The following is a 226,388-nucleotide window of genomic DNA, read 5'->3' on the forward strand; positions in this document are numbered from 1 at the left end:
TGGCGCAGCACGACCAGCATCGCGCCCACGGTGTCGTACAGATCACTGGGGAACTGGTCGGTGTCCCAGCCGTTCTGCGCGTTGCCGCGGTTCGCATCGATGCTGCCGAGCAGGCCATGATCCGAGGCGACCTGCAGATCGTGCTCGAAGGTGTGCCCGGACAACGTGGCGTGGTTGGCCTCGATGTTGAGCTTGAAGTCCTTGTCCAGCCCATGCTCCTTCAGGAAGCCCACCACCGTGGCGCTGTCGAAGTCGTACTGGTGCTTCATCGGCTCCATCGGCTTGGGCTCGATGAGGAAGTTGCCCTTCAGGCCGATGCTGCGACCGTAGTCGCGGGCCAGGGTGAGGAAACGCGCGAAGTGCTCGATCTCGCGCTTCATCTGGGTATTGGCGAGCGATGCATAGCCCTCGCGTCCGCCCCAGAACACGTAATGCTCGCCGCCCAGCTCGACCGTCGCTTCCAGTGCAGCCTTGACCTGCACCGCGGCGCGCGCGACCACGGCGAAATCGGGATTGGTCGATGCACCGTTCATGTAGCGCGGGTGCGAGAACAGGTTGGCCGTGCCCCACAGCAGCTTGACGCCGGTGGCGTCCTGGCGCGCCTTGGCCAGGCCCACCATGTGCGTGAGGTTCTTCTGGTACTGGCCGATGTCATCGGCATCCGGCGCCAGGTCGATGTCGTGGAAGCACCAGTACGGCACGCCCAGCTTGGTGAAGAACTCGAACGCCGCGTCCACTTTCGCTTCGGCCGTGGCCAGCGGCGAGCCCGCCTCCCACGGGAACTGCCGGGTACCCGGGCCGAACGGGTCGTGCCCGGCATTGCAGAAGGTGTGCCAGTAGCACACGGCGAAGCGCAGGTGCTCCTGCATGGTCTTGCCGCCGATGACCCGGTGGGCATCGTAGACCTTGAAGGCAAGCGGATTGTCCGAGCCCTTGCCCTCGAACGGAATGCGGCCGATGCCGGGGAAGTACTCCTTGGCGCCGATGAAGGGCTGCGTGCTCATGGTGCGTGCTCCTGTCGTTGTACGGGGTGTCGTGGAGGAGCCATCAGCCGCGCTGCAGCGGCGTAATGGCATCAAGATGACTGAGGAAGCGTGCGTAGGCCCGCGCATAGGCATCGCTGCGATCCGGATCCGGACGCGCGGACAGCGTGGGATCGACGATGACGTGCCGTGCGGTGATGTCGCTGATCGAAGTGGCGTTGCCCTGCGATCGGGCGAGCGCCCACAGCGCCTGCAGTGCCGCGCCAAACGCCGCGCCTTCGGCCTGCACCGGAACGTCCACGGGCAGGCCGAACACATCGGCCACCAGTTGACGCCAGGTCGCGCTGTTGCTGCCGCCGCCGGTGAGCACGATGCGATCGAACTGCATGCCGGCGCGGACGAAGGCGTCGTAGCCGTACTTCAGGCTGAAGGTCGCGCCCTCCATGGCGGCGCGGTAGAGGTGCGCCGGGGTGAAATTGGCGGTGTCCAGGCCGGCCAGCACGCCCTTGCCGAGCGGCAGGTCCGGCGTACGTTCGCCATTGAGGAAGGGCAGCATCACCAGCCCGCCTGCTCCCGGTGGCGTCGCGCGCAGGTGCGCATCGCCGTCGCGCGTGCTGAAGCCGAAGGCACGGGCGACCTGTTCGGTCACCACGGTGCAGTTCATGGTGCAGATCAGCGGCAGCCATCCCCCCGTGGACGAGCAGAACGCGGCCCAGGCGCCGTCGGCATCGATCACCGGCGATCCGGAGTAGGCAAACAGCGTTCCAGACGTTCCCAGGCTCATCGCCAGGCGTCCTTCGGTGACGCAGCCCGTGCCGATCGCGGCCATCATGTTGTCGCCGCCGCCAACGGCAACCTTCACCGTCGCTGGCAGCCCCAGCGCGGCTGCCGCAGCAGGCGCGATATCGAACAGCGCATCGGGTGATGCGATGGGCGGCAGGCAGGCGGCCAGGTCGCAATCAGGATCGGTGGCGCGCAGCAACGCCTGCGACCACGTGCGTGTGCGTACGTCCAGCCAGCCGGTTCCGGACGCATCGCCATGCTCGCAGAACCGCTGGCCGGTCAACACGAAATTGAGGTAGTCATGCGGCAGCAGGATGGTCGCCAGCCGTGCGTAGGCGTCGGCACGGTGGGTCCGGGTCCAGGGCAGCTTGGATGCGGTATAGCCGGCCAGGATCGGGTTGCCCGCGAGCGCGATGGTGCGGCGTACCCCACCCACGGCGTCCATGATCTGCGCGCATTCGGCCGAGGTGCTGGTGTCGCACCACAGCTTGGCCGGCGCCAGCACCTCGCCTGCCGCATCCACCGGCACGAACCCATGCTGCTGGCCGGAGACCGCCACCGCAACGATGCGTGCGCGCAGCGCGGGATCGATCCGGGCGAAACAATCATGGAGGGCCGCTACCCAATCGGCGGGCGCCTGCTCGCGGCTGCCGTCGGCCGCGCTGTCCAGCGTGAGCGGCGCGCTGGTGACGGCGGCCACCGTTTGCGCTTGCGGGTCGTAGACCAGCACCTTCAGGCTCTGCGTCCCTGCATCGATCCCTGCAACCAGACCCATCGAAACCGCCTCCGATCAACAAAAAGGTAGCGCTAACATTCCGTGGACTCAAAAAGGGGGCGTGCTGTCCGGCCCCCGCGTTGCCACCGCATGCGTCATCGCCTGCGGTGTTTCCGCACTGTAACCAGCTGCAGCGGAAAAAGCGTGCTGCAACGCAAAACCCTGCTACGCGGGCGTCGCCATCGAACGCCACACGTCTGCGCCGGACCTGCAGTACTGCGCGATGAACTCTGCCTGGGTCGGCATCTGCGCCGCGGCGTGCTGCACCGGCTGCTGGATGCCCTTCAACAGGGTGCGCAGATCGGCGTCACTCACCGCCCGCGCCAGCGGATGCGGCGGGCCTGGCGGAATGCCCTGCCCGAGCAGCACGCTGGTCCAGGACTCGACGCGGAACAGCTCGCCGGGGTCCTGCCAGGCGTGCGCACGCTCGCGCCACGCCTGCAACCGCTGCTGCAGCGATTCGGGCACGCGCATCTCGCGGCATGCCTTCCACATCGGCTCGGTGCGCTGCGTGGCGTGGTAGTGCAGGATGATGAAGTCGCGCACGTGCTCCATTTCCTGCCGGCTGACATCGTTGTACAGCTGCACCAGCGACGCGCGGATGCCATCGAACGGGAACAACTGGATCAGGCGCACCACCGCGCTGATCGTCAGGTGGATGCTGGTCGATTCCAGGGGCTCGATGAAACCGCTCGCCAGCCCCAGGGCCACCACGTTCCTGTTCCAGGCCTTCAGCCGACGCCCGCTGCGGAACGGCACCTGCCACGGGTCGCGCAAGGGAGGTGCCCCCACATCGCGCAGCAGCTTCGCTGTGGCCTCGTCATCGGACAGGTGGCGGCTGGAATACACCAGCCCGCAGCCGACCCGGTGCTGCAGCGCGATGTGCCAGCGCCATCCCGCTTCGTGGGCGATCGCCCGGGTATAGGGCACAGGGGGCGCAACCGCTTCGGTCTGCACGGCCACGGCCCGGTCGCACGGCAGCCACTCGTGCCAGTCCTCGTAGCCGGTGCCCAGCGTCTGCTCGATCAGCAGGCCACGGAAGCCGGTGCAGTCGATGAAGAGATCACCCTCGATCACCTGCCCGTCCTCCAGCACCAGCGCCTGCACCGATCCGTCATGCGCATGTTGCCGGACCTGGGCGATCCTGCCTTCGATCCGGCGCAGCCCGTGGCCCTCGGCCCTGCGGCGCAGGAACCGCGCATACAGCCCGGCATCGAAGTGGTAGGCGTAGCTGGCCTGCGGCTGGGTCTGCAACGAGAAACGGTCGCCCCGCGAGGCAAGACTCTCCAGGCAGAAGTCACCCAGATCCGAGGGCATGCCGCGGCGCAGGCTGTCCAGCCAGAAGTGATGGAACGGTGCCGCCCAGGTGCCGTGGCCGATGGTGCCGAACGGGTGGAAGAAGCGGTCCCCCGGCAGCCGCCAGTTCTCGAACGAAATCGACAGCTTGAAGGTGCCGGCCACCGCGCGCAGGAAGTCCTGCTCGTCTATCTGCAGGAAGCGGTGGAAGGTGCGGATGGGCGGCACGGTGGACTCGCCGACGCCGACGGTGCCGATCTGCTCGGACTCGACCAGGGTGATCTCCAGCTGGTCACGGAACTGGTGCGCCAGCGCACAGCCGGCCAGCCATCCCGCCGTGCCGCCGCCGGCAATGACCACCTTGCGGATGCGTCCTGCGGGGGTGCTCTCGGTATCCACTATGGCGCTCCTTCTCAACGGTTGAGCCTGCCCAGCAGCATCGCGCGCATGCGGCGCGCGCGCGGCTCGTCGAACGGTGCCAGATCCCCGCGCGCGGCGTCAGGCAGGTGCTGCCCGGCGCGCGCGCCGGGGCCGAATACGTAGTACTGGAAGAGCCCTTGCCAGGCCTGCTTTTCGCGCGCCGGCAGGTCGCGCACGGCCCACATCGCGTGGTGCAGCGCCGACAGTGGAGATCCCAGCCAGGCCGGCGAACGGCGCCACCAGTAGTTCACCAGCACGTTGAACGGCGCCAGGCTGCGCACATGGTGCCACCACATGCCCGGAATGAAGATCGCATCGCCGGGCCCAAGCACGGCGCTGCGCGCGTTCGCCAGCGCTTCCCGGAAACGCGGGTACCGATCGAAGTCGGGGCGCTCGAAGTCCACCACGCTCACCACCTGGCCACCGGGCGTGGGATCGAGCGGGCCCGGATACAGATTGTCGATCTGCTCGGGCGGGAACAGGGTGAACTCGCGCTGCCCCACTGCACAGCAGGCGAGATTGTCGGGTGTGTCGAAGTGGCACGAGGCCGTCACCCGGTTGCCGATCCAGATGCTGGCCGTGGCATCGATGCCCTGCTTCGCCAGACCGGCGTCGTTGGCCTGCGCGAATGCCGGCCGCAGTGCCCGCTCGATCGGCAGCGAGGCCACGTAATAGGTCGGCGGCCGCGGGGACTGCAGCGTGGTGGCGATCTCCTCCAGCACCTGCGCCAGCGCGCCGCGCCGCACGTCGAAGTTCAGCCGGGTGTAGTCCGCGCTGTAGAAGGGGCGGCCCTCGATCTCGGCGCCGCCGAACGAATACTGGATGGGCCCGCCCGCATCGACGCTGCGCAGGTAGGCCATCGCGTCCTGCGCCGAGCGCACGCCCGCCTGCACCAGCGGCCAACCGCTGGCGATGCCCCGCAGCACGACCGGTTCACCCGCCTCCGCCAGGGCAGCCAGCGGCAGCTCGGCAGGATCGACGCCTTCCAGAACCGGCAGCGGTAGGTTCGCGCGCACCGGTCAGTTCCTGGCCGGTTGCGCCGCGCCGTCCTGGGCGCGGAGGCGGCGCTGCTTCTCGGCAATCAGGCGGCGCATGTTGTGCAACGACGCAAGCATCAGGTACGCGCCTTCCAGGTAGCCGGCGCGGTTCAGTTCAGCCAGGCGTGCGCTGTCCAGCGTCGCCAGGCGCTCCCGGTCGATGCCATGCAGTCCGCTCACGCTCACCCGGTGATGCGGCGCGACCTGCACGTCGAGCGTGACCGGCTGGATCAGGCCGCTGTCGTCGAGCATCGCGAACATTGCGGCCGCGTACGCGCTGCCCTCGTGGATGCCGCGCAGTACCCCGGCGATGTGGTCCAGGTAAGGCGTGTTTCCACCCTGCGGCAGGAACACCGGCTCACCGCCGCCGGAGGTGACACGCGGATGGTCCAGGTCGACGTGCATCACCGCGTCCTGGGTGAGCAGGCCGTCCACGTAGTGCTCCTGGAAGCCGATCAGGAACGGCCCTTTTGCGGCCGCGCCCGGCAGGTAGGAGGCATTCCAGCGTCCGTCCTGCAGGTACAGGTTTTCGTGCTGCTCGAAGCCCAGCAGGGCGACGGACTGCCACGCCCCGGTCCCGGTCTCCCGGCGCAGGAAGATCGGATACTCGCGCTGCAGTTCGGCAAACTCGCTGGGATAGGCGGGCACCATGCCCACCGCATCGCCGAACTGTGGCCCGAATCCGGTGGCGACCGTCAGGTCCCGATGCGCGATGTTGTTGAGCATTTCATAGCGGGCCATCAGGGTATCCAGTCCAGTGCGGGGTGGCTGGCCGGCAGAGTAGCGCAGGCGCGACAGGTGCGGCGACACCGTCCCGGCACGGCACCGCTGGCGGGCAGCAGTGCCGTGCCGGACGCATCGGCAACCAGGCTCAGAACTTGTAGCGTACGCCCAGCATGTAGCGCGGGCTCTGGTCGGCCAGCTTGACGATCATCTGCGACGTGCGCGAGCGCCACCGCACATCCTCGCCGGTCAGGTTGATCGCCTCCAGGCTGAAGGACCAGTGGTCATCCAGCGCGTAGTTGACGCTGAGATCCCATTGCTCGTACGGCTCCACATAGTACGGATTGCGGCTGGAGCCCTGGTTGGCCAGGATCAGGTACTGGTCGCGCCAGTTCCATGCCAGGCGCACCGACCACCCGTACTTCTCGTACATCAGCATCGCGTTGGCAGTGTCGCTCAGGCCGGTGAGCGAGAACTGGTCGATACCGGGATCGCCGCCATTGTTGTAGCCGACATCACCTTTGACCACGGTGTAGTTGGCCAGCACGCCGAAGCCGGTGTCACCGAAGAAGTACTGGCCGCCCAGCTCCCAGCCATGCAGCTTGGATTTGTTCTGGTTGATCGGGCGATTGACGTTGAACTGGTAGAGCGGATCGTTGGCCTGCCCATGCAGGTCGTAGGCTGCCTCGGTGGCCAGCACCTGCGCATCGGTGCCGTTGTAGGCACCCAGGCCGGCGGGATTGTTGCGCAGCAACGCCAGCGCGGTGAACAGCGAGGTGTCGTTGGCCGAGCAGGCAGCGGCATTGGCCGGCCCGACCTGGGCGACGCAGGCGCCGCTGGTCAGGAAGTCCAGCGCCGCCCGCGCATCCGGCCCGGAGGTCGGGTCGGTGAGGCCGTACAGGCTTTCCTGGACGACGGTGTTGCCGATGAAGTTGCTGACCGACTTGTTCCAATAGGTCAATGACACATAGCTGGCGTCGGCGAAGTACCACTCCAGCCCCAGGTCGAGGTTGTCCGATTCCAGCGGCTTCAGGCTCGGGTTCTGCGAGTTGCCGCTGGCGCGCGACGACGGATCGATCAGCACCGAACCGAACGGCTGCTGCGCCCCCGGCCCTGCATACAGGTTGCCGTAAGGCGCGCGGGCGATGCTCTTGCCGAACGAAACGCGGCCCTTCAGTTCCTCGGTGAGGTCGATGCTGAAATCGAGGTTGGGCAGGATGTAGCTGTAGCGCGCCTTCTCGGTGAAGGGCTGCTGCTCATCGGACAGCACGATGCGGAAATCGTTGTTGGCCTGCCACTCGATGGACTCGGGGACGGCAATGACCGAGGTCGACACCACGTCGGTGGTTTCATAGCGCACGCCCAGGCGGGTGTTGGTGCGCATGCCACCCAGTTCCCCGTCCAGCTCCACCTGGAAGTACGCCGCCTTGGTCTTCTCTTCCACGAAGTTGTCGGCCGCGCGTTGCGGGTTCACACCCAGGCCGACGCCGTACTCGCGCGATGCCCATTGCGCCAGCTGCCCGGCATTGCCGCGCCAGGCCGGCCAGCTGTTTGCACTGTAGTCGTCGAACAGGCCGACGATGCTGACCGGCTGCAGCAGGTCCATCAGGCCGCCGGCGGTATCCCGGTCCACGTTGGCCACGCCCCAGTCGCCCAGGGTCGAATAAGCCTCGGCCGCCTGGATGCGGTGGGTGGTGGACTTGTTGGCATCCACGCCGAACTGGAAGCGCCCGTGGTCGAAGTTCCATTCGCCGTCGACACGCGCCTGCTTGATCTCGCTGATCTGCGTCTGCGCGTTGACGCGCAGCACCTGGGTGCCGATCTCGCCTTCCTGGAAGCCCGGGTTGACCACGCCATTGGTGCCGGCGATCGCATCGGCAGTACTGGGATACCAGACCTGGGTGCCGACCGGCAGGCCATTGTTGAAGTTCAGCTCCTGCACCCAGGAGCCACCGCAATGCGGGCCACGGGTGCAGTTGTTGGTGCCGGCAATGCTCATGAAGATGGAGCCGCCGCCGGTCAGCGGGTCATTGGGGCGGCTTTCATTCTTCGAATTGTGCGCATCGAAGCTGAGCTTGAAGCGGTCGCTGACATTCCAGACCGCGTTGAAGCCCAGCGAGCCCAGCTTGTACTCCTGCATGCTGCGCTGCTGTTCCAGCCCGAAGTCCTTGGTGCCGGCGATCTCGCGGATGTAGACCGGGGTGGCGACCGCGCCGGAGGTGTCGAACTGGACATTGGTGTAGTTGCTGTTCTGCAGCCACATGCCCTGCTCGCCACGATTCTCGGTGATCTCGTTGGTCGAGTAGGTGTAGTCCATGGTCAGGGTCAGGCTGTCTGTCGGTGCGAACTGCAGCACCGCCTGGCCATTGACGCGTTCGCGCTCGAACTCGGAGAACGCATAACGCAGGTCGTTGGGACGTGCGTAGAGCTGGCCGATGGCCGGCGCATTCACCACGGCCGGGTTGCCAGGCATCGACCCCGTCCACGGCTGCACGTTCCAGTAGTTCTCCGTGGCCTGCACCGAACCGCCCTTGCGCTTCTGCTGGCTGGCACTGAGGCTGACGCCGAAGGTCTTTTCCGGGTTGCTGTAACTGAAGATGCCCGACAGCTCCGGGGTCAGGTCATTGTCGAACGGCTGGCTGCGGTCGGACACCAGCTTCGCGCCGGCATTGGCCACGATGCCAGCGTGATCCAGCGGACGGGCGGTCAGGATGTTGATCGTCGCGCCGATGCCGCCGCTGGGCACTTGTGCCTGGCTGGTCTTGTACACCTCGATGCCATTGATCGCTTCGGCCGCCAGCTGCGCGAAATTGAAGGCGCGGGTACCGCCGTCCACACCGCCGATGGCCACCTGCCCGGACGCACCGAAGGCATCGGCCCCCGGCATCTGCCGACCATTGAGCGTGACCATGTTGAACTGGGGACCAAAGCCACGCGCGGTGACCTGTGCGCCCTCGCCATCACGGCGCTCGATGGAGATGCCGGTGATGCGCTGCAGCGACTCTGCAAGATTGGTGTCGGGGAACTTGCCGATGTCTTCGGCACTGATCGCGTCGACCACGCCGACCGAGTCGCGCTTGATGTCCATGGCCTGGCTCAGGCTGTTGCGTATGCCCGTGACCTGCACGGCATCGAGCTGGGTGGGCTGCGACGGGCTCTGCGGCGGCTGGCCGGTTGCCGGTGCAGCGTCCTGCGCAAAGGCCGGGTTGATGACCAGGGCGCCGCCCACGAAGGTGAACATCGCCCTGGACCGGAGCTTCGCCAACGTGCGGCTCATGAACCGATCCTCGGGCCTTGGGTGCCACGGAAACTGCAAGTGCTCATGAAAGTCCCCTCTGACATACGATCGAATGGATGTACCGCCCCCTCCCAGGGGCACGCACGGGCGTGGCCCGCATTCCAAACCGAACAGCGCGGGTGCTGGAGCACGCCGCGACTTACACTTGCTTTTCAAGCCTGCCAGGACAAACACGCGGCAAAGAAGGCAGCCCCAGGACCTTGGATCCCCGTCCCATTGGTAGCGCTACCATCGCGTTGCAGCGGAGAGTAATCACCCAGGTTCACCGTTGTCACCATGCAGCGCAGCAAATCGACCGCGCACCGATGCAATCGATGCCAGCCGTCCCGCGCCCACCCGCTAGCCTGCCGCCAGCGCCTGCCGGAGCACGGGCAGCTGCCGCCTGCTGCACGGCACCCGTGCGCCATCGGCCATGTGCAGCACCGCGTCGCCGCCATCGGCAGGCTCGATCGAGCGCAGCTGGTGGCGGTTGACGAGCCAGCTGCGGTGGCAGCGCAGGAACACCGACGGATCCAACCGCAGCGCAAGCGCCGCCAACGTGGTACGCAACGGATAGTCATGCCCGCGCACGTGCAGGTTCACGTAATTGCCGGACGCCTGCGCATATTCCACATCGTCGGTGGCCACCAGGAATTCCTTGCCCAGCTTGCGCACCAGGAAATGCCGTGGCCGCTCAACCGGCTCCACCGGCGCCGTGTCTTCCGGCGCCGCGAGCAGATGCGCCTCACCCTGTTGGCGGCGTCCGAACCAGCTCATCAAGTGTTCGAGCAGCACGATGCTGAAGAACACGCGCACGTCCTTGAGGTACTCATAGCCCAGGCGCGAGACCCAGCCGGCACCATCCACGTAGCTGGCACCAAGACCCAGGTAGACCAGCTTGCGCAGCGCCATCATGGCCAGTACGTGCAGCAGCGACCAGCCGATGCTGGCCAGCAGATAGAGCGGAAGGCGGCGCCGCCAGGTCTCTGCATGCAGGGGCCAGCGCCTGCACCCCCACCAGATCGCCGGCAGCGTGATCAGGATCACGCCGACGCTGCTGAGCTCCCAGGTCAGCGGCTCCCAGAACGCCAGGGCGTCGCCGCGCCGCTGCGCGTCCATCACTTCCACGGCGCTGTTGGCCAGGGCCATGAACAGCAGCAGCGCCGCCCACACGGCCAGGCGGAACGTGAGCCGCCAGGGCGGCGTCGAAGCTACAGGCATGCGGTTTCCCTACCACGCGCGCAACGCGCGACGAAGGGGCCATTCTAGGGATGCCGCTGGTCCCTGATCGCCTGCCGTTGGTCACTACCGGGCCGCAGGCAGGCCCTTCCCACCCCATGGGACCATGTCGCGGCGGCACGCTGGCTGCCCCTGTCCGCTGCTGCCCTGCCATGAACCGACGCCACGACATCGACGCGCTCCGCGTCTTCGCCTTCGCACTGCTCATCCTGTATCACACCGGCATGGCGTACGTGGGTGACTGGGGCTTCCATCTGAAAGGCAGCTTCACCACCGACGCGCTGCAGTGGCCGATGCGGCTGCTGAACGGCTGGCGCATGTCGTTGCTGTTCCTGATCTCCGGCGTCGCCATCGCGCTGGTGCGGCCGCGCCTGCAACGGGGGCGGTTCATCCTCATCCGCAGTTGGCGCTTGTTGCTGCCGCTGCTGTTCGGCATGTTTGTGGTGGTGCCGATCCAACCCTACTGCGAGGGTGTCAGCCGGGGCATGGTCGCGCCAGGCTTCTGGGACTTCCTGCTGCGCTACTGGCAGGTGCGGCCGTGGCCGGACGGTAGCTTCGCGGGGGACCGCTTCGGCATCACCTGGAACCACCTGTGGTACCTGGCCTATCTGTGGGCCTATACGGTGGTGCTGGTGGCAGCCCTGCCGCTGCTGGATTCGGCGCCGCTGCGGCGGCTGAGTGCCGGGCTGGCCGGCGCACCCGCCGCTGTGCTGATCGGCACGCCCGCGCTGGTGCTGCTGCTCTGGCTGGCCTGGCTGGCGCCCGACCACCCGCCCACCAACACCTTCGTGGAGGACCTCTACCAGCACGCCAAGTACGGCACCGTGTTCCTGGCCGGCTATCTGCTGGGCCGCGAACCACGCTTCTGGCAACGCGTGCAGGCCCTTCGCCGGGTGTCGCTGTGCATCGCTGCGGGTGCGGTGGCCTGGTACCTGCTGCTGGAAGCGCTGGGGCACTGGCTGCCCGTCGATTCGGTGCTGCGGCGCTGGCCGCCGCGGTTCTGGGGCCTGCAGTCGCAGTACTGCGAAGTGCTGTACGCCTGGGCCATGCTGCTGGCCGTGCTGGGCTGGGGCAAGCACTACCTGGACAGGCCGTTCCGCTGGTTGCCGTACTGCACCGAAGCCGTCTACCCGTGGTATGTGCTGCACCAGAGCCTGCTGATCGTACTGCTGTTCTGGCTCAAGCCGCTGCAGCTGGGGCCGTGGCTGGAGCCAACGCTGCTGCTCGCAGGCACCATCGCCGGTTGCCTGCTGCTGCATGAGGCGGTCATCCGCCGCTCCCCCTGGTTACGGCCCCTGTTCGGACTGAAGCGCAGGGCAGCACGTACCACCGCGCACGCGCGTGGCCATTGATCGGCATCGCAGCGCGCAGGTGCTACCACTCCGGCCCCAGCAGCTTGTTGACTTCAGCCTCGAGCTTCTGCGCGGCTTCGTCCTGCGACGCAACCTTGATGCACAGGCCGGACTGCGCCGGCCCCGGCGTCACCTGGTAGCGGTTGATGATGCCGCCGCCGTCGCCGTCCAGTTCCACCCGCGCCACCACCGTGCGCCCGTTGGCATGGAAGGTCCAGTCCTGATAGTCAAACATCGTCGAAAGAGGGCCTGCCTGGAAATGGCCCCACTTTAGGCAGGCCGGAGGTGAAGAACGCTCCAAGAAGACGTTCAGCGCGCGTGGGCACGCTGCGCTTCGCCCCGCGTCTGCCACGTCCTGCAGGCCCCCGGATGCCCGCGCGCCCGTCGCGGCCCGCCGCTGTCACGGAACGTGCCGGGCAGCGGCGTTCGCTGCACCGGTCCGCACGGTATGATGCCGCGATCCCGGAACCTGCGATGACCGCAGCGGCCGTCCATCCGCTGATCGCGCGCGCCAGGACCCCTCGCGCCGGGGTCGCTGCAGGCACCGCTGAAGCCCCCACCCCCATGCTCGCCTCCCATTCCTCCCTCGTCATCTGGGCAGCGGTCGCCGTTGCCACCGTCGGCCTGCTGTTCCGCCCCTTCCGCATCCCCGAGTACGTGTGGGCGCTGGCTGCTGCCGCGCTGTTGCCGCTGCTGGGCGCGGTATCGCTGGACACTGTCTGGGGCGCCGTCGCCGAAGGTCGCGACGTCTACCTGTTCCTGGTCGGCATGATGGTGCTGGCCGAACTGGCGCGCCGCGAAGGGCTGTTCGATTGGTTGGCGCTGTATGCGGTGCGGCATGCCGGCGGATCGGGGCGACGCCTGTTCGACCTGGTGTTCCTCGTCGGCACACTGGTGACGGTGTTCCTGTCCAACGATGCAACGGCCGTGGTGCTGACGCCGGCCGTCTACGCCGCCTGCAAGGCCGCCCGCGCCAATCCCCTGCCCTACCTGTTCGTTTGTGCGTTCATCGCCAATGCGGCCAGCTTCGTGCTGCCCATCTCCAACCCGGCCAACCTGGTGGTGTACGGCCAGCACATGCCGCCGCTGCTGCAGTGGCTGGCGCAGTTCGCATTGCCCTCCGCGGCGGCGATCGGTGCCACCTACCTGGTGTTGCGCTGGGTGCACCGGCGCGAGATCGCGCAGCCACTGGTGGCCGCGCCGGAGCATCGCCCGCTGACGGCAGGCGGGCGGCTGAGCGCACTGGGCGTGCTGTTCACCGGCAGCGTGCTGCTGGTGACCTCCGCACTGAACGGACCGCTGGGCCTGGCGACCTTCTGTGCCGGTGCGCTGAGCGTGGCGGTCGTGGTGATCCGCCAGCGCCATAGCCCGCTGCCGCTGCTGCGGCATGTCTCCTGGGGCGTGCTGCCGCTGGTGGCCGGTCTGTTCGTGCTGGTGGAAGCGGTCGCGCAGACCGGTGTCATCCAGAGTGCGGCCGGCGCGCTGCAGGCGATGGCCAAAGCGTCGCCCCACCAGGCCAGCTGGCTGGCAGGCGGTGCGGCGGCTCTGCTCAGCAACGTGGCCAACAACCTGCCGGTCGGCCTGGCCGCCGGTTCGCTGGGCCAGATGGCAGACCTGCCGGCGCAGACCCGTGCTGCACTGCTGGTCGGCGTGGACCTGGGCCCGAACCTGTCGGTGACCGGCTCGCTGGCCACGATGCTGTGGCTGGTGGCGCTGCGTCGCGAGGGCGAGCATGTCAGCGCGCTCGACTTCCTGCGCGTCGGCGCGCTGGTGATGCCGCCTGCCCTGATCGGGGCACTGTTGCTGCTGTGACCCGAAGGCAGGCGGCACCCGGCGCTAGAAGGCCAGCTGCAGGCGGGTGCTGAACGTCGTGCCCTCGTCCTTGCCCGCTGCACTGCCGTTGCGGTGGCGGGTCTGCCAGCGGACCGCCTCGAACATCACCCGGCTGAAGTCGTTGAGGTACCAGTTCGCGCCCAGTGTCCACGCGTGGCCGGTACCGCCACTGGGCAGCTCGGCATAGTCCACGTCCTCGTAGCGGCCCTTCAGCTCCCACGCGCCGCTGCCGCCGCGCGTCACCGGATCGGCAACCTTCACCTTTCCCCAGGTACCCGTCTTGCCCACGTAGGACGGTTGGGCGCCCGCCACGAACCAACCGGCCGAGATCGCCCACGCTTCGTGATCGCGGTCATAGCGACCGCTGGCATCGCTGCCCCGCAGACTGCGCGTACCCCATTCACCGGTCGCCCATGCCGGGCCGAAGAAGCCGGCCAGTTCCGCACCGTAGGCGGTGCTGCGCTCGGCCCCCAGCAGTGTGCCCGGCGTGATCCTGACCAGATCATTGAAATGACCGGCGATGGCCGAACTGCGCACCACGCTGCTGGCGCCGGCGGGAATCTTCTCGTGGAAGGCCCATGCACCCAGATGCAGGGTGGCGCCCGCGGTGTCCAGCGGGTTCCAGTGGACGCGCGTGGCCCAGGTCTGGCTGTCGTTGTCGGTGCCGGCGTTGTTGAGATCGTTGCCGGCCACCGACAGGCTGGCATGCCAGCCCTTTCCATACACCCGCTCGGTGAGCCCGACACCAAACAGGCCGCGCTGTGGCAGCAGCAGCGTGCCGACCACGTTGCGTTCCTGGAACGGCGTGTTGGAGGTGCTGCTCGAGCCGTCGATACCGCGATCATTCAAGCGGTTGCCGATCGTGAGGTCGGCCGGCACGCCGAACAGCGTGTGGTCCAGCGTGGCATAGACCGACTTCCACGCCACCGCGTTGTCGGCGAAGTCGCCCTCCACGACCCAGCCCAGGGTGCCGTAGCGCCCCTCGGCCCCCAGGCGCACCGAACGGATCTCGGTACCCGAAACGTTGCGGTCAGCGACCGCCGAACCGTCGGTGCTGGAGGCATCGACGAACAGGCGTCCACGGGGACGGAACACCGTCGTGCCGTCGGCGCTGCTGAACTCCGGTGCGCCCTTGCCCCAGGAGACCTTCGGCAGCTTGGACTGGCTCGATTCCAATGCGGCTACCCTCGTCTCCAGCGCAGGCGCGGGCGGCGTGGACGGTGCGGTCGCACTGCCCTGCCCGCCTTCGACAGCGCGAAGGCGTGCTTCCAGTTGCTGGATCTGCAGCGCCTGCTGCTGCACCAGGCGTGACAGCTCGGCCTGGCTCAGCGGCGCGGGCAGCGAGGACGTGGACTGTGCGTCGGCCTGGCCACTGGCCAGCAGCAGGCCGAGCGCGACCGACAGCGCTGCCAGCGGCAGCACGGTGGGAGGGTTCATGGGCTCTCTCCGGCCAGCCGGCCCCCTGGCCTGGCGCTGGCCCGTTGCGGTGGTGCGGGGGAAGATCGGGGAAGGAAGCACGCGCCGCCGGATCGGTCCGGCGGCGCGGCAGGCGGGCTCAGCCCGTCCGGGTCAGCTGGTGGCCTGTGCCTGCGCGTTGGGACGCCAGGTGATCAGTTTGTTCTCGACCACGTCCAGCAGCGCGTCGATGACCAGCACGAAGGCGGCCAGGATGATGATGCCGGCGAACACACCCACAGCGTTGAAGTTGCCTTCTGCCTGCGCGATCAGGTAGCCCAGGCCCGCCGAGGCGCCGAGGTACTCACCGATGATCGCGCCGACCACGGCAAAGCCGACCGAGGTACGCAGCGACGAGAGGATCCAGCTCGCCGCCGCCGGGAAATACACGTGGCGCAGCAGGTCGCTGCGGCTCGCCCCCAGGATGCGGGCATTGGCGAGCACCACCGGGTTCACCTCGCGCACGCCCTGCATGGCGTTGAAGAACGTGGTGAAGAACACCAGCGTGACCGCCAGCGCCACCTTCGACCACAGGCCCAGGCCCAGCCACAGCACGAAGATCGGCGCCAGCACCACGCGCGGAATCGCGTTGAAGCCCTTGATGAAGGGATCGAGGATGCGCGCCGAGCGCCGGCTCAGGCCCAGCCACACGCCGCCCGCCACGCCCAGACCGGTGCCGATGATGTAGCCCAGCGCGGTTTCGGTCAGCGTGATGTACACGTGCTGGTAGAACGAGGTATCGGACAGCCAGGTCCAGGCCTGCTGCACGATCGCCGTCGGCGACGGGAAGAAGAACGGATCGATCACGCCCAGCGCGATACCGCCCTCCCAGCCCCCGAACACGGCGACCACCAGGGCCAGCTGGATGAACTTGTCAGTCTTGGCGTGCATAGCTCTTCTCCACTTCGCCGCGCAGGCAGGCCCAGATGTCGCGATACAGGTCGGTGAAACGGTCATCCAGCTTGATCTCGGCCACGTTCCGCGGCCGTTCCAGATCCACGTCGAAACTGCGCACCACACGGCTGGCCGGGCCGGAGGACAGCACCACGACGCGGTCGCCCAGGGCGATCGCTTCTTCCAGATCGTGGGTGATCAGGATCACCGAGCGCCGGTCCTCCTGCCACAGGCGCAGCAGCTCGTTCTGCATCAGGTGCCGGGTGTGGATGTCCAGCGCCGAGAACGGTTCATCCATCAGGATCACCTTCGGTTCGACGATCAACGCCTGCGCCATCTGCACGCGCTTGCGCTGGCCACCGGAGAGCTGGTGCGGGTAGCGATGCTCGAAGCCGGCCAGGCCGACCTTGGCCAGCCACGCGTTGGCCTTGGCCTTGCGTTCGGCCTCGGGCACGCCGCGGAAGCGCAGGCCGAGTTCAACGTTCTGGTACGCCGTCTTCCACGGCAACAGCGCGTCCTGCTGGAACAGGTAGCCGACCGACTCCTGCACGCCGCTGACGGCACGGCCATCGATGCTGACCTGGCCCGACGACGGCTTCAGCAGGCCCGCCACGGAATTGAGGATGGTGCTCTTGCCGCAGCCGGTGGGTCCGACGATGGCAAGGAATTCGCCGTCACCCACCTGGATGTCGACATCGCGAACGGCGGTGAATTCGCCGAAGGACATGGTCACCTTGTTGATAGCGACCATGGTCTGTGCAGCCTCCAGCTGCGGCGCGCCATTGAGCTGGCGCACGGTGGCATTGAGGGCCATGGGGTTACCTCCGCTTACGGTTGGGCAGCCGGCGCCGCAGCGTTGGCACGCTCGACGAAGGCATTGGTGTAGGTCCTGGACAGATCGATGTTGGCCTTGGCCACATCCGTGTTGAACTCGCGCAGCACCTTCAACGGCGTTTCCAGGTCGGCCGGCGTGAAGTGACCGTCCCGGGTGAAGATCGCGCGGGCGTTCTCCACCGCGCGCGCATAGGTGGCGCGGTCGCCAGAGACGTAGCTGTCCGGCAGCGCCGCCACGATGTCTTCGGCACTGTTGTCGGCGATGAACTTCAAGGCCATCTGCTCGGCGCGGGCGATCTTCTCGGCCGCTTCGGGACGCGTGTCCAGGAAGCTCTGATTGGCATACATCACCGAGGTCGGGTACAGGCCGCCATAGACCTGGCGGGCGCCGTCGTCGCTGCGCGCGTCGAGCAGGATCCTGCCGACCTTGCGTTCAGTGATCAGGGTGGCAGCCGGGTCGTAGTTGACCAGCAGGTCGATCTTGCCCTGCTCGAGCGCGGCCACCGCTGCGGCGCCCGAGCCGACGCCGATCAACGAGATGCTGTCAGCCGGAATATCGTGCTGGGCGAGGAAGTGACGGACGAAGAAATCCGACGATGAGCCCGGTGCGGTGATCCCGACCTTCTGGCCCTTGATGGTCTCCGGGCGGGCCGGATCGAAGGTGGCATCCTCGCGGCCGGCCATCACCAGGCCGGAGTTGCGCGAGAGCAGCACGAAGGCCACCACGTCCTTGCCCTTGGCCTGCATCTGGATGGTGTGGTCGTAGAAGCCAACGGCCACGTCGGTGGAATTGGCCACCAGCGCCTGCAATACCTTGGAGCCGCCCTGGGCGAAGTTCTCGGTCTTCACCTGCAGGCCGACGTCCTTGAAATAGCCCTTGGCGTCGGCAATGAAGAACGGCAGGTTGTTGAGGTTGTAGGAGCCGACGCTGATGCGTACCGGTGCATTGTCACCACCGCCGGCGGACCCGCCTTCGGTGCGCCCGCTGTTGCTGCATCCGGCCGCGGCCAGGCCGGCCGCGCACAGCGCGGCCATCAGGAACTGCTTGTACATCATCCCTCCCAGGAGTGAAGCATCTACGTTGTGGTGGCGGGCAGGCACGCCTGTGCCGACCCGGCCGGTTTCAGATCATGCCGCTGACGTCCATTGGCGGTCTTGGGTGGTACTGGCCCGGGCGGGCGCGGGCGAGGTTGCATATACCCGGCCGTCGAACAGCCGGCGCGCGGTGCGGACCACGCTGGCAATCACCGGCGCATCGCCCGAACTGCGACTGAGGCCCACCTCCAGGGCCCCGCTCGGATGTTCGAGGGTAATGCGGCCGGGAACGGACAGGCATCCGACCAAAGTGTGGGCCAGCGTGCCCGGCGTGACGGCGGCGGTGGCCAGGCCGACGGCGCCGGTGATCGCCAGTGCGGTGTGGCATTGGTGCGGCATGAAGTAGCGCACCTGCAGATCGCCGCCGTGTTGCGGCGCGGACAGCAGCACCGGCTTGGGAATGACCTTGTTGCCGGCGTCGGCGATGCCCATGCGGGCGCCCGCCTCGATGCGCAGCGCTTCCAGCCGGCGCATGAACGCGGCGTCCGCGTTCAGTTCGGCGGGCAAGGCATCCCCGTGCACGCCCAGGTCTTCGGCACGCACCAGCATCATCGGCATGGCACAGTCCACCAGGCTGACCGGCACGCCATTGATGGTTTCCTGCGCGTGGCCACTGGGCAGCAGCTTGCCGGTGCGGGCACCTGCGGCATCAAGGAAGGAAAGCCTGACCGGCGCGGCCGAGCCCGGCGTGCCGGCAATGCGCGTATCACCGCGGTAGACCACATGGCCGCCCGGCGTTTCCACCGTGGCGATGATCAGCTTGCCGGTGTTGACGTTGTGGATGCGCACTTCAGTCTGCGGATCCTGCGCCTGCACCAGCCCACGCTCGATGGCATACGGGCCCACGGCCGCCAGCATGTTGCCGCAGTTGGGCGAGGTATCCACCACCTGCTGCTCCACCCGGACCTGGGCGAACAGGTAATCCACGTCGGCGTCCGCCCGGCTCGAGCGGTCGATGATCGCCACCTTGCTGGTCAGCGCGTTGCCACCGCCGATGCCGTCGATCTGCAGCGGATGGCCCGAGCCCATCACTTCCAGCAGCAGGCGATCGCGTTCGGCGGTGTCGGCCGGCAGGTCGCTGGCCAGGAAGAACGGGCCCTTGGAGGTGCCGCCGCGCATGAGCACGCAGGGAATGCTGAGCAGATCGTTGGTCATACGTGTGCTAGATTGATGCGTATAGGGGATGAATGACCCCTCTGTGATTCGATACTGGCATGACCTCAATTGATCTGTGAATTGCTGATTTTTGGATGATTGATACCCAATGAGCATCAATTGCGAAATCCTGGATCTGCGCGCATTCCTGCTGGTGTCGGAGACACGCAGCTTCCACCGCGCCGCTGAAATCCTGCACGTCTCCCAGCCGGCGCTCAGCCGGCGGATACAGAAGCTGGAGCAGGCCGTGGGTTCGCCGCTGCTGGAGCGCACCACGCGCAGCGTCAGTACCACCGCTGTCGGCGAGAACCTGCTGCCATTGGTGCGCCGCATGCTGGAGGAATTCGATGGTTCGCTGTTCTCGCTGCGCGGCCGCGAAGACACCCGCGGCGCCACCGTCACCATCGCGTGCCTGCCGACGGCGGCGTTCTACTTCCTGCCCAGCGTGATGGCGCGTTTCCACGAAGCGCACCCGAACGTGCGCTTCCGCATTCTGGATATCCCGGCCACGGAGGGTCTGCAGGCCGTGGAGCGTGGCGAAGTCGAGTTCGGGATCAACTTCATGGGCGCCAATGACCCGAATCTCGATTTCGACGTACTGGCGGAGGACCCCTTCGTGCTCGCCTGCCGGCGTGACCATCCGCTGGCCCGAAAGCGAAAAGTGGAGTGGGCCGACCTGGCCGAGCACCAGTTGATCACCGTGCATCGCACCAGCGGCAATCGCACGCTGCTGGACGGAGCACTGGCGCGTGAGAACCTCAAGTTGAGCTGGCACTACGAAGTGACGCACCTGTCCACGTCACTGGGCATGGTCGAGGCCGGTATCGGCGTGTCGGTGCTGCCGAAGATGGCCACGCCGGACGGGGATCATCCCACCCTGGTGACACGCGCGATCGGCAACCCGGTGGTGTCGCGCACGATCGGCATCGTCCGCCGACGCGGCGCCCTGCTCTCGCCCACGGCGGAGCGATTCCTTCAGATGCTGATGAGCCAGTGGCGTGGGAACGTCTAAGGCGCTGGACGTCTGACTGGGCTGCTGCGCAGGCTGGGCTTCCGCGATGCACCCTGCCTGGTCACCGAAGCGTCGGACAGCGATCTGTCCTAGGGCAAGCGTGCGCCACTGATACTGATCTTCGCCAGGTCCCCATCGATATGCGCCTCGGTCACTTCGTAGACATGTCCCAGGCCGTGGCAAGTGCTGCAGGCGCCCTGCCGCGTATCGGGCGAAAAGTCCTCGGCATACAGCATGGGCGGGTTGGCCGGGTAGGCGCCTGCGCGCGAGTACATCATGCGCACCAGGCTGAACAGGGTGGTCACGCTACCCACCGATGATCGCGGATTGCTGGCACCGCGCTGTTGCTGCAGAGCCACCGCCAGTGGCGGCCCATCGGTGGCATCGACGCCGGGCACGCCCACCTGGTCGATCAGGCGGCGTGCATAAGGTGCGACGGATTCGAAGTCAGGAGATCAATGCGTTTGGCGCACTTCAATCGCCCCTGGATTCAATGGCACTGCTGCGCGACATCGATGCCGTCTCGATGCTTCATGATGAGCGCCTCCAGTCCCGAGGGCTCTCCAGAAATCGGGCCGGGCTTGCCGGGCTGACCCTCCGGGATCAGTCTCGATGTCATCTGATCTTGAAGCTTGGCAATGCCTGGCGCACGTCGGTCTGCGTATCCAAAGATATCGAGGGTGAGCAGGTCATGCCCGTTCTCGACCAGGAGCAATGGAACCTTTCTGCACCGCAGTTCGAACACGCTCGACTGCGGGGGGCCGGCTTCGATGGCAATGCCATTCGATGCGTTCGCCCGAGCGAAGGCGATCGCATCGTCGCGAAGCATCTTGAATGCTTCTGGTGGAAGTGAGCGGAATGTTCTGAGCTCAGATTCGAGAGAGGTCGGATACGTTATCCAAACGATTCCTGCCGCAACCACCAAGCCCAGGAACATGAGGGAAGAGGTCAGCATCTTCATTTTGGAGCCTTCATTTGACCTGTCTGAACCTTGGCGGTACCCACTACGCTGACGTGCCAAGCTGCGAAGTACAACCCGCCCACCGCATGGTTCAACGTGACGACTGCGCAGGCCCCACACAACCCTGCATGGGGAGGCCGGCCAGCGGCCGGCACTACCAGGTCAATCAGCCTGCGGTTTCCAGTCCCTTGCCCGCCGCATCCACCCGCAGCGAGGCCAGGTACCGGGCGTACTTGCCGATGAAGATGCCAGTGAACCCGCCCGTCAGCAGCAGGTAGGCCGCACTGAAGCCGGCATGGGCGGTCAGCGACGGCGACACCGCAAATGCGACTTCGAAGCCGTACTTCACCAGGAAGGTGACCAGCAGCAGCGGCAGCAGGCTGAAGTCCGCGCTGCGCCAGAGCTTGCCGGTGCTGCGGTCCAGCGTCAGCTTCAATCGATTCAGCAGCAGCCAGGCAAGCGCCGCGCCCGTGGCGATGCCGGCCAGCCACTCGCTCCAGGCGATCAGCGACGCGCCGAAGCGATGGCTGATCGACCACGCGCCCCAGACGGCAAACAGGGCGGGCACGATCGCCAGCTTCTGCAACGAGGTCTCGGCCGGCTTCATGGCGGCGATGCCACGGGTGATCAGGAAGGCCAGGAGCAGCCAGACCCAGATCGGCGTCTGCGAGGCGAGGTGCTGGAGCACGTTCATGAGCGGTCCCCTTGGTGAGTGGTGGCTGAGTGGTGGCGAGGTGCCCTCGCCTTGGCGCTCACTATTCGCGTCCGCCCGGGTTGCAGCCAGTGACAGCTGTCAGCCATCGCGGGTTACGCCGTGGCGCCGCGCCCACCCTGCCTCACCCGGCCGGGCACATGCCGTTAACGGCCCGGCCCTATGCTGGGGCACTCATTGGAGACCTGCCAGGTACGAACCATGACGAAGCTGCACACCCTGATGCTGACCGGCGCCCTGCTTGCGCTGAGCCCACTGGCCTCGGCCGAGACCGTGAATCTGACCAACAGCGCCGAGGGTGCCAACCGCGATGCCGGTATCACTGCGGTCAAGAAGAAGCTGCAGGACGCATGTACCGAGCGCAAGGGCACGCCCGATGCTGCCTCGTTCGAGGTGGTCTTCGAGAAGACCAGCCCAAACCCGAACGTACCCAAGCCGTACTACGTGGACGGCAAGATGAAGTGCGACCTGCCGGACTGAGGCGATTCAGCCACCGGTGCCGGAAATGCGCCGCCGGTACTGCACCATCCACTCCAGCGACGGCGCAATACCGCCAAACGGGAAGAAGTGCGGGCTGACCTGGCCATGGGCGCTGGTCAGCCCCCTCACCAGGCGATCGACGAACACCTCGGGCCCTGCGGTTCCAATCAGCCGGCCGATCGAGATGCCATACCTGGCCAACATCGATGCGCTGGCGCCTACGCCGCACATCGCGGCGTAACGCAGCAGCCGGGTGATGCTGGCCGGACCCGGCACGCCGACCAGCACCGGAACGCTGATGCCACGGGCGCGCAGTCCATCCAGCCAGGCCAGCACGGTATCGGCATCGAAGGCGAACTGGGTGACGACCAAAGGCGCCATGCCACGTGCTTCGATGGCCTGGCATTTACGCTCAAGCGCCTGCCAGCGTTCGTCACTGCTCATGACCGGATGCCCTTCCGGGTGCCCGCCGATACCAACGACCTTAATGCCGGATTGCTCCAGAAGACCGGCCTGGATGATCGAAGCACTGTCGGCAAACGGTCCGGCGGGCGTGGCCAGGTCGCCCGCGATCAGCAGGCAACGCGCGACTCCGGCTTCGCCAACAGCACGTTCCAGGAAGCGTGCAAGCGCTGCGGCTGACCCGATGCGGCGGGCCGAGAGATGCGGCATCGGCTCGAAGCCGAGGGCGCGCACCGTGCCCGCAGCGGCCAGGCGGGCGTCGTCATCCTCGCTGGCCAGGTACGGAATGGAGATGACCGTACCGCGCGGGATCCGATCCGCCTCGGCGCGCAGCGCCGGCATGGCTTTCGCGCTCACTTCCAGCGAAAAGGCATTGATGAAGGCGTCCGCCCGCAGTGACAGGCCCGCCGGCATCAGCGCGCTCCGCCCACATTGCCGGCAAGCGGCGAGCTGTTGCGCGCCAGTTCGATGAAGGCCTGCAGGTAGTCGATGCCGGTATCGGCCTCGCGCGCGCCCAGGTAGATCTGCTTGGGAATGCCTTTGGCGCCCAGGCGGACGGGCACCACGTCCATGCGCGCGGCGTACTCCTCCACCAGCCAGCGCGGCATGGCAGCCACGCCGCGGCCGCTGGCCACCATCTGCATCATGATGTCGGTGGTTTCAATGGCCTTGTGGCGCCGGGGCGTGATGCCGGCCGGCAGCAGGAACTGATTGTAGATATCCAGGCGCTCGAACGGCACCGGATAGCTGATCAGTACTTCCTGGCCGAGCTGGCGTGGCTTTACGTAGTCCACCTTGGCCAGGGCATGGTTCCCGGCCACTGCCAGTACCTGTTCGTAGTCGAACACCGGGATGAACTTCAGGCCCGGCTTCAGCAGCGGATCGGGGGTAACCAGCAGATCGATCTCGTAGCCGAACAATGCGCCGATGCCGCCGAACTGGAACTTCTGCTTGACGTCCACATCCACGTCCGGCCACGCCGCCAGGTAGGGCGAGACGATCTTCAGCAGCCACTGGTAGCACGGGTGGCATTCCATGCCGATGCGCAGCGCGCCGCGCTCGCCCTGGGCGAACTGGCGCAGGCGCTCCTCGGCCAGGTCCAGCTGCGGCAGCACCCGGTTGGCGACCGCCAGCAGGTACTGCCCGGCCTGGGTCAGCCGCAGGCTGCGACCCTCACGCAGCCAGACCTCGGTCCCCAGCTGCTGCTCCAGCTTCTTCATGCTGTGGCTGAGCGCCGACTGGGTCAGGTTCAACACGCCGGCGGCGGCGGTCAGCGAGCCCTGCTGCTCGACCTGCTGCACGATGCTGAGGTGGATGCGTTCCAGCATGACGATGAATCTCATTCATGGATTGGTGAAGTAATACCATTTTACGTCATGGAACGGCATGACTAGCATCGGGTCATGCCTTCACCCCACCGCCCCCTCCGTATCGTCGCCGTTTCCGGCGGACTGCAGCGCCCCTCGCGCGCGACCACCCTCTGCGAACACCTGCTGGACCTGATCGTCGAGCAGGTGCCGGGCAGTCCGCAGCTGGTCGAACTGGGCCAGCTGGCCCCACAGCTGGCCGGTGCGCTGTGGCGTTCGCAGCTGCCCGAGACCGTGGAGCGGCAGCTGCTGGCCGTTGAACAGGCCGACGTGCTGGTCGTGGCCACGCCGGTCTACCGCGGTTCGTACACCGGTCTGTTCAAGCACTTCTTCGACTTCATCGACCAGGACGCGCTGGTCGACACCCCCATCCTGCTGGCCGCCACCGGCGGCAGCGAGCGCCATGCGTTGGTGATCGACCATCAGCTGCGGCCGCTTTTCAGTTTCTTCCAGGCGCGCACCCTGCCGCTGGGCATCTACGCCACCGACCGCGACTTCGCCGAAGGACGCGTGCACAACGAAGCACTGATCCAGCGCGCGCGCCTGGCGGTGCAGCGGGCCATGCCGTTGTTGGCGCTCTCGCACCGCGCCGCGCCGCCCGTCCCCCGCGCGGCCACCGAAGCCCTTTGAATGCCAGATGCGCCCCTCCGCATCTGGATGCCACCCGCAGACCCGGAACGCCGCCCATGACGACCGACACCTTCACCTTCAGCATCACGCGCATCCCGTTCAACGAGGACTACCAGCCGGCCGAGGGCACGCGCATCACCACCAACTTCGCCAACCTGGCCCGCGGCGCGTCCCGGCGGGAAAACCTGCGCAACACGATCCGCATGATCAACAACCGCTTCAACGACCTGGCGCACTGGGACAACCCGAACGCGGACCGTTACGCGGTCGAGCTGGACATCATCTCGGTGGAGATGCACATCGACGGCGCTGACGGCAGCGATCCGTTCCCGTTGATCGAGGTACTGCAGCCCACCCTCGTCGACACGCAGACCGGCGTGCGTACCGAAGGCATCGTCGGCAACAATTTCTCCTCCTACGTGCGTGACTATGATTTCAGCGTGGTGCTGCCGGCCAGCAACGAGGGCAAGGCCACCTTCGGGCTTCCGGAAGGCTTTGGCGACCTGCACGGCAAGCTGTTCAAGCACTTCCTGGGATCGGACGCCTACCGCGCCAACTTCAGCAAGGGCCCGGTCATCTGCATCAGCGTCTCCAGCAGCAGGACCTACCACCGCACCGAGAACCACCACCCCATCCTGGGCGTGGAGTACCGTCAGGGCGAGCTCTCCCCCACCGACCAGTACTTCGACAAGATGGGCCTGCAGGTGCGTTACTTCATGCCGCCGGGCAGCGTCGCGCCGCTGGCGTTCTACTTCCAGGGTGATCTGCTGGGCGATTACTCGAACCTGGAACTGATCGGCACCATCAGCACCATGGAAGCGTTCCAGAAGATCTACCGCCCGGAGATCTACAACGCCAATTCCGTGGCCGGCAAGGTCTACCAGCCGAGCCTGAAGCACCAGGATTACTCGTCCACCCGCATCGTCTACGACCGCGAAGAGCGCAGCCAGCTGGCGGTCAAGCAGGGCCGGTTCACCGAGGAACACTTCATCAAGCCCTACCGCGCCGTGCTTGAGCAGTGGGCTGCCCGCTGATCCATCGATTTCCCATTCGCATTCCAGGACAACCCGATACCGATGAAGAAACTGCTCCCCACCTCCACCGCCGGCAGCCTGCCCAAACCCTCCTGGCTGGCCGAGCCGGAGAGGCTCTGGTCGCCCTGGAAGCTGCAGGACGAAGGCCTGGCTGAAGGCAAGCAGGATGCCCTGCGCCTGTCCCTGCAGGAACAGCAACACGCGGGCATCGACATCGTCAGCGACGGTGAGCAGACCCGGCAGCACTTCGTCACCACCTTCATCGAGCATCTGCACGGCGTCGACTTCGCAAAGCGCGAAACCGTGCGCATCCGCAACCGCTACGATGCCAGCGTGCCCACCGTGGTCGGCGCCGTGAGCCGGCCCAGGCCGGTATTCGTCGAGGATGCGAAATTCCTGCGTCGGCAGACCACGCAGCCGATCAAGTGGGCGCTGCCCGGCCCGATGACGATGATCGACACGCTGTACGACGCGCACTACAGGAGCCGCGAGAAGCTGGCCTGGGAGTTCGCGAAGATCCTCAACGAGGAAGCGAAGGAACTGGAGGCCGCTGGCGTGGACATCATCCAGTTCGATGAGCCGGCCTTCAATGTGTTCTTCGACGAAGTGAACGACTGGGGCGTGGCCGCGCTGGAGCGCGCAGTCGAAGGGCTGAAGTGCGAGACAGCCGTACACATCTGCTACGGCTACGGCATCAAGGCCAACACCGACTGGAAGCAGACGCTGGGATCGGAATGGCGCCAGTACGAGGAATCGTTCCCGAAACTGCAGACCTCCAGCCTCGACATCATTTCGCTGGAATGCCACAACTCGCACGTGCCGATCGACCTGATCGAGCTGGTGCGCGGCAAGAAGGTGATGGTCGGCGCCATCGACGTGGCCTCCAGCACGGTCGAGACGGCCGACGAGGTGGCCAGCACCCTGCGCAAGGCACTGCAGTTCGTCGACGCCGACAAGCTGTACCCCAGCACCAACTGCGGCATGGCGCCGCTGGCACGCGACGTGGCCAGGGGCAAGCTGCGTGCGCTCAGCGAAGGGGCGAGGATCGTGCGCGAGGAACTATCGGCATAGCTCGCGCGGGAGCAGCGGGCGCCGTGCCGGGACTCCATCCGTTCTGGCCGCGCGCCTGCACGTCGGGCCTGGCCAGCGCCGCAGGCCGCCGCGGCGCCAGCGCCTGCTTGATCCGTGCCACCTCCCCTGCCCCGGCCTCGGCCAGGCGCCGCGCCTGCTGGCGCTGCTCGCGCGTAAGCGCAGGCTGCAGTGCAGCGCCTGCGCCGGGCGCTACGTCCACCAGGCGGGCGACCGCATCGCGCAGCCGCAACTGCGGCCAAAGCCGAACCGCGCACCAGCGCTCGGCGTAGCGCCTGGCCTGCCGCACGTTGGCGGCCTGGACGACCTTGGGCTGCGACGTACCGCGCGCATCCAGGCGCACCCGGAAGCCGGACACCGCGTGCGGGACGATGCAGGCCACGGAGCGGCCGTTCCACCACAGCTCGCAGCGTTCACCGCGTTGCACCCAGCCGGAGGGCGCGGTGACGGCTGGCAGATCGTGATGATCGAAGGAGGGCTGCATGGCCGGAAGGATACGAGCGGCCGTCGCAGGGAATGAGATTGCGAACGGGTCCGGATCTGCGATCGCGAAGCGTTCGACAGAGAAACAGCAGCCCCGTGCGGCCGCACGCCACGTTGGCGGGGGCAGGAATCATTACCGTGACACGTCACGGCCGATCACCGCTTCGAGCCACTCGGCTCGGTTCGCGCGACCGCTCGATCGAGCGCCGCTTCGTCGATCAGATCCGCGTCGTGGCCATGAACCGCTCGCGGTCCTGCTGCGTGCGGCGGCGGATCTCTTCCAGCGCCTGGCTTTCGGTGGCCTGCAGCATGGCTTCGAACAGGCGCTGGAAGTGATGCCGCATCGCATTGCGTGCGGCCACCGGATCACGCGCGCGCAGCGCATCGAAGATCGCCATGTGCTCGTCGGCACGGCTGGCACCATCATCATGGCAGACCCGTGCATAGACCTCGGTCACCCGTGGCAGTTCACTGCGCATGCGCCAGATCTGCTGCACGAAGTACTCCACGACCGGGTTGCCGGAAAGCCGCGCGATGGTCAGGTGGAAGCGGCGGTCATACTCGCCGGCCTCTTCATCGCTCAGGTCGCGCCGGCACAACGCTTCGGCCAGCACCTGCAGCTCGGCGATGCCGTCGTCATCCAGATTGCTGGCGGCCAGCGCCGCCGCTTCGGCTTCGAACACCGCGCGGGCCGCGGTGAGGTCGAAGGCGCTGACATCCGGCAGCCCGCCCGGCACCTGCGCCGGTCGCGGCTTGACATGCACGCCCGACCCGATGCGGATCGCAATCCAGCCCTGGGCCTCCAGTGCGATTTCAGCCTCGCGGATGGTGACCCGGCTGACCCCGAAGCGCTCGGCCAGCTCACGCTCGCCCGGCAGCCGCGATCCGGGCGGGAACTCGCCGTCCTCGATCAACTTGCGCAACTTGCTGGCGATGGTCTGGTAAAGACGGTTGGCGGACATGCGGCTGACCCTTGGCGATTCCGTCCCGGCCCCTGCCCTGCCACCGTGGCCGGCAACGGTCCGGTTGGAGCGACGGCGCGACCACTGGCCGCGCCGCCCTGTTCAGAACGTGTATCGTACACCGAAATACGCACGCCGCCCGTAGCTCACCACTTCGCGGAAGTTCCCATAAAGCGGCTGGTAGGCCACGCGTGGTTCATTGGTCAGGTTCATCAGTTCCAGTGACAGCGACAGCTGCTTGTTCACCCGATAGCGCAGGCGCAGATCGACACTGGTGTTGTCATCGTAATAGCGGTTCTGCTGCGCGGCGTTGCCGGTGAAATCCTGGTAATAGCGCGAGCGGTACTTGCCGATGGCCTGGACGTTGAAGCGCCCGACATCCCAGTAGATCGAGCCGGACAGCACGTGCCGCGAGAAGCCGCTCAGGCCCGCCGGTGGCACGATGGCCGGGATGATCGTGCCGTCGCTGGCCAGCTGCTCACCCAGGCGCGAATCCTGGGTCTGGTAATCGGCATCGGCATAGTTGTAGCTGATCTTGAAGCCCAGCCCATCGAACGGCTTCGGCAGGTAGGACAGGCGGTGAGTGGCCGTCAGCTCGAAGCCGGTCAGCGTACTGTCCTCGTCGGTGGTTACCTGCTGGCGCACCGGCACGGTCACACTGCGGCCATCGATCGTATAGGTCTCTGGCACCAGCGCGGTGGCGGTGCCACCGTTGAACTGCTTCCAGTACACCGCCCCGGCCAGCATCGTATCGGGATTGGGGTACCACTCCAGAGAGAGGTCGCCATTCCAGGACATCAGCGGCTGCGCGGCGGGATTGCCGCTGGCGCTGATGTCATCCAGCGCGTCAGCCAGGTTGCCGTAGGTGGCATCACTGCTGACGTTGATGGTGCGCCCGGCCCCCAGCGCGGCGATGTCCGGCCGGGACATCGCGCGGTAAGCACCCACCCGCAGCAGCAGGTCCGGGCGCAGCTCGAAGGCCGCGTTGAGGCTGGGCAGCAGCTTGTCGTTGCCGGCCTTGAACACCTGCGTGCTGTAGGCGCCGGTCGGCTGCAGGCGGATCGTCCCGTCACCGTTGTCCTCGACCCGCAGACCGGTACGCACACCTTCGGAACGCACATCGGTCCTGACCCAGCGCAGGCCAGCATTGCCGGTTACCGGCAGGCCGAACAGGGTGCTGCTGAACTCCCCCATCAGGTATACCGCGCGGGTCTTCTCGGTGACATCAACGTTGTTCGGGTCCTGGAAGCCCGGGTCGAGCCCGCTGTCCAGGCTGCCACGGAACGATTGGTACAGGCAGTCCGGATCAAAGTAGGCCCACGAGGAAATCGTGTTGCCGCTGACCGCATCCATGAAATCGTCCTGCGGGAAGGGCGCGCGGCAGGCCCGGCCTGCAGCGATGATCTTCGCCTTGTCGGCCGCCACGCGCGGGTCGTAGTCGGTCACCAGGGTGTTGTCGCGCAGCCGGTAATCGGCCTGGCTGGCGCGCACGCCGCCCTTGATGCGGGTGAAGAAGCCGGCCTCCGGCATGAAGCTGGCATCGAAGCGTCCGGCCTTGATCCTGTGGTCGTTCTCCGTCGCGCTGGAGGTCACGCGCGCCGCGCCGGTGTAGGCATCCCAGTTGCCGGGGTCGAAACTCGGTGCCAAGGCAACACTGGGCACTTCACCCCGCCAGTCCCAGTCATAGTCCACATAGCCGGTAGCTCCACTGCTGATGCCCGGCACCACGGCATTGTTGACGTCGCGCTGGTTGGCGCGCAGGCGGCTCATGCGTTCGCTGTCGAGGCGATGGGTGTGCGAATAGGAAAGGTCGGTGGACAGCTCCCAGGCCGGGCTGGGGCGCAGGATCAGGTTCACGCCGCCACCGGTGTATTCCTCGCCGCGCCAGTAGCGGTTGGAAGTCGAGTCGATCGAGGTGCTGCCATGCAGGTGACGCACGATGCCATCCTCGTCCACCTCCCGCCGGGTGATGCCACGCCGTGCATTGGACAGGCTCAGGTCGCTGCGGTTCTCGTACCAGTTGCGCTCGGTATGTTCGAAGTCGAGGTTCAACTCGACCGTGTCATTGGGCCGCCACTGCAGTGCGGCGAATTCGCTCTGCCGATCGTTGCGCTCCTGCTTCATGCGGTAGATGCGGCTGCTTGGCACCAGGTAGTACGGTGCGCCGTTGGCAATGGCCTGCGCGGAGACTTCATTGCAGTTGGCATTGGCCACGTTCTGCGTGCCATCACAGGCATACCAGGTCGAGCCGCTGGTGATGCTCTCTTCCGGGTCGGTGCCATCCAGTCGCTGGACGCCCAGCGAGACGCCCAGCTTCTGCCCGTTGCCGAACTCGAACTGGTCGATATAACTGGCGGTGCCGCGGTAGCCGATGCCATCCCTGTCGCGGTATTTGTGGTCGTACTCGGCCCAGCTGCCGCGCAGGTCCAGTTGCGCCGCCCGCTTGCCGTACTCCAGTGGGCGCACCGTCTCCAGGCCGATGGTGCCGGCCACGCCACCCTCGATGATGTCAGCGCGCTGGGTCTTGTAGATCGCCACGGTATTGATCAGCTCAGCCGGGAACATGTTGAAGTTCACCGAGCGGTCACCGCTGCCATTGGTGATCTCGCGGCCGTTGAAATGGGTGCTGCTGAGGAATGCGCCAAGGCCGCGGATCGAGATCTCCGAAGCGCCGGTCTTGTCGCGGGTGGACGCGGCGCCGGTCAACGTTTCGATGGCGTCGGCCAGCGACGGGGCCGGCAGGTCACCGATGTCGTCGGCTGAAAGCACGTCGGCGATGACGGTGTCGTCGCGCTTCTTGTTGATCGAACTCTGCATCGACTCACGGATGCCGGTGACCTGCACCTGGTCGAGTGTGGTGGGGTCCTGCCCCGCCGTATCCCTGCTGGACTGGGCCAAGGCGGCAGGCGTACCCGCCAGCACGGCGAGCAGGGCCACGATCAGGGGCGTGGGGGACAACGAGATGCTGGGCACTGCTCCGGCGGGTTGCCGCATGGTTCCTCCTCCCAAAGGATCGCCTGCACGGCAGGCGTGGGACGCAGCTTCGGCATGCGGACATGAAAATGTCAACCAACTGGTCTGTTCTTTTTCGAATGCCATTGTTTCATACCAATCAACGGCAATTTAATGTGCTAACGCAGCATGACTTTGCGCATCCACTGGCTTACAAAGGTCCCGCAACTGGTCTGCACCTCATCCCTGAAACGACGGCGCGGCCGTCTCTGGAAGGACACCATGCGCAGTACACGCCATTCGCGCCACCCGACCTCTATTCGCCTGACCACAGCCCTGGCATTTTGCCTGACCACTTTGCCGGCAACCGCCGCAAGCTGGCTCGTGCATGACGCTGCGGAGTTCGACACGGCCGCCGCGTCGTTACAGCCGGGTGACGAAATCGTGCTGGCCGATGGCACCTGGACCGACACCCGGCTGCTGCTGAAGGGCCAGGGAACCGCAGCCGCGCCGATCGTGCTGCGGGCGCAGACCCCGGGCAAGGTGATCCTCAGCGGGCAGTCGGACCTGCGCCTGGCCGGCAGCTACCTGCAGGTGTCCAACCTGGTGTTCCGCAACGGCTACACACCGGGCGACGCGGTGGTGGCGTTCCGCGAATCCAGCAAGGCGGTGGCCAGCCACAGCCAGGTGAGCGGCCTGGTCATCGACAACTACACCAACCCGGACCCCGGCGACCAGGACTACTGGGTATCGCTGTATGGCAGCCACAACCGGCTGGACCATAGCCAGCTGCGCGGCAAGACCAACGCGGGGCCCACCGTGGTGGTAGTGCGCGATGCCACGCAGGGCCTGGACAACCAGCACCGCATCGACCACAACTGGTTCGGCCCACGCCCTGCGCTGGGCGTCAACGGCGGTGAAACCCTCCGCATCGGCACCAGTGACACCTCGCTGAGCGCATCCAACAGCACGGTGGAGAACAACTGGTTTGAAGGCTGCGACGGCGAAACCGAGATCATCAGCAGCAAATCCGGGGGCAACACCTATCGCGGCAACGTGTTCTACCGCTCTGCCGGCGCACTCACACTGCGCCATGGCAACGGCAACCGGGTGATCGGCAACGTCTTCCTCGGCGATGACAAGGCCGGCACCGGGGGCGTGCGCATCATCAACGGCGATCAGATCGTCAGCAACAACTATTTCGAACGCCTGGCCGGATCCAGCAACCGCTCCGCGCTGGCCGTCATGGATGGACAGGCCGATCCCCCGCTGTCCGGTTACGCACCGGTAGTGAATGCCACGATCAGCCGCAATACCTTCGTGGATGTGGCCAAGATCAGCTTCGGCGTGGGCCATGATGAAGCCAAGGGCATCGTGGTGGCCGCCAGCAACAGCCGCTTCAGCGCCAACCTGATCGTCAATCGCGCCAGCAGGAATCCACCCAACACGGCCAGCTCGCTGGCCGGCATCACCTTCAGTGGCAACGTGCAGTCACCGGCGGCCAGCAGCGTGTTTCCCGCCGGGGTGGAAGGCCGCAGCGTCAGCCTGCAGCAGGCTGGCAGCGGGTTGTGGGTTGCCACGCCTGCGCTGCCCCAGGTGGGCGCCGATCCTGCCTTGGCGATGACCGCGCGCGAGGCGACCGGCGTGGACTGGTATCCCAAGGTGGGCGAGATTGCCCTGTCACGCGTCAGCACCGGAGTTGATCGATGAGGTTGCAGCCGCTGTTCGTCTCCCTGGCCCTGGCGGCCCCCCTCGCCCTGCTGCCGGCCACGCCGCTGCTGGCAGCGCCCGCTGCCGCTGCGTGGCAGGCCGACACCGCGCCGGTGCTGGTCACTGCCGCGCAATGGCAGCAGATGGCCAGCGAAGGCAGTCGTTACCCATGGTTCGCCAAGGAGCAGGCGCGCACCGAGGCAACACTGAAGAAGATGATGAAGGCCGGCATCGACGTACCGGTACCGAAGGACAAGGGCGGCGGACGCACCCATGAACAGCACAAGCGCAATTACCAGGCCCTGCTCGCGGCCGGCACGTTGTATCGGCTGACCGGTGACAGGGCCTACGTGGACTACGCGCGCGACATGCTGCTGCAGTATGCCCGGCTCTACCCGACGCTGGGCCCGCATCCCGAAGGTCGTGGGCAGATCCCCGGACGCGTTTTCTGGCAGGTGCTGAACGATTCGGTGTGGCTGGTCAACGCCATCCAGGGCTACGACGCGATCCGTGATGCGCTGTCCGCCGATGACCGCGACACCATCGAATCAAAGGTGTTCCGGCCGATGGCCGGGTTCCTCGCCAGCGAGCCGAAGAACTACGACCAGATCCATAACCACGCCACGTGGGCGGTGGCGGCTACCGGCATGACCGGCTATGTACTGCGCGATCCTGAGCTGGTGGAGAAATCCCTGCGCGGGAGCCAGAAGGATGACCGGTTCGGCTTCCTTCGCCAGATCGACCTGCTGTTCTCACCCGACGGATACTACGAGGAAGGTCCGTACTACCAGCGCTATGCACTGGCGCCGTTCCTGCTGTTCGCCAACGCCATCGAACGCAACGAGCCGCAGCGGAAGATCTTCGCGCGCCGTGACGGCGTACTGCTGAAGGCTGTCGATGTGCTGGTGCAGTCCAGCTATGGCGGCCTGTTCTTCCCGATCAACGATGCCATCCTGGACAAGGGCATCGACACCGAAGAGCTGGTGGCCGGCATCGGCATCGCCTATGCACGCACCGGGGACGACCGACTGCTGTCGGTAGCCCAGCAGCAGAAGCGCCTGCTGTTGTCGCCCGAGGGCCTGCAGGTGGCGCAGGCACTGGCCGCGAACAGGGCCAGGCCCTTCGATTACCACCCGATGCTGCTGCGCGATGGTCCCGACGGCGACCGTGGCGGCCTGGCGATCCTGCGCATGAACGGCGAACGCGGCCAGGCGCTGGTGCAGAAGGACACCCTGCAGGGGATGGGACATGGCCACTTCGACAAGCTCAACTGGCTGTTCTACGACAACGGCAATCCGGTGGTGACCGACTACGGCGCCGCCCGCTTCCTCAACGTGGAAGCCAAGCGTGGCGGCATCTACCTGGCCGAGAACCGCAGCTGGGCCAAGCAGACGGTGGCCCACAACACCCTGGTGGTGGACGAGCAGAGCCACTTCCAGGGCGACTGGAAGCGCGGCGAGGCGCATGCCCCGCAGGTGCGCTTCTTCCAGGCCGATGCCGATACCCAGGTCGCCTCGGCGAGCATGCGTGACGCCTACCCCGGCGTGGCGTTCACCCGCACCCAGGCGCTGCTGCGCCACCGCGACCTGGGCCTGCCGGTGGTGCTGGACCTGCTGCAGGTCCACGGCGAAAAGGCCGCACGCTACGACCTGCCGCTACACTTCAACGGCCACATCGTCACCACCGGCTTCGAGGCCGCGCACTTCCCCGCCCAGCGCCCGGTGCTGGGCAAGGACAACGGCTACCAGCACCTGTGGCTGGACGCACGCAGCGCGCCCGGCAGCGAACCGCGTTCGCTGGCGTGGCTGCTGGATGGGCGCTTCTACACCTACCGCTTCGGCAGCAGCGCGCCGGCACAGGCGCTGCTGGTGGAGAGCGGCGCGAACGATCCGGAGTTCAACCTGCGCCGTGAGCCGGCCCTGCTGCAGCGCGTGGAAGGCCAGAAGGACGTCACCTTCTTCAGCGTGCTGGAACCCCATGGCGAGTACAACGGCACCGCCGAATACGTGCACGGTGCGGACAGCCGCATCAAGGCGATCGTGCGCGGCCGCGGCAGCGACGCCGAAGTGATCGAACTGCGCCTGGCCAGCGGTGCACGCATCGCCCTGGGCGTGGCCGACGACAGCAGCGCCCAGGGCGAGCACAGCGTGACCATCGACGGCCACACCTATCGATGGAGCGGCAGCCACGCACGCATGGACCGCAGCAAGGGGGACGGCGAATGAACGGCCCTGCGGCGGTGGCCAACCTGCGCAAGGTGCCGGTACGTTCAGCAGTACGCTGGCTGATCGTGGGCCTGATCGCCGTGGCTACGGTCATCAACTACATCGACCGCAACGCCCTGGCCGTGATGTGGCCGGAAATCGCCAGAGAAGTGGGCGCGACCAAGGACGACTATGCCCTGCTGGTAACGGTGTTCATGCTGTTCTACGCCACCGGGCAGTTCCTGTTCGGTCGCCTGTTCGACATGATCGGCACACGCCTGGGCTTCGCCCTGTCGATCAGCGTATGGTCGATCTCCATCGCCCTGCACGCGATCACCCATTCGATGCTGTCCTTCAGCCTGGTGCGGGCGATGCTCGGCATCAGCGAAGCGGGTGCGTGGCCGGGCGCGGTGAAGGCCAACGCCGAATGGTTCCCGGCGCGCGAGCGCGCGTTGGCACAGGGCGTGTTCAATGCCGGCGCGTCGATCGGCGCGATCGTCTCCGCACCGGCCATCGCCAGCCTGTACCTGTGGCTGGGCTGGCGTGGCACCTTCGTGCTGGTCGGCGCGATCGGCTTCCTGTGGCTGTTGCCGTGGCTGTTGGTCTACCGCGCCGGGCCGGACAAGCATCCGTGGGTGAGCGATGCCGAGCGCCGCCTGATCCTGGAAGACCAGGCCGGGCGGCAGGCGCAGGCAACGCCCAAGGCCAGCGTGCGCGCGCTGCTGGCCCATCGGCAGAGCTGGGGCATGCTGGCCTGCCGCTTCCTGCTGGACCCCATCTGGTGGTTGTTCGTGTCCTGGCTGCCGATCTATCTCGCTGAAACCTTCGGTTTCGACATCAAGCAGATCGGCCTGTTCGCCTGGGTGCCATTCGTAGGCGCGATGTTGGGCAGCCTCGGGGGTGGCTGGCTGTCCGGGCGCCTGATCCGCGCCGGGTACAGCGTGGACCGCGCGCGCAAGCTGGCGATCACCTTGGGCTGCGTGATCATGGCCCCCGCCCTGCTGGGCGCGGTGCTGGCCAACCAGCCGCTGCTTGCGGTACTGGCGATCGCCGCGGTGCTGTTTGGATTCCAGGTGGCCATCGGCAACATCCAGACCCTGCCGGGTGACCTGTTCGACGGCCGGTCGGTTGGCACCCTCGCTGGCCTGGGCGGCCTGGCCGCAGTGGCCGGCACCCTCATCACCACCTGGCTGGTGCCGGTGCTGACCCGTCATTCCTACGCCCCGATCTTCATCCTCGTCGCCGCACTGGTGCCACTGTCGCTGGCCGCGCTGTGGTGGTGGACCGGGCCGATCCACAAGCTCGACCGCCGCGTCGGCTGAGCCCGCGTCCCCCTTTCATTCCCCCGCAAACCAAGGAGTTTTCCGCATGTCGTTCCAGGACAAGGTGGCCATTGTCACCGGTGGTGGCCGCGATATCGGCCGCGCCGTCTCGCTCAAACTGGCCGCTGCCGGTGCACGCGTCTGCATCAACTACGCCAATGATGAAGCCAGTGCCCAGGAAACACTGGCACAGATCCGCGCGGCAGGTGGCCAGGCCATGGTGCACCGCGCTGATGTCACCGATGCCACAGCCGTGGCCGGCCTGGTCGCAGCGGCACAGGCCGCCTTCGGCACGCGCATCGACCTGCTGGTGAACGTGGCCGGCGGCATGGTGCAGCGTCGTCCGCTGGCCGAGATCGATCCAGCGTTCTTCCACGCCGTGATGGACCTGAACCTCACCTCCACCTACCTGACCACGCACGCAGTGGTGCCGCACATGGGCGAAGGCGCAGCGATCGTCAACTTCGCCTCCCAGGCCGGCCGCGATGGCGGCGGCCCAGGCGCGTCGATCTACGCGACGGCCAAGGCCGCAGTGATGACCTTTACCCGCGCCATGGCCAAGGAACTGGGACCGAAGGGCATCCGGGTCAATGCCCTGTGCTGCGGCATGATCGCCACCCGCTTCCACGACGAATTCACCAAGCCGGAGGTGCGCAGCGCCGTCGCCGGCGCCACCCCGCTGCGCCGCCAGGGCATGCCGGAAGAAGCGGCTGACGCGGCGGTGTTCCTGGCTTCGGATGCGGCGGCGTTCATCACCGGTGCGAACCTGGACGTCAACGGCGGCACCTACTTCTCCTGACCTGAGCGGACACCTGCCCATGCAGCGCTGGACACTTCTGTTTTCATTGACGCTCTGCTCCGCCATGACGGCGCCCGCTGTGTGGGCCGCACCCGTGTGGGTCACTGCCTGGACGGCAGCGCCCGCGCCCGACCGCAAGGACGGAACGTCAGAGTCACCGGTACAGTTCGCCGCACAGACCGTGCGCCAGGACATGCGCATTGGCAGCCGTGGCGATGCGCTGCGGCTGCGCATCAGCAACGAGCTCGGCACGGCGCCCTTGCAGGTCGAGGACCTTCGCGTGGGAGTGAAGAACGGCAAGGCCGCACCGCTGCCGGTAACGGTTGATGGCCGCGCGGTCATCGAGGTGCCGGTCGGAGCCGCGCTGCTGAGCGACCCGGTGCGGATGCCGGTGGCGGCGCTGCAGGAGATCAGCGTGAGTGCCTATTTCCCGCAGCCCACCCGCCCCGCCGTGCGCCGCACCGAGCTGCGGGTCGCAGAGGGCAGGCAGACAGACGTCGCCGACAGCGTACGGCTGAGCTACCAGCAGAACGTGTTCTCGGCCGTCATGGTGCAACGCGCCGAACGCCCGCAGGTGATCGTGGCGCTCGGCGACTCGATCACGGAAGGCGCCACTGCGCGACGCGGCACCTTCAACCAGTGGCCGGAACGGTTGGCGCAGCGCCTGCAGCAGGCATGTCCTGATCGCTTTGTCGTGCTCAATCAGGGCATCAGCGGCAACAAGCTGCTCGACCCTGGCCGCAGCCACAGCGCGCTGTCCCGCCTGGATCGCGATGTGATTGCAGTGGCCGACGCCGATCAGGTGATCCTGCTGGAAGGCATCAATGACATCCGCCACGGTGGCGGCGCCCAGCCAGTACCCGGACGCAACGCGGCGGACATGATGCAGGGCTATCAGCAGGTTGCGACGCGACTGCATGCGCACGGCATCCGCGCCTGGCTGGGCACACTGACCCCGTTCGGCGGTTCCGAGCGCTACGAGCCCGTGTCGGCGGCGACCCGCATCACGATCAACCAGTGGGCACGCGCCGGCAACAGCGGCTTCGATGGCATCGTCGATTTCGATGCCGCCCTGCGTGACCCGAAGGCCGCGGAATCGTTGCCCAGCGACATCACCCGCGACCATCTGCATCCCAACGACGAAGGCTACCGGCGCATGGCCGATGCCATCGATCTGCGCATGCTGGGCTGCACCACCCCCGAGTGAGAGAGAACCGATGAGCCGCGTCGTTTGTTTCGGTGAGTTGCTGCTGCGCCTGGGCGCGCCCGGTCGTGAACTGCTGCTGCAGACGCCGCAGCTGCAGGTGCATGTGGGGGGCGCCGAAGCCAACGTCGCGGTCTCGCTGGCCCACCTTGGCCACGAGGTGCAGATGGTCAGCACGGTACCTGCCAACGCGCTGGGCCGGCACGCCGTGGCCGAGCTGCGGCGGCATGGCGTGGGCGTGGCCGGCGTGCGTGAAGTGGAGAATGAACGCATGGGCCTGTACTTCCTGGCAACCGGCGCGGTGCAGCGGGCCAGTGAAGTGGTGTACGACCGGGCCGGGTCCGCATTCGCAAACAGCAGCGCCAAGGATCATCCGTGGCCTGCTCTGCTGTCCGGCGCGCACCTGCTGCATGTCTCGGGCGTGAGCCCGGCGCTGGGCGCCAACGTGGCCGAGTCGGTGCTGGGTGCCGTGCATGCGGCTCGCGCGGCCGGTGTCCGGGTATCGTTCGACGGCAATTACCGTCCCTCGCTGTGGCGACGCTGGGACGGCGACGCCGCGGCGATCCTGCGCGAGCTCTTCGCCGGGGCGGACATCGTCTTTGCCGATCACCGGGATATTGAACGGGTGTTGGGGCTGCACTTTGCGCAGGACGATGCGGTCGCCCGAACCGTAGCGGCTGCGGCCGCCGCGTTTGCCGCCTTCCCGCACCTGCAGTGGCTGGCCTGCACCCAGCGCGACGTGGTGAGTGCCGACCATCACCGCCTGGGCGCGCTTCTGTTGGGACGCGACGGGACGCGGGCGCAGGCACCACCGCGCCCCCTGCCTGGCATCGTCGACCGGATCGGCGGCGGCGACGCGTTCGCTGCCGGCATCCTGCACGGATTGCTGTCCGGATTCGACGCGGAAAGCACGGTGGCGTTCGGACTGGCGTCAGGCGCCTTGAAGCACTCCATCCCCGGAGACTTCAACCCGGTCGCCGAGGCGCAGGTGCTGGCGCTGCTGGACAATGCAGGCGCAGATGTCCGGCGCTGAACGCACAACGCGCTCGCTCATTCCGGCCGATGGGTGGCCGAGCGCCGATTCGGCCGCAGATAGATGGCACCGGAACGGGTGTCCAGCATGATGTTGAACTGCTGCAGGATTTCGCTGCCGAGCGTCCCATCGCCACTGGAACCGTCGTCGTCGATCGTGATCGACGCCTTCGCCCCGTTCAGCGGCAGGGCCGAAATGGCGACCACGGGTACCCTGACATCCACCGCACGGATCTTCCGCCCGGCGCTGCCGCTGAACTGTGATGTTCCCAACCGCTCCGGAAATGCCTGCTGCAGATGATGGCGGGCGCCGAATGCGTAGGTCAGGTCGATGCTGCCATTGCTGCCAGTGTCCAGCGCGAGCCAAGGAGCAAAGACATCGCTGCCATTGCCGAGCGTAACCTGGACGGCCGGGGTATTGTCGATCCAGCGCACGTGGGCCTGGGTATACCCGGTGAGATCGGGAAGCCCGTCGTGCACGCGCAGCAGGCTGCGGTCGTAGTCGATCTCCAGCACCTTGCCCTGGAAGAACGTCCAGCCCAGGACCGCATCGAAGGGCCGCCCCTGGTAGTCGACCACTACGGCCCCCATCGGCCTCCGCACCGGACCGACCTGGACCACGTTGTGCGTGCTGTAGTCGAGGAACGTGACCCCGTCGGAGCCGGTGTTCTCGCTCCGGTCGTCAATGACCAGTTTCGCGTCCTGCTGGACGCGCCGGGCCACGGCCACGGCCGAGGCGCCGGTATCGACGAGAAAGCGCAGCGGTCGCGAGCCGTTGATCGTGCCCTCGACATAGATCCGGTGATCCTTGCCCTGCTCGAAGGGAATGTCGGTAACCGCAGCACCCGCCGCGGGAGCCACCAGCAGGATCAGCATCGTGCATTGGAACGCAGTACGTGGCAGCAGGCGCATCGAAGGGGTCCTTCCTCCAGTGGAGCCGCAGCGGATGCCGTGCTCATGCGGGTTGGATGCCGCTGCCGGCAGAAAGGTTTAATGCACCCGCACAGCGGCGCCCGCAGTCCAGCAGGACCTGATCACTGTCCGGAGAGCCACGCCTCCAGCGCTGCCGTGCCCCTCATGTCGCCTTCATGGCGGCAATCCGGAACATCACTCCTTGCCCGGAAGCAACACCAGTGGCGCAGTCTTCCAGCCCAAAGGAACGCGCCCGCCCCAGCGGGCGCGCCCTGCTTCAATGCAGGGGTACCTTCAGCACCGACGGCGCGTTGGCCGGGGAGCTGAAAGTCAGCGTACCGCCCAGCTGGCTGATGCCCGCATAGCGCAGGTCCACGGTATCCACCACCAGGGTCAGGCGGCTGCCGGCCGGAATGTTCCAGCTGCTGGCTTCCAATCGCAGGTCGATGGTCCTGGGCTGGCCCGGCGTGGCACCCCGCAGGGTGTACGGCTTGTGGCTGATCAGCTGGCCATTGCCCAGCACGTCCTCGGCATAGAGATAGGCATACAGCGTGGTGTCGGCGCGGCTTGGCGTGACCGTCATCCGTACTTCCGGCGCGCCATCCAGACGGCGTGCACTCCAGTACACCGGCCCCTGCCAGACACCGGCGGCGTTGCGGCCGACGAAGGGCACATAGGCGCCTGGCGGCAGGTTGATCATCTGCAGCGCGCCCGATGCCATCACTACGCCGGAGTTGGCGGCCGTCAGCAGGCCGCTGCCGATGCGGTAGCTCCAGCCGGTGCCGCCCCCGTTCGCCGCCAATCCGCCGGTGGGCTGCAACAGCCCGCTCGGCGCGGTCAGCCCGTAGCTGACGGCGCCCGTCTGCGTCGCCTGCCAGTCCGGGTAGTGGCTCCAGCTGCCCTTCTGCGACTTCAGCTGCACCGGCGCCTGGCGCTCGATGCCATTGGCTTCACCCTTCAGGTAGTGATCGAACCAGTCGCCCACGGCCGCATACACCTCGTTGGGAATGCCGAACGCGCCAAGGGCCTCGTTCAGCGCGTGGTCGCCATGGCGCAGCTGCAGCTGCTTGGGTCCCTTCAGCCCGTTGAAAAAGTCCACCAGCTGGCCCGGCGGGAACAGGCTGTCGTTGAAGGCGTTGGCCAGGAACACCGCAGGCCGGTGGGCGTTGATCTCATCCAGGCTGGCCGCCGGGCTGCGCTGCGCCGCCACCGGCAGCAATGACTCTACCGCCCCCTGATAGTTGCCGACCAGCACATTGCGGTTGATGGTGGCCAGTTCCGCCCCGGGGCGGCCAGTGGCCAGCCCTGCGGCCACCAACAGGGCGATGCCCTGCGCGCTGGGGGTGTCGTTGCTGTACAGCGACGCCTGCAGGTCAGCCCAGCCGCTCAGCGCCGCAACCGCCTTGATGCGCGGGTCGCGCGCTGCGGCCAGCAGGCTGGTGCCGGCGCCGTAGGAGATGCCCGAGACACCGATTTTTGCTGGATCGGCCCGGGTGTTGGCCAGCGCCCAGTCGATCAGGGCGCTGACATCCTCCACCGTGGCGGGCCCGGCGATGTCGATGCTGCCACCCGACTCCCAGAAACCGCGCGAGCTGTAGCTGATGACCACATAGCCGCGCTGCGCCAGCGACTGCGCCACCCCCACGTACTCCACGCTGGGGACCGCCCAGCTGCTGGGCATCACCAGCAGCGGATAGCGCCCGGCGCCGCCGTCCTGGGGTTCGATGACGAAGGCCCCGAGGGGCGTGCCATCCCAGCCCGGGAGGGTGCGATGGGTGGTCTTGACCGTGGCCGCATGGGCCGTGGGCGCCAGCCCGGTCAGCAGGATCAACAGCAGCAATACCTTGCGCATCGTCGTCTCTCCCCGTCGGTGGTGGTGCAACGGATCGGACCGTACCAGTGCGCATGGTGGCTGGCACCTTGCGACGCAGCATGGCGCAAATCGCGACTTGCTATGCTTCGCGGCACTGCGGGCCCTCCGCAGGCTCCCACCAAAGCAAGGACGCCCCGATGCGCAGGATGCTCTTCGCAGGCACGCTATCCAGCGTGGCCTGTCTGTTCGCCCCCTCTGTGATGGCGGAAGATGCCCCCGAACCAACCGACGACTGCGCGGAGATTGCGCGGCTGATGGCCAGCGACGACTTTGCCGCACTCGACGCGATGGCCGCGCGTTTCCGCAAGGGCGAGCTCAACGCCGCCGGCCAATCCAGGCTCGGCCGTTTCTACATCTGCATGTCGCGTGCAATCGGCACGTCGCGGCAGGAGGTGCAGGCCTGGAACGACTGGTCTGCATGGGCCGCGCGCTGGGTTCAGCACGCGCCGAAGTCGCCGGCGGCGCACCTGATCACCGCACGAATTCCACTCAATCTGGCCTGGAGCTACCGTGGCAACGGATACGCCAACACCGTCAACGCCGAAGACTGGGCTCAGTTCCATGAGTACAACGCGGTTTCGCGGGCCTATCTGCAATCACATGAGGACGTTGCCGGCGTCGACCCGTTCTGGCACGAGATGAGCGTGCTGATCGCGCTGCGCGAAAGCGCGGATGACGACGAAATGCTGGCGCTCGTCGATCGCGCAGCGAAGGCCTTCCCCGACTACGAGCCACTGCACCTCATTGCTATGGAGCACTTCACGCCGGCCTGGGGCGGCAGCGCGCAGAAGATGGAAGCCTTCGCTCGGCACTCGATGGCGAGTGCGCCGAAGAGGAAACGGGCCATGCGCTACGCACGGCTGTACTGGTCCGCCACCGGGTACTCGGCCGATCACTTCCGCGCAGCGAATCCCGATTGGCCGCTGATGCGCCAGGGACTGGACGAAATCGCCCAGCGTTACCCGACCATCGACAACCTGGAATCGATCGTCCGCTATGCCTGCCTGGCACGCGACAGCGACGCACTCGTCCGCTGGAATCGTTTGTGGTTGAGCCGAAGCGGTTTCGGCGAGGCGGCCATTGCGCACTCGACCGAGCAAAGCAAGGCCGCATGCCTGGCGCCGGACGAGGGACCGGAAGCGTCCTTTTGATGCCCGCCGCCGAAGGTTCAGTCCGCAGCTTGCACATCCAGCGGGCGCCTAGCACGCGCGCATGTCAGCCACCGGCCGCGTGATCTGACACCTCTCCAGTGCTTGCGGGCGGTCACAGCTTCGTCTTTTCGTCGTTGACCGAAAGACGACAGCTTGTGACGCTTACGACACCGCAGGGCTGATGGCCCAACAGCGCGGTCAAGTCCCACCGCAATCCGCAGCACCCGTCTCCGCAGCATCTCCGCATGACCTTGCCACGGCCAGGGCGTGACGGGTGGCTGCGTCCTGAATCTTCTGCCGGAGAACCGCAATGCGCCTTGCAAGCTTCTTCCTCGCGTTCGTCCTCAGCGCCGTCGCCGGCGCTGCCCAGGCCCAGGTGGTCACCCTCAACAAGGGTGGCTTCGTGCTCACCTATGACTGCAGCATCCACAGCGCCACCCGCTATGAGTACACGCTCACGGCCGATACCGGCTCCGCCGCACGGCCGTCCAGCTTCTACAAGGACCCGGACCTGCCGGCCGGCTGCCTGGGCCAGACCAGCACCGCGTCCTATGCCAGCATCAAGTCCGGTTATGACCGTGGCCACCTGGTCACGTCCAACCACATGGACTACGACGCGACCTACATCCGCCGCGCCAACTACATGACCAACATCGTGCCGCAGGTGTCCAGCTTCAACCAGGGCATCTGGGTGAAGGCCGAGAACGTGGCCGAGTGCTACCGCGACATCGCGCCGGTGGACGTCTACGGTGGCGTGGTGTACGGCGATGCTGCCAACGACTATTTCCTGGCCAGCCACGGCATCCCGACGCCGGAGTTCTTCTGGAAAACGATCATCACCCGCGACCCGAACACCGGCACCGCCAAGGCGATCAGCTGGATCATCCCCAACGAGGCCAACCTGGGCAGCCTGGACAACTACCTGGTGACGATCGCCGATCTGGAGGAACTGCTGGGCGCCAGCTACGTGGCGATCAACGCACCGGCCTCGCTGAAGAACATGCTGCCGGCCACCACCTGGCCGCAGCCGGCCGGGTGTGACCTGGGCTGATCGGCGGGTAGAGGAACGTCACGATGCCTGTGCGCGCAGCCATCGTGACGCCAGCACTCTGGCGAACAGGAACTGCAGTACGGCGCCGATGAGCACGGCCAAGGCAAGCCCGCGCCCGATCGTCGGTACCCCAGCGGACAGCATTCGCAGCAGATACGCCACGCCGGCCAGGCTGATCAGCAGGGAGGTAGCAAGCAGGACCAGCGACACCACCATCGTGCGCACCATCGATGCGGGTCGCGGTGACAGCTCGCTGGCCCAAAGGCCGGCAAACGTGGCCAGTGCGCAGCACACCAGCACGATCAGGCTGGCAATCTGCAACTGCGCGGGCCCATCGAAAACCGGCATGATGAACTCGCCAGGCGAGATTGCCGCAGGCAAGTGCAACGCCAGGATGGGAAGCACGCAGCTACCGGCCACCAGCGTCACCGCGCCGGCGATGCTGGCACTGATGAGGTGATGGTGCACGCCCTCGGCACGGATGCGCCGCTGCATCAGCAGCGCCGGCACCAAGGCCTGTGGCCAGCGTGCCCTGCCCGCCCTCCTGTGGGAAAATGACGCGTACGTCGCCCTTTTGGCTGTTCCGGAGTAGTAGATGTCCCGTTTCCCCTTCGATGCCGTGCTGTTCGACTGTGACGGCGTACTGGTCGATTCCGAGCCACTGGTGGCCCGGGTCCTTTCGGAAATGCTGACCGCTCGCGGCTGGGCGCTGACCCCGGCGCAGGCGGGTGAAGTCTTCCTCGGCCAGTCCGTGGCCCATCTGGCCGGGCTGATCGCAGAGCGCACCGGCAAGCCGTTCACCGAGGAATGGCTGGAGGAGTTCCGCCAGCAGCGCAACCGGGCGCTGGAACGGGATCTGGAGCCGATCCAGGGGGCGCCCGAGGCCGTGCGTGCGATTGCTGCGGCTACCGGTGGCCGCATTGCCTGCGCCTCCGGCGCCGACCTGTTCAAGGTCAAACTGCAGCTGGGCAAGGTTGGCATGCTGGATGCCTTCGGCAACAACGTGTTCAGCGGCCAGGACATGCCGCGGACCAAGCCGCACCCGGACGTGTACCTGGCCGCGGCCGCCGCGCTGGGTGTGGACCCGGCGCGCTGTGCGGTCATCGAGGACACCGTTACCGGCGCCACTGCCGGCGTTGCCGCTGGCGCCACCGTGTTCGGCTTCAGCGAAGGCGGCCCGCACCACAGTACGCCCGAGGCCCTGCGCGCTGCGGGCGCGAAAGTGATCTTCCAGCGCATGGAGCAGCTGCCGGCATTGCTTGCGGCCTACGCCGCCGACGTCGCCGCCTGAGGCGGCCTCAGCCCGCAGCGCCCAGTGCGGCGCTGCGGCGTTTCCCGGTGTAATGCAGCGCGAACAGGTACAGGCCAGTGAACAGCTGCAGGAACAACGGCGGCAGCGGCGAATAGGTGATCCACGCTGCAGGCTCGCCGTGCCCCAGCCCACGCACGGCGAAGTTAGCGATCACCGCCAGGGTGAAGACGATCGAGGTCCAGCGATGCACGGGCCGCGCCCAGCGCCCCCGGCTCATGGACGGCGCCTCGCTTCGGAGCGGGCTTCGATCATCTTCCAGCCGTTGCCGGACGGGTCGCGGAACCCCGCATCGATGGCGCCGTAGCGTTCGACCGGTTCCTGGGTGAACTCGACGCCCTTTGCCTGCCATTCCGCGTAGCGCGCGTGGCAGTCCTCCACTGCGAGTACCAGCGGCGGCATCGCCCCCTTGGCGACCAGCTGCTGCAGCGCCTGTGCAGTGGCCGCGTCGTGGGCAGGTGGACCGGGCACGAACAGCCCCAGCTGGAATCCATCCTGGCCGGGGCTGCGTACCGTCAGCCAACGGTAGCTGCCATTGCGCACGTCGGTATGCACTTCGAAGCCGAGCGTGCCGACGTAGAACGCGAGCGCCTCATCCTGGTCGCGTACATACAGGCCGACCGTGTTCACCGTGTTTGTCATGGGACCTCCCTCAGGTGGGGTCCACGTTAGCAACCGCTTGTCGACGGCGCTTCTCCAAAACTGCGGTCTTCAGGTCCGGGCGCTGGGCGGCGCGTGCATGGCATTCCGGCACGCTGGTGGCCCTCGCCTGGCCTGCGCGCTCGCGCTCGCGCACATTGCCCGGGCTGTCACCGGTGATGTCGCGGAAGATGCGGCCAAAGGTACCCAAGCTGCTCCAGCCGGTCTGCGCGGCGATCTCGGTGACCGGAAGATCGGTGTCACGCAACATCGCCACGGCCCGTTCGATGCGGCGGCTGAGCAGGTAACGATGCGGTGGCAGGCCGAAGGCCTGCTTGAACGAGCGCGCGAAATGCGCGGCAGATACGGCGCTGACCTCGGCCAGGCGGGCCACTGGCCAGTCCTCGTGACTGGCGTGGTCGATCCGGTCCTTGGCGCGCAGCAGGCGCCGCAGCAGTTCGGGGCTCTGGTTCATGGCAGGCCGGCGCGGGCCAGTTGATGGCGTGCTGCATGCCGCGCTTCGCCGGCCTGCTCGACCAGCCAGTCACGGAATGCAGTGACCTTGGCGCTGCCGCTCCGTGCAGTGGGCGCCACGAACCAGAAGCTGCGCCCGTCGCCGGCCACACCCGGATGTGCCTGCACCAGCCGGCCGCTGTCGAGCTCGGCCTGGAACAGGATCGGCGAGCCGATGGCGATGCCCTGACCAGCGATGGCGGCGCCGATATCCAGATGCTCCACCGCAAAGGGACTGACGAAGCTCTCCTCCGCCGGCGGCGGAACTGCACCCTGTGCGGAGAACCACAGGGCCCACCAGTCGCGCCGGCCGAGCAGCGGAACGTCCAGCGCCCGGCGACCGAGCCCGGCCGCCGCCGGCAGCAGCGCCGGTGCGCACAGCGGGGTGAAAATGCTGGGGAACAGGGGCGTGGCCTGCAGCCCGGGCCACGCACCCTGCCCGTTGCGGATGGCGGCATCGAAACGCCCGGCGGCCAGGTCCTGCGGCTCTGCCGACAGGTCCAGTTCCAGCACAATGCTTCGATGGCGCGCGCGGAAGCCGCCCAGGCGCGGCGTCAACCAGCTGGTGCCCAGCGTCGGCAGCACGGACAGGCGCAGTCGTGCTGCATCCATGTCAGCGGCACGCATGAAACTGGCGCGCAGCGCGTCGAAGGCCCGGGTGGCCTCCACTGCGACGCTCGCACCGGCGGCGGTCAATTCCACATGCTGTGCATGGCGCAGGAACAGGCAGGTGCCGGTCTGCGCCTCCAGCCGGCGCACGTGATAGCTCACCGATGCTGCGCTGGTATCGAGCTCTTCGGCCGCGCGGGCGAAACTGCCCAGCCGCGCCGCCGCCTCGAAGGCGCGGATGGCGACAAGCGATGGCAGCTGGCGTTGGGTCACCATAAGTGTGGCTTAGCCTGAGCCCCGATATCCGCGTGGTCAATCCCCCTCGCACCCGCAACGATGGAAGCACCTTCGGTAACGGATCACGCAGATGGATCGACGGCAGTTCCTGGCCACCGTGGCCGCAGCGACAGCGTCCAGCGCGCTGCCCTCCGGGTGGGCCCTGGCCAGCCCCACCGCTGACTGGAAATGGTTGCAGGGCAACTGGCAGGTCCGGCACCAACGCCTCAAGGAGCGCCTCGTGGGCGATACCCGCTGGGAGGCATTCACCGGCGCCAGCGCGGTCTGGCTCACCCTGGGCGGGCTCGGCACCATCGATGACAACGTCATGGCGCTGCCCTCCGGTCCCTACAGGGGCCTGGGCGTGCGTGCGTTTGATCCAGTGTCGTCCACGTGGTCGATCTGGTGGATCGATGGCCGCAACCCTGCCCATATCGAAGTGCCCGTGCGGGGAGCCTTCGACGGCGATGGCGGCAGCTTCCGCGGACGCGACCACTTCAAGGGGCGCCCCATCGACGTCTGGTTCCGCTGGCATGACATCCATGGCGAAGTGCCGTGGTGGGAACAGGCCTTCTCCGCTGACGGGGGCGCGCACTGGGAAGTGAACTGGCGCAACTGGTTCCACCGCACCGCTGCGGTGCCGTCGGCACTTCCGGCGCTGCCGGATGCGCCGGCCGATTTTGATTTCCTTGCGGGCCACTGGAACGTGCGCCATCGCCGCCTGCGTGCTCGGCTGGCAGGCAGCGACGCCTGGGAGACGTTCGACGGCACCCTGCACAACTGGCCGGTGCTGGGGGGATTCGGCAACGTGGGTGACAACCTGATGGACGTGCCTGGGGCGCCGCTGCGCGGCATGGGCATCCGCGCCTGGGACGCAACCGGGCAGCACTGGCTGAGCTGGTGGCTGGATGGCCGGGAGCCGACCCGGATCGGCGCGCCACTGCGTGGTGGCTTCGAGGCCGGTGTCGGGCGCTTCTTCGGCGAAGACCTGCACAACGGTCGCGCGATCCAGACGCGGGTGCTCTGGTCACGCATCACCCCGCGTTCGGCGCGCTGGGAACAGGCGGCCTCGGCCGATGGTGGACGCAGTTGGGAAACCAACTGGGTCAGCGACTTCGAGCGACGCGCATGAAGGCGCTGCTGGCCGTGATGCTGCTGGTTGCTGCGTCGCCTGCTGCGTCTCAATCAAGGCCGCTGCAGATCGTCGGCCCCGCCGAACGCTTTGCCCCGGGCGTTGCATCCACGCAGTACGACGAGATTCGACTCACCTTGAGCCCGGACGGAAAAACCGCACTGTGGTTCAGCCGCAACCGGCCCGGCGGTCCGGGCGGGTATGACATCTGGGTCTCCCACCACGATGGGCAGCGCTGGCAGCCGGCGACGCCGGTCTCGTTCAACACGCCGGGCCGTGACTTCGATCCCGCCTTTTCCGCCGATGGCCACGTGGTGTATTTCTGTTCGGATCGAGCAGGCGGCCAGGGCGGCGACGATCTGTATCGGGTCAGCATGGGCAGCGACGGTCGATTCGGGGAGCCAGTCAATCTTGGCCCCGCAGTGAACAGCGCGGCCGATGAGTTCGCGCCGATGCTCTCGCCAGACGGTCGTACGCTGTTGTTCTCCAGCGATCGTGCGGGCGGTGCCGGCGGCCATGACCTCTACAGCGCGGCGATGATCGGCGGCGTCGCGCAGCCGGCACGGCCGCTGGCGGGAGACCTCAATACCGCAGCGCAGGAGTTCGATGCCACCTTCCTGGGCGACGGCCGAACAGTGGTGTTTGCCCGCGCGCTGGACTTCGGCAGTGCACCGGTGCGCCAGTTCATTGCCTACGACCATGGCGGCCGGTACGACGCGGGCCACGCTTTGCCCTCGCCGTTGAACGAGCCCGGCGGCGACAGCTACGGCGCGATGCTGGATGGCTCGCAGCCCGACACCTTGACCTATTCGGCGCGGCGCGCGGACGGTGCAGGGTTGGACCTGTACCGCATCCGCTACCGGATGTCGCGACCCTGAGGGCAGGTGGTGTCGATTTCCCACGCGCCCGTTCGTCGAGAGGTTGAGTACCCCAGGAGAAGATGCAGATGCCCTCCCAACAGTCCCTTGCGTGCACGTGCGGCCAGGTCCGCCTGACCACCACCGGCCGTCCCATCGCCACCGTCGAATGCTGCTGCGAAAGCTGCCGCAGGGCCGGCGCCCGGATGCAGGCGTTGCCCGGCGCACCGCAGGTGCTGGGGCCTCAGGGCCAGACGCATTTCGTAATGCAGCGCAAGGATCGCGTCCGCATCGACGCCGGGCATTCCCGGCTGCAGGCGTGGCGGTTGTCCAGGACGGCCGGCAGCCGCCGCGTCGTGGCGGGCTGCTGCAATACGCCCCTCTTCCTGGAGTTCAGCGGTGGCCATTGGCTGAGCCTGTATGGCCTGTTGTGGCCGGACGCGCTACGCCCCGCCGTGGAGATGCGGACGATGGTCAACGATCTTCCCGACGCGTCTGTCCTTCCCGACGATGTGCCCAACCTGAAGACCCACTCGCTGCGGTTCTATGCCCGGCTGTTGAAGGCGTGGATCGCCATGGGCTTCCGCAGCCCACGCATCGACATCGCGGGAGACAGCCATGTCTGAGCCCGAGCGGATCGAGATCGAGAGCATCACCACGCCCGGGCACATCCAGCGCGTGGATCGGGCCAAGTACACAGCCATGCGCGCGGCCCTGCTGCGCGCCTTGCCCAGGCAACCTCCCGGGATGACGGTGCCGCAGGCGAAGCAGGCGCTGCTGCCGCACCTGCCCGCTTCGCTGTTTCCGCAAGGGGCCACGGCGGGCTGGTGGCTGAAGGCCGTGCAGCTGGACCTGGAGGCCAAGGGGGTGATCGAGCGTCTTCCAGGCAGGCCACTGCGCCTGTTCAAGCACGTGCCGGCCGGCTGATCAGCGCTGCGCCGGCAGCTCCAGCCGATGCTTGCGGCACAGGCGATACACGGTCACCCGCGAGATCTGCATCTGCCGCGCGCATTCGGAGACGTTGTAGCCGGTCTGGCGCAGGGTCTGCAGCAGCACATCGCGTTCGGCCTGGCCGCGGGCATCGTGCAACATCGCCCCCGGCGCATGCACCGGCCCACCCAGTTCGAGGTCACGCTCGCTGATCAGCTCGCCTTCGGCCATGATCGCCGCCCGCTGCACCCGGTTCAGCAGTTCGCGCACGTTGCCGGGCCATTCGAAACGCCGCATCGCCTGCAGCGCAGCGGGTGCAAAGCCACGTGCACGCACGCTGTGGCGCAGCCGGAAGCAGCGCAGGAAATGTTCAGCCAGCAGCTGCACATCGGCGCCGCGCTCGCGCAGCGGCGGCATCAGCAGGCGCAGCACGTTCAGACGGTAGTAGAGGTCGCTGCGGAACCGCCCTTGCGCCACCGCGTGTTCCAGTTCGACGTGGGTGGCAGCAAGCACGCGCACGTCCGCGCGCAGCGGCTGGCTGCTGCCGACGCGCTCGAAGGTGCCTTCCTGCAGCACGCGCAGCAGGCTGGTCTGCGCTTCGGCTGGCAGGTCGCCCACCTCGTCAAGGAACACGGTGCCGCCGGATGCGGCTTCGAAGACGCCGATCTGGCGCTTGTCGGCACCGGTGAACGAGCCGCGCTCGTGGCCGAACAGCTCCGATTGCACCAGGCTGGCCGGAATGGCACCGCAGTTGACCGCGATGAACGGCCTGCCGGCACGCCCCGACAGCGCATGCAGCGCGTGTGCGGCCAGTTCCTTGCCGGTGCCGGTTTCGCCGGTGACCAGCACCGGCAGTTCCACCGGCGCGAACTTGTGCAGCACGGTGCGCACCGCGTGCAGCGCAGGACTCTCGCCGATCAGTGTGCGCGGCCCTTGCCCGTTGCACACTTCGTCGGCGGATGGATCATCGGCGTCGAACTGCTGGCGCATCGCAGCCACCAGCTCCTGCAGGCCGAACGGCAGGGTGAACCGCGAGATGCAACGCTGCAGCAAGGGCAGCCACGGCGCAGGCGTAGGCCCCGCGCCGGGCGGCAGCACCGCAAGCCACGGCAGATGCGCGTGCTGTTCGATCCATGGCGCCAGCAACTGCAGTGCAGGCGCATCCAGATGGCGAAGATCCAGCACGGCGAGCAGCCGATCACGCCCGCGCAGCCCGATCGCCATCGCCGGGTCGGGATGGATGCGGCGCACGTACCAGCCTGCGGCCGCCAGCGCACTGCGCTCGTCCGCCAGCGGCTCGCCGAACCAGAGCACGCAACGTGACGTAGAAGCCTCCGGGACCGCTGCCATGCTTCCCCCAGCATCCGGACACCGTCGGCGGACTGTCAGGCAATCACCGGCGTGCCGCCCCCCGCCGGGACCTCGACGGCCGCCGCGGCGGCCCTTGTTGGGCGGATCCTAGCGCCTCCCTAAACGCCGGCGCAATGAGCAGTGCGTCAAGGAATTCCCGGCTGAAGCGGCGCCGTTTCACACTGCGGCGCGACCTGTAACACCCCTGCGACAGTCGTCCGCCGCCCAAGCCCTGCGGTGGCTGGGGCTCCGAAATCCCAACAATCCCGCGACGTGCCTGTAACACGGCGGCAGCAGCAGCGTGCAGCGCAGCACGGCCAGGGCATTGGCAGCCGGACACTTCGAGGTTGGCACGGTTGATGCGTTGTTCCGCCGCACCCATCGCGGGAGGTCGGCATGAACGGCACCACCCTGTTTCGCGGCCCCGCCACAGCACTGGCACTGGCCCTGCTGTCGATCGGCGCCGGCGCCTCCGCGTCCGGTGCCCGCCAGGGCGTGAAGGCGCAGGCCGGCGAGATCGTGCTGTTGCGGGACGTAGCGGCGCGGCCAGCCTATCGCATGGCACCGCCGGGCATGGCGCTGATCGCCGATCCCAAGCCGCAGCGCGAAATCGCCATGGCCCTGGGCACCGCTGGTGCGGCGAGCGGGATGGATGAACTGAGCGAACAGGAGTATGCCGGCATCGGTGCAGGCCAGGCAGCGTCCGTCGCCGCGCCCGGTGGCACCACCGTCGAACGGATCACCCAGCAGGCACTGCGCGGCACGCTCGGCCGCAGTGGCGACGGCAATGTCGGCGGCAGTCTCGGGGGCGCCCTGGGTGGCCCGCTCGGCGCGGTCGGCAGCAGCACCCGCGGTGTCGCCGATACTGTGCGCGGCGCCCTCGCCCAGTTCCCGTTGCAGGGCCCGGCCCCGGCAGGTGGCAAGTGAAGCGGGTGCGCTGGCTGCTGCTGATCCTGTCCGCCACGGCGTTGATGGCGCAGGCCGACGAGTACAGCGGCATGCTCGCCTACCTCGACGTGACCCGCATCGACGGCCACGCCCTGGCCGGTGCAGGCGGCGCGATCGCGGTGAACCAGGCGGCCGGCGACCTCAACCTGCAGGCCAACCTGCGTGGCGTCGCTACCGGCGAACGTGCCGACGTCTCGATCAGCCACCTGCAACGACGCGGCGGCAACCGCGTGCTGGGCGCACCGATGCACGCCGCTGCCAGCATCGACGGCACGGCACTGGCCGGTGCCAGCGGCATCGCATCCATCAACCAGGCCAGTGGCACCGCCAACACGACGCTCAACGTCGTCAGTGCGACGCTGGCGCGACAGGGCATACGCGAAACCGACGATACGGCCCTGGCTGCCGAAGGTTACGCGTTCGCAGGGGAGCGGGAGGGTGCCGGTCACGGCACCGCGACCGGCACCCGCAGCGCCGGTGTCACCAGCACCGCGCTGCGGGGATTCGACGGTGTCCTGCAACTCAACCAGATCGCGGGCAACGGCAACGACACGGCCAATGTACTGGGCCTGGTCGTGCAGGACCGTCCGTGACGACCACCCAACCGATGCACCACCCGATGAGAGAGAGGGCACCATGAAAGCGACCGTCAAACGGACCATGCTCGCCATGGCGATTGCCACTGCCTCGACCGCCGCTGCGGCCAATGGCTGGGACAACCAGAACGCCAACGCGAACATCAACCACACCCACACCGTCAGCGAAACCCGCAACGACACCCACAACCACACCGACAACGACGTGCGCAACCGCACCGTCAACGTCAATGTGCAGAAGCACAGCAACATCCAGGCCGACGAGCGCAAGGAGAAGAACAACCACGGCGTCGACGTGAACCTGGAGAAGGACCTGCGGCTGGGTACCGACATCAGTTTCTCCGGCGACCCGAACATCACCGGCGACATTGACCTCGATTCTGCAGCCATTGCGGTGATCGACAACCGCCAGTCGATCAGCAACAACGCCACCAGCAACAGCCTGGTGACCAACCGTGCATCGATCGGTGACAGCGTCGGTGCCGGTGCCTCCGGCAACCTGGGCTTCAACGTGGTATCCGGCGACAACAATGCCCAGGACAACGCGGCCTCGCTGTCTGCTGCCGATGCATCCTTCAGCTTCGGCATGGCCGACGCCGAGGTGTTCGTCAACCAGGCTGGGTTCGGCAACGCCACCATGAACGCCGGCGTCACCAACGCCGCCGGCCTCAGTGGCAATGCCTTCGGCGGCGCGTCCGGCAACATCGGCGTCAACATCGCTTCGGGCAACAACAACGAGCAGAAGAACGCGCTCGCGGCCTCGGTCGCGACCACGGCAATGGCGCAGTCGAGCATCAGTTCCAACCAGGTGTCCACCGGCAACACGGTCAGCAACGCCGGCTTCGTGCAGTCCTATACCGATACCGTGCAGGTCGGCCTGCATGGCGGCGTCAGCGGCCTGACCTGGGGCTATGGCGCAGGCACCTATCGCGGCACCGGCAACGCCTACCAGATGGCCAACTACTACCTGGATACATGGAACGGCGCCCTGCCGCATCCCGGTGGCAACAGTACCGGCCACATCGACCTGGACAACGAGATCCAGAACGCCACGATGAACCCCAACCGGCCGGGGGTGGGCGGCCTGGGCTTCGATACGCGTGAAAGCGGCACCAGCCAGTTCGTCGAACTGGGCGTGGCCGATCTGTACGCCAGCCTGAGCGGCACGGTCAGCACCACGCGCTGGGTGAACGTGGATGCCACCAACACGTCGGCCTTGTCCGGCAGCGCCTTCTCGGGTGCCTCCGGCAACATCGGCGTGAACGTGGCGGCGGGCACCGGCAATCTGCAGGCCAACAGCCTGGCCCTGGCAGTCGCCCAGCCCGGCACCGGCGGCGGTGGCGGCAGCGGCGAGTAAGCGCACCACCCCGGCCGTCCGCCAACGACCGGGTCCCCGGGAGCCCCTGTTCCTCCTCCCCCTTGGGACAGGGGCTCCCCCCTGCTGCCGGAGAACGCGATGATCGGCCACCGTCTCTCGCTGTGCCTGCTGGCCTGCGCGCTGTTGCTGGGCGGTGCGCCTGCACGGGCGGGCGACGTCGGCTTCGCTGGCGTGCTGCCCAACGGCGCGCTGCTGCAGCAGAAGGTCGAAAGCATGCAGGAACGGCGCTACCGCAACGTGGTGCGGCAGCATACCGATTACAGCTGCGGGGCCGCTGCACTGGCGACGATCCTGCGCCATGCCTACCACCTGCAGACCGACGAAGCGACGGTGATCGAGGGAATGATGGGGGTGTCCGATCCGGCGCTGGTGGCCGAGCGCGGCTTTTCCCTGCTCGACATCAAGCGCTATGTGGAATCGCTGGGCATGCGTGGGCGTGGCTACCGCATCGATGAAGCGCGCCTGCGCACACTTCGCGTTCCCGGCCTTGTGCTGATGGACGTGCGCGGCTTCCGCCACTTCGTGGTGCTCAAGCAGGTGCGCGAGGGCGTGGTCGAAGTGGCCGATCCGATCCTGGGCAACCGCAGCCTGGCGTTGCCCGAATTCCTGGCCGCCTGGCCATCACGTGCGGTTTTCGTGGTGATCGGCAGTGACTTCGATCGCAACACGGTCCTGCTGCAACCCAGCGAACGGCCCAGTGCCCGCGCGCTCTATGCGCGACAGGGGCCCATCACCGATGCCGAACTGGTCGACTTCGGCTTCAGCCACGCCGACCTGTTCTGAAGGAGGCTTCGCCATGTTCCGCCACCGCCTGTTGATGGTCCTGCTGCTGGCATGCCCCGCCCTGCATCTGCAGCCGGCAGAGGCTGCGCCCGGGCACGGCCTGAAGGAGATTCCGGATCCCGAACTGAGCCTGATGCGTGGCCGCTACACCGTGGGCGGCAATACCGTGGCGTGGTTCGGGGTGACGATGGTCTCGCAGTGGCAGGCCGGCAACGGAAGCATGCTGCAGGGTGCGTTGACCCTGGGCATGGACTTCCGCGGCGGCGGCAGCCCGACGCTGAGCTTCCAGCCCAGCGTGCACGTGACGGCTGCGGACGCGCCACTGCCGGAAACGCAGGGTCGCCACATCGACAGCAGCGGCCTGGCCAATGCCAGCGGCCTGGTGCAGAGCGTGCAGGTGGCCGGGGATGGCAACGTCGCCCGCAATGCGACCACGCTGGTGGTACGCAATGGCGCGGTGCCGGCCCCGCCGGGTGACGGCCCGCATTCGATCAGTGCGCAGGCTGCCGGCATGTCGGCCGCCGCGGTGCTGGACGGCAACCAGGCTCGCCTGCAGCTGCAGGTGGATGGCCAAGGCCTGGTCCAGCAATGGATACGCAATGGCAGCGTCGGCCAGGGCATCGCCCTGGCCGCAGACGGCCAGATCGCCAGCAACCAGCTGCGGCTGGAGCTGGTACGGGACACCGTGGGCGGCAACCTGCCGTTGAGCCAGAACGTGGCCCAGGCAATCGCGCTGAACCGCGGCATGGGGCCGGGCCGGTAACAGCGGCACGGCGTTGGGGGAGCGTTCCACAACGCAGGACACGAACATGCACACCTTGATGAGGATCACCCCGTTGGCGCTGGCGGCGCTGGCGGGCACCGCCCTCGCCACACCACCGGCGGATGATGGCGCCGACGTGCAGGCCCTGGCCAACCAGCTGGAGCAGCTGAAATCCAGCTACGCACAGGAAGTGCGGCGGCTGCGCGAACTGGACATGCAGGTGCAGGCCATGCAGGCGCGATTGAGCGGGAAGGTCGGACCGATGGCCCCGCCTGCGGCCGGCGAGCAAGGCCCGACCGCGCAGGCTTCGCCGGGCACCGAGGGCTATGCCAGCAGCGCCGCCGAGGCACAGCAGGCAAGGCAGGAATCGCGGCGCAGCGTGGATGATGTGAAGCAACAGCAGTCGGCGCTGTTCTCGCGCCGCTTCACCGTCGAGAACAGCCTCACCTACGCCCGCTACGACCGCAAGCAGCTCACCCTCAATGGCTTCCTGGCGCTGGACGCGATCTTCCTCGGCAACATCGCCATCGAAAACGTTGAATCCGATTCGCTCACCTACAACCTGGCCGCCCGCTGGGGCGTCAGCCCGAACCTGACGCTCAACCTGGATGTGCCGTACCTGGCGCGGCGCACGGTCTACCAGAAGGGTGGCGCCGGGGGGGCGGCAGCCGCCATCGCGCAGGAGCAGACCAACGGCAACGGCCTCGGCGACATCGGCCTGAGCGCGAACTACCGCCTGTTCGGCGAACGCGGCTGGCGCCCGGAGACCGTGCTCACCGCCGGAGTGACCGCGCCCACCGGGCGCGCACCCTACGGCCTGGACTGGAAGGTGATCGAGCGCGACGACGATGACTACATCCGCTTCGCCGTGCCCAAGGAACAGCCCACCGGCAATGGCGTGTGGCAGGCCAATGTGGGCCTGTCGATGGTCAAGACCGCCGATCCGGCCATCCTGTTCGCCAACCTCGGCTATGTGCATTCGTTCCCGCGTGGCTTCAGTGACATCGACAGCAATCCCGATACGGTCAACCCGGGTGACGTGAAACTGGGCGGCTCGGTCTACTTCGGTGCGGGCGTCGCCTTTGCATTCAACGAGCGCACCAGCCTCAGCCTGTCCTTCAGTGACCGCATCAGCGCCCGTGCCTCCACCCGCTTCCAGGGTGGAAAGTGGATGAAGGTGATCGGCAGCGACGCCAATGCGGCGTCACTGAACCTGGGCGTGACCTATGCGCTCAACGCGCACACCACGCTGGTCACGCTGCTGGGCATCGGGCTGACCCCGGATGCCCCCGACTTTACCTTGGCGTTCAAGATTCCGTACATGCTGTAGCGGCGAGGCGCCGTGGCATGATGGCGTCCCTGCCGCCAGTGGACGTCCATCATGCCCATCGGATTCATCGGCCTTGGCGTCATGGGCATGCCCATGGCCGCGCACCTGGCGCGCGCCGGCCACATGCTCTGGGGCTGGTCCCGCTCCGACCGCAACCATGCCACCGCCCGCGCCGCCGGCATCCGCGTCTCAGCGGCCGCCGGGGACGTGTTCGATGCATGCGCAACGATCGTCCTGATGCTTGCCAACGACCCGGCCATCGACGCGGTCCTGTCACGAAACGGCCCTGCGTTCACTGCCCGCGTCGAAGGCCGCCTGGTGATCAACATGGGCACCAGCTCGGCGGAGTATTCCCAGGCACTGGGCGAACAGATCCGCGCGGCCGGCGGGCGCTACGTGGAGGCGCCGGTCTCCGGTTCACGGCTTCAGGCCGAGTCCGCGCAGCTGGTCATCATGCTGGCCGGCGATGCGGCTGACGTTGCAGAAGCATCGCAGCTGCTTGCGCCGCTGGGCCGGCAGTGCGTGGCGTGCGGCCAGGTACCCGCGGCGTTGCGCATGAAACTGGCGGTGAACCTGTATCTGATCACGCTGGTCACCGCACTGGGCGAGGCCGTGCGCTTTGCCGAGGTCCACGGCATTGCCCTGGAGCGCTTTGCCGAAGTGCTCAACGCCGGGCCGATGGCCAGCGACGTATCGCGGATCAAGCTGGACAAGATGATCAGGGAAGACTTCGCCGTGCAGGCCTCGATCACCGACGTGCTGAAGAACAGCGGGCTGGTGGCTGCGGCAGCGCGCGAGGCAGGCATGCAGGCCCCCCTGATCGACGCCAGCGATGCGCTGTTCGCCCGGGCACAGCAGATGGGCCTGGGAGGCCAGGACATGGCGGCGGTACTGCAGGCGATCCGGGGCACCCCGCCGGCCACCGGCGGCGCCTGATCCGGATTCATCTTCCGGCACCACAGCGGTCGCTGGCCGCTGCTATATTCAGTCCAGTTCGGCAGGCATGGTGCCTGCCCTTGAATCACAGGGAGTTGGACATGGGTCTGGTACAGGCGGTGAAGGGTGCGGTCGGCGGCGTGCTGGCCGACCAATGGAAGGACTTCTACACCGTGCCGACGGGCCTGCCGTCCACGGCGGCCCTGTTCGCGGCGGTGCCGCGCGGCACCAACGCCGGCCGCGGCTCCAACACCAGCGGCTCGTCCAACATCATCAGCAACGGCTCGAAGATCATCGTGCCAGAGGGCTACGGCCTGCTGCTGTTCCAGGACGGCGCCATCACCGCGTTCGTCGCCGAACCGGGTGGCTACGAGTGGCGTTCGGACGACCTCAACTCGCAGTCGATCTTCGCCGGCGACGGCCTGGTCAGTACCTTCATCAAGCAGAGCTGGGAACGCTTCAAGTTCGGCGGCCAGCCGGGCTCGCAGCAGGCTGCCTATTTCGTTTCGCTGAAGGAGCTGCCGGACAACCGCTTCGGTACCCAGTCGGAAATCTACTGGGACGACGGCTTCCTCAACACGCAGGTCGGCGCGGTCACGCGCGGCTCGTACACGCTGAAGATCGTCGACCCGATCCTGTTCGTGAAGAACTTCGTGCCGGCCAGCTACCTGCAGCCCGGCCAGGTGTTCGACTTCACCGATCTGGACAACGCCGCCGCCAGCCAGCTGTTCAATGAAGTGGTCGGTTCGCTGGCCCCGGCCTTCAGCCTGTATACCAACGATCCGGGCAAGGGCAACCGCATCACCCGGTTGCAGCAGGATTCGATCGGCTTCGCGCAGAGCCTGTCGGCTGCCGTCGAGCAGGCCTACCAGTGGCAGAGCGATCGTGGCCTGGCCATCGTCAAGACCGCCATCGTTTCGATCGAGTACGACGCCAACACCCGCGAACTGCTGAAGACCGTGCAGCGTGCCGATGCCCTGTCCGGTTCGCGCGGCAATTCCAACCTGCAGGCCAGCGTCGCCCAGGGCATCCAGTCGGCCGGCGAGAACGGCGGTGCCGCAGGCCTGGTCGGCGTCGGCATGGCCTCGGGGATGTTCGGTGTCGGCGGCATGCAGCAGCCGGTCGCCCCGGCCGCGGACGACCCGGTGGCCAAGCTGAAGATGGCCAAGGAAATGCTGGACCTGGGGCTGATCACCCAGGGCGACTATGACGCCCTGAAAGCCAAGGCACTGGGCCTGTAACGGCAGGACGCACGACCCACATGTCCGATCCCCGAAACGGCCCACCGCCGCTGCCCGGATCCGCGCCCGCGACGCCGCCGCCCCTGCCGGCGGCGTCGTTGGATGGGCCCGGTTCGCCGCAGGACGTTCCTCCCCTGCCCGGCAGCTTCCCGCTGGACACCTCGAAACTGCCGCAGGCCATCCGCGATGAAGTGGAAGCGCCTGACCCGGTGGCCATCGACACCTCGGCCAGCGAACTGAAGGACGGCCTCAACCGCTGCCCGAAGTGCGGCGCCAGCGACATCCGTCCCAAGCCCGGCACTGACATCCTCGTCTGCCTGTACTGCCGTCACCAATGGCATGGCGCGCGGGTCGAGGAAGAATTCGGCCTGGGCGAGGCCATCGACCAGCTGCGCGGCACGGTCATCGCCTCCGGTGCGCGTGACATCGATGCCGACACCTCGGCACTGATGACGTTCAAATGCACCGGCTGCGGCGCCGAGGTCACGGTCAATACCGAGAGCACGATGACGGCGCGTTGCCACTGGTGCCGCCATGTGTTCGGCGTCAACGAACAGATCAGCAATGGCGCGGTGCCCGATGCGGTGCTGCCGTTCCATATCAGGAAGGACGATGCGGTCGCGCGCATCCGCCAGTTCGTCGACAAGCGCCGCATGTTCGCGCTGAAGGCGTTCAAGGACCAGTTCACCCCGGAAAACGTGGTGGGCGTGTTCCTGCCCTACATGATCGTCGACAGCAATGCCAGCGCGGCCGTGGCCGGCAAGGGCGAGATCAAGACGCGCGAGTACACGGTGGGCAGCGAGAAGAACAAGCGCACCCTGTACGATGCCGATGTCTACCAGGTCGAGCGCCAGGTGGATTTCACCGTCGATGACCTGCCGCTGGAATCCTCGGCCGAGCGCGGGAATCTTGATACCCGCGCCAACACCAACAACATCATCAACACCATCCTGCCGTTCGACACCAAGAACGCGGTGAAGTGGAACGCCTCGTACCTGGCCGGCTTCACCTCTGAAAAACGCAACCTGGATGTGGAAAAGCTGCGGCCGCGGCTGGAAGACCAGCTGCTGTCGATCGCCCGTGCGCAGGTGGAAGGGTCGGTGAGGCGCTACAACCGTGGCGTGCGCTGGGAACAGGAACAGCTGGACGTGCACGGCACCCGCTGGGTCTCGATGTACCTGCCGGTGTGGCTGTACTCCTACCACCAGCCTGGAAAGAACGGCGGCATGCTGCACTACATCGCGGTGAACGGCCGTACCGGCGAAACCATGGGCAGCGTGCCCGTGCAGCAATGGAAGATGCTGCTGGCGGCACTGGCCACCGGCACCATCATTGAAGCCCTCGCAATTGCCTTCCTGGTGGCAACCACATGAGCGACGACAGTGGCCTCTGGCTGTTGGCGGCAGGTCCGGCCAGCGCAACCGCGCTGTACTGGGCGCTGTACCGCTATTACCGCAACACCGATAAATCGCATTCCTTCGAGCACGAGACCGCCATCGAGGCCAAGCCGGTCACCGGCTCGGACCAGCAGGTGGGCCGGGTCACCGGCACCGAGGAGAAGCGCATCCGCGGCGACAATGTGTACGAGTACCGGAAACGGGTCGCTCGGGTGAAACCCGAAGGATAGAGCCAGGCCAAGCCTGGCTGCGGGGCGTGCCGGCCGCTGGCCGGCATTCCTTCGGTTTCTGGGCGTCAAAGGGGAGCCGGCCAGCGGCCGGCACTACCCTTCAGCAGACAGCACCTTGGGCGCGTCCTCACGCCGTCTCCCACCCCACCGGTTCGATACTCGCGCGATCCACCCTGCCGAGGATCCTGCGATGGCCGCCGTTCCTGCCCGTGCCTGCCTGTCCGTCCTGTGCTTCCTGGCCCTGCCCGCCCTTGCGCAGGACGCGTCGTTCGGCTTCGGTGAACAGACCTCCCGTACCGAGCAGACCACGCAATCCAGCAGTACCCAGACCCAGAGCAGTGGCGCGATGACCACGCAGACCACCACCAGCGGCAGCTCGCAGTCCGAGTCGCGCAGTGAAAGCAAGGGGCTGGACGTGGACTTCGGCTTCCACGACAACAACGATGACTGGGACCACGACCGCCAGCGCGGCGGCCGCGGCGTGCGCGAAGGCGATCTGTTCGGCAGCTGGACGCTGGGCCAGGAGAACGGCAGCACGTGCACCATCGAACTGAAGAGCATCGAGTGGTTCGGTGGCTACAGCGCCTACGTACCCGCCGGCTGCCCGGACGGCTTCTTCTCGGCCAACCGCTGGGTGCTGTCAGGCAACCAGCTGCTGCTCACCGATACCAGCAACACGGTATTCGGGCGCTTCCGCGTGTCGGGCGGCGGGCGCTGGTCGGGGTTCCGTGAATCCGACGGTGCGCGGTTGTATCTCAACCCCAAGGGGCGCTGAGCGTAGCGTGCACGCAGCGGGCACGCGCCGACCGCGAAGATCAGGCGTCCGCCCCGCCCGCTCGCCGAAATGTCCGCTCCCACTGGTTCCCGCCTTGTCATCTACGCCGCGCTCGCGGGCAACCTCGCCATTGCGATCGCCAAGTTCATCGCCGCCGGCATCTCCGGCAGCTCGGCCATGCTCAGCGAGGGCGTGCATTCGCTGGTCGACACCCTGAATGAACTTCTGCTGCTGTACGGCCTGCGCCGCGCCGGCAAGGCGCCGGACCCGGTGCACCCATTCGGCTACGGCCGCGAGCTTTACTTCTGGAGCTTCATCGTTGCCCTGCTGGTGTTCGCGGCCGGCGCAGGCGTCTCGGCCTACGAAGGCATCCAGCACATCCGCCATCCCGAGCCGGCACGCAACCATGCCCTGAGCTACAGCGTGCTGGGCATTTCCATCCTGTTCGAGGGTGCGTCCTGGTGGGTGGCGCTGCGCGAGTTCCGCCGGACCAAGGGCAAACTCGGCTATTTCGAAGCGTTCCGCCGCAGCAAGGATCCCTCCACCTTCACCGTGTTGCTGGAAGACAGCGCCGCCCTGCTCGGCCTCGGCTTTGCGCTGGCCGGGCTGCTGGCCGCCCAGCTGCTCGAAATGCCGGTGCTCGATGGTGTTGCCTCGTTGTGCATCGCCGGCGTGCTGGCTGCGACTGCCTTCCTTCTCGCCCGCGAGACCAAGGGCCTGCTGGTGGGAGAGCCCGCCCATCCGGCGGTGGCCGAGCGGATCATGGCCGTGGCCGAAACCGATCCGGACCTGCGTCGCGCCAATGGCGTGACCACCATGCAGATGGGCCCGGAACAGGTGGTGGCCATGCTCAGCGCCGAGTTCGAGGATGACCGGCAGACCCCACAGATCGAAGCCTGCATCACCCGGATCGAAACGGCGGTGAAGCGCGAGTATCCGGAACTGGTGGCACTGTTCATCAAGCCGCAGACGCCCGAGGTCTATGCCGCCCGGCGCGCCGCCCTGGCGCCCGCTTCCGCACCACGATGACACGCTGTCTGCGCGCGTTTCACCTGCGCGGTGCCACAGTGGCACGGTCCTTCACCTGAACCTGCCGCTGCCGTGCCGGACTGGTTGCCCGCCTCCCTGCAGATCCTTCCGCGCAGCTTCTACCAGCGCCCGCCGACCGAGGTCGCCCCTGAGCTGCTCAACAAGCTGCTGGTCCGCGACGACGGTCGCACCGGCCGCATCGTCGAGGTGGAAGCCGACGCCGGCCGTGATGATCCGGCGGCGCACTCCTATCGCGGACAGACGCCGCGCACGGCCAGCATGTTCGGCGAGGCCGGCCACCTCTATGTGTATTTCACTTACGGCATGCATTGGGGCAGCAACGTGGTCTGTGGAGAGGTCGGTGAAGGCGTGGCGGTGCTGCTGCGGGCCGTCGAGCCGCTGGCGGGCCTTGAGCGCATGCACGAGCTGCGCCCCGCCGCGCGCCGGGACCACGATCTGGCCAGCGGGCCGGGCAAGCTGTCGCAGGCCTTCGGGCTGGACCGCGGTTTCGACGGCGCCGACCTGGTGACCGGCAGCCACGGCATTGTCATTGCCAGCGATGGCGTGCCGCCTCCGGCGGATCCGGTGGTGGGGCCTCGCATCGGCATCACACGCGCAGTCGATTTCCCTTGGCGCTGGCACATCCGTGATCACCGTCACGTATCGATTCGACCGCGCTCCCCTGCATCGTCTGTGAAGAGACGCCGATGACCCCTCTCGACAAACCATTGCGGCGCGAACTGCAGATCGACGGCCAGCCCTACACGCTCACTGTGGATCCGGAAGGACTGAAGCTCGTTGAAAAAGGCCGGCGCAAAGGCATCGCATTGCGCTGGCAGGACCTGGTGTCCGGAGACGCCGCGCTGGCCACGGCACTGCAGGCCTCGCTCAGCGAGCGCTGAGCCGGCGCTGCCGCCTCACATCGGCATCACCCAGCCATGGCGATACATAACGCCGTGCGCACTAGCGTAGCCCCAGACAGCCGCCGCAACCGCCCTCGCCACCCAGCCCTGAAAAGCGCCATGGACGAAGCCGAACGACTGCTCGAAATCGACCGCCTCCGCCTGCTCGACACGCCGCCGGAACCGGTGTTCGATGCCATTGTCGCCGCCGCGCGCGCCGCCACCGGCATGACCATGGGCCTGATCACGGTCGTGGCCGAAGACCGACAATGGTTCAAGGCCAACATCGGGTTGGAAGGCGTCAGCGAGACGGCCCGGGAGATCTCGTTCTGCACCCATGCGATCCGCCAGGACGGGCTGTTCGAGATTCCCGACGCGCGCCAGGACCCCCGCTTCTCCACCAATCCACTGGTGACTGGCGGCCCTCGCATCCGCCACTACGCCGGTATCCCGCTGGGCTCGGCGCAGGGCGCGCGCATCGGCACGCTGTGCCTGCTCGATGCCATGCCCGGCGTGCTGTCGCCGTCGCAGCGCGAGCTGATGGTGCACCTGGCGCGGGTCACCACGCAGGTGCTCGAGCAGCGCAGCACGCTGATGGCCCAGGTCGGCCAGGCCAAGGCGCTGCATCGCGAGCTCAAGCGCAGCGAGGATTTCCTGGAGCGCACCAACCGCGCCGCGCGGGTGGGCGGCTGGGAAATGGACCTGGTCAGCAACGAGGTGCGCTGGACCCGCGAGACCAAGCAGATCCACGGCGTGCGGGCCAACTACCAGCCCACGCTTGATACCGCCCTGTCGTTCTATCGCGAAGACAGCCGCGCCATCATCCGCACTGCGGTGCAGCGCTGCATCGATGAAGGGACCTCCTGGGAAGTGCAGCTGCCGATGACCACTGCCGACGGGCGCGCGATCTGGACCCGGGTGGTCGGGGGACGTCAGCAGGTCGATGGACGCCCGCGGCTGGTCGGGGCCATCCAGGACATCACCGAAGAGCGCGCCGCACTGGACGCGCTGGAGGCCAGCGAGACACGCTACCGCCGGCTGTTCCACTACAGCCTGGGCCTGATCTGCACCCACACGCTGGAAGGCGTGCTGACCTCGGTCAATCCGGCCGCCGTGCAGTCGCTGGGGTTCGAAGAGAGCCAGATGATCGGGCGCAGCCTGTGTGACCTGATGCCGCCGGAAAAGCGCGAGGGCTTCAAGGCCTACCTCAAGCGGATACAGGCCAACCACACCGACGCCGGCGTGATCGAACTGATCGCCGCCGATGGAACCCGCCATTACTGGGCGTACCACAACGTGCTCGATACCGAGGCCGATCCGCCCTATGTGCTTGGACACGCGCAGGACGTCACCGCCCTGCGGATGCAGGAACAACAGCTGCGCGAGATGTCCTTCAAGGATCCACTCACCCAATGCTACAACCGCCGCTTCCTGCACCGCCTGGATGAACTGGTCGACGAGCGCTGGGCCTGCGTGATGTTCGATCTGGACCATTTCAAGCGCATCAACGACACCCAGGGCCATCGCCGCGGCGATGCCGTGCTGGTCGAGTTCGCGGCCTTCCTGCGCTCCGCCCTCGGCAAGGATGAAACCGTGGTGCGGCTGGGCGGCGACGAGTTCATGGTGGTGCTGGTCGCACCCGCGCACGGCCGTCTGAGCGAGCTTGAACACTGGTACCGGGACCATGCAGCGCTGTCACCCACCGCGTTCTCGATGGGCGCGGCGATCAATACGCCCGGCGAGCCAGTGGCCGACACCATCCAGAAGGCCGACAGCCGCCTGTACCGTACCCGCGAGCGGGTGCGCCGCGAGCGGCGCGAGGACCCCGCCGCGCGCTGATCAGGCGCGCACCGTCACCCAGGCCGGCGCATGATCGCTGGCCTTTTCCTGCAGGCGTACCCAGCGGTCGACGCCGGCATCCTTCAGTCGCTCCGTCAGCACGGGATTCAACAGCAGATGATCGATGCGCAGCCCACGGTCGCGCTCGGCATGCTGGCGGAAGTAGTCCCAGAATGTGTAGATCGTGGCGTCGCCGTGCACCTGCCTCAGCGCATCGGTCCAGCCCTGCGCGAGCAGCCGCTCGAAGGCCTCGCGAACCTCGGGCTGGAACAGGGCATCGCGGCGCCAGGCCTTGGGGTCGTAGACGTCGGCATCGGTGGGAATCACATTGAAGTCACCCAGCAGCAGTGCCGGGTGCGGCAGATCGACCAGGCTGCGCGCATGCCGGAGGAGGCGCTCCATCCAGCGCAGCTTGTAGTCGAACTTCGGCCCGGGCTGCGGGTTGCCGTTGGGCAGGTAGAGGGCGCCCACGATGACGCCGTGCACGGCCGCTTCCAGGTAGCGGCTCTGCGTATCCCTGGGTTCGCCCGGCAAGCGCCGGCGGCTCTCAACCGGGGTGGTCCCCCGTGCCAGCAGCGCCACGCCGTTCCAGCGCGCCTCGCCCTGCCACAGCGCACCGTAGCCGGCCTCTTCCAATGCTGCAGCGGGAAACGCGGCGTCGGTCGCCTTCAGTTCCTGCAGGGCAACCACGTCCGGCGATTCCCTGTGCAACCAATCCAGCAACTGCGGCAGGCGCGTGCCGATCCCGTTGACGTTGAACGTGGCAATGCGGAGCGTCTTGCGGCGGGCCATGCACGAGGCCTCTCTGCGCTGCGGATGAGCCTTCACTGTGCGCGCCGGCGCATGCACGGTCCGTGGATGCCGCGTCACGGCAGGGTTCCGTTCGTTTCACGAGCCGCTGCCACGCCCGGCAGCAGGCTGTTCGCCCGTGAACGGTGCTGGAGAAGCCTCATGGCGGTGCGTCCGCTGCGCGCCATCTACCAGATCGACCCCTACCTGTTCCGCGACAGTGATGGCTGCGGCTGGGGCACGCTGGATGGCATCACCGAAAAGCTGGACCATCTGCAATGGCTCGGCATCAGCCATGTGTGGCTGCTGCCGTTCTACTGCAACGCCGGCCGTGACGGTGGCTACGATGTCACCGACCACTATCGCATCGATCCACGCCTCGGCGATGAGTCCGCGTTCCAGCGCCTGGTCGATGCCGCCGATGCACGTGGCATCGGCATCATCGTGGAACTGGTGATGCAGCACACTGCCAGCGCCCACCCCTGGTTCGTCGCCGCGCAGCAGGGCGACCCGGCCTGGCGCGCCTGGTATCTCTGGAGCGACCACGTACCGGACGACGGCCTGCAGCCGATGTTCCCGCCCATCGAGGCCTCGGCCTGGACGTGGGATGCCGAGGCCGGCGCGTTCAACCGGCACATGTTCTACCGGCACGAGCCCGACCTGGAGCTGGCCCACGCACCGGTTCGCGACGAACTGCTGCGGGTGATGGAATTCTGGCTGCAGCGCGGCGTAGCCGGCTTTCGCGTGGACGCCGTCCCGTATATGGTCGAGCGCGCCCGCCACGCGGACCCGCACGACGACGGACTGTGGCTGCTGGAGGCGATGCGTGCCACGGCAGACGCGCAGCAGCCGGGCCTGCCGCTGATCGGCGAAGCGGACGTCAGCGCATCCCACTACGGTAACTTCCTGTGCGAGGGGCGGCGCCTCTCGCACCTGCTCGACTTCCACCTCAACAATCACTTCTTCCTGGCACTGGCGCGCGGTGACGCGAGCGAAGTGGCGCGGGTCATGGCCGAATACGGCCCACAGGCGCCGCCGGACACCCGCATCGCCTGGCTGCGCAACAATGATGAGCTGGACCTGGAGCAGCTGGAGCCGGACGAACGCGAAGCGGTGATGCAGCGCTTCGCGCCCGAACCTGGCATGCGCATCTATGGCCGCGGCATCCGCCGCCGGCTTGCACCGATGCTGGAGGGCGATGTCGCATGGCAGGCCATGGCCTGGGCGGCGCTGCTGTCGCTGGGCCAGGTGCCGGTGATCCGCTATGGCGAGGAGATCGGCCTGGGTGACTGCCTGGAGCTGCCCGAACGCAATGCCGTGCGCATGCCCATGCACTGGCATGGCCGCCCAGGGGCGGGGTTCACCGATCGACCGCGGCATGCGTGGCGCGCGCCACCGGCAGACGGCCCCTACGGCTACCGGACGGTGAATGTCGAGGTGCAACGTAGAACGCCCGGCTCGCTGCTGCTGCGCGTGCGCGAGCTGCTGCTGCAGCGCAATGCCCATCCCGTGCTGCAGCAGGGGCCACATGCGCTCGACCCACCGTCACCTGCGTTGCTGATGCTCTGCTACGGCGACGCGCCCCGGCAGGCGTTGGCACTGATCAACTTCGGCGACGAACCGGTGGAGGTGGATCTGCCCCTGCGCGGCCCGCTGCGCACGCTGGTGGCCCATGGCGCCAGGCTGCGCGATCATCGCTGCATCCTGCAGGGGCACGGCTACACCTGGCTGGCCGCAGACGGGGCCTGAGTGCGCAGCGCGGGCAGCACGTGTTCGGCGAAGTCATCGATGAAGCGTTCCTGCTCACGGTTCACGTTGTGCAGGTAGATGCGATCGAACCCCAATGACTGCAGTTCCTGCAGCCAGGCCTTGTGCCGGGCCAGGTCTGCCGATACATGCACGCGCCCGCGTAGCTCCTCGGCGCTGATCGATCGGGCGTGTGCTTCGAACTGTTCGGGCTGGTCCAGCCCTTCGGCCAGTTCCGGTGGGAGCACGTTGGCGCTCCACTGCTCCATCGCGCCGTCCAGCGCCGCTTGTTCGGCGCGGGCGTAGGAGAGCTTGGCCTGCAGGTACATCGGCTTGCCCCTGCCACCGCCGTCCTCGAACGCCGCCACGACACGCCTCAACTGCGCCAGTGGCTGGCTGATGGTGATCAGGCCATCGGCCCAGCCGCCCATCCAGCGTGCGGTTTCCTCGGTGACGGCCGCCCCCAGCAGCGGCAGCGGCAGTGCTGGCCGGCTGTACAGCCGCGCCTTTCGGACCTGGAAGCCCCCCGTGTGGTCGACCTGCTCGCCGCCCCACAACCGCCGCATCACCTCGGCCGCATCGCGCAGTGCCTTCTGCCGCTCCCGCTTGGCTGGCCACGCCTGTCCGGTGATGCGTTCGTTCAGCGCCTCGCCGGTGCCGAGTGCCAGCCAGATCCGTCCCGGCGCCAGCTGCTCCAGGGTGGCCGCGGCCTGCGCCACCAATGCCGGGTGCTGGCGCAGCATCGGGCACGTCACCATGCCCAGGGTCAACGCGCTCTGCACTGCCAGTGCGCCCGCCCATACCCAGCTATGGCCGGACTGCCCTTGCGCGGCCGTCCAGGGGTGGAAGTGGTCCGAGCACATCAGGGCCTCGAATCCCGCCTGTTCGGCGCGCAGCGCCAGGCCCAACAGCGTGGCGGGCGGGAACTGCTCATGCGATGCGTGGTAGCCGATGGTCATCACGGGTTCCCTGCGGGCACTGGACACGATGGCAACACGTTCCCAGCTAAAACGGCGTCATGGAAACGAACGCTTCCTGCATCGGGCATCGACGCTGGGCTATCGCCGAGGGCTACATTCCCGCCTGGAGCAACGGCCCGTCACCGGAGATGCAGAGCCGCGAAACCTGCTGCGTACTCAATGCCGGCAACGAGGACGCGCATGTCACGCTGACCCTCTACTTCGAGGACCGCGATCCTGTCGGCCCCTACCGGATCACCGTACCCGCGCGACGCACCTGCCATCTGCGCTTCAATGACCTGGAGGACCCGGCGCCGGTGCCGCGCGGCATGGGCTTCGCCACCCTCGTCGAATCCGACCAGCCGATCATCGTGCAGCACACGCGGCTGGATTCGCGGCAGCCGGCCAACAGCATCATGACCACGATCGCCCATCCGTTGTGAAGCCGCACGCGAGCGCGTCCACACGGTCACGACACTGTACCCTCCGGTCGTTTACCCGTTCGGCGCGACACTGCGGTCAATCAACGATCGGAGAGTGACGATGGCCCTGCCCGACTACCCACGCCCGCCCTTCCCCGCCCAGCAGCAAGCCTTCCCCGGCAAGACCGCGCAGATGCAGCCGCGGCCGGATCACGGCGAGGACAGCTATCGCGGCCATGGCCAGCTGCAGGGCAAGAAGGCACTGATCACCGGCGGTGACAGCGGCATCGGCGCAGCGGTGGCCATTGCTTTCGCGCGCGAGGGCGCCGATGTCGCCATCGCGTTCCTCGATGGCGAGCAGGACGACGCCCGCCATGTACAGCAGCAGATCGAACAGGCCGGGCGCAAGGCCGTGCTCGTGCCCTGTGACATCAGCGACCCGGCGCAGGCGCGCTCGCTGGTGGATCGTGTGGCCAGCGAGCTGGACGGTCTCGACATCCTCGTCAACAACGCGGCCTACCAGCGCTACTACGAGCATTTCGACGACATCACCCTGGATGACTGGAAGCGGACGTTCGATACCAATGTCCACGCCGTGTTCAATCTGACGCGGTTGTGCGTGCCGCACCTGCGCGGTGGCGGCGCGATCATCAACACCGCATCGGTCAATTCCAAGCGACCGACCCCGAACATCCTTCCGTACTCTGCGACCAAGGGCGCCGTCGCCAACCTGACGCTGGGGCTGGCGGGCCTGCTGGCCGAGCATCAGATCCGCGTCAATGCCGTGCTGCCCGGCCCGATCTGGACGCCGTTCATTCCGGCAGGCATGGCCGCCGAAGAGGTCGAGCAGTTCGGCTCGCAGACGCCGTTCGGCCGCCCCGGGCAACCCGCCGAACTGGCCTCGGCCTACGTGATGCTGGCTTCCGACAGCGCCAGTTACACCTCCGGTGCATTGCTGACCATCTCCGGCGGCGCGGCAACGCTGTGACCACTCATGGCCGGACTGCCTGCCTGGATCGCGGATTGGCTGCTGGTGGTGGTGCCGGTGGCCGAGGTGCTGGTCATTCTCGGGGTGGCCTGGCTGATGGCGCGTGCCCTGGCATGGTTGCTCGTGCAGGCCCGGCAGCGCGGCCGGCTGGCGCCTGAGCTGCACGTAGGCCTGCGCCGCGGCGGTGCGCTACTGCTGTACCTGGCGGCCACGCTGCTGATACTGGAGCGCCTGGGCGTGTCGCGCTCGGTGCTGTGGACCGCGCTGACCGGCTTCATGGCAGTCGGTGCGGTGGCATTCTTCGCCGCATGGAGCGTGCTGTCCAACCTGTTCTGTTCGTTCCTGATCGTCGCCACGCGCCCGTTCCGCATCAACGACACCATCGAGGTACTGGAGAGCGTGGACAAGCCGGGCCTGTGTGGCCAGGTGGTGGACATCAACCTGATCTACACCACGCTGAGTGATCGTGGCGACGGCGCGCGCGGTTGCCTGCTGCGCGTGCCGAACTCGTTGTTCTTCCAGCGCATTACCCGCCACTGGGGTGACAGCGGCTATTCGCAGCTGCCGGGCAGCCTGCCGATAAAGGGCAAGGTGCGCTGAGCAGCGGCAGGGCCGCGCTCATGCCCGGCTTGCTGCGCGCAGCGCAGGGTGCATCGCGGCCGAACGGAGCGCAGCCGAGCGCAGGCCCGGCTCTACAGCGACCCTACTCCGCCGCCAATGCCTGGATAGGTTCCAGCTGTGCCGCACTGCGTGCCGGGAAGTAGCCGAAGCCCAACCCGATCGCAGACGAACACACCAACGCGGCCAGCACCGGCCCTGGCGTGAACAGGAACGGCACGCCCAGCGCCAGCAGGCTCGACAATGCGCTGACGCCAAAGGCCAACAGCACGCCCAGCGCCCCGCCGAACAGGCAGATCAACACCGCTTCGATCAGGAACTGGCGCAGGATGTCGCCCTGCCGCGCCCCTACCGCCAGCCGCACGCCAATCTCGCGCACGCGCTCCTTCACCGACACCAGCATGATGTTCATCACGCCCACCCCGCCGACCACCAGCGCCACCGCCGCGATGGCCGAGACCAACGCGGCCAGGGTCTGGCTCGACTTCATCACCGCCTTGCGGATCTGGTCCGCGTTGTAGATGAAGAAATCACGACGCCCGTGCAGCCGCTGCAGTTCGGCACCCAACGATGCCTCCGCTGCTCGGGTTGGCACGTCATCGCGCACCCGCACGGTGATGCTCTCCAGGCGCGGGCTGCCCAGCAGCCGCGAAGCCGCCGAGGTGTACGGCACGTAGACCGTCGGCGTTGCGCCACCGGCGAACGCGCTGGTCCCCACCACGCCGATCACTTCCACCGGCATCCCGCCCAGCAGCACCGTGCTGCCCACCGGGCTGCCACTGGACAACGCCTTGGCCGCCTTCTGGTCGAGCACGCCGACAGCACGATGCGCGTGGACCTCGTCATCCGTGAAGAACCGGCCGGCCTTCAGCCGCAGCCCGCGCACGCGCGGTAGGTCAGCGCCCACGCCAAGCACCTGCGTGTTGGCACGCCGGCTGCCCTGCAACGCGGCCACCGAACCGCTCAGGTTGGGGCTTACGCTGTCTACGTAGCCCAATGCGGCCAGGTGATCGGCGTCGGCCACCACCAGTGTTTCAATCTCCGCCGATCGCGGGTCGCCAAAATCAGTGCCCGGGAAGATCTCCAGCGTGCTGGCGCCCAGCTCGTTGATCTGTGACTCGACCTGTGCCTGCGCGCCTTTGCCCAGTGCCACCACCGTCACCACGGCAGCCACGCCGATGATGATGCCCAGCATGGTCAACAAGGTACGCAGCCGGTGGGCCAACATCGAACGTACTGCCATGCGCGTCGCCTCCCGCATGGCATCAACGCGGGCGCGCCGTTCGGCGGCCACGGCGGGCGCGCGCTCCGATGCGTCTGCATGCGGTCGCACCGGCTGGCCTCGCGCCTGTCGATCTGCCACCACGCGTCCATCGGCGATCTCGATCACACGCGACGCATGGGCGGCAATCGCCGCGTCATGCGTCACCAGGATCACGGTATGGCCCTGGCCGTGCAGGCGCTTCAGTTCAGCCATCACCTGCTGGCCGCTGGCATGGTCCAACGCGCCGGTGGGTTCGTCAGCCAGCACGATCGCGCCGCCGTTCATCAGCGAGCGTGCGATGGAAACGCGCTGCTGCTGGCCACCGGACAATTGGCTGGGCCGGTTCGTGGTCCGCTCGCCCAGGCCGAGTGTTTCCAGCAGCAGGCGAGCCCGCGTGGTGCGCGCGTCGGCGGCCACGCCGGCATAGACGGCGGGCAACGCTACGTTCTCGATGGCACTGAGGTTCTCCATCAGGTTGTAGCGCTGGAAGATGAAGCCGAAGTGCTCGCGGCGCAGGCGTGCCAGCTGGTCGGGCGACATCTGCTCGGTCGCTGCCCCATCCACGCGGTAGCTGCCTTCAGTCGGCCGGTCCAGGCAGCCCAGGATGTTCATCAGGGTGGACTTGCCCGAGCCCGAGGGGCCGATGATGGCGATGAACTCACCGGCGTCGATGCGCAGCGAGACCTCCTTCAGCACCACCACTTCACCGGCGGCCGAGCGATAGGCGCGCGATACGCCCTGTAGTTCCAGCAGTGCGTCGGCCATGCTCACATCCCCAGCAGGCTGGTGGGTTCGGCGTCGCCGCCGCTGGATGCCTGGCCAACCACCACGTTCTCGCCGGCTTCCAGGCCGGACAGGATCTGCACGGCGGTGGCGGTGCGCAGGCCGGTGGTCACTGCGCGCTCGCGGGCACGGCCCTTCGCATCGACCACCCGCACGGTCGTGCGGGTACCGGCCCCGTCACCGGCCTCGGTCAATGCGCTCAGCGGCACCTGCAGCGCGTTGGCCACGCGTGCCAGCTGGATCGTCACCTTCACCGTCATCGAGGGCTTCAGCATCAGGCCCGGATTGGCCACGTCGAACAGTCCCGCGTAGTACACCGCTTTGGGCGTCTGCGCCGATCCGCCGCTGTTGCCGCTGGCTGCGTCGGCGATCGACGAAGGCGCAGGCTCAAGCTGTTGCAGATGGGATTCGTAGCGGCGCCCGCTCGGACCCAGCGTCGAGAACCACAGCCGCTGGCCGGGTGCGATCAGCTCCACGTCGGCCTCGGCGATCTCGGCGCGTACGGTCACGATGTCCATCTGTGCCAGCATCACGAGGGTCGGCGTGGTCTGCATCGAGTTCAGCGTCTGCCCCGCCTTGGTGACGATGGCCACGATGTAGCCCGCGGACGGCGAGACGATACGGGTGTAGCCCAGGTTGATGCGGGCGGTTTCGACCTGGGTCACCGCCTGGTCGATCTGCGCCTGCAATGCAGCGACATCCGAACGTGCCGCGTCGCGCGCCACGCGCGCCGCTTCAAAGCTCTCCTGCGAGACCAGGCGCGATGCCACCAGCTGTGACTGCCGATCATACGTGCGAAGCGCCTGGGTGTAGCGCGCCTGGCTGGCCGCGTGCTGCGCACGCAGCGCATTGGCGGCCGCCTCGGCGCTGCGCAGGGCAATCCTCTGCGGTTGTGAATCCACCTCGGCAATCAGGTCGCCGGCCTGTACGTGCTGGCCCAGCACCACGTGCAGGCGCTTGACCTGCCCCGAGACCTGCGCGCCCACGGCCACCAGCTCCTTTGGATTGACCCGGCCGACCGCCTGCACGGTCCGCTCCAGATCGGCAACCGTGGCCGGTGCGGTGATCAAGGCGGCATCATCGCCATCGGCAAACGCCCACCAGCTGCCCGCGCCGGCAAGAACGGCCAGCGTTGCGGCAATGATCCAGGTTCTGCGGTTGTTCATGGAAACATCCGGGGTGCGTGCAGCCGCCGGGTGCGGCTGCCAGGTCCGCAGTCTGGGAGCCCCAGGTGGATGTTTCTTGGAGCCACCGTGGAGATTGGATGGAGACGCGGCAACCGTTCATGCACCACGTCGGCGGCTGAATCCGCGGCGCGGCTCCACGCAATCTCGACACAATCTCGACCAAGTCTCCATCTACGGGCGCTAGCCTCGGCGGCCTCGCCGACTGCCTGCCCGCCGTGACCCGTCCCTATCCCGAGCTGCCCCCGTTGGATGTGCGCCGCGCTTACCTGGCCTGGTGTGCGCCCTCGCCCTGGTCGCTGGCGCTGGTGATGGCATCAACCATGGCGTGGCTGCTGGCCAGCCAGGACCCGATGCCGCCGCTGCTGGCCGGCTTCGGCGCCGCCGCACTGGCGTGGTTCCGCAGCGACGGCCCCGGCCACGCCACCCGCGCGGGGACAGCCGTCTCGCTGCTGCTGATCGGGTTGGCGATGACGTCGGCCACGGCCTTCGGCGCCCACGCCGCGCTGTACCTGCTGCTGGCGGCCACGGCGCTACTGCTGTTGGCCCTGCTGGCCCTGCGGCTGCGCGCCATCACCGCCATGGCGGCACGCCTGCAGGCACGGGTGGATGCCACCCCGATGGACTGCCGCTGGACCCACCTGCCGGCTGCGCTCTCCACGCTGGTGGTGCAGCAGCTGCGCGGCGCGGGTCCGGTGGAGCCGTCCCTGCATCGCACGCTGGTGCTAGCCACGCTGGCCTGGGCAGCCGACGCGGAAGCGCAGGCCATGGAGCGCCGACGATGACGCTGCCGTTGATGCCGCATGTCCCCGCACCGACCGTAGACGCGTACCCGCCGATGAAACATGAACTCCGCAGCCGACCGGCGCCCCTGGTCCTGATTGCCGAAGACGAGGGTGAAATCGCCGACATCCTCGGCGCCTACCTGGCACGCTCCGGGCTGCGCAGTGCCCGCGCCGCTGACGGCGAAGCGGCCCTGGCCAGCCATCGCCAGCTGCGTCCGGACCTGGTGCTGCTGGACGTGCAGATGCCCAGGATGGACGGCTGGCAGGTGCTGAGCGAGCTGCGCCGGCGCGGCAATACGCCGGTGATCATGCTCACCGCGCTCGACCAGGACGTGGACAAGCTGACCGGCCTGCGCGTCGGCGCCGACGACTATGTGGCCAAGCCATTCAACCCGGCCGAAATCGTGGCGCGCATCCACGCCGTGCTGCGCCGCAGTGCGCAGCGCACCGAGCACGCGGCCGATGGGCTGATCCGGCAGGGGCCGTTCGAGATCGACCTGCGCAGCCACGAGGTGACGGTGTGCGCCGGCGAGCAGGTCCACGTGTTGAATTTCACCCTCACCGAGTTCCGCCTGCTCGCGCACCTGGCGCGTGCGCCGCGCCAGGTGCACACGCGCGTGGATCTGCTGCACAGCTGCCTGCCCGAGGGTGATGCACAGGAGCGCACCGTCGACAGCCATGTCAGCAAGCTGCGGCGCAAGCTGGAGGATGTCGGCGTGATCGGCGTTCCCGCCACCATCCGTGGCGTCGGCTACCGCTTCCTGGACTGAATGATGAGTGCGAAAGGCAAGAGCATCGGTCGCCAGATCAGCCTGTCGATCACCGTGGCCTCGCTGTGTTCGACCATACTGTCGATCAGCGGCTTCTACCTGTTCTACTACCTGCTGGATGTGTTCTATCCGCGCTGGTACGACGAACCGAAGACGCTCATGCCTTCCGGCCTGGAGTGGCTGTGGATCGGCCTGACCGCCACCGTGGTGGTCGCGCTGGCCACGCTGATCGCCTCGCGCCTGACCCGGCGCATCATCACCCCGTTGAATTCGGTGGCCGCAAGCCTGCGTCGCGTGGCCAGCGGTGACCTGGAGGCGCGCGCACGCGGTGGCGACACCTCGATGGCCGAGGCCGCCACGCTGGTCAACGACTTCAACTCCATGGCCGAGCGGCTCAGCCGGATGTCCGAGAACCGCGTGTTCTGGAACGCGGCGATCGCACACGAACTGCGCACGCCGATGACCATCCTGCGTGGCCGCCTGCAGGGCATCGCCGAAGGCGTGTTCGAGCCGGGGCCCGAGCAGTTCAACAGCATGCTCACCCAGCTGGAAGGCCTGACCCGCATCATCGAGGACCTGCGCGTGGTCAGCCTGGCCGAGAGCGGTCATCTGGATCTGCGCCTGCAGCGCAGCGATGTCCGCGTGCAGGTGGCGGCAGTGGTGGACGCGATGTCCGAGGCGCTGACCGAAAGTGGTTTCTCGGTGACATTGGACGCACGACCCTCACTGGCCGACTGCGATCCGGCGCGCATCCGCCAGGCGGTGCTGGCGCTGCTGGAGAATGCGCGGCGCCACGCCATTCCCTGTCCCTTACAGGTCCGCGTGTCACTGGCGGAGGGCCATTGCACCGTGACGGTTGAGGATGGTGGCCCCGGTGTGCCGGACGATCTTCGCGACAGCATCTTCGAAGCCTTCCAGCGCACCGATGTGTCCCGTTCGCGGCAGAGCGGTGGCTCCGGGCTGGGCCTGGCGGTGGTGCGCGCGATTGCCGTGGCCCATCACGGTACGGCACGATGCCGGGCCACCGAACGTGGTGGCAGCGCGTTCGAGATCCGCTGGCCGGTGCACGTGCGTCGTTGAGGGCCATCGCTGGGTGCTACAGGAACTCCGCCATGCGCTGCAGCTCGTCGTCCAGCGCGCCACGAAATACCTTGTCGCGGGCCAGCGACTTGCCGGCATAGCCCACCCTCGACACCAGCTCGCCTTCGCGCATGCTCAGGTTGGCCCAGCCCACCACCTGGTCGTGCCACAACACCGGCAGTGCGTAGTAGCCGTACTGGCGTTTCGGCGCAGGCGTGTACGCCTCGAACTTGTAGACCCAATCCCACAGCAGCTCGAAACGGCGGCGGTCCCACACCACCGGGTCGAACGGCGCCAGCAGGCGCACCTGTTCGTCCGGCGCGTGGCGGCGCGAGCGCGGATTTTCGTCCGCCGGCCAGTACCAGGTGGTGCCCTCCACCGTGCAGCTGGCCAACTGCTGTTTGGCCAGTGCCAGTGCCTTGCGGGTCTGCTCGGCCAGGTGCGGAGCGCCATAGCCCAGCAGGCGCACCAGATAGGTCAGGCTGGCCGACGGCAGCGGCGCGTACTTGCGCACCACCAGATCGATCAGGGCGGCAGCACGTTCGATCTGCGCCTGTTCGCTGGCGTCGGCCTGCGGGTGTTCGGCCACCGCATAAATGCGCGTCCCACTGTCGCGCCGCTGCACCCGCAACAGGCCGCGGTAGTGCATGCCCTCCAGCAGGTGCGTGCTGGCGTTGCTGGTGCCACCCCAATAGTTGGTCACCCGCCCATGCGCGAACGCCTGGTCGACCTCGCGCGGATGCACGCTGCCGCGCTCGCGCACGAAGGCCAGTACATCTGCTGCGCGACGTTCGGTGTCGGCGTCCCATACCCGCTTGGCCACGCGCGGATGCATCAAGCCCAGGTGCTCGCGCGGCAGGAAGCCATAGTTCACCAGGCAATCCTCTTCCACCGGCAGACGCGTGTAGCGCCGCTCAAGATCGCCCGCGCGGTAGTCCTTCACCCGGTGGCGCAGGGTCAGGTCCTGCGCGCGTGCGGGTGCGCGGATCGGGTCGGCCTGCACGAAGCCCAGCCGCCGGATCGCGGTCAGCAGCGTGGTCGGCTTGAACAGCGTGCGCGCCACCGCGTAGCGGCGCAGATCATCGAGAGTGGGCGTGGCAGGCATGGCCGCATTGTATTCTCGGCCATGCGGGATCCGTCCAGTAGCGCCAGGCCATGCCTGGCGGGTGCCTGGAGGGTCCGCCGACGCCATCCGCGCACGGCGTAGTTCAACGTTTCATTCCGGATGCAGGCGGCAGATGGCGTGGCTGGTCAACGCCAGCGCGGCCAGCTTCAGACCTTCCATCACGCGATCGCCGACGTACTGTTCCGGGCCACCGTTCTGACGGGCGCGTTCGGCCGCCAGCAGGATTTCCTGCACGATACGCAGCCCAGCCAGTGCGCCGTCGGCATCGGCCAAGGCCAGGCAGCGGCCTGGCAGCTGATGGCGCTCGGGCCAGGGCTGTCCGTCGGCGGCCGCGCCCAACCCGATGCGATGCAGCAGGGCCATCAGGCTGTTGGGATCAGACGCGTTGTCGTGCCCCTCGTCGGCATTGGCCGGGGCGCGCTGATGGGGAAACTCCGATGCGTTCATGGCAGGTCTCCGTGCAAGGCATGCGGGACCACCGCCCTTAACAATCAAGGCGGCGGACGGTACGTGGCTGGAAATCCCGTGAGTCAGTGCTATACCCGGGCGGTGGGCTTGCGCCCACCTCCACGCACCGCCCGCCATGGAACGCGAACGGAATGCCAGCCGACGCCGCACAAGGCGACGCCGGCTGGCAAGCGTAAACAGCACTTACTCAACGAGGTTTCCAGGCCCCGGCCACCCGTTTTCGGTGGCACCTCATCATGTGCACAACGGGGTGGCAGGCGCCAACAACCCACGTGCTGAGACAGCGACATTCACGCAGTGACGGCATTGTCGCATATCGACAATCGAGCCGAAAATTCAACAACTTGCGCCATGCCGATGGCGGCATGCTTCACCCATACCTGCGACGCGCATTCCTTGACCGCATCCGGCTTTCGAGGCTGGCGACATGCCAGTTCCGACATTACGCAAGCAGATGGGCAATCAACGCCAGCACCGCCAGATGTCCCACGTAGTACCCGTAGAACACCCAGCGCCAGCGCGGCAGTTGCCACGGCACCCGCGCGGCCAGCAGCACCACCGGAACGGCCAGCACCGCCCAGCCGTTGTGGTTGGCCCAGCACACCGCCGCAAGCCCAACCAGCAGCAGCCACCACGCCCGATGCCGGAACGCGATCCAGGCCAACAGCACGGCGCCCACGCCGGCCCACTGGTAGTCCACGAACATCGGCAGCACACCGGCAGCCAGCAGCAGCTGCACCGGCCGATGACTCGCCAGCGCGTGCACGGCCACCGCAGCCAGGGCAAAGGTCAGCAGGATGTTGAGCGGCAGCCAGGAACCGAACGCGAGTGCGTGCAATGGCTGCGCGATCAGCCCCCATAGCGCGAGCCGGCGTATCGATTTGCGCAGATCGGCCCCGGGCTGGGCCAGGTTGCAGGCCATCACCAGCGCGAACAGCGGAAACGCGATACGCCCCAGTTCGCTGACCACCGGCACGTAGCCGCCGAAGACCACCTTGGCCACGTGGTCGCCGGTCATGGTCAGCAGCGCGATCCACTTCAGCAGCTCGCGTGCGCCACTGCCGAGGGTGAGGTTGAACGTGGTCGTCCCGGTCGTGGTCGCTTGCATCGCGGAAGCTTATGCGCATCGGCCAGCCCATTTCCAGCGGCGCGCAGGAGTCCGTCGCTGCAGCCAGCAGGTGGCGGCGCTATGCTGGCCGCCCCTGCTTGTGAGACACCCGCCATGCGCACCCTGTACCCCGCCATCGAACCCTACCGCGCGTTCACCCTGAAGGTGAGCGATCTGCACACCCTGCATATCGAGGAGTGCGGCACGCCAGACGGTGTTCCGGTGGTGTACCTGCACGGCGGGCCGGGTGCTGGCATCTCGCCGACCCATCGCCGCTTCTTCGACCCGGCGCGCTACCGCATCGTGTTGATCGACCAGCGCGGCAGCGGCCGTTCCACGCCGTTCGGCGAGCTGCGCTACAACACCACGCAGGACCTGGTCGGTGACATCGAGAAGGTGCGTGAGCACCTGGGCATCGAGCGCTGGCTGGTCTACGGCGGCTCCTGGGGTTCGACGCTGTCGCTGGCCTATGCGCAGGCACATCCCGGGCGCGCCACCGGCTTGATCGTGCGTGGCGTGTTCCTCGGCCGCGAAATGGAGAACCGCTGGTTCGCCGAGGCCGATGGGGGTGCGCGCTGGATCTTCCCGGAGCGCTGGGACCGCTACGAGGCCTACATTCCGCACGCCGAGCGTGGCGACATGATCGCCGCCTACTGGGCGCGCATGGATGGCCCGGATCAAGCAACCCGCATCGAAGCCGCGCAGGCCTGGCTGGGCTGGGAAGACAACGCCGCCACCCTGCAGCACGACGTGGATGCGCAATCCACCGATGATCCGCTGGATACGCTGGCCAAGGCCCGTATTGAAGCGCACTACTTCCGCAACGGCATCTTCCTGCAACCCGACCAGCTGCTGCGCGATATCGATCGCATCCGCCACCTGCCCGGCGTGATCGTGCAGGGGCGCTACGACATCATCTGCCCGCCGCGCAGCGCGTGGGACCTGGCCAAGGCCTGGCCGGAAGCGCGCCTGGAGATGGTGACCTCCGGCCACAGCGCCAACGAGCCGGCCACGGTCGATGCGCTGGTGCGGGCCACGGATGCGTTTGCCGACCGGTTCGGCAACGGCACCTGACCCGCAGCGTCAACACGCCACCGTGAACCCCACCGTGGTCAGCCCGTTGCGGCTGGCCACGAACACATCGCCACCATGCAGCACGGCGATGGCCTTGACGATCGACAGGCCCAGGCCGTGGTGGCGTTCGCCCCGGTACTCGCGGGCCTGGTCAACCCGGTAGAAACGCTCGAACAACAGCGGCAGGTGCTCGGCGGCGATGCCATCGCCTTCGTTCAACACCGCAATGCGCGCGCCCTTGCCTTCGGCCTGCAGCTGTACCCGCACCTCGGTACCGGGCCGCGCATGCTGCACGGCGTTGTGCAGCAGGTTGGTCAGGGCACGCCGGAACAGCGATGGATCGATGCTGGCGGTCGCATCACCTTCGATGCGGAGGGTCAGCCCGGCTTCCTCGAACAGGAATTCAAGGAAGTCCCCGGCGGCGGCCACTTCGTCGGCCAGCGCCACCGGCCGGGTCTCCATCGCGATGTCGCCCTGCCCGGCCCGCGACAGGAACAGCATGTCGTTGACGATGGCGCGCAGCCGCTCCAGCTCTTCCAGGTTGGACTGCATCACGTCCTGCAGCTGCGCGTTGTCGCGCGGCCGTGACAGGGCCACCTGGGTCTGCCCCATCAGGTTGGCCAGCGGCGTGCGCAGCTCATGCGCCACGTCTGCGTTGAACGCATCCAGCCGCGTGTAGGCGGCCTCGAGGCGATCCAGTGCACCGTTGAAGGCATGCGTCAGGTGCCCCAGCTCTGCCGGCAGCGCCTGTGTGCCGAGCCGCTGTGACAACCGCTGCGGGCTGAGCGAGCGCGCCTCGTCCGAAAGCGCGCGCAATGGGGCCAGTCCCAGGCGCGCGATCCAGTAGCCGAGGCCGGCCACCAGCAGCACGCCCAGCCCGCCGGCAACCCACAGCGCCACGGCGAAGCGCTGCAAGGCATGCGTGTACGGTTCGGAGTCGATACCGATCCACAGGTCCACCGCCGGCCGCACGCCCTTGCCGGGCACGCGCTCATACAGCGTACGCAGCGGATGCTGGCCCTCGCGCTGCAACGTGCCCATGCCGCTGTCGTGGCCATTGGGTGGCTGCACCTTTGGGCGCTCACCACCAATGCGGAAGGTGGGGTCGTCACTCCAGGCCCAGACCAGCGTGTCGCGGTCGCCGGAAATCAGGTTCCCGACCTTGTCGCGCACCTTGCTCCAGCGTTCGCGGGTATCGCACATCGCCACACTGCCACTGACCGCGTGCAGCTTGGTCTGCAGCTCGGCGTGCTGGTAACGCACCACCTGCCGTTCCAGCACGCCATACACGCCGATGCCCAGCAGGGCGAATACCAGCAGCGCGGCCAGCGCGAACATCGCCGACAGGCGCTGGGCGATCGACCACCTCATCGACCATCACCCTCGTCATCGCGCACTTCCAGCACGTAGCCCATGCCGCGCACCGTATGCAGCAGCTTGCTGGGGTACGGGCCGTCAAGCTTGCTGCGCAGGCGCTTGATCGCCACTTCCACCACGTTGGTGTTGCTGTCGAAATTGATGTCCCAGACCTGCGCGGCGATCACGGTCTTGGACAGGATCTGCCCGCGCCGCTGCGCAAGCAGGGCCAGCAGCGCGAATTCCTTGCCGGTCAGGTCCAGTCGCGCACCGTCACGATAGGCGCGGCGCGCCAGCAGGTTGACCTGCAGGTCGCCCACCTGAAGTTCGGTCGGCTCCTGCTGGCGGCCGCGCCGGACCAGCGCCTGCAGGCGCGCCAGCAGTTCGATGAACGAGAACGGCTTGACCAGGTAGTCGTCGGCACCCTGCCCCAGCCCGTGCACGCGGTCATCCACGCGGTCGCGCGCGGTCAGCATGATCACCGGGGTCTGCTTGCTGCGGCGCAGTTCGCGCAGCACGTTGAAGCCGTCCATGCCGGGCAGCATCACGTCCAGCACGATCACGTCGTAGTCGAACTCGCGGGCAAGGTGCAGGCCGGTCACGCCGTCGGCGGCCAGGTCGACCGCCCAGCCCTGCTCGCCCAGGCCGGTGCGCAGGTAGTGGGCGGTCTTGCTCTCATCCTCGACGATCAGCAGTTTCATCCGGGCTCCGTCAGCGCGGCACCGGCGGCCGCCCTGCGTTCGCGTCGGCGCTGCAGGAACAGCCGGTCCAGGGCCAGGTAGATCACCGGGGTACTGTACAGGGTCAGCAACTGGCTGATCAGCAGGCCACCGACCACCGCCACACCCAGCGGCTGGCGCAGCTCCGAGCCGGTGCCGAAGCCGATCATCAGCGGAATGGCACCCAGCAGCGCCGCCAACGTCGTCATCATGATCGGGCGGAAGCGGGTCAGGCAGGCCTCGTGGATGGCCTGCAGCGGGGTCAACCCGCGGTTGCGCTGGGCATCCAGCGCGAAGTCGACCATCAGGATGCCGTTCTTCTTGACGATGCCGATCAGCAGCACGATGCCGATCAGCGCCATGATCGAGAAATCCAGCCCCCACAGCCACAGCATCAGCACGGCACCGATACCGGCCGACGGCAGCGTGGACAGGATGGTGAGCGGGTGCACGAAGCTCTCGTACAGCACGCCGAGGATGATGTAGACCGCCAGCAGCGCCGCCAGAATGAGCAACGGCTGGCTGGCCAGCGATTCCTGGAACGCCTGTGCGGTGCCCTGGAAGCGCCCGTTGATGCTGTCGGGCATGCCGATCTGCGCCTGTGCCTGCTCGACCAGGGTAACCGCCTCACCCAGCGAGACGCCCGGCGCCAGGTTGAACGACAGGTTCACCGCCGGCAGCATGCCGTTGTGGCTGATCGACAGCGGCCCGTTGCCCGGCGGCTGCACCTGGGCCACCGCCGACAGCGGCACCATCTGCCCGGTCAGCGGCGAACGCAGGTGGAAGTAGGACAGCGCATCGACCTGGCCAAGCAGGCCGGGCGCGATCTCCAGAATCACCCGGTACTGGTTGGTCTCGGTCTGGAACTCGTTGATCTGGCGCTGGCCGAACGCATCGTAGAGCACCTGGTCGATATCGTTGGCGGTCAAGCCGAAGCGCGCCGCAGCGGTGCGATCGATCTGCAGCCGGGTAACGCTGGCGCCGACCTGCTGATCGTTGGACACGTCACGCAGCTGCGGCAGCCCGCGCAGGTGTTCGGTCAGCTGCTCGGCCCAGCGTGACAGCTCGCGGCTGTCCTGGCCGCGCAGTGCGTACTGGTACTGCGTACGCGCCGGCCCCGCGCCCAGGTTGATGTCCTGCGCCGCCCGCATGTACACGGTAATGCCCGGCACGCTGGCCATCTCCGCGCGCAGCCGGTCGATGAAGCCATGTACGTCCACGTCGCGGTCGCCGCGGTCCTTCAGGATGAACCAGAAGCGGCCATTGGACAGGGTCTGGCTGCCACCGGTGGCGCCCACCGCATGGTTGTAGGCCTGCAACGCAGGATCCTCGGCGGCGATCTTCACCAGCTGCTGGTGCTTGGCCGCCATCTCCTCGAAGCCGATGTCCTGTGCCGCTTCGGTGGTGGCGAACACGAAGGCGGTGTCCTGCAGCGGGAAGAAGCCCTTCGGGATCACCACGTACGAGGCCACCGCTACCACCACCGTCGCGCCGAAGCCGAGCAGGACAAGCCGCTGGTGGCCCAACGCCCACTGCAGGCTGCGGTCGTAGCCGGCCAACAGGCGCCCGGCCAGCGTGTCCTGGCCGTCGCGATGGGCCGGCATGCGCTTCATCAGGTGCGCAGCCATCATCGGCGCCAGCGTCAGCGAGGCCACGATGGAGATCAGGATCGCGACCGTGATGGTCATCGCGAACTCCGCGAACAGGCGCCCGACCACGCCGCCCATGAACAGCAGCGGGATGAACGCCGCGATCAGCGACAGGCTGATCGACACCACGGTGAAGCCGATTTCCTCGGCACCCTTCAGTGCCGCTTCCACGGGTCCCAAACCGGCCTCGCGATGGCGATGGATGTTCTCCACCACCACGATGGCGTCGTCCACCACGAAGCCGACCGCTACCACCAGTGCGACCAGGGTGAGGTTGTTGAGGCTGAAGCCGGCCACATACATTGCGGCGAACGTGGCGACCAGCGCTACGACCAGCACCGCACCGACGATGAGCGTGGCCGAGAGCTGGCGCAGGAACAGCCCCATCACCAGCACCACCAGGACGATGGTCAGCACCAGGGTGACCTCCACCTCGTGCAGCGACGCGCGGATGGTGCGCGTGCGGTCGTTGAGCACCTCCACATCGACGCTGGCCGGCAGGTTGGCGCGCAGCTCCGGCAAGGCGGCCAGCACCGCATCGGTGGTGCGAACGATGTTCGCGCCCGGCTGCCGGCTGATGATCAGGCCCACGCCCGGCTGCCCGTTCGGCCACGCCTGCACGTAGGCGTTCTCGGCACCGTCGACCACTTGCGCGACATCGCCCAGCGTGACCGGCGAACCCTGCCGGTAGGCGACCACCAGCTGGCGGTAGTCCTGGGCATCGAACAGCTGGTCGTTGGCCTCGAAGGTGGACGTGCGCTGTTCGCCCATCAGCGCGCCCTTGGCCTGGTTGAGGCTGGCGTTCTGGGCCACGCCGCGCAGGTCGGACAGGGTCATGCCCATCGCTGCCAGCCGCTCCGGCTGGGCCTGGATGCGGATGGCCGGGCGCTGCTGGCCGACGATATTGACCTCGGACACGCCACTGATCTGGCTGATCGAACGCGCCAAGCGGCTCTCGGCCAGGTCGCTCAGCTCGGTCATCGACATCTGTGCCGAGACCACGCTGAGCACCAGGATCGGGCTGTCGGCCGGGTTGACCTTGCGCCAGGTCGGCAGGTTCGGCAGGTCGCTGGGCAGGCGCCCGGCCGCCGCATTGATTGCCGCCTGTACTTCCTGTGCGGCGGTATCGATGTTCTTTTCCAGATCGAACTGCAGCGTGATCGAGGTGCTGCCGAGCGCGCTGGTGGAGGTCATCTCGATGATGCCGGGCACGCCGGTCAGCTGCGTTTCCAGTGGCGTAGCCACCGCCGACGCCATGGTCTCGGCGCTGGCGCCAGGCAGGCTGGCATTGACGCGGATGGTCGGGAATTCCGCTTCAGGCAGAGGTGCCACCGGCAGCCGTGGCAACGCGGCCACGCCGAGCAGTATCACCGCCAGCGTCAGCAGCGTGGTGGCCACCGGATGCCGGACGAACCAGCTGGACAGCGAAACGCGGGTGCTCATGGTGCGGCCCCGGCCCTGGCAACCGGTGCGCCGGCTTCAGTGACGACCACACCCGGGCGCAGGCGCGACTGGCCATCGCGCACGATCACATCACCCACCCGCAGCTCGCCCTGTATGGCCACCTGCCCGTTCTCGGCTTCACCGACGGTGACCGGTAGCACCTCGACGCTCCCATCCCCCACTACGCGGTAGACGAAGCTGCCCTCGACACCGCGCTGGATTGCCGCAGCGTCCACTACCAGTGCGTCCGTGGTCTGGCCGATGCGTACCCGCACGCTGACCAGCTGCCCGGGCCACAGCCGGTCGTCGGCATTGGCGAAGCGGGCACGCAACCGCACTGTGCCGGAGGTCTCGTCGATCTGATTGTCGATCACCTGCAGCGTGCCTTCGGCGAGGCGCTGGCCACCATCGCGGTCCAGCGCCTGCACCGCCACGTCGCCGGCAGCCAGTGCCTGCCGCAGCTGCGGCAACGCGTCCTGCGGCAGCGCGAACACCACCGAGATCGGATCTGTCTGCTGCACCGTCACCAGTCCCTGCGTATCGGTGGCACGCACCAGGTTGCCGGGGTCCACCTGGCGCAGGCCGATGCGGCCATCCATCGGCGCCAGGATACGGGTGTACGACAGCTGCACCTGTGCGGCATCCACCGCCGACTGATTGCCACGCCCGGTGGCCTGCAGCTGCTGTACCGTGGCCGCCTGCTGCTCCAGCATCTGCCGCGAAACCAGCTGGTCGGTAGACAGGTGCTGCAGCCGCGCCAGGTCCGAGCGCGCGGCATCCAGCGTGGCACGGTCGCGAACCACCGCAGCCTGTGCGCCTCCCAGGTCGGCACGGATCGCACGATCATCGATACGGGCCAGCAACTGGCCCTTGCGCACCTTCTGGCCCTCCTCGAACAGCACCTCGGTCAGAACCCCATCGACCTGCGGCCGCAGCACGGCGCTCTGCAACGACTGCACCGTGCCTACGCCGCTGCGCCAATGCGCCACGTCGCGCTGCTCGACACGGCCGGTCACCACCGGTACCGGCGGCGGCGCATTGGCCGGTTGCGCGTCGCTGCGCGGCACACCCTGGAACAGCATCACCAGCGACGACACCACCAGCAGCAACACGCCCAGGACAAGGTGGCGGCGACGCATTCGTGCGGACAGGAAGGGAATTCGCATGACAGGGATCCATACCGGTGCCGGCGCGGGGGCTGCGCGGGCCTGATGCCATCCTCCCGGCTGGCCTCCGGCGCCTTGCTGTCGCCTGCCTGACAATTTCGTCAGGTGCGGCCGGTACACGCGTGGGGCAGGCGGGTGAACGGTGGCCCACCGCCATCTGGCGACCCGCTCGGTTCTTCGCAGCTCGCTTACAGATCCGGGCCGAATATCCGGCCGTGGCCATCCACACCCGTGGCCCGCGTCCCCACTTCTGGAGCCTGTCATGACCGGTATTCGCTACGTTCCTGCTGTCCTCGTCATTACCATCGGCCTGCTGCTGGGTGCCTGTTCCAGGACCCAGGAGGCGAGCAAGGCCACCGCCGCCGAGGACGTCACCGAAGTGAAGCTGATACCGCCGTATGAGTCGCTGGACAAGGACAAGGACGGCATTGTCACCCTGGCGGAAGTCGATGCAGTGGCTCCGGACTGGGCCGAACGCTTGCATGCCTGCGATACCGACCGTGACAAGACGTTGACCCGTGGCGAGTACGACGTATGCAAGCAGACCAGCGCTTCGCATTGATCCACCACTGAACCTCGATTGGCGCTGCGCATGCCCGGCTATACCAAGGTATAGCCGGGCTAACCCACGGGCCTCTAGGCCTGCCCCATTCAGGGGCGGACAATAGCGCCACTGGCCAGGGCAACCCTGGCTGGCACCCTCCCCTCATGGAGACGCAGATGGACCCCGACCCTGCCGGGCGCACCGCGCCCCGGATGACCGCTTGTTGCCTGTTCCTGGCGCCTGCCCGCCGGTCCCTGCCTGCCTGAGTGACGGGGGACCGCCAGGCGCCGCCTGCCTGGAGATCGCCCCCATGTCCTACAAGATCCTCTACATCACCCTGCGCCGCCTGATCGGTGAGCGCGATGTCGCCGGCCTGCGCAGCCAACTGCTGCAGCACGGCCCGGTCATGTTCGCCCGGTCGCTGTCGCTGGGTTCACCCCGCGTGGTAGCCGACGCGCTGTCGTTGCTGCCGATCAGCGAGCGCATCAATGTGCTGCGCCACCTGCCCTATCCCCTGCGCGATGCAATGAAACCGCTATGCATCGGCGGCAGCCAGCGCCTGCACATGCAGCCGTGGTCGCCGGCGGTGCTGGCGATGCGCCACGCCTGATCTGCCTCACCCATTCCGTTCGTGTTCCGGCTGCGGCCGGCTCTGACATTCAAGGAGCGTCCCATGAGCCTGCTCAATGCCTGGTTCAACGCCTTCCTGCGCAGCCGCCGCGCAGGCAACCTGTTCCGCCGCCGCGCGATGCCCGAGGCCGGATTCGGCCCGGGCAGCGCCGAGGCGGCGCCGTTCGCGCTCACCACGGGCCTGGTCACCCTTGCCCAGCAGGAGGAAGCCGAACTGCTGGCCACGCTGGGCTCGCATGCCGATGGCCTCAGCCCGCATGAAGCCGAGGAGCGGCTGGCCACGCTCGGCCCCAACGAGGTGGATCACGAAAAGCCGCTGCCGTGGTGGCGCCACCTGTGGCAGTGCTACCGCAATCCGTTCAACCTGCTGCTGACCGTGCTGGCGGCGGTGTCCTGGCTGACCGAGGACATCAAGGCCACCGTGGTGATCGGCGCGATGGTGCTGCTGTCCACGCTGATCCGCTTCGTCCAGGAGGGTCGTTCGAACCGTGCCGCCGAGCGGCTGAAGGCCCTGGTCGGCAACACCGCACGCGTGCTGCGCCGCAATCCCGGCACCGAGGCTGCGGATGTGGCCGACCAGTATTTCGGCGCGCACCTGCACAGCCGTCGCCCGGCACGCCTGCTGGACCTGCCGATCCGCGAGCTGGTGCCCGGCGACCACATCGTGCTGTCGGCCGGCGACATGATTCCGGCCGATTGCCGCGTGCTGACCGCCAAGGACCTGTTCGTCGCGCAGGCCGCGATGACCGGCGAATCGCTGCCGGTGGAAAAGTTCGCGCACCCCGGCGACGGCCTGGCTGGCCTGCTGGAACAGCACAACCTGCTGTTCATGGGCACCAACGTGGTGTCAGGCACCGCCACCGCCGTGGTGCTGGCCACCGGCAACCGCACCTACTTCGGCACGCTGGCCCAGCGCAGCACCGCCACCGACCGTGCGCCGACCGCGTTCCAGGCCGGCGTCAACAGTGTCAGCTGGCTGCTGATCCGCTTCGCGCTGGTGATGGTGCCGTTCGTGCTGCTGATCAACGGCTGGACCAAGGGCGACTGGACCGAGGCGTTCCTGTTCGCGCTGTCAGTGGCGGTGGGCCTGACGCCGGAGATGCTGCCGATGATCGTCACCTCCACCCTCGCCAAGGGTGCGGTGCTGCTGTCGCGGCGCAAGGTGATCGTCAAGCGCCTGGATGCGATCCAGAACTTCGGCGCGATGGAAGTGCTGTGCACCGACAAGACCGGCACCCTGACCCAGGACAGGATCGCGCTGGAGCGCCACACCGATGTGTTCGGCCACGATTCGGAAGACGTGCTGAAGTTCGCCTATCTCAACAGCCACTTCCAGACCGGCCTGATCAACCTGCTGGACCGCGCGGTGCTGGAGCACGTGGAGCTGCAGAGCTCGCTGCGGCTGTCGCAGGACTACCACAAGGTGGACGAGATCCCGTTCGACTTCGAGCGCCGCCGCATGTCGGTGGTGGTGTCCGAACGCGAGGACCACCATGAGCTGATCTGCAAGGGCGCGGTGGAAGAGATGCTGGCGGTATGCAGCACCGTGCGCGAGAACGGCCAGGACATGCCGCTGGACGAGCGTCGCCTGGCGCGGGTGCGGCAGACCACCGAGGAGCTGAACGAACAGGGCCTGCGCGTGGTGGCGGTGGCGATGAAGGAGACCGCAGCCCACCAGACGGTGTACGCGCAGGCTGACGAGTGCGGATTGACCCTGGTCGGCTACGTGGCGTTCCTGGACCCGCCGAAGGAATCGGCCGCACAGGCGCTGCAGGCGCTGGCCGCGCATGGCGTGGAAGTGAAGGTACTCACCGGCGACAACGAGCTGGTGACCGCCCGTGTCTGCGCTCAGGTGGGACTGGACGCGGACACCATCCTGACCGGCCCGCAGATCGAGCGCATGGACGACGGCGCGCTGTCGCGGGCGCTGCACCACCATCGCGTGTTTGCCCGGCTGACGCCGCTGCACAAGGAGCGGCTGGTGCGCGAGCTGCGCGCGCAGGGCAAGGTGGTCGGCTTCCTCGGCGACGGCATCAACGATGCGCCGGCGCTGCGCGCAGCCGATATCGGTATCAGCGTGGACAGCGCGGTGGACATCGCCAAGGAGGCGGCCGACATCATCCTGCTGGAGAAGAACCTGATGGTGCTGGAGGAAGGCGTCATCCAGGGCCGGCGCACGTTCAACAACATGCTGAAGTACATCCGCATGACCGCCAGCTCCAACTTCGGCAACGTGTTCTCGGTGCTGGTGGCCTCGGCCTTCCTGCCGTTCCTGCCCATGCTGCCGCTGCAGCTGCTGGTGCAGAACCTGCTGTACGACATCTCGCAGATCGCCATCCCGTTCGACAACGTTGACGAGGAACTGGTGCGCAGGCCGCTGAAGTGGAACCCGGCGGACATCGGCCGCTTCATGGTGTTCTTCGGGCCGATCAGCTCGCTCTTCGACCTGACCTGCTTCGCACTGATGTGGTACGTGTTCGACGCGCGCACGCCGGCCGACCAGGGCCTGTTCCAGTCCGGCTGGTTCGTGGTCGGCCTGCTGACCCAGACCCTGATCGTGCACATGATCCGCACGCCCAAGGTGCCGTTCCTGCAGAGCATCGCCGCGCCGCCCCTGCTGCTGATGACCGGCCTGATCATGGCCATCGGCGTGTTCCTGCCGATGAGCCCGCTGGCCGGCTACTTCAAGCTGCAGGCGCTGCCCGCCGGCTATTGGCCGTTCCTGGTCGCGATCCTGGTCGGCTATGCAGTGCTGACCACTGCGCTGAAGAAGTTCTACATCCGTCGTTACGGCTGGCAGTAGGCGCCCGCCGGCCTCGTCCAGGGAGAAATGGATGCTCGACATCAATCCGAACCTGCCGGCGTTCAACGCCGGCGCAACCCTCAGCTCGCTGATCAGCCTGTCGGTGGCGTTCGTGCTGGGCACGGTCATCGGCCTGGAGCGGCAGCTGCGCCAGCGCACCGCCGGCCTGCGTACCAATACACTGGTGGCAGTGGGTGCAGCGGTGTTCGTCGACCTGGCGGTGCGCTTCCATGACCTGTATGGCGGCCCGCCGTCGCCACTGCATGTGGTCGCCTATGTGATCTCCGGCGTCGGTTTCCTAGGTGCCGGCGCAATCATGAAGGAGGGCGCGCAGGTGTCCGGCCTGAACACCGCGGCCACGCTGTGGGGATCGGCGGCAGTGGGCGCGTGTGCCGGCATCAAGCTGCTGCCCGAAGCGGTGCTGGCCGCTGTGTTCGTACTGGCTGCCAACACCCTGCTGCGGCCGGTGGTGAACCGCATCCAGCGGCAGCCGCTACCGGAAGCGTTCAGCGAGGCCACGTATGCGATCAACGTGGTCTGCCAGCGCGAGCAGCAGGCCGAGGTGCTGGACCGGCTGTTGCTGCTGCTGGAGCAGGCGCAGTACCCGGTGCGCGCGGTGGACCAGCGCCCATTCGGCGAACGTGACGTGGAAATCGAAGCCGTGTTGTACGCGACCGCGGTCGATGCCGGAGAGCTGGATGCGGTTCTTGCCACGCTGGCAACCACGCCCGGCGTGCTGCAGGGGTTCTGGAACGCCAGCCTGGAAGAGTAGTGCCGGCCGCTGGCCGGCAACCTCATGATCCCGGACGCACCATGCATCGCCTCGGCACGCCCACCGCTGCGGTAGTGCCGGCCGCTGGCCGGCAACCTCATGATCCCGGACGCACCGTGCATCGCCTCGGCACGCCCACCGCTGCGGTAGTGCCGGCCGCTGGCCGGCAACCTCACGATCCCGGACGCACCATGCATCGCCTCGGCGCGCCCACCGCTGCGGTAGTGCCGGCCGCTGGCCGGCAACCCCATGATCCCGGACGCACCGTGCATCGCCTCGGCCCGCCCACCGCTGCGGTAGTGCCGGCCGCTGGCCGGCAACCTCATGATCCCGGACGCACCATGCATCGCCTCGGCGCGCCCACCGCTGCGGTAGTGCCGGCCGCTGGCCGGCAACCTCATGAGCTCCGGCAACACCGTGCAGTTGCCGGCCAGCGGCCGGCACTACCGGTCGGCATCTACCGAGGGCGGCTTTGCTATCCTTTCACTCCACGCCAGGGAGCCGTCCCGATGCCATCGCTGTCGCCCCGCCGCCCGCTGGTGCTGCTGGCCCTGATCGTCGTGATGGCCGCGATCTTCCTGATCGACACCGTCACCGATTACGCGGTTGCCGCCGCCTGCTTCTACGCCGCGGTCATTCTCGCGGCGTCGCGCGTGCTGGCCGCCCGCGGCCTGATCACGCTGGCCATCGCCTGCATCGCGCTGACCGGGCTGAGCTTCTTCCTGACCCGCTTCGGCATCTACCGCATCGGCCTGGTCAACTCGGTGATCGGCATGCTGGTGATCGGCATCACCACCTACCTCGCGCTGAACATGGAAGCGGCCAAGGCCGCCGTGCAGGAGGCGCAGGGCCGCCTGTTGCGGGTGGCGCGCGCGTCCACCGTGGGCGAACTGACCACCTCCATCGCGCATGAAGTGAACCAGCCGCTGGCGGCCATCGCCAGCAGCGCAGAGGCCTGCCAGCGCTGGCTCGCGCAGGACCCACCGAACGTGGACAAGGCGCGGCAGACCGTGGCCCGCATCCTCGCCGACGCGCATCGCGCCGGTGACGTGATCGCCCGCATCCGCGGCCTGACCCAGGGCGCGGCACCGGAACGACGCGCCTTCGACCTGAACCAGGCCGTGGAGGAAATGCTGGCGCTGTCGCGCAGCGAACTGGACCGGCATGGCGTGGCCGTAGCCCTGCTGCTGGACCCCGACCTGCCACCGGTGCATGCCGACCGCGTGCAGGTGCAGCAGGTGGTCGGCAACCTCATCCTCAATGCGGTGGACGCGATGGAAGCGGTGCCTGCCGCTGATCGCCGCCTGTCCCTGCTGACCCGGCGTGATGGCCAACGGGTCAGCCTCAGCGTGCGCGATCGTGGCGTCGGCCTGCCCGCCGAGCATCCCGAGCGCGTGTTCGACGCGTTCTGGACCACCAAGTCACACGGGTTGGGGCTGGGCCTCAGCCTGAGCCGTTCGATGATCGAGGCCAACGACGGCCAGATCCGTGCCGAACGCCCGGCAGGCGGCGGTGCCTGCTTCGTCTTCGACCTGCCGGTCGCCACGGATGTCCACCATGCGTAAGCCCACGGCCGCGGCCATCGATCCAGCACCCATCGTCTATGTGGTCGACGACGATCCCTCTGTACGCGCGGCGCTGGAAGACCTGCTGGCCTCGATGGGCCTGCAGGTGCGGACGTTCGCGTCCACCCAGGCCTTCCTCGAACACGACCTGGAAGACGCGCCGGCGTGCCTGGTGCTGGATGTGCGGATGCCCGGGCAGAGCGGCCTCGAATTCCATCGCACGATGGGCAGCCATGGCCTGCAGTTGCCCGTGGTGTTCATCACCGGCCACGGCGACATCGCGATGGGTGTCAACGCGATCAAGGACGGCGCCATCGAGTTCCTGACCAAGCCCTTCCGTGACCAGGAACTGCTCGATGCCATCCACAAGGGCATCGAGATCGACCGCCAGCGCCGCCGCGAAGGCGACGTTCTGGGCGCGCTGCAGCAGCGCTGGGATTCACTGAATGCTGGCGAGCGCGAGGTGGTCGATGGCGTGGTACGCGGTCGCCTCAACAAGCAGATCGCCGGTGACCTCGGGGTCAGCGAGATCACGGTGAAGGTCCGCCGCGCGCAGGTGATGCGCAAGATGGGCGCAAGCACCCTGGTCGACCTGGTGCGCATGTACGACCGCCTGCAGGCCGGTTCCGGCTGAGCGCCGCCCCACCTACGGCGGATCGGGCAGCGAATACAGCAGCCGGTACGCGTGGCGGCCCTCGCTGACGGTGATCTCCAGCGTGCCGGCCAGGCCCAGCAGGCCATCACTGCCGGAATCGGGCACGACCACCACCCTCAGCTCCGGCGTGCCGCGGGTCATCAGCCCGGTGTGCTGCAGGGTGAAGCCGCCCTGGCGCCCGGCCAGCGTGGCCGTCACCCGTTCCATTGCCACATAGCCGGCCGAGCCCTGCACCGGCGTGCGGAAGGCCAGCATCTGGCCGACGCTGCTGCCCTGCAGGTCGCCGGTGAAGGTCTTGTCGATCGACATCACCCCGATCGGGCCGTCGTTGCCACCGACCGGTCGCAGATCCACTTCAAACGTACCGTGTGCTTCACCCTGCATCCCGCGCTCCTGTCTGATCAGTCGGATTCCGCTACTTCTTCGTCGCCAGCACGATCACCCCGGCCACCACCAGCCCGATGCCGCTCCACTCCCGCAGGCTGGGCCGCTCGCCCAGCAACAGGTAGGCCAGCACGATCACCAGCACCACGCTGAACTTGTCCACCACCGCTACCTTGGCCAGCTCGCCGCTCTGCAGCGCGCGGAAGTAGAACAGCCACGAGGCGCCGGTGGCCAGCGCCGACAGCACCAGGAACAGCTGGGTGCGCCCGGGCAGCAGCAGCGGGTTGGACCATTTGCCGGTGAGCACCACCAGCGGCAGGATCACCGCCGCCACCACCAGGGTGCGGATGGCCATCGCCAGGTCCGAGTCGACGCCCTTGACGCCAACCTTGGCAAACAGCGCGGTCAGCGCTGCGAACATGGCGGACAGTCCAGCCCAGAGCAACCATTGCGGTAGGTTCTGCACGAAGCCCTCGCTTGCCTGCTCGGCGGGTGTGCCAACGCTACTCCACCCTGCCATCGGTGGGGCTTCACCTGCCCATCACCGCCGCTACAATGGGCCAGGAATCGCCATGGGGCGATCTGCAGGGATTGCACCGTGCTTGAACAGGACACCCTCCTCGCCCAGAGCGGGCCCGCTGCCCGCGAGCGGGCCGGCCGGCCGTGCAGCGCGCGGCTTGCGCTCAACTTCCCCTTCGATTCGCAGCACCCTGCCCGTTCCGCGCGGCAGTTTTCCCATCGTTTGCCCTGACCGGAGCCGCCGAAATGCCCGAGAACACTCTCCTTGCCACGCCGGCTGCTTCGGCACCGATCAAGTATCTCGACCGCGCCATGGCCACGCTGCGGAGCCTGGGCCTGGCCGCTCCGCAGGACAACAACGCACCGGCCATCGCGCTGGTCTCGCAGTTGTCGACCCTCGACCAGGGCCGGGTGGTGGCCATTGCCCGCGTGCTGCAGCAGTCCGGTCATTTCAACGCCGTGATGCGTGACGAAATCAGCTCGGCCAAGGTGTCGGACCGCTACACCGAGATCATCCGCGCCTTCGACAGCATCCGCGATGATGCCAGCGCCATGGTCGAACAGGTGCGCGACGGCAGGATCGACATGGGCGAGCGCCTGCAGAACCTGTGGATGAAGGTGACCCGCGGCGACATCCCGAGCCGGTTCGAGAAGATCCGCCGCACCTTCCTGGAGGTCAGCCGCGATTCGGCCGAACAGCTGCAGCGCGAATCGCGCGTGCTGGAGATGTACGGCGACTTCCGCCTGTCGATCAAGGATGCGGAAATCCAGGCGCATGAACTGTTGAAGCTGCAGGAGCAGGCGCTGGCCGATGCGCGCGAAGCGTTGAAGCAGGCGCAGCAGCGCGTGGAGTCGGCCGACCCGGGCGCCGATGCTGCCGACACTGGCCGCCTGGTCATGGCCCGCGATGAGGCCCTGCGCACCCAGCAGGCCGAAGAGTCGCGCTACCAGCTGGCCAAGGACCTGGCCGAGAACCTGCAGGTGAACTACGCCACGTCCGAGGCGATCATGCTGCGCGTGCACCAGTCGCACGAGGTCAAGCGCCGCGTCAACGAGCGCTCGGTGGCGTTCTTCTCCACCAATGAAACCAGCTTCACCGCCTTGAACCTCGCCTTCACTACGCAGATGGGCCTGCACGAGTCCACCCAGGCGCTGAACGCGATGACCGAGGGCACCTCCAAGGGCCTGGAAGCGGTGGCCAACATCGGCGACGACGTCCTGCACGAGGGCCTGAAGGCCGGCTATGGCGCCACCATCGGCGTCGATTCGGTGCGCAAGCTGGTCGATGCAGTGGTGCGCTTCCAGGAAACCTCGCTGCAGGAGATCGAGCAGCTGCGCAACCAGGCCACCCGCGATTCGGCCGAGATCGCCGAGTATGTCGAGCAGGGCAAGCAGCGTTTCGCTGCCCTGCTGCAGGCGCCGCCAAGCCCGGAGCCGCGCTGAAGTGAGTGCGACGATGGCCCCTGCGGAGCTGCAGGATGCACTGCTGACCATGGATGTGGTCGACCAGCTGCGTTACCGCAATGCCGAAATGAAGGCGCTGGCCGACAGCGGCCATGACAAGGCGGCCTTGAAGCGGCGCCTGCTTGAGTTGTACCGCTCGCAGGGAATCGAGGTCTCCGACGAGATCCTCGAGGCCGGCATCCAGGCCCAGCGTGAGCAGCGCTATCTCTACACTGCGCCGCGTGGCTGGAAGGCGTGGCTGGCGCGGCGCTGGATCGACCGCGCGCGCCTGCTGAAGTGGGCACTGGCCGTGGTCCTGGCGCTGCTGGTGCTGGTGGCGCTGCTGGTGATGGCACGCAGCTTCGGCGCGTTTGTGCACGACATCAACGTGCAGAACAACGTGCAGGCGCTGAACGACAAGGTCGCCGCACAGCGACAGGAGGCTGTTGCAGCGCGCGCCCTGCTGGCCGCGCAGGAACAGGCCCTGCAGGGCCTGCTGCCACGTGCCAGCGCCAGCGGCGACCGCCTGCAGCCGCTGACCGAAAGTGCGCAGGCCGCGCTGGCCGAAGCACAGCGCCACTTCGCCGAACTCCCGGCCACGATGGCAGCGCTGCCGACCCTTGTGCGCAAGGACAAGCTCACCCGGCTCAGCAGCGGTGGCAGCGCCACCGGCGAGCGCGCGGCCGCGCAGGTGGAGCAGCAGCGGCTGGCTGCGGCGCAACGGCTCGCCAACGCCCGGGACACCCTGCCCGCGCTGACTGAGCGCGTGAACATCCTCGTCCAGGCCGTGGAGGCCAGCGAGCTGCTGGACACCACCAACACCGCCGCAAAGGCAGCACGCCTCACGCCGGATGCAGAGCAGGTGCGCGCACGCGCCTACACCGGCGGTGATGTCGCGCTGCGCGCAGGCGACATGGCCGCGGCCGGCCAGGCGGTGTCGACCCTGAAGGACCTCATCAGCAGCGCCGACACGCTGGCCGCGCTCAACGATCGGCTGGCCCGGCTCAAGGCCGACGGCCTGGCCACCGGCGTCGCCGGCGAAGACCGCAAGCGCTTCGAGCGAGCGCTGGACCAGGCCGCGCGCCTGATCCGGGTCGAGACGCTGGCCGAGGCCGGTCCGGCCCTGGACGAGGTCAGCCAGCTGGTGGGGCTGCTGTCACAGACCCTGGTCTACCGCATCGTCAACCGTGACGATGAACGTACCGGTGTCTGGCGCTACAACGAAAAGGCCAACGGTGGCCGCAACTACTATCTGGTGGCCGAAGCGCTGGACGAAGCCGGCAACGTTGCCGAACTGCCGATCCGCAACGAGGAAACCGGCAAGGAGGAACGGGTCTCGGTGTTCGCCGTGCGCGTTCCGCAGGCTACCTATAACCGGGTCGCCGCCGACAAGCAGGACAACGGCATCATCGAGGACGACCTGATCGGCAGCAAGCCGCGTGGCAGCCTGTCGCCGCGTTTCCGCATGCCCACGACCGGCGGCTACATCACCGAATGGTGATGGACAAGGAACCGACATGAGAGATTTGAACGACGCGATCGCCGAAGTCGCGGCCGATATCCGCCAGGTCCAGGCATCGCTGGCCGAGCGTGGCGATGCGTGCCGGGAACTGATCAAGGAACAGGAGGCGCTGCACGGCCAGGTCCGCGAGGACTTCAATGCCCTGGCCCGGCTGCACGCCCAGGCGGCCATTGATTCGCCGCCGGCGATGGCCAGAGACCTGCTGCAGCAGTCCAGCGCCGACCTGCAGCGCCGTGACCGCAAAGCAGCGGTGCTGGCCGACGAACTACAGGCGCTGCTGGACATCGAACAGTCGTTGCAGCAGCGCTCGCAGGCGGCCGTGGCCGCACGCGACGCCGCCGGCGGGCAGTTGCAGGCACTGCAGGACCAGGTGGATGCTGCGCTGGAAGCGGACCCCGCCTACCAGGCCCTGCAGGACGAACTGCAGCTGGCACAGGCGCGGGCCGAGACCGTCGAGCGCATGGCCGCCTCTGCACAGGCGGAGCATGATGCCAAGGCCGGCGCCTATCAGGCCGACCCGGTCTTCATGTACCTGCACCAGCGCGGCTTCGACAGCACGGCCTACCGCAGCTGGCCACTGGTGCGCACAGTCGATGGCTGGCTGGCCGAGCTGTGCGGCTTCGAGCGCGCCCGCCGCGAGTACGCCACGCTGGTCGAACTCCCGCCGTACCTGCAGGCGCATGCCGGACAGGCCCGCGACGCGAGCGAAACTGCCCGCCAGCCAGTGCAGCAGGCCCGTGACGCCGCGCTTGCCCAGGCCGGGGGCGAGCCGCTGAGGCAGCAGCTGCAGACCGCACAGGGCGCCGTTGCACAGGCACTGCTGAACGAGCAGTTGCATCGGCAGGCCGTGGACGCCAAGCAGGCACAGATCGATGGCTTCCGCAGCTGGACCGACGCGGAGGGCAGTGCCCTGCTCACCGCGCTGGCACGCACGCTGTCGGCCACCGGCATGAACGAACTGTACCGGCGCGTCGCCGCCACGGCGTCCGGCGAAGACGACGCGGTGCTTGAGCGCATCCAAGGCACTCGCCAGCGCTTGGGCGAGATCGATGGCCTGGTGGCAGAGCACACCCGCGAAATGGCCGTACTGAAGAAGCGCCTGGACAACCTGCAGGCGACGCGCAGGAGCTACCAGGCGGCAGCAGACGCCGAACGCCAGGCCTACCAGGCCCCGACCTACCGCAGGGCCACCGCTACCGCAGTTTCGGCGTCCTTCTTCAGTACGACCCGCAGCGGCAGCAGCAGCAGCGCTTCCTCGGGCGGCCTGTTCAACTGGGCATCGAGCAGCTCCAGCAGTTTCGATTCCAGCTCCAGTTCGAGTTCCCGCTCCAGCGCCCGTTCCGACAGTGGCGGTGGCTTCAGCAGTGGCGGTGGCATCAGCGGTGGCGGGGATTTCAGGACCGGCGGCGGCTTCTAGCCCGGCCGTTGCCGGGTGCGCCCGGCCAGGCGCGTGTCCAGCAGGCCCACGCCCAGCAGCACCAGGCTGGTCAGCCAGCCGGCGGCGAGCAGGTGCGTCCAGGGCAGTGCCAGTCCCAGCGCCAGCAGCACCAGCGCGCCCAGCAGGTGCGAGCGCGGCGCGCGGCCGTAGACCACGCGCTTGTACAGGGCACTGCCCAGCAGGTAGAGCAGCGGACCGGCCACCATCATGGCGGCGTACTTCCAGGTCGTGCCTGCCCCCGGGTGGTCCATGACCAGGTCGTTGCCCACCGCAGTGGCGATGATGCCGGCGATCAGCAGCGCGTGTACGTAGTGGAAGTTGGCCCCCATCCGGCCGGGGTCGTCGGACCGGGTGATCGCGGCGGTGGCATCGCGACTGGAGATGCCGAAGTACAGCCACCACATCGCCAGTGTTCCGGCGAAGGTCGCCAGCACCGCCGACACCACCTCCAGACTCCAGTGTTCGACCTCGCTGAGCACCCCGCCGGTGGCCAGCAACGTCTCGCCCAGGGCGACGATGACGAACAGCTGGCAGCGTTCGGCCAGGTGGCCGCCCTCGATGGTCCATTCACGGGTGTGCGATCGCCCCAGGCCAGGGAACGCGAAGCCGAACATCGGCGAGATGTACTCGCAGGCCACCGCCAGCGCCCACAGCGCCAGGCGGATGTTGCCCTCGGCGGCCGCGCCAGCCAGCCAGAAACACGCCGACACGCTGACCCAGGCCAGCATGCGACGGAAGTTGGCTGCCAATGGGTGGCCGGTGCCTACCTCCAGCAGTACGAAGCTGGTGCGTCCCACCTGCATCGTGGCGTATGCCCCGGCGAACACCCAGGCACGATCGGCGAACGCCTCGGGAATGGAGGAGGACATCAGCAACGCCAGCAGCATGGTGGCAAACAGCAGGCCACGGATGCGTGGCGCCTCCGGATCGAACCAGTTGCTGACCCAGCACGCATACTGCCACCCCAGCCACACCGCGAACCACAGCACCAGGGTCTGCAGCACGCCGGCCAGGTCCAGGTGGTGCAGCAGATGGTGGCTGAGCTGGGTGACCGCGAACACGTAGACCAGATCGAAGAACAGTTCTTCATAGGTAACGCGGGCATGGTGGCCGTCGCGGTGGCGCAGCGCAGGCAGTCGCAGTCGGGGACTCATGGCGGTCCTTCAGCGCGCCAGGCGCCAGTACAGGAGGGCAGCCAGCAATGCCGGCACGGTGAAGACCAGCAACAGGATCGGCAGCTCTTCTCGCAGGGCATAGCCTGCCTTGCTGACGCCCACCCACAGGTTGGCCACCGTGACCAGCAGCCACGTGGCGATGAACGCCAGCAGCGCGGTCGGCAGCTGCGATGTGCCGACGCTCCACAGCCGGCCAAACAGCGCGAATACGCCCAGCAACAGTACGCCGCCCAGCATCACCATAAGCACATGCATGGTCCACCTCCTTGAACCTGTGGGCAGGCTAGCTGCGGCCGATTCTGCGCTCCAGCCCGTGGAGATGGATTCACAATCCAGGGCGGGCGAACAATGCTGCGCAGGCCGCGGCGGACCTTATCGCAGCCATGAATTATTCGCGAAACGGCCGGCGCGACGCGCATGCTAGCTTCAACGGCCTCTCCCCAGACACTTTTCCGCCATGCGCCTCTGCCTGACTCCCCTCGCCCTAGCTGCCACGCTCGTCTTTGATGTCGCTGCCGCCGACGCACCGCTGCCGCAGCTACGGGCCTACACTGTCGACGCTTCATGGCTGCAGCCGATGGCACCGCTGCAGATTGCCGACCACACCTGGCAGATCGGCACCGAGGACCTGACGGCACTGCTGGTGCAGACCACCGAGGGCGCAGTGCTATTGGATGGCGGCATGCCGCAGATGGCCGGTCACCTGCTGGACAACATGAAGGCACGCGGGGTGGCACCACAGGATCTACGGCTGATCCTGCTCAGCCATGCGCATGCCGACCACGCCGGGCCGGTGGCGGAACTCAAGCGCCGCACCGGTGCCCAGGTGGTCGCGAACGCCGAAACGGCCGTGCTGCTGGCGCGCGGCGGCAGCAACGACCTGCACTTCGGTGATGACATCACCTACCCGCCGGCCAGTGCCGACCGCATCATCATGGATGGTGAGAGGGTGACGGTAGGCGGCATGGCATTCACCGCGCACTTCATGCCAGGGCACACCCCCGGCAGCACCGCCTGGACCTGGACCGATACCCGCGATGGCAAGCCCGTGCGCATAGCCTACGCCGACAGCCTGAGTGCACCGGGCTACCAGCTGCAGCACAACGCACGCTATCCCCGCCTGGTCGAGGACTACCGGCGCAGCTTCACGACGGTGCGCGGCCTGCCCTGCGACCTGCTGCTGACCCCGCATCCGGGCGCCAGCCGCTGGAACTATGCCGCCGGTGCCGTGGCCGGAGCCAACGTCCTGACCTGCAAGGCCTACGCGGATGCGGCCGAGAAGACGTTCGACGCGCAGTTGGCCAAGGAAGCGGCCGGGGCCCGCTGATGCTGCAGATCCCGTAGAGCCGAGCCTACGCTCGGCTCCACACCAGACGCGTCGAAAGGTGCCGGTCAGGACGACCGGCACCCGCCGTCCATCAGCCGCCCTGCCCGTGCTGGGCAAACGGCTCGGTTGTGCCATCGGTGCGCACCAGTTCGACCGTGTACGGCTGGACGTAGCCATCGGGCATTTCCATACCCGGCGAGCCGGCCGGCATGCCGGGCAGCACCAGCCCGCGCGCCGCCGGTCGTTCGGCCAGCAGGCGCTTGATGTCCTCGGCCGGAATGTGGCCCTCCACCACGTAGCCGCCGATCTCGGCGGTATGACAGGAGGCTTTGCCCACCGGCACGCCCAGGCGGACCTTGATCGGGTTCATGTCGTCGGTGTCTCGGACATCCACCTGGAAGCCGGCCGACTTCAGGTGGTCGACCCAGATGCCGCAGCAACCGCAGCTGGCGGTCTTGTGCACGATGGCCAGCGGCAAGGCCGGATCGACCTTGGCCAGGCTGGCCGGACTCGGAGTCGGCGCCTCGCTGGCGACCGCTGCCGCGGAGGATTCTTCGGCGGCACGCGCGCAGGCGGTCGTGGCCAACACAGTGCCCAGCAGCAGGCTGAGGGAGAGCGTACGGTTCATTGAGTGATTCCTTTGCAGAGGCGGGCAACGCGGCCCGCCGCCCACGCATCGAAGGCGCAGGCAGAGTCGAGAAAAAGTCGAACAGTCATGGCAGGCGCGTGAGGCCTGCAGGAATTCACGCGATGGGGGGACGCAACGGATCCGGCATCAATGGCGACGCGCGTTGCGGGCTATTGGCCGGAACAGGCGCCTCGCGCCAGGGCGAGGCGGGCGTTCCGTTCAACGCTGCCAGCATGCCTAAACACGCCGCCGGGCATTCGCACTCGCCGCTCTGGCAGGCCAGCGGGGCCGCATCATCGCAGCAGCCGACGGCTGCCATCGCGGCCGAGTGCGGTGCGGCGCAGTGATCCTGGTTGGCGGGACCGTTGGACGAAGACGCAGCGAGGGTCAGCCCCGGCGCATTCAGCGCCAGGACCACAAGCAGCATCCATCGCAGCAGCAGGCCAGGCAGGTTCACCCGCCGATGATAGCCGATGCGCGCATCAGCCGATCGCCGCCGCCATCGGCCGCATCCGCACCGGGATCGACTTGGCCGCTGGCGTGCCGCTGATCCGGTCGTAGTAGTCCAGCGGCAGCAATGGATTCAGTTCGGGGTAGTACCCGGCCAGCGCGCCGCGCGGCATCGGATAGTCCAGCACGGTCAGGCCCTCGATGCGCCGCTGCACGCCATCGCTGCTGATCGTCTCCAGGCTGACCCGCGCTTCCTTCTCCAGCCCGCGCGCCAGCCGGTCCTCGATGTTCATGAACAACACCATGCGATCGTTGTACACACCGCGATAGCGATCGTTGTAGCTGTAGATGGTGGTGTTGTACTGGTCGTGCGAGCGCACCGTGGCCAACCGCAGCATCTCCGGGTCGTGCACCGGATCGTCCACGTCCAGCCCGGGCATCACCAGGATGTTGGCCTTGCCATTGGGCGTGGGCCACACCCGGCGGCGCGGCGGGATGTCCAGATGGAAGCCCTGCGGCTGCTGGATGCGCTCGTTGAAGCCGGTGTAGATCTCCGGATACACCGCGGCAATCAGCTCGCGGATGGGCGCGTAGTCGTGCATGCAGCCGGCCCAGTCAACCCTGCTGTCGGGCAGCGTGGCCAGTGCCATGCGGCAGACGATCTCGACCTCGGGCAAGACATCGGCACTGACCGGCTCCAGTACCCCGCGCGACGCGGTGACATTCGACATCGCGTCTTCGATGGTGACGAACTGCTCGCCGGCCGGCGTAACGATGCGCTCCGAACGCGCCACCACCGGCAGGATCAGCGCGTCGCGGCCATGGACCAGGTGCCCGCGGTTGAGCTTGGTGGCAATGCCCACGGTGAGCTCCAGGCCGCGCATCGCCTCATACGCACGCGGCGTATCGGGCACGGCATGAATGAAGTTGCCTCCCAGGCCGATGAACACTTTGGCGCTGCCGTCCAGCATCGCCTCGATCGATTCGACCACATGGTGGCCATGCTCGTGCGGCGGGTCGAAGCCGAACACCTGCTGCACGCGGTCCAGATAGGCCGGCTTCGGCTTCTCGTCGATGCCGACGGTGCGGTCGCCCTGCACATTGGAATGGCCACGGATCGGCCCGATGCCGGCGCCGGGCTTGCCGAAGTTGCCGCGCAGCATCAGCAGGTTGGCCACCTGCTGCAGCAGGCGCGAGCCGTACTGGTGCTGGGTCAGGCCCATGCCGTAGCAGATCACGGTGGCGTTGGAGCGGATGTAGATCTCCGCGCAACGGTGGATCTGCGCCTGCGATATACCGGACACCTGCACGATCTGGTCCCAGTCCTGCGCCAGCACGTCTTCGCGCAGCGCCTCCAGGCCCACCGTGTGTTCGGCCAGGAACGCGTGGTCGAGCACGCGCTCGCCCTGCGCCTCGCGCTCGAACATCACCTTCATCATGCCCTTGATCAGGGCCAGGTCGCCGCCGATGCGGATGTGCACGAACTCGCTGGTGATCGCGGTCGAACCGAACGTGGCCATCTGCACCACGTCCTGCGGTTCGGCGAAGCGGATCAGCGCACGCTCGGGCATCGGGTTGACCGCTACGATCGGGATGCCGCGTTTGCGCGCTTCGACCAGGTTGCTCATCATCCGCGGTGAATTGGTGCCGGTATTCTGGCCGATCACGAAGATCGCCTCGGCGTGCTCGAAGTCCTGCAGCACGATGGTGCCCTTGCCCACCCCGATGGCCGGCGGTAGGCCACGGCTGGTCGGCTCGTGGCACATGTTCGAGCAGTCCGGGAAATTATTGGTGCCGAACTCGCGCACGAAGATCGAATACAGGAACGCCGCTTCGTTGGGCGTGCGCCCGGAGGTGTAGAACTCGGCCTGGTGCGGGCTGTCCAGCGCCTGCAGGTGGCGGCCGATCAGTGCGAACGCATCGTCCCAGCTGCACGGCACGTAGTGGTCGGTGGCTGCGTCGTAGCGCATCGGCTCGGTCAGCCGGCCCTGCATCTCCAGCCAGTAGTCGGTCTGTGCCATCAGCTCGGTGACGGTGTACCGGGCGAACAGTTCGCGGCCGGCGCGGAACTGGGTGGCTTCCCAGGCCAGCGCCTTGGCGCCGTTCTCGCAGAACTCCAGCTTCTTGCGCTCGTCGGCATCGGGGAACGCGCAGCTCGGGCACTTGAAGCCGCCCGGCTGGTTCATCGCCAGCAGCGCCTTCGAGCCCTTGCCGATCACGCTCTGCTGCAGCAGCACCTTGGCCGTGGCACCGGCGGCACCCCAGCCTCCGGCCGGCTGGTCGTAGGGCTTGTAACGCGGCGGCTTCTGCTCGGACATGATCGGGGACCTGACGGGAGGAACGCAGCAACGAACGGCACAACGCGGTCCGGCGGTGCATCCAGTGGCACGACCAGCTGCACAGTCAAGCACGCCCGGTCACGCTTCGCCAGAGGGTGCCGGCGGATTCGGTACACCCTGGCATGGCAACGGTTACAGCCGCGTCTGCGCGCAGCCACTGCGCTATCCTCGAAACCGCAGGCGGTGGCCCGCCTCGCGTTTCTCCCTCGTCCGGACGCGTTGCATGCCTGATTCGATCCCACCGCACATCCCGCCGGCCGGCACTGCCCAACGCCCCTTGCAGCGCTGGCGCGGCGGCACGCAACAGCAGCAGGTCGACGTCGTGGCCGAGGAAGTGCCGGTGGCGCTGCGCTACAACGATGCCGCCTTTGCCGTGATGATGGCCACACCGTGCGACCTGGAGGACTTTGCGCTCGGTTTTTCGCTCAGTGAAGGCCTGATCCATACGCCCTCGCAGCTGCTGTCGATCGATATCCGTCCCCAGCTGGAAGGCATCGAGCTGCAGATGACCGTGGCCGAGGATGCACCCGGCGCAAGCCTCGACTCGGACAAGGGGCGCCTGCTGCCCGGCCGAGGCGGCTGTGGCCTGTGTGGCACGCGCCAGCTGGAGGAGGTGCTGCGCCCCCTGCCGCAGATCCGCGAGCGCCGCAGCTATGCCGCCGCCGCCCTGCAGCGGGCGTTGGCCACCCTGGCGCAGCACCAGCCGATGAATGCGGCAAGCGGTTCGATCCACGCCGCGGCCTGGGCCGATGCCAGCGGGCGGATCGGCTGGGTACGCGAGGACGTCGGCCGCCACAATGCACTGGACAAGCTGATCGGCGCCCTGCACCACAACGAACACGCCATCGACGGCGGCCTGCTGGTGATCTCCAGCCGGGCCAGCTACGAAATGGTCAGCAAGGCGGTGCGCGCCGGCGCCAGCGTGCTGGCTGCGGTATCGGCACCCACCGCGCTGGCGATCGACCTGGCCCGCAGCGCCGGGCTGTGCCTGGTCGGGTTCGCGCGGGAGAGCGGATTCAATGTGTACACCCATCCCGATCGGCTGCGGGCGGACGGGCTCCGGGACACCTGAGTGCGACCGGGCGCATGCCGCCCGGCCGCATACCGCTCAGCGCAGCGCCACCTTCGGGAAGTCCACCGGCACGTCGAACGCCACATTGACGTAATTGGTGAACAGGTTGAGCGCCACATGCGCGAGGATCTCGACGATCTGCTCATCGTCGAAGCCGGCCACCCGCAGCGCCTGAACATCGCCGTCGGCAATCTGCGCACGCTGCTCGACCACCTTCAACGCGAATCCCAGTGCAGCGGCGGTCGCCGGGTCGCTGGACTGTCCGGTCTGCGCGGCGGCCATCTGCTCACTGCTGGCGCCGGCCTTGCGGCCCAGTGCGGTGTGCGCGGCCAGGCAGTACGCGCAGGCATTGCGGTTGGCGATGGCCACGGCGATCTGCTCGCCCAGCAGCGGCGACAGGCGGCCACCGCCCAGCGCGCCGAACGAACCCCACATGCTGTGCAGGGCGGCCGGCGAGTTGGCCACGGCGCGGAACATGGCCGGGGTGGCACCGAAGGCGGCGTGGACCTGGCCCAGCAGGGCCTGGCGGTCGGCGGTGGTGTTGGCGGCATCGATCAGAGGGACACGGGACATGGTGGATCTCCTTGGAAACGCGCCCGGAATTGGACGACCCGCTCATCCTAGGTAGACTCGCTGGACGCATCCTGCGCTATTCGCCACACCTGCTGTCCATTCGTCCATGACTGCGCCCACTGACGTCGCCACGCCCGATCGCCTCTCCACCCTGCTGGAACGCTTCCGCGTGCAGGCCGCGCTGTTCCACAGCGGCCCACTGTGCGGGCGCCATGTGTTCGAGCCGCAGCCCGGTCGTGCGTTCCTGCACATCCTGCGCCAGGGCGAAATGGAGGTTTGCCATCGCGAGGGCGATACGACGCTGCCTCGGCTGAAGATCGACGCGCCCAGCCTGCTGCTGTATCCGCAGCCGCTGCATCATGTGTTCTTCAATGCACCGCTGGATGGCCCGGATTTCACCTGCGCCACGCTGGACTTCGACGGCGGCGCGCGCAATCCGATCGTCCAGTCGCTGCCACCGGTGATGGTGGTGCCACTGGCGGCGATCGGCGAACTGGACGACACCCTGCGCCTGCTGTTCGCCGAGGCCGATCGCCGGCGCTGCGGCTCCCGGCTGCTGACCAACCGCCTGTTCGAGGTGGCGCTGATCCAGGTCCTGCGCTGGGTGGTCGATCATCCGGAGGCGGCAGGCGTCAGCCACGGACTGATGCGCGGGCTGTCCGATGCACGGCTGGCACGCACGCTGGTGGCGATGCACCAGGCGCCGCAGGAGGCGTGGACGCTACCGCGCATGGCGTCGACCGCCGGCCTGTCGCGCAGCGCGTTCGCGGCGGTATTCAAGGAGGTGATGCAGGCGACGCCGGCCAGCTACCTGCTGGACTGGCGGCTCAGCCTGGCCTGTACGCAGCTGCGCGCAGGTGTGGCGGTCAAGCAGGTGGCGATCGACGTGGGGTTTGCCGATACCGCGTCGCTGTCGAAGGCGTTCCGCAAGCGGCTGGGGGCATCGCCGCGGGCGTGGTTGACCGCGAGCGCCGCGCAGGCAGGGTAAATGGATGAGGGGTAGAGTCGACCGCTGGTCGACTATCGCGCGACGCGCGGAATTTTCCTGGCCTGACCGAAGGGCAGCCGACCAGCGGTCGGCTCTACCACGGGCGATGTCTGCGCGCCGGCTGGCCGCTCAACTGGGTGTTCCGTCAGGCTTCGCCAGCAGCCCGGCGATGCGCTCGGCGACTTGCGCGCGTACGCCTTCATCCAGCTGGCCCTCGTACATCGCCTCGTAGATCCACAGGCCATCGGCAGCCAGCCGCGCCACGAAATTGTCGAGCGCTGTCGCGTCGTCGCTGCCGGCTTCGGGTGCGGACGGCGCCCAGCGTCGCACTACCGGCCCCCACGGGCGCTCCTCGGCATCGGGGTCGCCCGATTCCAGCATGAACATCAGTTCGGCACGGGTGGCGCTCTGCGCCGACACGCGCACGAAGGTCTGGTAGCGCTCCAGCGCCGTTGCCTCATCTGCACGCTTGCCCAGCAACGCTTCCATCGATGCTTCCCAGGCCTGCACCAGGTGTTCGTCGATGCCGCGGAGCAGCGCCTCGCGCGACGGAAAGTGGTACAGCAGACCGCCGCGGGTCAATTTGGCCTCGGTCGCCACCGACTCGAAGGTCACCGCTCGCACGCCGTCACGATTGATCACGTTGACGGCGGCGTCGAGGATGCGCTCCCGCTTGCTGGTTCTCATGGCGTCATTTTACGCGATCGGCGGCGCCCTCGCGGCTGCCGGCCCGGCCACGCAGCAGTCCCGCGATGATCGTCGCACCCAGCGCCAGCGCCGCAGTGATCACCAGCAGCACGATCTGGTAGCCACGGTCATACGCGGCTGTGGCCAGCGCGAACCACTCGCCCTGCCCGCCTTCGCGCGCCGCGTGCAACGCCTGGGTGAAGCCTTCACGCGCCAGCGCCGGCATGTCAGCCGAGACCGGCAGGAACACGCCGTACATCGCCGCGCTCAGGCTGCCCAGCATCGCCACCGCCAGCAGGCCACCGAACTCGTAGGACACTTCTTCCACCGACGAGGCCATGCCCGCCCGGTGCGCCGGCACATTGTTGAGGATGGCCGTGGACGCCACCGAGATGGCCGCGCCCATGCCGAAGCCGGTGATCGCCATGCCGGCGATCACCCAACCGAGGCCGTGCGGGAAGCCGAACGCCACCACACCGACGCCCAGCGCGCCCGCAGCCAGTCCGCCGCAGATCAATGGGCGCAGGCCGACCCGATGCAGGATGCTGCCGCCCAGCAGCGCACTGGGCAGGCTGCCCAGCGCTGCCACCGACACCAGCAGGCCCGCCTGCAGCGGCGTGAAGCCCGCCACCAGCTGGAAGCGCTGGGTGGTGACCAGCTGCAGGCCGGCCATCGCAAACAGGGTGAACACTGCCGACAGCGTGCCGGCCAGGAACGCCGGATTGCGGAAGATCGCGACGTCCAGCAGCGGGTACCGCAGCTGCTGCTGGCGGCGCGCGAACGCCGCACCAGTGATGACGGCCAGCAGCAGCGCGCCTGCACCCAGCGCATACGACGGCGGCGTAGCGATCAGCGACTTGATTGCCAGCACCAGGCCGGACAGCGCAGCCAATGCCAGAACTGAGGACACCAGGTCCCATGGCCGCGAGCTGTCGCGCTGTCCTTCCGGCGCCAGCAGCAGCGTGGCCACCAGCGCCATCACCACCACCGGCACGTTGATCAGGAACACCGAGCCCCACCAGAAGTGCTGCAGCAGCCAGCCGCCAATGATCGGGCCGAGCGCCGCACCGACGATGGCCACCGAACCCCAGATGGCGATGGCGATGTTGCGTTCGCGCGCTTCGTGGAAGCTCAGGCCGATCAGCGCCAACGTGGCCGGCATCATCGCGGCCGCGCCGACCGCCAGCAACGCGCGTGCGGCAATCAGCTGCGCTGCGGTGTCGGCGAACGCTGCTGCCAGCGAGGCGACGCCGAACACCACCAGGCCGATCAGGAACATGCGGCGGTGACCGATGCGGTCGCCCAGCGTGCCCGCGCCCAGCAGCAGGCCGGCCATCACCAGCGGATAGGCGTTGATGATCCACAGCGCCTGGCCGGCACTGGCCGAGAGTTCCTCGGTCAGGGTGGGCAGTGCGGTGTAGAGCACGGAGTTGTCGAGCGTGACCAGCAGCAGGCCGGCGGCGACGGTGAACAGCAGTGCCCAGCGGCGGGCACGCGACAGGGCCGGAGCGCCGGCCAAGGGCTGGGACAAAGCCATGGGAGAACCTGGTGGGGGTGGAGTACGGCCAAAACTATACCGGATATCCTGTACAGTTATGATCTTCAAAGCCCACCGATTCAGCTTTTGTAGAGGCGGGCTTGCTCGACTGCGCCGCCAGCCAGGCATGGCCTGGCTCTACTGAAACGGGCCAGGGATGGCCTGGCTCTACTGATGAACGTTTACCGGCAGTCCTCCGGCAGCGCGGCAATCGCCGACACCACCGCGCTCTGCATGCCCTGCCCCACGGCGGCGTCCAGTTCGCCGCCGATGCCCCCATGCTGGCGCCGCAGCTCGTCCTCGCACAGGCCGCGCACGCGCGCACGGGCATTCGCGCGCAGGCTGCTGCACCGCCAGTCGGTGCCCCCCAGCGGCAGCACCGAATACACCACGCTGTTGCAGGCATTGCCGGCGCGCTGCTGCAACGGCAGTCCACCGAAATCCCGCGGCTCGCTGCTGCGCTGCGGGTCGAAGTAGCTGTCCGGGAACGTGCGCGCGTACTGTTCGATGTCCACCGCCATGCTGCGCCCACCGGCCAGCGGCATCTGCAGCGGCTGGCCGCACTGGGTGGCGTCGGCGCGGTGCTGGATGTACTGGTAGATCGGCCGGTCCAGCGATGGCTCCTGCTGGGTCACCGCACTCACCGACGCCAGCACCGGCAGCGATGCACGATTGGCCATGCGCGCCAGCAGCCCCGCCTGCGCGGGCTGGCAGCGGTCGCGCACGGTTGCAGCGAGCAGGAACAGCACGTCGTTGCGGAACGCGTGATCGTCGCGCAGGCGCTGTTCGATGCGCTGGCTGGCGTCGGCGGCCGGTGCCGGAAACGCGACCGCCGGCGGCGCGGTGGGTGCGCGCTGCCGCTGCCAAAGCACCAGCAGCACCACCGCGACCAGCAGCACCCCGGCAGCCATGAGCCATCGCCGGCGCATCAGTTGCGGATCGCCGTCAGCGTGGCCGCCGCAGCATCGTAGGACGCGCTGGCGATGTCCGCGTCGAAACGCTTCACCTGCAGGCGGCCGGCGAGCCGGTACGGATCCCACAGATCACCCAGCGCGATCGGCGTGGCCAGGGTCACGTGGATGATCTGGTTCGGCGGCGGTGGCGGCACGTGGATGCAGGCCCCATAGAACGGCACGAACAGCAGTTCATCGACCAGGCCGGCATCGTCGGTGCCGAGCGGTACCACGTAGCCATCCAGATCCACCGCGCGACCATCGACAGCATCGACCACGCGCGAAGAGCCGAACTGCCTGGCGCGATCCGGGCTGGAATGGTCGATCTCCTGCCCCGGTGGCGTGCCCGAGCCGGTGTCGTCGATCAGCCCGCCCACATCATCCATGCCACCGCGTGACAGGCCGATCTGCGGCGGCGGGCGCTGATAGGTGACCTCGTCGGGCCGCAACGCATCCCAACGGTCGATGGGGGTTTCGGCCGTGGCGGAGGGCATCGGCTTGTCCTGCGGCGTGACCGCCACGGCATCGGCGCCCGGTGACGTGCAGCCTGCCAACCAGACGCATCCAAGCAGCAACACAGCGCTACGGTTCATAGGGCCTCAGCTGGGCATCGCGCATGGTGTAAGCAGAACCGGCCAGATCATCATCCAGCCGTTCGGCACGCAGGGTGCCGGCCAGGAAGAATGGCGAGTACATGTCCGGCATCTCGATCGGCTGCGGCAGCACCACGTGCACGATCTGGTTCGGCGGCGGCGGTGGCACGTGGATGCAGGCGCCGTAGTACGGCACGAACAGGAATTCGGTCAGCCGCCCGTCCTGCGCGTTGGCCAGCGGTACCACGTAGCCCGGCAGGCGTACCGGTCGCTGCAGCACAGCAGCCACGGTACGGAACGTCCCGAACTGCGGCATGCGCCGGTTGCCGCTGTGCTCGACTTCCGGGCCCTCGCCCCGCTCCAGCGCGGCCAGTTCGTCCTTGGGCATCATCTGCAACCAGTCCAGCTCCTGCTCTGCCGCGTCCGCAGCGTCAGCGCGGTCGACAACCGGCGAAGGTGGCAAGGCCTGCACACCGGAATCCACCGGCCGCTCGCAGGCGGCCAGCGCCAGCACCATCGGCAATGGCCGCATCCAGCGCATGCTCAGCCTCCCGGTGACAGGCCATCGGCCAGCGTGCGCCGGTAGGCCAGCAATGCCGGCACCAGCCCGGCGACCGCACTGATCGCCAGCACGCCTGCCACCCAGGCCAGCTCGCGACCGTCCGGCCAGACATGGGTGATCGACAGGCCAAAGTTGGCCAACACCCAGCCGCGCCCGGCAAGGCTGGCGACCACCAGCAGTGACAGGGCCAGCACACAGGCCAGCGCACTGGTCGCCACCGCTTCCACCACCAGCAGGCCGGCGATGTAGCCCGGCCGTGCCCCGGTGGCACGCAGGATCGCCATCTCGCGCCGCCGCTCCTGCAGGGTCGAAACCAGCAGCGCCACCAGCGAGACCATGCCCAGCAGCACCACCATCGCGCTGATCAGCTGCAGCGCACGCTCGGCGGTGCCCAGCGACTGCCACAGCTGCTGCAGCGTCACGCCGGGCAGGATCGCCAGCATCGCCTCGTCCGGGTACTCATTGATCCTTCGCTGCACCGAAAACGTGGCGATGCGCGAGTTCAGGCCCAGCATGAAAGCGGTGATGCTGCTGGGGGTCAGATCCAGATGGCGGGCCTGCTCGGCGCTGACACGCTGGCTGCGCAACTGCACGCCCGAGCGCCAGTCGACATGGATCGCCTCGATGGCCGCCAGCGAGACCAGCAGCGACGAATCGACCGGCGTGCCGGTGCGCTGCAGGATGCCGGCAACACGGAACGGCTTGTCGGCATGCGTGGCCAGGGTGACCGCACCGGTGCCGTGCGCCAGCACGATCGCATCGCCCAGGCCGACCTTCTGTGCCTGCGCCACCTCGGCACCGATCACCACGTCATACAGATCATCGAACCGCCTTCCGTTCGCGAACGCCAGCGCATGCCCGGCGCCGTAGCGATAGTGCTCGAAGTAGCCACCGCTGGTACCGACCACGCGGTAGCCGCGCCACGAATCGCCCAGCGACAACGGCACTGACCACTTCACCTGCGGCAGCGCGGACAGCTCCTGGTAGGACTGCCAGGACACGTTGTTGGTCGGGTCGCCGATATGGAACACCGAGTACAGCAGCAGGTTCACCGGCCCCGAACGCGCACCGACAATCAGGTCGGTGCCCGACACCGTGCTGGCGAAACCTTCGTGCGCCTGCGTGCGTACGCGTTCGACACCCAGCAACAGGACCATGCTGAGGGTGATGACCAGCACGGTCAGGCCCACGCTCAACGCGCGGCTGCGCAGGCTGGCCCAGGCAAGCTCAAGCATGGCCGGCACCTGCCTGGTTGATCTCCGACAAGGCAATCGTGCGGTCGAACAACGGCTGCAGGCTGTCGTCATGGCTGACCACCAGCACCGTGGTGCCGGCCGCCTGGCACTGCGCAGACATCAGCTGCAGGAAGGCGGTCGCCGCCTCGCGGTCGAGCGCCGAGGTCGGCTCATCGGCCAGCAGCAATGCCGGGCGACCGATCAGCGCGCGTGCCGCTGCCACGCGTTGCTGCTGGCCGACACTCAGCGTACCCGCGCGCCGCTGCATCAGCGCCGGGTCCAGCTGCAGGGCCTGCAGCAGTCGCGCGATCTCGGCATTCAACGGCCCGCTGATGCGCGCGCTGCGCAGGCGGGAGAAACGCAGGCCCAGCGCAATGTTGTCGCGCACGCTGAGGAACGGCAGCAGGTTGAACTGCTGGAAGATCACGCCCAGGTGGTCAGCGCGGAATCGATCCCGCGCCGCGCCGCGCATGGCCTGCAGTGCGTGGCCTGCCACCTCGACACGGCCCTCTCCAGGCAGCAGCACACCGGCCAGCAGGCCCAGCAGGGTGCTTTTGCCGCCACCGCTGATTCCCCGCAGCAACACGCTGCTGCCCTGCTCGATCCACAGCCGCGGTACATCCAGCACCCGCCGCGCGCCGTAGCCGAACTGCACGCCCTCCAGCGCGATCACCGGTCGCATGCTCACGGTGCCAGCACCACGCGCAGGTTGTCCGGGGTCAGCACGCTGCGGCTCTGGCCGTGGGCAGTGGCGCTGTTGACGATCACTTCATGCAGGCCCGGGAACAGCAGCGGCAGGCGCACCACGATGGCGCGCAGCTCGGCGGGCTTTACACAGTGGTACTGCAGCGTTGCGTTGAACCCCGCGTGCCGGTGCTGTCCTGGCGGCGGCGCGACGGCGGTCGCGTCGAAGCCCTCGGCCCTGGCATCGTTGCCTGAAAGGCGGCAGCCCGCGGCGGTGGGCAAGGTGACCCAGCTGCCACCCTGCAGCAGCCCAGTCGCACGCGCCAGCGCAGCCTGCTCGGCTGCATTGGCCGGCGGCCGCTCGAAATCGAGGATGCCGATGCCGGGGGCCTGAAGGGCGAATTCCAGCGTTTGCTGGTCCAGTGCAACGTCCACGGTCGCCTGGCCGTGCACGTGCGGTGCGTGCTGGCGGATGTCATGGGCCTGCGCGGCACTGGCGGCCAGCAGCAGGGAAAGAGCAGCAAGACGCTTCATGGGGAAGGCTCCAATTGTTACTATGTAACATTATGGACCACATCCCCACGACGCCCGCAAGGGCCTTGGCCCAGTCGCCAACTTCGGCACGCTGGCACCCCCGCTTCGATCTTGCCGGCGCCTGGCTGTCGCTGGCCTGCGCCGCCCACTGCATCGCCCTGCCGCTGCTGCTGGCCTTCGTGCCGGCCGCGATGATGGCGCTGCGCTCGTTCCAGCACCCCGGCCACGGGGCGATGACGTTGCTGCTGGTGATGTCGCGCTGGGAATGGCTGTTCGCGCTGCTGGCCTCGTCGCTGGCCCTGGCCAGTACGACCGCTGGGGTGCACCGGCATGGGCACTGGCAGCCCCTGTGGTGGGCGTGCATCGGCGCCGTCCTGCTGCTGTCAGCCTCGCTGTCCCTGCCGCTGAAGGAATCGCTGCTCTGGCACGGCGTAGCGACGGCCATGGGCGGTGCGCTGCTGGCATGCGCGCACATCGCGAACCGGCGCACGCTGCACAAGCGATAACGCCGGCCAGCGGCCGCACCCAACAGCTGATACGCAGTCGGTAGTGCCGGCCGCTGGCCGGCAACCCCGGGGTCCCGCCAGCCGGCCAGCGGCCGGCTCTACCCCTCCGTGCATGGGCCACGCAACAGGTGATACGCAGCGGCCGGTTCTACCCTCCGTGTATGGACCACGCAACAGCTGATACGCGTGGGTAGTGCCGGCCGCTGGCCGGCAACCCCGGGGTCCCGCCAGCCGGCCAGCGGCCGGCTCTACCCATCCATGCATTGGCCACGCAACAGGTGTTACACAGCGGCCGGCTCTACCGTTCCTTATTCGTCGAACGGGCGCTGCCCCAGCGTCTGCGTCACGTGGTCCACGAAACAGGTGATGCGTGCGGCCAGCGCGGTGTTGCGGTAGTACACCGCATTGATCGGCTGCCGCACGTCCTGCGTCTGTTTGCCGAACAGCTGCACCAGTCGGCCCTCGCGCCGGTCCTGGCGGGTCAGGAAGTCCGAGAGGCAGGCAATGCCGAGCCCGGCCACCGCCATCTGCCGCAGCGTCTCGCCACTGGATGAAGCGATCGCCGGCTCGATCACGAAAGGCCCGCCATCGGCATCGTGCAGCGGCCACTCGTTCAATGAACTGGGCTGGGTAAAACCCAGCAGATCGTGCTTGCGCAGCTGCTCCACGCGTGTCGGCGTGCCATGCCGGCGCAGGTACTCGGGACTGGCGACGACGCGGATGCGGCTGTGGCCGATCGGCCGCGCATGCAGGGTGGAATCGCGCAGCACGCCGATGCGGAACGCCACGTCGGTGCGCTTCTCGATCAGGTCGGTGATGCCCTCGTTGGAGTTCAGCTCCAGCTCCACCTGCGGGTAGCGCTCGCGGAAGCCCTCCAGCAGCGGCACGATCACGTGCAGCATGAACGGCGTGGCCGCGTCCACGCGCAGGCGCCCGACCGGCTGCAGCCGCCGCGCCGCCATCTGCTCCTCGGCCTCGTCCACCGTGGCCAGGATCGTGCGCGCGTACTCCAGGAACGCCGCGCCCTCTTCGGTCAGTTCCAGCCGCCGCGTGGTCCGCCGCAGCAGGGTGGTCTGCAGCTTGTCTTCCAGCCGCGCCAGGTTGCGGCTGGTGGCCGAGATGGTCAGCTCCAGCGCCTCGGCCGCCGCCGTGATCGAGCCGCCATCGACCACCGCCACGAAGGCCTTCAGCTCATCCAGGGTGGTTTTCATTATTTACCTCGCCGCAAAAGCATTTCCCGTATACACGGCTTAATCAACAAATGTAAAGCGCCCACACTTCGCCCTGTCACGAGCCCGCCGGCTCTCAACCAAGTCCCTGGAGTCCATCATGAGCGTTCCTTCCTTTGGCGTCGGCACTTTCCGCCTGACCGGCCAGACCGTCATCGACTCGGTGCGCAACGCCCTCGACGTCGGCTACCGGGCCATCGACACGGCGCAGATCTACGGCAACGAAGCCGAGGTCGGCCAGGCCATCGCCGAATCCGGCGTCCCGCGCGACCCGCTGTTCCTGACCACCAAGATCTGGGTCGACAACTACGCCGCCGACAAGCTGATCCCGAGCCTGCGCGACAGCCTGGCCAAGCTGCGCACCGACTACGTCGACCTGCTGCTGATCCACTGGCCGGCGCCGGGCAATGGCGTTGAACTGCGCGAGTACATGACCGCGCTGGCCGAAGCCAAGCGCCTGGGCCTGACCCGCCAGATCGGTGTGTCCAACTTCAACATCGCGCTGACCCGGCAGGCCATCGAGGTGGTCGGCGCCGGCGAGATCGCCACCAACCAGATCGAACTGAGCCCCTACCTGCAGAACCCGGCTCTGACCGCCTTCCTGAAGGAACAGGGCATCACCGTGACCTCCTACATGACCCTGGCCTACGGCAAGGTGCTGAAGGATCCGGTGCTGGCCGGCATCGCCGACAAGCACCAGGCCACCGTGGCCCAGGTCGCGCTGGCGTGGGCGCTGCACCTGGGCTATGCGGTCATCCCGTCCTCGACCAAGCGCGAGAACCTGGCCAGCAACCTGCTCGCCCAGGACCTGCGCCTGGATGCCGACGACATGGCCGCGATCGCCGCGCTTGACCGCAACGGCCGCGAAGTCGATCCGCCGGGCCTGGCCCCGGCCTGGGACTGAGGAGCCTCGCCATGGGCAGTGCGTTGGCGCGGCTGCAGGCCAGTGGTTTCAGCATCGGCATCGAAGCACCGCTGGACAATGACTGGACGCCACTGGGCGAACAGGCACGACGCGCCGCGCGACGCCTGCCCGGCGAACCGGACCTGCAGCGCCATGCGGAACTGGCACGGTTGGCCGACCGCCTCGGCTTCCGTGCGCTGTGGGTACGCGACGTGCCGGTGTACGACCCGGCCTTCGGCGATGCGGCACAGGTGTTCGAGGTATTCAGTTACCTCGGCTACCTGGCCGGCATCACCAATGACATCCTGCTGGGCACCGGTGCGGTGGTGCTGCCGATCCGGGAGCCGTTGCTGACCCTGAAGTCGGCGCGCAGCGTGCAGCGGCTGAGTGGTGACCGCCTGCTGCTGGGCGTGGCCAGTGGCGACCGCCCGGTGGAGTACCCGCTGTTCGGCCGTGACTTCGACAGCCGCGGCAGCCGCTTCCGCGAGCAGATCGCACTGCTGCGCGAAGGCGCCGCCGCGCACCTGCCGCAGGGCCTGGATGTGTTGCCCGCGGATGGCCCGGCCCTGCCGTTGTTCGTGGCCGGCCTGGCCCAGCAGCAACCGGCGTGGATCGGCCAGCACATGGACGGTTGCCTGGCCTACCCGGGCACGCCGCAGGACCATGCGCAACGCGTGGCGGCCTGGCGCGCCGTGGCCGGCAACAAGCCCTATGCCAGCTTCATCCACCTGGACCTGCTCGCCGATGCTGATGCCCCGCTGCAGCGCTGGCGCTTTGGGCTGCGCGGCGGCCGCAACGCCCTGCTGGCCGAGCTGCACGCCATGCAGGCCGCCGGCGTTGACCACATCAGCCTGCAGTTCCGCCGCAACGAACGGCCGTTGGCCGAGACCTTCCACGAAATCGCCGAGTACGTGCTGCCGCACTTCCCGGCCCATGCCGGCGCCGCCGCGGCGGCCTGACCGTTACCGGAGCTTTGCCATGAAGATGAAGACCCTGGCCGCGCTTGCGCTGGCCACCCTGCCGCTGTCTTTCCAGGCCACCGCCGAGGACTGGTATCCCTCTGCCTACGGCGCCAACGACGAGATCGGCGCGGCCAACCTGCTGACCGCGGACGTGGTCAAGCGCGCGGTCTCGCTGGTCAGGACCGGCAAGACCTATCCGCTGGCGGTGCCGGTGGACAAGAACCTGCCCGCGTTCCGCCACCGCAGCTTCCGCCTGTACAACGTGCAGGTCGGCCAGCAGGCCGGCAGGTCGCTGGGCCCCAACAGGTTCACCTTCAACGATGAACTGGTGAACGCGTGGACCGGCGTTGGCACCCAGCTCAACGGCATCGGCCATATCGGCATCGACAACGTCTACTACAACGGCAACAAGGCCGCCGACTTCGTCACCGTCGACGGCGTGCGCAAGCTCGGCGTCGAGAAGGTGCCGCCGATGGTCACGCGCGGCGTCGTGCTGGACATGACCGCGTACTACGGCAAGGCGATCGTGCCCGGCGGCACCGAGTTCACCGTGGCCGACATACAGGCCGTGCTGAAGAAGCAGGGACTGAGCCTGCGCAAGGGCGACGTGGTGCTCTTCAACACCGGCTGGCTGGAACTGATCGGAAAGGACGACAAACAGTTCCTGGAAGTGGAACCGGGTATCGGCATGGAGGCCGCGAAGTGGCTGGCCGACCAGGGCATCGTCGCCTTCGGTGGCGACACCTGGGCCTCGGAGGTCTACCCGAACCCGCACGGTGCCGAGGAGTTCCCGATCAACCAGTACATGCTGGCCAAGCGTGGCATCTACAACCTGGAGCTGATCGACAGCCGTGCGCTGGTGCGAGACAAGGCCTGGGAATTCCTGTTCGTGCTCGGCCAGCCGCTGTACGTCGGCTCGACCCAGGTCAACATCAACCCGGTGGCGATCCGATGAGCGCCGCGGCTGACCTTCCCGTGTTCGCCGGCCGTCGCTTCCGCGTCCGCTATGACGGCCTGGCCGCCGACAACGTCTACAGCGCCGATGGCCGCCACGTGCAGTACGCCATCGTCTCCGGCGCCTATGCCGGTGCGCAGGGCGAAGCCGCCTGCCAGTGGCAACAGATCAGCGAAGGGGTCTATGCCATTTCGTGGCAGGAAGCCGATGGCGCAACGGTCGTGCATGTCGATGACTTCGTCGGCGGTCGTTCGCTGGCCTGGTTCACCGCCACCGATGGCAGTTTCCATCGCATGCAAGGGCCGCTGCACCCGCTGTGATGCCGGCCAGCGGCCGGCACTACCGCGTGCGGTCGGACGGCTTCGCGTGCTGCTTCGGTAGTGCCGGCCGCTGGCCGGCAACCCCGGTCTGCTCGAACACCCCGGCCACCCAGTCGATGAAGACCCGCAAGCGTGGCGATGGCGTGCGGTTGCGCGGGTAGACCAGGCTCAACGGGCTTGGCGTCGGCGGCGCCTCCGGCAACAGCTCGACCAGCTGCCCGCGCGCGATGTACGGGTCCATCCGGTAGCGCGGCGCCTGGATGATGCCCAGGCCCGCCAGCGCGGCGCCGAGGAACGCATCCGCACCGGAGACACGCACCCGTGCAGGCAGCGGCACGTAGTGCACCTGCCCGGCCTGCTGGAACTCCAGGGGAATCAGCTGGCCGGTGGCGCTGGAGCGATAGCCGACCATTTCATGCCCTTCCCGCAGGGACGCGATGCTGCCGGGCACACCCTTGTCCTGCAGGTAACCTGGCGCGGCCACCGTAACCTCGCGCAGCATCGTCAACCGGCGCGCCGCCAGATCGCTGTCGGCCAGCGTCCCCACCCGCAGCGCCGCATCCACGCCTTCCCGCAGCAGGTCGACATAGCGGTCGCCTTCGCTGACCTCCAGTTCGATCTCCGGGTAGCGCTGCAGGAATTCCGGCAGGTGCGGGAACAGCAGGTGCCGGCCCAGCGTGCCATGCACTTCGATACGCAACGGGCCGCGTGGCGGCGCATCCCGGAACGCGGCCTCGGCATCGTCCATGTCGGCGATAAGGCGCAGGCATCGCCCGTAGAAGGCTTCACCTTCCAGCGTCGGCACCACCAGCCGCGTGGTCCGGTGCAGCAGGCGCACGCCCAGCCGCTGCTCCAGCGCCTTGATCGCGTCGGTCACCGTGGCGCGCGGCAGCCCGAGGTCCTCGGAGGCGCGGGTGAAGCTGCGGCGCTCGACGATACGGACGAAGGCGCGCATGGCCGTGAAGCGGTCCATTGTTCGGCTATCCGGATGATGTTGGCGGATTATGCAGGATTATCCGAACGTGCGATGGCGCGAAGATGGTCCTGCGTCGCTCCGGCGCGTCCCCGTGGAAGCCACCATGACCCTCTCCCCCGCCCGCTCTGTCGCCCTGGTCACCGGCGGATCGCGTGGCATCGGTGCCGCCATCTCGCGTCGGCTGGCCGCCGATGGCCACGCGGTCGCGATCAACTATGCGGGTCGCCGCGACGACGCCGAAGCCTTGGCCGCCGAACTGAACGCCGCCGGCGCGCAGGCCATCGCGCTGCAGGCCGATGTGTCCGATCCGCAGGCGGTGCGGCAGCTGTTCGATGCCATCGAAGCCCGCTTCGGCGGCATCGACGTGGTGGTCAACAGCGCGGGGGTGCTGCAGCTGGCCCCACTGGCCGATTGCGACGACGCCCTGTTCGATCGGGTGATCGGCATCAACCTCAAGGGCGCCTTCAACGTGCTGCGCGAAAGCGCGCGACGGGTGCGCGACGGTGGCCGGCTGATCACCCTGTCCACCAGCGTGGTTGGCATCAGGCTGGAGAACTACAGCGTGTATGCGGCCAGCAAGGCGGCGGTGGAGACGATGGGCGCGATCCTGAGCAAGGAGCTGCGCGGGCGCAACATCACCGTGAACGCAGTGGCGCCGGGCCCGACCGCCACCGATCTGTTCCTGGACGGCAAGTCGCCGGAGCTGATCGAGCGGCTGGCGAAGATGAACCCCCTGGAGCGGCTGGGTACGCCGGACGACATCGCCGGCGCGGTGGGGTTCCTGGCGGGTGCCGATGGCGGATGGATCAACGGCCAGGTGCTGCGGGCCAACGGCGGGATGGTGTAGATCGCGCCAGCGGCATCCACGCCTGGCGTGGATCTACCTGGGAACCCGTGGCGGTTGATCGAATCCACGCAGGACGCGAAGCCCCTGTAGAGCCGAGCGTGGGCTCGGCTCTACAGCAGGGTCAGGCGATACGTGCCTCGCGGCGGCGATGCACCCAGTAGTACAACGTGGGCAGCACCAGCAGGGTCAGCAGCATCGCCGACAGCAGGCCACCGATCACCACCACCGCCAGCGGCTTCTGGGTTTCGGCACCGATCGCGTGCGAGGTCGCCATCGGCAGCAGGCCGAACATCGCCAGCAGCGCGGTCATCAGCACCGTGCGCAGGCGCTGCAGCGAACCCTGCACCACTGACTGCAGCAGGTCCATGCCCTGCTCGCGCAGCTGGGCGAAGCGACTGAGCATCACCACGCCGTTCAGCACTGCTTGCCCGAACAATGCAATGAAGCCGATCGCCGCCGACACTGAAAGCGGAATGCCGGTCAGCCACAGGGCCAGGATGCCGCCGATCATCGCCAGTGGCACGTTGGCCAGGATCAGCGCGGCGCTACTGATGTCCTTGAAGGCATCGAACAGCAGCACGAAGATGATCAGCACCGACAGCGGAATCACCCAGCCCAGCCGCTTCATCGCCCGCTGCTGGTTCTCGAACTCGCCGGACCACTCCAGCTGGTAGCCCTCCGGCAACTGTACGCTGGCCTCCACGCGCTTGCGCATGTCAGCCACCACGCTGCCCATGTCACGCCCGGCAATGAAGATGCTCACCGCCTTCACCCGCTGCGCGTTCTCGCGCGAGATGTTGATCGCGCCGCTGGCCATGCGGAAGTCGGCCACGTCGGACAGCGTCACCGTGTGGCCATCGCCGATGCCGACCGGCACCGTGCGCAACCGCTGCAGGTCGCGGTCGGCGTCGTCTAGGCGCAGCGTGATCGGGAACCTGCGGTCACCTTCCCACAGTTCGCCGACCTGGCGCCCGCCCAGTGCGGTCTCGATCACCTCGTCGATGTCGCGCACGTTCAGGCCGTAGCGCGCGGCGCGGTCGCGATCGATCTCGATCTGCAGTTGCGGCAATGAGCCGTCGCGGTCGATGAAGGCGCTCTCCACGCCCTCTACGCTACGCACCTGGCCGAGGATCGCCTGCGCCTGCTGGTTCAGCACGTCCAGGTCGGAACCGCTGACCTTGATCACCACCTGGCCCTTGATCTGCGAGATGCTCTCCAGGATGTTGTCGCGCACCGGCTGCGAGATCGAGAACTCAGGGCCCGGAATGCGCTGCTCCAGCGTATGCTGCAGATCACTGACCAACTGCCGCTTGTCCACGCCCTTCGGCCACTCCTTCTCCGGCTTCAACGCTACCAGCGCCTCGATCTGGTTGGCGCCCTTGGCATCGGAACCGTCTTCCGGGCGCCCCAGCTTGGCCACCACCGTCGATACCTGAGGAAAGGTCCCGACCAGCTCACGGATGCGCCGCGACTGCTGCTGCGCCTCGGCCAGGCTGGTGCTCGGGTCGAGCGTGGCGGTCAGCCAGATCGACCCTTCGTCCAGCTCGGGCAGGAACTCCGAACCCAGCCGCGTACCCAGTGCCAGCGTGCCGACCAGCAGCGCAACCGCGGTCAGGACCACTGCACGCGGGCGGGCCAGTGCGCGCTCCAGGACCGGCCGGTACCAGCCGGTCAGGCGGTCCATCAGCGGATTGCCGTCGCGCATGCGGTCGCGCCGCAGCCACCAGTAGCAGAACAGCGGCACCACGGTCAGCGCCAGGATCAACGCACCGATCAATGCCGAGGTCACCGAGTACGCCATCGGCGCGAACATGCGGCCTTCCTGGCGCTGCAGGGTGAAGATCGGGATATGCGCGGCGATGATGATCAGCATCGAGAAGAACGTCGGCCGGCCCACTTCCGACGCAGCCGAAAGAATGGTCGAGAGCCGTGTCTTCCGGTCGGCCGTGGGTGGCAGCTTCGACAATCGCGAAACGATGTGCTCGGTCACGATCACCGCGCCGTCGATGATGATGCCGAAGTCCATCGCACCCAACGACAGCAGGTTGGCCGGCACGCCCCACAGATGCAGGCCGAGGAAGGTCGACAGCAGCGCCAGCGGCATCATCGCCGCCACGATCAGCGCGGCACGGGCGTTGTACAGGAACAGCCACAGCACCAGGAACACCAGCACCGCGCCTTCCAGCAGGTTGCTGAAGACGGTTTTCAGCGTGGTCGAGACCAGCCACGAGCGGTCATAGAACGGCTCGATGCTGACCCCGGCCGGCAGCTGGTTCGCCTCGATCTCGGCGATGCGCGCATGCAGGGCGTCGAGCACGTCGGAGGGATTCTCGCCCTTGCGCATCAGCACCATGCCGAACACCGCATCGTCGTTGTCGTCCTGGCCGACCAGGCCCTGCCGGGGCAGGCCGGTGTCGGCGACGCTGGCCAGGTCGCGCACCAGGATCGGCGTGCCCCCGCGCTGCGCCACCACCACGTTGCCGATGTCGGCCGGCGAACGCATCAGGCCCACGCCGCGGATCAGGAACTGCTGCTGGCCGCGTTCCACGTAGCCGCCGCCGGCGTTCGCGCTGCCCTTCTCCAGCGCCTCGGCGAATTCACCCAGGCTGATGCCGCGGTCACGCAGCTTGTCCAGGTCCGGCTTGACCTGGAAGGCCCGCGCGAAACCGCCGAAGCTGATCACATCGGCCACGCCCGGCACGGTGCGCAGGCTGCGCTCCATCGTCCATTCCTGCACGGTGCGCAGCTGGGTCGGCGTCATGTGCGGGCCTTTCAGCACGTACCGGTAGATCTCACCCACCGCCGAACTCATCGCCTCCAGTTCCGGCGTCACCCCTTCCGGCAGCTCCACCCCCTGCAGGCGCTCCAGCACCTGCTGGCGCGCGAAGTAGTCATCGGCCTTGTCGTCGAAGGTCAGGATGATCATCGACAGGCCGAACTGCGTATGCGAGAACACCCGCACCGAATGCGGGATGCCGGACAGCGCCACTTCCAGCGGCATCGTCACCTCGCGCTCCACCTCTTCGGCGGCACGGCCCGGGTGCAGTGATACCACCGTCACCTGGGTGTCGGACACATCCGGAAAGGCTTCCACCGGCAGCACGCGGAACGCGGCGATACCCGCGCCGATGAACAGCAGCAGTGCCAGCATCACCATCAATGGCTGGCGCAGGCAGTATGCAATCAGGCGGTCGATCATGGCGCAGCGTGCCCCGTGCCGGTGCTGGCAGCGGCCGGCGCGCTGTCCACCAGCTGCTGCAGCAGCAGCCCGCCTTCAACCACCACCCTGGCGCCCTGGGCCAGGCCCTCGCGCACCCACAGGCGGCCATCGCCCAGTTCCTCGGCATGCACGGCGTGGCGCGCGAAGCGGCCCTTGGCCTCCTCCACGAACACCACCTGCTTGCCGTCGATCAGCAGCACTGCGGCATCGGGCAGCGAGACACCGCCCTCGGCCGGCACTGCCACCTGCGCACGCACGTACTGGCCCGCCTTGAAACCGCTCGCACGGTTGTCCAGCTCGGCGCGCGCCTGCACCACGCGGCGCTCGCTGTCGACGAAGTCATCCACGTGCTGCAGGGTCGCCTGCAACGGTTGGCCATCGGCGCCGGGCACGTTCACCTGCATGCCCGCCTTCAAGCGTCCGGCCAGGCGCTCGGGAACATCCAGCAGCAGCCACAGGCGGTCCGGATCGCCGATCACCGCCAGCGGCTGCTCGCTGTCGGGGCTGACCGCCATGCCCGGGCTCATCCGCCGCTCCACCAGCACGCCATCGATCGGCGTGCGCAGCGGCAGGCGCTGGTCCACGTGCTGGCCATTGCCATACGCCTTGGCGAAGGCGGTCGCGCGCGCGTGATCAGCCTGGCTGGCGGCGAAGTTGGCCTCGGCTTCGTCCAGTTCGCGGCCGGACGCCACACCCGCTGCGTGCAGCTCGCGGGTGCGGTCCAGTTCCCTGCGGGCCTGCTGCAGCTGCGCGCGACCACGCACACCATCAGCCTGGGCCTGGCCGAATTCGGGCGAGGTGATCCAGGCGATCACCTGGCCCGCCTTCACCTTCTGCCCCGGCTGCGCCTCGATGCGCGCCACCTGCCCCGCCAGTGGGGTGCGCAGCGCACTGGAGCGGGTCTCGTCCCAGACCACGCGGCCCGGCAGCTGCAGGTTGGCGCTGGCGACGGCGGTCACCGCCTCGCTGCGCAGTACATCCAGCTGGCGGCTGCTGGCGGGAAACTGGATCTGGCCGGCGCTGACCTGTGGCGCGTCCTCGGTGTACGACGCCGGTTCGCGGCCGCAGCCGCCCAGCAGGGCCAGCGCCAGCAAGGCGGGCAGCACGGCATGTCGCGCCTGCGGGCGGCAAGCGACGGTGAACTTCATCGAGACTCTCCTTCTGCAACGGATGTGGCCGCTTCCCAGCGCGCCAGGGCAATGGCATGGTCGGCACGCGCCTCGATCAACGCGGCTTCGAACTCGCGCCAGCTGCGGCGCGCGTCAAGCAGATCGGTCAGGCTGGCGGCGCCGCGGCGGTAAGCCAGTTCGATGCCCTGCACCGCCTTGCGTGCGGCATCGGACTGCAGCCCTTCGTAGTCGCTGCGACGCTGCGCGGCCGACCGCGCGCTGGCCTGCAGCTGGTCTAGTTCGGCGCGCGCCTCGCGCTGCAGTACCTGCAGTTCCAGCGCCGCACTGTCACGCTCGGCTTCGGCGCGCTGGATCGCGCCGCGTGCACGTGACGGGCCGCCGAGCGGAATCGTCAGCGATACGCCCCAGGTGACACCGCTGATGTCGGTCGGCTCGCGCTCGGCCTCCACTCCCAGCTGGATGTCGCGGTGGCGCTCGCTGCGCGCCAGGGCCACACCGGCGTCGGCGGCGACCAGGCGTGAACGCGCCGCGCGCAGGTCGGCGCGCCGCTGCGGGTCGAACGCGCGTGTATCGGCGATGTTGCCTGGATCTGGCCATGGATCATCGGCGCTGAGGTCATGGCTGTCGTCACGGCCAAGCAGCAGGGCCAATGCATGCCGCGCATCGCGCAGGTCCAGCGCGGCCTCGCGCGCCGCATCGGCCACGGCGAGGTCGTCCACCGCCAGTCGCGCACGATCCACCGGTGCCATCGCCCCAGTGGCGACCTGCTTGTCAGCGGCGGCCAGCTGCTCGGTCGAGCTCTGCCGGTTGGCCTCGGAGATCAGCACCCGCTCCTGTGCGCCCTTCAGTCCGAAATAGGCTTCATGCAGCGCCACCTGCTGGCGGCGTCGCGTGTCGAGCATCTCCAGCCCGGCCACCTGCAGCAACGCGTCAGCCTGGCGGATGCGCAGCGCACGCTTGCCGCCGCGTTCCCAGGTGAAACCCAGGCCCAGCGTGCTGTCCATCCGCTTGTCCTGCCAGCGCCCCGGGCCGATGCCGTGCTTCGGGCTGATCTTGCTGCTGCCGATCGACAGCTCGGCCGCTGGCCGCAACGCGGCGGTCTGCGCATCGCCCTGCACCCCGCGCAGTTCCAATGCCATCGCGCGCAGGTCCGGGTTGTACGCCTCCATGGCGCGCTGCGCTTCCGCCAGCGACAACGCTGAAGCCACGGGTGCGCACAGCAGAGCGGCCAGCGCGGCCGCAAGACGAGGGGAGAAATTCATGCGCGTCACGGTAAGGTGACGCACTTGCGCCAAACTTGCCCCAACCTTGCACGAAGCTTGCAATGCGAATCCTGCTGATCGAAGACGACGCCGCTCTGGCCGATGGACTGATCCGCGCCCTGCAGGGCGCCGGCCATCTGTGCGACCACCTTTCGCGCGGCCTGCACGCGCCGGCTGCACTGGCCAGCGCGCCGTATGACGTGATGGTGCTCGACCTTTCATTGCCCGATGTCGACGGCCTCGACCTGCTCTCGCGCCTGCGCAACGACGGCGTCACCCTGCCGGTGCTGATCCTGACCGCGCGCGACGGTGTGGAGGACCGCATCCTCGGCCTCGACCGGGGTGGCGACGATTACCTGGCCAAGCCATTTGCACTCGGTGAGCTGGAGGCGCGCCTGCGTGCGCTGTCACGCCGCCGCAGCGACGCACCGGCACAGAAGCGGCTGGGCCGGTTGTGCTTCGACAGCATCCGCAATGAAGTGCAGGTGGAAGGCCAGCGCATCGAACTGACCGCGCGCGAGCTGTCGCTGGTCGAGGCACTGATGCAGCATCCCGGCCGCACCGTCACCAAGCAGCGCCTGTTCGACGCGCTGTACAGCTGGGACCACGAGGCCAACCTGTCGGTGATCGAAGTGCATGTCAGCCGCCTGCGCCGCAAGCTGGAGCAGGCACGCGCCGGCGTCGGCATCCGCATGTTGCGTGGCCTGGGGTATCGGCTGGAGGCCGGGGGTGACTGAGCGCGTGCACAGCCTGCGGGGCCTGCTGCTGCGTCGCCTGTGGCTGCCCTTGCTGGTGCTGCTGCTGTGCAGCGCGGTCGGTTCATTCGCGCTGGCCCGCTTCTACGCCGGCCAGGTCTATGACCGCTGGCTGCTGGACTCGGCGATGTCGTTGTCCGAGCTGGTGAAGGTGCAGGATGGGCGTGCCTCGATCGAGATCACGCCTGCGGTGTCGCGCATGTTCACCTGGGATACCGCTGACGAAGTGCATGGCGAAGTGGTCGACGCCGCGGGCGGGCGCCTGTATGGCGACCTGCCCGAAGCGCTGCCCCGCCCCGCGATCGCTGCTGGCAGCGACGATGCCGTCTACTACGACGCGCGCCTGCGTGGGCAGCCGGTGCGCATGGTCGAAGTCGTGGTCAGCGCCGGGCCGGGCCACGATATCCGCCTGCGCGTGGCCGAGACGCTGCGCAAGCGCCATCGCCTGGAGCGCAAGCTGCTGCTGACCAGCATTCCGTTCCAGGCCGCGATCCTGGCGCTGGCTGCGTGGCTGGCCTGGTCCGGTACCGGCGCGGCTGCACGCCACGCCAACCAGGTGGCGCGGCGGTTGGCCAGCCCACGCCCCGACCCGCTGGCGCCACTGGAGCCGGCGCAGGAGGCGCCGCGCGAACTGTGGCCGGCGGTGGAGGCCTACAACGCCCTGCTGCAGCGACTGGACGCCATGCAGGCCGCGCAACGGCGCTTCGTCAGCAACGCCGCGCACCAGCTGCGCACGCCGCTGGCGGCGATGCAGGTGGAGCTGGAGAGTTCATTGCGGCAACAGGATCCGCAGGCCCAGCAGCTGGCGCTATCCGGCACGCTGGCCGGGCTGGCGCGGCTGCAGCACCTGGTCAACCAACTGCTGATGCTCAGCCGTTCGGAGGATCCCCATGGCAGCGTACTGCCGCTGCAGCCGCTGGACCTGGCCGCGCTGGCGCGGGGCGTGGTCGAGCGCTACGCCGACCGTGCGTTGGCGGCCGACGTGGACCTGGGTTACGACGGACCCGACGACGGTGTGCAGGTGCAAGGTGATCCGCAGCTGCTGCGGGAGGCGCTGGGCAACCTGCTGGACAACGCGCTGCGCTACGGCGCGGCGCCCGGCGTGATCACCCTCGGCGTTCGGCAGGAGACCGACGGCGTGCAGGTGTGGGTGGACGACGACGGCGCCGGTATCGCCGAAGACGAGCGCGCGCGCGTCACGGAACGCTTCTACCGGGCCAGCAGCGAGGGCGACGGCTGTGGGCTGGGGCTGGCGATCGTGGCCGAGATCGCGCAGCGGCATGGCGCGATGTTGAAGATCGAAACGGCGCCGCTCGGTGGCGCGCGGGTGGGGGTGCGGTTCCGTTCGCGTTGACGTCCTGCGTGCCAACCAAGGTTGGCACCTACCAGGTGCGGGGCAATGACGGCGGCAATGCGGCGCCGCTCCGCGTCATCGGCTCATGGAATACGGCGCCTGCGCGCCCTCTCCCGGCCAGTCCTTGTTCGGCTCGGCCTGCATGCGGAAGTGCAGCTCGCCACCGGCGAGGATCTCATCATGACGCAGGAAGGTGCGCTGCAGCGGCTTGCCGTTGAGGCTCACGCTGCCAACGTACGTGTGCTTGTCATCCAGGCCCTCGGCCACGATGGTGAACGTCTTGCCGTTCGGCAGACGCATCGCGGTCCTGGGCAGGAACGGACGGCCCAGGATGTACTCGCCCGAGCCCGGCGCCACCGGGTAGAAGCCCAGCGCGGTGAACACGTACCAGGCCGACATCTGGCCGACGTCATCGTTGCCGGCCAGGCCATCGGGACGGTCGGCATACTGGGTGTCCATGATCTGCTTCAACCGCGCCTGGGTGCGCCACGGTTGGCCCGCATACGAATACAGGTAGGCCACGTGGTGGCTCGGCTCGTTGCCGTGCGCATACCAGCCGATCAGGCCGGTGATGTCTTCCATGTGCTCGAAGATCGATGGATCCACCTTGGCGTTGAACACCTCGTCCAGGCGCGCGAGCAGTTTGTCGCTGCCCCCGTGCGCCGCCGCCAGGCCGGCGACGTCCTGCGGCACGTACCACGAGTACTGCCAGGCGTTGCCCTCGGTGTAGTCGGTGCCGTAGCCGCTGGCGCTGGGGTCGAACGGCGTACGGAAGCTGCCATCGCGCTTGCGCGCGCGCATGAAGCCGGTGTCCTTGTCGAACGCGTTGCGCCAGTTACCCGCGCGTTTGTCGAAGGTGGCCGCGATATCGGCCTTGCCCATCGCCTGCGCCATGCGTGCGATGGTCCAGTCATCAAAGGCGTACTCCAGCGTCTTGCTGGCCGCTTCGCCTTCCTCGTCGATCGGCACATAGCCCAGCTCACGGTACTGCGCGATGCCATCGTACGGGCCGTAATTGGCGGTCTCGACCATCGCCTTCAGCGCCTTGTCGGCGTCGAAACCACGAATGCCCTTCACGTAGGCATCGGCGATCACCGGCACGGCGTGGTAGCCGATCATGCACCAGTCTTCCAGGCCATGGAACGACCACACCGGGAGCATGCCGTAGGGACTGTGCTCATGGTGCGCCAGCATCGAATTGACGAAGTCGCTGTTGCGCCTCTCCGGCTGCACCAGCGTCAGCAGCGGGTGCAGCGCGCGGTAGGTGTCCCACAGCGAGAACGTCGAATAGTGCGTGAAGCCGTCAGCCTTGTGCACCGCGTTGTCCGAACCGCGGTACTGGCCATCGGCGTCCATGAACAGCGTCGGCCCCAGCATCGTGTGGTACAGCGCGGTATAGGCACTGCGCCGCGCATGCTCGGGGGCATCGATATCGAGTACCGACAGCGCCTGCGTCCAGTCCTGCTTCGCCTGCGCACGCACCCGGTCGAAATCGAAGTCGGCCACTTCCGCGTCGAGGTTGGCGATGGCACCGGCCTCACTGACCGGCGAGATGGCTACCTTCACCACCAGCGGCGCGTCCAGCTTGCCGAAGTTGAAGGTGCCGACCAGCTGCCGGCCTTCGATCTGGGCGCGCTGGGCCGGGTCCTTCTCGCCCGGCGGCGGGAAGCCCTTGTAGACGATGTCCTGCTCGGTGTTGTGCAGCTCATGCCCGGCCAGCGACCGCGAGAAACGCATCGCGAAATACAGCTGGCGGCCCGGTGCCCAGCCACGGGTTTCGCGGAAGCCGGTCACGGTGCCATCGGCGCGCACCCGCACCCGCGACCACAGCACCTTGCCCGGGTAGTCGTACATGCTGGTACGCATGTCCAGCAGCACCTTGGCGTCGGTGCCCTTGGGGAAGGCATAGCGATGCACGCCCACGCGGGTACTGGTGGTCAGCTCGGCGCGCACCTTGTAGTCGTCCAGGGTGACCGCGTAGTAGCCCGGCTCGGCCTTCTCGTCAGCGTGGCGGAACCGTGAGGCGTAACCGCTGCGCGGCTTCTCCGGATCACCCCGCTCCAGCCCGGGGTTGCCGGTGAACGGCATCAGCAGGATGTCGCCCAGGTCCGAATGACCGGTGCCGGAAAAATGCGTGTGCGAGAAACCGACGATGCTGCTGTCGTCGTAACGGTAGCCGGCCGCCCAGCCATAGGCCTTTTCGCGCGGCTGGATGCGCGTGTCCGGGCTGAGCTGGACCATGCCGAACGGCACCGTCGCCCCCGGGTAGGTATGGCCTTCCCCGCCGGTGCCGATGAACGGGTCGACCGAGGCGTATGCCTTGTCGGCGACGGTTCTGGCTGGGGCCGCACTGGCCAAGCCGGAAGCGAACATCGCCGTGGCGGCGACAGCGATCAGGAGACGACGGTCCAGCGTGGGCATCGGCATTTGGATCGATTCACATGGTGGTCAGAGAGTAGCACCGGCCCGCGCCGGTGACATGTTGCGCTGCGGCTGAACTGCTCAAGCGGCGATACCTTGCCGCCAAGCGGCTGCATACCCGCGCCGAATCGCAGATCCGCATGGATGACGAGATCGCCGATGCGCGCACCCCGCGCAGCCGTGGCGAGTTCAGCGGCGGTGCGTCGGTGAAGTTCGCCAACGGCATCGGCGCCTGGAGCGGGCTGTCGCTGCAGAAGGCCAGTAGCTATCACCAGGCCAGTGCACAGGTGGGTGTCAGTTACAGCTGGTAAGCGATTGTCAGCAGGCCAAGGAACCCTGCCCATGGCATCGCAGCGCGCATGACGGCGCTGCGGTGCGCTCTGCTGCCGACAGCCTTTGCAACAAATTGGATATGCCGGCACGGCCAGGCTCAGCAGACTGTATCCATGCTCATTGTGGTGCAGCGGAACCTCCGGCGACCTGACGGGTCGCAATGCGATGCGTACGCGCTGCAACGCCCGGGCCGGAAGGGGCTCCAGCCATCCATCTGTGTGCACGCTTGATCCACGCCATCGACGTTCCTGCAGCGCTCTTCCTGAAGATCCATCCCAACAGGAGTTTCGCCATGAACGTCGCGGTACGTCGTCGCCTCCTTACTGCCATTGCGGCAGCACTGCCACGTTTCTTCCTGATAAACGACGCGCTTGTCCAGCGTGGCACGGGCTCCCCACCGAATCGGCGTGACGCTTGGCATGTCTTCCGGCGCCGGCCCACAGCCGTGGTCGGCAGACGCGGTGCCACCTGGCACGATCTGGCGCTGCAGCCGGCCGGCGATTGGCCCCAGGCCAGCACCGAGCTGAGCGTCAGTTGCAGCGGGCGACCCATGCAGGAAGGCGCCGGATCGCGTCCGATCCTCCCAGCCAACGTATCGCGCTTGGAGGGGGCGCCTGGATGCCGGCCCACAGGAGGTTGCGCATGAAGCATGCGGTCAGTCGCCCCGCCGCCCTGCCCGTATCGGCGCTGCTGGCGAGCACGCTTTCGCTCGGCATGGCAGCATCTGCCTGCGCCGGAAACCTGGGAGGTGGCGCCACGCACACCGTCATCGAAGGTGACGCCAAGGAAGACTGGATTGTCCAGGACGCTTCCACCTTGAACCTGGCCCCTGGCGCAACTGCCGGGCATGTTCGACTCGACGGACAAAGCACGCTCACCGCGACCGGTGCTCAACTATCCGGCAGCCGACGCGCATCGTTGGTCCGGATCACCAATTCCAATGCCAGCTTTCTTCGAAGCAGCATCCGGAGTACCGCAGGGTACGGCCTCATCCTGGATACTACCCGTCGCGTCCCAGCGGCCCCTCCCTCGATGGTGACGCTGGAGTCTACGATGGTCGAAGGATTGGGTGTTGCCGCGTTGGTCACTGGCCATGGGCAGCTGACCCTCTCCGGCTCCAGCCTGACTGGCAGGGCTGGCCTGAACGCAGGCAGCCGTCCGCATGAAGGCGTCGGCCTATGGATAACGATGGGAGCGGCCATCATCCAGAACGGATCCTACGTACGCGGTGACCGCCACGGGGGCTATCTCGGGTCATCCAAATTCGAGGGTTTCAGTACACACCGCTCCACCCTGCTGCTGGATGGCTCGCGCCTGGAAGGAACCCGTGACAGCGCGATCATCGTCGGCCACGTTTCCGGGACCGACACCGAGGTGGGCATCACGCTGCGCAATGGCGCCGAGCTGATCGCTGGCAACGGGATACTCATCGACCTCCAGCCCAACATCTACGACAGCACACTGAAGGTTCACGCCGATGTGGAGGTCAGCAACAGTCAACTGCGCGGTGACATCCGCGCGCATGCAGGCGGCACCGGCACGCTTGCATTGATTGACAATGCCGCACTGGTGGGTGGCATAACCGGCGCGTTTGATGTGACGCTCAACCGGGGTGGCCGCTGGCGGCTCAGCAAGCGCAGCGATGTGGCGACCTTGAATCTGGGTGATGGCGGCACGGTATCGCTCGGCGACGGCTCCGCCTTCCACACCCTCAACGTGGCCGGCAACTTCATCGGCAACGACGGCACCATCGTGTTCAACACGGTGCTGGCCGGCGACGATGCGGCCACCGACAAGCTGATCATCGGCGGCGATACCCGCGGCCGTGCCAATGTTCGCGTCAACAATGTCGGCGGCGCCGGTGCCCAGACCGACAAGGGCATCGAGCTGATCCAGGTGGGCGGCGCGTCCAATGGCCAGTTCAACCTGGCCGGTCGCGCGGTGGGCGGCCAGTACGAGTACTTCCTGCACAAGGGCACCGGCGCCGATGGCAACTGGTACCTGCGCTCGCAGCTGCCAGCCACGCCGGAGCCGTGCGCAATCGATTCCAGCCTGCCCGAATGCAGCGTGGTGGATCCACCCGACCCCGTTGCTCTGGTCAGCCCGGTTGAACCACTGGCTCCTGTCCACCCCGACCCGGTGCTGCGCCCCGAGCCCGGTGCCTACCTGGCCAACCTGCAGGCCGCGCAGACGATGTTCCGCCTGGGCTACCACGACCGCAACGCCGGCCAGAACTCCGGCCGCGCCTGGGCCCGCGTGGACGGTTCGCGTAACGGCTTCGATGCCATCAGCCGCCAGCTCGACATCCGTGGCAACAGCCAGGCACTGACCGTCGGCGCCGATCTGTGGCGTCACGATTCGGGCAGCAGCGTGGGCGTGATGCTGTCCAGCGGCAACGCCAGCAGCACCTCCACCAACGCGCTGACCGGCTACTACGCCCGCGGCAAGGTGAAGGGCGAGGCGCTGGGCGTCTACGGCACCTGGCGCGGCGGCAACGGTGCCGACCCGTATGCAGGCTTCTATGTGGACGGCTCGTTGCAGCGTGCGCAGTTCCGCAACCGCGTGGAAGGTATCGGCCTGGATACGGAACACTACGACAGCCGTGCCTGGCAGGGTGCGGTGGAAACCGGCTACGCGTTCCGTGTGGGCGGTGCCAGCAACGGCGGCATCTATCTGGAGCCGCAGCTGCAGGTGGGCTACAGCCGCTGGGACAGCAACCGCCACACCGAGGCCAACGGCACGGTGGTGAGCACCGAGAATGCCAATGGCATGTTTGGCCGTGCAGGCCTGCGCCTGTCCGGCGTGACCCGCTGGGGAAACGGTACCGCCGAGGTGCGGCCGTACCTGGCCGCCAACGGGCTGCATACCCGCGCCGAATCGTGGATCCGCATGGATGACGAGATCGCCGATGCGCGTATCCCTCGCAGCCGAGGCGAGTTCAGCGGCGGTGCGTCGGTGAAGTTCGCCAACGGCATCGGCGCCTGGGGCGGGCTGTCGCTGCAGAAGGCCAGCGGCTATCACCAGACCAGCGCACAGCTGGGTGTCAGTTACAGCTGGTAATCGGTCGCCTTCAGCCCGTGGTCGCTTCGATTGCGGGTTGATATCAAGGCGGAAGGTGTGGCTGTCGGGCTGGAGCCTGCGGCCGCGACGTGAAGGGCGCGACAGGGATTGTCGCGCCCGACACTTATTTACCGGGACCCATCGCGGTGAGTGGCATGACCTTTCGATTCTGCCCGTTTGGCAGAAACCATCAATGAGCGTTTCACGTCGTGATGCGTACAGGATGGCGCCGCAGCGTACATACCGCTGCCGGGATTGGAACCCCGTTTTGAGCTACGAGATCTGCTTGCCGTAACTACGGCGGGCGGTGTGCGGCGGCCGCATGGCCCTCCGGCTTTTCTCGTAGCTCAGCCGAAGTTCCAACCTCGCACCGCCCGCCACCCTTGCGGTGGCCCTCGCTTCCGAAGGAGTTCCCGCATGACCCAACGTCCGCTCAGCCCGGCCATGGAGTCGCTGTTCCAGCGCATCGAACACGCCCTCAACAGTGCCGAAGGCATGGCCATCCTCATCGGCGAACAGTACGGCCCCGAGCCGAAGCCGCCCGCGCCGATGGGCTACGACGCCAGGCAGATCGCCAATGCGATGGTCATGCTGAGCCAGCATGGCCGGTCGTTGCTGCAGAAGCTGCGTGCGGAAGCGGAAAAGGTGACCTATCACTAGGCTGCCCTGCAGCCGAGCCTGCTCGGCGCCGTGCGCACCGCACGCAGCGATTGCTGCCTTCAATCGGGCAATGCGCCCTGCAAGGTGGCGAGGTCGGCGCTGTCGACCGGCCTCACCACGCGCGCCACTTCCTGGCCGTCATGCAGCAGCACCACGGTGGGCCACAGTTTTACCTTGAACGCACGCCCCAGCGGCTTTCCCTTGCCATCCTCGATCTTCCAATGCACCAGATCGTGGGCATCCACGAATGCCTGGAGTGCGGGCTGGGCGGCCTGGCAATGGCCACACCAGGGTGCACCAAACTCCAGCAGCTGCCAGCCCGCCTGAGCTTCCACGTCCGCGCCAGTGGGCTCGGCCGCCGGGTAGTCACGCATGAACGGCATGCCGGTTACGCCGCCAACGCTTTCTGGATATCCGCCAGCGGGGCGTTGGTCAGGTCCTTGGCAATATCGCCCAGCAGGCGCGCCTGGACTTCCTTGTGCAGCAGCGGGCGGATGCGGCCCAGCGTGGTCGGGTCTGCCACCAGCACCAGGTGTGCATAGCGGTTGTTGAGCGCATCTTCGTTCAACTGCTCGGCCACCTGCTTGGCGAACGTCGCCTCGTTGAGCTGCGAAATGGACATGTCCTTCGGCACCGCGCCGGCCGGGCCCTGACCAGAGACGCCCTGCTCGCTGATGTCCTGCAGGCGCAGCTCACCTTCCTGCTTCAACGCCAGCTGATGTTCGCTGCCGACGTTGGTGAACACGCGGGCCGAACCACCATCGGCGACGATGATCAGCGTGCCTTCGGGAATGCGACGGGTCATGCGATGCTCCTTCTCGATTGCGTTCGGCGCTACCGTAGACAGCGTGGCGTGAGCGCTGCGGCCAGAGTTCGTTCAACGCATGTCATTGCACGCTGCGCGGATGAACAGGCGCCATGGAACACAGCGTACAGATCAGTCCGCTTCGCTGCATGCTCACGCCGATGCCGTTATGATGAACGGATGATCGACACGACCCACTACGTGACGGGCGCACCTGTTACGTGGGAAGCACTGCCGACCGGCGCTTCGCTTGCCACGATCGCTCCCGCCCTGCCGTTCCACCGCCTCGCGCTGGATCCTGGCGGATGACGCCCGCAGGCCCTCGGCCTGCACGCCCCACGCTGCTGTGACCTCCGGCCGCTGACTGCGCGACCGCTGTGATCCCGTTGCTGCGTTTCCGCCGTTGCGGCGGTGCGTTGCCGTGCGCGTGGCGTCGTGCCTGCACACATTCCCCGGCCCCCCACGCCACTCACCGATGCCCCTGCGCCACCTGCGCCTGCATCGCCGTTTCCGATTTCCGGGACCTACCTCACCGCTCATTTCCCCTCTTCTGCCCACAAGGGAGCCCCCATGCAGGACACCCCCGATGCACATGCCCATTTCGGCTGGTTCAAGCGCCGCCGCCACCTGAAGGTCGATGAGATCACCGTCGTAGACAAGCCCATGCTCAAGCGCGCCGTCGGCGCGGCCGCACTCGGCAATGCCATGGAGTGGTTCGACTTCGGTGTCTACGGCTACCTGGCCGTCACCATCGGCCAGGTGTTCTTCCCGTCCAGCAATCCCACCGCGCAGGTGATCGCCGCGTTCGCCACCTTCACCGTGGCGTTCCTGGTGCGGCCGCTGGGCGGCCTGGTGTTCGGCCCGCTGGGTGATCGTTACGGCCGCCAGAAAGTGCTGGCTTTCACCATGATCCTGATGGCGCTGGGCACCTTTTCGATCGGCCTGATTCCCGCCTACGAGCGCATCGGCATCTGGGCGCCGGTGCTGTTGCTGCTGGCGCGCGTGGTGCAGGGCTTCTCCACCGGCGGCGAGTACGGCGGCGCGGCCACCTTCATCGCCGAGTATTCCACCGACCGCAACCGCGGCCTGATGGGCAGCTGGCTGGAGTTCGGCACGCTGGGCGGCTACATCGCTGGCGCCGGTACCGTCACCGCGCTGCACATGCTGCTGAGCAGCGGGCAGATGCTGGACTGGGGCTGGCGCATTCCGTTCCTGGTGGCCGGCCCGCTGGGCCTGCTCGGCCTGTACATGCGCATGAAGCTCGAGGAAACCCCGGCGTTCCGCGCCTTCGCCGAGGAAGCCGAGAAGCGTGAGCACGAGCGGCCGGGGCTGGGCGCGCTGTTCCAGGTGCATGGCCGCCAGCTGCTGGTGTGCATGGGCCTGGTGCTGGTGTTCAACGTCACCGACTACATGCTGCTGACCTACATGCCCAGCTACCTCAGCGTCACCATGGGCTACGCCGAGAGCAAGGGCCTGCTGCTGATCATCATCGTGATGCTGGTGATGATGCCGCTGAACATCGTCGGCGGCCTGTTCAGTGACCGGCTGGGCCGGCGCCCGATGATCATCGGTGCGTGCATCGCGCTGCTGGTGCTGGCCATTCCGTGCCTGCTGCTGGTCGGCAGCGGCAGCGACGGGCTGATCTTCCTCGGCCTGATGCTGCTGGGGCTGGCGCTGGTGTGCTTCACCAGCTCGATGCCGTCCACGCTGCCGGCGCTGTTCTACACCCCGGTGCGCTACAGCGCGCTGTCGATCGCCTTCAACGTGTCGGTGTCGCTGTTCGGTGGCACCACGCCGCTGGTGACCGCGTGGCTGGTGGAACGCACCGGCGACCCGCTGGTGCCGGCCTATTACCTGATGGGCGCGGCGGTGATCGGGCTGGTGACGATGCTGTTCGTGAAAGAGACCGCCGGCCTGCCGCTGCGCGGTTCACCGCCGGCGGTCGGCAGTGAACGGGAAGCGGCTGCGCTGTTGAAGAGCGATGTGCCGGTGACGGTGGACCCGACCTTGCCGCCGCTGCCGGAGGCTTCAGAGGCCGAGCAGGTGAAGCCGGCCTGAGGCTCGGCGGGACCCGCGCTGTACAGCCGAGCCCGCGCCCGGCTGCCTTTCGGGGATCCGCCGGGCAAGGGCCCGGCGCGACGCCCCGTGCGACATCAATCACCCCGGGTGTTCAACGCCATCGCGCGCATCACGATGGGCTTGGCCCAGCCGGGCGTGTGCAGCAGGTCGGCTACCGCAATCGGGTACTGCAGTTCGCCCGCGGCCATGGCCAGTACCGGCAGCGGCACCACGCAGCCGTCGGCATCGGCCGGCGCGCTGTTGTCGTAGACATGCAGCTCGGCCAGGTGCGGCAGCAGCTCCAGCAGGTTCGCGCGCGCCGAATCGAAGCGCGCGTGGATCTTCTCCACTGGAATGTCATGGCCACCGGCGGCGACCCGCGCGGCAACGCGGGCGATATGCAGCTCGACGTTGGCCAGGCCACAGAACCAGATGGCCACGTGGTGGTGGTCGCACGCCTCGCGCAGCAGGCGCGGGATGGTGTTGCCCCCCAGCGTGGTCTCGAAGGCGAAGTCGGTGCCATCGGCCATGGCCTGGCGCAGGCGGCGGGCGCCTTCCTGCCAGGCCTCGGCGTTCGCCTCCGGCAGCGGCCAGCCGGCATTGACGAGGCGGCGGGTGAAGGAATCCGGGTTGAACCAGCCCAGCCCTTCGGCGTTCAGCCAGGTACCCAGCAACGAACTTTTGCCGGCGCCATTGACGCCGGCCAGCGCCAGGATGCGTCCCATCGATCAGAGCGGACGGCCGAGGGTGACCTTGCCGCCGCGCCGGATCGGCTGTCCCAGCACCTTGGCCAGCCCCGCCCCCTGCTGCAGGCCGGCCAGGGTCTGGTCGAACTCGCTGCGCAGGCGCTGCAGTTCTTCGTTGCGCTCGCCGGCATCACCGCCAGCGGCCTTGGCCAGCAGCTCCTGGTAGGTGCGGATGTCCACGATCACCGCTTCCGGGTGATTGTGGTTGGTGATGACCAGCGCCTGCTTCTCGCGCACGGTGCGCATCAGGCTCGGCCAGCCCCGGGTCTTCACCGACGAGGCCGGGGCCTTCTCAAGGCCAGGTAGATCCAGTGGCAGGGTCATGGCATCGCTCCAGGCGGGGTGGACGACCCCACTATACCCAATTTGGCCAAATTGGGGATAAATCCCCTTTTCAGCCCGATGATCCCGCTTCCGGGGCATCGGTCTGCAGCAGGCTGTCGCGCTCGCGCAGCGGGAAGCGGATCCAGGCATCGAGCCCCTGCGGGCCAAAGCGCAGTTCGCCGCTACCGGCCAGCTCGTACGGCACGCGCTGCTCGATCAGCGCCCGGCCCAGGCCGCGCTGGCGTGGCATTTCCCAGCCCTCCACGTCGGCATGGCGCTCGCACCAGTGCAGGCCCAGCCACGGTTCGGCGTCCTGCACCTGGAGATGCCAGGACACCTCGATCCGCCCCGCCTCGCGCGCGGCCGCGCCATAGCGCAGCGCGTTGCTCGCCAGCTCATGGATGGCCAACGACAGCACCTCGGCCGCTTTCGGTGGCAGCAGCACGTCTTCACCGTGCAGCTCGCACAGGCCCGTGCCCGGCATCTGCGCCGACACTTCCTCTTCGATCATCCCGCGCAGGCAGACCCCGGCATTGCCGCCGCGGGTCAGCAGGCTCTGAGTGCGCGCCAGCGACATCAACCGCCCGCACAGCCGCTCGGCGTACTCGTCCACGCTGGCCACGGTGCTGCGCGTCCGCCAGGCAAGGGCATGGATGGTGGACATGATGTTGCGGACCCGGTGCTGCAGCTCCGCCAGCAGCACCGCCTGGCGCTCGGTGGCGCGCTTGAGGTCGTCGATATCCACCGCAATGGCGAACACCCCGGTCACCTCGCCGTCTGCATCGCGCAGCGGCGCAGCGGCGACGCGTGTCCAGCGGGCGCGCCCGTCGTCATGGATGAACTGGAACTCCAGGCCAGGGACCACCGTCTCCCCCCGCAGGGCGCGGGCGATGGCGAAATCATGGGGTTCGATGGGCGAGCCGTCGGGGTGCCATCCCTGCCAGCGGTAGTGGTTGGGGCGATCGGTGTACGGCACCTTGCCGGTGGGCAGATAGGTCCGCATGCGGTCGTTGGACAGTTGCAGGCGGCCTTCGGCGTCGACAATGCAGACCCCTACCGGCAGCACCTTGAACGCCAGCGCCAGGCGGCGGTCGCTCTCCCGGCGCTTCTGCTCCTCGCGTTCACGGGCGGCCTGCGCGACATGCGCCGCCGTTGTCTCGAACATGGTCACCAGCACGCCGTTGATGCGCCCTTCCTCACCGCGGATGGGGCTATAGGTGATGGTGAACCAGACATCCTCCAACCGTCCCCGCCGCGCCAGCGGATAGAGCTTGTCCTCATAGGTGATGGTCTCGCCCTGCCACACCCGCTGGTAGATCGGGCCGTTGATGTGCCAGACCTCAGGCCAGCACTCGCGCGTGGGCTGGCCAAGCCCGCCCGGATGCTTGTCGGCGAGGATCTCGGCATAGCCATCGTTGTAGAGCTGCACCAGCTGCTCGCCCCACAGCACGATCATCGGGAAGCCGTGGGCCAGCATCAGGTCGACGGTGGCGCGCAGGTGCGGCGGCCATTGCTCGATCGCCCCCAGCGGCGTGCCTGACCAGTCGTGGCGGGCAATTCGGGCGGCCATGCCGTCATGGCGCGCATGCGCCTGCAGCGACGGCGGCATGCCCGCCGGGCGCTCAACGGCCTGGAGACCCTCGATGCGGCGTGACATGCCGCGCAATCAGGCGATGCCCGCAGCCGCCTGCGGGCGTGCCACCAGCCGTGCCAGCTGCTGCACCAGCGCCTCGATGTGATAGGGCTTGGTACAGCGGGGCGCGCCAGCGAAGCGGCTGGGCAGATTGTCATCGTAGCCGGAGGTCAACATGAACGGCGTGCCGGCTTCCGCCAGGCGATCGGCCAAGGGGTAGACCAGTTCTCCCCCCAGGTTGATGTCCAGCAGGGCGACATCGATGGGGTGCTCATCGACCAGACGCCCCAGCGCCTGCAGGTCACCGGCCGGTCCCACCACCTGCGCTCCTTTCAGTTCCAGATAGTCCACCAGGAACATCGCGATGGCGAATTCATCTTCCGCCACCAGCACTCGCAGCCCTTTCAGGCCCTCTGGCTTGTTGCCCGCTTCCAGCACGACCCGCGCTCCTCGATACACGCGGCGTACCTCTGCCGCAACGCCTGCAGGATGCGCGAATCGGGCTACAAGGGCGCGTGATGATCGATGAAGATCGCGGCCACGACCTGTTCACTCCGGCCTTGCGACGGCGTCTTCAGAACGCGCGCTCCCATTTCAGGCTGAGCAGGCTGCGGTCGTGGCTGTACAGCCAGCCGACGTTGCTGTCGATGCGGGCATAGCGCAGGCTGAGGCTGGGGACCAGCCCGGCCACCGCCAGCCGCTCGCTGCGCACGATGGCGATCAGGGTCTGTTCTTCGTCCTGCCGGCGCGCCTCCAGCAATGGGCTCCAGGCCGCGTAATCGCGGTGGCGCAGGGAGATGAACACCGTGGCCGTGGTACCCCGCCACTGACGGGCTGCGCCCATCCGCACGCCGCGCTGGCGGTAGCCGTTGGCCGGGTCGGCAGCGCTGCTGTCGGTCAGGTCCACGCCCGCGAACAGGGTCCAGCGCGGGTTGAGCGCGCGGAACCCGGTGGCATACAGCGCCGCCAGTTCGCCATCGTAGTTGTCGGCCAGGCCCGGCCGCCGGTAGCGCTGGCGTTTCCAGTCGGCCTCCAGCTTGAGCAGGCTGCGCGCGTCCAGCGCGTACTGCCATTCGCCGTGCACGCCACTGCCGCCCTGCAGGGCATGGTTGCCCAGCGCCTGGTAGTCATAGCTCGGCGCCAGCTGCAGGGTGTGCCGTGCACTGCGCCAGCTGTAGCCGGCCTGCACGCTGGCGTTGAGCTCGTTGTATGCACTGTAGCCACGCCAGGCCTGGCCGAACGCCAGCCCGCGCACGTACAGCCCATGATGGCCGGCCAGCGCCCAGCGCCGTTCCAGGTTGGCGTCGTAGTCCAGGCCGGTGGCGCGCTGCGCTTCGGGCAGCGTGCGTTCGATCAGGCAGGTGTCGCCGACACCGAACAGGCACGTGCGGCTGGCCGAACTGCGGTTGATGTTGTCGCTCCATGCAGGCCCGGCGGCGACCGAACCCTTCCAGCGCCTGCGTGCCTGCAACGCGTCCAGATAGCTGTCCACGCGTGCGCGCACACCTGCGGTGGCCGGATCGTTGCTGTCGATACCGGCCTTGATTGCACCGAACAATGCCACCGCATCGCGATCACGCTGGTCTTCGGCATAGACACGCGCCAGTTCAAGGCGGGCGGGCAGGAAGTCCGGCTGCGCGGCCAGCAGTGCTTCGTACTCCTGTGCGGCGCGCGAATGGTCACCGGCGACGCGGGCCAACGCACCCTGCGCATAGCGGCGCAGCAGCGGATCGTGCCCGGGAAGCTCGATGTACTCGGCCAGGAATGCCGCGGCGGCCTGCCACTGCCGGTGCTGCAGCGACAGGTACAGCGCCTGCCCGAGATCATCGACGGTGCGCTCCTCCCGCACGGTCTGGCCATCGAGGGTGAGCGTCGGCCGTTGCGATTCGGCCTGCTGCAGGCGCTGCTGGTCCTGCTGCTGGTGGCGCAGTTCGCTGCCCTGTTCGAGCACGCGGCGGAGGTCGTCCTGCTGGGCGCGCACGTCGGCGGCAGCCAGCAGCAGGAACACGGGAAGCAGGGGGTGGCGCATGGTCGATCCGTGGTGCATGCAGCGGGCCGAAGCAGGGACTGGCGGATCGCGGCTTGTCCCTGCCCTGCCCCGTCAGGGGCGTGGCAATCAGTTCTTGCTGCCGCCGAAGGCGGTGTCGTACTGGCTGTTGCCGGCGAACGTGGCGATACCGGCCAGGGTGGCGGCGTTGGCGCCGAAGAACTGACCCTGGCTGTTGCCGGTGACCGAACCGTTGGCGACGGCGGTGCCGGCGAAGGACGCATCGGCGCTGTTGATGTTGGCGCTGATCGCCAGGGTCTGGCCACCACCGGCCAGGCCGCCGGTCAGCTTGCCAGTGCCGAAGTCCGCCGCGAAGGTGCCGCTGAGCAGGTTGCTGCCGTTGAACTTGTTCAGGCCGGCGACCGCGTAGGTGGCGGTGCCGCTGGGCAACGTGGTGCCTGCGCGGTCGCCGGCGAAGTACACCTGGCGGTTGTTGAAGCCACCCGCAGCGCCATCCTTGGACCATTCACCGAACCACACATCGCCACTGCCCACCTTGACGAAGTTGAAGTGGCCCATGCCGGCATGGTTGCCCGGCGTGCCGGTGATCGGCATGGCCAGCGTACGCACGGTCACGTTGCCCACGGTGCTGGGGGCCGAGTACGCGGACAGGCCCTGGAAATCGACCGGCTTGGCGTTGGAGACGGTGCCGACGCCGATGCCGGCCTTGCCTGCGCTGTGCGGTCCGCCGTTGACTTCGGAGGCACCGACCTTGACGTACAGCTGCGAATCGGTGGCCGGGCTGGCCGCACCGACGATGTCGGCCGCCTGGGCGGCACCGGCCAGGGCGAAGGTGGCGGCCATGGCCAGTACGGAACGGGAGATCATCTTCATGGAACTACTCCTTGGGTTGAGGGAACAACGGGTACAACAACAGAACAGGTGATCAGAAGCGCGCAGTGACACCGAGCTTCAGCGTGCGCCCTGGCGCCGGCAGCGTGGAGCGCGTGGCCGGGTCGACGTAGTAGCGGTTGCCGAGATTGGTCCCGACCAGCTCGACGCTGGCGTGGTCGTTGATGCGCCAGCGCGCGTAGGCGTCGACGGTGGTGATGTTTCCCCAGGTGAACGGCACGTTCTGCCAGATCAGGCCACCACTGCCGCCATACAGGCGGTCGCGATAGGCCTGCAGGTCCGGGTTCTGGTGGCGCTGGTAATGCACGATGCGGCTGCCCAGTTCCAGGCGCTCATCGAACAGCCGGGTGCCCAGCGACCCGTTCACCGACAACCGGGGAATGGCCTGGGTCAGCAGGTAGCCACTGACGAAGCCGTCCTGCACGCAGTCGGGCACCTTGCCGGCCAGTGCATCGAGCTGCACCGCCATGCTTTCGTCGCACACCTTGTTTTCCAGCGTGCGGCTGATGCCCAGGTCGATGAAGATGCGGCGGTTGTCGAAGCGCGCCTGCAGCTCCACGCCGCGGATGCGCTGCTTGTCCAGGTTGTCGAACTGGAAATTGCCGTCGCGCTCGATCACGTTGCGGGTCTTGTGCACGTAGTAGGCCAGCTTCACGTCGGCATCGGCGGTGTTGCCGAACAGCGCCGACAGGTTGTGCACGTAGCCCACTTCGTAGTTGTAGGCGTGTTCGGGCTTGAGCGGGTACAGCGGGTTCAGGCTGCTGGAGAACGCGATGGTGCTCTCGAACATGCTGGGGAAACGCACCGCCTCGCTGTAACGCACATAGGCCCGCGCATTGGGCGAGAAATGCGCGGTGGCCGAGAAGGTCGGCAACCAGGCATGGTCGCGCCTGCGCTCATTGCGCCCGGATACCGTCTGCGGCCGCCCGCTCTGGATGCTGCACAGGATCTGCGCGCCCTGCACCGGCAACAGCCCGGGAATGGCCGCCACCTCGCCATTCAGGCAGGGGTTGCTGGCACGGCGGTAGTTGCCGTCTGCATCCGGCAGCCAGGGAATGCTGTGCTCCACCGCCACCGGCGTCTCGTACCTGCTCAGCAGGCCCTTGAGCAGATCATCGACGATGAAGCCCATGCCGATGCTGTCCCAGAACTCGCGCTGCGACTCGATGGCGTCGATCTCGCCCTGCAGGCTGGCCGGGCGTTCGGGCAGTTCGTTGACCCGGTAGCGGGCCTCCCTGGGGAACACCGAGGTGGTCATCAGCTCCGGGTGTTCCTGCAGGAAATCATCGAAGGCCCAATAGCGCGCGTAGCGCACGCCGGCGCTCAGGGAGAGGAAATCCACCGGCCGCCAGTCCAGCACCAGATAGCCCTCGCCTTCCTGGCGGCGCCCGGCGCGCGGGTACATGCGCCAGCCATCGCTGACCCCGAAGTACGGGTCCGCCGAGCGCAGTTTCTCGAACTGCCAGTTGCCGCCCACGGTCAGGTCCAGGGTGGAATGCAACGCGAAGCGGTTGCTCAGGGTCAGGCCGGTGCGGTCGTTGCGGGCATTGGCCAGCGCGGTATTGCGCAGGATCGGGCTGCTGCCGGGGTTCCAGTCGGGGTTGCTGGCAAAATTGGGGAAGCCGCCAGCGGTGTAGGTATCGCTGGTAGTTTCGGTGCGCCACAGGTTGGCACGCAGGTCCAGCCAGCGGCTGCCGGCGGGCTGCCAGTGGTATTCCAGGTTCCAGGCATCGGCATCGACGCGGCTCAGCGGCCACTGGATGCGGCCGTAGTCGGGCGCAGACAGGATGCGCGAGGGCATGATCTCGCCGTAGTGGGAGAGCGTACGCCGCCAGGTCGCGCGCAGCTGCTGGTCATCGTTGATCTGCCAGGTCGCCTTCAGCAGCCACGATTCCTGTTCGCTGGAGGTGTTGGGCACCTCGTCGCCGGGCTTGAAGTAGCGCGCCAGCGTGGTGATGTAGTCCAGGCCCTTGTACTCGAACTGCTCGCGTGGCTCCTGGTCGTAGTAGGCCGCGCCGCGGGTGCCGGAGAAGTAATTGCCGCGCTTGCGCCAGGCATAGGCCGCCATCAGGTCCACATGCTCGCCGCGCAGGCCCAGCGCCAGCCGCCAGGCCTGGTCTTCCCCGGCGAACACATTGGTTTCGGAACCCCGCGACTTCACCGGCACCAGCAGCGTGCTGTCGGCATACGGCGCCGAGGGCGAGCCCTGCGGGAACCCGGGCACCGTGCGGTAGTCCTCGCCGGTATGCAGCCGCGGCAGGCGTGGCGCCACCGCATTGCTGCTGCCTTCGATCTTCAGCTCCCCGCCGAAGCGCTCACCGGCTTCCACGATGTCATCGACGTCGATGGTCTTGATCACCAGCGCGCCACCGATCCCGCTGTGCACATCGCGCACCAGCCCTGGCCCCTTGATGACCTGGATGCCACCTATCAGGTTGGGATCGATGTAGTTGCGGTTGCTGACGCCGTTGTAGCCGCGCCACACGGTCAACGCCTGCTCGCCACCGTCGATGCTGACCGGCACCCGCCCCGGCCCCTGGATGCCGCGGATGTTGATGTCCAGCGCGCCGCTGTTGCGCGCATCGCCGCTGAACACACCGACCAGATCCTTGACCACGTCGGCCGGATTGGCGCCGCGGTAGCGCTCCACCCGGTCGCGCCCCGAATACGCCGTGGTCATGTCCAGTGCGAACACATCGTCGTAGCCGCGCCGATCGCGGGCCTCACCCCCGTCCGACTGCAGGCGACCGGCCACATCCAGTGTCTCGGTCACCCGCACCCCTTCCCCTTCCCCATCCCCGTCCGCCGCCGCTGCGGCGCGCAGGCTCCAGGTACCGTCCAGGCCGCGCTGCGCGCGCACGCCACTGCCGCGCAGCAGCTGTTGCAGGGCCTGCATCTGGCTGTACTCGCCGTTCACCGCGCTGGAACGACGCCCTTCCACCAGGTCACTACGGAACACCACCTGCACATCGGCCTGGCGGCCAAAGCTGCGCACGGCATCGGCCAGCGGTTGTTCCGGGATGGCGTAGCTGCGCAGCGGTGCGGCCACCGCCGCTTGCGCCTGCGCGCTCGGCACCCAGGCCATCGGCAGCACTGCGGTGGAGATGGCCAAGGCCAAGACAGTGGCGCGGCGATGACAGGCAGATGCCGTGGACGGCATGGACAGGAACTCCTCAAGCGGGGCGGGACCACGGGCACGTCCCGTGCCGGTGGTGCGTCTGGCTTGAGGAGAAACGCTGTTTCGCTCTGGCTATACCTCTATAGACAGCGGGGTACGGCGACTGCCCACGGTTTTTTCATGTTTTTTTCGTGCGACCGGTTCATGCGTGCTCCGCGAGTGCTTCACCACACCAGCAACGCACCGCCGGGCAAGCGCTGCACGCGCAGTCCCGCCTGCGCGGCCACGGCGTCGATGGCCGTGTCCGGCTGCTGCAGATGGAACAGGCCACTGACCCGCACGCGGGCGCTCTGGCCGCCCAGCACCCAGACCGGGGCACGCCGGTAGCGGCCGAGGTCGGTGATGGCCTGCGCAGCGGGCAGATCGTCGATGACCACCTCACCGCGACGCCACGGCGCCATCGCCTCCGGCGCTGGCTGCAGCGGCTGCAGCCAGCGCCCGTCACGGAACGCCCGTGCCTGCCCGGCGCGCAGGCGCTGCACGCTGCCATCGCCCGGGCGCACATCGACCATGCCCTCGCTGACTTCGGTGGTGATCGTGGCGTCCCGCATCGACACGCTGAACGCCGTACCGATATCGCGGATCCGGCCACCGCCAGCCTCGACCTGGAACGGCCGCTGCTCATGCGCCACCTGGAACCAGGCCTGCCCGCGCAGCAGGCGCACGCGCCGCTGCTGGCCATCGAACGCGAGTGCCAGCGCGGTGCCGGCATCGAGTGCCGCCGTGCTGCCGTCGTCCAGCTGCACCACGCGCGGCGCAGTGCTGCTGCGCAGGTCGCTGCGCGCAAGCAGCAATGCGTGGGGCGCGGCCGCGACCATCAGCACCACCACCGCTGCGCTGGCCAGCCGCCACGGCAGCCGGCGGCGCGGTGCGATCGGACGCAGCCCTTGCCGATCGGTGGTCAGTTCGGGCAGCGCGGCCAGCACTTCGGGCCCGGCAGCGTCCAGCCGCAGCCAGAAGGCCTGCTGCTGGCGCCACGCCAGCGCATGGCGGGGATCGGCCTGCAGCCAGCGCTGCAGGATTCGTTGCTGGCGTTCCGGCAGCGGACCTGCACTGCACCGTATCACCCAGCGCAACGCCTGCCTGGCCTGCCGCGGCGAGGGTTCGGACGTGGTCATGGTTGTGGCCTGCCGCACCGCGAACGGGTGCGCTTTCCTGTTGTGACAACGGCGGGCACGATCTGCCCACGGCAATCGCCGCTCATCGGCCCATTCCCCGCTGCTGTTGCTGGATCAGCAGCGCTGCGCGCAGCACATGCTTGCCGACCAGGCTCTTGGAGATTCCCAGGCGCGCCGCGATTTCGCGCTCGCTCAGGCCCAGGTAGCGGTTGAGCACGAAGCACTCGCGCACCTGTGCCGGCAGGGCCAGGATGGTCTGGGTGATCTCGCGCAGCTGGGCCTGGTCCAGCGCCTGCGCCTCGCCATCACCACGGGCCTCGGCCATGTCGACGGCGTACTCGGCCATGGCCCGGCGCTCGCGGGCGTCGGCCTGGCTGCGGTTGAGCGCGTGGTGGTAGGCCATCCGGTACAGATAGCCGCGCGGCTCCAGGATGGGCGGATCGCCGGGCACGCTGCTGGCCTTCAGGTACAGGTTCTGCAGGGTGTCCTCGGTGCTGGCCGGGTCGAGGTAGCGCGCGATGAAGCGGGACAACGCACGGCGCTCGCGGATCAGCAGCTCGACCAGCGCCAGGGCATTGGGAGACATAGGTGCCAAGGCCGGACCGGGGAATGATGGGCGTGATGGCGGCGGTCCGGACGTGGATTGTGGGCTGTGCGGCCGCAGGCGGCAAGCCGCGCCACGAAAGCACCATCCACGCACGGCGTGGAGAGGATCTACGGTTCCTCCAGCGCCTCGAAGCGTTCGGCGAGGTAATCGATCAGCGCACGCACCGCAGGCAACAGACCGCGTCGCGACGGGAACACCGCGTGCACGATGCCGTGCCTGGGCACCCATTCCGGCAGCACCGGCACCAGCGCGCCACTGGCCAGCTCGTCGCTGATCATCATCCGCGGCAGCATCAGCACGCCCACCCCGGCCACCGCGGCGGTGCGCAACGCGATCATGTCATCGCTGACCAGCCGCGGGCGATGGTGCACGCTGGCCAGCACCTCGCCCGGCCCGGTGTATTCCCAGGCATGCTGCTGGCTGGGCGATGCCAGATCGACGGTCGGCATCATCGCCAGGTCGGCCGGCACCTGCGGCGTGCCCAGCCGCTGCAGCAGCGCCGGGCTGGCACTGGTGCACCAGGCCCGGCGCGCCAGCACGCGCACCACCAGGTCACTGTCCTCCAAGGGTGGCGGCCGCACCCGGATCGCCACGTCCACGCCCTCGCCCACCACGTCCACGCGCCGGTTGGTGGCGTCCAGCTGCACCGTCACCTGCGGGTGCAGGGCGAGGAAATCGGCCAGCATCGTGCCGATGCGCGCATGCAGGATCGCGATCGGGCACGCCAGGCGGATCGTGCCGCGCGGCTCGGCGCGTGACATCGCAATGGCCTCTTCAGCCGCTTCGGCCTCGACCAGCATGGCCTTGCAGTGGCGGTAATAGTCCTGGCCGACCTCGGTGACCGAGAAACGCCGGGTCGAACGCTGGATCAGGCGCACGCCCAGCCGTTCCTCCAGCAGCGCGATGCGCCGGCTCAGTTTCGACTTCGGCATGGCCAGCGCCCGGCCAGCCTGCGAGAAGCCGCCGTGCTCGACCACCATGGCGAAGTAGAACAGGTCGTTGAGGTCACAACGGCGGATATCTGCGATGAACACGAGGCGATCTCCTGCGGCGGACGGCCTGCTGCCATTGTTCACCGTATAGGACTATGTCGGCAACTATTGACGCCTACCGGGCCCATTGTTGCACCGATATCGTCTTCGCAACGAACAACAGCGGCCGGCAGCCCCGGCCAGGAGATCGCCATGAAGCGTGTCACCGGTACCTACAGCGCCCCCCGCCCGCACTGGGTGGGCGACGGATTCCCCGCCCGCTCGATGTTTTCCTACAACACCCACGGCCAGCACCTGAGCCCGTTCCTGCTGCTGGACTACGCCGGCCCCTACACCTTCGCCCCCAGCGATACCCCGCGTGGCGTCGGCCAGCATCCGCACCGCGGATTCGAGACCGTCACCATCGTCTATGAAGGTGAGGTCGCCCACCGCGATTCGACCGGCGCCGGCGGCACCATCGGCCCGGGTGACGTGCAGTGGATGACCGCAGCCTCCGGCATCCTCCACGAGGAATTCCACACGCCGGAATTCAGCAAGCGCGGCGGCACGCTGGACATGGTCCAGCTGTGGGTGAACCTGCCTGCGCGCGACAAGATGGGCGCACCGGGCTACCAGACCCTGCTCGACGCAGAGATTCCCTCGGTGGATCTGGCCGATGGCGCCGGCCGCGTGCGGGTCATCGCAGGCCGCTTCGACGGTCATGCCGGCCCGGCGCGTACGCACACGCCGATGGATGTCTGGGACATCCGCCTGCAGCAGGGCCACCACGCCGAGCTGCCGGTGGCCGAGGGCCGCACGCTGGCGCTGGTGGTGCTGAAGGGCACGGTGCGGATCAACGGCGGCCAGCCGGTCGGCGAAGCACAGCTGGTGACCTTCGACCGCGGCGGCGAGGACGTGTTCGTCGACGCCGACAGCGACGCCACCGTGCTGCTGCTCAGCGGTGAGCCGATCGACGAGCCGGTGGTGGGCTATGGCCCGTTCGTGATGAACAGCCAGGCAGAGATCGCGCAGGCGGTCAACGACTTCAACAGCGGCCGCTTCGGCCAGATCGCGCACTGATCGTTTCAACGCGGCGGGCGACGGCCCGCCGCACCCTCCGGGCCATCGCCCACTTTTTCCAGGAGACTGACCATGAGTACCCCCGCCAACTTCAACGGTGCCCGCCCGGTGATCGATCCGGACAACGCCGCAATGCTGCTGATCGACCATCAGAGCGGCCTGTTCCAGACCATCGGTGACATGCCGTTCACCACCGTGCGCGCCCACGCCACCGCGCTGGCCAGGATGGCCACGCTGGCGAAGATGCCGGTGATCACCACCGCCTCGGTGCCGCAGGGCCCGAACGGCCCACTGATCCCGGAGATCCACGACGCTGCCCCGCATGCCCGGTACGTGGCGCGCAAGGGTGAGATCAACGCGTGGGACAACCCCGAATTCGTTGCCGCTGTGAAGGCCACCGGCCGCAGGCAGCTGATCATTGCCGGCACCATCACCAGCGTGTGCATGGCCTTCCCGTCGATCGCCGCCGTCGCCGATGGCTACCAGGTGTTCGCGGTCATCGATGCCTCCGGCACCTATTCGAAGATGGCCGAGGAGATCACCCTGGCCCGCGTGGTGCAGGCCGGCGTCGTGCCGATGGACACCGCCGCGGTGGCCTCGGAGATCCAGCGCAGCTGGAACCGCGACGATGCCCAGCAGTGGGCCGAGGTCTACACGAAGATCTTCCCGAACTACCAGCTGCTGATCGAAAGCTACCTGAAGGCGCAGGACGTGCAGAAGAACCACGAACCGCTGGATTCGCAGCGCAGCTGAGCGCGCAAGACGGTACAGTCCAACGCGTCGGGCACGGCTCGACGCTACAGACCGATGGAGAACCTGATGGCCTACGCACGCATTGTCTCGACCGCCGACAATTACCTGCACCACATCAGCAATGGCCACTTCGAGGTGGAAGCGGACGAGCCCGCCGCGTTGGGCGGCCAGGGCAAGGGCTTCGCGCCGTTCGACCTGTACCTGGCCTCGCTGGCGGCGTGCACCGCCATCACCCTGCGCATGTACGCGCAGCGCAAGGGCTGGGACCTGGGCGAGTTCCATGCCGAGCTGCGTTCGGAACGTGACCCGGACGGACGCCTCCACGTGCACCGCGTGCTGCATGCCAGTGCCGAGCTGAGCGATGCGCAGTGGCAGCGATTGCTGGAGGTGGTGGAAAAGACCCCGGTCACCCTGGTGATGCGCGAAGGTGCACGCATCACCAGTGAGCGTGGGGCTGCAGCGTAACCCCATCCACGCATGGCGTGGATCTACTGTGGAGCCAAGGGCAACGGCAGGAGCCGTTGCCAATGTCGCGCGCAGCGGACCGGAAAGCCGGGCATGGGCCCGGCTCTACGGAAGCTTCAGCGCCGTGAATGCAGCACGGTGCGCTGGCGCATCGCGTTGAATTCCTGCTCCACCTGCTGGATGTCCTCGGCCTCGAACCCGGCCGCATCCAGCAGCTGGTCGGCGGCCGCGGCCGCCAGCGGATCATCGTCGCGCTGGCGCCAGCAGCGTGCCGGCAGGAAATAGCCCACTTCGCTGCGCCCGCGCATGATCACCACCGGCCGGCCCGCATACAGCAGGAACTCGGCCAGGTGCTGGCGCAGGCCCTCCACGGAAACATAGGCCGGCCCAGCGCCGAGCATCTGGCTGGACGGTTCGGGACTCTCGAACAGCTTGCGACGGCTCATCCACTCCTCCTTTTGAACAACGCGTGGTCTCCTCTCCCTAGACGGGTGCATCGCCGTGCCCCCGCCACGCGCCACGTGAACCGCATCACGCCACCACTCAGAAGCCGGTATTGAACTCCAGCTGGAACACGTCGATCGACAGCGGCGCGCCGGACACCTCCTTGGCCGCCATCCACTTGCCGCTGATCCAGCTGCGCGCGTCCAGCGCGTAGGCACCGCCTACGTAGTAGCCGCGCGCATTGGTGCCGCCGAGGTGGAAGTTCGGATCGTTGTAGGCATCGGGCAGCGCATCGGCCTCGATCCGCTTGTAGCCCAGCAGTGCCTGCCACTGGCCCTTCTCCTTCAGCTCGGTGGCACCGAAGGTGGCCTGCACCATCCATGCCGTGTCGCCGCTGCGGAAGGTATCGATGCTGGCGGTACCGCCGGCACCGTAGTTGTTGACGATGCCATTGTTGGCGCGGTTGAACATGGCCTGCTTGTCGTAGGCCAGGTTGCGGATGTAATCGCCCTCCAGGCGGAGACCGATGCCCTGGGCCAGCTGTGTGTCCCAGCGCAGGTTCAGCGTGGCCAGGCGGAACGCCGAGGCCAGGCCCACGTACTGCGGGGTCGGGGTGTTGGCCGGATCCAGCGGATTGCGCGCGATGTCGCGGATCAGCATCAGGGTGTTGCCCTTCTGCATGAACGCCGGGCGCGACCAGTCGGTGTCACAGCCCACTGCGCCCGCATACAGCGCGCACGGCGAGGACAGGCGGCCGCTGATGTTCTTGAAGTCGTAGTAGCCCAATGCAGCGCGCAACGCATTCTCGTCATTGAAGCGCCAGTTCACGCCGACCTGCGCACCGGACAGCCACTTGTTCTCGTTCGGCGTCTTGACCCGGCTCTGGCTGGGCGAGCTGTCGGAGGTGTACTCCAGCGGCACCACCGCCAGGTTGCCGAACAGGCCGAGATCGCCACCGTCGACGTCGTACTGCAGGTTGGCGGCCAGGCCGTCGAAGTTCAGGTCGTTGGAGAACAGCGTATCGCTGGTCCAGAACGGGTTGCCGAAGCGGCCACCGCGCACCGTCACCCAGTCGGCCGGGCTGTAGGCCAGCCAGGCCTGGTCCAGCCACACGTCCTTCTTGCTCAGGCCGCCACCCAGCTGTTCGGTGGTCGACACCGGGCCATTGCTGCTGCCGCTGGCCAGGCGCACGCCGGCCGTGGTGTGCTGGCCGATGGTCGCCTCGATGCCCAGGCGCGCGCGGATGCGCCACAGGTTGCGGCGGTCCTGGCGGGTGTTCAGCAGCGGTGGCAGCTGCAGGTTGGTGTTGGTATTGGTGTCGAAGCCGTTGCCGGAATTGATCGACGACCAGTTGCTCACGATGTCGCTGTTGCGTTCGGAGAAGAAGCGCGACTCGCTGCGCACGCGCATGTCACCGGTGACCTTGATGCGCTTGGTCCACTCGGCCACTTCGTTCGGTGCCGCCCAGCCCTCGGACCTGGCCTGCGCCATCACGTCCTGGCGCACCTCGTCACGGATGCCGTCGCGCACGCTCTGCGGCACGTAGGGCACGCGCACGTCACCGGCCTCCAGGGCCACACCACCGCTGGCAGCGGCGGGCGCGGTGGGTGCGGTGGCTGCGGTGCGCTGCGCAGCCGCTGCTTCGGCCTCGGCCTGGACCAGCAAGGCTTGGCCGTCTTCGGGCTTCAGCGCACCGCTGGCGATCAGGCCCTTGATCAGCTTGACCATGGTCGTTTCGGCGGCCATCGCACCGGCCGGGGCGGCCAGGCTGAGCAGCACGGCGCAGCACAGCAGCGCCCGTCGGGCCGGCCGCGAATGGCGGGAATCGGATCGTGCGCGGACGTGGTCGTTCATCACGGTTCTCATCGAAAGAAGGGAAATCGGGGAGGTCGGGAATCAGGCCCCGGGCCGGCGGCCCTGGATCAGGACGCGGGCGGGGAAATCGAGCGACGGCGGCGGTGCCTGGTCGACCTTGCCGATGCGGCGCAGTGCATCGAGCACGGCCGCGTCGGCCTCTTCGTTGCCGCTGCCACGCACCAGCTCGACCTTTTCCAGGCGGCCATCACTGGCCAGCCACACGTTCACCTGCAGCTGGAACGCCAGGCGCCTGACCTTGTCATCGCGCGAGATCGCCTGCTGCATCAGGTAGCCCAGGTAGCGCCCATAGGTGGCATTGCCGCCACCACCACGACCGACGCCGGACGAACCGCCACCGCTGCCGGACTGGATGCCGAAATTGTCACCACCGGCCTGCGCATCGGCATCCATCGTCACCGGATCGGCGTTGTCCGGCGTCGGCGTCGGCTCTTCGGCCGGCGTCGGCTGATCCAGCGGCTCCGGTTCGGGCATCGTCTCTTCCGGCGGCGTTTCCGGCTCTGGCGGTTTTTCCGGTGGCGGCGGGGGCGGCGGAGGCGGTGGCGGCAACGCCAGCATCGGCGGCTGCAGCACCTGCCGCCGGGTGCTGGCGGTGTCCTTGAACAGCAGCCACCACAGCGCGACGCCGAGCACCAGCAACGCGGCCAGCACCAGCGCGACGGTCACCAGCAACGGGCGACCGCGCATGCCGGGATCCGGCCGAGGGGGTTGATGGGCCGTCATGCCTCAGCCCTGCGCCTTGCCGGTGACCAGGCCCACCTGGGCCAGCTCCAGGCGCCGCAGCAGGTCCAGCACCTCGACCACGCGGGCGTACTGCACCTGCGCGTCACCGCGCACGATCACCGGGAAATCCGGCGTGGTCGCGCGCTCGGTGCGCAGGCGGTCTTCCAGCTCGGTCATCGTTACCGGGTAGGCATCGAGGAACACCTGGCCGCTGGGGTCGATGGTGATCGCCTTGGTCTTCGGCTTCTCCAGCGCGACGCTGTTGCTGGCCTTGGGCAGGTTGACCTCGATGCCGGGGATGGAGGCGTTGCTGGTCAGGATGAAGATCACCAGCACCACCAGCAGCACGTCGACGAAGGGCGTCACGTTGATGCCCTTCTCGCGCTTCTTGATGCCGAACTTCGCCTTCTGGCCCATGGCGCGCCCCTCAGCCCTGGACCGCAGCCGGGCCGCGCCCGTCCTGCTCTTCGGCCAGGCGCGCAGCGAACTCGTCGATGAACACCGCCATGTCCGCACCGATCGCTTCGGCACGCGCGCCCAGGTAGTTGTAGCCAAACAGCGCCGGGATCGCGACGCCCAGGCCGGCTGCGGTACACAGCAGCGCCGCGGCCATGCCCGGCGCCACCGAGTTGATGTCCACCGCGCCCGCCATCGCGGCCACCACGAACACCAGCATGATGCCGATCACGGTGCCGAACAGGCCCACGTAGGGCGCGCCTTCGATGGTGGTCGACAGCCAGTTCATGCGCCGCGCCATCGCCTCCTGCTCGCGCACCATCACTGCATCCATCGAGGCGCGGATCGCCGCGATGGTGGCACCACTGAGGTAACCGCTGTTGCCATCGCGCTGGTGGCGCTGCTGCATTTCATCGATGGCCACCTGGTAGATGCGCCACAGCGAGCCATCGTGCATGGCGGTGGGCGCCTTGCCCTGGCGGTCCATGTCGGACAGGGTGCGCAGCGGTACGCCGGACAGCTTGCCGAAGCTTTCGGTGAACACCGCATTGGCCTTGCTGGTACGGCCGAAGTGGCGGCTCTTGGCGATCATGATCGCCCACGACAGCAGCATCATCAGGCCAAGGATGGCGACCACCACCCAGGCATCGAACGGCATCGCCTTGAGAATGAAGGCGAAGTGGCTCTGCCCGGCCGACTGTTCGTCGGCGCCGTAGCTGATCAGGCGCGAGTCGGCCCCTTGGGCAGTCGCGTCGGCCAGCAGCAGTGCCGCCGGGCGTGCCACCCGCGAGATGCGCAACTCGTCCAGGGCACCTTCGAAGTTGGCCAGCGGCTGCGCCGCGCCCGGCACGTCGGCGCCGACCACCGGCGCGGTGGCCAGCGCCGGCAGCGCACCGCTCAGCTGGGCGACCACGCGACCATTGAGGTACAGCTGCAACGCGCCCTTCTCCGCAGTCAGCGCCACATGCGCCCACTGCCCTTCCGGAATCGGCTGCGCCGGGGTGCTGCGCTGGCCATTGAGCTGCACGAACGGCACGCGGTTCTCGATGCCCAGCACCAGTTCGGACGCACCGTCGCGACGCGCGTAGATCGCCTGGGCCGCGTTGTTGCTGCCCGGCTTGATCCAGGCCGAAACGGTGAGCGGCGCGCCCGCCTCCTGCGCCAGCGATGCGCTGGCCGGCAGCGGCAGCGGGCCGGCGCCCAGCTGCACGCCGCGGCCGATCACCGCGCCTTCCGACGGCGGCACCACGGCACCGGCGTTGTTGCCATAGGCGGTGGTGTCGCGTGCCGGTGCATTGGCCTCGGCAAAGTGGTAGACCAGCGTGTAGTCCGGATCGAACACCTGCTGGCCGTTGCCGCTGGCCGGGGCCTTTTCATTGCCGTAGTACATCCAGATCGTCTGCGGCGCGGCGGCACTGACTGCCGGCACGTCCACCCAGACCAGGGCCAGCCCGAGCGTGGGATTGAACTGCTCGATCTGGTGGGCCAGCACGGTACGGCCATCACCCGAGACGAAGCGCAGGTCGTTGCCCGCGTCCTGGGTACCGTCGAAGCCGAAGTTGCCGGTATGCAGGCGCAGCAGCAGCGGCGTGCGGCCCGGGTCACCGGCCAGGCCCGCGCCCTGCGGGCCGGCGTCGATGGTGATCGGCTTGCGGTACTTCCATTCGGCCTGCCACCAATTGGCATCGGCCGCAGCCGCAGGCAACGCGACCAGCGCGGCCAGCAGCAGCAACACTCGGGAAAGCAAACGGTCCATGCGAGGGGTCTCCGGAGAACGCATGTTCGAGGAAAGGGTCAGTAGCTGGTGCTGAGGTTGAAGTGCAGGCGCGGGTCGTCCTTGCGCGTGACCGGGCCATCGGCATAGGGCCAGGCGTAGTCCAGGCGCAGTTGCAGGTGGTCACCCAGGCGCAGCTGCGCGCCCAGGCCGACCGAGGCCAGGTTGTACTTGTCCCGCTGCTCGGGCAGCGGCTGGCGCAGGCGCAGGTAGGCCGCATCGGCAAAGCTGTAGACACGCAGGTCGGTGCCGCTCCACAGCGACCACGCCGGGGTGCGCCATTCCAGGCTGGCCAGGCCGCCGTAATCGCCGATCGCCTCGGCCGACAGGTAGCCGCGCACGGTGTACATGCCACCTGCGGCGAACTGCTCGGCCGACACCAGCGGCGCATCGGTCACCTGCAGCGAGCCGCGCGCATACCACTGCCAGTCGCTGCCGAAGGTATGCGTGTTGGCCACGTCGGCCTTGAAGGCCACGAAACTCGGGTCGGCCCAGTAGCGCTTCTGCCCGAACGCAGTGGCGTCGCTGCCGTAACCGAACAGGCGGCGGGTACCGGCCACCAGCTGGGTGTTGATGCTCAGCTGATCGTGCTCGCCCTGGCGCACGCCGACGAAGGCCAGGGTGATCGGCGCGTACTTCAGCGGCGTCTTCAGGCTGTCCTTGCCCATCTGGGTGTCTTCCTCGGTGTCCTTGAAATCCACACCGAGGCTGAGCTGGCGCCACCATTGGCTGCTGCCGGCCAGGCGATAGTTGAGCTTGAGGCCGATCGAATGGCCGTTGCCGATCACATTGGTGCCGGTGCCGGTACCGACCTGCCCGCCTGCATTCAACACGCGGCTGTCGGATCTGTAGCCGGAGGCTTCCAGGCTCCACGGCGTACCTTCGAACGGCATCGTGTACGAGGCGGAAAAGACCTTGGCCTGCTTCGTGTCTTCCGGCGCCAGGTACACGCCGATGTTGGCGCTGTGCCCCCGCTTCCACAGGTTGTCGTAGGCCAGCGACGCACTCAGGCGCAGTTTCTCGGTGTCGGCGCTGTGGTCGTTGTTGAGCGCCGCACTGGCGCGCCACGGCGACTTCTCCTCCACCTGCAGGTCCACATCCATCGTGCCCGGCACCTGGCCCTCGCGCACCAATGGCATCACCTGGCGACGTCCGCCTTCATTCAGTGCGGTCAGTTCCTTCTGCGCCTGGTCGAAATCAGGCACCTTGCCCTCGGCCAGCGCCGGCACGCGTTCGCGGATGCGTTCGGGCGATTCGTGGCGGGTGCCGACCACGCGCAGCTGGCCGATCGGCGTCTGCTGCACCTTCAGCAGCACCACGCCGCCACTGACCTGCTGCTCGGGAAGCTCGACGTAGACGGACTGGTAGCCCGCCTGCTGGTAGAGCGCATGGACCGCATCGCGCGCCTTCTCGACATCGGCCAGGGTCTTGCCCGGGCCGAGGAACGGTTCCACCGCGCGCTCAATGTCCCGGGGATCGAGCACGGTATTGCCGCGCACGATGTACTCGTTGATGTTCACGCTGGGCGCAGGCGCCGCCTCCTGCGCGAACAATGGCAGCGGCATCGCGGCCAGGGCCAGCACCAGTGGATGCAGGCGCAGCGGAAGGCGGGCGGCTCGGCACGGAACAGGAGTCATCGAAGGCATCGCGTCGTATCGAAGGGGATGGCCAGGGAGCGGCGCGTGGGTCTACCAACAGGACGTGCACGTCGCGTCAAAGCCGCCAACAGTTTTGTGACAGCCCTGTCATCTTTTGACAGCGCCGCGATGCCCGCAGGCGGACCCTGCATTCGCCACACGTCTTCATGGCAGAACATCGATTGCTGCGGGAGATTCGAGATGCGTGAATCGCCGATGGTGGGCCTGCGCGCTGCCCTCGCCCTTGCCCTGCTGCTGGCACTGCCACCGGTGCGCGCTGACGAGACGAAGAAGCAGGAAGACGCTGCACCCTGCATCGAAGTACAGGTCAATGGCGAGCGCATTCCGGCCTGGGACTGCCTGCAGCGCAAACTTGCGCCGGCATCGAAAGCGGCGAAATCACCGGCGCTCCCCGAGGCCGAACGCCTGATGCGGCAGCCCGCCAACCAACTGATGCAGTACAACCTGGAAGGCACGCGGCAGCGCATGGGCGATGCCTTCGGGCGCTCGGTGGTGCCGCAGCGACCTGCGCGCTGAGCCTGCCAGGCCTTCGCCGAGCCCACGCTCGGCAGGATCTTGTAGAGTCGAGCCATGCTCGACTGTCCGTCCAGACGCAGCCGAGCGTAGGCTGGGCTTTATGGGGCGGCCGGCACGATGCCATCGCTTGGAACCGGCGGCAGCTCGGGAACCGGCAGGCGGCGCGACCGCCCCGCCTGGTTCAGTTCCACCGCGTTGGCGCTGATGCTGGCGAGAACCGTGCAGGGCCCCAACCGCTGGCCCGGCGCGTAGGCTTCGGCAGGACGGCCATCCACGGAAAGCAGCGCCAGCGGCGCGTGGTCGCCGGCCATAACGCCCAGCACGACCACCTCGGTCTGCACCGCACCGGGGGACAGCAACCGCACCAGCGGCAGGCTGGCCACCGCATCGAACAGGGGCCTTGCAGGGGCCTCTGCGTGCGTTTCGCTGGCCGCCGCCGTGGGCGCCACCGCAGACAGGGTCACACCCCAATAGGCCACCACCGCCAGCAGCAGGGTTGCCGCCAGCAACGTGAGTATGCGATTGCGATCCCAGCGCCCGCCTTCCATGTTCCGCACCGTCGCCACGTTCGTGTCCGCTTACGCTAGCAGCTGCCGCTGACGCTTTTGTTTCATCATGCGTGCCTACGCTGGCTGGTATCGACCCGGACAGGAGGCGACGTCGATGCAGCACATGCCGCGGGGTTTCACCCTGCTGGAACTGATGGTGGTGCTGGTGATCATCGGCATCTGCACGGCGGGCATCGGCCTGGGCCTGGGCAGCCTGCTTGATCCGGGTCGCCAGCTGCGACAGGAAGCCGAGCAGCTGGCGCAGCGCCTGCAGGTAGCGCGCGACGAGGCGCGCATCGACGGCCGTCCGCTGCGCTGGCAGGCCGACGCCACCGGCTACTGGTTCAGCCGTCGCGAGGGCGCCCGCTGGGTAGACGTGCAGCGCGACGACCTGCTGCGCCCGCAGCGGTGGCGGCCCGCAGGCCTGGCAGTGCAACCGGCCACGCCGATTGAACTGAGCCCGGAGTGGATCGGCGTGGCGTGGGAACTGACGCTGTCGTTGCAGGGCCGCCAGCTGCGTCTTCGGGATGATGGCAGCGGACAGTTGCAGGTCGAGCAGTGAGGCGGGGAACGCGCGGATTCACGCTGATCGAAGTGCTGATCGCACTGGCGATCGTATCGATTGCGCTGGCTGCGGTGATGCGGTCGGTGGCAGTGGCCACCGATGATCAGTCGCGCCTGCGCGACCGTCGCCTGGCGCTGTTGTGTGCGCAGGACCGCTGGCAGGAGCTGCGCCTGGGCGGACAGGCAGCGCCCGATGCACGGCAGCGCTGCATGCAGGGGCGCAGCCGTTTCCTGGTGCTGCAGCATATCGGCACGGGGAGTGACGGGCAGCCGCAACTGGAACTCAACGTGGTGGCCGAAGATGCACCGCGGCAGTCGCTGGCGCGGATGCAGCTGCCGTGGACCGCGGCGCAATGAAGCGTAACGCAGCAGGTTTCACCCTGATCGAGGTGATGATCGCGATCACCCTCATGGGCGTGCTGGCGCTGATCTGCTGGCGTGCGCTGGACAGTGTGGCCAGCAGCGACCAGCGCCTGCGCCGGGCCGATGCCGAAACCACGGCGGCGCTGCGCGTTCTGCAACAGTTCCAGCGTGATATCGAAATGCGCGCAGACGACGCGCTGATGAATGGCGCGGTGCGCCCGGCCGATCAGCCGCAGCGGTTGCTGCCTCCTTCGCTCGCAAGCGAGCGGCATCCGGATGGAAGCTTCGCGCTGGAGATCACCCGCAGTGTCGGCAGCGACGGGCTGCGTTGGCAGCGGGTACGCTGGTGGCGCCAGGGCAGCACGCTGTGGCGGGCCAGTGGTGCGGCGACGGACCGGTATCCCCTGCCGGCGCCGGAGCCGTCGACGGGCATTGCGGTGGCGCATGAGGTGCAGCAGTTCGAGGTACGGGCGTGGCAGCCGGGCGCAGGCTGGGCGATCCTGCCGAGCGAGGGCGAGGTGCTGCCGGCCACTGCACTGGAGCTGCGGTTGGGATTGCGCGACGGGCGTGGGCCGCTGAGTTACCGGCGGGTGCTGGCGCTTTAGGGCGCTTGCCTGCAACGCATCCACGCATGGCGTGGATCTACTGCCGAGCCCGCCGCCGGGCGCGCTCCTGCACCCGGCGGCGCCGTGTCGGTGGTCCTCACCGCTGATGGCCGCTCCCTGCCCTCCGTGCCGTCCTGGCTGGGGCCGCTGCCGTTCCTTGGCGGCTGGCCCGATGCTGTCTGTTCCTGCAGGTCAACTGCATCCACGCACGGCGTGGATCTACTACCGGCCACGTTCGGCAGCATTGTGTGCCGACCCAGGTCGGCACCTGCCAGGATCGTGCGGTGCCTAGCGGCGCTGCGTGCCCTCGTCGCGACTTGCCTGCGGGAACTGGAACGCGCTGTCGGCGTCGTAGCCGTCGTTGGCGGTGGCGCCACGCGCCGGCGGGTTGATGCTGCTGGTGCCGCTGCCGAAGCCGAGGATCTGCACGCTGATCACCGACGGCTGGTTGCGCCGTGCATCGTCCTGGCTCTTGCGCATCACATCCTGCGCGGCCTGGCTGGCGCTGTTGGCCGCCGCACTGGCCGAGGCCAGCGCATTGACGTTGACCGATGCCAGCACCGGCAGGCCCTTGCTCTCGCCCTGTACCTGGATGTTGGCCGCGTTCAGCACCTGCAACGCGGCCAGGTTGATATTGCCCGAGACGCGGATGCCGGCCTCGCCCGCGTCGATGGTGCCCAGCGGCGCGATCAGGTCGACGTCGCCCGGCCGCACTTCGGCAATGGGGTTCAGCGTGGCGATGCCTGCACCACTGGCCGGGGCCTGCGGCGACAGGATCACATTGCCCCAGCCGTCATAGACGCGGCGCGGTGGCGTGTACAACAAGGTGGTCTGCGAACCGCGACCGGCATTGATGTCACCCTGCTCCGACCAGGCCAGGATGTCACCGCCGAACGTGGTCATCACCCGCGACAGGCCCAGCAGCACGCTGTCCTGGCTGAACAGCCGGATGTCCCCCTGCCCCTGCGTCACCAGCCCGGCACTGGCCGGTGGCACCACGCCCTGTACCCCCACCACGATCTGTCCACCCGGTGCCATCAGCTCGATGTTGCCGCCGGCTTCGGTACGCACGCCGGAGCCGCCATACATCAGGATGTCGCCGGTGCGTTGGATCGTCGCACCTGCTGCATCCTTGTCCGGCATCAGCGTGGCGATGGCCTCGCGGCCGCGCAGGTAAGAACCAACGCGTGGCCCATTCCGATCGGTGTACTCGCGGCCGCCTTCGCGCAGCTCGGCGTAGTAGACCTGGCGCAGGAAGATCCGCTGCTGCTCCTTCGGCAACCGGTCGAACGCCGCCAGTGCCTCGGCGCCGTCGGCAGCCACACCGAAGCGTTGTTGGAGCCACTGCTTCAGTTCCCTGTCGTAGATCTTCACCGCCTTGCCGGGCTGCGAGGCCAGCGACTGCGCCGGGTCGGCGAGCCTGGCCGGATCCAGATAGCGTGCGCGCAGTGCGTCGAAATCAATGTGCTGGTTGCCTGCGGTCACCGCAATGCTTGCGCCTGGCCGCGTATCACCCTGCACGATACCGCCAAGGCTGATGAGGTTGCCCGCCTCTTCCTGGCGCAGCTGCCGGCCTGCACTCACCTCGACGTCGCCGGGGCCGGCCACCGTCAGGTTGCTGCGGATGATGTCCCGTCCCGCTTCGATCCCGCTGATGTCGGTACCGCTGGTGTTGAGCGCGGTGACGTTCGCATTGATCACGTCACGCCCGGCGCGCAGTTGCACTGCCGATCCCGCTTCATACCAGTCAAACAATGTCCGGTTCGCGGTACCGGTGTTCTTCTCCAACTGCCGGCGATCACCACTGCCCAACCCGATGATGTCACCGGCCACGGCATAGAAGCGGCTCGGTAATGTGGGCCGGGACGTCAGCGCACCGGTGGTCGGGGTACTGGGGCCGAACGCGAACAATGGCAGCATCGCCGCCGGGTCTGGCCCCTGCACCCCATCGTTCGACAGATTGTGACTGACCCGGGTCCGGCTGACGCCCTGCTGGGCCATGAATGCAGGATCAAGCGGCCCAGGCAGGCGGGCGTCGCTACCGGAACGTGCAATGCCGGTGGCATTGGTCGCGGCATGGATCGAGCCCCCGGCCATAACATCGAGCCGGCCGCTGGCCGAAGGCGCGAGCAGGATCACATCGCCCGTGGTCGCCCCCGGTCCGAGGCCTCGAAGCGAGGCGCTGATGATGTCACCACTCGCAGCCACCGCGCTGAACCTGGACGGATACAGCCAGTAATTGATGCTGGCGGGAACGGATTGCTCGCGCAGCGCGATGCCTTCAGCGAACATGTTGCTACCGGTTGCATGCAGGCTGCCGGCCAGGCTGGGTGCGAGATTTCCGCCTACCGAGAACAGGTCCAGTGCCGTGCCTCGGGTCCAGAGCGAGAACCACGTCGTGCCAGCTGCATGCTGGCCATCGCCCAGAACCACGTCGTTGTAGTTGGACGTCGGTACACGCCCAGCATCTGCGGCGCCACCGAGAACAATGTCACCACGGGCCTGCAGCCGGGCAGTGGAATCCCCCAGGATGAGCACGGGCCCGGCCATCGCCACCGGCGCGTCGGCCACGAACGGATCCTTCAGGCCCAGCGTTCCGTAGCTGCTCTGTATCGCGCTGAGGCCACCGATGCGTGCCGCCTGCAGCAGGGTGCTGCCGCGCAGGTTGGTCACCGCGCCATTGAGATCCAGATCCTGCAGGAACCCTTCGGGCTGCTGCGCGCTGGCGCGCAGGCCCGGGTTCAACGCACCGCCACTGCGCAGCGTCAGGTCGCCGCCACCGGTCAGATGCAGCTCACCGTTGCTGACGCGCCCGGTCGACCCGACCGCAGCAACAATCGCGCTGGAGTGAGGCGCGGTCAGCAGGCCCAGGGCATTGCCCATCGGGTCGAGCACGCCGGCGTGCCGGCCCGCTTCCAGTGACAGGTTGCCGCCTCCCAGCGTGCCGAAGCCGGTGAAGCCGACCATGCGCGGCGCTGCGTCCGCTTCGGCGCCCACGGTGCTGTACGTGCCGAAGTTGATCCACCAGCTCGTCGGTGTCGCCTGCACGCCTTCGGTGGTGCCGGAACCCTGCCGCCACAACCAGCCGCCCACCGCCGCGCTTGAATGCCCGGCCTGGTCACGCTGCGCCGTACCCGATTCGGACCGGGCGGTCCAGGCGTCGCCGATGATGTCGCGCCCGGCTTCAACCCTGACATCGCCGCCATGGTCGGGATACCACGCACGGTAACCGGCCAGCGCCGCATCATAGTTGCCCGACACCTGGTTCCTGCCCAACAGCGCGGTCTGCCAGGGTGCAGCCGAACGCGCCGTGTTGAACTGCGCATCGCGGCCATCACCCAGCGCCGTCGGCGCACCTGCGGTGTACACACCGAAACCGGACTTCATGCGCACGTCCTGCGCGGCCAGCAGCGTCAGGTCTCCCTTGCCGGTGCGCAGCACGCTCCACGCGGGAGCGCCCAGCCGCCTGCCATAGGTCGTGACTTCAGTCAGCGTGCCGCCGCCGTAGCAGTAGCCCATTGCCGCGCAGATCTCTTCCTCCGACATGCCCATCTCGGCGCCCAGTTCCGTAGCCGGGCGGCCGACCCAGGATTCATCGCCCCACCATGCCAGCGAGCCTTCCTTGTCCACCAGGCGCGGCGCGGCGCCGCAGAAGGGACCTGCATCGCAGATCTCTGCCTCGGTAACCCCGAAGATCTCGGCGACCTCTGCAGGTGACTTGCCCGCCAGGCTCTCGTCGCCCCACCAGTACAGTGAACCTTCCAGATTGACGATCCGATCGCCCTTCCATTCCGTGGTCGTGGTCACTGTCCCGATGGTGCTGTAGTGGCTGTCGGCCAGCACGATGCTGCCGTCGCTACCCAAACGGCGGGTCCGCGGATCGGCGGCCGCCGTATCCGCACCGGCCACCGCGGTCAGGTCCCAGGAGGTGGTGACTTCGGGCAGCATCGCCGCCAGCGCCCAGTTGCGCCCCTGGCGCCCGCTGGCGTCGGCCGTTCGCAGCTTCACCGGCGCATCGCCGGCCAGCTCCACCTTGGTCATCGACGGGATGATCGCACCGGCATGCAGGTCCAGCGCGCCCGACAGCTTCATCGCCATCGGCAGCGCGACGCCGGCCGGCCACACCTGTGCAGCGACCGGCGCCGGCGTGCGCAGCCGGAAGCCGGCGCCCAGGCGCGCACCCGCCTGCAACGACAATGCCTGGGCCAGCACGGTTCCAGCCGCGACCACCTCGCCACCCGCCGTCGTCACTGCTGCGCCCAGCACGGTGCCGGCCGGCAGCAGCAGCGGTCCCGACAGCCGCATTTCTGCCGGCAGCACGGTTCCGGCCGGCAGGGTCACGGCGTCGAAGGGAAGTGCATAGTTCAGCGTGGCACCGGCGCGGAACTCGGTGCCGCGCTGCAACTGCACACCCTCGCCCGGCACGATCAGGTCACCACCGAACGCGGTGTTGGGCGTACCGCCACTGCGCCCTTCCAGCAGCACCCAGCCGTCCTCATCGGGATTGGCGGGCGGCGGCGCGAAGCCGTCGTTGATGCTGCCGTAGACGTTGATATCACCCTCGGCACGCAACACCAGCGCGGCCGACTCACCGAACCCGCGCCGCGCTGGATCGGTCCGGTTCGACTGCGGTCCGTAGCGGTACCCGGACAGATCGATATCGCCGGCCACGACCAGATCGCCACGCGGGTTGTCGCTGCTGGTCCGCGCCACGATCTGCACGCCGGGGCGAAGGCGGTAGCTGCCCAGGGCGGCAGTGCGCTGCTGCAGTCCTGCATTGGCCAGCGCAGCGTTCATCCATTGGCGGTTGTCCGGGTCCACCACCGTATCCAGCCACTGCTGGTTGATCACCTGCGGACGATGGCCATGCACGTCCGCAGCGCTGGCCAGCGGCGCCGAATCATAGCTGCGGAAGGCGTTGACCTGGAGGTCGCCGGCACCGGCGATGCGGAGTCCGCTGGCCGCGTCGATCGCGGCGTCGTTGCTGCCCACGCGTGGCACGTTGAGCTTGACGCTGCCGCGTGCGCGGCCATCGTTCTGGGCCGGGCCGCTACCCGCAGCCACCGAGGTGCCGGCGCGCAGGTCCATCGAAGACGACGCGCCCAGCTGCAGTGTGCCGTTGGCTGAAGTCAGTTCGATCATCGCCCGGTTCGGGCTGTCGATGATCTTGCCGTAACTATCGACGCGTAAGGCGCTGCCATGCGCATCCAGCGCCCCGTCCACGCGCAGCAGATCGCGGGCGGAAAGACGGATGCTGCCGACCTGCTCACCACTGGCATCGATGCGGCCGTTCACCTGCAGGCTGCCGCCATCGACGCTGATGTCCACGTGGCGTGCCTTCACTTCATCGCCGATGACAAGGTCGCCTTCGCTCAACTGGAACGTCCGGCCACCGGTAATGCCACCGGCAGTAAGCCGGGTGTTCAGGCCGGAGAAGTCCTGCAACTGGCGTGCACGCACTACCAGCTCGCCGCCGTCGTAGGGCACTTCGGTGCCACCGGCGTCGTAGCGGCCGCTGGCTCCGCCAAGCAACGTACCTGCCAGATCCACACGGCCGCCCTGCGGGCCCAACGCAGACACCGTCAAGCGGCCACCGCGGTTGTTGCGGGCGGAAAGATCAATGCGCGACGCCGCGTCGGCAACAATGTCACCTTCATGGCTCGACAACGCGACGTCACCGCCCCAGCTGTACTTGTCCACGTCGAACAGGTTGATCTTGCGCCCCGCCATGTCCAGCACCGCATGGCTGCCAAGCGCCATGCCCTGGCGGGCATTGGCCTCGAACCGACCGGACGCCAGCGCCACCCGGCTGTCGATCACCACGCGTTCGGCCGTGATGGACAACTCCGCACCCAACGCATCGCTGCCCGCGGTCGCCGCGGCGCCACGCAACTGCACCGTTCCGCCATTGCGGATGGCCAGCTGCGCACCCGCGCTGCCGGTCAGAAGCGGGGTGACGATATCCAGCGCGCCGCCGCTGAACTGCCAGCCACTGCCTGCCACGTAGTCGCCCTGCCGCTGGAAGACATCCAGGCTGCCCTTGCCGGAGAACAACATGCGATCCGACGCTGCCAGCGTAACGCCGGCGAAGCCAAGCACCTGGCGGTCAGCGGCCACCGACGAACTGGGCCGGGTGAAGGGCGCTCGCCCCAGCTCCAGCACCCGCGTAGTGATTTCCAGCTGCCCTTGGCCAAGCCGACCCACCATCGCCTCGCCGGCCGGCTGAGTCTGTTCACCGCCGGGCAATGGGGTGCCGGCCAGCGTACCGTCCCACACCAGCGTGTCGGCGAAAATGCGCGCACGATCGGTCGCGGTGCCGTAACCGTGAATGGCTGGCGCGCCCAGCACCAGGCTGCGCAGACTGCTGCGGCCGGTCGCACCGTCACGCGTATCCAGGTCCACGCTGCCGAACACATTGATGGCATCGCGCGCAGTCAGGCTGAGGGACTCGAGCGCCGGCGCGCCGGTGGCGGTGTTTCCGCGCAGTAATCGCTGCAGGACCTCCTGATTCATCGTCATGCCCGCCGGCAGGCCGCCGGCCGCCGCTGCCGCCGCGATCGCTTCGGCACTGCCAAGATTGAGCGCCGACATGCCCAACCCGAGCTGGCGCGTTCCGTAGCTCACCGCGTCGCCAATGCTCAGAGCGCCGTCGGTGACCACATTGATGCTGCCCGCCGACAGCAGCCGGGTCTGCCCGCTGCAGTTCGATTCGCAACCCCCGATGTCGATCGCCACCGGACCGGCCGCGCTTCCCCCCTGGGTACTGAGCGCCGTGAGGCGCTGATTGGACACGGCCAGCAGACCGCCTGAAACCAGGTAGGGTGCAGTGGGTTGCGCCACGCGCGAAGGATCGGCCTGGGACAGGGTGTTGATCGAAGCGCCCTGCTCCACCAGGATGCCGTTGCCCCCGAATGCAGCCGACAACAGGACTTCCTGCGCCGAAAGGCTGACACCGTTGCGCAACACAACATGCTGGGCGGTGCCTTCCACCGAGTAGGTGGTCGCATCACGCCGCAGCGCGCCACCGATCAGCAACGTCGACGGGCGGAATGCGTTGAGCGCACTGTCGAAAACGGTAGCCCCGCGCCCGCTCGCCGCCGCGCTGCCCTCCGTGACGATTTCCAGCATCGCGTCGTTGGACGCATGCAGGTTGACCGAAAGCGTGCCGCCGCGTCCGTCATTGCTGCCCGCATTGAAGCGGGACAGACCGTGGAACGTCACTGCCGGCGCGCCGGTGCGGCCCGCGCCTTCGCCGAACGTCAGGCTGAGAGCCGCGGCATCGGTCGGTCGCCAGCGCAACGCTTCGCCTCGCCGTTCGGCCACGCCCTCCACGAACGTGCTGTAGGACGTTTCGTTGTAGCTGGCATGGCGGCGCACCGCTTCGGCCGGGGTCAGCACCAGATCGGTGAGCAGTGGCGACACTGCCCCGCCCAGGCCTTGCGCTTGGTGCCCGCTGACACGCCAGGAACCCGTGCTTGTCGCCACCGGCTGCGTGTTGCCACGCGCATTCTCGGCACCGATCTCAACGCGGAATGCCCCCTTCTGCAGGGCGTAGTTGGCGGGCAGCAGCGTGTAGGTTCCGGCGGGCAGACCCGGCACTCCGCCGGGGATGACGATCTGCTGGCCGATCCGGGGGTCGGCACTGCCGTCAGCGGTCGCCAGCGGCGCCTGCGTGTCCGTCCGCCCCGGCACGATCGCATAGACCGCATTGCCGGCACGGCTGAAGCCGTAGCGCGGGTTCGCATCCGCCAGCGCATGCCGCAGGATATCGACCGAGCCACCCCGCCCGGCTACGAACGCGGCGCCGGACAGTTCGCCGCCTCCGGACACATCCACGACGCTGCCGGCGGCGCCGTTGAACGCACTGGCCACGATGTCCACGCCCATCGGAATGTTGACCGATCCGGGGCCCTGAACATCGAAATCGGCACCGTCGCGGCGCCACGCCACACCATCCACGGTGCCACCGAACGGCAGCGTCAGGCCGGCGCCACTGACGGAGGTCACGCTGCCCGCAAGCAGCTCGACGCGCGCAGCGCGGCTGGAGTTGAACTCAGTACCACCCAGCTGCACCCGGCCCCACGGCGCCTGCACGTTGCCGCCCTGCACTACCGTGGCGGCGGTCAGCGCCAGGCTGCCGAACGCCGAGTCCGGTGCCGGTTGCGCGCCACTGCCGACACCGTGGATGCGCAGTACCGCCTCTGGATTGGCCCAGCCCGGCAATCCCGAAGGTCCGGCCTCAGGCACGCCGGCCACGATGCGCCCCTGCGCCCGCGCGGCGGGATACAGGCGGGCGGCGCTGATATCGATCGATCCCGGTGCGGCGAACCTGGATTCCTGCAGACTGCTGGCCATCGGAGCCAGCATCCGGATGTCGCCGCTGCTCTGCAGGTTGACATGGTCGAAGCTCGCCAACCAGGTGACATCGCGCAGGTCGATCAGGTCGGCGGTCACATCGAACCGATGCTGCTTCCCTGCATCGATCGGCGCCTCCACCGGTCGCAGCGTGCCTTCCCCGGCCGGCTGCCACCAGCGCCCCTGCGCAAGACGCACGTAAGGTGCGCTCAGCAGCAGGCGACTGCCCTCCTGGTTGCCCGCTGCAACGCCCAGGGCGCGTTCATTCGGGCCATGGATGCGCAGGCTCTGGTCCATGCGCAGAGTGACATCGCCTTGTGCCCGGATATCGCCGAACAGCGAAAGATGATCGAAGCCACCGGCCTTGATCTGCTCGACGGAGAGCGTGGCATGGCCGTACGCCAGGCGCTCGGGCAGAGCCTCGCCCGCCGGTGTGTCCTGGGTGAGCGAGATCGCCCGCGGTGCCAACACCTCCTTGTTCCTGGCCGTCGCGCCATAGGTGCCGCCGCCGAACGCGACCCCCAGCGTGCCGCCCCGTGCGCCATCACCGCCCGCCGCTGCATCGAGCGACCCTTGGAGGTACAGCGCATTGGCTGCACGCAGCACGATGCTGCCGCCATCACTGTCCACCCGGGTACGGCCGCTGCCTTCGACATCAAGCCACGCCGAGGCACCGGAGGCCTGCAGCCGCGCCCCGCGCTCGATGACCACAAAGGTATCCGGTGGCAGGTGGCGGACGTTGTCCTGGTCTTCCCAGTCCAGTGCACCACCAATCTCGATGGTTCCGCCCTTGCGCACCTGACCGCGCAGCATCTGCCGCGCATCGCCCATGGAAACCGCATCGCCACTGACATCCAGCAGCGCGCCCTCGGCGATCGTCCAGCGACGCTCGCGGCGTTGATCGCCGCGCACACCGGTCGGGTCGAATGCCTCATCGAGGCGGATCCGCCCGCCCGCTGCCTGCAGGTGGCCGGCCACGGTCACGTCACCCGAACCGAACAGCTCGATCGTCTGGCCGGGATCAACCCTGACCCCGGCCCCGGTGCCGACGCGCAGATCGGCCGCAGACAACAGATGTCCCGCGCGCAGCACCAGGCTGGCGCCACCGCGTTGGGTTACGCGCCCATTGCCAGGATCGGCCGTGTACAGTGGCTGCGTCCAGGCCTCCAGCGCCTGCTCCCGCGCCAGCGCATTCTGTGCGCCGGCTGCCAGGCGAATGCCCGGCCGTTCCACGTGCAGCAGGGTGCCCTCTTCAACCGTCAGCCCGGCATGGCTGGCGATGTCATAGCGGGCAAACCCACTCGTGAACAGCGGGGCCTGTAACCTCAGCAGATCCTCTACGGCCGCGGTGGAATCGCCGATGGCCAGCTTGCCGCCCGTTGCCAGGGTCAGTGCACCGCTGCCATTGCCGAGCGCGGTGATATGCACGCCATCCCCCATGCGCAGCCGACCGCTGCCATCCGTGGCGACATCGGTACTGGCCGCCTGCAGGCTGACACTGCCGCCCTTTCCGACGCGTCCCTTGCCATCGGTACCGATCGCACCACCGGCATCCACCGAAAGAAGGGCGCCATCGACCAGGGTGATGTCATGACTGCCAACGAAGCGCACCTGTCCGCCATCGATCCACGCCTTCGTTGCCAGTGCATCGGTGGCGAGCAGAGCGTTGCTCCAGCCGCCGGCAAGATCGATGCGGGCACCGGCAGCAGCCTCTACGCCCGCGCGGCCGCCGGAGAGCAGCGCCGTCGGCCGGCCGAGTACCGGAAGCAGGTTGCCCGCCTCCACCTGGCCACCGGCGATCTGCACGGTGCCGCCGAAACTGACCTGGCTGCCGGTGAGCGCAAGCTGCCCGCCCTCCTGCAGCGTGAGCGTTCCGTCCAGCGCGATGTGCCCGGCCGAGGCCAGATCCAGGCGTCCCCAGCGCTGTCCGCTGAGTACGTCGCTGTCCAGCCACACGGTGTTGCGCCTTGTCGCCCCGATCGGCGCCTGCAGCGACCATGGCGTGGGATCGGCCGGGATCCCGCCGATGCGCACCTGCGAGTCGAATACCCCGTTGCGACCCGTGCTGTCGAAGCGGCCGAGCCAGAGTTGTGCGTTGCGCGCCACTGCCGTCTGCGACTGCGAGTACCCCTCCTGCCCCGGGTCCGGCCGTGATGTCTGCAACTGACCCTGGAAGGTGCCTGTCTCCACCTGCCCCTGCAGGACCACGGTGGGTGAAGAGACCCGCAGCCGGCCCGCATCGCGACCGACGGTATAGCCATTGTCGAAACGCTGGCCGGGTGCCACCAGCGGATTGCGGAACGATTCGGTCACCCCCCATCGTTCCTGCTTCACTTCGTAGCCCTGGTACAGACCGTCGTACAGCATTTCGGCCGGTGCATCATCAAGCCGGTACAGCTGCCCGTCGCGCCCACGCAGCCAGCTCTGCTGTACCACGCCCGACTGTACGTCCAGGCTGCCACCGGCCAGATTGATGCGGGACCCGGCATGGCTGACCACTTCCTGGCCGGCCAGCTGTACGGTGCCGCCCAGCGCCGCCCACTCACCGATTGAATGCCCCTGGTTGTCCAGGTAACCGCCCACCTCAAGCAGGCCGCCGCCGGCGTACCAGCGCGTGCGGTCATAACCGCCGGTGCCGGCAGCGACCTCGGTCAGCTGGCGGCGGTCGATCCACACTTCGCTGCTGATCAGCGTGCCACTGTCACGGTTGTCCGGCGAATCGCGCAGTTCATTGCCCTGCACCTTCACCTTGACGTTGTTGCTTTCCATCGCCACCTCCACGCCTACCGCACCGGAGACGTCCACCCGCGCCCCGTCGTCCAGGTAGCTGCGCCGGGCTGCATCGGAAACGACCTGGCCACCGGTCGCCACCGCCAGCGAGCCCGCCTGGAAATCCACGTCGCCGCCGGAGACGATCTCGATGCGCGACTGATCGCGACGGTCCTGCAGGCGCGAGAGGTTGTCGAAGGTGCCGCTGTTGCTGGACCCGCGAAGCCTGTCCTGCTCGGCGGATTCCTTGACGAGCGCATCGCGCTGGGTATCCAGCGCGGTGGCCTTGCCATCGTCTTCGATCAGCACCGCCGTGGCAGACCCGGCCTGCAGGGTCACGCTGCCCTTGCTGTCGGATGCCGAGTTCAGCAGATGCACGGTGCCACGCTGGTTCAACGTCGTGGTGGCTACCGCCACGCCGGCCTGTTCGACGGTGCGACCGGCCAGCGTGACGTCGCCTTCGCGCGCCTGGATCAGGCCGCTGTTGCGCACGTAGCCGGCCGTGCTGTCGCTGGCGAAGCGTGGGGCGATCTCATTGCCGCGGGTGGTGGACCCGGTGTTCTGCGCGGTGCCCACGCCGCGACGGATCACGAAACTGTCACCGGCCGCCAGCTGCGCCTGTCCCTTGCGGGTTTCGATCTGGCCTGCGTTCTCCACGCTGTGGCCGGCCAGCAGCACATAGCCACCGCCACGGGTGGCCGTGGTCGGTTCATGGGTGGCGATGCGTGCACCGCGTTCGACCATGACCTTGCCCACGGCATCGGTCAGCGCCGAGGTGTTCGCGTCGGCACTGTACAGGCCGTGCTCACGGAACTGCGCGTCACTGATCCGCGCTGCTGCCGCAACAAGGTTGCGGACGTTGACCTGGCTGTTGTTGCCGAACACCACGCCGTTGCGGTTGGCCACGAACACGGTGCCATTGGCCTTCAGCTGGCCCAGGATCTGGCTGGGCCGCGCCTGCGGATCATTGACGCGGTTCAGTACCGCCCAGTCGGGGTTCTGCAGGAAGTTCAGCGTGGTGTTGCCACCGATGTTGAAGCTCTCCCAGTTCAGGATCGCCTGGTCCGCAGTCTGCTCGATGCTGACCAGCAGCCGCCCGTCGGCAGCCTGCGACTGGATGGCCTCGCGGGCGTTGATCCAGCCGCGGGTCAATGGATTCTCGTCAACCTTCAGGCCGTCCTTGCCGAGGCCGTCGGCCACCACCACGCCCGCGTCACGTCGCCCCTGCCGCGCCTGTTCCTGCAGGCGCTGCTGCAGGGCGATCGCCTGTGCGGCCGTGCCCAGGTTGTCGATCGACTGCTGCAGCTTCTGCCGCGCCGCATCCTGCTGCTGCGCGGGCAACTGGAACTGGACCGGCACCCCGTTGGGCATGCGCCCGCTCTGCGCCGCCGCGCCCTGCGCCGCGCCGCGCTCGGCGAACCAGCCCGGGCTGAATGCCTGCTGGGCCTGGCTGGCCGGTGCCACCACCGTGCCCAGGGCCACGGCAACGGCCCAGGCCATCGGGTGGCTGCGCCACAGGGCAGCAGGAGGGCGGGCGTGGGGCGAATGCGGGTGCGACATCGGGGACCTCGTCAACCTGATGGGCCGCGTCAGCGGCGGCGAGTACGGATGGGCCTGCGTGACGCACGCCCTGCACCTGATAGACGGTGGTAGTGGCGTGAAGGCGACACCGCGCTCGCCACCGTGCGGGGCGAAAACGCAGAAAGCGCCGGCATTGCTGCCGGCGCCCTTTCATGTTCCAGACGAGCGCCGAAGCGAACGCCGTTACAGCGGACGGCCGATGCCCGAGCAGGTGCTCGGATTGTTCACCGCACCGGCGTTGGTGGCGGTGGCGAAGCGGGCGCGGACGGCATCACGCCAGGCCTTGGTCAGCGGGATGAACTTGTGCGCGCGGATGGCGGCGTCGTTCGGGCCCTGCTCGACACCGTTGACCACGGTGCTGCCGTAGTGGCGGGTCAGGAAGCCGCGCACGTTGGCGCCGACGGTGGCGTTCTTGTAGCACTGGCCGAACACGAAGTTCGTGTAACCCGCGATCGGATAGCCCGCGCTCGGATTGCCGAACACCGGCACCCAGTTGGCGGGGTTCTCGGCAGCAGCGCCGGTCGGCGGCGCCGCCGTTTCCAGGGTCGCCTGCACGCTCACTTCGTCCGGCGAGAAGCCCTTGACCTTGGCGACCTTGGTGGCATCGGTCAGGCTCGGGATCACGTCCGGACCGACATAGCCGATGCGGCCGTCGGCAGCGTAGACCGCGTTGTACAGCGCGGTACCGCCGGTGGCCGGGGCGGCGATGAAGTTCGACGGCACGGTGGTGAACAGGTTGGCGAAGGTCGACTGCACCGAGAACGCCGGCACGCCGTTGGTCAGCTTCAGGGTGGTGCCGGAGACGTCGGCCGGCTGGCACGCGGCGGTCAGGAAACGGGCCAGCAGTTCGCTGGTGCCGCTGCTTTCGCCACGGTAGACCACCTGGATGGTGCCGCTGCGGGCGCTGTCGATGCTCGACCAGTTGGTGATCTTGCCCGAGAAGATGCCGCAGATCTGGGTGACCGACAGGTCGATCGCCGAACCGGCCTTGTTGAACGGAACGGTGACCGAGGTGGCGACCGACGGGATCTGCACCAGCGCGCCATAGCGGTTGGTGTCGCCGGACACGTTGTAGGTGCTGTTGTAGGTGCTCAGCTCGGTGCTGCTCAGCACCGAATCGCTACCGGCGAAGTGCACGGTGCCGGTGGTGGAGAACAGCGAGGCATTGTTTTCCAGGAAGGCCTTCTTGCCCGTGCCCGAACCGGTCACGGCGTAGCTGAAGTTGGCCGGCAGGATGCTGTCGGCCGCGCCCTTGTAGAGGTCGGCCGGCAGCGACGCGCCGCCGCCGGTCACGGCGGTCTGGGCCGAGGCGGCGCCAGCAGTGGCGAGCAGCGCGGTGGCAACCAGCGCGGCCAGAGTCTTGTACTTGTTCATGATCTTCTCCTGAAGGGTTTACTGCGAAGGGAAACACCGAGGGAGGAACGGTCACTACACGCCTGCTGCCGCCGAGGGCCTCCCAGCCCGCTCTGCGGCGACGTGGCCATGCTGGTCCGCGCCGATGACAAGCCGCTTAAGAAACCTGTGGAAGATCAGGAAAAGGTGTGGAGGATTGTGTGGAGAATCGGCCCATTGCCACATTCCAACGACGCCGCCCGATCGACTGGATGGAATCGACTGGATGGAATCGACTGGATGGAATCGACCTGATGGGATCGACTGGGTAGAGTCGACTGTTAGTCGACTGCTTTTCACACGCAGAAACGGTCTGAATGCACTCGCGCTCCGCGCTGGTCGACTGACAGTCGACTCTACCCGTGATGCGCGTTGCGCATCACTGCACCAACTGGTTCATTTCCATGATCGGCATCAGCACGGCCAGCACGATCGTCAGCACCACGCCGCCCATCACCAGGATCATGGTGGGTTCCAGCAACGCGGTCAGCGCCATCGCACGGCGCTCGATCTCGCGCGAGATCGTCTGCGCAGCGCGATCCAGTAGCGGCGCCAGCGAACCGGTCTTCTCGCCACTGGCCACCAGATGCACCAGGATCGGCGGATACACCTTCTGTACCTTCAACGCAGCACCCAGCGCAGCGCCTTCGCGTACGCGCGCGGACACGTCATCGGCACAACGCGCCAGCAACGCATTGCCCAGTGTCTGCCGGGCCGCTTCCAACGCGCGCAGCAGCGGCACGCCGGCATCCAGCAGGATGGCCAGCGTCGAGGCAAAGCGCGCACTGTTCACACCCAGCACGAAACGCCCGACCATCGGCAGCCGCAGCAGCATCGCGTCCCAGCGCAGGCGCAATTCGGGCCGGCGCAACGCCAGCCGCCAGGCCACCACCAGCGCAGCGATGCCCAGCCCCACCCACACGCCCCAGCTGCGCACGAAGGCGCTGGCAGCCAGCATCACCTGGGTCAGCATCGGCAGCGTCTGCCGCGCCTGCACGAACGCGGTCACCACCTGCGGTACCACGTAGCTGAGCAGGAAGATCACGATCGCCACCGAGACCAGGCTGATCGCCGCTGGATAGATGAAGGCGGTCAGTACCTTGGCCTGCAATGCATTGCGTTCTTCAATGTAGTCGGCCAGGCGCTCCATCACCCGCGCCAGGTCGCCGGAGTCCTCGCCAGCGCCGACCAGCGCCCGATAGATCGGCGGAAAATCGCGCGGCCGCGCGGCCAGTGCCACGGTCAGGCGCTGGCCGGCCCGTACATCTGCACGGACGGCGGTGAGCGCCTGCGCGACATGCGGGCGCTCGGCCTGCTCGATCACTGCACTCAGTGCCCCTTCCAGCGGCAGGCTGGCGGCCAGCAGGCTGGCCAGCTGGCGCGTGGCCCAGGCCAGCTCGCTGGCAGACAGCCGGCGAGCGCCCCAGCCACCACCGGCAGTGCGCGCCGCGCGGACCTGTACCGGCGTCAACCCGCGTCCACGCAGCAGCTGGCGAGCACCGCGCGGGCTGTCGGCATCCAACTGGCCCTTCTCGATGCGGCCCTGCGCGTTGGCAGCCTGGTAGTCGAACAGTGCCATGCAGGCCTCAATCGTCGCCGGTGACGCGCAGGATCTCTTCCAGCGTGGTCACCCCGCCGTCGACCCAGCGTTGGCCGTCCTGCCGCAGCGTACGCATGCCCGCACGCCGTGCGGCCTCGCGCAGCGCGGGCTCGCCCTGTCCTTCATGGATCAATGCGCGCACCCGGTCGTCCACCACGAACAGCTCGTGGATGCCGGTGCGCCCACGGTAGCCGCTGTTGGCGCAGGCCGCGCAGCCCACCGCGCGCCATACGGTGCGGCCCTCGCCATCCAGCTCGGCGCGCCGGCACTGCGTGCACAGCCGCCGCACCAACCGCTGCGCCAGCACGCCGCGCAGCGACGAGGCCAGCAGGAACGGCTCCACGCCCATGTCGGCCAGGCGGGTCACCGCCGAAATGGCATCGTTGGTGTGCAGCGAGGCCAGCACGCCATGGCCTGTCAATGACGACTGCACGGCGATCTGCGCGGTTTCCAGATCGCGGATCTCGCCGATCATGATGGTGTCCGGATCCTGGCGCAGGATCGCGCGCAGCGCGGTGCCGAAGCTCATGCCGATGCGCGTGTTGACCTGGATCTGGCCGATGCCGACGAAGTCGTACTCCACCGGGTCTTCCACCGTCAGGATATTGCTGGTGCTGCTGTCGAGCTGGCCCAGCGCAGCATACAGCGAGGTGGTCTTGCCGCTGCCGGTCGGCCCGGTGACCAGAACGATGCCATGTGGCTGCCGGATCAATCCGGTGAACGTGGCCAGGGTGTCATCGGCCATGCCCAGGCGCTGCAGCTGCAGGCGGCCGGCATCCTTTTCCAGCAATCGCAGCACGGCGCGTTCGCCATGCCCGGTTGGCACCGTTGAAACGCGGATATCCAGCGGCCGCCCGCCCACGCGGATCGCAATACGCCCGTCCTGCGGCAGGCGTTTCTCGGCGATGTCCAGGTGCGCCATGATCTTGATGCGTGATACCAACGCCGCATGCAGGGCGCGCCGCGGCTGCACCATGTCGCGCAGCGTGCCGTCCACCCGGTAGCGCACCACTGAATGGGTCTCGAACGGCTCGATATGCAGGTCGCTGGCGCCATCGCGTGCAGCCTGTGCCAGCAGCGCGTTGATCATGCGGATCACCGGCGCATCGTCCTGTGCATCCAGCAGATCGGTGACCTCCGGCATGTCCTGCATCAGCCGGTCCAGATCGACCTCGCTTTCGGCGGCACCCACCACGGCAGCGGCATCGCCGCCGTCACGGTACTGCTCGCCCAGCCGCTGTTGCCAGGCGGTGGCCTCCAGCATCTGGAACGGCAGCGGTCCATGCCGGCGGCGCAGTTCGGCTACGGCCCAAGGTGCGGTGTCGGCGGTGCCAAGCAGCACCGGCTCGCCGCCCGCCTCGGACAGCATCACCCCATGACTGCGCACCCAGGCGTACGGCAGCGGCGCGGCGGCGCTCACGGCCCGATCACCAGTTCCGGCGTGTAGCCGAGCCCGCGCAGCTGCTGCAGTGCCGGGTCCAGCGTCGCCGGATCGCGCGGCAATCGCACGCGCAGGCGCTGGCCGTCCTCGCCCGGAGTCGCTTCAGCGTAGGCCTGCAGGCCCAGTGCCCGCACCTGCGCCACGCCCTGGCTGGCACGCGCCGGGTCCAGCCCCTGCGCGAACTGCACCAGCTGCGCATCGCCGTCGCCGGACGGATACAACGCCGCCAGGCTGGTGTTCTGCAACGGCTGGCCCCGGCCATCGCGCGCATTGCCCTGTCCAAGCACGGACAGGTCCTGCGGCGGCAGCTGCGGCGCCGACAGCGCCGGCAACGCCCAGCTCTGCACCGGCTGCGCACTGGCCTGCGCATTGCGCATGTAGTCGTAGCGGTCGCGGGTCAGGCGCTGGCCGGCGGCGGGGTCGCGCACCACGTGCGGGCGCAGGAACACCATCAGGTTGGTCTTGCTGCGCTTGCGCGTATCACTGCGGAACAGTGCGCCCAGCACCGGAAGCTTGCCCAGGCCCGGCACCGCGTCGCGGCCGTGGCTGACATTGTCCTCCAGCAGCCCCCCCAGGACCATGATCTGGCCATCGTCCAGCAGCACGCTGGTATCCAGTGCACGCTTGTTGGTGATGATGCCGGCGGGGCTGTTGGCACTCTGCGCGTCGATGCTGCTGACTTCCTGGTAGATGTCCAGCTTCACCGTGCCGCCCTCGGAGATCTGCGGCCGTACCCGCAGCTTCAGGCCCACGTCCTCGCGCACGATGGTCTGGAACGGGTTGTTGCTGCCGCCGCCACCGTCGGTCACGTAGCGGCCGCTGACGAACGGCACGGTCTGGCCAACCATGATGCTGGCCGCTTCGTTGTCCAGCGTCATCAGGTTCGGCGTGGACAGGATGTTGGCCCCGCCCTTGCTCTGCAGCGCGTTGGCCAACGCTTTTATGTTGAGGATCTGGCCGACACCGGGCAGGTTGAGGGTACCGTCGATCACGCCGATCTTCAGGCCATCCCTGGGCAGCACGTCCAGCGTGGTGCGCGCGGTGCTGCTCAGCCCGCTGCCGCCGCTGGCGCCACCGAAGTGCGTGCCACCGAAGGTACGGCCATTGCCCAGCATCCATTGCACGCCCAGCTCGGCCGCATCGGTCTGGTTGACCTCCACGATCAGGCTTTCCACCAGCACCTGCGCACGGCGCTGGTCCAGCTGGTCGATCACCCGCCGCAGATTGCGGTACACCGGTTCCGGCGCAGAGATCAGCAGCGTGTTGGTGGCCACGTCCGCCTGTACCGAGATGCCGTTCTGGCTGAAGCCGGTGCTTCCCGCATCGATCGGGTCGCGCCGGCTCGGGTCCAGCCGCTGCGATTCCAGCGCATTGCCTCCGGTCTTGGCCTGCTGCGGTTGCGACGGCTGCGTGGGCGTGGAACGGTTGGCCTCACCCGGCAGCGGCGTGATGCCTTCCGTGCTGCCCATTGCCGGTGCATCGCTCTGCCCGGCCACCACGCCACGCAGCACACCGGCCAGCTGGTTGGCCTGGGCGTTGCGCAGGTAGACCACATGCAGATTGCCGGACTCATCCTGGGCCCGGTCCAGCTTCTCCACCAGCTGTCGCGCCAGGCGGGTGCGACCGGGGCTGCTGGAACGCAGCAGCACGCTGTTGCTGCGCGGGTCGGCCATCACCACCACCTTCTGGCTGGGCTCGGCGCCCTGTGCATCCAGCAGCGGCGCGACCATCGCCGCGACATCAACGGCAATGCCCTGTTGCAGCTTCACCACGTCGGTGTCCATGCCGGCCGGTGTATCGACGCTGGCGATCACCTGCGCGATGCGCTCCAGGTTGTCGGCGTAATCGGTAATCACCAGGGTGTTGTTGCCCGGATTGGCGGTGATCGGATTGTCCGGGCTGATCATCGGCCGCAGCACCGCCACCAGCGCAGCCGCGTTCTCGTAGCGCAGCGCGAAGGTGCGGGTGGTCACCTCACCGCCGGCACCGCCCGTGCCGACACGTCCTCCCAGCAGCTTGGCATCGGCCTGCGGCACCACCCGGCTGACGCCGCCGTTCTCGACCACCGCGAAGCCCCGCATGCGCAGCGCGCCCAGCAGCAACTGGTAGGCCTGGGTACGGCTAACCGGGCCATCGGACACCACCGTCATCTTGCCGGACACCCGCGGATCGACCAGGAACTGGCGGCCGGTGAAGCGTGCCGCCATGCGCAGCACGCCACCGATATCCGTGTCCACCAGGTTCAACTGCACCGGCTCATCTTGGCTGTCCCGTGCCTGCACCGGTGCCGGCGCGTGCGCCATGCCCACGATCAGGGCCAATGCGGTAGTGCAGGCAAGGCTGCGCATCGCCCTCATGGATGGGCACCCGCAGTGGCCACCATCACGATGTGTCCGGAAATCGGTGCGGCCGGCATGTTCGCATCCCCCGTGCGTGTCAATTGCAGTTGCTGCAGCTCGATGGCCGGGTCGGCCAGCAGCGGCAGCAGCCAGTTCCATAGCGCATCGGCGGGCACCGCCTGCACCTGCAGGTGCCAGCGCCCGTCGCGCGCTTCGATATGCAGGCCGTCGGCCAGGCCGGCGGTCCTGATTGCATCGCGCAGCCCGGCCAGTGTCGGGTGCTGGCGCTGGGCCTGCTGCTGGCGCTCACGGGCGCGCAGCAGCGGCGCCAGTGCGCGGGACTGCGCCTGCAGCCGCGGCAGTTCAGCCTGCCAGTGTGTGCGCTGCTTCAGCAGGGGCTCCAGCCACAACGACCACAGGCCCGCCACCAGCAGCGCCACCACCATCACCCACAGCATCCGCCGGTCGCGCGGTGGCAGGCGCTGCCAGCGCTGCTGCAGGCGCGCCCATCCCTCACCCCGGCGCAGCGTTCGGGTTGTCACTGCCCCGCTCCGCTCACCCGCAGGCGTCCATCGGCTTCGCGCGCCAGCTGCAGGCCCTGCGCCTGCACCGCATGCTGCCAGTGCTCAAGCCGCTGTGGATCGTCGGCCAATGCCCGGGCATCGGCATCCAGCTCCATCTTCAGCTGCCCCGGCTGGTAGTGCAGGCTGCGCACCTGCCCGGCCAGCTCCGGAACGGCCTGCAGCGTGCCAGCCACCTGGCGCTGCAGCGGTGGCAATGGCGGCGCCGGCGGTGGCAGCGCAAGTACGCGCCTTGCCTGCACCACCGGGTCCACCACCGTGGTGATCTCCGGAAAGCGTGCGCTGAACTGCCGTGCCATGTCCTGCTGCAGCGCTTCACCCTCGCTTCGCCAACGCGCGACCTGCAACTGCAACCCCAGCGCGGCCAGCAGTACGGCTGCCAATGCCAGCCCGATGGCCAGTCGCGGCGACTGGCGGCTCGCGCCGGGCAGCGGCAATGACCACCCCGGCAAGGGCCCGCAGGCCTGCTGCGCAGGCGCGACCGCGCTGGCCGGCAGGTTGTCCGGCCACGCCGGCGGCACGCTGCCGATCCATTGCACGGCCTGCACCCCCGCCTGTTGCAGGCGCCCGGCCAGCGCCTGCATCACTGCACACGCGTCACGCCCGCCATGCCATTGGACGAAACCCCGATCGCGCCCGTTGCGCACCAGCAGGTGCGCGCCGCTGACCTGCAGCGTGGCCTGGCCGGGCTGCCAGGGCAGCAGCAGGGGCGTTGGATACAGTGCCTGCAGCTGCAGTGCGCACGAAGCCAGCAGCTGTTGAAGTTGCACGATCGGCTGCTGACCGAGCCAGGCCACCGCAACCGTGCCATCCGCTGCCTGCGCACCGTGGGCCAGCGTGACCTCCTGCAGGTCATCCAGCAGCATCGCCTCCACCTCACCCTGCAGCGCCGACTGCAGGCGGCGCCCGGACAGCGGCGGCAGCTGCAGTTCCAGCAGGATCAGGTCGTTCGGATCAAGGCAGGCATGCACCGTGGCCTGCGGATGCCGCAGGCCCAGCGCCGCCAGCGTGTCGCTGCCGTGGGCCAGCACCGTGCCCTTGTGCAGCTGCACCCAGTCCACCGTGCTGTCGGCGCGCAGCCCCGCCAGCGCCGGCAGGCGCACCCGAAGCCGCGCGGTCATGCGCCGATCCTCGTCCACACCCGTTGTACACGCGCCCCGTCGTCGCGGTACTCGCGCCAGAGCAGCGCGCGGAAATCCACCGCGCTGCCGTCCGCCTGCACCTGGCCGACGGCCAGGAACCACTCGCTATGGATCCCCAGGGGGAGCACCGCCATCTGTTCGTTGCTCAGTTGCAGCCGGTTGGCGATGTCGCCGCGATTGAGCAGCCAATGGCCAGCGTCGCGCTCGCCGAGCAGCGCCTGCAGTCGTGCCGGTTCCACCGCTGGCGTCACCGCCTGCAGAACACTCAGGTCGCTGGTGTTGGCATTGACCAGGGTCTGCGACGGCAACACCACGGTGCGCCGCGCCAGCGCCTGCAACGCCATCGGATCGGCACCCGGCAGCGCCTGTTCGATCAGTGATTCGCGCGGCAGCGGTGCCTGCGCCTGCATGTCGCCATCGCGCAGGCGCACCTGGATGTGGTCCGCGGCGGACGCGCATGCACCCTGGCCCAGCCCTTGCCCGGCACACAACGCGATGAACGCGCGCCGCGCCTCGGGGTCCGGCCTGCCATGCGCAAGGAGATTGCGCAGGTTGAACATCGACTGCGCGTCGACCAGCTGCAGCTGCACCGGCAACGGCGCCTGCAGCGCCAATGGGCGCGCCCAGCGCCCGCTGCGCACCGTGGTCAGCTGTTCCTTTACATCCTCACGCAGCTGCTGCGCCGCATGCTCCAGCGTGGCGTCGACCGCCATGCGTACCTGTGCGCGCAACTGCTCGGCACGCAGCGCCCGCAGCTGCGCCGTCTGCCGGGTCAGCAGCGCGGTGGCGATCACCGCCACCAGTGCCACCACCAGCAGGGCGACGATCACGGCCATGCCGCGCTGGCGTGTGCACGACGGTGAGTACATCAGCTGTGCCATGGTCGCGCCTCACAGCTGCCAGGAGCCGATGTCCGCGTTTCCGGCTTCACCGCCGGGCTTGCTGTCCGCACCCAGCGAGAACACATCGACGTCACCATGGCTGCCGGGAACCTGGTACTGGTACGGATGGCCCCACGGGTCATTCGGCAACCGGTCCAGGTACGGTGTCACCGGCAGCGCGCCGCTGCCCTGCGGTGGCTTCACCAGCGCCTGCAGGCCCTGTTCGGCACTGGGATACCGGCCGTTGTCCAGCTTGAACAGCTTCAGCGCCTGCATCAACGCCGCAATGTCCTGGCGCGCCGCGACCACCCGTGCCTGGTCCGGCCGGTCCATCAACCGCGGCACGATCAGTGCGGCGAGAATGCCGATGATCACCACCACCACCATGATCTCGATCAGGCTGAAGCCCTGCTGCCGAGCCCTGCGACCACGAACCTGCGTTGCCATTGTTCCGCCCTCGTCATCCTGGAAGAGACCGCTGCACCATGGTCAGCGGTGCATGTGTCAGTACGATAAACATCCACCGCCGATTCGCTGCGCGTGCACCTGCGCGGGCAGAATGCGTGCAGACGGTACACAGGCCGCCTCGAGCAGCTGCGGCGGCATCCTGGCCAGCAGGTCATCCAGGCAATCGCACAGCACTGGATGTGCGCACGCCTGCAGCAGGCGCGCGCACTGCATCGGTGACCACGCCGTTCCGTGGTCGAGGCCGATGAAGGCCCGGTAGGCCTGGTGATAGCGCAGATCGTCGTAGACGCGCTGGGTACTGTTCAGATCGCGCACGACCACCAGCAGGGCCGCACGTTGCAGCAGCCGCGCTTCCCCCGCGTCGAGCGGCAATACATGCATGGCCGCTTCGGGCCACGGCCGTAGCACTGGATCGAGCGCGCTTCGCAGTGCCACCAGCGGATGTGCACTGCTGTCCAGTGCCGCCCAACGCGCTGCGTCCGCCCAGGCATCACTGGAGAGCAGCCAGACCCAGGAGTGGCCGTAACGTTGCACGTTCACCGGTGCATGCCGCGCCTGCTCCAGTGACTGGCTCAGGTGGCGATCCAGCTCCAGCATGCTGATCCTGCGGCTGTCTGCCATCTGCGTCGCCCGTGCTCCGCGACGCATGGTGCGTCGTACTCTGGAGAAGACGTCAGCGAGGCAGGTGAAGCGACAGCGCGATTGCAGCGCTGTGCGCTGCGTGGTGTTTCATCGGCAGCGTCATCGCAGCGTCATCCGCCTGCAGGCTTCGCGCTGCATCCGCGGTGCCTCACCGCCACAACGGCGCGCCAGTACCGCCACGTCGCTGCGCGCAGCGAAGGCAACCAGGGCATCGGTCATGTCCACGTCATCGCACCACGACGCCATCGCACTGCGCACGGCCGGCAGCTGCCAGCCATCCATCACCCCGTCGCCGCCCGCCACGAACCAGTGCCACAGCCGATGGTGCAGCACCTGCTCATGCAGCTGTGCAACGCCGTCGAGGCCATGCATGTCCATCAGCAGCAGTGCGCGTGCCAGCACCGCCGGCGGCAGCGCCCCGGCTTCAGCCAGGGGCAACAGCTGCCGCTGCAGCCGCAGGAGCATCGCCAGCGGATGCGACTGCGGATCGAATTCCAGCAGCACCCTCTGTTGCTGCCACTGCGCATCGGACACCACGCACACCCATGGCGAGCCATAGCGGTGCACCATCAGAGGGCGTCGTTGGGTGGTCTCCAGCAGCGCCGACAGATTGCGACGCAGATCCAGCACACCGATGGTCTCGTTGCGCACCCCAGGCTTCTCCTTGCTTGCAACGGCCCTGCGCGGCGCGCACGGCCCGCGTCTTCATCTATCCAAGGACGGCGATGCCACCGGGAAAGCGACGCAGATCCAGCGACAGGGTCAGGCGCAGCTGCTCCAGCGCCGCGTCCGGATCATCGATGCGGAAGCGTCCGCTCACCGGCGCGCGCGCCAACGCCGACTCACCCAGCAGCACCTTGCCGCGGCGATAGCGGTTGATCTCGTCCACCACCTCACGCAGCGGTGCGCGGCGGAACACCAACATGCCCTCGGTCCAGGCACTCACCTCGGCAGCGACGGCCTCGGCCACCACGCCACTGAGGCGCTCGTCGTAGCGGGTCTGCTGCCCCGCCTGCAGTTGCAGGCGGCCCTGCGGGTGCTCGATGCGGGCGCTGCCCTGCAGGCAGGTCACCTGCACCCGGCCGTGGGTGTTGCGCACGTCCAGGCGCACCGCGCCTTCATCAGCAATCACGCAGCCCGGGCCGGCGAACAGTGCCAGGCGCAGGCCGGCCCCGGTTTCGATCGCGGCCTGGCCCTGCACCAGCTCGAAACCCTCGCCCTGCGCGTCCACGCGTCGGCGCAGGCTGCTCTGCGTATCCAGTTCGATCTTCAGCTGCGGCGAAGGCGCGATCTGCAGCCGCTCACCGGTGCCGGTGTGGAAATCGGCCGTCATCGCCGTCACCGGGGGCCACAGCCCCAGCGGCGGGCGGACCGCCGCCACCACCGCCAGGCACGCCGGCGCGGCGACCGCCGCGCCCAGGAAGGCGCGACGGCTCCAGCGTTGGACCGGCGTCGGCGCGAGCGGTTGGCGTGCAGCGGCAGGCAGCTGCTCGCCGGCCAGGCGTACCTGCTCCCATTGCCGGCGCGCACGGCCGAATGCTTCGCGATGACGGGGATCAGCCTCGCACCACGCGCGGAAGCTGCGCCCGTCGGCCGCGGTGGCCTCGCCCGAGGTCAGCCGCACCACCCACGCGTGCGCCTGGCGCTCGACGGCATCCAGCGGGCGTTGCGGGCGATCGTCAGGATCCATGGGGGCTCATGCCGGACCCGCACGCTGCGGGGTTCTGCTCGGCGTCAAAGTGTAGACGGATGCCGCCGTTCAGAACCGCACCTGGCGCCCCTGCCCGCTGCGTTCGGCCAGGTAGTCCTGGGCCGCCTTCAGCTCACGCTGCACCAGCCGCAGCGACACCCCCAGGTGGTCGGCGACGTCGCGCTGCTGCAGGCCGTCGACGCGGATCGCCAGCAGGATGCGGCGGCGACGCTCGGGCATGCGCTGCAGCAGGCCGACCATGTCCTCCAGCGCGAAGTCCAGTTCGGCCGCCTGCGCCGGGCCCGGTGCCGGGTCGGCCATGTCCATCAGTGTTTCCACTTCTTCCAGGCTGAGCAGGCGGTGGTCGGCACGTTGGCGGTCGATCACGGTATTCATCGCCATGCGCAGCAGGTAGGCCGCGGGGTTCTGCACCGCGTCCAGGCGGTCGCGACGCGCGCTCAGGCGCATCCAGGTGTCCTGCAGCGCATCGCCGGCCAGCTCCTCCGAGCCCAGCTTGCGCGCCAGCCGGCGCTTCAGCTCGTCGTAGGCACCCACCAGGTGGTCCATCAGGTCAACTGCCCCAGCCGTACCGTTGCTCATGTTCGAATCCTTGAAGTCATGGAAGGGGCGAGCGACCGCCACAATCGTGGCCGGTGCCGGAAGGACGGATCTGCAGCGTCACCGGTTGGGGCAGGGCCGCGGCCCCGGTCGCCAGCTCCAGGCCCTGCATCGCCTGCAGCAGGCGTGCATCGCGGCGATCACTGCCACTGCCGGACAGCAACGCGGGTTCGCGCACGTGGCCTTCGCGGTCGATGCGGAAGCGCAGCGTGGCGGCGTAGCGGCCGGGCGCGATCTCCGGGTCGTCACAGAACGCCGCACGCAGGCGCTGCTGCAGGCCACCGTAGCGACGCCGACGCTCGGCCTCAGGGAGTTCAGCACCAACTTCGGGGCCGGTCGCCAAGGGCGTGCCCCGGCGCAGCACCACACGCTGCTCGCCGATCACCTCGGCCTCGATACCGGAGTCCTGCAGCAGCACCCGCAGTGCCGGCAGCGGCGGCAGGTTGGCGTGCAGCGGATAGCTGCTGCGCGCGGCGGCAAGGTCGCCCGGGTACATCACCGACCACCCGCTGATGACACTGAAGCGCTCGACCGCCTGTTCCAGCGGCTGCGCCGGGATGTCGTAGGCATGAACAGCGTCCTGCGCCGCAGCGGCAGAGGACAGCAGCAGCCATGCGGCGATCGCCACCTTCCAAGTTCTGACCGCATGGTGTCCATTCAGCCCCCTGACGTAGAACACGTGACCCTCGGCAGCGACAGCAGCTGCAGTGGACGCACGACGCGGCCGGAAACCCGGCCCGCGCGCGACCCGCAAGCGGGCTCAAACCGTACCGGGGCCACATGTCATTGCGATGACCGCCGCCCACGGCCGGGCGTCGCGGCAGGCTCCGTGAAGCCGATCACCCATCAGGAATCAATGACTCGAGCAGACATGATCATCTGCCCTTGGGGTCAGAGCCCGTCGCGAAGCAACGGGATCCGACCCCGTGCCGGCCCAAACGTGTCGACCAAGGTCGACACCCACCAAGAGCAGTTCATGCCGTTCCGGCAGATCGCGGGAAACTGTCGAAGGCGGGGTGGGTCTGGTTGCAGGGGTGTCCGCGGCATGGATGCCGCGGCCAAGCCCCCATGGAAGGGTTTACGGCGTCCCCTGCAACCGGACCCACCCCGCCATCCCACGGAATGCACGCTGTTGCTTCGGCTGTTGCTTCTGGGGTTGCCGGCCAGCGGCCGGCACTACCTGCGGGTGCCGGGTGCAACCCGGCCGCACCCCCGTCCCTCACAGCGGCAGCTGGGTCGTCTGCTTGATCCGCTGCATCGGAATCTCGGTCTTGGTGTTCTGCACGCCGGCAATCCGGTTCAGGTGCTGCATCTGGAACTGACGGTAGGCATCAAGATCGGCCACCGCCACCCGCAGCAGGAAATCGCAGTCACCCGCCATCAGATGGCATTCCAGCACTTCCGGGAACGACTTGATGCTGTTGATGAAGTGGTTGGTGGTGTCCTCATCCTGCCCGCGCAGCCACACCCGCACGAACACTGTGAAGCCACGGCCCACCTTGGCCGCGTTCAACAGCGCCACGTAGCGGTCGATGTAACCGCCCTCCTCCAGCAGCCGCACCCGGCGCAGGCACGCCGACGGTGACAGCCCGACCCGTCGCGCCAGCTCCAGGTTCTGCAGGCGGCCATCGCACTGCAGGGCGTCGAGGATGCGTCGATCAAGGCTGTCGAGCTGGTACTGCATGCAATTCCACCTTGGTGGCACATGGCCGCAGGAAATTTCAATCATCCCGAATCAAGTGGCATCAACGCAACCCGATTTCGTGATTGGCCCGTTAGCATGGAGCACCCCACCTCGTTGTGCCCTCCATGGACGCCCGTACTTCCCTGCCCCTGCCCGATACCTGCGACACCGCGCCGCGCGCCGAATTCCTGCGCGGCCTGCGTGCCGCCGTGCCGGTGATGATCGGCTTCATCCCGTTCGCCCTAGTGCTCGGCGCCCAGGCGGCCCAGAAGGGCCTGAGCGCACTGGAAGTGCCGCTGATGACCGGGCTCAACTTCGCTGGCGGCTCGGAGTTCGCCGCCGTCGAACTGTGGACCTCGCCGCCGCACATCGCGTTGATCGTGGCGATCACCGCGCTGGTCAACAGCCGCCACCTGCTGATGGGCGCCAGCCTGGCCCCGTTGCTGCAGCACCTGCCGCGCCGCCGGGTCCTGCCGGCCCTGTTCTTCATGTGCGATGAAAGCTGGGCGATGGGCGTGGCCGATGCGCGCCGCCGTGCCCTTGGATTCAGCCTGGCCTATTACCTGGGCGTCTCGGCGGGCCTCTACACCGTCTGGGTCGCCTGCACCGCGCTGGGTGCGATCGTGGGGCCGCTGCTGGGCGACATCCATGCCTATGGTTTCGACATGGCCTTCCCTGCCGTGTTCCTGGTGCTGCTGCGCGGCATGTGGCAGGGCATGAAAGCGGCGCGGCCGTGGCTGGTCAGCCTGGTGGTGGCCGCAGCCACCTACCTGCTGATCCCGGGTGCATGGTACGTGGCCAGCGGCGCGCTCGCGGGCCTGGCGGCGGCCTGGCTGCTGGCGGAGGATGCGGCATGATGTTCAACGGGCTGATCCACTGGACCTCGGTGCTGACCATCGTGCTGATGGCCGCCGCCACCTACCTGACCCGCATCGTCGGCTTCCTCGCGCTGCGCAACCGCACGTTGAGCAAGCGCGCGGTGACGGTGATGGAAGCCGCGCCGGGCTGCGTGCTGATCTCGGTGATCGCCCCGGACTTCGTCGCCGACCAACCCGCCGACCTGGCCGCGCTGGCGATCACCCTGCTGGCCGCCACCCGGCTGTCGATGCTGCCGACGGTGCTGATCGGCGTCGCCTCGGCCGGCCTGCTGCGCTACCTGATGGGCTGACTGCGTGGTGCGCCGGGCAAAGGCCCGGCGCTGGCCAGTCATCGCAGCACGCCCTGTACGCGCGCTGCCGTCAGGTGCTGCTGCTGGCCGCCAGCAGGCACAGGCTGCGCGGCGGCAGGGTCCAGCTGCCCGCCTCGTCCGGCTCCACCGGCGTCTCATCGGTCTGCAGCAGTACGCGCCGGAACGACAACGCCTCGTCCGAGGCCCGGAACTGCTGCGGCTGATCGCCGGCATTCAGCAGCAGTGCAAGGCTGACATGCCGCCCCGGCTCGCGCAGGCCGCTGTCGGGGCTGCGACCGTCCAGGATGATCAGCAGCGCCCGCAGCGCCGGATCGTGCCAGTCCGCCGCCTCCATCGCGCGGCCATCAGGGTGCCGCCAGTCGATATCACGCAGGCCGAGCGCTTCATCGTAGTCACCGCGCAGGAACCGGTTCCTGCGCAGCAGGCCGTAGCGCCGCCGCAGCGACAGCGCGCGCCGCACGAACGCCACCTGCGCCTGCGCCGCCGGCTGCGCGGCACGCTCCCAATCGATCCAGCTCAGTGGATTGTCCTGGCAGTAGGCGTTGTTGTTGCCCTGCTGCGAATGCCCGAACTCATCGCCGGCCAGCAGCATCGGCGTCCCCTGCGCCAGCAGCAGCGTGGCCAGCAGGTTGCGCATCTGCCGCGCACGCACCGACAGGATCGCCGGATCATCGGTATCGCCCTCCACCCCATGGTTGCTGGAGAGGTTGTGCGAATGGCCATCGCGGTTGTCTTCGCCGTTGGCTTCGTTGTGGCGATCGTTGTAGCTCACCAGGTCATGCAGGGTGAAGCCATCGTGTGCGGTGACCAGGTTGATGCTGGCCGAGGGTCGCCGGCCATGGTGATCGAACAGGTCGGCCGAACCGGTGAAGCGGGTAGCGAATTCCGGCAGCTGCCCGCCATCACCGCGCCACAGCGCGCGCACCGTATCGCGGAAGCGGTCGTTCCATTCCGCCCACCCCGGCGGGAACTGGCCCAGCTGGTAGCCCCCCGGGCCGATGTCCCACGGCTCGGCAATCAGCTTCACCTGGCTCAGGATCGGGTCCTGGCGCACGGCATCAAGGAAGCTGCCCGAAGCGTCGAAGCCATGCCGCTCACGGCCGAGGATGGTGGCCAGGTCGAAACGGAACCCGTCCACCCGCATCTCGGTCACCCAGTAGCGCAGCGAGTCCATCACCATGCGCAGCGCGCCGGCGTTGGTCAGGTCGAACGTGTTGCCGGTGCCGGTATCGTTGATGTAATAGCGGCGATCATCGGCCAGGCGGTAGTAGCTGGCGTTGTCGATGCCCTTGAACGACAGCGTGGGGCCCAGCTCGTTGCCCTCGGCGGTGTGGTTGTAGACCACGTCCAGGATCACCTCGATGCCGGCGTTGTGCAGCCGCGCGACCATCTGCTTGAACTCGGCCACCGTACCCAGCGACAGGTAGCGCGGTTGCGGCGCGAAGAAGCCGATGGTGTTGTACCCCCAGTAGTTGCGCAGGCCGCGCTCGAGCAGCTGCTGGTCATCCACATAGGCATGCACGGGCAGCAGCTCGATGGCGGTTACGCCGAGGTCGCTGAGATGATCGACCAGCGCGTCATGGCGCAGCGCGGAGAACGTGCCGCGCTCGGCCAGCGGGACGGCGGGATGCTGCATGGTCAGCCCGCGCACGTGCGCTTCGTAGATCACGCTGCGGTCCCAGGGCGTGGCCGGCGCACGTTCGGCGCCCCAGCTGAAGGCCGGATCGATCACGGCGCAGCGCGGCATGTAGCCGGCGCTATCGCGGCGGTCGAAGCTGAGGTCGCCATCGCGATGGCCAAGGGTGTAGCCGAACAGGTGCGGCGCCCATTTCAGCTCGCCGACAATCTGCTTGGCGTAGGGGTCCAGCAACAGCTTGTTGGGGTTGAAGCGATGGCCTTCCTCCGGCGCATACGGGCCATGCACCCGGTAGCCGTAGCGCTGCCCGGGCCGCACATCGGGCAGGTAGCCATGCCAGATCTCATTGGTGTACTCCGGCAGCGCGATGCGTTCCACTTCGCGGTTGCGCGCGTCGAACAGGCAGAGTTCGACCCGGGTGGCATGCCGCGAGTACAGCGCGAAGTTCACGCCCAGCCCGTCCCAGGTCGCCCCCAGCGGGAAGGGCCGCCCTTCGCGCACGCGCGAGGTCTGCGCCCATTTACGGCTGGCCATCGTTTTCCTCCTCGCCACGTGCTGCGGCGATCTCGGCCTCCACCAGCCGCTCGGCCATGTGCCAGTGCCGCTGCTGCTGGTCGTCCGGGCGCCCCTCGGCTTCCCAGATCTGGTGGGCCAGTGCCTCAATCCGCTGCCGTCGTTCCCTGCTGTCCATCCCTACCTGTCTCCTCGTTGATCCATATCGCCAGCGGGCTGCCAGCCAGAAGCCTGCCCACGTCTGCGGTTGCGTTGAAATGTTCGATGCGCCCGTCCAGGAGGTTGCGCATGGGGCCTGCCGGCAGCCCGCGCAGCGCCACGCCGGTGCCGACGTCGTGCACGGCGTGCAGGCCGGGACCGGGCATCGCCGTGGGCGAACCACGCCGCACGATCACCAGCAGCACCTGTGCCTCGTGGCTGCGCGTGAACGCCAGCCACGGCGAGCGCGCGGGCACCGACAACGGCTGCAGCTGGCCGCGCAGGAACAGGTGCGGGTGCGTGCGGCGGCAATCCAGCAGTTGCCGCAGCAGGAATGCCTTGATGCCACCGTCGTGCCAGTCCTCCAGCAGCGCCGGCCACGCGCGCGTGTCGCGCAGCCAGGCCTGCCGCGCCGGATAGTCCACGGCACGCCGGTTGTCCGGGTCCACCAGGCTCAGGTCCCAGCCTTCTCCACCCTGGTAAAGGTCGGGCACGCCGGGCAGGCAGTGCTGCAGGCACAGCTGCGCCAGGCCGTTGCAGGCGCCTGCCGGCGCGATGCGTGCGACGAAGGTCGCCAGCGCCTCGCGCACCGGCTGCAGGGGCGCTGCGTCCAGCAGCGCGTGCAGCCATTGCGCGGCGGCCTCCTCTACAGCCACGTTGGGGTCAGACCAGCTGCTGACCCGCTTGCCCTCGCGCAATGCCTTGGTCAGCCACTGCACCATCCTCGATGCGAAGTCGGCGCCGGGGGCCCCGTGCATCGGCCACGCCGCCACGAGGGCCTGCCACAGCGCGTACGCTTCGGCACCCGGCAGCGGCACCGGCATGCCGGCCGTGGCCGCCATCCGGCGCCAGCACTGAACTGCGTCCTGCCACTCCTTCGGGCAGGTGCTGAGCACCGCCAGTCGCGCCCGGCTGTCCGCGCCCCGCTTGTGATCGTGGGTGGCCAGCGCCAGCAATGCCCTGGGATGGCGACGCAGGCGCACCGTGGCCTGTTCCAGCAGCGCGCGCCCCTGCATGCCCAGCCGCTGCGGATCACTGCCGACTTCGTTGCGTGAGAGCAACCTGAAATAGCGATAGAACCCGGTGTCTTCCACCGACTTGGCATTCAACGGCGCGGCCAGTTGACCGAAACGCACACGCAGTGCGCGCTCGGCCTGCGCCTCGCCGGGAAGCACTGCCAGCAGCAGGTCCAGCGCCGCGCGAGCCGCACCGTCCAGCGCTTGGCGCGCTGCAGCGCCGGCGTCGGCCAGCGCCTTTCGTTCACCCGCCTCCTGCAGCGAATAGGGCCGGTAGGTGCGGTAGTGCCCCAGCACTGAAGCCAATGCGCGGGCCAGCGCAGCCACTCCGATATCGGCTTCGGCCAGCCGTGGCTGCAGGACCTGCTGCGCGCTGCGCAGCAGCCGCTGGAAGTCGGCATGAAGGCCCTGGCGCAGCAACATGGCGCGGGCGTCCTGCTGGATCCGGTCGAAGCTGCGCGGGTCACCGCCCAGCGCCTGCCACGTGCGCGAAAGCGCGGGGGCAGCCGCCGGGTCGTGCAACCAGGCACCGGCCTGGTCCATGAAGTCATAGCCGGTGGTGCCGTCGCAGGCCCAGTCGTCGGGCAGCTGCTCGCCCTCGGCCAGTATCTTCTCCACATGCAGGCTGACGGCCTGCGGCTCACGACCGCCGGCCGCGCAGGCGGCGTCGAGCGATTGACGCAGGCGTTGCAGGTACGCGCCCGGGGAGGACAGGCCATCCACGTGGTCGATGCGCAGGCCGTCCACCCATCCCTCGCGTACCAGCCGCAGCGGCAGCGCATGCACTGCGTCGAACACATCCTCGCGCTCCACCCGCAGCGCGGCCAGTTCGTTGATATCGAAAAAGCGCCGGTAGTTCACCTGATCGCCGGCCGTGCGCCACCAGGCCAGCCGGTAGTGCTGCCGCTGCAGCAGCGCGTGCAGCCGTTCAACGCTGCGATTGCAGCGTTCGGCCCACGCCAGCCACTGCGCGGGCTCCAGCGGATGGCTGCGCGGCGACAACGGCAATGCCAGCCCATGGTGGCGCAGCACGGGCCGTGCGTTGTCCACCACCACGCGCACCACGCCGTCGCGCACGGCGTCGTGCAACGGCCGGTCCAGTACAGGCAGCCAGAGCCGGCCCTCGCAGCCCGGCGCCTCCCAGTCGATATCAAACCATGCTGCGTGCGGGCTTCGAGGCCCGTGCATCAGCACATCGCTCCACCACGGGCTGTGCGGGGACGCCGCCAGATGGTTGGGCACGATGTCCAGGATCAGGCCCATGCCATGCGCGCGCGTCACTTCCGCCAGCTGCCGGAAGCCCGCTTCACCGCCCAGTTCCGGATTGATGCGAGCCGGGTCGATGCCATCGTAGCCATGCGTCGACCCGGGCACCGCCGCAGCGATCGGTGACAGGTAAAGGTGGCTGACGCCCAGCGCGGCGTAGTACGGCACCTGCGCGGCAGCCGCCTCGAGGTCGAAGCCTGCGTGCAGCTGCAGGCGCGCGGTGGCACGCAACCCCGTCATTGCCCGGTCCTGCGGCGCGTGGCACTCAGGCGCGCCACGCGCGCATCGACAGCGTCAACATCCCACGTCGGCGGCAGGCGGCGGCGCCAGTTGGGATGGCCGTCGACGGTGCCTGGCAGATTCACCTGTGCGCGACCGCCCAGCGCGTCTTCCAGCGGCAGCAACGCCAGCCGGGACGCCGAGTGGGCGACCAGTGACAGTGCCCTGGCGTCCAGCGGCGCGCCCTCGCCGCCGGCCACCGCAGAAAGTGCCTGCGCGTCGCTGGCGCGCGCGCGCAGTGCCGCTGGCAGATCCGCCAGCTCACCCAGGCGTGCACGCCAGCGCAGGTCACGCCCGCGCAGCCAGCCGGCCAGCGGCGGCAGGTCATGGGTGGAGGGCATCGCCACTGCATCGCGGCGCCACTGCGGCGCCGGCAGGAAGCGCGCACCGTTGCGGGCAAACGGCAGGACCTCGATGCCCAGAATGCCCCGGGCTGCCAGCCGCTGGCGCATGCCCGGCGGAACCACGCCCAGGTCTTCGCCGATCAGCACGCAGCGATGCCGCCAGGACTCCAGCACCAGCAGGTTGATCAGATCATCGAACGGATAGCGCAGGTACACCCCCTGCCCGGCGCCCGCGCCACGGGGCAGCACCCACAGCCGCAGCAGGCCCAGGATGTGATCGATGCGCAGGCCTCCGCGGTCGGCCATCACGGCGCGCAGCACGCGGAGGTAGGGTGCGAAGCCCTCCCGCTGCAACGCCATCGGTGACCAGCTGGTGATGCCCCAGGCCTGGCCGAGCGGATTGAACGCATCGGGCGGTGCACCCAGCTCAAGTCCCTGCAGCAGATCAGCCCCGCCGGTGCGTGCCTCCACGCCCTGCGGTGCGCAGCCCACGGCCAGGTCGGCAATCAACCCGATCGAGGCGCCCTGGTCGCGCAGCGTGGCGTGGACCTGCGCCCAGCCCTGCCGTGCCACCCACTGCGCAAACGCATGGTCGTCCGCGCTGCCGGTGAACCGGTCGGCGGCATGCTGGCAATAGTCCCGCAGCGGATCGCCCTGCATGGCACGCCAGGTTTCGATCTGCGCGTGCTGCGCCGGTGCCTGCGCTGCAATCCAGTGGCGAACCTGCCGCATCCAGCGCCACTTCACTGCCGCCGAGTGCGGCCAGTCGATGCGACGTGCGGCAGTCCCCGCTTCCACCGCCGCCGCCAGCGCCTCGTCCCCGCCCAGCACGCTATGGGCAGCCTCGGGCAGCACCTGCGGCAGGGAGACCTGCAGCGGGTCGAGCCAGCGCCGGTCGCTGGGCGAATAGGGGCTGTAGCCCGGGCCCGGTGGCAAGCCGGCGTGCAGCGGGCTCAACGCCAGTGCGTCGCCGCCATGCCGGTGCAGCAGCTCGCTCCACCGTGCACAGCCGGCACTGTCACCGATGCCGGCATCGCCCGGGGCGCGCAGGCTGTACACCTGCGCCGACAGGCCCCAGCCGCGCAGCGTGCCCCGCGGCCACCAGGCACGCTGTGGCGCCACCGCAACCGCCTGTTCCCGGTCGCCCCGGCGCCACTGCCAGTAACCCGGCTGGTCCGGCACGCGCCAGCGGCCCTGCGCATCGGCACGGGCGGGCAGCGCTGTTCCCTGTTCATCCACCCAGCATGCCGCGCCGGCTGCCTCCGGCATCGCCAGCAGCTGTCCGCAGCAGGCCGTGCGCAGGCCAGCGTACTCGGGCACCGCCTCGCACTGCAGCCCCTCCAGCACGGCGCGCAGCACGTCCGGCGCGACCTCGCGCGCGGCACCGGCCACGTCGGTCCAGCGGACCAGCAGGCCCGCACGGCGGGCCGTTTCGCGCACCGCTGCATCCGTGCTCATGCGGCGATCCAGCAGGCCAGCACGCCGCCGCCTGCCGGCAGCATCCCGGCCGCGTCCGGACCCACGACGCAGTCGCCGGCCGGCACCGCATGCGCCACCGGCACAGGGCCCACGTTGATCGCGATCCACCATTGGCCCGAGGGCAACTGCCAGCCTGCCTGCACCGCGCCTTGGCCCAGCACGCGCGCGCCCAGCGACCGCGCCTGCGGCAGGCCCGGCTGCAGATAGCGCCTGCGCAGGCCGAGGAACTCACCCGTGCAGCGCAGCCAGTGCTGCGACCAAGGATCATCGCCAGGCGGCGGCGTGTACGACGCCTGCAGGGTCGCCGCATCGTTCGGGTCCGGAATACGCGCGCGCGCGGCGGCGTCGGCAAAGGCGCTGAAACCGGAGAACTCACGGCGACGCCCTTCACGCACCGCCTCGTCCAGCGGCGGCGCGTAGTCGGTGAAGAACAGGAAGGGCGATTGCACCTGCCACGGTTCGCCCATGAACAGCAGCGGGATCATCGGCGTCAGCAGGGTCAGTGCCAGCGCCGCGCGTAGCGGCGCAGGATCGGTCAGCATCGACAGGCGCTCGCCGAAAGCGCGGTTTCCCACCTGGTCATGGTTCTGCGCGAATACCACAAAACGCGCGGGCGACAGGTCGGCGCTGGGTTCGCCGCGGGGATCGCCGCGCAGGTCCGGTTCGCCCTGCCAGGCGAATCCCTCGGCCAGGCAGCGGGCCAGCAGTGCTTCGGCGCGACCGGCATAGGCCGCGTAATAGCCCTCCCGCTCGCCGGTCAGCATCACGTGCAGCGCATTGTGGAAGTCATCGTTCCACTGTCCCTGGTAGGCGCCGCGCAGCCACCGCGCCTGGTTGCGTTCGTTCTCCAGCACCAGGTGCGCGTGCGGGGCCACCGCACGTACCTCGTCGGCCAGCTGCTGCAGGAAACGGTCATCGTCAATGGCGTGCACCGCATCCAGGCGCAGTCCGTCGACGCCATAGTCGCGCAGCCACATCAGCGCATTGTCGATGAAGAACCGCCGCACCCAGGGCTGGCGGAAGTCGATGGCCTCGCCCCACGGCGTGCTGCGATCGTCACGGAAGAACCCGCGCGCGTAGTCGCGCAGGTGGTTGCCCTGCGGCCCGAAGTGGTTGTAGACCACATCCAGCAGCACCGACAGCCCTGCATCGTGCGCCGCCTCGATGAAGGTCCTCAGCGCTGCCGGCCCGCCGTAGGCATGGGCCGGCGCATACGGGAACACGCCGTCGTAGCCCCAGTTGCGCTGCCCGGGAAACTGCGCGACCGGCATCAGTTCGATGGCGGTAACGCCCAGGGCCGCCAGCAGCGGCAGCTGCGCTGCCAGCGCAGCGAAGCCGCCGCCCGCTTCGATATGCACTTCATAGATCACCAGGTCCTGCCAGGCATGCCCGTGCCAGGCCGGCCGCGCTGCCCCCGTATCCAGCACCACCGCGCTGTCGCCGTCGATGCCGTCCGGCTGCCAGCGCGAGGCCGGGTCGGGTACGTCCTGGCCGGAAGGCAGGCGGAACCGGTAGCGGTCGCCGTGCGATGCCGGCGTTCGCAGCCAGTGGCAGCCGTCCGGGTCGCGTTGCATCGGTCGCTGCGTGCCGTGCAGGCACAGCGTCATCGCGACTGCGTCCGGTGCCCATACGCGGAACTCCACCCCGTCACCGGCCACAGGCCATGCGCCCAGGCGCGGCGCGACTGTCGTCATGCATCAACCTGCAGGTACAGCGTGGACAGCGGCGGCAGCGTGAGCCGCAGCGACTGGGCGTGGCCATGCATCGGCCGCGGCTCGGTATGCACTGCTCCAAGGTTGCCGCTATTGCCGCCGCCGTAGTACGCGCTGTCGGTGTTGAGCCGTTCGCTCCAACGCCCCGGTTGCGGCACGCCGACCCGGTAGCCCTCGCGCCGCACCGGGGTGAAGTTGCTCACCACCAGCAGGGTGCGGCCGCTGCCGGCAGGATCCCGGCGGATGAACGCGTAAACGCTGTTGCGGTTGTCGTCGGCCACGCTCCAGTCGAAACCCCGCTCGTCGCGCTCGTCGCGATGCAACGCAGGTTCGGCGCGGAGCACGCCGTTGAGGTCGCCGAGCAGGCGCGACAGGCCCTGGCCCTCGTTGCTGGCCGCCTGTGCCCAGTCCAGCGCCGCATCGTGCGACCATTCGTGGCCCTGGCCGAACTCACCGCCCATGAACAGCAGTTTGCTGCCCGGGTGCGCCCACATGAAGCCGTAGTACGCGCGCAGCTGGGCCAGCCGCTGCGCTGGCTCGCCGGCCATCTTGGCCAGCAGCGCCCCCTTGCCGTGCACCACCTCGTCGTGGGACAGCGGCAGCACGAACCGTTCGGAGAAGGCGTAGACCAGGCCGAAGCTGATCTCGCTGTGGTGATGCGGGCGATGGATCGGGTCGCGCCCCATATACTGCAGGGTGTCGTGCATCCAGCCCATGTTCCATTTGTGGGTGAAGCCAAGCCCCCCCTCCTCCACCGGCGCGGTCACCCCCGGCCACGCAGTGGATTCCTCGGCGATCACCAGCACGTCCGGAAAGCGCTCGCGCAGCGTCTGGTTCATCCGCCGCAGGAACGCGACCGCCTGCAGGTTCTCGCGTCCGCCCTGCTCGTTGGGTATCCACTCCCCCTCGGCACGGCTGTAGTCCCGGTACAGCATCGACGCCACTGCGTCCACGCGCAGGCCGTCGATATGGAAGCGCTCCACCCACTCCAGCGCACTGCCGATCAGGTAGGCAGCCACTTCGTTGCGGCCATAGTTGTAGATCAGCGTGTCCCAGTCGGCGTGCACGCCTTCGCGCGGGTCGGCGTGCTCGTACAGCGCGGTCCCATCGAACCCGGCCAAGCCATGGGCATCGTTGGGGAAGTGCGCGCTCACCCAGTCCACGATCACCCCGATGCCGGCCTGATGGCAGCGGTCCACGAAGCGCGCGAAGGCCTGCGGCGTGCCGTGGCGCGCCGTCGGCGCGTAGATCCCCAGCGGCTGATAGCCCCAGGAACCGCCGAAAGGATGCTCGCTGACCGGCAACAGTTCGATATGGGTGAAGCCCAGCCCGGCCACGTACGGAATCAACCGGTCGGCCAGGGCATCCCAGTCGAGCGGCGCACCGTCGTCGCTGCGCTGCCAGGAGCCCGCATGCACTTCATAGATCGACAGCGGTGCGCGGGTTCCGGCCTGGCGGCGGGCCGCCAACCATGCGTCATCGTGCCACTGCATCGGCACAGCCGAAGGCACCCGCGATGCGGTCGCCGGTGGCAGCTCGGCCCAGCGCGCCATCGGATCGAACTTGTCGGGCATCACCCGGCCGTCGGCGCCGACGATGCGGAATTTGTAGCGGGCACCGGCCTGCACGCCCGGCAGGAACAGCTCCCACACGCCGGCGGTGTGACGCAGCCGCATCGGATGGCGTCGGCCGTCCCACCCGTTGAAATCGCCAACCACGGCGACCCGCCGGGCATTGGGCGCCCACACCGCGAAGCGCACGCCCGCAATGCCCTGCACCTGCGTCGGCACCGCACCCAGCTGCCGCGCCGCATCGGCATCACCGGCATGGAACCGCTGCAGCAGGGCTTCGTCCAACAGGGGACCGAACGCATAGGCATCGTGCACCTGCTCCACGCCCTGTTCGAAATGCAGGGCAAGCAGCGGTATCGCCGCGTCGCCGGCCGCGCCCTCGAACAGGCCGGGCAACGGGCCGGGGGACAGGTCCCAGCGCCGCCCGTCGTCTGCAATCACCTCGACGCGCTGCGCGTGCGGCACCAGCACGCGCAGCTGGCGTCCGCCTTCTGGCTGGCGATGCGGGCCCAGCCAGGCGAATGCATCGGCCGGGCGTGCATGGACGAGGTCCTCCAGCGCCGGCGCGACGCGCTGCTCCAATCCCGTCTCCGTGATCGCTTCATCCTCCAGGGCGGCCAGATGCAGGCTGTCGTGGCTCATGCGGCCACCTGGCAGGTCTGCTGGTACAACGCCAGGTAGGCGCGCCCTGCCGCATCCCAGCCCCCTGGCCGCAGCATGGCCGCGCGGCGCATGGCCTGCAGCAGCCCCGGCAGGCGGAAGGTGCGCATCGCCCGTTCCACGCAGCGGCGCAGGCCATCGGCGTTGGCGCCATGGAACAGGAAACCGGTCACGCCGTCCTCCACGGTATCCACCAGTCCGCCGGTCGCGTGTGCGATGGGCAGGCAGCCGAAACGCTGCGCGTACATCTGGCTCAGTCCGCAGGGTTCGAAGCGCGAAGGCATCAGCAGAAAATCGGCGCCGGCAAACATCTGGCGGGCCAGCGCTTCCTCGAACCCGATGAAGGCGCCCACCCGCCCCGGGTAGCGCCGGGCCAGCGCCTGCACCTGCGCTTCCACCTGCGGCTCGCCACCGCCGATGATGACCAGCTGGCCGCCGGCCGCCACGATCTGTGGCGCCACGTCGCAGGTGATGTCCAGGCCCTTCTGGTGCACCAGCCGCGAGACCACCGCGAACAGCGGCCCGGTCGACGGCGCCAGCCCGAACGCCTTGCGCACCGCATGGGCGTTGGTGGCGCGCCCGGTCCACTCGCCAATGCCGAAGTGGGCCTTGAGATGGATGTCGCGGCGCGGGTCCCAGCTGGCGTCGATGCCGTTGACGATGCCACTCAGGTGCCCGCCGGCTGCGCGACGCGCCAACAGGTCATGCAGCCCGCAGCCGTCATCCGGGGCGGTGATCTGCTGCGCGTAGCGCAGGCTGACCGTGTTCAGCCGCGTGGCGTTGGTGATGCCGCCCTGCAGGAACGACATCTGCCCGTGGAAGTGCAGTTCATCCAGGTGTTCGGCCGGCACGCCCAGTACCGGCGCAAGCGCGTAGGGGAACAGCCCCTGGTAAGCCAGGTTGTGGATCGTCAGCAGGGTCGGCACGGCCGTCCGGTCCCAACGCACGTAGGCGGCCGCCATGGCCACCGGCCAGTCATTCAGGTGCAGCAGCTGCGGCGACCAGTCCAGCCCGGCACGCCCGGCCGCAATCTCCGCCGCCGCATGCGAAAGCGTGGCGAATCGAACCGCGTTGTCCTTCCACTCCTGCCCCTGCCCGTCCACGTAGGGCGAACCCTCACGCTCGTACAGCTCCGGCGACAGCAGGACGTAGATCGGAAGGCCGTCGGCCTGCACCGCCATGCCGATCGTGCACGCCGGCAGGCCGGCCCGCGCGCTGACCTGCCCCACCCGCTGCAGCTGTGGCAGGCGCTGCAGTACCTCCGGGTAGCCGGGCAGCAGCACGCGCGAATCACAGGCACCGCGCACCGCACGCGGCAGGGCCGCAGCGACGTCGCCCAGGCCACCGGCCTTGACGAAGTCCGCCATCTCGGTGGCAACGAACAACACGCGCTGCACCAGTTCCGGCAGATCCAACGGTTGCGAGTGGCCGCGGCGGGTGCCGATCGGCACGGGCGTGACGGGAGAGATCGCAACGGGTGAAGCGGACTGGGCGGCGCGGGCCATGGGGATGATCTCGGATGCTTCAGGCAGACAGACGCCAGCGGCGCCCGGACGGGCGCTGAGGCTGGGAAGGAAGTCGACGCAGGACGTGGGGGACGCCAGCGAGAGGCTCAACAGGACAATAGCCCTGCATGCGATCAACCAACCGTGAAGCCATGGCGATTTCTTTGTGACAAGGCGTCATGAGCTCAGTACACATGACGCGCGCCCGCCCGCCGCCCGCGCCTCTCCTGTAGCGCCGGGCGCACGTTCGGCTGCGGGCAGTCCCGTTGCCGCTCGAGCCGAAATGGGCTCGGCTTTGCAGGGATTCTCCCTGCGACACCCGGTCGCAGCCCATCGCGCCACGCGCTTGACCAATGTCAAACCACCGGCCGCCGCGCGGGCGTATCTCTATGCAGGACCCGAACACGCCGGCACTGCCGGCCCCTACAAGGATCCTGCAATGAGCTACTCCCCCGACAACGCCCAGCTCCTGAATGCGCTGCAGAACGTCATGGTGATCTCCACCACCGACCTGCAGGGCAACATCACCTACGCCAATGACCTGTTCTGCACCCTCACCGGCTTTGCCCGCGAGGAACTGATCGGCCAGCCGCACAGCATCGTGCGCCATCCAGACGTACCCAAGGCCGTCTACAAGGACATGTGGGACACCATCAAGGCCGGCCGCACCTGGACCGGCATCGTGCCCAACCTGGGCAAGGGCGGCGTGCTCTATGTGGTCGATACCACCGTGCAGCCGCTGTTCGACGCCGAGGGCAACATCACCGCCTACATCAGCATCCGCCGCGTGGTGAACGACCTGATGCAGAACTACGACCTGGTCGAGTTCAGCAAGGAAAAGTTCGACGACTTCTACGAGGCCGCGTGAACGCCCTGCCGACAAGCATGCCCTTCAGCCGCCTGCTGGTGGGTTACGCGTCCGAGTCGGGCAATGCTCGCGCCCTGGCCCAGCGCCTGGGCGCGGGTCTGCAGCCGCATGGGCCGCAGGTACTCCCGTTCAACGACATCGACGTAGCCAGTCTCGGCCACGGCGACGTGCTGCTGGCGATTTCCAGCTCCTTCGGCGATGGCGAACCGCCGGCCAATGGCGAGCGGTTCTTCGAAACCCTGCGCCGGACCCCGACCTTGAGCGGCCTGCGCTACGCGGTGTTCGGCCTCGGTGACACCGGCTACCCGAGCTTCTGCGGCTTCACCAAGGCGTTGGATGCCGCGCTGAGCGAGCGCCAGGCGCAGCCGCTGTTGCGCCGCGTGGATGCCGACCTGGGCTACGAGCCGTTTTTCCAGCAATGGCAGCCGGTGCTCGGCCAGGTGCTGGATGGCGACCTCAGCGCTGGCCAGGACCTGCACCTGCAGGTCACCGCCTATGGCGAAGACAACGCCTTTGCCGCGCGCATCCTCGAACGCCGCCGCTTGAACAGCAGCGACCCGGCCGCGTGGCACCTGCAGTTGGACATTGCCGGAAGTGGCATGGCCTATCGCGCGGGCGACACCCTGCACGTGGTGCCGGAGAACGACCCAACCCTGCTGCACGCAGTGGCCCGCTGGTACGGCGATACCACGGCCGTGGCCGCCCTGCGCGACCGCGAGCTGCGCCTGCTGAGCAAGAGCGTCCTGCGCGAGCTGGCCCGGCTCGGTGGCAGCGAAACGCTGAAGGGCCTGCTGAAGGTCAGCCAGAAGCGCGAGCTGGACGCCTACCTGCACGGCCTGGACCTGCTGGACGTGCTGCAGGACCACGCCACCCCGGACAGCGTGCCGCTGCCCCGGCTGCGTGAACTGCTGTCACCGCGGCTGCCGCGTGCCTATTCAATCGCCTCGCACCCGTGCGACGACCAGCTGAGCCTGTGCGTGCGCGAAGTGCGCTACCCCCTGCGCGGCCGCGAGCGCTTCGGCACTGCCACCGGCAGCCTGCTGCATGGCGGCGACCATGCCCGTGTATACTGCCGCTCCAACCCTGGCTTCCACCTGCCCGATACCGGCGAGGCACCGCTGCTGCTGGTCGGTACCGGCACCGGCATCGCACCGTTGATGGGCCTGATGCAGGAGCTGCAGGCCAGTGCCTGCGAGCGCGAAGTGCACCTGGTGTTCGGCGAGAAGCATCGCCAGCACGACTACCTGTACCGCGACCAGCTGCAGGACTGGCAGGCGCGTGGCGTGCTGGCCGGCCTGCATACCGCGTTCTCGCGCGATGGTGCCGACAAGGTCTATGTGCAGCATGTACTGCAGCAGCGTGCCAGCGAGGTGCGTGATGTGCTGGCCCGCGGCGGGCATGTGTACCTGTGCGGCAACAAGCGCCACCTGGAAGGCGCGGTACGCGAGGCCATCGATGCCGTCGCCGGTGCAGGCCAATGGGACGCGCTGCGGGGCGAAGGCCGCACGCACTGCGAGCTGTATTGACCCGTGCCACTGGACTGCGCGGACCTTGAACCGGTAGAGCCGGCCGCTGGCCGGCTGCCCAGCATGCCTTGGTTGCAGGCCAGCGGCCGGCACTACCATCACATGTGACCCACCATCGCCGGTGCGTCCATCACGGGTCAACCGCCGACGATGCGGCCGTCCACCATGCGCGCCACCTGCTGGCCAAACATCGCCACGTCCTGCGGGTCGTGGCTGATCAACAGCAGCGGAATACCAGTCTTGTCCAGCACCGTCTCCAGTTCCTGGCGCAGGTGCTGGCGCAGGTCGTGGTCCAGCGCGGAGAACGGCTCGTCCAGCAGCAGCGCCTGCGGCTGCGTCACCAAAGCCCGCGCCAAGGCCGTGCGCTGGCGCTGCCCGCCGGATATCTGCGACGGCAGCAGATCCCCCACCGTGTCGATGCGGAATGCGTGCAGCCACTGCTCCACAGCGTCGAAGCGCTGGCCCACGCGCGGATTCAACCAGCCCTTCTCCAGCCCGAACGCCACGTTCTGGCGCACGCTCAGGTGCGGGAACAGCGCATAGTCCTGGAACACATACCCCAGCCGACGGTGCTGCGGCGGCACGTCCACGCCAGTGGCCGCATCGAACACGGCCTGGCCTTCCAGGCGTACATGCCCCTGCCCTGGCCGCAGCAACCCGGCCACCGCCTTCAGGGTCAGGCTCTTGCCCGCGCCCGACGGCCCGGCCAGCACCACCTGCCGTTGCGTGCACTGCAGCGCGACGTCCAGCACGAATGCCTGGCCTGCGGCCTGCAGGCGGCGCTGCACGCGCAGGTCAAGCCACATCACGCAGCTCCCGGCGAGGCCCGCCCACCAGCCGCGCGGCCAGCAACAGGATCACGATGCACACCACCGAGGTCAGGATCACCAGCGCATTGGCCTTGCCGTCCTGCCCGGCCTGCACCGCCTCGTAGATGGCGATCGACAGCGTCTGCGTCCGGCCGGGAATGCTGCCGGCCACCATCAGCGTCGCGCCGAATTCGCCCATCGCGCGTGCGAAAGCCAGCAGCAGGCCGGCAAGAATGCCGCGCCACGCCAGCGGCAGCGTGACACGGAAGAACACCGCGGCTTCGGACACGCCAAGCGTGCGCGCGGCCTGCTCCAGCTGCCCGTCCACATTCTCGAACGCGGCGCGGGCCGGCTTGAACACCAACGGAAACGAGGCCACCGCCGCCGCGATCACCGCGGCCTGCCAGGTGAACACCAGGTTGATGCCGAACCACGATTGCAGCCACGCGCCGATCGGGCCGTTGCGGCCGATCAGCACCAGCAGGTAGTACCCCAGCACCGTCGGCGGCAGCACCATCGGCAAGGTCAGCACCGAATCCAGCAGTTCACGGCCGGGAAAACGCAGACGCGCCAACAGCGCACCCAGCGCCACGCCCAGCACCAGATTGATCGCGGTGGCCCAGCCGGCCACCTTCAGCGACAACCCCAGCGCGGTCCAGTCCAGATCCATGCCTCAGGGGGTGCCGAACCCGTGCCTGGCCAGGATCGCCTGGCCCTGCGGCGAACGCACGAAGGCAGCGAAGCGCCTGGCCTCTACCGGCTGCGTACTGGCGCTGGTCACCGCCAGCGGATAGGCGATGCGCCCGGACACCGGCACCACGAACGCGCGGCGCACACGGTCGGGCATCGCCTGCGCGTCGGTGGCATAGACGAAGCCCGCATCCACTTCACCGCGCGCCACGTAATCCAGCGACTGGCGCACGTTCTGGGTGGTGATGGCCTTGCCCCGCACTGACGGCCACAGCCCTGCCGCGTCCAGCGCGCCCTTGGCATAGCGGCCCACCGGCACGCTGTCCGGGTTGCCCAGTGCGATGCGCTGCACGTCGGCGCCGGCCAGATCCTTCAGTGTGCGCGGCGGCGCCTTGGCCTGCGGAGGCACCACCACCCACAGCGCGTTCACCGCGAACACCGCGCGGGTGCCGGCCGCCAGCAGGTTCTGCTGCTGGGCCTGGTCCATCGTGGTCTCGTCGGCCGACGCAAACACATCCACCGGTGCACCGCGGCTGATCTGCTGCAGCAACACGCCAGAGGCGGCGAAGTTGAAATCGACTTTGGTCCCTGGGTGCGTTTTCTCATAGGCCGCACCCAGTTCGCGGAAGCTCTCGGTCAGGCTCGAAGCCGCCGACACCGTCAGGTCCGCCGCCCAGGCCGGCACAGCGGCCAGCAACCCCAGCCACAACACTCCCGCTCGCTTCATGCCCAGTCCCCTGCCTGATCAGTCCAGTCCGGATTCCCGCACCGCGGCCAGCGCCGCCAGCCGATCCGGGTCCAGCAACAGCATCTCACGTTGGTTCACCGCAATCACGCCGTCGTCGCTCAAGCGGCGCAGCACCCGGCTCACCGTCTCCGGCGCCATCCGCAGGTAGTTGGCGATCTCGGTGCGGGCCATGCTCAGGTTGAAACGCGTGGCCGAGAAGCCCCGCCGGGCGTAGCGCTGTGAAAGATCCAGCAGGAACGCCGCCATGCGCTCCTCGGTGCGATGGTTGGCCGCCAGCGTGGCGACCTTGCCGATCTCGGCGCTGAGCAGGCTGAACAGCCGCGCCTGAAGCCCCGGCATGCGCGTGGCCAGCAGGCTCAATCGCGGAAACGAGATCCGGCACAGGTAGACGGTGTCCAGCGCCACGGCATTGCACGGGAAGCGCGCTCCGTGGATGGCATTGAGCCCGATCACCTCGCCCGGCAGGCTGAAACCCAGCACCTGCTCGTTGCCCTGGCTGTCATCGACAAAGGTCTTGACCATGCCCGCGCGGACCGCCGCGATCGAATCGAACGGATCGCCGGCACGGAACAGGTAGTCACCGGCCTGGAACGGACCCACGTGATCGACCAGCACATGCAGTTCACCCAACGCGGCCTTGTCGTAGCCCTGCGACATGCAGGCATCGGAAAAGGCGCAGGTACTGCAGAAGTGCAGCGCGTCTCCGTCGTCGGCGGCTGCCGGGTTCGGCGTAGCTGGCCGGGAAAATGCAGCGGAGGGCGGCGTATGGGGCATTGCGGCGACGCAGGAACGAAGGCCCTCATCATACGACAGCGGGCCGCCCCGCCCTGCGCAACCTGCGCCTACTCTGGCGCGGGTTCGGAACGCCGCTGCGGGCCACGCTGGCGCACGCTGTCACGCACGTCCACGTCGAACTGCAGCTGCAGCATGCTGTCGTCATCCAACGCAACACCGAAGCCCAGGCCATCGCGGCAGGGCAGCCTCTCCGCTAGTGCTTGAACCGCTTCGCGTGGCAGCACCAACCGGCAGAATGTCCCGCCATCGAGCAGCACCGCCTGATCGCCCGCATGCAGCGACACGGCCGCGCCCCAGCCGCCACTCCCACCAAAGCGGGTCAGGTTCTCGACCGACTCGCCTGCCAGCAATCGTGCCAGTTCTTCCTCATCCACGCGCAGGCGCATCGATTGCTGTTGCAGCTGGACCTTCATGCTGTGATGGACTCCCACTCTGATGGCGTATTGCAGTTGAGCAGCAACGCCCGATCCTCGGGTGCCAATGGCAGCCGGGTCACGCCCAGGCGTTGCTGCAGGGCGCGCAGTGAGCGACGCGCCGTCGGATCCTCAATCAGCTCCTGCAGCACGCGGCGGCAATGATCATCGATCTGCAACCGCATCGGCAACGGTTCATCGTCGAACACCGTGCAGGCACGCGCTTGGTCGGCCTGCAGGCGCTGCAACAGCGCGGGTGTCACCCGCGGCGTATCGACCGGCACCACCCAGGCGGGGCCATCGGGCATCTGCATCGCCACACTGTAGAGGCCGCCCAGTGGGCCGCAGCGTGTGACCCGGTCCGGAATTCCGCCAAACACGGGATAGTCACCGCTCACCCACACCCGCCCGGCGCCCGCCTGCAACAACAGCCCCCGCATGTGTTCCAGCACTGTGCGGCCGTGCCAGGGCAGCAGCGCCTTGTCGCGGCCCATCCGGCTCGACAGGCCTCCGGCCAGCACGATGCCGTTGATGGTTCCATTCATGGTAGAGCCACGCCATGCGTGGCTGCGCCGGCCGGACTCATCGGGAAAGCCTCATCCACGCATGGCGTGGATCTACTGGACCCGACGCCTCTCGAAGGGCCCGGTCAATGCCCGTGGTCATGGGTGTGGTCGTGGGAGTGCGAAGCTTCGCTGTCCGCATGGCACAGGCTGCAACCTTCGCTCCACTGGCTGTCGCCGTCTTCGTAATGCTCCTGCTTCCAGATCGGGCACTGGTGCTTGACCACCTCGATCAACTGCCGGCAGGCGCGGAACGCCTCGTCACGGTGCGGGCTGCCGGCGGCCACCACCACCGCCACATCGCCGATGCCGAGCCGGCCCTTGGCATGGGCCACATACAGCTTCAGCTTCGGCCCGAACGTGGCTTCGACCTCGGCGGCCAGGCGCTTGAATTCGTTCAGCACCAGCGGTTCAAACAGATCGTAGGTGATCCCGGTCACCCGCCGGCCCACATTGACGTCGCGCACCTTGCCGATGAACACATCGATGCCGCCGAAGCCCGGATCGGAAACCGCCGCGATGCCCTCGGCCGGATCAATCGCCGCCTGCGCGCGGTCCACGACCTTGGCAATGATTGTCTCGCTCATCGCTCAGCCCCCGCTCACCGGCGGCAGGATCGCCACCCGGCCATCGTCGGGCAGCGCCTCGTGGTCGCGCAGCACGCGTTGCTGGTCGGCGAATGCCGAGTAATCCAGCAGGCCGGCACGGAAACCCGGCCAACGCACCGGCAGCAGCTCGCGCAGCGCCTGGCGCAGATCGGCCACGGTGCCACCGGCCACCTCCACCGCGATCTCACGGCTGGCATCCAGATCGGAAAACGCACCGAACAACTGCAGATTCACCTGTCTCATCATGGCTCCTGGCTCGCCAGCTGCACCGGGTCCTGATGACCCCAGCCCTGCACGCGCACCGGCGTGCCGGCAGCGGCCACGCCGCCCTCGCCTTCCAGCACCACCCAGGCGTTGGCCTGCAGCATGGACATCAAACGGAACGACTCCTGCCCAGCCAGCACGCGGGCACTCAGGCGGCCCTGCGCGTCCACTTCCACCCGCGCCCGCGCATGGAAGCGCAGGCCCGGCGGCATGCGCACGTCGGCCTGCAGCGGCAACGTCAACACCGGCTCCGGTGCCAGCCCCAGCAGGCGGCGCAGCACCGGTTCCACGAAGAAGCGCTGGCCCACCGCAGCCGACACCGGGTTGCCCGGCAGGCCGAAATACAGCGCCCCATTGGGCAGTACCGCGAACAGCAACGGCTTGCCGGGGCGGATCGCCACCTTGTGGAACACGATGCGCGCACCTCGGCCACGCAGCGCGTCGGGAATGAAATCGTAGCGGCCGGCCGACACCGCGCCGGTGCTGATCAACAGCTGCGCACCCGCGTCCAGCGCTGCATCGAGCACCGCATTGAACGCGGCCACGTCATCGCCCACCGTGCCCTGCCAGACCACCTCGGCACCGGCGGCCTGCAGGCGACTGACCAGGTACGGCCGGTTGCTGTCACGGATCTGCCCGGATTCCAGCGTCTGCGCCGCCTCGGTCACCAGTTCCTTGCCGGTGGCGATCACCGCAGCCCTCGGCCGTGCCACCACCGCCACTTCGCCCACGCCGATGGCATGCAGCAGGGTGCGCGCATTGATGTCCAGCACCTGCCCGGCCTGCAGCACGCGCTCGCCGTCGCTAACGTCTTCGCCACGCAGGCGCACGTTCTGGCCTGGCTTCACCGTGCCCTTCAGGGCAATGCGGGTCGGGCGTCCTTCTTCGCTGGCGAGGATCTCCACATTCTCGACCGGCACCACCGTATCCAGCCCGACCGGCATGCGCGCACCGGTCATAATTTCCCAGGCACCCTCGCCGCCGTCGGCGCCGGCATCGCCTGCTGCCTGCCAGCCCTGCACAGCGAACTCGGTACCGGCCTCGAACGTCGCGCCGTTGGCGCGCAGCGCGAAGCCGTCCATCGCCGAATTGTTGAACGGCGGCAGCGACTGCCCACTGATGATGTCACTGGCCAGGGTTCGGCCGCCGGCCTCATGCAGCGGCAGACGTTCGGCCGGCAGCGGCGTGGCCGCATCCAGCAGGTGCTGCAAGGCCTCGCTGTAGGCAATCATCAGTGGCCATCCCCCTCGACCATCGCCAGGGCGTGGCCCAGCACCGGCGCCAGGATGTCCAGGCACTGCGCCGCCGCCTTCGGGCTGCCGGGCAGCGCGAACACCAGCATGTTGCCCAGCTGCACCACCTCGGCGCGGCTCAGCCAGGCCATCGGCGTGTGCTGCGCACTCAGGGCCCGCACCATCTGCGCCAGGCCATGCACCGGCCGCGCGTTCAAGGAACGCAGCGCCTCCGGGGTCAGGTCGCGCGGGCCCAGCCCGGTACCGCCGGTGCACAGGCACAGGCGCACGCCCTCGGCGGCCAAGGCCTGCAGGCGGCTGGCCAACGGCTGGATGCCATCGGGCAGTACCTCGGCGGCCACCACCTCGCCACCCAGCTTTTTCAGGCCGGTCACCAGGGTCGGGCCGGATACATCCTCATAGGTGCCTTCGCTGGCGCGATCACTCAGCGTGATCACCGCGCAGGCGGCGCCCTCCAGGCCCTTCGGCGCACGCGGCTTGAAACGCGCGAGCTCGGCCTCGTCCATGCCATCCGGGTGCAGCCAGACCCCGCGCTTGCCGCCTTCCTTGAACAGCAGGCGGATGCCCTCGATGCTAAGTGCCGGCTCCACCGGCTTGCTCAGGTCGTACAGGGTCAGCAGCGCCGCGTTGACGCCGGCCAGTGCCTCCATCTCCACGCCGGTGCGCGCCTCGCTGGCGCACTCGCACCACACGCGGATCGCCTGCCGTTCCGGTACCGGCGCGCAGAACACCTGCACCAGTTCCAGCGGCAGCGGGTGGCACAGCGGCATCAGCATCGAGGCCATCTTGGCGCCCTGCAGGCCGGCAATCTCGGCCATCACCAGCGCATCGCCCTTGGGCAGGCGGCGCTCGACAATCAGCGGATAGGCCACCGGACCGGCATGCAGCTCGCCCACCGCCACCGCACGGCGGCGGCTGATGCGCTTGTTGCGCACATCGGCCATGTGGAAGGCCGCGTTCAATTCCCCACTCATCGTGTTGCTCATCCTCCGATGGAGGCCAGGTGCGGGGTCAGCCCGGTCTGGCCCTGGTGCAGTCCATGCCCGGCCGCTTTCAGGCCAAGCTGGGTGGTGATACGTGCCAGCAGCGCGTGGTGGTCATCGTCGCGCTGCAGCAGCGGGCGCAGCGGCACGCCGAACTCGCCGAACAGGCACAGCCGCAGGTCGCCCTTGGCGGTCACCCGCAGGCGGTTGCAGCCCTTGCAGAAGTCACGCGAATACGGGGCGATGATGCCGATGCTGCCGCGATGGTCGGGGTGGCCGAACTCGCGCGCCGGTCCGGCATCGGCCGCGCGCGGTCGCTCGTGCCAGCCCGCGGCGACCAACTGCTCGATCACCACGTCGGCGCGCAGGTGGTGGCGCTGGAAATAGGCTTCGTTGTCGCCGGTGCGCATAAGCTCGATGAAGCGCACGCTGAAGGGGCGGTCACGCAGGTAGTCCATCCACTGCGGCAGCTCGTCGTCGTTCAGGCCACGCAGCAGCACCGCGTTGAGCTTGATCGCCGGCAGGCCCAACGCCTGCGCCAGGGCCAGGCCCTGCTGGATCTCCGGCAGGCGGTCGTGCCCGGTGATGGTGTGGAAACGCTCGCGTTGCAGGCTGTCCATGCTGACGTTCAGCGCGGTCAGGCCGGCCCGGTGCCAGCCGGGCAGGCGCCGCGGCAGCAGCGTGCCATTGGTGGTGATGGCCACCTTTCGGATGCCCGGCACCGCCGCCACGGTGGCGATGATCTCGTCCAGATCCTTGCGCAGGCTGGGCTCGCCACCGGTCAGGCGGATCTTGCTCATCCCCAGCGCGGCAAAGGCCCGCACCAGGCGCGCGATTTCATCCACCTGCAGGAAGCGCGGGTGGCCATCGGCCTGGTAACCGTCGGGCAGGCAGTAGCTGCACCGGAAGTTGCAGGCTTCGGTGAGCGACAAGCGCAGGTACGGAAAGCTGCGTCCGAAGCTGTCGGTGAGTTGGCTCATGGCTGTTCCGCCTCCTGGTACCACCCTGCAGCCCTGCCCCTGAACGGGTTGTCGTCCCCAACCCGCAGAGTGCGCTGGGGCGTTGAAAGCGTCAACCCGTGAGCCACGCAGCCTGAATTGGCACTGCCTGTCGTGATAGGCCCTCCCCGCCCGGCCCGTTCGCCGTGACAACCTCGACCCCTGTCGCAGATTGCACGTTGCGGACGGATCACTACGCCAGCCAGCACTGGCGGGGCTTAACAGCGTAGGACAATGTCAACAGCGTCTCCAATCGAGTGATGTTTGCAACTCTTCTGATTGGCATTGCACAGCGCCAGGGGCTCAGATGGCGTGCCACCGGAAAAGGGTGGCCGGGCTTCGAACACCCGAGTTGATGTTGATGTATGCGCTTGCCAGCCGGCGCCACCCTAGCGTGGCGCCGGCTGGCAATCCGTCTGCCGGCTATGGCGGGCGGTGCGTGGGGGCCTTCGGGCCCGCCGGACTGACATCAACCCGGTGTTCGAACCACGTACCGTCCGCCACTTTTATGGGTGGCGGCTACCGATTGCCCTGCACGGAGCCTTGCCATGAACGAATCGGACTTCCCGCATCTGCACGCTTATCGCAACACCGCCGGCGACGACGGTTCGCCACCGGCTGCGCCTGCTGTGGACAGGAACACCTTCATTGCCAATCTCAACCGCATCGGCTCCGGTGCGGCGGCCGACGGACAACCCTGGCCGGAGCGGCATCAGCTGCCCGGTCGCTGCCTGGCCCTGGCCGATGCCGATTGCGCGTTGAATGGATTGCGGGTGGTGCTGGAAATGCTGTTGGCGGCCGAACGCACCCGTCAGAACGGCGAACCCGGGCAGTACGTGGGCGACCGCGTGATGGGGGTTGGTCATGGCCTGCCAGTCGTTGTGCGCCCAGGCGGTAGGGCGGTTGCAGCCCGAAGGGTGAATGCCATGTGCAACGGACTTCAGCGAGGATCGCCTCCCGCCCGACACGCCGTCGGCGCAGCCCCCTTGTCCGGGGGAACCGCGTGTACATTCCAGCGATCTGCCAAAGCGCGTTCGACGCGGAAAGAGAATGACCATGCCTCGGCGGGCATCTTCCCTTCAGAGAAGCCAATAGCTATCTCGAAGCGATCCAATCCGAGGTTCCCCGCCTCCAGTCCCGAGCCATCTTCCCGCTTCACTCCGATGTAGACGACAGGGCGTTTCACGTCCACCTTTGCCCTGGCAAGCTGGCGATCCAATTCAGCGCTGCCATCGAAGAACTGCATTCCTTCGTCCTTGGCGATAGAGCTGAGGGTCTGCTTGAACCGATTCACGCCCTCTTGGTCATGTACGCAGAACTGGATCATTTTGAAGGGTCGCTTCCCTAGAGCCCATGCGCCGCCAGAGAATCCAAGTCCCGCCCCAATCAGAAGTAGTGCTGTCAGGAGCTTCACCATCATCGAGGCCCAAGTATGCAGAGTGTGGCGGCCAACGGCACCGTGGGACCAAGGGTCACGAACCCAAGCACGCAGGACGGCTCTGTCGTTTGAGGCGGCAACCTACTGGTGAGGAAAACCTCGTCCGGGCTGAGGAATCTGGGCATCTGATGTCCTTCACTGTGTCCGCCATCGGCAGATGCTCGATCCGCCATGACTTGGCGTAGATGAGAATGACGCTTCCGGTCGAGCTGGTCTCGATACGGAAACACTTCAGACCGGACAGCGGATAGCCGACCGCCTTCCAACGATCAAGAAGATGAGTAAGCCCTGGTTCGTCGTCCTCGACCCTGGCGAACTCTATTCCCTCCTCGCCGAGTACGCCGAAGTTCATGAGCGCTGAGCACCCGTGGCGCCACACCATTCGAGCGCGTTGAGATCTTTCATCTACTGGAATCCCTCAAACCCATACAACGGAACGAACGAATCCCCGCCGCCATCATTGCTGCAGCGTGTACGGGGAATTTCTTCAGCCTCGCAACGCCCTACTTCACGCAAGACGCCTTCAAAGCGTGCCTAGCATGAGCTGATCCGACATTGGCCGACACCAGCTGATCGACGAGTTGACAAGAGATCCTCTGTTCCCCGTGCATAGGGACGACAAACAGATCCCCATTGTCCCTCACTGTGTCCAACGCAACCCAAACCCTCGCTTGCGCGTCTATAGAGAACCCGGCGAGCAGATGCCCGCCCCCTTCTTCATAGATCAGGTCGCCAACCGGCTGGCGTCTGTACTCCAGCTCGGCGCTTTGCAAAGCTGCATAAACCGGCTTCTCACCCAGCTCGCCTCGTTGGAGTTTGCGAAATGAAAATAGCGCCGCACCCGTGAGAAGGATGAAGAGCAACACGTAAATGAATCTCATGGACTAGATTGCCCATCAGAGCATCTGGGATGCGCGAGGACGCTCGCCGGTCACCGCTCCTGAAGCTCCCCAAGATTGAGATCCCGGGCATAGGACCGCCGACTACTGATCTGCACCGGCTTGGATGCGAACCTCCGGCCATCCCTGCATTCGACGGCGAATTGGTAGCTTCTGGGTTCCGGCCCTGCAACGACCATCATGGGGACCGAGAATGTGCTTCCAACCGGTTTCGACGAAACTACACCTTCGCCCTCCCCAAGCATGCTCAGCTCACAATTGAGAGCGCGAACGTCACCCTGACCTGGCGGCACGCTTCCCGAGACGCGCACGATCATATCGCCACCCAATGTTGCACAGCCGGCCAGAACCAGGCCGCCAACGACAGCGGCGACACACCCCACCCTTGGCATCCCCGAATCCTCAGTACGCACTGCGACATCTCACGCCGATAGCCGGTCAGGGACGCATCAACCTGATCAATAGAGACCCGCCATGATACGAATGTAGTCGTCGAGCGAATCCACCCGGCGATCGACTGCAATACCACGTTTTTTTGCGAGCGATTGAAGCTCGAATATCAACACCCCATACCCCGAGTCCCAACCATGAGCTTCACCGGGCGACAGTTCCTTCGAAAATCGATCTCCAGGACGGAGCTTCCCGGAGGGCAAACGAAGCTCGCCTGCAACATGCTCCAGCAGCTCCACTACGGTTTCCCGGTCCAGGCCACTCTCCGCATAGTATCGGTCATAGAAGCCAGTTGGCGACAGCGCCTCTCTTTCTCTCAGTTTGTCTTTCATTTCCATTCGCCTCTATCCACCGCCTGCGCTGCAGCCACAATAGACCATGGAGCCGATATCCCAGAACCCCTCCCATACAGTCGTCACCACAGCCACGCGCCCCAAAAGTCTGCCTGCCGAACTCCACGACGCTTGAACTGGACCGAATCGGCGTCCGTTTGCCGCCCGCTGCATCGCCTGCCCGGCTTGGGAACCCGCAGCATGCTGCCACGTCGTGGCATGGGGAGCAGCGCTGATGCCCGAGCCAGTGCTTCCAACTGCAGAATTGGCAGCAGCATTTGCCACCTGTGCGCCGGATGCGACTTCACCAGTTGTCGACGTACTCTCCGGCCCGCTAGCGCCAAGCTTGCCCCAGTCCCATCGCCTCTCCGAAACGCAATCGGCGAAGGTTGCCTGAAGCCCATGCGGATCATTTAGGGCAATCGGCATGGATCCAACATAGGCATAGGTGTTTACTCCACCTTCCAGCCCGATTGGATCACTCTGCGAGTACCGCCCCACCGCCGGGTCGTACTCGCGCTGGTAGTTGTAGAACAACCCACTCGCATCCGTCGCCTGCTGGCCCGGGAAGCGCAGTGCCAGCTCGAATGCCACACCATCGCCATCCGGATCAGCACTCGGAATCTGGTTGCCGAATACCTCGCTCTTGTTGCTCCACTCCCAGATCGCCACATCACGCACCGGATCGATCACCACGCGCGGCGTACCCAGATGATCCGGCTGCACGTAGGCCAGTGCCGGCACGCCGGTAACCGGCACATTGAGCAGCGCCACCGGATAGTTGTCCAACCAGATGGCCTGCTGCTGCGCCTGGCCCGTGGCCGAGTAGTTGCCCAGCCATTGCCCCGCCTCGTCATACAGGGTGATCTGAGCCGCGCCACCGGCCGGGGTACGCAGCACGCGCTCGCCGCGGTGGTTGTAAACGTAGCTCTCCAGTGTGGCGTTACCCTGCTTCACCGCGTTCATGCGGTTGGCATCGTTGTAGGTGAACGCCTTGCTGCCAATACTGGTGGTATTGCCCACTGCGTCATGGCTGCGTGCCTCGCCATCCACAGCAGTCAGGCGATGGCTGGTTGCGGGATAAGTGTAGCTGGCGGTGCCTGCCGAGGTGGTCAGCGCGGTGCGATTGCCGGTGGCGTCATAGGTATAGGTTTCGATCGGGGTGCCGGTCGTGCCGTCCTGGGTCTGGGTCAGGCGACCCAGCGCGTCATAGGCGTACTTGGCCAGCACCGTCGAGCCTGTGCCGTTCTTCAGCTCGGTGATCGAACCGACGGGATCGTAGCCATAGCCCAGCGACAGGCCACCGGCGGCCGGGTCATGCACCGCCTGCGGGCGGTAATCCAGATCCAGCGGACGCTGCAGCTGGCGGCCGTCATTCCTATGGCGGCCTGCTGGCCACGGAGTTTGCACGCCGCCATCCGGAGCGCCTGCAGGGCCTGGTGCTGGTGGACCCGGCCACGATGGGTCAGCGCCATGCGTTCAAGCAGGCCGACAGTGCCCGCGTGCAGGCAGACGATGCCCAGCTGCGGGCAATGCTGCCGCCGGCCATGGCCGCCGATTACGCCGTGCTGACCGAACAACTGGATGCACCCGGTGCGGAAACCCCGCGCACGATGCCGGACGTACCGGTGGCGCTGCTGACTGCAACGCGGCTGGCTGCCGAGCCGCTGTTCTTCGAGGAAACCGCAGGGGGCAAGGCGCTCTGGAAGGCACAGCACGTCCTGCTCTTCTCGGGGTTCACGCGCGGCACGCATCGCTACCTGGCGACCGGGCACACCCTCCAGCGCGAGGATCCTGCTGCGGTGGTGGCCGCGATTCAATCCGTCTCCGGCACCTTGAAGTAGCCGTTCCAGGCAACGGCCTTCCGGGTTGTCCCGGCTACTGCCCCCGCAGGCGCACCGCAAAATAGCGCGTCGGGGAAAGGCCAAGCGCCTTCTTGAACATGGTGATGAAGGCCGTCACCGACTCATAGCCCAGCGTCTCGGAAACGCGTTGCACGGGTGCACCACCGGCGAGTTCACGAATGGCGATGAGCAGATGCAGCTGCTGTCGCCAGCGCCCGAAGGACAAGCCCGTTTCCCGTTCGATGAGCCGGGTCAACGTGCGCTCGCCCAGGGCCAAGCGCACTGCCCACTGGCCGATGGTGCTGCGGTCTGCCGGATCCGCCGACAGCGCCGCCGCCAGCGCACGCACCTTCGGGTGATGGCTGACCGGCAGCGACAGATGCTCGGCCGGCATCTGCACCAGTTCGTCCAGCAGCACCCGCGCCAGCCGGTCGGTGTGGCTGCCATGCGGATAGTCCAGCGGCGCGTCGGCCAGGTGCAGGATCATCTCGCGCAGCATCGGGGAGATCGCCAGTGTCACGCACTGCGCTGCCAGGTCGACGATGCCGGGCTCGACGAACAGGTAGCACAGGCGCGCGTTGGCGGTGGCGCGGTTGCTGTGCGGCATGCCGCCCGGAATCCAGACGCCACACTGGGGCGGCACGATCCACAGCGCGTTGGCCACTTCGCAGGTCACCGCCCCATGCAGCGCAAGAATGAGCTGGCCCTTTCGATGCTCATGCACCGGAATTTCCGCGTCGTGCTCGGCCACCTGCAGGCGGCTGGCAACCGCCGGGCGATCGGTCTCGTCCGGGTCCAGGTCAAAGCCGGGGAGCGAAATGCGAGCCATTCTCACATTGACCGGTTTTAGCGATTGATTGTCATTGTAGCGAAATTCGCCAGTGCGGCCGATCACTAGCATGAGCCGCATGCACCTCCCCACACCTTTCCTTCCCCACCTGTTCCAGGCATTCGCCCGATTGAAAAGCCCTGCCCTCCGGACCGACCAGGAGGCGGTGCTTTTCTCGCTCAAATGCCTGCTCGCCGCGTCGCTGGGGCTGTATGTCTCCTTGCGAATCGGCCTGAATCGCCCGTTCTGGGTGATCGGGACGGTCTATCTGGTGTCGCAACCGCTGTCCGGGGCAACACTCAGCCGCGGCCTGTTCCGCCTGCTCGGTACCGTGGGCGGGGCCGTCGCCACCGTCGTGCTGGTGCCACGTTTCGCCAATGCACCCCTGGTGCTGAGCGCCGCGCTTGCGACCTGGATGGCGCTGTGCCTGTACCTGGCGATGCTCGACCGCACGCCACGTGCGTACGCGTTCCTGCTGGCCGGCTATACCACCAGCCTGATCGGGTTTCCTGCGGTGATGGTGCCGGCAGACGTGTTCACCATCGCCATCACGCGGGTGCAGGAAATCGCCATCGGCATCCTGGCGGCTACGCTGGTACATGGGCTGGTGCTGCCGCGCCGGGTCTCGATGCGCGTGCACGCGCGGGTTGCTGCCGTGCTGGATGACGCGGAACGATGGACACGCGACATGCGCGCCGGTGCATCGGACACGGTGCTGGCGACGGACCGCTCGAAAGTGGCCGCCGACCTGCTCGAGCTGCATGTGCTGTCGATCCACCTGCCCTTCGACAGCGCCCACGGCGTGGCCCAGGTGCAGATCCTGCGTGCTCTGCATGACCGGATGCTGGATGTACTGATGCTCTCCAGCGCGGTGGAAGATTCCCTCGCACGGCTGCGCTCATCACAGGCCAGCGCCATGGATTCGCCTGGCTGGCGCGAGCTGATGCAGACCGGCCTCGCCGCGCAACAGGCCGAGCTCGACCTCGCCCACGCCGACTGCCGCGTGCTGCAGGCACAACTATGCGCTGCCCGCCCCGACTGGCGCCGGCATGTACCTGCCCGCCTTGCCCGACATGCGCAGGGTGCGGTACTTCACCGGGATCATCGGCTTGCCCTGCGCAGCGCGCTGGGCGCGTTCGTCGGCATCCTGCTGAGCTGCGTTCTGTGGATCGTTACCGGCTGGTCGGAGGGCGCCACGGCGGTGTCCATCATCGGCACGGCGTGCGTGCTGTTCGGCACGATCGAAGCGCCTGCGCCGCATGTCATGCGCTATCTGGTGGGGTCGTCGATCGGCGTTGCCGTCGGCCTGCTCTACGGTCTGCTGATCTTCCCCGCGTTGTCCGATATCACCGGCCTGATTGCCGCGCTCGCGCCGGTGCTGCTGCTGTGCGGATCGTTCCTGGCCCGACCACCCTTCATCATGGCCGCCTTGGGCGTGGTGCTGACGTTTCCGCTCATCGCCGGCCTGGGTGCGACCAATACGGTCAACGTCGTCGGCGCACTCAACAACAGCGTTGCGTTGTTCATCGGTACGACGGTGGCATTGTGCAGCATGCAGTTGTTCCAGACCGCCGATGCGGGCCGCAACCGCGCTCGGCTGGAGCGTTCGATCCGTCGGGACATCGCACGACACGCCGCCGGACAAGGCGGCGTGGCCCGGGCCTGGCTCAGCCGCATGCTGGATCGAATCGGGCAGCTCGCTCCCCGGTTGCGGGGCGGTTCCAGTGCCGCAGACGACCTGCGGGCATTGTTTGCGGACGTGCGCGCGGTACGTGCATCCAACCAACTCCGCGCACTGGACAAGTGCCAGGACAACCCGCAGGTCCGGGCGCTTCATGCGGCACTGGTCGAACGCATCGCTGCACATTTCAGCGTACGCGCCCACTCGGCACGCAGTGTCGACATCCAACTTCTGGAACTGCTGGACCGCATGCACGAGGCCGCGACGGCCCGCAGCGGGGCTGATCGGGATCACCTGTTGCATCTGCTCTGCAGCCTGCGCCGCGACCTGCTGGTACCCGCGCTCACCCATCGGCACTGACCTCATGCTTCCTGATCTTTCCATTGATGGGGTGCTCATTCCAGCACTGCTCGCCGTGGCGGTGGCCGCGCTGGTGCTGTCGGTGCTGACCTCACGTCTGCTCGCCAGCCTGGGCCTGTACCGGTGGTTCGCCGCGCGGCCTCTGGTGGGCCTGTCCCTGGTCGTGATCCTGGCGGAGCTGATGATCCGGCTCGCGCCCCTGCTCGAGAAATGAAATGAAACACCTGCTTGCTGTCATCGGGCGCTGGAGCGCCACACTGGGCGTGTGCGCACTTGCTGCCGTCGCCGCGCTTTCCCTCTGGAGTCGTTACGAAATGCGCCCGTGGACGCGGGACGGGCGGGTGCGCGCCGATGTGGTGCGCGTTGCATCAGACATGGGGGGGCTGGTGACCCAGGTGCGGGTGCACGACAACCAGCGGGTCAGCGCCGGACAACTGCTGCTGGTGCTGGATCAACCGCGCTTCGCTGCCGCACTTGAGAAGGCCGACGCAGCGGTCAGCAGCGCACGCGCCACGCTGGCGCTGGCCCGCCGCGAATCGACGCGGGACAACGCACTGGGCAACCTGGTCGCCTCGGAAACACGCGAACGCAATGCGGCCAAGGTCGATACCGAGCTGGCCGCCCTGGCGCAGGCACGGGCCGAACAGCGCGTTGCCCAGCTCAACGTGCAACGCACCGAGGTACGCGCGAGTACCGATGGCATCGTCACCAACCTGGACCTGCATGCCGGCGACTACCTGCAGCCAGGCGCGCAGGCGCTGGCGCTGATCGACACCGGCAGCCTGCGTATCGAGGGCTACTTCGAGGAAACCAAGCTGGGCTGCATCACCGAGGGCGATGCCGCGGTAGCGCGGCTGATGGGCGACGCCCGCGATGTCCGCGGACACGTGGAGACCATCGCCGCCGGCATTGCCGACGATCAGCGCTCGAGCACGCACAACCTGCTGCCTGCCGTGGCACCGACCTATACCTGGGTGAGGCTGGCCCAGCGCATCCCGGTACGCATCCGTATCGACGATGCGCCGGCGGATACCCGCCTGATCGTGGGTCGCACCGCGAGTGTCACCATCACGCCCTCGGCACAGGGAGCCTGCAAGTGAGCGTGCGAACAGTACGTGGTGGGCTGCTTGCCCTGCTGCTGCCCCTGACGGCCTGCGTGTCCGGCCCCGACTATCAGCTGCCTGCGAATGCCATCGCGGCCTCCCCCCAGGCGGCGCGGGCGTTCATCTCGGGCCAGGACGCATCGTTCAGCCGCGACGTGCCACCGGATCGGTGGTGGCAACTGTATGGCGACCCCCAGCTTGACGCCTACGTACGCGAAGCACTGGCAGCCAATACCGATCTGCGCGCCGCCGAGGCCAACCTCCGGCGCGCCAGCGCCACCGTGCTGGAGTACCGCGCGCGCGGGGCCGTGCAAGCCGACGTGGATGCATCGGGCACGCTCACCCATGCCGGTGGCTACACCCAGGCGTCGGCCGCGCCGCAGTCGTATGCGCTGGGCCTTCACCTCTCCTATCCACTGGATCTTGCAGGTGGCATCCGACGCGGCATCGAAGCCGCCAACGCGGACGCGGAGGCCGTCGCTGCGGCACGGGACCAGGTCCGCGTGGTCGTCGCTGCGGCCGTCACCCGGGCCTATCTCCAGGTGTGCACCCGCAATCACACGCTCACTGCAACCCGACAGGTGCTGGCGATACAGCACGCCACGCTGGAGGCAACCCGTCGCCTGGCTGCAGGCGGGCGTGGAACGGACTTCGATGTCAGCCGTGCCGGCGCCGCGGTCAACCGCAGCGCGGCGGCGGTACCGCACCTGCTGGCGGAGCGCCAGGCCGCACTGTTCGAGCTGGCCGCACTGATGGGCAGGGTCCCGGCAGACTATCCCAGGGAGGCGGAAGCCTGCCCCCAGCCCCCTGAGCTGGAGCAGGCGCTGCCGGTCGGTGACGGCTGGCAGCTGCTCCAGCGGCGCCCCGACATACGTGCCGCCGAGCGCAGCCTTGGGGCGGCCACGGCGATGATCGGCGTAGAGACCGCAGACCTTTATCCGCGGGTCACCTTGGGCGGGTCCCTGGGTACAGCGGGCACGCGGCGTCAGCTGCTTTCGGCCGACGGTTTCGGGGTGAGCGTCGGGCCACTGCTGTCATGGCACTGGCCCAACCGCCGCGTGGCCAAGGCCCGCATCGCGGCGGCCGGCGCCAATGCAGAGGCCACTCTTGCTTCTTTCGACGGCGTGGTGCTGCAGGCCCTGCGCCAGACCGAGACCGCGCTTTCTGCCTGCACGCAGGAGCTTGAACGCGAGCGCAGCCTGGCGCAGGCGCGTGGGGATGCAGAGCGGGCCGCCGGGCAGGCACAGCAACTGTACCGTTACGGCAGGATCGATTTCCTCGACGTGCTTTCGGCCCAGGCCGCGCTGGCAGATGCGGAGTCCGCACTGGCCGCCTCGCGCGCGCAGCGGGTCGACCGTCAGATGGATGTGTTCCTGTCACTGGGGGGCGGTTGGGCTGGAGGGGCCGTCGCCGTTGGTGCGGCCCGCTGAGATCGTCTTCGCAGCCGCAGCCGCCCCCCGATCTGTTCATGAAAGCCCTGTCCACACCCGTATTCATTCACACAGCCTGCCCTATATTCGCGCTCACAGCGCCGCATATCGCGGCCATGACGGAGGCATCCCGATGACATCCATACGTCTTCTTGCCATTGCCGTGGGCTCGGCCGCAGCACTCGCCGTAGCGCCAGCCTTCGCCGATCCGCCGCACCATGCCCGCGGCAACGGCCCGCCGCCGCATGCAGGCGGCCCGCACCACCGCGATGCGCCGCCGCCGGGTTGGCAGAAGAAGGCCTGGCGTCGTGGCGAGCGCCTGCCCTGGGCCGAAGTGGACCGCCGCTACTGGGTAGACGATTACGCCCGCTATCACCTGCGCGAGCCGGGCCGCGACCGGCGCTGGGTGCGCCAGTCCGACAACGAGTACCTGTTGGTGGAGATCGCCACCGGCTTGATCGTCGACGCCCTGCATCGTTGAAGCGACCTGCAACGTCCCACGCGGAGCGATCTGCCTCGGTGCAGACACCTTACGACCGGGGCCGCCCCGGTCGGCGGTGTCTGCGCCCACGGCGCCCCGCCCGCCTTCGCGGCCCGCCATGCAGGCCCTCCCGCAGCGCGATATACCCGCACATCAGCGCCGTGGCAAATAGCCCCATCGCCACCAGTATTTCGAATCCCCGATCACCAAAGAGCAGGCGGATGGAGGTCTCCAGTGAGCACAGCCTGCCGCAGCGCAGGCCGTGCTCGTTGAAGCCATGGATGAGCACCAGTACGCCCATCAGCCCGCACCACGCCATCAGGGCCAGGCTTGCGATGAAGATGAAAGGTCGATGGATACGCATGCGCTCGTCGCGGTCTTCTACGGTGATGTCCAGCGCGACGTTGCGAGCACGCGATCGGAAGCATCCAGCTCTACCGACCAGGCTTGGGTATCCAGGCGCAGCCGGTTCTCATACCACCATCGCTGCGCACAGCGACCACTGCATCCACGGCTGGCATAGCGGGTAAAGGGAGCACCGGCGTGCTCCACCACGTCAGGGTGCCCCAGCGCCCGCAGTACCTCGGCCCTGCTCGCCCCGACCGGGACCGAGGCAAGCGCGTGGGAATGCCACGCCGAGATCGCCGAGCAACCGGCCACGTACGCCACGAACAGCCCGACCAGCCCCCACATCAGTGTCCTCATTGACAGATCCCCTCCTGCGCCGCGCGCCCGCGCATCATCCGCGCAGACGCTCTTCGACGTCAAACCCCAACGACAAGCGGACCTGTTGCAGCGCCCGGCAACCGTGCTAGCGTGCGCCGACCGATGATTCAGGATGAACGCAGGGACACCCGTCGATGGCAGGCAAGCGCCGGAAGGACAGGATCACGCAGGAGCACGGTCTGTTCGTGAAGCGGTACGGGCCCAAGGGCGGCGCCATGCCAAATCCAGCGACCGGCCCTGCGACTGGAACTGCGAGAGCGGCTCAAGCGTCTGGCGCCAGAAGAGCGGGTCAGGATGCTCTCCGGTGAGGACGACAACGATGATCAGCCCTGGAGGAGTGATCCGGCGCGCCATCTTCGTGACGCCCTGCAGTGTACTCTGCGCCTGCGGCCTGGTGATGGACAGTTCGTTCGACACGCTTCGCGAGGCGCTCGATTCCGACATGGTGAACAAGGGACGGATTCCCGGCTGGGTGCCGCAAGCGGCGACCGACCTGCGGGAGGTACATGACCTCGACTCGAACACCAGCGCGCTGGCCTTCACCAAACCCCCTGCGGTATCACTGCAGCTGCCTGCGGATTGCCAGGCAACGACATTCAGAAGCAGCGATCCTGTTGCGTTCGATCGATACTGGTGGCCGGGCGACTGGACGCTCAAGTCGTCGTACCGCGTCTTTCGCTGCGCGCCCGAATCCGGAAAATCAGTCTTCGTCGCCATCAACAGGACCGAAGACCACGTGCTCTTCTGGCGAACCTACGCGCGGTGATGCGCCAGCGCCCCCCTATTCCTCCCCAGGACCCCATGATGCCCAACGCACGAGCACGCTTCGCTGCCCTCGCCCTCTTCCTCCCGGCGTGCTTGCCGGCCTACGCCGCAAAGGACGCCCCTGCCGACGTCGAGGCGATCAAACAGGTGGTCGAGTCCTTCCGCACCTCGCTGATCAACAAGGACAAGCCGACCTACATGAGCCTGTTCTTCTCTGATAAACCGGAAGACATCGGCTGGCAGTACGTTTCCGAGGATATGCGCCTGCAGGACATCCGCAGGGCCAAGCCCGATGCGATCAAGGCACGGCGGATTCCCGCCAATAACTTCATTGCACTGATCGACGGGGCGGTGGCCTCGCCGAAGCCGAAAGAAGAGACATTCTCCAACACGAAGATCGAGACGGATGGCGATGTGGCCTCGGTGTCGTTCGACTACAGCTTCCACGACGATGGGGTGAAGACCAACTGGGGCAAGGAAATGTGGCAGCTGATCCGCAC

The 226,388-nt window shown here is 67.8% G+C and carries 204 protein-coding genes and 4 pseudogenes (2 of these 208 cut by a window edge); 89 read left to right on the plus strand and 119 right to left on the minus strand.

Annotation, left to right across the window (positions count from 1 at the left end; all coding sequences use genetic code 11):
- The 7 genes from xylA to AC5P9C_RS06445 form a co-directional block, all read right to left on the minus strand.
- Nucleotides 1-1,004: the 5' portion of a xylose isomerase gene (gene xylA, locus AC5P9C_RS06415; RefSeq protein ID WP_049467275.1), read on the minus strand. 331 nt of this gene lie to the left of the window's left edge; the window shows 1,004 of its 1,335 coding nt (coding positions 1-1,004); its start codon is at nt 1,002-1,004; the stop codon falls past the left edge of the window.
- Nucleotides 1,005-1,047: 43 nt separating this feature from the next.
- A complete protein-coding gene (gene xylB, locus AC5P9C_RS06420; RefSeq protein WP_343542432.1) occupies nt 1,048-2,541 on the minus strand; it encodes a xylulokinase in 1,494 nt (497 codons plus the stop codon).
- A 165-nt stretch (nt 2,542-2,706) separates the two neighbouring features.
- Nucleotides 2,707-4,239, minus strand: coding sequence for a tryptophan halogenase family protein (locus AC5P9C_RS06425; protein WP_343542434.1), 1,533 nt, complete (start codon nt 4,237-4,239; stop codon nt 2,707-2,709).
- An 11-nt stretch (nt 4,240-4,250) separates the two neighbouring features.
- Nucleotides 4,251-5,273: a cupin-like domain-containing protein gene (locus tag AC5P9C_RS06430; RefSeq protein WP_343542430.1), complete on the minus strand. Its 1,023-nt coding sequence runs from the start codon at nt 5,271-5,273 to the stop codon at nt 4,251-4,253.
- A gap of 3 nt (nt 5,274-5,276) precedes the next feature.
- Nucleotides 5,277-6,035, minus strand: a complete 759-nt coding sequence (locus AC5P9C_RS06435) for a SapC family protein (RefSeq protein ID WP_053463129.1) — start codon at nt 6,033-6,035, stop codon at nt 5,277-5,279.
- 130 nt (nt 6,036-6,165) lie between these two features.
- Nucleotides 6,166-9,294, minus strand: coding sequence for a TonB-dependent receptor (locus tag AC5P9C_RS06440; protein ID WP_414614989.1), 3,129 nt, complete (start codon nt 9,292-9,294; stop codon nt 6,166-6,168).
- A 360-nt stretch (nt 9,295-9,654) separates the two neighbouring features.
- On the minus strand, nt 9,655-10,515 hold the full coding sequence (locus tag AC5P9C_RS06445; RefSeq protein WP_130768010.1) for a LytTR family DNA-binding domain-containing protein: 861 nt from the start codon (nt 10,513-10,515) through the stop codon (nt 9,655-9,657).
- Between the two features lie 170 nt (nt 10,516-10,685).
- Between AC5P9C_RS06445 and AC5P9C_RS06450 the strand changes: the two genes are divergently transcribed.
- Entirely contained in the window at nt 10,686-11,885 is a 1,200-nt protein-coding gene (locus tag AC5P9C_RS06450; RefSeq protein WP_057494816.1) for an acyltransferase family protein, read from the plus strand.
- Nucleotides 11,886-11,907: 22 nt separating this feature from the next.
- Here the strand turns inward: AC5P9C_RS06450 and AC5P9C_RS06455 are convergent, their stop codons facing one another.
- A complete protein-coding gene (locus AC5P9C_RS06455) occupies nt 11,908-12,120 on the minus strand; it encodes a hypothetical protein (RefSeq protein WP_049467263.1) in 213 nt (70 codons plus the stop codon).
- Between the two features lie 329 nt (nt 12,121-12,449).
- Between AC5P9C_RS06455 and AC5P9C_RS06460 the strand changes: the two genes are divergently transcribed.
- On the plus strand, nt 12,450-13,697 hold the full coding sequence (locus AC5P9C_RS06460; protein ID WP_343542477.1) for an arsenic transporter: 1,248 nt from the start codon (nt 12,450-12,452) through the stop codon (nt 13,695-13,697).
- A gap of 24 nt (nt 13,698-13,721) precedes the next feature.
- Here AC5P9C_RS06460 and AC5P9C_RS06465 read toward each other — a convergent pair whose 3' ends face one another.
- The 5 genes from AC5P9C_RS06465 to AC5P9C_RS06485 form a co-directional block, all read right to left on the minus strand.
- Nucleotides 13,722-15,155 carry an OprO/OprP family phosphate-selective porin gene (locus AC5P9C_RS06465; protein WP_343542475.1) on the minus strand — a complete coding sequence of 478 codons (1,434 nt, stop codon included), beginning with the start codon at nt 15,153-15,155 and terminating at the stop codon, nt 13,722-13,724.
- Between the two features lie 132 nt (nt 15,156-15,287).
- Nucleotides 15,288-16,064: an ABC transporter permease gene (locus tag AC5P9C_RS06470; RefSeq protein ID WP_005409726.1), complete on the minus strand. Its 777-nt coding sequence runs from the start codon at nt 16,062-16,064 to the stop codon at nt 15,288-15,290.
- Nucleotides 16,048-16,881 carry an ABC transporter ATP-binding protein gene (locus tag AC5P9C_RS06475; RefSeq protein WP_343542474.1) on the minus strand — a complete coding sequence of 278 codons (834 nt, stop codon included), beginning with the start codon at nt 16,879-16,881 and terminating at the stop codon, nt 16,048-16,050. The genes AC5P9C_RS06470 and AC5P9C_RS06475 overlap by 17 nt, the downstream gene beginning before the upstream one ends.
- 14 nt (nt 16,882-16,895) lie before the next feature.
- Complete coding sequence (locus tag AC5P9C_RS06480) at nt 16,896-17,954, minus strand: ABC transporter substrate-binding protein (RefSeq protein WP_182067699.1); 1,059 nt, start codon at nt 17,952-17,954, stop codon at nt 16,896-16,898.
- 75 nt (nt 17,955-18,029) lie between these two features.
- Entirely contained in the window at nt 18,030-19,151 is a 1,122-nt protein-coding gene (locus tag AC5P9C_RS06485) for a 4-oxalomesaconate tautomerase (RefSeq protein WP_343543623.1), read from the minus strand.
- A gap of 109 nt (nt 19,152-19,260) precedes the next feature.
- Between AC5P9C_RS06485 and AC5P9C_RS06490 the strand changes: the two genes are divergently transcribed.
- Entirely contained in the window at nt 19,261-20,163 is a 903-nt protein-coding gene (locus AC5P9C_RS06490) for a LysR family transcriptional regulator (protein WP_049410734.1), read from the plus strand.
- A 143-nt stretch (nt 20,164-20,306) separates the two neighbouring features.
- Here the strand turns inward: AC5P9C_RS06490 and AC5P9C_RS06495 are convergent.
- The 3 genes and pseudogenes from AC5P9C_RS06495 to AC5P9C_RS06505 form a co-directional block, all read right to left on the minus strand.
- Nucleotides 20,307-20,609: pseudogene (locus AC5P9C_RS06495) on the minus strand (excinuclease ABC subunit A); the annotation flags it as partial.
- A 44-nt stretch (nt 20,610-20,653) separates the two neighbouring features.
- On the minus strand, nt 20,654-21,124 hold the full coding sequence (locus AC5P9C_RS06500) for a hypothetical protein (protein ID WP_150826653.1): 471 nt from the start codon (nt 21,122-21,124) through the stop codon (nt 20,654-20,656).
- A gap of 166 nt (nt 21,125-21,290) precedes the next feature.
- Nucleotides 21,291-21,818, minus strand: coding sequence for a DUF6622 family protein (locus AC5P9C_RS06505; RefSeq protein ID WP_414614990.1), 528 nt, complete (start codon nt 21,816-21,818; stop codon nt 21,291-21,293).
- A gap of 219 nt (nt 21,819-22,037) precedes the next feature.
- Here AC5P9C_RS06505 and AC5P9C_RS06510 point away from each other — a divergent pair, with 219 nt between their 5' ends.
- Nucleotides 22,038-22,316 carry a hypothetical protein gene (locus AC5P9C_RS06510; RefSeq protein ID WP_343541000.1) on the plus strand — a complete coding sequence of 93 codons (279 nt, stop codon included), beginning with the start codon at nt 22,038-22,040 and terminating at the stop codon, nt 22,314-22,316.
- 6 nt (nt 22,317-22,322) lie between these two features.
- Here AC5P9C_RS06510 and AC5P9C_RS06515 read toward each other — a convergent pair whose 3' ends face one another.
- Nucleotides 22,323-23,192 (minus strand): methylenetetrahydrofolate reductase, encoded by an 870-nt coding sequence (locus tag AC5P9C_RS06515; RefSeq protein ID WP_343541001.1) that lies wholly within the window; start codon nt 23,190-23,192, stop codon nt 22,323-22,325.
- Nucleotides 23,192-24,106: a LysR family transcriptional regulator gene (locus AC5P9C_RS06520; RefSeq protein WP_164688485.1), complete on the minus strand. Its 915-nt coding sequence runs from the start codon at nt 24,104-24,106 to the stop codon at nt 23,192-23,194. Before AC5P9C_RS06520 ends, AC5P9C_RS06515 begins: the two co-directional genes overlap by 1 nt.
- Before the next feature lie 75 nt (nt 24,107-24,181).
- On the opposite strand from AC5P9C_RS06520, the gene msuE reads away from it, so the two are divergent.
- From msuE to AC5P9C_RS06535, 3 genes are read left to right on the plus strand one after another with little or no spacing between them, the layout of a single operon-like run.
- Nucleotides 24,182-24,775: an FMN reductase gene (msuE, locus tag AC5P9C_RS06525; protein ID WP_049467242.1), complete on the plus strand. Its 594-nt coding sequence runs from the start codon at nt 24,182-24,184 to the stop codon at nt 24,773-24,775.
- Between the two features lie 56 nt (nt 24,776-24,831).
- Nucleotides 24,832-25,809 (plus strand): DUF1852 domain-containing protein, encoded by a 978-nt coding sequence (locus AC5P9C_RS06530; RefSeq protein ID WP_343541003.1) that lies wholly within the window; start codon nt 24,832-24,834, stop codon nt 25,807-25,809.
- 42 nt (nt 25,810-25,851) lie between these two features.
- The gene (locus AC5P9C_RS06535) at nt 25,852-26,880 is read left to right on the plus strand and encodes a methionine synthase (protein WP_414614991.1); all 1,029 of its coding nucleotides are present in this window, start codon (nt 25,852-25,854) and stop codon (nt 26,878-26,880) included.
- On the opposite strand, the gene AC5P9C_RS06540 is transcribed toward AC5P9C_RS06535, so the two are convergent.
- From AC5P9C_RS06540 to AC5P9C_RS06550, 3 genes are all read right to left on the minus strand, one after another.
- The gene (locus AC5P9C_RS06540; protein WP_343541005.1) at nt 26,837-27,382 is read right to left on the minus strand and encodes a hypothetical protein; all 546 of its coding nucleotides are present in this window, start codon (nt 27,380-27,382) and stop codon (nt 26,837-26,839) included. The two genes, AC5P9C_RS06535 and AC5P9C_RS06540, sit on opposite strands and share 44 nt — an antisense overlap.
- 217 nt (nt 27,383-27,599) lie before the next feature.
- Nucleotides 27,600-28,343, minus strand: a complete 744-nt coding sequence (locus AC5P9C_RS06545; protein WP_057494826.1) for a FadR/GntR family transcriptional regulator — start codon at nt 28,341-28,343, stop codon at nt 27,600-27,602.
- A gap of 102 nt (nt 28,344-28,445) precedes the next feature.
- On the minus strand, nt 28,446-31,337 hold the full coding sequence (locus AC5P9C_RS06550) for a TonB-dependent receptor (RefSeq protein ID WP_414614992.1): 2,892 nt from the start codon (nt 31,335-31,337) through the stop codon (nt 28,446-28,448).
- A 62-nt stretch (nt 31,338-31,399) separates the two neighbouring features.
- Between AC5P9C_RS06550 and AC5P9C_RS06555 the strand changes: the two genes are divergently transcribed.
- Genes AC5P9C_RS06555 through AC5P9C_RS06585 form a run of 7 tightly spaced genes read left to right on the plus strand, consistent with a single transcriptional unit; the run spans nt 31,400 to nt 39,567 of the window.
- Nucleotides 31,400-31,687 carry a hypothetical protein gene (locus AC5P9C_RS06555; RefSeq protein WP_414614993.1) on the plus strand — a complete coding sequence of 96 codons (288 nt, stop codon included), beginning with the start codon at nt 31,400-31,402 and terminating at the stop codon, nt 31,685-31,687.
- Nucleotides 31,680-33,005, plus strand: a complete 1,326-nt coding sequence (locus AC5P9C_RS06560) for a polysaccharide lyase 6 family protein (RefSeq protein WP_495205114.1) — start codon at nt 31,680-31,682, stop codon at nt 33,003-33,005. Before AC5P9C_RS06555 ends, AC5P9C_RS06560 begins: the two co-directional genes overlap by 8 nt.
- The gene (locus tag AC5P9C_RS06565; protein ID WP_343541013.1) at nt 33,002-35,230 is read left to right on the plus strand and encodes an oligoalginate lyase; all 2,229 of its coding nucleotides are present in this window, start codon (nt 33,002-33,004) and stop codon (nt 35,228-35,230) included. The genes AC5P9C_RS06560 and AC5P9C_RS06565 overlap by 4 nt, the downstream gene beginning before the upstream one ends.
- Nucleotides 35,227-36,531: an MFS transporter gene (locus AC5P9C_RS06570; RefSeq protein ID WP_343541015.1), complete on the plus strand. Its 1,305-nt coding sequence runs from the start codon at nt 35,227-35,229 to the stop codon at nt 36,529-36,531. The genes AC5P9C_RS06565 and AC5P9C_RS06570 overlap by 4 nt, the downstream gene beginning before the upstream one ends.
- A gap of 46 nt (nt 36,532-36,577) precedes the next feature.
- Nucleotides 36,578-37,330, plus strand: coding sequence for an SDR family NAD(P)-dependent oxidoreductase (locus AC5P9C_RS06575; protein WP_064238599.1), 753 nt, complete (start codon nt 36,578-36,580; stop codon nt 37,328-37,330).
- A gap of 19 nt (nt 37,331-37,349) precedes the next feature.
- Nucleotides 37,350-38,537 (plus strand): GDSL-type esterase/lipase family protein, encoded by a 1,188-nt coding sequence (locus AC5P9C_RS06580; protein WP_495205115.1) that lies wholly within the window; start codon nt 37,350-37,352, stop codon nt 38,535-38,537.
- A gap of 10 nt (nt 38,538-38,547) precedes the next feature.
- Nucleotides 38,548-39,567, plus strand: a complete 1,020-nt coding sequence (locus AC5P9C_RS06585; RefSeq protein ID WP_343541019.1) for a sugar kinase — start codon at nt 38,548-38,550, stop codon at nt 39,565-39,567.
- A gap of 17 nt (nt 39,568-39,584) precedes the next feature.
- Here AC5P9C_RS06585 and AC5P9C_RS06590 read toward each other — a convergent pair whose 3' ends face one another.
- On the minus strand, nt 39,585-40,478 hold the full coding sequence (locus tag AC5P9C_RS06590) for a retropepsin-like aspartic protease (protein ID WP_343541021.1): 894 nt from the start codon (nt 40,476-40,478) through the stop codon (nt 39,585-39,587).
- 277 nt (nt 40,479-40,755) lie between these two features.
- Nucleotides 40,756-42,330 carry a S15 peptidase family protein gene (locus AC5P9C_RS06595; RefSeq protein ID WP_164688449.1) on the minus strand — a complete coding sequence of 525 codons (1,575 nt, stop codon included), beginning with the start codon at nt 42,328-42,330 and terminating at the stop codon, nt 40,756-40,758.
- A gap of 158 nt (nt 42,331-42,488) precedes the next feature.
- Here AC5P9C_RS06595 and AC5P9C_RS06600 point away from each other — a divergent pair, with 158 nt between their 5' ends.
- Together AC5P9C_RS06600 and AC5P9C_RS06605 are read left to right on the plus strand one after the other, a co-directional pair.
- Nucleotides 42,489-43,502, plus strand: a complete 1,014-nt coding sequence (locus AC5P9C_RS06600) for a hypothetical protein (protein ID WP_343542529.1) — start codon at nt 42,489-42,491, stop codon at nt 43,500-43,502.
- 310 nt (nt 43,503-43,812) lie between these two features.
- Nucleotides 43,813-44,553 carry a DNA/RNA non-specific endonuclease gene (locus AC5P9C_RS06605; RefSeq protein ID WP_049467217.1) on the plus strand — a complete coding sequence of 247 codons (741 nt, stop codon included), beginning with the start codon at nt 43,813-43,815 and terminating at the stop codon, nt 44,551-44,553.
- Nucleotides 44,554-44,571: 18 nt separating this feature from the next.
- On the opposite strand, the gene AC5P9C_RS06610 is transcribed toward AC5P9C_RS06605, so the two are convergent.
- Nucleotides 44,572-45,063 (minus strand): hypothetical protein, encoded by a 492-nt coding sequence (locus tag AC5P9C_RS06610; protein ID WP_244152949.1) that lies wholly within the window; start codon nt 45,061-45,063, stop codon nt 44,572-44,574.
- An 85-nt stretch (nt 45,064-45,148) separates the two neighbouring features.
- On the opposite strand from AC5P9C_RS06610, the gene AC5P9C_RS06615 reads away from it, so the two are divergent.
- Nucleotides 45,149-45,844 (plus strand): HAD family hydrolase, encoded by a 696-nt coding sequence (locus AC5P9C_RS06615; RefSeq protein WP_049467213.1) that lies wholly within the window; start codon nt 45,149-45,151, stop codon nt 45,842-45,844.
- A 7-nt stretch (nt 45,845-45,851) separates the two neighbouring features.
- Here AC5P9C_RS06615 and AC5P9C_RS06620 read toward each other — a convergent pair whose 3' ends face one another.
- Genes AC5P9C_RS06620 through AC5P9C_RS06635 form a run of 4 tightly spaced genes read right to left on the minus strand, consistent with a single transcriptional unit; the run spans nt 45,852 to nt 47,899 of the window.
- Entirely contained in the window at nt 45,852-46,082 is a 231-nt protein-coding gene (locus AC5P9C_RS06620) for a hypothetical protein (protein ID WP_343542534.1), read from the minus strand.
- Nucleotides 46,079-46,504 (minus strand): VOC family protein, encoded by a 426-nt coding sequence (locus AC5P9C_RS06625; protein WP_057494839.1) that lies wholly within the window; start codon nt 46,502-46,504, stop codon nt 46,079-46,081. Before AC5P9C_RS06625 ends, AC5P9C_RS06620 begins: the two co-directional genes overlap by 4 nt.
- Nucleotides 46,505-46,514: 10 nt before the next feature.
- The gene (locus AC5P9C_RS06630; RefSeq protein ID WP_150826664.1) at nt 46,515-46,976 is read right to left on the minus strand and encodes a helix-turn-helix domain-containing protein; all 462 of its coding nucleotides are present in this window, start codon (nt 46,974-46,976) and stop codon (nt 46,515-46,517) included.
- Nucleotides 46,973-47,899, minus strand: a complete 927-nt coding sequence (locus AC5P9C_RS06635; RefSeq protein ID WP_164688454.1) for a LysR substrate-binding domain-containing protein — start codon at nt 47,897-47,899, stop codon at nt 46,973-46,975. Before AC5P9C_RS06635 ends, AC5P9C_RS06630 begins: the two co-directional genes overlap by 4 nt.
- 91 nt (nt 47,900-47,990) lie before the next feature.
- On the opposite strand from AC5P9C_RS06635, the gene AC5P9C_RS06640 reads away from it, so the two are divergent.
- From AC5P9C_RS06640 to AC5P9C_RS06655, 4 genes are all read left to right on the plus strand, one after another.
- Nucleotides 47,991-49,031: a hypothetical protein gene (locus AC5P9C_RS06640; RefSeq protein ID WP_495205116.1), complete on the plus strand. Its 1,041-nt coding sequence runs from the start codon at nt 47,991-47,993 to the stop codon at nt 49,029-49,031.
- Nucleotides 49,028-49,909 carry a TolB family protein gene (locus AC5P9C_RS06645; protein WP_414614995.1) on the plus strand — a complete coding sequence of 294 codons (882 nt, stop codon included), beginning with the start codon at nt 49,028-49,030 and terminating at the stop codon, nt 49,907-49,909. Before AC5P9C_RS06640 ends, AC5P9C_RS06645 begins: the two co-directional genes overlap by 4 nt.
- Before the next feature lie 62 nt (nt 49,910-49,971).
- Entirely contained in the window at nt 49,972-50,514 is a 543-nt protein-coding gene (locus AC5P9C_RS06650) for a GFA family protein (RefSeq protein WP_343542920.1), read from the plus strand.
- Nucleotides 50,507-50,815 (plus strand): DUF6958 family protein, encoded by a 309-nt coding sequence (locus tag AC5P9C_RS06655; RefSeq protein WP_150826669.1) that lies wholly within the window; start codon nt 50,507-50,509, stop codon nt 50,813-50,815. Before AC5P9C_RS06650 ends, AC5P9C_RS06655 begins: the two co-directional genes overlap by 8 nt.
- Here AC5P9C_RS06655 and AC5P9C_RS06660 read toward each other — a convergent pair whose 3' ends face one another.
- A complete protein-coding gene (locus AC5P9C_RS06660; RefSeq protein ID WP_197638718.1) occupies nt 50,816-52,168 on the minus strand; it encodes a sigma-54 interaction domain-containing protein in 1,353 nt (450 codons plus the stop codon). It abuts the gene before it with no gap.
- 396 nt (nt 52,169-52,564) lie between these two features.
- On the opposite strand from AC5P9C_RS06660, the gene AC5P9C_RS06665 reads away from it, so the two are divergent.
- The 15 genes from AC5P9C_RS06665 (at nt 52,565) to AC5P9C_RS06735 (ending at nt 66,315) form a co-directional block, all read left to right on the plus strand.
- Nucleotides 52,565-53,095 (plus strand): FapA family amyloid fibril periplasmic chaperone, encoded by a 531-nt coding sequence (locus AC5P9C_RS06665; protein ID WP_312581298.1) that lies wholly within the window; start codon nt 52,565-52,567, stop codon nt 53,093-53,095.
- Between the two features lie 44 nt (nt 53,096-53,139).
- Entirely contained in the window at nt 53,140-53,709 is a 570-nt protein-coding gene (locus tag AC5P9C_RS06670; RefSeq protein WP_414612626.1) for a FapB/FapC family functional amyloid domain-containing protein, read from the plus strand.
- 43 nt (nt 53,710-53,752) lie between these two features.
- Entirely contained in the window at nt 53,753-55,069 is a 1,317-nt protein-coding gene (locus AC5P9C_RS06675; protein WP_057494847.1) for a FapB/FapC family functional amyloid domain-containing protein, read from the plus strand.
- A gap of 99 nt (nt 55,070-55,168) precedes the next feature.
- Nucleotides 55,169-55,873 carry a C39 family peptidase gene (locus tag AC5P9C_RS06680; RefSeq protein WP_343542929.1) on the plus strand — a complete coding sequence of 235 codons (705 nt, stop codon included), beginning with the start codon at nt 55,169-55,171 and terminating at the stop codon, nt 55,871-55,873.
- 13 nt (nt 55,874-55,886) lie between these two features.
- On the plus strand, nt 55,887-56,636 hold the full coding sequence (locus tag AC5P9C_RS06685) for a hypothetical protein (RefSeq protein WP_074725194.1): 750 nt from the start codon (nt 55,887-55,889) through the stop codon (nt 56,634-56,636).
- Nucleotides 56,637-56,682: 46 nt separating this feature from the next.
- A complete protein-coding gene (locus AC5P9C_RS06690; RefSeq protein ID WP_343541633.1) occupies nt 56,683-57,966 on the plus strand; it encodes a transporter in 1,284 nt (427 codons plus the stop codon).
- A gap of 51 nt (nt 57,967-58,017) precedes the next feature.
- Nucleotides 58,018-58,902, plus strand: coding sequence for an NAD(P)-dependent oxidoreductase (locus AC5P9C_RS06695; protein ID WP_343541631.1), 885 nt, complete (start codon nt 58,018-58,020; stop codon nt 58,900-58,902).
- A gap of 101 nt (nt 58,903-59,003) precedes the next feature.
- Nucleotides 59,004-60,143, plus strand: coding sequence for an SPFH domain-containing protein (locus AC5P9C_RS06700; protein WP_343541629.1), 1,140 nt, complete (start codon nt 59,004-59,006; stop codon nt 60,141-60,143).
- Between the two features lie 20 nt (nt 60,144-60,163).
- Nucleotides 60,164-61,516, plus strand: a complete 1,353-nt coding sequence (locus AC5P9C_RS06705; RefSeq protein WP_164082034.1) for a TFIIB-type zinc ribbon-containing protein — start codon at nt 60,164-60,166, stop codon at nt 61,514-61,516.
- The gene (locus AC5P9C_RS06710; RefSeq protein ID WP_057494852.1) at nt 61,513-61,770 is read left to right on the plus strand and encodes a hypothetical protein; all 258 of its coding nucleotides are present in this window, start codon (nt 61,513-61,515) and stop codon (nt 61,768-61,770) included. Before AC5P9C_RS06705 ends, AC5P9C_RS06710 begins: the two co-directional genes overlap by 4 nt.
- Nucleotides 61,771-61,960: 190 nt before the next feature.
- The gene (locus tag AC5P9C_RS06715) at nt 61,961-62,545 is read left to right on the plus strand and encodes an AprI/Inh family metalloprotease inhibitor (protein ID WP_049467177.1); all 585 of its coding nucleotides are present in this window, start codon (nt 61,961-61,963) and stop codon (nt 62,543-62,545) included.
- A 69-nt stretch (nt 62,546-62,614) separates the two neighbouring features.
- Nucleotides 62,615-63,574, plus strand: a complete 960-nt coding sequence (locus AC5P9C_RS06720) for a cation diffusion facilitator family transporter (RefSeq protein WP_049467175.1) — start codon at nt 62,615-62,617, stop codon at nt 63,572-63,574.
- Nucleotides 63,575-63,646: 72 nt separating this feature from the next.
- Nucleotides 63,647-64,285 carry a DNA-3-methyladenine glycosylase gene (locus AC5P9C_RS06725; RefSeq protein WP_343541625.1) on the plus strand — a complete coding sequence of 213 codons (639 nt, stop codon included), beginning with the start codon at nt 63,647-63,649 and terminating at the stop codon, nt 64,283-64,285.
- Nucleotides 64,282-64,476 (plus strand): hypothetical protein, encoded by a 195-nt coding sequence (locus AC5P9C_RS06730; protein WP_049467172.1) that lies wholly within the window; start codon nt 64,282-64,284, stop codon nt 64,474-64,476. The genes AC5P9C_RS06725 and AC5P9C_RS06730 overlap by 4 nt, the downstream gene beginning before the upstream one ends.
- A gap of 120 nt (nt 64,477-64,596) precedes the next feature.
- Nucleotides 64,597-66,315 (plus strand): sensor domain-containing diguanylate cyclase, encoded by a 1,719-nt coding sequence (locus tag AC5P9C_RS06735; protein WP_083348132.1) that lies wholly within the window; start codon nt 64,597-64,599, stop codon nt 66,313-66,315.
- Here the strand turns inward: AC5P9C_RS06735 and xth are convergent, their stop codons facing one another.
- A complete protein-coding gene (gene xth / locus AC5P9C_RS06740) occupies nt 66,316-67,107 on the minus strand; it encodes an exodeoxyribonuclease III (RefSeq protein ID WP_074725202.1) in 792 nt (263 codons plus the stop codon).
- Between the two features lie 159 nt (nt 67,108-67,266).
- Between xth and AC5P9C_RS06745 the strand changes: the two genes are divergently transcribed.
- A complete protein-coding gene (locus AC5P9C_RS06745) occupies nt 67,267-68,853 on the plus strand; it encodes an alpha-amylase family glycosyl hydrolase (RefSeq protein ID WP_343541621.1) in 1,587 nt (528 codons plus the stop codon).
- Here AC5P9C_RS06745 and AC5P9C_RS06750 read toward each other — a convergent pair.
- Nucleotides 68,823-69,809, minus strand: a complete 987-nt coding sequence (locus tag AC5P9C_RS06750) for a TIGR03885 family FMN-dependent LLM class oxidoreductase (protein WP_057494859.1) — start codon at nt 69,807-69,809, stop codon at nt 68,823-68,825. The genes AC5P9C_RS06745 and AC5P9C_RS06750 overlap by 31 nt on opposite strands.
- A gap of 59 nt (nt 69,810-69,868) precedes the next feature.
- On the opposite strand from AC5P9C_RS06750, the gene AC5P9C_RS06755 reads away from it, so the two are divergent.
- The 3 genes from AC5P9C_RS06755 (at nt 69,869) to AC5P9C_RS06765 (ending at nt 71,819) form a co-directional block, all read left to right on the plus strand.
- Entirely contained in the window at nt 69,869-70,252 is a 384-nt protein-coding gene (locus AC5P9C_RS06755) for a sensory rhodopsin transducer (protein WP_343541058.1), read from the plus strand.
- Between the two features lie 100 nt (nt 70,253-70,352).
- Nucleotides 70,353-71,219 (plus strand): glucose 1-dehydrogenase, encoded by an 867-nt coding sequence (locus AC5P9C_RS06760; protein WP_197638726.1) that lies wholly within the window; start codon nt 70,353-70,355, stop codon nt 71,217-71,219.
- A 6-nt stretch (nt 71,220-71,225) separates the two neighbouring features.
- Complete coding sequence (locus AC5P9C_RS06765) at nt 71,226-71,819, plus strand: mechanosensitive ion channel domain-containing protein (protein WP_343541055.1); 594 nt, start codon at nt 71,226-71,228, stop codon at nt 71,817-71,819.
- 103 nt (nt 71,820-71,922) lie between these two features.
- On the opposite strand, the gene AC5P9C_RS06770 is transcribed toward AC5P9C_RS06765, so the two are convergent.
- Together AC5P9C_RS06770 and AC5P9C_RS06775 are read right to left on the minus strand one after the other, a co-directional pair.
- Nucleotides 71,923-73,866: an ABC transporter permease gene (locus AC5P9C_RS06770; RefSeq protein ID WP_343541053.1), complete on the minus strand. Its 1,944-nt coding sequence runs from the start codon at nt 73,864-73,866 to the stop codon at nt 71,923-71,925.
- Between the two features lie 2 nt (nt 73,867-73,868).
- Complete coding sequence (locus AC5P9C_RS06775) at nt 73,869-75,050, minus strand: efflux RND transporter periplasmic adaptor subunit (protein WP_343541051.1); 1,182 nt, start codon at nt 75,048-75,050, stop codon at nt 73,869-73,871.
- A 236-nt stretch (nt 75,051-75,286) separates the two neighbouring features.
- Here AC5P9C_RS06775 and AC5P9C_RS06780 point away from each other — a divergent pair, with 236 nt between their 5' ends.
- From AC5P9C_RS06780 to AC5P9C_RS06790, 3 genes are read left to right on the plus strand one after another with little or no spacing between them, the layout of a single operon-like run.
- On the plus strand, nt 75,287-75,853 hold the full coding sequence (locus AC5P9C_RS06780; RefSeq protein WP_343541050.1) for a hypothetical protein: 567 nt from the start codon (nt 75,287-75,289) through the stop codon (nt 75,851-75,853).
- Between the two features lie 53 nt (nt 75,854-75,906).
- Nucleotides 75,907-76,623 carry a response regulator gene (locus AC5P9C_RS06785; protein ID WP_223224780.1) on the plus strand — a complete coding sequence of 239 codons (717 nt, stop codon included), beginning with the start codon at nt 75,907-75,909 and terminating at the stop codon, nt 76,621-76,623.
- A 3-nt stretch (nt 76,624-76,626) separates the two neighbouring features.
- Entirely contained in the window at nt 76,627-77,703 is a 1,077-nt protein-coding gene (locus AC5P9C_RS06790) for an ATP-binding protein (protein ID WP_049467152.1), read from the plus strand.
- A gap of 16 nt (nt 77,704-77,719) precedes the next feature.
- Here the strand turns inward: AC5P9C_RS06790 and AC5P9C_RS06795 are convergent, their stop codons facing one another.
- The 3 genes from AC5P9C_RS06795 to AC5P9C_RS06805 form a co-directional block, all read right to left on the minus strand.
- A complete protein-coding gene (locus AC5P9C_RS06795) occupies nt 77,720-78,808 on the minus strand; it encodes a DNA glycosylase AlkZ-like family protein (RefSeq protein ID WP_414614999.1) in 1,089 nt (362 codons plus the stop codon).
- 111 nt (nt 78,809-78,919) lie between these two features.
- On the minus strand, nt 78,920-79,276 hold the full coding sequence (locus AC5P9C_RS06800) for a hypothetical protein (RefSeq protein ID WP_329850257.1): 357 nt from the start codon (nt 79,274-79,276) through the stop codon (nt 78,920-78,922).
- Between the two features lie 463 nt (nt 79,277-79,739).
- Nucleotides 79,740-80,405 (minus strand): TraX family protein, encoded by a 666-nt coding sequence (locus AC5P9C_RS06805; RefSeq protein WP_057494866.1) that lies wholly within the window; start codon nt 80,403-80,405, stop codon nt 79,740-79,742.
- Nucleotides 80,406-80,519: 114 nt separating this feature from the next.
- On the opposite strand from AC5P9C_RS06805, the gene pip reads away from it, so the two are divergent.
- On the plus strand, nt 80,520-81,479 hold the full coding sequence (pip, locus tag AC5P9C_RS06810; protein WP_343541044.1) for a prolyl aminopeptidase: 960 nt from the start codon (nt 80,520-80,522) through the stop codon (nt 81,477-81,479).
- A gap of 9 nt (nt 81,480-81,488) precedes the next feature.
- On the opposite strand, the gene AC5P9C_RS06815 is transcribed toward pip, so the two are convergent.
- From AC5P9C_RS06815 to AC5P9C_RS06830, 4 genes are read right to left on the minus strand one after another with little or no spacing between them, the layout of a single operon-like run.
- The gene (locus tag AC5P9C_RS06815) at nt 81,489-82,850 is read right to left on the minus strand and encodes a heavy metal sensor histidine kinase (protein ID WP_343541043.1); all 1,362 of its coding nucleotides are present in this window, start codon (nt 82,848-82,850) and stop codon (nt 81,489-81,491) included.
- Complete coding sequence (locus tag AC5P9C_RS06820) at nt 82,847-83,536, minus strand: heavy metal response regulator transcription factor (protein ID WP_005413570.1); 690 nt, start codon at nt 83,534-83,536, stop codon at nt 82,847-82,849. The genes AC5P9C_RS06815 and AC5P9C_RS06820 overlap by 4 nt, the downstream gene beginning before the upstream one ends.
- On the minus strand, nt 83,533-86,646 hold the full coding sequence (locus AC5P9C_RS06825; RefSeq protein ID WP_343541040.1) for a multidrug efflux RND transporter permease subunit: 3,114 nt from the start codon (nt 86,644-86,646) through the stop codon (nt 83,533-83,535). The genes AC5P9C_RS06820 and AC5P9C_RS06825 overlap by 4 nt, the downstream gene beginning before the upstream one ends.
- Nucleotides 86,643-87,812: an efflux RND transporter periplasmic adaptor subunit gene (locus tag AC5P9C_RS06830; protein WP_343541038.1), complete on the minus strand. Its 1,170-nt coding sequence runs from the start codon at nt 87,810-87,812 to the stop codon at nt 86,643-86,645. The genes AC5P9C_RS06825 and AC5P9C_RS06830 overlap by 4 nt, the downstream gene beginning before the upstream one ends.
- Nucleotides 87,813-88,074: 262 nt before the next feature.
- On the opposite strand from AC5P9C_RS06830, the gene AC5P9C_RS06835 reads away from it, so the two are divergent.
- The 6 genes from AC5P9C_RS06835 to AC5P9C_RS06860 all read left to right on the plus strand — a co-directional run bounded on the left by AC5P9C_RS06835 (nt 88,075) and on the right by AC5P9C_RS06860 (nt 94,760).
- Nucleotides 88,075-88,374 carry an EF-hand domain-containing protein gene (locus AC5P9C_RS06835; RefSeq protein WP_343541036.1) on the plus strand — a complete coding sequence of 100 codons (300 nt, stop codon included), beginning with the start codon at nt 88,075-88,077 and terminating at the stop codon, nt 88,372-88,374.
- 292 nt (nt 88,375-88,666) lie between these two features.
- On the plus strand, nt 88,667-88,966 hold the full coding sequence (locus AC5P9C_RS06840) for a hypothetical protein (RefSeq protein WP_049467132.1): 300 nt from the start codon (nt 88,667-88,669) through the stop codon (nt 88,964-88,966).
- A gap of 63 nt (nt 88,967-89,029) precedes the next feature.
- Nucleotides 89,030-91,789, plus strand: coding sequence for a magnesium-translocating P-type ATPase (gene mgtA, locus AC5P9C_RS06845; protein ID WP_414615001.1), 2,760 nt, complete (start codon nt 89,030-89,032; stop codon nt 91,787-91,789).
- 31 nt (nt 91,790-91,820) lie between these two features.
- Nucleotides 91,821-92,561, plus strand: coding sequence for an MgtC/SapB family protein (locus AC5P9C_RS06850; RefSeq protein ID WP_057494873.1), 741 nt, complete (start codon nt 91,821-91,823; stop codon nt 92,559-92,561).
- Between the two features lie 509 nt (nt 92,562-93,070).
- On the plus strand, nt 93,071-94,126 hold the full coding sequence (locus AC5P9C_RS06855) for a sensor histidine kinase (protein ID WP_343543900.1): 1,056 nt from the start codon (nt 93,071-93,073) through the stop codon (nt 94,124-94,126).
- Nucleotides 94,119-94,760 (plus strand): response regulator transcription factor, encoded by a 642-nt coding sequence (locus AC5P9C_RS06860; protein WP_414615003.1) that lies wholly within the window; start codon nt 94,119-94,121, stop codon nt 94,758-94,760. The genes AC5P9C_RS06855 and AC5P9C_RS06860 overlap by 8 nt, the downstream gene beginning before the upstream one ends.
- Nucleotides 94,761-94,772: 12 nt before the next feature.
- On the opposite strand, the gene AC5P9C_RS06865 is transcribed toward AC5P9C_RS06860, so the two are convergent.
- Nucleotides 94,773-95,165, minus strand: a complete 393-nt coding sequence (locus tag AC5P9C_RS06865; RefSeq protein WP_495205117.1) for a DUF3224 domain-containing protein — start codon at nt 95,163-95,165, stop codon at nt 94,773-94,775.
- A gap of 31 nt (nt 95,166-95,196) precedes the next feature.
- Nucleotides 95,197-95,631 (minus strand): EamA family transporter, encoded by a 435-nt coding sequence (locus AC5P9C_RS06870; protein WP_414615024.1) that lies wholly within the window; start codon nt 95,629-95,631, stop codon nt 95,197-95,199.
- Between the two features lie 299 nt (nt 95,632-95,930).
- Here AC5P9C_RS06870 and AC5P9C_RS06875 point away from each other — a divergent pair, with 299 nt between their 5' ends.
- From AC5P9C_RS06875 to AC5P9C_RS06885, 3 genes are read left to right on the plus strand one after another with little or no spacing between them, the layout of a single operon-like run.
- The gene (locus AC5P9C_RS06875; RefSeq protein ID WP_343541904.1) at nt 95,931-97,127 is read left to right on the plus strand and encodes a cell surface protein; all 1,197 of its coding nucleotides are present in this window, start codon (nt 95,931-95,933) and stop codon (nt 97,125-97,127) included.
- A gap of 1 nt (nt 97,128) precedes the next feature.
- On the plus strand, nt 97,129-98,628 hold the full coding sequence (locus tag AC5P9C_RS06880) for a DUF6384 family protein (RefSeq protein WP_495205118.1): 1,500 nt from the start codon (nt 97,129-97,131) through the stop codon (nt 98,626-98,628).
- A gap of 16 nt (nt 98,629-98,644) precedes the next feature.
- A complete protein-coding gene (locus tag AC5P9C_RS06885) occupies nt 98,645-100,066 on the plus strand; it encodes a hypothetical protein (protein WP_343541910.1) in 1,422 nt (473 codons plus the stop codon).
- Here the strand turns inward: AC5P9C_RS06885 and AC5P9C_RS06890 are convergent.
- A complete protein-coding gene (locus AC5P9C_RS06890) occupies nt 100,063-101,241 on the minus strand; it encodes a low temperature requirement protein A (RefSeq protein ID WP_343541913.1) in 1,179 nt (392 codons plus the stop codon). The two genes, AC5P9C_RS06885 and AC5P9C_RS06890, sit on opposite strands and share 4 nt — an antisense overlap.
- Nucleotides 101,242-101,250: 9 nt before the next feature.
- Nucleotides 101,251-101,517, minus strand: a complete 267-nt coding sequence (locus AC5P9C_RS06895) for a hypothetical protein (RefSeq protein WP_057493392.1) — start codon at nt 101,515-101,517, stop codon at nt 101,251-101,253.
- 202 nt (nt 101,518-101,719) lie between these two features.
- Here AC5P9C_RS06895 and blaL1 point away from each other — a divergent pair, with 202 nt between their 5' ends.
- Nucleotides 101,720-102,589, plus strand: coding sequence for a L1 family subclass B3 metallo-beta-lactamase (gene blaL1 / locus AC5P9C_RS06900; protein ID WP_343541916.1), 870 nt, complete (start codon nt 101,720-101,722; stop codon nt 102,587-102,589).
- 91 nt (nt 102,590-102,680) lie between these two features.
- On the opposite strand, the gene AC5P9C_RS06905 is transcribed toward blaL1, so the two are convergent.
- On the minus strand, nt 102,681-103,217 hold the full coding sequence (locus AC5P9C_RS06905; protein ID WP_103282264.1) for a DUF411 domain-containing protein: 537 nt from the start codon (nt 103,215-103,217) through the stop codon (nt 102,681-102,683).
- A gap of 482 nt (nt 103,218-103,699) precedes the next feature.
- Nucleotides 103,700-105,985 carry an FdhF/YdeP family oxidoreductase gene (locus tag AC5P9C_RS06910; RefSeq protein ID WP_343541918.1) on the minus strand — a complete coding sequence of 762 codons (2,286 nt, stop codon included), beginning with the start codon at nt 105,983-105,985 and terminating at the stop codon, nt 103,700-103,702.
- Between the two features lie 244 nt (nt 105,986-106,229).
- Here AC5P9C_RS06910 and fdhD point away from each other — a divergent pair, with 244 nt between their 5' ends.
- Nucleotides 106,230-107,078, plus strand: a complete 849-nt coding sequence (gene fdhD / locus AC5P9C_RS06915) for a formate dehydrogenase accessory sulfurtransferase FdhD (protein ID WP_164082195.1) — start codon at nt 106,230-106,232, stop codon at nt 107,076-107,078.
- A gap of 36 nt (nt 107,079-107,114) precedes the next feature.
- On the opposite strand, the gene AC5P9C_RS06920 is transcribed toward fdhD, so the two are convergent.
- A complete protein-coding gene (locus AC5P9C_RS06920; RefSeq protein WP_049467103.1) occupies nt 107,115-107,651 on the minus strand; it encodes a carboxymuconolactone decarboxylase family protein in 537 nt (178 codons plus the stop codon).
- A 106-nt stretch (nt 107,652-107,757) separates the two neighbouring features.
- Between AC5P9C_RS06920 and AC5P9C_RS06925 the strand changes: the two genes are divergently transcribed.
- A complete protein-coding gene (locus tag AC5P9C_RS06925; RefSeq protein ID WP_343542118.1) occupies nt 107,758-108,639 on the plus strand; it encodes an AraC family transcriptional regulator in 882 nt (293 codons plus the stop codon).
- Nucleotides 108,640-108,768: 129 nt separating this feature from the next.
- Here AC5P9C_RS06925 and AC5P9C_RS06930 read toward each other — a convergent pair whose 3' ends face one another.
- The 8 genes from AC5P9C_RS06930 to AC5P9C_RS06965 form a co-directional block, all read right to left on the minus strand.
- The gene (locus tag AC5P9C_RS06930) at nt 108,769-109,326 is read right to left on the minus strand and encodes a TetR/AcrR family transcriptional regulator (protein ID WP_164689027.1); all 558 of its coding nucleotides are present in this window, start codon (nt 109,324-109,326) and stop codon (nt 108,769-108,771) included.
- Between the two features lie 4 nt (nt 109,327-109,330).
- Nucleotides 109,331-110,863: an MFS transporter gene (locus AC5P9C_RS06935; RefSeq protein WP_312557226.1), complete on the minus strand. Its 1,533-nt coding sequence runs from the start codon at nt 110,861-110,863 to the stop codon at nt 109,331-109,333.
- Nucleotides 110,864-111,045: 182 nt separating this feature from the next.
- Entirely contained in the window at nt 111,046-111,792 is a 747-nt protein-coding gene (locus AC5P9C_RS06940; RefSeq protein WP_495205119.1) for a hypothetical protein, read from the minus strand.
- Nucleotides 111,792-112,409, minus strand: coding sequence for a DUF3299 domain-containing protein (locus AC5P9C_RS06945; RefSeq protein ID WP_495205120.1), 618 nt, complete (start codon nt 112,407-112,409; stop codon nt 111,792-111,794). Before AC5P9C_RS06945 ends, AC5P9C_RS06940 begins: the two co-directional genes overlap by 1 nt.
- On the minus strand, nt 112,399-112,950 hold the full coding sequence (locus AC5P9C_RS06950; RefSeq protein ID WP_057493382.1) for a DUF3299 domain-containing protein: 552 nt from the start codon (nt 112,948-112,950) through the stop codon (nt 112,399-112,401). Before AC5P9C_RS06950 ends, AC5P9C_RS06945 begins: the two co-directional genes overlap by 11 nt.
- Before the next feature lie 2 nt (nt 112,951-112,952).
- On the minus strand, nt 112,953-114,206 hold the full coding sequence (locus AC5P9C_RS06955) for an ABC transporter permease (RefSeq protein WP_074725236.1): 1,254 nt from the start codon (nt 114,204-114,206) through the stop codon (nt 112,953-112,955).
- Nucleotides 114,199-114,894: an ATP-binding cassette domain-containing protein gene (locus tag AC5P9C_RS06960; RefSeq protein WP_164689022.1), complete on the minus strand. Its 696-nt coding sequence runs from the start codon at nt 114,892-114,894 to the stop codon at nt 114,199-114,201. The genes AC5P9C_RS06955 and AC5P9C_RS06960 overlap by 8 nt, the downstream gene beginning before the upstream one ends.
- Complete coding sequence (locus AC5P9C_RS06965; protein WP_495205121.1) at nt 114,891-115,424, minus strand: ZrgA family zinc uptake protein; 534 nt, start codon at nt 115,422-115,424, stop codon at nt 114,891-114,893. Before AC5P9C_RS06965 ends, AC5P9C_RS06960 begins: the two co-directional genes overlap by 4 nt.
- A gap of 32 nt (nt 115,425-115,456) precedes the next feature.
- Here AC5P9C_RS06965 and AC5P9C_RS06970 point away from each other — a divergent pair, with 32 nt between their 5' ends.
- A complete protein-coding gene (locus AC5P9C_RS06970) occupies nt 115,457-115,930 on the plus strand; it encodes a MerC domain-containing protein (RefSeq protein ID WP_495205122.1) in 474 nt (157 codons plus the stop codon).
- Nucleotides 115,931-116,238: 308 nt separating this feature from the next.
- On the opposite strand, the gene AC5P9C_RS06975 is transcribed toward AC5P9C_RS06970, so the two are convergent.
- Nucleotides 116,239-117,141, minus strand: coding sequence for a LysR substrate-binding domain-containing protein (locus AC5P9C_RS06975; protein ID WP_495205123.1), 903 nt, complete (start codon nt 117,139-117,141; stop codon nt 116,239-116,241).
- Nucleotides 117,142-117,259: 118 nt separating this feature from the next.
- Between AC5P9C_RS06975 and dkgB the strand changes: the two genes are divergently transcribed.
- The 4 genes from dkgB to AC5P9C_RS06995 are packed head-to-tail and all read left to right on the plus strand — an operon-like array spanning nt 117,260 to nt 120,300.
- The gene (dkgB, locus tag AC5P9C_RS06980) at nt 117,260-118,063 is read left to right on the plus strand and encodes a 2,5-didehydrogluconate reductase DkgB (RefSeq protein WP_445392952.1); all 804 of its coding nucleotides are present in this window, start codon (nt 117,260-117,262) and stop codon (nt 118,061-118,063) included.
- 11 nt (nt 118,064-118,074) lie between these two features.
- On the plus strand, nt 118,075-119,022 hold the full coding sequence (locus tag AC5P9C_RS06985) for a TIGR03571 family LLM class oxidoreductase (RefSeq protein WP_312581371.1): 948 nt from the start codon (nt 118,075-118,077) through the stop codon (nt 119,020-119,022).
- Between the two features lie 19 nt (nt 119,023-119,041).
- Nucleotides 119,042-119,980 (plus strand): cyclase family protein, encoded by a 939-nt coding sequence (locus tag AC5P9C_RS06990; protein WP_143025127.1) that lies wholly within the window; start codon nt 119,042-119,044, stop codon nt 119,978-119,980.
- Nucleotides 119,977-120,300 carry a MoaF-related domain-containing protein gene (locus AC5P9C_RS06995; protein ID WP_343542734.1) on the plus strand — a complete coding sequence of 108 codons (324 nt, stop codon included), beginning with the start codon at nt 119,977-119,979 and terminating at the stop codon, nt 120,298-120,300. Before AC5P9C_RS06990 ends, AC5P9C_RS06995 begins: the two co-directional genes overlap by 4 nt.
- A gap of 19 nt (nt 120,301-120,319) precedes the next feature.
- On the opposite strand, the gene AC5P9C_RS07000 is transcribed toward AC5P9C_RS06995, so the two are convergent.
- Nucleotides 120,320-121,273: a LysR family transcriptional regulator gene (locus tag AC5P9C_RS07000; RefSeq protein ID WP_103282252.1), complete on the minus strand. Its 954-nt coding sequence runs from the start codon at nt 121,271-121,273 to the stop codon at nt 120,320-120,322.
- A 106-nt stretch (nt 121,274-121,379) separates the two neighbouring features.
- On the opposite strand from AC5P9C_RS07000, the gene AC5P9C_RS07005 reads away from it, so the two are divergent.
- Nucleotides 121,380-122,123 carry an SDR family oxidoreductase gene (locus tag AC5P9C_RS07005; RefSeq protein ID WP_103282401.1) on the plus strand — a complete coding sequence of 248 codons (744 nt, stop codon included), beginning with the start codon at nt 121,380-121,382 and terminating at the stop codon, nt 122,121-122,123.
- Nucleotides 122,124-122,244: 121 nt separating this feature from the next.
- Here AC5P9C_RS07005 and AC5P9C_RS07010 read toward each other — a convergent pair whose 3' ends face one another.
- The 3 genes from AC5P9C_RS07010 to AC5P9C_RS07020 are packed head-to-tail and all read right to left on the minus strand — an operon-like array spanning nt 122,245 to nt 127,735.
- Nucleotides 122,245-125,322 carry an efflux RND transporter permease subunit gene (locus AC5P9C_RS07010; protein WP_414615009.1) on the minus strand — a complete coding sequence of 1,026 codons (3,078 nt, stop codon included), beginning with the start codon at nt 125,320-125,322 and terminating at the stop codon, nt 122,245-122,247.
- Nucleotides 125,319-126,491: an efflux RND transporter periplasmic adaptor subunit gene (locus AC5P9C_RS07015; RefSeq protein ID WP_414615010.1), complete on the minus strand. Its 1,173-nt coding sequence runs from the start codon at nt 126,489-126,491 to the stop codon at nt 125,319-125,321. Before AC5P9C_RS07015 ends, AC5P9C_RS07010 begins: the two co-directional genes overlap by 4 nt.
- The gene (locus AC5P9C_RS07020) at nt 126,488-127,735 is read right to left on the minus strand and encodes a TolC family protein (RefSeq protein WP_343543411.1); all 1,248 of its coding nucleotides are present in this window, start codon (nt 127,733-127,735) and stop codon (nt 126,488-126,490) included. Before AC5P9C_RS07020 ends, AC5P9C_RS07015 begins: the two co-directional genes overlap by 4 nt.
- A gap of 62 nt (nt 127,736-127,797) precedes the next feature.
- Between AC5P9C_RS07020 and AC5P9C_RS07025 the strand changes: the two genes are divergently transcribed.
- Entirely contained in the window at nt 127,798-128,472 is a 675-nt protein-coding gene (locus AC5P9C_RS07025) for a response regulator (RefSeq protein WP_032962610.1), read from the plus strand.
- Nucleotides 128,465-129,844 carry a sensor histidine kinase gene (locus tag AC5P9C_RS07030; protein ID WP_312557247.1) on the plus strand — a complete coding sequence of 460 codons (1,380 nt, stop codon included), beginning with the start codon at nt 128,465-128,467 and terminating at the stop codon, nt 129,842-129,844. Before AC5P9C_RS07025 ends, AC5P9C_RS07030 begins: the two co-directional genes overlap by 8 nt.
- Before the next feature lie 75 nt (nt 129,845-129,919).
- Here AC5P9C_RS07030 and AC5P9C_RS07035 read toward each other — a convergent pair whose 3' ends face one another.
- Nucleotides 129,920-132,271, minus strand: coding sequence for a GH92 family glycosyl hydrolase (locus AC5P9C_RS07035; protein WP_414615011.1), 2,352 nt, complete (start codon nt 132,269-132,271; stop codon nt 129,920-129,922).
- Nucleotides 132,272-132,405: 134 nt separating this feature from the next.
- Here AC5P9C_RS07035 and AC5P9C_RS07040 point away from each other — a divergent pair, with 134 nt between their 5' ends.
- The 3 genes from AC5P9C_RS07040 (at nt 132,406) to AC5P9C_RS07050 (ending at nt 136,318) form a co-directional block, all read left to right on the plus strand.
- Nucleotides 132,406-132,576 carry a hypothetical protein gene (locus AC5P9C_RS07040; RefSeq protein WP_343541332.1) on the plus strand — a complete coding sequence of 57 codons (171 nt, stop codon included), beginning with the start codon at nt 132,406-132,408 and terminating at the stop codon, nt 132,574-132,576.
- A gap of 1,075 nt (nt 132,577-133,651) precedes the next feature.
- Nucleotides 133,652-135,658 (plus strand): autotransporter family protein, encoded by a 2,007-nt coding sequence (locus AC5P9C_RS07045; RefSeq protein ID WP_343541331.1) that lies wholly within the window; start codon nt 133,652-133,654, stop codon nt 135,656-135,658.
- A gap of 417 nt (nt 135,659-136,075) precedes the next feature.
- The gene (locus tag AC5P9C_RS07050) at nt 136,076-136,318 is read left to right on the plus strand and encodes a hypothetical protein (RefSeq protein WP_049439420.1); all 243 of its coding nucleotides are present in this window, start codon (nt 136,076-136,078) and stop codon (nt 136,316-136,318) included.
- A gap of 59 nt (nt 136,319-136,377) precedes the next feature.
- Here the strand turns inward: AC5P9C_RS07050 and AC5P9C_RS07055 are convergent, their stop codons facing one another.
- Nucleotides 136,378-136,701 (minus strand): thioredoxin family protein, encoded by a 324-nt coding sequence (locus AC5P9C_RS07055; RefSeq protein ID WP_343541329.1) that lies wholly within the window; start codon nt 136,699-136,701, stop codon nt 136,378-136,380.
- 5 nt (nt 136,702-136,706) lie between these two features.
- The gene (locus tag AC5P9C_RS07060) at nt 136,707-137,123 is read right to left on the minus strand and encodes a host attachment family protein (protein WP_014037377.1); all 417 of its coding nucleotides are present in this window, start codon (nt 137,121-137,123) and stop codon (nt 136,707-136,709) included.
- Between the two features lie 180 nt (nt 137,124-137,303).
- Here AC5P9C_RS07060 and AC5P9C_RS07065 point away from each other — a divergent pair, with 180 nt between their 5' ends.
- Both AC5P9C_RS07065 and proP read left to right on the plus strand, forming a co-directional pair.
- Nucleotides 137,304-137,432 (plus strand): hypothetical protein, encoded by a 129-nt coding sequence (locus AC5P9C_RS07065; protein ID WP_259344776.1) that lies wholly within the window; start codon nt 137,304-137,306, stop codon nt 137,430-137,432.
- Nucleotides 137,433-137,693: 261 nt separating this feature from the next.
- Complete coding sequence (gene proP, locus AC5P9C_RS07070; protein ID WP_049467055.1) at nt 137,694-139,181, plus strand: glycine betaine/L-proline transporter ProP; 1,488 nt, start codon at nt 137,694-137,696, stop codon at nt 139,179-139,181.
- A gap of 95 nt (nt 139,182-139,276) precedes the next feature.
- On the opposite strand, the gene AC5P9C_RS07075 is transcribed toward proP, so the two are convergent.
- From AC5P9C_RS07075 to AC5P9C_RS07120, 10 genes are all read right to left on the minus strand, one after another.
- A complete protein-coding gene (locus AC5P9C_RS07075) occupies nt 139,277-139,906 on the minus strand; it encodes an ATPase (protein ID WP_074725251.1) in 630 nt (209 codons plus the stop codon).
- Nucleotides 139,907-139,909: 3 nt separating this feature from the next.
- Nucleotides 139,910-140,251: a type II toxin-antitoxin system prevent-host-death family antitoxin gene (locus tag AC5P9C_RS07080; protein ID WP_049467051.1), complete on the minus strand. Its 342-nt coding sequence runs from the start codon at nt 140,249-140,251 to the stop codon at nt 139,910-139,912.
- Nucleotides 140,252-140,321: 70 nt separating this feature from the next.
- Complete coding sequence (locus AC5P9C_RS07085) at nt 140,322-141,908, minus strand: sensor histidine kinase (protein ID WP_343541324.1); 1,587 nt, start codon at nt 141,906-141,908, stop codon at nt 140,322-140,324.
- Nucleotides 141,909-141,917: 9 nt separating this feature from the next.
- Nucleotides 141,918-142,322 carry a response regulator gene (locus AC5P9C_RS07090; protein ID WP_049467048.1) on the minus strand — a complete coding sequence of 135 codons (405 nt, stop codon included), beginning with the start codon at nt 142,320-142,322 and terminating at the stop codon, nt 141,918-141,920.
- 136 nt (nt 142,323-142,458) lie between these two features.
- A complete protein-coding gene (locus AC5P9C_RS07095; protein ID WP_343541322.1) occupies nt 142,459-143,913 on the minus strand; it encodes a surface lipoprotein assembly modifier in 1,455 nt (484 codons plus the stop codon).
- Between the two features lie 87 nt (nt 143,914-144,000).
- The gene (locus tag AC5P9C_RS07100; protein ID WP_049467045.1) at nt 144,001-144,765 is read right to left on the minus strand and encodes a Slam-dependent surface lipoprotein; all 765 of its coding nucleotides are present in this window, start codon (nt 144,763-144,765) and stop codon (nt 144,001-144,003) included.
- Nucleotides 144,766-144,817: 52 nt separating this feature from the next.
- The gene (locus AC5P9C_RS07105) at nt 144,818-147,943 is read right to left on the minus strand and encodes a TonB-dependent receptor (protein WP_414615012.1); all 3,126 of its coding nucleotides are present in this window, start codon (nt 147,941-147,943) and stop codon (nt 144,818-144,820) included.
- 182 nt (nt 147,944-148,125) lie between these two features.
- Complete coding sequence (locus tag AC5P9C_RS07110) at nt 148,126-149,079, minus strand: FecR family protein (RefSeq protein WP_343543624.1); 954 nt, start codon at nt 149,077-149,079, stop codon at nt 148,126-148,128.
- 82 nt (nt 149,080-149,161) lie between these two features.
- Nucleotides 149,162-149,665 (minus strand): RNA polymerase sigma factor, encoded by a 504-nt coding sequence (locus AC5P9C_RS07115; RefSeq protein ID WP_103282241.1) that lies wholly within the window; start codon nt 149,663-149,665, stop codon nt 149,162-149,164.
- 128 nt (nt 149,666-149,793) lie between these two features.
- Nucleotides 149,794-150,720, minus strand: coding sequence for a LysR family transcriptional regulator (locus AC5P9C_RS07120; RefSeq protein WP_049467039.1), 927 nt, complete (start codon nt 150,718-150,720; stop codon nt 149,794-149,796).
- Nucleotides 150,721-150,870: 150 nt separating this feature from the next.
- Here AC5P9C_RS07120 and AC5P9C_RS07125 point away from each other — a divergent pair, with 150 nt between their 5' ends.
- The 3 genes from AC5P9C_RS07125 to AC5P9C_RS07135 all read left to right on the plus strand — a co-directional run bounded on the left by AC5P9C_RS07125 (nt 150,871) and on the right by AC5P9C_RS07135 (nt 152,955).
- The gene (locus AC5P9C_RS07125; protein WP_343543883.1) at nt 150,871-151,737 is read left to right on the plus strand and encodes a pirin family protein; all 867 of its coding nucleotides are present in this window, start codon (nt 150,871-150,873) and stop codon (nt 151,735-151,737) included.
- A gap of 72 nt (nt 151,738-151,809) precedes the next feature.
- Nucleotides 151,810-152,490: a hydrolase gene (locus tag AC5P9C_RS07130; RefSeq protein WP_164688998.1), complete on the plus strand. Its 681-nt coding sequence runs from the start codon at nt 151,810-151,812 to the stop codon at nt 152,488-152,490.
- Nucleotides 152,491-152,556: 66 nt separating this feature from the next.
- Complete coding sequence (locus AC5P9C_RS07135; RefSeq protein ID WP_154330711.1) at nt 152,557-152,955, plus strand: OsmC family protein; 399 nt, start codon at nt 152,557-152,559, stop codon at nt 152,953-152,955.
- Nucleotides 152,956-153,071: 116 nt separating this feature from the next.
- Here the strand turns inward: AC5P9C_RS07135 and AC5P9C_RS07140 are convergent, their stop codons facing one another.
- From AC5P9C_RS07140 to AC5P9C_RS07165, 6 genes are all read right to left on the minus strand, one after another.
- Nucleotides 153,072-153,401 (minus strand): hypothetical protein, encoded by a 330-nt coding sequence (locus AC5P9C_RS07140; RefSeq protein WP_049467031.1) that lies wholly within the window; start codon nt 153,399-153,401, stop codon nt 153,072-153,074.
- Nucleotides 153,402-153,498: 97 nt separating this feature from the next.
- Complete coding sequence (locus tag AC5P9C_RS07145; protein WP_343543578.1) at nt 153,499-155,253, minus strand: putative porin; 1,755 nt, start codon at nt 155,251-155,253, stop codon at nt 153,499-153,501.
- Between the two features lie 42 nt (nt 155,254-155,295).
- On the minus strand, nt 155,296-155,961 hold the full coding sequence (tolA, locus tag AC5P9C_RS07150) for a cell envelope integrity protein TolA (protein ID WP_343543577.1): 666 nt from the start codon (nt 155,959-155,961) through the stop codon (nt 155,296-155,298).
- A gap of 39 nt (nt 155,962-156,000) precedes the next feature.
- On the minus strand, nt 156,001-156,414 hold the full coding sequence (locus AC5P9C_RS07155) for an ExbD/TolR family protein (protein ID WP_074725264.1): 414 nt from the start codon (nt 156,412-156,414) through the stop codon (nt 156,001-156,003).
- A gap of 10 nt (nt 156,415-156,424) precedes the next feature.
- Nucleotides 156,425-158,209 carry a DUF2341 domain-containing protein gene (locus AC5P9C_RS07160; protein WP_074725265.1) on the minus strand — a complete coding sequence of 595 codons (1,785 nt, stop codon included), beginning with the start codon at nt 158,207-158,209 and terminating at the stop codon, nt 156,425-156,427.
- A 38-nt stretch (nt 158,210-158,247) separates the two neighbouring features.
- Entirely contained in the window at nt 158,248-159,864 is a 1,617-nt protein-coding gene (locus AC5P9C_RS07165; protein WP_103282233.1) for a ShlB/FhaC/HecB family hemolysin secretion/activation protein, read from the minus strand.
- A 201-nt stretch (nt 159,865-160,065) separates the two neighbouring features.
- Here AC5P9C_RS07165 and AC5P9C_RS07170 point away from each other — a divergent pair, with 201 nt between their 5' ends.
- Nucleotides 160,066-160,401, plus strand: a complete 336-nt coding sequence (locus AC5P9C_RS07170; RefSeq protein WP_074725267.1) for a hypothetical protein — start codon at nt 160,066-160,068, stop codon at nt 160,399-160,401.
- 98 nt (nt 160,402-160,499) lie between these two features.
- On the opposite strand, the gene AC5P9C_RS07175 is transcribed toward AC5P9C_RS07170, so the two are convergent.
- On the minus strand, nt 160,500-160,949 hold the full coding sequence (locus AC5P9C_RS07175) for a general secretion pathway protein (RefSeq protein ID WP_074725269.1): 450 nt from the start codon (nt 160,947-160,949) through the stop codon (nt 160,500-160,502).
- A 115-nt stretch (nt 160,950-161,064) separates the two neighbouring features.
- On the opposite strand from AC5P9C_RS07175, the gene gspH reads away from it, so the two are divergent.
- From gspH to AC5P9C_RS07190, 3 genes are read left to right on the plus strand one after another with little or no spacing between them, the layout of a single operon-like run.
- On the plus strand, nt 161,065-161,511 hold the full coding sequence (gspH, locus tag AC5P9C_RS07180) for a type II secretion system minor pseudopilin GspH (protein WP_049467019.1): 447 nt from the start codon (nt 161,065-161,067) through the stop codon (nt 161,509-161,511).
- A complete protein-coding gene (gspI, locus tag AC5P9C_RS07185) occupies nt 161,508-161,870 on the plus strand; it encodes a type II secretion system minor pseudopilin GspI (protein ID WP_074725270.1) in 363 nt (120 codons plus the stop codon). Before gspH ends, gspI begins: the two co-directional genes overlap by 4 nt.
- Nucleotides 161,867-162,481, plus strand: a complete 615-nt coding sequence (locus tag AC5P9C_RS07190) for a prepilin-type N-terminal cleavage/methylation domain-containing protein (RefSeq protein ID WP_074725271.1) — start codon at nt 161,867-161,869, stop codon at nt 162,479-162,481. Before gspI ends, AC5P9C_RS07190 begins: the two co-directional genes overlap by 4 nt.
- 288 nt (nt 162,482-162,769) lie before the next feature.
- Here the strand turns inward: AC5P9C_RS07190 and AC5P9C_RS07195 are convergent, their stop codons facing one another.
- The 15 genes from AC5P9C_RS07195 to AC5P9C_RS07265 form a co-directional block, all read right to left on the minus strand.
- Complete coding sequence (locus AC5P9C_RS07195; protein ID WP_414615013.1) at nt 162,770-175,165, minus strand: filamentous hemagglutinin family protein; 12,396 nt, start codon at nt 175,163-175,165, stop codon at nt 162,770-162,772.
- Nucleotides 175,166-175,369: 204 nt separating this feature from the next.
- Nucleotides 175,370-176,560, minus strand: coding sequence for a substrate-binding domain-containing protein (locus tag AC5P9C_RS07200; RefSeq protein WP_057493307.1), 1,191 nt, complete (start codon nt 176,558-176,560; stop codon nt 175,370-175,372).
- Nucleotides 176,561-176,957: 397 nt separating this feature from the next.
- Nucleotides 176,958-178,157 (minus strand): type II secretion system inner membrane protein GspF, encoded by a 1,200-nt coding sequence (gene gspF / locus AC5P9C_RS07205; protein ID WP_414605409.1) that lies wholly within the window; start codon nt 178,155-178,157, stop codon nt 176,958-176,960.
- Nucleotides 178,158-178,164: 7 nt separating this feature from the next.
- Entirely contained in the window at nt 178,165-179,598 is a 1,434-nt protein-coding gene (gene gspE / locus AC5P9C_RS07210; protein ID WP_343542748.1) for a type II secretion system ATPase GspE, read from the minus strand.
- Nucleotides 179,595-181,976 (minus strand): type II secretion system secretin GspD, encoded by a 2,382-nt coding sequence (gene gspD, locus AC5P9C_RS07215; protein ID WP_495205124.1) that lies wholly within the window; start codon nt 181,974-181,976, stop codon nt 179,595-179,597. Before gspD ends, gspE begins: the two co-directional genes overlap by 4 nt.
- Nucleotides 181,973-182,500 carry a type II secretion system protein M gene (locus tag AC5P9C_RS07220; protein ID WP_414615014.1) on the minus strand — a complete coding sequence of 176 codons (528 nt, stop codon included), beginning with the start codon at nt 182,498-182,500 and terminating at the stop codon, nt 181,973-181,975. The genes gspD and AC5P9C_RS07220 overlap by 4 nt, the downstream gene beginning before the upstream one ends.
- Complete coding sequence (gene gspL / locus AC5P9C_RS07225) at nt 182,497-183,660, minus strand: type II secretion system protein GspL (protein WP_312581418.1); 1,164 nt, start codon at nt 183,658-183,660, stop codon at nt 182,497-182,499. The genes AC5P9C_RS07220 and gspL overlap by 4 nt, the downstream gene beginning before the upstream one ends.
- Nucleotides 183,657-184,517: a type II secretion system minor pseudopilin GspK gene (gspK, locus tag AC5P9C_RS07230; RefSeq protein ID WP_150826872.1), complete on the minus strand. Its 861-nt coding sequence runs from the start codon at nt 184,515-184,517 to the stop codon at nt 183,657-183,659. The genes gspL and gspK overlap by 4 nt, the downstream gene beginning before the upstream one ends.
- A gap of 54 nt (nt 184,518-184,571) precedes the next feature.
- Nucleotides 184,572-185,009 (minus strand): type II secretion system major pseudopilin GspG, encoded by a 438-nt coding sequence (gene gspG, locus AC5P9C_RS07235; RefSeq protein ID WP_049466480.1) that lies wholly within the window; start codon nt 185,007-185,009, stop codon nt 184,572-184,574.
- Between the two features lie 57 nt (nt 185,010-185,066).
- A complete protein-coding gene (locus AC5P9C_RS07240; protein WP_495205125.1) occupies nt 185,067-185,651 on the minus strand; it encodes a hypothetical protein in 585 nt (194 codons plus the stop codon).
- 120 nt (nt 185,652-185,771) lie between these two features.
- Entirely contained in the window at nt 185,772-186,323 is a 552-nt protein-coding gene (locus AC5P9C_RS07245; RefSeq protein ID WP_343542314.1) for a hypothetical protein, read from the minus strand.
- Nucleotides 186,324-186,381: 58 nt separating this feature from the next.
- A complete protein-coding gene (locus AC5P9C_RS07250) occupies nt 186,382-187,362 on the minus strand; it encodes a FecR family protein (protein WP_164688954.1) in 981 nt (326 codons plus the stop codon).
- 69 nt (nt 187,363-187,431) lie between these two features.
- The gene (locus tag AC5P9C_RS07255) at nt 187,432-187,962 is read right to left on the minus strand and encodes an RNA polymerase sigma factor (protein ID WP_049466488.1); all 531 of its coding nucleotides are present in this window, start codon (nt 187,960-187,962) and stop codon (nt 187,432-187,434) included.
- Between the two features lie 16 nt (nt 187,963-187,978).
- Complete coding sequence (locus AC5P9C_RS07260; RefSeq protein ID WP_164082765.1) at nt 187,979-188,659, minus strand: STN domain-containing protein; 681 nt, start codon at nt 188,657-188,659, stop codon at nt 187,979-187,981.
- 540 nt (nt 188,660-189,199) lie between these two features.
- Entirely contained in the window at nt 189,200-189,664 is a 465-nt protein-coding gene (locus AC5P9C_RS07265) for an Lrp/AsnC family transcriptional regulator (RefSeq protein ID WP_049468528.1), read from the minus strand.
- Nucleotides 189,665-189,789: 125 nt separating this feature from the next.
- Here AC5P9C_RS07265 and AC5P9C_RS07270 point away from each other — a divergent pair, with 125 nt between their 5' ends.
- On the plus strand, nt 189,790-190,521 hold the full coding sequence (locus tag AC5P9C_RS07270; protein ID WP_049468526.1) for an AzlC family ABC transporter permease: 732 nt from the start codon (nt 189,790-189,792) through the stop codon (nt 190,519-190,521).
- Nucleotides 190,518-190,832: an AzlD family protein gene (locus AC5P9C_RS07275; RefSeq protein ID WP_057493297.1), complete on the plus strand. Its 315-nt coding sequence runs from the start codon at nt 190,518-190,520 to the stop codon at nt 190,830-190,832. The genes AC5P9C_RS07270 and AC5P9C_RS07275 overlap by 4 nt, the downstream gene beginning before the upstream one ends.
- A gap of 70 nt (nt 190,833-190,902) precedes the next feature.
- Here AC5P9C_RS07275 and glgX read toward each other — a convergent pair whose 3' ends face one another.
- Genes glgX through glgA form a run of 7 tightly spaced genes read right to left on the minus strand, consistent with a single transcriptional unit; the run spans nt 190,903 to nt 203,032 of the window.
- Nucleotides 190,903-193,023, minus strand: a complete 2,121-nt coding sequence (gene glgX / locus AC5P9C_RS07280; RefSeq protein WP_343542320.1) for a glycogen debranching protein GlgX — start codon at nt 193,021-193,023, stop codon at nt 190,903-190,905.
- Nucleotides 193,010-193,180 (minus strand): DUF2934 domain-containing protein, encoded by a 171-nt coding sequence (locus tag AC5P9C_RS07285; RefSeq protein WP_074725295.1) that lies wholly within the window; start codon nt 193,178-193,180, stop codon nt 193,010-193,012. The genes glgX and AC5P9C_RS07285 overlap by 14 nt, the downstream gene beginning before the upstream one ends.
- Nucleotides 193,149-195,722, minus strand: coding sequence for a malto-oligosyltrehalose synthase (treY, locus tag AC5P9C_RS07290; protein ID WP_414615016.1), 2,574 nt, complete (start codon nt 195,720-195,722; stop codon nt 193,149-193,151). The genes AC5P9C_RS07285 and treY overlap by 32 nt, the downstream gene beginning before the upstream one ends.
- On the minus strand, nt 195,719-197,563 hold the full coding sequence (locus AC5P9C_RS07295) for a 4-alpha-glucanotransferase (RefSeq protein ID WP_414615017.1): 1,845 nt from the start codon (nt 197,561-197,563) through the stop codon (nt 195,719-195,721). Before AC5P9C_RS07295 ends, treY begins: the two co-directional genes overlap by 4 nt.
- Complete coding sequence (treZ, locus tag AC5P9C_RS07300) at nt 197,560-199,278, minus strand: malto-oligosyltrehalose trehalohydrolase (protein WP_414615018.1); 1,719 nt, start codon at nt 199,276-199,278, stop codon at nt 197,560-197,562. Before treZ ends, AC5P9C_RS07295 begins: the two co-directional genes overlap by 4 nt.
- Nucleotides 199,275-201,509 (minus strand): 1,4-alpha-glucan branching enzyme, encoded by a 2,235-nt coding sequence (locus AC5P9C_RS07305; protein WP_343542499.1) that lies wholly within the window; start codon nt 201,507-201,509, stop codon nt 199,275-199,277. The genes treZ and AC5P9C_RS07305 overlap by 4 nt, the downstream gene beginning before the upstream one ends.
- Nucleotides 201,506-203,032: a glycogen synthase GlgA gene (glgA, locus tag AC5P9C_RS07310; protein ID WP_080352941.1), complete on the minus strand. Its 1,527-nt coding sequence runs from the start codon at nt 203,030-203,032 to the stop codon at nt 201,506-201,508. Before glgA ends, AC5P9C_RS07305 begins: the two co-directional genes overlap by 4 nt.
- A gap of 439 nt (nt 203,033-203,471) precedes the next feature.
- Between glgA and AC5P9C_RS07315 the strand changes: the two genes are divergently transcribed.
- On the plus strand, nt 203,472-203,900 hold the full coding sequence (locus tag AC5P9C_RS07315) for a PAS domain-containing protein (RefSeq protein ID WP_074725300.1): 429 nt from the start codon (nt 203,472-203,474) through the stop codon (nt 203,898-203,900).
- On the plus strand, nt 203,897-205,426 hold the full coding sequence (locus AC5P9C_RS07320; protein WP_414615019.1) for a diflavin oxidoreductase: 1,530 nt from the start codon (nt 203,897-203,899) through the stop codon (nt 205,424-205,426). Before AC5P9C_RS07315 ends, AC5P9C_RS07320 begins: the two co-directional genes overlap by 4 nt.
- 137 nt (nt 205,427-205,563) lie before the next feature.
- On the opposite strand, the gene AC5P9C_RS07325 is transcribed toward AC5P9C_RS07320, so the two are convergent.
- The 11 genes from AC5P9C_RS07325 to moaA all read right to left on the minus strand — a co-directional run bounded on the left by AC5P9C_RS07325 (nt 205,564) and on the right by moaA (nt 213,532).
- Nucleotides 205,564-206,232: a sulfate/molybdate ABC transporter ATP-binding protein gene (locus tag AC5P9C_RS07325; protein ID WP_343541634.1), complete on the minus strand. Its 669-nt coding sequence runs from the start codon at nt 206,230-206,232 to the stop codon at nt 205,564-205,566.
- The gene (gene modB / locus AC5P9C_RS07330; protein WP_343541636.1) at nt 206,222-206,905 is read right to left on the minus strand and encodes a molybdate ABC transporter permease subunit; all 684 of its coding nucleotides are present in this window, start codon (nt 206,903-206,905) and stop codon (nt 206,222-206,224) included. Before modB ends, AC5P9C_RS07325 begins: the two co-directional genes overlap by 11 nt.
- Nucleotides 206,906-206,908: 3 nt before the next feature.
- Entirely contained in the window at nt 206,909-207,652 is a 744-nt protein-coding gene (gene modA, locus AC5P9C_RS07335) for a molybdate ABC transporter substrate-binding protein (protein WP_343541638.1), read from the minus strand.
- A gap of 18 nt (nt 207,653-207,670) precedes the next feature.
- Nucleotides 207,671-208,447, minus strand: coding sequence for a helix-turn-helix domain-containing protein (locus AC5P9C_RS07340; RefSeq protein ID WP_103282207.1), 777 nt, complete (start codon nt 208,445-208,447; stop codon nt 207,671-207,673).
- A 68-nt stretch (nt 208,448-208,515) separates the two neighbouring features.
- The gene (locus AC5P9C_RS07345; RefSeq protein WP_343541640.1) at nt 208,516-208,881 is read right to left on the minus strand and encodes a hypothetical protein; all 366 of its coding nucleotides are present in this window, start codon (nt 208,879-208,881) and stop codon (nt 208,516-208,518) included.
- A complete protein-coding gene (mobA, locus tag AC5P9C_RS07350) occupies nt 208,878-209,426 on the minus strand; it encodes a molybdenum cofactor guanylyltransferase (RefSeq protein ID WP_150826744.1) in 549 nt (182 codons plus the stop codon). The genes AC5P9C_RS07345 and mobA overlap by 4 nt, the downstream gene beginning before the upstream one ends.
- A gap of 104 nt (nt 209,427-209,530) precedes the next feature.
- The gene (locus AC5P9C_RS07355) at nt 209,531-210,031 is read right to left on the minus strand and encodes a molybdenum cofactor biosynthesis protein MoaE (RefSeq protein WP_049437589.1); all 501 of its coding nucleotides are present in this window, start codon (nt 210,029-210,031) and stop codon (nt 209,531-209,533) included.
- Nucleotides 210,032-210,034: 3 nt separating this feature from the next.
- On the minus strand, nt 210,035-210,295 hold the full coding sequence (locus tag AC5P9C_RS07360) for a MoaD/ThiS family protein (protein ID WP_053463023.1): 261 nt from the start codon (nt 210,293-210,295) through the stop codon (nt 210,035-210,037).
- A complete protein-coding gene (locus AC5P9C_RS07365; protein WP_343541643.1) occupies nt 210,295-211,548 on the minus strand; it encodes a molybdopterin molybdotransferase MoeA in 1,254 nt (417 codons plus the stop codon). The genes AC5P9C_RS07360 and AC5P9C_RS07365 overlap by 1 nt, the downstream gene beginning before the upstream one ends.
- Nucleotides 211,548-212,543, minus strand: a complete 996-nt coding sequence (gene moaCB, locus AC5P9C_RS07370) for a bifunctional molybdenum cofactor biosynthesis protein MoaC/MoaB (protein WP_343541644.1) — start codon at nt 212,541-212,543, stop codon at nt 211,548-211,550. Before moaCB ends, AC5P9C_RS07365 begins: the two co-directional genes overlap by 1 nt.
- A gap of 8 nt (nt 212,544-212,551) precedes the next feature.
- Nucleotides 212,552-213,532 carry a GTP 3',8-cyclase MoaA gene (gene moaA, locus AC5P9C_RS07375; protein WP_343541646.1) on the minus strand — a complete coding sequence of 327 codons (981 nt, stop codon included), beginning with the start codon at nt 213,530-213,532 and terminating at the stop codon, nt 212,552-212,554.
- A 566-nt stretch (nt 213,533-214,098) separates the two neighbouring features.
- Here moaA and AC5P9C_RS07380 point away from each other — a divergent pair.
- A pseudogene (locus AC5P9C_RS07380) lies at nt 214,099-214,471 on the plus strand (hypothetical protein).
- Between the two features lie 19 nt (nt 214,472-214,490).
- Here AC5P9C_RS07380 and AC5P9C_RS07385 read toward each other — a convergent pair.
- From AC5P9C_RS07385 to AC5P9C_RS07395, 3 genes and pseudogenes are all read right to left on the minus strand, one after another.
- Nucleotides 214,491-214,970, minus strand: coding sequence for a hypothetical protein (locus AC5P9C_RS07385; RefSeq protein ID WP_231353097.1), 480 nt, complete (start codon nt 214,968-214,970; stop codon nt 214,491-214,493).
- 1,375 nt (nt 214,971-216,345) lie between these two features.
- Complete coding sequence (locus AC5P9C_RS07390; protein ID WP_152983858.1) at nt 216,346-216,669, minus strand: hypothetical protein; 324 nt, start codon at nt 216,667-216,669, stop codon at nt 216,346-216,348.
- A gap of 387 nt (nt 216,670-217,056) precedes the next feature.
- A pseudogene (locus tag AC5P9C_RS07395) lies at nt 217,057-218,043 on the minus strand (RHS repeat-associated core domain-containing protein); the annotation flags it as partial.
- On the opposite strand from AC5P9C_RS07395, the pseudogene AC5P9C_RS07400 reads away from it, so the two are divergent.
- Nucleotides 218,022-218,513 (plus strand): annotated as a pseudogene (locus tag AC5P9C_RS07400) (alpha/beta fold hydrolase); the annotation flags it as partial. The pseudogenes AC5P9C_RS07395 and AC5P9C_RS07400 sit on opposite strands and share 22 nt — an antisense overlap.
- Nucleotides 218,514-218,547: 34 nt before the next feature.
- On the opposite strand, the gene AC5P9C_RS07405 reads toward AC5P9C_RS07400, so the two are convergent.
- Nucleotides 218,548-219,342 (minus strand): AraC family transcriptional regulator, encoded by a 795-nt coding sequence (locus AC5P9C_RS07405; protein ID WP_164688966.1) that lies wholly within the window; start codon nt 219,340-219,342, stop codon nt 218,548-218,550.
- A gap of 70 nt (nt 219,343-219,412) precedes the next feature.
- On the opposite strand from AC5P9C_RS07405, the gene AC5P9C_RS07410 reads away from it, so the two are divergent.
- The 5 genes from AC5P9C_RS07410 to AC5P9C_RS07430 all read left to right on the plus strand — a co-directional run bounded on the left by AC5P9C_RS07410 (nt 219,413) and on the right by AC5P9C_RS07430 (nt 224,397).
- Nucleotides 219,413-221,383: an FUSC family protein gene (locus AC5P9C_RS07410; protein ID WP_343543174.1), complete on the plus strand. Its 1,971-nt coding sequence runs from the start codon at nt 219,413-219,415 to the stop codon at nt 221,381-221,383.
- A gap of 4 nt (nt 221,384-221,387) precedes the next feature.
- Nucleotides 221,388-221,597 carry a DUF1656 domain-containing protein gene (locus tag AC5P9C_RS07415; protein ID WP_343543172.1) on the plus strand — a complete coding sequence of 70 codons (210 nt, stop codon included), beginning with the start codon at nt 221,388-221,390 and terminating at the stop codon, nt 221,595-221,597.
- Between the two features lies 1 nt (nt 221,598).
- Complete coding sequence (locus AC5P9C_RS07420) at nt 221,599-222,483, plus strand: HlyD family secretion protein (protein ID WP_197640332.1); 885 nt, start codon at nt 221,599-221,601, stop codon at nt 222,481-222,483.
- On the plus strand, nt 222,480-223,916 hold the full coding sequence (locus AC5P9C_RS07425) for an efflux transporter outer membrane subunit (protein WP_343543170.1): 1,437 nt from the start codon (nt 222,480-222,482) through the stop codon (nt 223,914-223,916). The genes AC5P9C_RS07420 and AC5P9C_RS07425 overlap by 4 nt, the downstream gene beginning before the upstream one ends.
- Before the next feature lie 133 nt (nt 223,917-224,049).
- Nucleotides 224,050-224,397 carry an RcnB family protein gene (locus AC5P9C_RS07430; protein ID WP_019659905.1) on the plus strand — a complete coding sequence of 116 codons (348 nt, stop codon included), beginning with the start codon at nt 224,050-224,052 and terminating at the stop codon, nt 224,395-224,397.
- Nucleotides 224,398-224,446: 49 nt separating this feature from the next.
- On the opposite strand, the gene AC5P9C_RS07435 is transcribed toward AC5P9C_RS07430, so the two are convergent.
- Both AC5P9C_RS07435 and AC5P9C_RS07440 read right to left on the minus strand, forming a co-directional pair.
- The gene (locus AC5P9C_RS07435; protein WP_049439423.1) at nt 224,447-224,761 is read right to left on the minus strand and encodes a hypothetical protein; all 315 of its coding nucleotides are present in this window, start codon (nt 224,759-224,761) and stop codon (nt 224,447-224,449) included.
- A 17-nt stretch (nt 224,762-224,778) separates the two neighbouring features.
- The gene (locus tag AC5P9C_RS07440) at nt 224,779-225,102 is read right to left on the minus strand and encodes a hypothetical protein (RefSeq protein ID WP_136092954.1); all 324 of its coding nucleotides are present in this window, start codon (nt 225,100-225,102) and stop codon (nt 224,779-224,781) included.
- A gap of 340 nt (nt 225,103-225,442) precedes the next feature.
- On the opposite strand from AC5P9C_RS07440, the gene AC5P9C_RS07445 reads away from it, so the two are divergent.
- Both AC5P9C_RS07445 and AC5P9C_RS07450 read left to right on the plus strand, forming a co-directional pair.
- On the plus strand, nt 225,443-225,889 hold the full coding sequence (locus tag AC5P9C_RS07445) for a YbbD-related protein (RefSeq protein ID WP_343543231.1): 447 nt from the start codon (nt 225,443-225,445) through the stop codon (nt 225,887-225,889).
- Nucleotides 225,890-225,924: 35 nt separating this feature from the next.
- Nucleotides 225,925-226,388 carry the 5' portion of a nuclear transport factor 2 family protein gene (locus AC5P9C_RS07450; protein WP_343543229.1) on the plus strand. It continues 67 nt past the right edge of the window, so the window shows 464 of its 531 coding nt (coding positions 1-464); its start codon is at nt 225,925-225,927; its stop codon lies beyond the right edge, outside the window.

Source organism: Stenotrophomonas sp. YJH_SMC_10, assembly GCF_059371555.1.

Bases quoted from the DNA above. Each gene is read 5' to 3' on its own strand.
- gspL (WP_312581418.1), bottom strand. From the start codon at position 183,660: ATGACCGCGCGGCTTCGGGTGCGCCTGCCGGCGCTGGCGGGGCTGCGC.
- AC5P9C_RS06905 (WP_103282264.1), bottom strand. From the start codon at position 103,217: ATGAACCGTACGCTCTCCCTCAGCCTGCTGCTGGGCACTGTGTTGGCC.
- AC5P9C_RS06925 (WP_343542118.1), top strand. From the start codon at position 107,758: ATGACTGCGCCCACTGACGTCGCCACGCCCGATCGCCTCTCCACCCTG.
- AC5P9C_RS06800 (WP_329850257.1), bottom strand. From the start codon at position 79,276: ATGAACGCATCGGAGTTTCCCCATCAGCGCGCCCCGGCCAATGCCGAC.
- tolA (WP_343543577.1), bottom strand. From the start codon at position 155,961: ATGCGCGGTCGCCCGTTGCTGGTGACCGTCGCGCTGGTGCTGGCCGCG.
- gspH (WP_049467019.1), top strand. From the start codon at position 161,065: ATGCAGCACATGCCGCGGGGTTTCACCCTGCTGGAACTGATGGTGGTG.
- AC5P9C_RS06555 (WP_414614993.1), top strand. From the start codon at position 31,400: ATGAAAATGTCAACCAACTGGTCTGTTCTTTTTCGAATGCCATTGTTT.
- AC5P9C_RS07265 (WP_049468528.1), bottom strand. From the start codon at position 189,664: ATGCAGTACCAGCTCGACAGCCTTGATCGACGCATCCTCGACGCCCTG.
- AC5P9C_RS06440 (WP_414614989.1), bottom strand. From the start codon at position 9,294: ATGAGCCGCACGTTGGCGAAGCTCCGGTCCAGGGCGATGTTCACCTTC.
- treZ (WP_414615018.1), bottom strand. From the start codon at position 199,278: ATGACGACAGTCGCGCCGCGCCTGGGCGCATGGCCTGTGGCCGGTGAC.
- AC5P9C_RS06690 (WP_343541633.1), top strand. From the start codon at position 56,683: ATGCACACCTTGATGAGGATCACCCCGTTGGCGCTGGCGGCGCTGGCG.
- AC5P9C_RS06575 (WP_064238599.1), top strand. From the start codon at position 36,578: ATGTCGTTCCAGGACAAGGTGGCCATTGTCACCGGTGGTGGCCGCGAT.
- AC5P9C_RS07165 (WP_103282233.1), bottom strand. From the start codon at position 159,864: ATGACTCCTGTTCCGTGCCGAGCCGCCCGCCTTCCGCTGCGCCTGCAT.
- AC5P9C_RS06445 (WP_130768010.1), bottom strand. From the start codon at position 10,515: ATGCCTGTAGCTTCGACGCCGCCCTGGCGGCTCACGTTCCGCCTGGCC.
- AC5P9C_RS07250 (WP_164688954.1), bottom strand. From the start codon at position 187,362: ATGGATCCTGACGATCGCCCGCAACGCCCGCTGGATGCCGTCGAGCGC.
- AC5P9C_RS06685 (WP_074725194.1), top strand. From the start codon at position 55,887: ATGTTCCGCCACCGCCTGTTGATGGTCCTGCTGCTGGCATGCCCCGCC.
- mobA (WP_150826744.1), bottom strand. From the start codon at position 209,426: ATGAATGGAACCATCAACGGCATCGTGCTGGCCGGAGGCCTGTCGAGC.
- pip (WP_343541044.1), top strand. From the start codon at position 80,520: ATGCGCACCCTGTACCCCGCCATCGAACCCTACCGCGCGTTCACCCTG.
- AC5P9C_RS06835 (WP_343541036.1), top strand. From the start codon at position 88,075: ATGACCGGTATTCGCTACGTTCCTGCTGTCCTCGTCATTACCATCGGC.
- AC5P9C_RS07415 (WP_343543172.1), top strand. From the start codon at position 221,388: ATGCTTCCTGATCTTTCCATTGATGGGGTGCTCATTCCAGCACTGCTC.
- treY (WP_414615016.1), bottom strand. From the start codon at position 195,722: ATGACGGGGTTGCGTGCCACCGCGCGCCTGCAGCTGCACGCAGGCTTC.
- AC5P9C_RS06675 (WP_057494847.1), top strand. From the start codon at position 53,753: ATGAAAGCGACCGTCAAACGGACCATGCTCGCCATGGCGATTGCCACT.
- AC5P9C_RS06600 (WP_343542529.1), top strand. From the start codon at position 42,489: ATGCGCAGGATGCTCTTCGCAGGCACGCTATCCAGCGTGGCCTGTCTG.
- AC5P9C_RS06565 (WP_343541013.1), top strand. From the start codon at position 33,002: ATGAGGTTGCAGCCGCTGTTCGTCTCCCTGGCCCTGGCGGCCCCCCTC.
- AC5P9C_RS07075 (WP_074725251.1), bottom strand. From the start codon at position 139,906: ATGGGACGCATCCTGGCGCTGGCCGGCGTCAATGGCGCCGGCAAAAGT.
- AC5P9C_RS06855 (WP_343543900.1), top strand. From the start codon at position 93,071: ATGCCATCGCTGTCGCCCCGCCGCCCGCTGGTGCTGCTGGCCCTGATC.
- AC5P9C_RS07365 (WP_343541643.1), bottom strand. From the start codon at position 211,548: ATGATTGCCTACAGCGAGGCCTTGCAGCACCTGCTGGATGCGGCCACG.
- AC5P9C_RS07325 (WP_343541634.1), bottom strand. From the start codon at position 206,232: ATGTGGCTTGACCTGCGCGTGCAGCGCCGCCTGCAGGCCGCAGGCCAG.
- AC5P9C_RS06455 (WP_049467263.1), bottom strand. From the start codon at position 12,120: ATGTTTGACTATCAGGACTGGACCTTCCATGCCAACGGGCGCACGGTG.
- AC5P9C_RS06695 (WP_343541631.1), top strand. From the start codon at position 58,018: ATGCCCATCGGATTCATCGGCCTTGGCGTCATGGGCATGCCCATGGCC.
- AC5P9C_RS06730 (WP_049467172.1), top strand. From the start codon at position 64,282: ATGACCCCTCTCGACAAACCATTGCGGCGCGAACTGCAGATCGACGGC.
- AC5P9C_RS07100 (WP_049467045.1), bottom strand. From the start codon at position 144,765: ATGAAGATGATCTCCCGTTCCGTACTGGCCATGGCCGCCACCTTCGCC.
- AC5P9C_RS07125 (WP_343543883.1), top strand. From the start codon at position 150,871: ATGAAGCGTGTCACCGGTACCTACAGCGCCCCCCGCCCGCACTGGGTG.
- AC5P9C_RS06840 (WP_049467132.1), top strand. From the start codon at position 88,667: ATGTCCTACAAGATCCTCTACATCACCCTGCGCCGCCTGATCGGTGAG.
- AC5P9C_RS06590 (WP_343541021.1), bottom strand. From the start codon at position 40,478: ATGCGCCTGCTGCCACGTACTGCGTTCCAATGCACGATGCTGATCCTG.
- AC5P9C_RS06640 (WP_495205116.1), top strand. From the start codon at position 47,991: ATGGATCGACGGCAGTTCCTGGCCACCGTGGCCGCAGCGACAGCGTCC.
- AC5P9C_RS06825 (WP_343541040.1), bottom strand. From the start codon at position 86,646: ATGAGCACCCGCGTTTCGCTGTCCAGCTGGTTCGTCCGGCATCCGGTG.
- AC5P9C_RS07135 (WP_154330711.1), top strand. From the start codon at position 152,557: ATGGCCTACGCACGCATTGTCTCGACCGCCGACAATTACCTGCACCAC.
- AC5P9C_RS06735 (WP_083348132.1), top strand. From the start codon at position 64,597: ATGGACGAAGCCGAACGACTGCTCGAAATCGACCGCCTCCGCCTGCTC.
- AC5P9C_RS07285 (WP_074725295.1), bottom strand. From the start codon at position 193,180: ATGGACAGCAGGGAACGACGGCAGCGGATTGAGGCACTGGCCCACCAG.
- AC5P9C_RS07155 (WP_074725264.1), bottom strand. From the start codon at position 156,414: ATGGGCCAGAAGGCGAAGTTCGGCATCAAGAAGCGCGAGAAGGGCATC.
- AC5P9C_RS06815 (WP_343541043.1), bottom strand. From the start codon at position 82,850: ATGAGGTGGTCGATCGCCCAGCGCCTGTCGGCGATGTTCGCGCTGGCC.
- AC5P9C_RS06860 (WP_414615003.1), top strand. From the start codon at position 94,119: ATGCGTAAGCCCACGGCCGCGGCCATCGATCCAGCACCCATCGTCTAT.
- AC5P9C_RS06545 (WP_057494826.1), bottom strand. From the start codon at position 28,343: ATGTCCGCCAACCGTCTTTACCAGACCATCGCCAGCAAGTTGCGCAAG.
- AC5P9C_RS06540 (WP_343541005.1), bottom strand. From the start codon at position 27,382: ATGCAGCCCTCCTTCGATCATCACGATCTGCCAGCCGTCACCGCGCCC.
- AC5P9C_RS06890 (WP_343541913.1), bottom strand. From the start codon at position 101,241: ATGAGTCCCCGACTGCGACTGCCTGCGCTGCGCCACCGCGACGGCCAC.
- AC5P9C_RS07420 (WP_197640332.1), top strand. From the start codon at position 221,599: ATGAAACACCTGCTTGCTGTCATCGGGCGCTGGAGCGCCACACTGGGC.
- AC5P9C_RS07295 (WP_414615017.1), bottom strand. From the start codon at position 197,563: ATGAGCACGGATGCAGCGGTGCGCGAAACGGCCCGCCGTGCGGGCCTG.
- AC5P9C_RS06910 (WP_343541918.1), bottom strand. From the start codon at position 105,985: ATGTCCGAGCAGAAGCCGCCGCGTTACAAGCCCTACGACCAGCCGGCC.
- AC5P9C_RS06550 (WP_414614992.1), bottom strand. From the start codon at position 31,337: ATGCGGCAACCCGCCGGAGCAGTGCCCAGCATCTCGTTGTCCCCCACG.
- AC5P9C_RS07445 (WP_343543231.1), top strand. From the start codon at position 225,443: ATGATCAGCCCTGGAGGAGTGATCCGGCGCGCCATCTTCGTGACGCCC.
- AC5P9C_RS07145 (WP_343543578.1), bottom strand. From the start codon at position 155,253: ATGAACGACCACGTCCGCGCACGATCCGATTCCCGCCATTCGCGGCCG.
- AC5P9C_RS07430 (WP_019659905.1), top strand. From the start codon at position 224,050: ATGACATCCATACGTCTTCTTGCCATTGCCGTGGGCTCGGCCGCAGCA.
- AC5P9C_RS07060 (WP_014037377.1), bottom strand. From the start codon at position 137,123: ATGACCCGTCGCATTCCCGAAGGCACGCTGATCATCGTCGCCGATGGT.
- AC5P9C_RS06460 (WP_343542477.1), top strand. From the start codon at position 12,450: ATGCTCGCCTCCCATTCCTCCCTCGTCATCTGGGCAGCGGTCGCCGTT.
- AC5P9C_RS06680 (WP_343542929.1), top strand. From the start codon at position 55,169: ATGATCGGCCACCGTCTCTCGCTGTGCCTGCTGGCCTGCGCGCTGTTG.
- AC5P9C_RS07010 (WP_414615009.1), bottom strand. From the start codon at position 125,322: ATGATCGACCGCCTGATTGCATACTGCCTGCGCCAGCCATTGATGGTG.
- AC5P9C_RS07005 (WP_103282401.1), top strand. From the start codon at position 121,380: ATGACCCTCTCCCCCGCCCGCTCTGTCGCCCTGGTCACCGGCGGATCG.
- AC5P9C_RS07000 (WP_103282252.1), bottom strand. From the start codon at position 121,273: ATGGACCGCTTCACGGCCATGCGCGCCTTCGTCCGTATCGTCGAGCGC.
- AC5P9C_RS06775 (WP_343541051.1), bottom strand. From the start codon at position 75,050: ATGAACAACCGCAGAACCTGGATCATTGCCGCAACGCTGGCCGTTCTT.
- AC5P9C_RS06805 (WP_057494866.1), bottom strand. From the start codon at position 80,405: ATGCAAGCGACCACGACCGGGACGACCACGTTCAACCTCACCCTCGGC.
- AC5P9C_RS07255 (WP_049466488.1), bottom strand. From the start codon at position 187,962: ATGAGCAACGGTACGGCTGGGGCAGTTGACCTGATGGACCACCTGGTG.
- AC5P9C_RS06650 (WP_343542920.1), top strand. From the start codon at position 49,972: ATGCAGATGCCCTCCCAACAGTCCCTTGCGTGCACGTGCGGCCAGGTC.
- AC5P9C_RS06485 (WP_343543623.1), bottom strand. From the start codon at position 19,151: ATGACCAACGATCTGCTCAGCATTCCCTGCGTGCTCATGCGCGGCGGC.
- AC5P9C_RS06620 (WP_343542534.1), bottom strand. From the start codon at position 46,082: ATGAGCCGGGGGCGCTGGGCGCGGCCCGTGCATCGCTGGACCTCGATC.
- AC5P9C_RS06665 (WP_312581298.1), top strand. From the start codon at position 52,565: ATGAACGGCACCACCCTGTTTCGCGGCCCCGCCACAGCACTGGCACTG.
- AC5P9C_RS06630 (WP_150826664.1), bottom strand. From the start codon at position 46,976: ATGAACCAGAGCCCCGAACTGCTGCGGCGCCTGCTGCGCGCCAAGGAC.
- AC5P9C_RS07195 (WP_414615013.1), bottom strand. From the start codon at position 175,165: ATGTCGCACCCGCATTCGCCCCACGCCCGCCCTCCTGCTGCCCTGTGG.
- AC5P9C_RS06535 (WP_414614991.1), top strand. From the start codon at position 25,852: ATGAAGAAACTGCTCCCCACCTCCACCGCCGGCAGCCTGCCCAAACCC.
- AC5P9C_RS07275 (WP_057493297.1), top strand. From the start codon at position 190,518: ATGATGTTCAACGGGCTGATCCACTGGACCTCGGTGCTGACCATCGTG.
- AC5P9C_RS07045 (WP_343541331.1), top strand. From the start codon at position 133,652: ATGGTCGAAGGATTGGGTGTTGCCGCGTTGGTCACTGGCCATGGGCAG.
- AC5P9C_RS06750 (WP_057494859.1), bottom strand. From the start codon at position 69,809: ATGACCATCGGCTACCACGCATCGCATGAGCAGTTCCCGCCCGCCACG.
- AC5P9C_RS06940 (WP_495205119.1), bottom strand. From the start codon at position 111,792: ATGCGCCGGCGATGGCTCATGGCTGCCGGGGTGCTGCTGGTCGCGGTG.
- AC5P9C_RS07035 (WP_414615011.1), bottom strand. From the start codon at position 132,271: ATGCCGATGCCCACGCTGGACCGTCGTCTCCTGATCGCTGTCGCCGCC.
- AC5P9C_RS06500 (WP_150826653.1), bottom strand. From the start codon at position 21,124: ATGAAGATGCTGACCTCTTCCCTCATGTTCCTGGGCTTGGTGGTTGCG.
- AC5P9C_RS07190 (WP_074725271.1), top strand. From the start codon at position 161,867: ATGAAGCGTAACGCAGCAGGTTTCACCCTGATCGAGGTGATGATCGCG.
- AC5P9C_RS07435 (WP_049439423.1), bottom strand. From the start codon at position 224,761: ATGCGTATCCATCGACCTTTCATCTTCATCGCAAGCCTGGCCCTGATG.
- AC5P9C_RS07440 (WP_136092954.1), bottom strand. From the start codon at position 225,102: ATGAGGACACTGATGTGGGGGCTGGTCGGGCTGTTCGTGGCGTACGTG.
- glgX (WP_343542320.1), bottom strand. From the start codon at position 193,023: ATGGCCAGCCGTAAATGGGCGCAGACCTCGCGCGTGCGCGAAGGGCGG.
- AC5P9C_RS06935 (WP_312557226.1), bottom strand. From the start codon at position 110,863: ATGGCTTTGTCCCAGCCCTTGGCCGGCGCTCCGGCCCTGTCGCGTGCC.
- AC5P9C_RS07355 (WP_049437589.1), bottom strand. From the start codon at position 210,031: ATGAGCGAGACAATCATTGCCAAGGTCGTGGACCGCGCGCAGGCGGCG.
- mgtA (WP_414615001.1), top strand. From the start codon at position 89,030: ATGAGCCTGCTCAATGCCTGGTTCAACGCCTTCCTGCGCAGCCGCCGC.
- AC5P9C_RS07315 (WP_074725300.1), top strand. From the start codon at position 203,472: ATGAGCTACTCCCCCGACAACGCCCAGCTCCTGAATGCGCTGCAGAAC.
- AC5P9C_RS07160 (WP_074725265.1), bottom strand. From the start codon at position 158,209: ATGGACCGTTTGCTTTCCCGAGTGTTGCTGCTGCTGGCCGCGCTGGTC.
- AC5P9C_RS06660 (WP_197638718.1), bottom strand. From the start codon at position 52,168: ATGGCAGCGGTCCCGGAGGCTTCTACGTCACGTTGCGTGCTCTGGTTC.
- gspK (WP_150826872.1), bottom strand. From the start codon at position 184,517: ATGGCCGTGATCGTCGCCCTGCTGGTGGTGGCACTGGTGGCGGTGATC.
- moaCB (WP_343541644.1), bottom strand. From the start codon at position 212,543: ATGAGTGGGGAATTGAACGCGGCCTTCCACATGGCCGATGTGCGCAAC.
- AC5P9C_RS06450 (WP_057494816.1), top strand. From the start codon at position 10,686: ATGAACCGACGCCACGACATCGACGCGCTCCGCGTCTTCGCCTTCGCA.
- AC5P9C_RS07105 (WP_414615012.1), bottom strand. From the start codon at position 147,943: ATGCCGTCCACGGCATCTGCCTGTCATCGCCGCGCCACTGTCTTGGCC.
- msuE (WP_049467242.1), top strand. From the start codon at position 24,182: ATGCCTTCACCCCACCGCCCCCTCCGTATCGTCGCCGTTTCCGGCGGA.
- AC5P9C_RS06515 (WP_343541001.1), bottom strand. From the start codon at position 23,192: ATGCCGGCGGGCCTGTCACTGCGGGCGGACGCCTTCATCAATGCCTTT.
- AC5P9C_RS07015 (WP_414615010.1), bottom strand. From the start codon at position 126,491: ATGAAGTTCACCGTCGCTTGCCGCCCGCAGGCGCGACATGCCGTGCTG.
- AC5P9C_RS06755 (WP_343541058.1), top strand. From the start codon at position 69,869: ATGGAAACGAACGCTTCCTGCATCGGGCATCGACGCTGGGCTATCGCC.
- dkgB (WP_445392952.1), top strand. From the start codon at position 117,260: ATGAGCGTTCCTTCCTTTGGCGTCGGCACTTTCCGCCTGACCGGCCAG.
- AC5P9C_RS06850 (WP_057494873.1), top strand. From the start codon at position 91,821: ATGCTCGACATCAATCCGAACCTGCCGGCGTTCAACGCCGGCGCAACC.
- AC5P9C_RS06995 (WP_343542734.1), top strand. From the start codon at position 119,977: ATGAGCGCCGCGGCTGACCTTCCCGTGTTCGCCGGCCGTCGCTTCCGC.
- gspD (WP_495205124.1), bottom strand. From the start codon at position 181,976: ATGAGGGCGATGCGCAGCCTTGCCTGCACTACCGCATTGGCCCTGATC.
- AC5P9C_RS06645 (WP_414614995.1), top strand. From the start codon at position 49,028: ATGAAGGCGCTGCTGGCCGTGATGCTGCTGGTTGCTGCGTCGCCTGCT.
- AC5P9C_RS06830 (WP_343541038.1), bottom strand. From the start codon at position 87,812: ATGCGAATTCCCTTCCTGTCCGCACGAATGCGTCGCCGCCACCTTGTC.
- AC5P9C_RS06965 (WP_495205121.1), bottom strand. From the start codon at position 115,424: ATGAAGCGTCTTGCTGCTCTTTCCCTGCTGCTGGCCGCCAGTGCCGCG.
- AC5P9C_RS07065 (WP_259344776.1), top strand. From the start codon at position 137,304: ATGATCGACACGACCCACTACGTGACGGGCGCACCTGTTACGTGGGAA.
- proP (WP_049467055.1), top strand. From the start codon at position 137,694: ATGCAGGACACCCCCGATGCACATGCCCATTTCGGCTGGTTCAAGCGC.
- AC5P9C_RS06655 (WP_150826669.1), top strand. From the start codon at position 50,507: ATGTCTGAGCCCGAGCGGATCGAGATCGAGAGCATCACCACGCCCGGG.
- AC5P9C_RS06765 (WP_343541055.1), top strand. From the start codon at position 71,226: ATGGCCGGACTGCCTGCCTGGATCGCGGATTGGCTGCTGGTGGTGGTG.
- AC5P9C_RS07080 (WP_049467051.1), bottom strand. From the start codon at position 140,251: ATGACCCTGCCACTGGATCTACCTGGCCTTGAGAAGGCCCCGGCCTCG.
- AC5P9C_RS06785 (WP_223224780.1), top strand. From the start codon at position 75,907: ATGAAACATGAACTCCGCAGCCGACCGGCGCCCCTGGTCCTGATTGCC.
- AC5P9C_RS07040 (WP_343541332.1), top strand. From the start codon at position 132,406: ATGGATGACGAGATCGCCGATGCGCGCACCCCGCGCAGCCGTGGCGAG.
- AC5P9C_RS06580 (WP_495205115.1), top strand. From the start codon at position 37,350: ATGCAGCGCTGGACACTTCTGTTTTCATTGACGCTCTGCTCCGCCATG.
- glgA (WP_080352941.1), bottom strand. From the start codon at position 203,032: ATGGCCCGCGCCGCCCAGTCCGCTTCACCCGTTGCGATCTCTCCCGTC.
- AC5P9C_RS06920 (WP_049467103.1), bottom strand. From the start codon at position 107,651: ATGTCCCGTGTCCCTCTGATCGATGCCGCCAACACCACCGCCGACCGC.
- AC5P9C_RS06950 (WP_057493382.1), bottom strand. From the start codon at position 112,950: ATGCGCTGGATGCGGCCATTGCCGATGGTGCTGGCGCTGGCCGCCTGC.
- AC5P9C_RS06510 (WP_343541000.1), top strand. From the start codon at position 22,038: ATGACGAAGCTGCACACCCTGATGCTGACCGGCGCCCTGCTTGCGCTG.
- xth (WP_074725202.1), bottom strand. From the start codon at position 67,107: ATGGCCCGCCGCAAGACGCTCCGCATTGCCACGTTCAACGTCAACGGG.
- AC5P9C_RS07240 (WP_495205125.1), bottom strand. From the start codon at position 185,651: ATGGCAGACAGCCGCAGGATCAGCATGCTGGAGCTGGATCGCCACCTG.
- AC5P9C_RS07360 (WP_053463023.1), bottom strand. From the start codon at position 210,295: ATGAGACAGGTGAATCTGCAGTTGTTCGGTGCGTTTTCCGATCTGGAT.
- AC5P9C_RS06570 (WP_343541015.1), top strand. From the start codon at position 35,227: ATGAACGGCCCTGCGGCGGTGGCCAACCTGCGCAAGGTGCCGGTACGT.
- AC5P9C_RS07140 (WP_049467031.1), bottom strand. From the start codon at position 153,401: ATGAGCCGTCGCAAGCTGTTCGAGAGTCCCGAACCGTCCAGCCAGATG.
- AC5P9C_RS06700 (WP_343541629.1), top strand. From the start codon at position 59,004: ATGGGTCTGGTACAGGCGGTGAAGGGTGCGGTCGGCGGCGTGCTGGCC.
- AC5P9C_RS07085 (WP_343541324.1), bottom strand. From the start codon at position 141,908: ATGTCACGCCGCATCGAGGGTCTCCAGGCCGTTGAGCGCCCGGCGGGC.
- gspF (WP_414605409.1), bottom strand. From the start codon at position 178,157: ATGGCACTGTTCGACTACCAGGCTGCCAACGCGCAGGGCCGCATCGAG.
- AC5P9C_RS06795 (WP_414614999.1), bottom strand. From the start codon at position 78,808: ATGCCTGCCACGCCCACTCTCGATGATCTGCGCCGCTACGCGGTGGCG.
- AC5P9C_RS07270 (WP_049468526.1), top strand. From the start codon at position 189,790: ATGGACGCCCGTACTTCCCTGCCCCTGCCCGATACCTGCGACACCGCG.
- AC5P9C_RS06490 (WP_049410734.1), top strand. From the start codon at position 19,261: ATGAGCATCAATTGCGAAATCCTGGATCTGCGCGCATTCCTGCTGGTG.
- AC5P9C_RS07170 (WP_074725267.1), top strand. From the start codon at position 160,066: ATGCGTGAATCGCCGATGGTGGGCCTGCGCGCTGCCCTCGCCCTTGCC.
- AC5P9C_RS06990 (WP_143025127.1), top strand. From the start codon at position 119,042: ATGAAGATGAAGACCCTGGCCGCGCTTGCGCTGGCCACCCTGCCGCTG.
- AC5P9C_RS06670 (WP_414612626.1), top strand. From the start codon at position 53,140: ATGGCGCAGGCCGACGAGTACAGCGGCATGCTCGCCTACCTCGACGTG.
- modA (WP_343541638.1), bottom strand. From the start codon at position 207,652: ATGAAGCGAGCGGGAGTGTTGTGGCTGGGGTTGCTGGCCGCTGTGCCG.
- AC5P9C_RS06595 (WP_164688449.1), bottom strand. From the start codon at position 42,330: ATGCGCAAGGTATTGCTGCTGTTGATCCTGCTGACCGGGCTGGCGCCC.
- AC5P9C_RS06975 (WP_495205123.1), bottom strand. From the start codon at position 117,141: ATGAAAACCACCCTGGATGAGCTGAAGGCCTTCGTGGCGGTGGTCGAT.
- AC5P9C_RS07025 (WP_032962610.1), top strand. From the start codon at position 127,798: ATGCGAATCCTGCTGATCGAAGACGACGCCGCTCTGGCCGATGGACTG.
- AC5P9C_RS06710 (WP_057494852.1), top strand. From the start codon at position 61,513: ATGAGCGACGACAGTGGCCTCTGGCTGTTGGCGGCAGGTCCGGCCAGC.
- AC5P9C_RS07345 (WP_343541640.1), bottom strand. From the start codon at position 208,881: ATGAAGGTCCAGCTGCAACAGCAATCGATGCGCCTGCGCGTGGATGAG.
- AC5P9C_RS06470 (WP_005409726.1), bottom strand. From the start codon at position 16,064: ATGCACGCCAAGACTGACAAGTTCATCCAGCTGGCCCTGGTGGTCGCC.
- AC5P9C_RS07200 (WP_057493307.1), bottom strand. From the start codon at position 176,560: ATGAACAAGTACAAGACTCTGGCCGCGCTGGTTGCCACCGCGCTGCTC.
- AC5P9C_RS06820 (WP_005413570.1), bottom strand. From the start codon at position 83,536: ATGAAACTGCTGATCGTCGAGGATGAGAGCAAGACCGCCCACTACCTG.
- AC5P9C_RS06520 (WP_164688485.1), bottom strand. From the start codon at position 24,106: ATGCTGGAACGCATCCACCTCAGCATCGTGCAGCAGGTCGAGCAGCAG.
- blaL1 (WP_343541916.1), top strand. From the start codon at position 101,720: ATGCGCCTCTGCCTGACTCCCCTCGCCCTAGCTGCCACGCTCGTCTTT.
- AC5P9C_RS07410 (WP_343543174.1), top strand. From the start codon at position 219,413: ATGAGCCGCATGCACCTCCCCACACCTTTCCTTCCCCACCTGTTCCAG.
- AC5P9C_RS06605 (WP_049467217.1), top strand. From the start codon at position 43,813: ATGCGCCTTGCAAGCTTCTTCCTCGCGTTCGTCCTCAGCGCCGTCGCC.
- AC5P9C_RS07095 (WP_343541322.1), bottom strand. From the start codon at position 143,913: ATGCGCCACCCCCTGCTTCCCGTGTTCCTGCTGCTGGCTGCCGCCGAC.
- AC5P9C_RS06955 (WP_074725236.1), bottom strand. From the start codon at position 114,206: ATGCTTGAGCTTGCCTGGGCCAGCCTGCGCAGCCGCGCGTTGAGCGTG.
- AC5P9C_RS07340 (WP_103282207.1), bottom strand. From the start codon at position 208,447: ATGCCCCATACGCCGCCCTCCGCTGCATTTTCCCGGCCAGCTACGCCG.
- AC5P9C_RS06985 (WP_312581371.1), top strand. From the start codon at position 118,075: ATGGGCAGTGCGTTGGCGCGGCTGCAGGCCAGTGGTTTCAGCATCGGC.
- modB (WP_343541636.1), bottom strand. From the start codon at position 206,905: ATGGATCTGGACTGGACCGCGCTGGGGTTGTCGCTGAAGGTGGCCGGC.
- AC5P9C_RS06505 (WP_414614990.1), bottom strand. From the start codon at position 21,818: ATGAACGTGCTCCAGCACCTCGCCTCGCAGACGCCGATCTGGGTCTGG.
- AC5P9C_RS06770 (WP_343541053.1), bottom strand. From the start codon at position 73,866: ATGGCCGACGCACTGCTGGAACTACAGGGCGTATCGCGCGCCTATCGC.
- AC5P9C_RS06705 (WP_164082034.1), top strand. From the start codon at position 60,164: ATGTCCGATCCCCGAAACGGCCCACCGCCGCTGCCCGGATCCGCGCCC.
- AC5P9C_RS07110 (WP_343543624.1), bottom strand. From the start codon at position 149,079: ATGACCACGTCCGAACCCTCGCCGCGGCAGGCCAGGCAGGCGTTGCGC.
- AC5P9C_RS06615 (WP_049467213.1), top strand. From the start codon at position 45,149: ATGTCCCGTTTCCCCTTCGATGCCGTGCTGTTCGACTGTGACGGCGTA.
- AC5P9C_RS07055 (WP_343541329.1), bottom strand. From the start codon at position 136,701: ATGCCGTTCATGCGTGACTACCCGGCGGCCGAGCCCACTGGCGCGGAC.
- AC5P9C_RS06465 (WP_343542475.1), bottom strand. From the start codon at position 15,155: ATGAACCCTCCCACCGTGCTGCCGCTGGCAGCGCTGTCGGTCGCGCTC.
- AC5P9C_RS07115 (WP_103282241.1), bottom strand. From the start codon at position 149,665: ATGTCTCCCAATGCCCTGGCGCTGGTCGAGCTGCTGATCCGCGAGCGC.
- AC5P9C_RS06475 (WP_343542474.1), bottom strand. From the start codon at position 16,881: ATGGCCCTCAATGCCACCGTGCGCCAGCTCAATGGCGCGCCGCAGCTG.
- AC5P9C_RS07305 (WP_343542499.1), bottom strand. From the start codon at position 201,509: ATGAGCCACGACAGCCTGCATCTGGCCGCCCTGGAGGATGAAGCGATC.
- AC5P9C_RS06895 (WP_057493392.1), bottom strand. From the start codon at position 101,517: ATGCATGTGCTTATGGTGATGCTGGGCGGCGTACTGTTGCTGGGCGTA.
- AC5P9C_RS06585 (WP_343541019.1), top strand. From the start codon at position 38,548: ATGAGCCGCGTCGTTTGTTTCGGTGAGTTGCTGCTGCGCCTGGGCGCG.
- AC5P9C_RS06715 (WP_049467177.1), top strand. From the start codon at position 61,961: ATGGCCGCCGTTCCTGCCCGTGCCTGCCTGTCCGTCCTGTGCTTCCTG.
- AC5P9C_RS07130 (WP_164688998.1), top strand. From the start codon at position 151,810: ATGAGTACCCCCGCCAACTTCAACGGTGCCCGCCCGGTGATCGATCCG.
- AC5P9C_RS06970 (WP_495205122.1), top strand. From the start codon at position 115,457: ATGGACCACATCCCCACGACGCCCGCAAGGGCCTTGGCCCAGTCGCCA.
- AC5P9C_RS06865 (WP_495205117.1), bottom strand. From the start codon at position 95,165: ATGCAGGGTGAAGCACACGGTACGTTTGAAGTGGATCTGCGACCGGTC.
- AC5P9C_RS06760 (WP_197638726.1), top strand. From the start codon at position 70,353: ATGGCCCTGCCCGACTACCCACGCCCGCCCTTCCCCGCCCAGCAGCAA.
- AC5P9C_RS07390 (WP_152983858.1), bottom strand. From the start codon at position 216,669: ATGAAAGACAAACTGAGAGAAAGAGAGGCGCTGTCGCCAACTGGCTTC.
- AC5P9C_RS06480 (WP_182067699.1), bottom strand. From the start codon at position 17,954: ATGTACAAGCAGTTCCTGATGGCCGCGCTGTGCGCGGCCGGCCTGGCC.
- AC5P9C_RS07020 (WP_343543411.1), bottom strand. From the start codon at position 127,735: ATGAATTTCTCCCCTCGTCTTGCGGCCGCGCTGGCCGCTCTGCTGTGC.
- moaA (WP_343541646.1), bottom strand. From the start codon at position 213,532: ATGAGCCAACTCACCGACAGCTTCGGACGCAGCTTTCCGTACCTGCGC.
- AC5P9C_RS06530 (WP_343541003.1), top strand. From the start codon at position 24,832: ATGACGACCGACACCTTCACCTTCAGCATCACGCGCATCCCGTTCAAC.
- AC5P9C_RS06635 (WP_164688454.1), bottom strand. From the start codon at position 47,899: ATGGTGACCCAACGCCAGCTGCCATCGCTTGTCGCCATCCGCGCCTTC.
- xylB (WP_343542432.1), bottom strand. From the start codon at position 2,541: ATGGGTCTGGTTGCAGGGATCGATGCAGGGACGCAGAGCCTGAAGGTG.
- AC5P9C_RS07050 (WP_049439420.1), top strand. From the start codon at position 136,076: ATGACCCAACGTCCGCTCAGCCCGGCCATGGAGTCGCTGTTCCAGCGC.
- AC5P9C_RS06875 (WP_343541904.1), top strand. From the start codon at position 95,931: ATGCCCGAGAACACTCTCCTTGCCACGCCGGCTGCTTCGGCACCGATC.
- AC5P9C_RS06720 (WP_049467175.1), top strand. From the start codon at position 62,615: ATGTCCGCTCCCACTGGTTCCCGCCTTGTCATCTACGCCGCGCTCGCG.
- AC5P9C_RS06435 (WP_053463129.1), bottom strand. From the start codon at position 6,035: ATGGCCCGCTATGAAATGCTCAACAACATCGCGCATCGGGACCTGACG.
- AC5P9C_RS07175 (WP_074725269.1), bottom strand. From the start codon at position 160,949: ATGGAAGGCGGGCGCTGGGATCGCAATCGCATACTCACGTTGCTGGCG.
- AC5P9C_RS07385 (WP_231353097.1), bottom strand. From the start codon at position 214,970: ATGATGGTGAAGCTCCTGACAGCACTACTTCTGATTGGGGCGGGACTT.
- AC5P9C_RS07405 (WP_164688966.1), bottom strand. From the start codon at position 219,342: ATGGCTCGCATTTCGCTCCCCGGCTTTGACCTGGACCCGGACGAGACC.
- AC5P9C_RS06885 (WP_343541910.1), top strand. From the start codon at position 98,645: ATGAGAGATTTGAACGACGCGATCGCCGAAGTCGCGGCCGATATCCGC.
- fdhD (WP_164082195.1), top strand. From the start codon at position 106,230: ATGCCTGATTCGATCCCACCGCACATCCCGCCGGCCGGCACTGCCCAA.
- AC5P9C_RS06625 (WP_057494839.1), bottom strand. From the start codon at position 46,504: ATGACAAACACGGTGAACACGGTCGGCCTGTATGTACGCGACCAGGAT.
- AC5P9C_RS06945 (WP_495205120.1), bottom strand. From the start codon at position 112,409: ATGAACCGTAGCGCTGTGTTGCTGCTTGGATGCGTCTGGTTGGCAGGC.
- AC5P9C_RS06930 (WP_164689027.1), bottom strand. From the start codon at position 109,326: ATGAGAACCAGCAAGCGGGAGCGCATCCTCGACGCCGCCGTCAACGTG.
- gspG (WP_049466480.1), bottom strand. From the start codon at position 185,009: ATGGCAACGCAGGTTCGTGGTCGCAGGGCTCGGCAGCAGGGCTTCAGC.
- AC5P9C_RS06745 (WP_343541621.1), top strand. From the start codon at position 67,267: ATGGCGGTGCGTCCGCTGCGCGCCATCTACCAGATCGACCCCTACCTG.
- AC5P9C_RS06790 (WP_049467152.1), top strand. From the start codon at position 76,627: ATGAGTGCGAAAGGCAAGAGCATCGGTCGCCAGATCAGCCTGTCGATC.